This is a genomic window from Frigidibacter sp. RF13 (assembly GCF_026626305.1).
Classification (GTDB): domain Bacteria; phylum Pseudomonadota; class Alphaproteobacteria; order Rhodobacterales; family Rhodobacteraceae; genus TMP-24.
Window position 1 is genome coordinate 1 of record NZ_JAPNUE010000001.1, and the last position, 225,350, is coordinate 225,350.

At 64.7% G+C, this 225,350-nt stretch carries 210 protein-coding genes, 4 tRNA genes and 2 pseudogenes (1 of these 216 running past the window's edge); 110 read left to right on the forward strand and 106 right to left on the reverse strand.

All coding sequences use genetic code 11. The annotated features are described in order from the left end of the window. Positions 1 to 82 precede the first annotated feature (82 nt). Together OU426_RS00005 and gltX are read right to left on the reverse strand one after the other, a co-directional pair. Positions 83 to 1,375, reverse strand: a complete 1,293-nt coding sequence (locus OU426_RS00005; protein WP_267631770.1) for a citrate synthase — start codon at positions 1,373 to 1,375, stop codon at positions 83 to 85. 43 nt (positions 1,376 to 1,418) lie between these two features. Continuing rightward, positions 1,419 to 2,819 carry a glutamate--tRNA ligase gene (gltX, locus tag OU426_RS00010; protein ID WP_267631771.1) on the reverse strand — a complete coding sequence of 467 codons (1,401 nt, stop codon included), beginning with the start codon at positions 2,817 to 2,819 and terminating at the stop codon, positions 1,419 to 1,421. Positions 2,820 to 2,897: 78 nt separating this feature from the next. Here gltX and OU426_RS00015 point away from each other — a divergent pair, with 78 nt between their 5' ends. Beyond that, a complete protein-coding gene (locus OU426_RS00015; protein ID WP_267631772.1) occupies positions 2,898 to 4,967 on the forward strand; it encodes a ComEC/Rec2 family competence protein in 2,070 nt (689 codons plus the stop codon). Positions 4,968 to 4,970: 3 nt separating this feature from the next. On the opposite strand, the gene OU426_RS00020 is transcribed toward OU426_RS00015, so the two are convergent. From OU426_RS00020 to OU426_RS00030, 3 genes are read right to left on the reverse strand one after another with little or no spacing between them, the layout of a single operon-like run. Next, positions 4,971 to 5,606, reverse strand: a complete 636-nt coding sequence (locus OU426_RS00020) for a uracil-DNA glycosylase (RefSeq protein WP_267631773.1) — start codon at positions 5,604 to 5,606, stop codon at positions 4,971 to 4,973. A 4-nt stretch (positions 5,607 to 5,610) separates the two neighbouring features. Further along, positions 5,611 to 6,627 (reverse strand): anthranilate phosphoribosyltransferase, encoded by a 1,017-nt coding sequence (gene trpD / locus OU426_RS00025; protein WP_267631775.1) that lies wholly within the window; start codon positions 6,625 to 6,627, stop codon positions 5,611 to 5,613. Beyond that, positions 6,624 to 7,217 (reverse strand): anthranilate synthase component II, encoded by a 594-nt coding sequence (locus OU426_RS00030; RefSeq protein WP_267631776.1) that lies wholly within the window; start codon positions 7,215 to 7,217, stop codon positions 6,624 to 6,626. The genes trpD and OU426_RS00030 overlap by 4 nt, the downstream gene beginning before the upstream one ends. 179 nt (positions 7,218 to 7,396) lie before the next feature. Between OU426_RS00030 and OU426_RS00035 the strand changes: the two genes are divergently transcribed. Further along, on the forward strand, positions 7,397 to 9,364 hold the full coding sequence (locus OU426_RS00035; RefSeq protein WP_267631778.1) for a divergent polysaccharide deacetylase family protein: 1,968 nt from the start codon (positions 7,397 to 7,399) through the stop codon (positions 9,362 to 9,364). 16 nt (positions 9,365 to 9,380) lie between these two features. Here the strand turns inward: OU426_RS00035 and trpE are convergent, their stop codons facing one another. The 6 genes from trpE to fabI form a co-directional block, all read right to left on the reverse strand. Beyond that, the gene (gene trpE, locus OU426_RS00040; RefSeq protein ID WP_267631779.1) at positions 9,381 to 10,892 is read right to left on the reverse strand and encodes an anthranilate synthase component I; all 1,512 of its coding nucleotides are present in this window, start codon (positions 10,890 to 10,892) and stop codon (positions 9,381 to 9,383) included. A gap of 8 nt (positions 10,893 to 10,900) precedes the next feature. Continuing rightward, positions 10,901 to 12,751, reverse strand: a complete 1,851-nt coding sequence (locus tag OU426_RS00045) for a SurA N-terminal domain-containing protein (protein ID WP_267631780.1) — start codon at positions 12,749 to 12,751, stop codon at positions 10,901 to 10,903. A gap of 184 nt (positions 12,752 to 12,935) precedes the next feature. Next, positions 12,936 to 14,114 carry an aminotransferase gene (locus tag OU426_RS00050; protein WP_267631782.1) on the reverse strand — a complete coding sequence of 393 codons (1,179 nt, stop codon included), beginning with the start codon at positions 14,112 to 14,114 and terminating at the stop codon, positions 12,936 to 12,938. An 81-nt stretch (positions 14,115 to 14,195) separates the two neighbouring features. Then, a complete protein-coding gene (locus OU426_RS00055) occupies positions 14,196 to 14,705 on the reverse strand; it encodes a DUF2127 domain-containing protein (RefSeq protein ID WP_267631783.1) in 510 nt (169 codons plus the stop codon). Positions 14,706 to 14,711: 6 nt separating this feature from the next. After that, positions 14,712 to 15,218 (reverse strand): xanthine phosphoribosyltransferase, encoded by a 507-nt coding sequence (gpt, locus tag OU426_RS00060; protein WP_267631784.1) that lies wholly within the window; start codon positions 15,216 to 15,218, stop codon positions 14,712 to 14,714. Between the two features lies 1 nt (position 15,219). Beyond that, entirely contained in the window at positions 15,220 to 16,044 is an 825-nt protein-coding gene (fabI, locus tag OU426_RS00065; protein ID WP_267631785.1) for an enoyl-ACP reductase FabI, read from the reverse strand. 107 nt (positions 16,045 to 16,151) lie between these two features. Between fabI and pdxH the strand changes: the two genes are divergently transcribed. The 8 genes from pdxH to OU426_RS00105 all read left to right on the forward strand — a co-directional run bounded on the left by pdxH (position 16,152) and on the right by OU426_RS00105 (position 24,413). Next, positions 16,152 to 16,763: a pyridoxamine 5'-phosphate oxidase gene (pdxH, locus tag OU426_RS00070; RefSeq protein ID WP_267631787.1), complete on the forward strand. Its 612-nt coding sequence runs from the start codon at positions 16,152 to 16,154 to the stop codon at positions 16,761 to 16,763. Between the two features lie 78 nt (positions 16,764 to 16,841). After that, on the forward strand, positions 16,842 to 17,375 hold the full coding sequence (locus OU426_RS00075) for a cold-shock protein (RefSeq protein ID WP_267631788.1): 534 nt from the start codon (positions 16,842 to 16,844) through the stop codon (positions 17,373 to 17,375). 71 nt (positions 17,376 to 17,446) lie between these two features. Next, positions 17,447 to 17,845: a DUF192 domain-containing protein gene (locus OU426_RS00080; RefSeq protein WP_324289783.1), complete on the forward strand. Its 399-nt coding sequence runs from the start codon at positions 17,447 to 17,449 to the stop codon at positions 17,843 to 17,845. Positions 17,846 to 17,933: 88 nt separating this feature from the next. Next, positions 17,934 to 18,010, forward strand: a tRNA-Pro gene (locus OU426_RS00085). A 450-nt stretch (positions 18,011 to 18,460) separates the two neighbouring features. After that, complete coding sequence (locus tag OU426_RS00090; RefSeq protein WP_267631790.1) at positions 18,461 to 19,081, forward strand: SOS response-associated peptidase family protein; 621 nt, start codon at positions 18,461 to 18,463, stop codon at positions 19,079 to 19,081. A 616-nt stretch (positions 19,082 to 19,697) separates the two neighbouring features. Next, positions 19,698 to 23,381 carry a vitamin B12-dependent ribonucleotide reductase gene (locus OU426_RS00095; RefSeq protein ID WP_267631791.1) on the forward strand — a complete coding sequence of 1,228 codons (3,684 nt, stop codon included), beginning with the start codon at positions 19,698 to 19,700 and terminating at the stop codon, positions 23,379 to 23,381. A 318-nt stretch (positions 23,382 to 23,699) separates the two neighbouring features. Further along, positions 23,700 to 23,930 (forward strand): EF-hand domain-containing protein, encoded by a 231-nt coding sequence (locus OU426_RS00100; RefSeq protein WP_267631792.1) that lies wholly within the window; start codon positions 23,700 to 23,702, stop codon positions 23,928 to 23,930. A gap of 249 nt (positions 23,931 to 24,179) precedes the next feature. Then, positions 24,180 to 24,413 (forward strand): EF-hand domain-containing protein, encoded by a 234-nt coding sequence (locus tag OU426_RS00105; RefSeq protein WP_267631793.1) that lies wholly within the window; start codon positions 24,180 to 24,182, stop codon positions 24,411 to 24,413. 49 nt (positions 24,414 to 24,462) lie between these two features. Here OU426_RS00105 and ilvN read toward each other — a convergent pair whose 3' ends face one another. From ilvN to OU426_RS00125, 4 genes are all read right to left on the reverse strand, one after another. After that, positions 24,463 to 25,023, reverse strand: a complete 561-nt coding sequence (gene ilvN, locus OU426_RS00110) for an acetolactate synthase small subunit (RefSeq protein WP_267631794.1) — start codon at positions 25,021 to 25,023, stop codon at positions 24,463 to 24,465. A gap of 102 nt (positions 25,024 to 25,125) precedes the next feature. Beyond that, positions 25,126 to 26,880, reverse strand: a complete 1,755-nt coding sequence (locus OU426_RS00115) for an acetolactate synthase 3 large subunit (protein ID WP_267631795.1) — start codon at positions 26,878 to 26,880, stop codon at positions 25,126 to 25,128. A 289-nt stretch (positions 26,881 to 27,169) separates the two neighbouring features. After that, on the reverse strand, positions 27,170 to 28,084 hold the full coding sequence (locus OU426_RS00120; RefSeq protein WP_267631796.1) for a calcium/sodium antiporter: 915 nt from the start codon (positions 28,082 to 28,084) through the stop codon (positions 27,170 to 27,172). A 141-nt stretch (positions 28,085 to 28,225) separates the two neighbouring features. Next, entirely contained in the window at positions 28,226 to 28,579 is a 354-nt protein-coding gene (locus tag OU426_RS00125) for a winged helix-turn-helix transcriptional regulator (protein ID WP_267631797.1), read from the reverse strand. A gap of 122 nt (positions 28,580 to 28,701) precedes the next feature. Here OU426_RS00125 and gstA point away from each other — a divergent pair, with 122 nt between their 5' ends. From gstA to OU426_RS00150, 5 genes are all read left to right on the forward strand, one after another. Continuing rightward, positions 28,702 to 29,310, forward strand: coding sequence for a glutathione transferase GstA (gene gstA, locus OU426_RS00130; RefSeq protein WP_267631798.1), 609 nt, complete (start codon positions 28,702 to 28,704; stop codon positions 29,308 to 29,310). Next, the gene (locus OU426_RS00135; protein ID WP_267631799.1) at positions 29,307 to 29,696 is read left to right on the forward strand and encodes a nuclear transport factor 2 family protein; all 390 of its coding nucleotides are present in this window, start codon (positions 29,307 to 29,309) and stop codon (positions 29,694 to 29,696) included. The genes gstA and OU426_RS00135 overlap by 4 nt, the downstream gene beginning before the upstream one ends. Next, on the forward strand, positions 29,696 to 29,908 hold the full coding sequence (locus OU426_RS00140) for a tautomerase family protein (RefSeq protein ID WP_267631800.1): 213 nt from the start codon (positions 29,696 to 29,698) through the stop codon (positions 29,906 to 29,908). Before OU426_RS00135 ends, OU426_RS00140 begins: the two co-directional genes overlap by 1 nt. Positions 29,909 to 30,021: 113 nt before the next feature. Further along, positions 30,022 to 30,438: a DMT family transporter gene (locus OU426_RS00145; RefSeq protein WP_267632878.1), complete on the forward strand. Its 417-nt coding sequence runs from the start codon at positions 30,022 to 30,024 to the stop codon at positions 30,436 to 30,438. Between the two features lie 150 nt (positions 30,439 to 30,588). Further along, a complete protein-coding gene (locus tag OU426_RS00150) occupies positions 30,589 to 31,686 on the forward strand; it encodes a TRAP transporter substrate-binding protein (protein WP_267631801.1) in 1,098 nt (365 codons plus the stop codon). Between the two features lie 96 nt (positions 31,687 to 31,782). On the opposite strand, the gene OU426_RS00155 is transcribed toward OU426_RS00150, so the two are convergent. The 8 genes from OU426_RS00155 to OU426_RS00190 all read right to left on the reverse strand — a co-directional run bounded on the left by OU426_RS00155 (position 31,783) and on the right by OU426_RS00190 (position 42,099). Beyond that, positions 31,783 to 33,468, reverse strand: coding sequence for a TRAP transporter large permease (locus OU426_RS00155; RefSeq protein ID WP_267631802.1), 1,686 nt, complete (start codon positions 33,466 to 33,468; stop codon positions 31,783 to 31,785). After that, entirely contained in the window at positions 33,465 to 34,061 is a 597-nt protein-coding gene (locus OU426_RS00160) for a TRAP transporter small permease subunit (RefSeq protein ID WP_267631803.1), read from the reverse strand. The genes OU426_RS00155 and OU426_RS00160 overlap by 4 nt, the downstream gene beginning before the upstream one ends. Positions 34,062 to 34,298: 237 nt before the next feature. Continuing rightward, on the reverse strand, positions 34,299 to 34,691 hold the full coding sequence (locus OU426_RS00165; RefSeq protein WP_267631804.1) for a VOC family protein: 393 nt from the start codon (positions 34,689 to 34,691) through the stop codon (positions 34,299 to 34,301). Positions 34,692 to 34,705: 14 nt separating this feature from the next. Continuing rightward, complete coding sequence (locus OU426_RS00170; RefSeq protein WP_267631805.1) at positions 34,706 to 35,539, reverse strand: arginyltransferase; 834 nt, start codon at positions 35,537 to 35,539, stop codon at positions 34,706 to 34,708. 159 nt (positions 35,540 to 35,698) lie between these two features. Continuing rightward, positions 35,699 to 39,016 carry an efflux RND transporter permease subunit gene (locus OU426_RS00175; RefSeq protein WP_267631806.1) on the reverse strand — a complete coding sequence of 1,106 codons (3,318 nt, stop codon included), beginning with the start codon at positions 39,014 to 39,016 and terminating at the stop codon, positions 35,699 to 35,701. Between the two features lie 10 nt (positions 39,017 to 39,026). Next, on the reverse strand, positions 39,027 to 40,262 hold the full coding sequence (locus OU426_RS00180; protein ID WP_267631807.1) for an efflux RND transporter periplasmic adaptor subunit: 1,236 nt from the start codon (positions 40,260 to 40,262) through the stop codon (positions 39,027 to 39,029). Positions 40,263 to 40,271: 9 nt separating this feature from the next. Continuing rightward, a complete protein-coding gene (locus OU426_RS00185) occupies positions 40,272 to 40,895 on the reverse strand; it encodes a TetR/AcrR family transcriptional regulator (protein ID WP_267631808.1) in 624 nt (207 codons plus the stop codon). 82 nt (positions 40,896 to 40,977) lie between these two features. Next, the gene (locus tag OU426_RS00190) at positions 40,978 to 42,099 is read right to left on the reverse strand and encodes a 3-hydroxyacyl-CoA dehydrogenase (protein WP_267631809.1); all 1,122 of its coding nucleotides are present in this window, start codon (positions 42,097 to 42,099) and stop codon (positions 40,978 to 40,980) included. Positions 42,100 to 42,234: 135 nt separating this feature from the next. On the opposite strand from OU426_RS00190, the gene OU426_RS00195 reads away from it, so the two are divergent. From OU426_RS00195 to OU426_RS00230, 8 genes are all read left to right on the forward strand, one after another. Continuing rightward, positions 42,235 to 44,520: a bifunctional salicylyl-CoA 5-hydroxylase/oxidoreductase gene (locus OU426_RS00195; protein ID WP_267631810.1), complete on the forward strand. Its 2,286-nt coding sequence runs from the start codon at positions 42,235 to 42,237 to the stop codon at positions 44,518 to 44,520. Next, positions 44,517 to 45,257 (forward strand): SDR family NAD(P)-dependent oxidoreductase, encoded by a 741-nt coding sequence (locus tag OU426_RS00200; protein ID WP_267631811.1) that lies wholly within the window; start codon positions 44,517 to 44,519, stop codon positions 45,255 to 45,257. The genes OU426_RS00195 and OU426_RS00200 overlap by 4 nt, the downstream gene beginning before the upstream one ends. Then, positions 45,254 to 45,685, forward strand: coding sequence for a MarR family winged helix-turn-helix transcriptional regulator (locus OU426_RS00205; protein ID WP_267631812.1), 432 nt, complete (start codon positions 45,254 to 45,256; stop codon positions 45,683 to 45,685). Before OU426_RS00200 ends, OU426_RS00205 begins: the two co-directional genes overlap by 4 nt. Further along, the gene (locus tag OU426_RS00210; protein ID WP_267631813.1) at positions 45,682 to 46,494 is read left to right on the forward strand and encodes an enoyl-CoA hydratase family protein; all 813 of its coding nucleotides are present in this window, start codon (positions 45,682 to 45,684) and stop codon (positions 46,492 to 46,494) included. Before OU426_RS00205 ends, OU426_RS00210 begins: the two co-directional genes overlap by 4 nt. Positions 46,495 to 46,562: 68 nt before the next feature. Next, positions 46,563 to 47,696 (forward strand): acyl-CoA dehydrogenase family protein, encoded by a 1,134-nt coding sequence (locus OU426_RS00215; RefSeq protein ID WP_267631814.1) that lies wholly within the window; start codon positions 46,563 to 46,565, stop codon positions 47,694 to 47,696. Next, complete coding sequence (locus OU426_RS00220; protein WP_267631815.1) at positions 47,693 to 48,109, forward strand: acyl-CoA thioesterase; 417 nt, start codon at positions 47,693 to 47,695, stop codon at positions 48,107 to 48,109. Before OU426_RS00215 ends, OU426_RS00220 begins: the two co-directional genes overlap by 4 nt. After that, a complete protein-coding gene (locus tag OU426_RS00225) occupies positions 48,106 to 48,513 on the forward strand; it encodes a RidA family protein (protein WP_267631816.1) in 408 nt (135 codons plus the stop codon). The genes OU426_RS00220 and OU426_RS00225 overlap by 4 nt, the downstream gene beginning before the upstream one ends. Before the next feature lie 37 nt (positions 48,514 to 48,550). Beyond that, positions 48,551 to 50,164, forward strand: a complete 1,614-nt coding sequence (locus OU426_RS00230; protein ID WP_267631817.1) for an AMP-binding protein — start codon at positions 48,551 to 48,553, stop codon at positions 50,162 to 50,164. Between the two features lie 12 nt (positions 50,165 to 50,176). Here the strand turns inward: OU426_RS00230 and OU426_RS00235 are convergent, their stop codons facing one another. Further along, complete coding sequence (locus OU426_RS00235; RefSeq protein WP_267631818.1) at positions 50,177 to 51,529, reverse strand: arylsulfotransferase family protein; 1,353 nt, start codon at positions 51,527 to 51,529, stop codon at positions 50,177 to 50,179. A gap of 47 nt (positions 51,530 to 51,576) precedes the next feature. Further along, on the reverse strand, positions 51,577 to 52,956 hold the full coding sequence (locus OU426_RS00240) for an arylsulfotransferase family protein (protein ID WP_267631819.1): 1,380 nt from the start codon (positions 52,954 to 52,956) through the stop codon (positions 51,577 to 51,579). 263 nt (positions 52,957 to 53,219) lie between these two features. Here OU426_RS00240 and rfbF point away from each other — a divergent pair, with 263 nt between their 5' ends. From rfbF to OU426_RS00275, 7 genes are read left to right on the forward strand one after another with little or no spacing between them, the layout of a single operon-like run. Further along, positions 53,220 to 53,993, forward strand: coding sequence for a glucose-1-phosphate cytidylyltransferase (rfbF, locus tag OU426_RS00245; RefSeq protein WP_267631820.1), 774 nt, complete (start codon positions 53,220 to 53,222; stop codon positions 53,991 to 53,993). Then, positions 53,990 to 55,069: a CDP-glucose 4,6-dehydratase gene (gene rfbG / locus OU426_RS00250; protein ID WP_267631822.1), complete on the forward strand. Its 1,080-nt coding sequence runs from the start codon at positions 53,990 to 53,992 to the stop codon at positions 55,067 to 55,069. Before rfbF ends, rfbG begins: the two co-directional genes overlap by 4 nt. Then, positions 55,066 to 56,310, forward strand: a complete 1,245-nt coding sequence (locus OU426_RS00255; RefSeq protein WP_267631823.1) for a class I SAM-dependent methyltransferase — start codon at positions 55,066 to 55,068, stop codon at positions 56,308 to 56,310. The genes rfbG and OU426_RS00255 overlap by 4 nt, the downstream gene beginning before the upstream one ends. After that, positions 56,307 to 57,215, forward strand: a complete 909-nt coding sequence (locus OU426_RS00260; RefSeq protein WP_267631825.1) for an NAD-dependent epimerase/dehydratase family protein — start codon at positions 56,307 to 56,309, stop codon at positions 57,213 to 57,215. Before OU426_RS00255 ends, OU426_RS00260 begins: the two co-directional genes overlap by 4 nt. Further along, positions 57,212 to 57,610: a GtrA family protein gene (locus OU426_RS00265; protein ID WP_267631826.1), complete on the forward strand. Its 399-nt coding sequence runs from the start codon at positions 57,212 to 57,214 to the stop codon at positions 57,608 to 57,610. Before OU426_RS00260 ends, OU426_RS00265 begins: the two co-directional genes overlap by 4 nt. Before the next feature lies 1 nt (position 57,611). Beyond that, positions 57,612 to 59,669, forward strand: a complete 2,058-nt coding sequence (locus OU426_RS00270) for a hypothetical protein (RefSeq protein WP_267631827.1) — start codon at positions 57,612 to 57,614, stop codon at positions 59,667 to 59,669. 19 nt (positions 59,670 to 59,688) lie between these two features. Beyond that, complete coding sequence (locus OU426_RS00275) at positions 59,689 to 60,996, forward strand: arylsulfotransferase family protein (RefSeq protein ID WP_267631828.1); 1,308 nt, start codon at positions 59,689 to 59,691, stop codon at positions 60,994 to 60,996. Between the two features lie 93 nt (positions 60,997 to 61,089). On the opposite strand, the gene OU426_RS00280 is transcribed toward OU426_RS00275, so the two are convergent. From OU426_RS00280 to OU426_RS00325, 10 genes are all read right to left on the reverse strand, one after another. Beyond that, positions 61,090 to 61,707, reverse strand: coding sequence for a TetR/AcrR family transcriptional regulator (locus OU426_RS00280; protein ID WP_267631829.1), 618 nt, complete (start codon positions 61,705 to 61,707; stop codon positions 61,090 to 61,092). Beyond that, on the reverse strand, positions 61,700 to 62,617 hold the full coding sequence (gene ppk2 / locus OU426_RS00285) for a polyphosphate kinase 2 (RefSeq protein ID WP_267631830.1): 918 nt from the start codon (positions 62,615 to 62,617) through the stop codon (positions 61,700 to 61,702). Before ppk2 ends, OU426_RS00280 begins: the two co-directional genes overlap by 8 nt. Positions 62,618 to 62,683: 66 nt before the next feature. After that, on the reverse strand, positions 62,684 to 63,763 hold the full coding sequence (locus tag OU426_RS00290; protein ID WP_267631831.1) for a 2'-deoxycytidine 5'-triphosphate deaminase: 1,080 nt from the start codon (positions 63,761 to 63,763) through the stop codon (positions 62,684 to 62,686). A 57-nt stretch (positions 63,764 to 63,820) separates the two neighbouring features. After that, positions 63,821 to 63,898, reverse strand: a tRNA-Pro gene (locus tag OU426_RS00295). Between the two features lie 70 nt (positions 63,899 to 63,968). Next, complete coding sequence (locus OU426_RS00300) at positions 63,969 to 64,652, reverse strand: MerR family transcriptional regulator (protein ID WP_267631832.1); 684 nt, start codon at positions 64,650 to 64,652, stop codon at positions 63,969 to 63,971. Positions 64,653 to 64,661: 9 nt separating this feature from the next. Further along, entirely contained in the window at positions 64,662 to 64,964 is a 303-nt protein-coding gene (gene ihfA, locus OU426_RS00305) for an integration host factor subunit alpha (RefSeq protein ID WP_267631833.1), read from the reverse strand. Between the two features lie 110 nt (positions 64,965 to 65,074). Beyond that, positions 65,075 to 66,049 carry a beta-ketoacyl-ACP synthase III gene (locus tag OU426_RS00310; protein WP_267631834.1) on the reverse strand — a complete coding sequence of 325 codons (975 nt, stop codon included), beginning with the start codon at positions 66,047 to 66,049 and terminating at the stop codon, positions 65,075 to 65,077. Further along, positions 66,046 to 67,170 (reverse strand): phosphate acyltransferase PlsX, encoded by a 1,125-nt coding sequence (plsX, locus tag OU426_RS00315; protein WP_267631835.1) that lies wholly within the window; start codon positions 67,168 to 67,170, stop codon positions 66,046 to 66,048. Before plsX ends, OU426_RS00310 begins: the two co-directional genes overlap by 4 nt. Before the next feature lie 24 nt (positions 67,171 to 67,194). Continuing rightward, a complete protein-coding gene (gene rpmF, locus OU426_RS00320; RefSeq protein WP_267631836.1) occupies positions 67,195 to 67,401 on the reverse strand; it encodes a 50S ribosomal protein L32 in 207 nt (68 codons plus the stop codon). 198 nt (positions 67,402 to 67,599) lie between these two features. Beyond that, positions 67,600 to 68,148 carry a YceD family protein gene (locus OU426_RS00325; RefSeq protein ID WP_267631837.1) on the reverse strand — a complete coding sequence of 183 codons (549 nt, stop codon included), beginning with the start codon at positions 68,146 to 68,148 and terminating at the stop codon, positions 67,600 to 67,602. 156 nt (positions 68,149 to 68,304) lie between these two features. On the opposite strand from OU426_RS00325, the gene OU426_RS00330 reads away from it, so the two are divergent. Both OU426_RS00330 and OU426_RS00335 read left to right on the forward strand, forming a co-directional pair. Then, on the forward strand, positions 68,305 to 68,784 hold the full coding sequence (locus OU426_RS00330) for an outer membrane protein assembly factor BamE (RefSeq protein WP_324289784.1): 480 nt from the start codon (positions 68,305 to 68,307) through the stop codon (positions 68,782 to 68,784). 4 nt (positions 68,785 to 68,788) lie between these two features. Beyond that, positions 68,789 to 69,559 (forward strand): GNAT family N-acetyltransferase, encoded by a 771-nt coding sequence (locus OU426_RS00335; protein WP_267631838.1) that lies wholly within the window; start codon positions 68,789 to 68,791, stop codon positions 69,557 to 69,559. A 111-nt stretch (positions 69,560 to 69,670) separates the two neighbouring features. Here OU426_RS00335 and OU426_RS00340 read toward each other — a convergent pair whose 3' ends face one another. From OU426_RS00340 to OU426_RS00350, 3 genes are read right to left on the reverse strand one after another with little or no spacing between them, the layout of a single operon-like run. Continuing rightward, entirely contained in the window at positions 69,671 to 70,630 is a 960-nt protein-coding gene (locus tag OU426_RS00340; RefSeq protein WP_267631839.1) for a methyltetrahydrofolate cobalamin methyltransferase, read from the reverse strand. A 15-nt stretch (positions 70,631 to 70,645) separates the two neighbouring features. Further along, positions 70,646 to 71,569, reverse strand: coding sequence for a methylenetetrahydrofolate reductase (locus OU426_RS00345; protein ID WP_267631840.1), 924 nt, complete (start codon positions 71,567 to 71,569; stop codon positions 70,646 to 70,648). A 31-nt stretch (positions 71,570 to 71,600) separates the two neighbouring features. Further along, a complete protein-coding gene (locus OU426_RS00350) occupies positions 71,601 to 71,897 on the reverse strand; it encodes a virulence factor (RefSeq protein WP_267631841.1) in 297 nt (98 codons plus the stop codon). A gap of 314 nt (positions 71,898 to 72,211) precedes the next feature. Between OU426_RS00350 and OU426_RS00355 the strand changes: the two are divergent. Next, positions 72,212 to 73,315: pseudogene (locus tag OU426_RS00355) on the forward strand (Ppx/GppA phosphatase family protein); the annotation flags it as partial. 80 nt (positions 73,316 to 73,395) lie between these two features. After that, positions 73,396 to 74,148: an RlmE family RNA methyltransferase gene (locus OU426_RS00360; RefSeq protein ID WP_267631842.1), complete on the forward strand. Its 753-nt coding sequence runs from the start codon at positions 73,396 to 73,398 to the stop codon at positions 74,146 to 74,148. A gap of 53 nt (positions 74,149 to 74,201) precedes the next feature. Here OU426_RS00360 and OU426_RS00365 read toward each other — a convergent pair whose 3' ends face one another. Continuing rightward, on the reverse strand, positions 74,202 to 74,741 hold the full coding sequence (locus OU426_RS00365; RefSeq protein WP_267631843.1) for a Hint domain-containing protein: 540 nt from the start codon (positions 74,739 to 74,741) through the stop codon (positions 74,202 to 74,204). Between the two features lie 57 nt (positions 74,742 to 74,798). Between OU426_RS00365 and OU426_RS00370 the strand changes: the two genes are divergently transcribed. From OU426_RS00370 to OU426_RS00380, 3 genes are read left to right on the forward strand one after another with little or no spacing between them, the layout of a single operon-like run. Then, positions 74,799 to 75,263, forward strand: a complete 465-nt coding sequence (locus OU426_RS00370; RefSeq protein WP_267631844.1) for a hypothetical protein — start codon at positions 74,799 to 74,801, stop codon at positions 75,261 to 75,263. A 36-nt stretch (positions 75,264 to 75,299) separates the two neighbouring features. Further along, entirely contained in the window at positions 75,300 to 76,673 is a 1,374-nt protein-coding gene (locus OU426_RS00375; protein ID WP_267631845.1) for an aspartate aminotransferase family protein, read from the forward strand. Continuing rightward, positions 76,670 to 78,064, forward strand: coding sequence for a glutamine synthetase family protein (locus OU426_RS00380; protein WP_267631846.1), 1,395 nt, complete (start codon positions 76,670 to 76,672; stop codon positions 78,062 to 78,064). Before OU426_RS00375 ends, OU426_RS00380 begins: the two co-directional genes overlap by 4 nt. Before the next feature lie 162 nt (positions 78,065 to 78,226). On the opposite strand, the gene OU426_RS00385 is transcribed toward OU426_RS00380, so the two are convergent. Both OU426_RS00385 and OU426_RS00390 read right to left on the reverse strand, forming a co-directional pair. Further along, on the reverse strand, positions 78,227 to 80,287 hold the full coding sequence (locus OU426_RS00385) for a M10 family metallopeptidase C-terminal domain-containing protein (RefSeq protein WP_267631847.1): 2,061 nt from the start codon (positions 80,285 to 80,287) through the stop codon (positions 78,227 to 78,229). 85 nt (positions 80,288 to 80,372) lie between these two features. Beyond that, complete coding sequence (locus OU426_RS00390) at positions 80,373 to 82,451, reverse strand: M10 family metallopeptidase (RefSeq protein ID WP_267631848.1); 2,079 nt, start codon at positions 82,449 to 82,451, stop codon at positions 80,373 to 80,375. Between the two features lie 396 nt (positions 82,452 to 82,847). Here OU426_RS00390 and OU426_RS00395 point away from each other — a divergent pair, with 396 nt between their 5' ends. Together OU426_RS00395 and OU426_RS00400 are read left to right on the forward strand one after the other, a co-directional pair. Then, on the forward strand, positions 82,848 to 84,572 hold the full coding sequence (locus tag OU426_RS00395) for a type I secretion system permease/ATPase (RefSeq protein WP_267631849.1): 1,725 nt from the start codon (positions 82,848 to 82,850) through the stop codon (positions 84,570 to 84,572). Next, on the forward strand, positions 84,569 to 85,846 hold the full coding sequence (locus OU426_RS00400; protein WP_267631850.1) for an HlyD family type I secretion periplasmic adaptor subunit: 1,278 nt from the start codon (positions 84,569 to 84,571) through the stop codon (positions 85,844 to 85,846). Before OU426_RS00395 ends, OU426_RS00400 begins: the two co-directional genes overlap by 4 nt. A 91-nt stretch (positions 85,847 to 85,937) precedes the next feature. On the opposite strand, the gene OU426_RS00405 is transcribed toward OU426_RS00400, so the two are convergent. Genes OU426_RS00405 through OU426_RS00415 form a run of 3 tightly spaced genes read right to left on the reverse strand, consistent with a single transcriptional unit; the run spans position 85,938 to position 89,367 of the window. Beyond that, complete coding sequence (locus OU426_RS00405) at positions 85,938 to 87,518, reverse strand: 5-guanidino-2-oxopentanoate decarboxylase (protein WP_267631851.1); 1,581 nt, start codon at positions 87,516 to 87,518, stop codon at positions 85,938 to 85,940. Continuing rightward, a complete protein-coding gene (locus OU426_RS00410; protein WP_267631852.1) occupies positions 87,518 to 88,702 on the reverse strand; it encodes a pyridoxal phosphate-dependent aminotransferase in 1,185 nt (394 codons plus the stop codon). The genes OU426_RS00405 and OU426_RS00410 overlap by 1 nt, the downstream gene beginning before the upstream one ends. Beyond that, positions 88,699 to 89,367 (reverse strand): TetR/AcrR family transcriptional regulator, encoded by a 669-nt coding sequence (locus tag OU426_RS00415; protein ID WP_267631853.1) that lies wholly within the window; start codon positions 89,365 to 89,367, stop codon positions 88,699 to 88,701. Before OU426_RS00415 ends, OU426_RS00410 begins: the two co-directional genes overlap by 4 nt. 82 nt (positions 89,368 to 89,449) lie before the next feature. On the opposite strand from OU426_RS00415, the gene OU426_RS00420 reads away from it, so the two are divergent. The 8 genes from OU426_RS00420 (at position 89,450) to OU426_RS00455 (ending at position 97,519) form a co-directional block, all read left to right on the forward strand. Further along, entirely contained in the window at positions 89,450 to 90,250 is an 801-nt protein-coding gene (locus OU426_RS00420; RefSeq protein ID WP_324289786.1) for an ABC transporter ATP-binding protein, read from the forward strand. Between the two features lie 34 nt (positions 90,251 to 90,284). Continuing rightward, positions 90,285 to 91,055, forward strand: coding sequence for a transporter substrate-binding domain-containing protein (locus OU426_RS00425; protein ID WP_267631854.1), 771 nt, complete (start codon positions 90,285 to 90,287; stop codon positions 91,053 to 91,055). Further along, positions 91,055 to 91,792, forward strand: a complete 738-nt coding sequence (locus OU426_RS00430) for an ABC transporter permease (protein WP_267631855.1) — start codon at positions 91,055 to 91,057, stop codon at positions 91,790 to 91,792. Before OU426_RS00425 ends, OU426_RS00430 begins: the two co-directional genes overlap by 1 nt. 2 nt (positions 91,793 to 91,794) lie before the next feature. Further along, the gene (locus OU426_RS00435) at positions 91,795 to 92,574 is read left to right on the forward strand and encodes an ABC transporter permease (RefSeq protein ID WP_267631856.1); all 780 of its coding nucleotides are present in this window, start codon (positions 91,795 to 91,797) and stop codon (positions 92,572 to 92,574) included. A gap of 221 nt (positions 92,575 to 92,795) precedes the next feature. Then, entirely contained in the window at positions 92,796 to 94,634 is a 1,839-nt protein-coding gene (gene ilvD / locus OU426_RS00440) for a dihydroxy-acid dehydratase (RefSeq protein ID WP_267631857.1), read from the forward strand. Positions 94,635 to 94,717: 83 nt separating this feature from the next. Continuing rightward, entirely contained in the window at positions 94,718 to 95,686 is a 969-nt protein-coding gene (locus tag OU426_RS00445; protein WP_267631858.1) for an aldo/keto reductase, read from the forward strand. A gap of 28 nt (positions 95,687 to 95,714) precedes the next feature. Then, positions 95,715 to 96,476 carry an aldolase/citrate lyase family protein gene (locus tag OU426_RS00450; protein WP_267631859.1) on the forward strand — a complete coding sequence of 254 codons (762 nt, stop codon included), beginning with the start codon at positions 95,715 to 95,717 and terminating at the stop codon, positions 96,474 to 96,476. Positions 96,477 to 96,529: 53 nt separating this feature from the next. Continuing rightward, entirely contained in the window at positions 96,530 to 97,519 is a 990-nt protein-coding gene (locus OU426_RS00455) for an MDR family oxidoreductase (RefSeq protein ID WP_267631860.1), read from the forward strand. A gap of 117 nt (positions 97,520 to 97,636) precedes the next feature. On the opposite strand, the gene lexA is transcribed toward OU426_RS00455, so the two are convergent. From lexA to OU426_RS00490, 7 genes are all read right to left on the reverse strand, one after another. Beyond that, positions 97,637 to 98,323: a transcriptional repressor LexA gene (gene lexA / locus OU426_RS00460; protein ID WP_267631861.1), complete on the reverse strand. Its 687-nt coding sequence runs from the start codon at positions 98,321 to 98,323 to the stop codon at positions 97,637 to 97,639. Between the two features lie 93 nt (positions 98,324 to 98,416). Beyond that, positions 98,417 to 99,598, reverse strand: a complete 1,182-nt coding sequence (locus OU426_RS00465; protein ID WP_267631862.1) for a molybdopterin molybdotransferase MoeA — start codon at positions 99,596 to 99,598, stop codon at positions 98,417 to 98,419. Continuing rightward, positions 99,595 to 100,071: a cyclic pyranopterin monophosphate synthase MoaC gene (gene moaC / locus OU426_RS00470; protein ID WP_267631863.1), complete on the reverse strand. Its 477-nt coding sequence runs from the start codon at positions 100,069 to 100,071 to the stop codon at positions 99,595 to 99,597. Before moaC ends, OU426_RS00465 begins: the two co-directional genes overlap by 4 nt. Before the next feature lies 1 nt (position 100,072). Then, positions 100,073 to 100,870, reverse strand: a complete 798-nt coding sequence (trpC, locus tag OU426_RS00475) for an indole-3-glycerol phosphate synthase TrpC (RefSeq protein ID WP_267631864.1) — start codon at positions 100,868 to 100,870, stop codon at positions 100,073 to 100,075. Between the two features lie 17 nt (positions 100,871 to 100,887). Continuing rightward, entirely contained in the window at positions 100,888 to 101,490 is a 603-nt protein-coding gene (locus tag OU426_RS00480) for a glutathione S-transferase family protein (protein ID WP_267631865.1), read from the reverse strand. Positions 101,491 to 101,553: 63 nt separating this feature from the next. Further along, on the reverse strand, positions 101,554 to 102,444 hold the full coding sequence (locus tag OU426_RS00485) for a c-type cytochrome (protein WP_267631867.1): 891 nt from the start codon (positions 102,442 to 102,444) through the stop codon (positions 101,554 to 101,556). Between the two features lie 67 nt (positions 102,445 to 102,511). Further along, positions 102,512 to 102,979, reverse strand: a complete 468-nt coding sequence (locus tag OU426_RS00490; RefSeq protein WP_267631868.1) for a c-type cytochrome — start codon at positions 102,977 to 102,979, stop codon at positions 102,512 to 102,514. 226 nt (positions 102,980 to 103,205) lie between these two features. Here OU426_RS00490 and OU426_RS00495 point away from each other — a divergent pair, with 226 nt between their 5' ends. Then, positions 103,206 to 104,063 carry a LysR family transcriptional regulator gene (locus OU426_RS00495; protein WP_267631870.1) on the forward strand — a complete coding sequence of 286 codons (858 nt, stop codon included), beginning with the start codon at positions 103,206 to 103,208 and terminating at the stop codon, positions 104,061 to 104,063. 15 nt (positions 104,064 to 104,078) lie between these two features. Here the strand turns inward: OU426_RS00495 and OU426_RS00500 are convergent, their stop codons facing one another. Then, positions 104,079 to 104,255 (reverse strand): hypothetical protein, encoded by a 177-nt coding sequence (locus tag OU426_RS00500; RefSeq protein ID WP_267631872.1) that lies wholly within the window; start codon positions 104,253 to 104,255, stop codon positions 104,079 to 104,081. 13 nt (positions 104,256 to 104,268) lie between these two features. Next, on the reverse strand, positions 104,269 to 104,808 hold the full coding sequence (gene hpt / locus OU426_RS00505) for a hypoxanthine phosphoribosyltransferase (RefSeq protein WP_267631873.1): 540 nt from the start codon (positions 104,806 to 104,808) through the stop codon (positions 104,269 to 104,271). Between the two features lie 72 nt (positions 104,809 to 104,880). On the opposite strand from hpt, the gene OU426_RS00510 reads away from it, so the two are divergent. Continuing rightward, on the forward strand, positions 104,881 to 105,342 hold the full coding sequence (locus tag OU426_RS00510) for a type II toxin-antitoxin system RatA family toxin (RefSeq protein ID WP_267631875.1): 462 nt from the start codon (positions 104,881 to 104,883) through the stop codon (positions 105,340 to 105,342). A 22-nt stretch (positions 105,343 to 105,364) separates the two neighbouring features. On the opposite strand, the gene ssb is transcribed toward OU426_RS00510, so the two are convergent. Further along, complete coding sequence (gene ssb, locus OU426_RS00515; RefSeq protein WP_324289788.1) at positions 105,365 to 105,865, reverse strand: single-stranded DNA-binding protein; 501 nt, start codon at positions 105,863 to 105,865, stop codon at positions 105,365 to 105,367. 191 nt (positions 105,866 to 106,056) lie between these two features. On the opposite strand from ssb, the gene OU426_RS00520 reads away from it, so the two are divergent. Both OU426_RS00520 and OU426_RS00525 read left to right on the forward strand, forming a co-directional pair. Then, positions 106,057 to 106,602 (forward strand): helix-turn-helix transcriptional regulator, encoded by a 546-nt coding sequence (locus tag OU426_RS00520; RefSeq protein ID WP_267631877.1) that lies wholly within the window; start codon positions 106,057 to 106,059, stop codon positions 106,600 to 106,602. A 66-nt stretch (positions 106,603 to 106,668) separates the two neighbouring features. Next, the gene (locus OU426_RS00525; RefSeq protein WP_267631878.1) at positions 106,669 to 107,292 is read left to right on the forward strand and encodes a lytic transglycosylase domain-containing protein; all 624 of its coding nucleotides are present in this window, start codon (positions 106,669 to 106,671) and stop codon (positions 107,290 to 107,292) included. A 3-nt stretch (positions 107,293 to 107,295) separates the two neighbouring features. Here the strand turns inward: OU426_RS00525 and OU426_RS00530 are convergent, their stop codons facing one another. From OU426_RS00530 to OU426_RS00550, 5 genes are all read right to left on the reverse strand, one after another. Continuing rightward, the gene (locus OU426_RS00530; RefSeq protein WP_267631879.1) at positions 107,296 to 107,619 is read right to left on the reverse strand and encodes a putative quinol monooxygenase; all 324 of its coding nucleotides are present in this window, start codon (positions 107,617 to 107,619) and stop codon (positions 107,296 to 107,298) included. A gap of 84 nt (positions 107,620 to 107,703) precedes the next feature. Continuing rightward, the gene (locus OU426_RS00535) at positions 107,704 to 108,906 is read right to left on the reverse strand and encodes a multidrug effflux MFS transporter (protein ID WP_267631880.1); all 1,203 of its coding nucleotides are present in this window, start codon (positions 108,904 to 108,906) and stop codon (positions 107,704 to 107,706) included. Then, on the reverse strand, positions 108,903 to 109,550 hold the full coding sequence (locus OU426_RS00540; protein ID WP_267631881.1) for a DsbA family oxidoreductase: 648 nt from the start codon (positions 109,548 to 109,550) through the stop codon (positions 108,903 to 108,905). Before OU426_RS00540 ends, OU426_RS00535 begins: the two co-directional genes overlap by 4 nt. Positions 109,551 to 109,806: 256 nt before the next feature. Continuing rightward, positions 109,807 to 110,265, reverse strand: coding sequence for a DUF2852 domain-containing protein (locus OU426_RS00545; protein ID WP_267631882.1), 459 nt, complete (start codon positions 110,263 to 110,265; stop codon positions 109,807 to 109,809). A 138-nt stretch (positions 110,266 to 110,403) separates the two neighbouring features. Then, entirely contained in the window at positions 110,404 to 110,874 is a 471-nt protein-coding gene (locus tag OU426_RS00550) for a YbaK/EbsC family protein (protein WP_267631883.1), read from the reverse strand. Positions 110,875 to 111,069: 195 nt separating this feature from the next. Between OU426_RS00550 and glnE the strand changes: the two genes are divergently transcribed. Both glnE and OU426_RS00560 read left to right on the forward strand, forming a co-directional pair. Continuing rightward, positions 111,070 to 113,859 (forward strand): bifunctional [glutamate--ammonia ligase]-adenylyl-L-tyrosine phosphorylase/[glutamate--ammonia-ligase] adenylyltransferase, encoded by a 2,790-nt coding sequence (gene glnE, locus OU426_RS00555; protein ID WP_267631884.1) that lies wholly within the window; start codon positions 111,070 to 111,072, stop codon positions 113,857 to 113,859. Between the two features lie 28 nt (positions 113,860 to 113,887). Beyond that, the gene (locus tag OU426_RS00560) at positions 113,888 to 114,166 is read left to right on the forward strand and encodes a hypothetical protein (protein ID WP_267632882.1); all 279 of its coding nucleotides are present in this window, start codon (positions 113,888 to 113,890) and stop codon (positions 114,164 to 114,166) included. A 73-nt stretch (positions 114,167 to 114,239) separates the two neighbouring features. Here OU426_RS00560 and eda read toward each other — a convergent pair whose 3' ends face one another. Together eda and edd are read right to left on the reverse strand one after the other, a co-directional pair. Then, positions 114,240 to 114,884 (reverse strand): bifunctional 4-hydroxy-2-oxoglutarate aldolase/2-dehydro-3-deoxy-phosphogluconate aldolase, encoded by a 645-nt coding sequence (gene eda, locus OU426_RS00565; RefSeq protein WP_267631885.1) that lies wholly within the window; start codon positions 114,882 to 114,884, stop codon positions 114,240 to 114,242. A gap of 97 nt (positions 114,885 to 114,981) precedes the next feature. Next, on the reverse strand, positions 114,982 to 116,787 hold the full coding sequence (gene edd, locus OU426_RS00570) for a phosphogluconate dehydratase (protein ID WP_267631886.1): 1,806 nt from the start codon (positions 116,785 to 116,787) through the stop codon (positions 114,982 to 114,984). A 154-nt stretch (positions 116,788 to 116,941) separates the two neighbouring features. On the opposite strand from edd, the gene OU426_RS00575 reads away from it, so the two are divergent. After that, a complete protein-coding gene (locus OU426_RS00575) occupies positions 116,942 to 118,144 on the forward strand; it encodes an RSP_2647 family RNA methyltransferase (protein WP_267631887.1) in 1,203 nt (400 codons plus the stop codon). Then, positions 118,141 to 118,683 (forward strand): RSP_2648 family PIN domain-containing protein, encoded by a 543-nt coding sequence (locus OU426_RS00580; RefSeq protein WP_267631888.1) that lies wholly within the window; start codon positions 118,141 to 118,143, stop codon positions 118,681 to 118,683. Before OU426_RS00575 ends, OU426_RS00580 begins: the two co-directional genes overlap by 4 nt. 122 nt (positions 118,684 to 118,805) lie before the next feature. Here OU426_RS00580 and OU426_RS00585 read toward each other — a convergent pair whose 3' ends face one another. The 3 genes from OU426_RS00585 to OU426_RS00595 are packed head-to-tail and all read right to left on the reverse strand — an operon-like array spanning position 118,806 to position 121,515. After that, on the reverse strand, positions 118,806 to 119,789 hold the full coding sequence (locus OU426_RS00585) for a site-specific tyrosine recombinase XerD (RefSeq protein ID WP_267631889.1): 984 nt from the start codon (positions 119,787 to 119,789) through the stop codon (positions 118,806 to 118,808). Between the two features lie 3 nt (positions 119,790 to 119,792). After that, the gene (locus OU426_RS00590; protein ID WP_267631890.1) at positions 119,793 to 121,391 is read right to left on the reverse strand and encodes a hypothetical protein; all 1,599 of its coding nucleotides are present in this window, start codon (positions 121,389 to 121,391) and stop codon (positions 119,793 to 119,795) included. Continuing rightward, positions 121,375 to 121,515: a hypothetical protein gene (locus OU426_RS00595; protein WP_267631891.1), complete on the reverse strand. Its 141-nt coding sequence runs from the start codon at positions 121,513 to 121,515 to the stop codon at positions 121,375 to 121,377. Before OU426_RS00595 ends, OU426_RS00590 begins: the two co-directional genes overlap by 17 nt. Before the next feature lie 189 nt (positions 121,516 to 121,704). Between OU426_RS00595 and OU426_RS00600 the strand changes: the two genes are divergently transcribed. Beyond that, positions 121,705 to 122,262: a shikimate kinase gene (locus OU426_RS00600; RefSeq protein ID WP_267631892.1), complete on the forward strand. Its 558-nt coding sequence runs from the start codon at positions 121,705 to 121,707 to the stop codon at positions 122,260 to 122,262. After that, positions 122,246 to 123,361 (forward strand): 3-dehydroquinate synthase, encoded by a 1,116-nt coding sequence (gene aroB, locus OU426_RS00605; protein ID WP_267631893.1) that lies wholly within the window; start codon positions 122,246 to 122,248, stop codon positions 123,359 to 123,361. Before OU426_RS00600 ends, aroB begins: the two co-directional genes overlap by 17 nt. A gap of 110 nt (positions 123,362 to 123,471) precedes the next feature. Here the strand turns inward: aroB and OU426_RS00610 are convergent, their stop codons facing one another. From OU426_RS00610 to OU426_RS00625, 4 genes are all read right to left on the reverse strand, one after another. Further along, positions 123,472 to 124,662 (reverse strand): ammonium transporter, encoded by a 1,191-nt coding sequence (locus OU426_RS00610; RefSeq protein ID WP_267631894.1) that lies wholly within the window; start codon positions 124,660 to 124,662, stop codon positions 123,472 to 123,474. A 166-nt stretch (positions 124,663 to 124,828) separates the two neighbouring features. Beyond that, positions 124,829 to 125,299 carry a CinA family protein gene (locus OU426_RS00615; RefSeq protein WP_267631895.1) on the reverse strand — a complete coding sequence of 157 codons (471 nt, stop codon included), beginning with the start codon at positions 125,297 to 125,299 and terminating at the stop codon, positions 124,829 to 124,831. A 1-nt stretch (position 125,300) separates the two neighbouring features. Further along, a complete protein-coding gene (locus OU426_RS00620) occupies positions 125,301 to 125,795 on the reverse strand; it encodes a phosphatidylglycerophosphatase A family protein (protein WP_267631896.1) in 495 nt (164 codons plus the stop codon). Continuing rightward, positions 125,792 to 126,922: a bifunctional 2-C-methyl-D-erythritol 4-phosphate cytidylyltransferase/2-C-methyl-D-erythritol 2,4-cyclodiphosphate synthase gene (locus OU426_RS00625; RefSeq protein WP_267631897.1), complete on the reverse strand. Its 1,131-nt coding sequence runs from the start codon at positions 126,920 to 126,922 to the stop codon at positions 125,792 to 125,794. Before OU426_RS00625 ends, OU426_RS00620 begins: the two co-directional genes overlap by 4 nt. 286 nt (positions 126,923 to 127,208) lie before the next feature. On the opposite strand from OU426_RS00625, the gene dusB reads away from it, so the two are divergent. The 7 genes from dusB to hflX all read left to right on the forward strand — a co-directional run bounded on the left by dusB (position 127,209) and on the right by hflX (position 136,115). Then, a complete protein-coding gene (gene dusB, locus OU426_RS00630; RefSeq protein WP_267631898.1) occupies positions 127,209 to 128,219 on the forward strand; it encodes a tRNA dihydrouridine synthase DusB in 1,011 nt (336 codons plus the stop codon). Beyond that, a complete protein-coding gene (locus OU426_RS00635) occupies positions 128,219 to 129,283 on the forward strand; it encodes a two-component system sensor histidine kinase NtrB (protein ID WP_267631899.1) in 1,065 nt (354 codons plus the stop codon). The genes dusB and OU426_RS00635 overlap by 1 nt, the downstream gene beginning before the upstream one ends. A gap of 2 nt (positions 129,284 to 129,285) precedes the next feature. Continuing rightward, entirely contained in the window at positions 129,286 to 130,650 is a 1,365-nt protein-coding gene (locus OU426_RS00640) for a response regulator (protein WP_267631900.1), read from the forward strand. A 103-nt stretch (positions 130,651 to 130,753) separates the two neighbouring features. Further along, a complete protein-coding gene (locus OU426_RS00645) occupies positions 130,754 to 133,030 on the forward strand; it encodes a sensor histidine kinase NtrY-like (protein WP_420712555.1) in 2,277 nt (758 codons plus the stop codon). Continuing rightward, on the forward strand, positions 133,027 to 134,436 hold the full coding sequence (gene ntrX / locus OU426_RS00650) for a nitrogen assimilation response regulator NtrX (RefSeq protein WP_267631902.1): 1,410 nt from the start codon (positions 133,027 to 133,029) through the stop codon (positions 134,434 to 134,436). Before OU426_RS00645 ends, ntrX begins: the two co-directional genes overlap by 4 nt. A 147-nt stretch (positions 134,437 to 134,583) precedes the next feature. Beyond that, positions 134,584 to 134,817, forward strand: a complete 234-nt coding sequence (hfq, locus tag OU426_RS00655) for an RNA chaperone Hfq (protein ID WP_267631903.1) — start codon at positions 134,584 to 134,586, stop codon at positions 134,815 to 134,817. Positions 134,818 to 134,858: 41 nt separating this feature from the next. Then, the gene (hflX, locus tag OU426_RS00660; protein WP_267631904.1) at positions 134,859 to 136,115 is read left to right on the forward strand and encodes a GTPase HflX; all 1,257 of its coding nucleotides are present in this window, start codon (positions 134,859 to 134,861) and stop codon (positions 136,113 to 136,115) included. A gap of 33 nt (positions 136,116 to 136,148) precedes the next feature. On the opposite strand, the gene OU426_RS00665 is transcribed toward hflX, so the two are convergent. The 3 genes from OU426_RS00665 to OU426_RS00675 form a co-directional block, all read right to left on the reverse strand. After that, positions 136,149 to 136,499: a RidA family protein gene (locus tag OU426_RS00665; RefSeq protein ID WP_267631906.1), complete on the reverse strand. Its 351-nt coding sequence runs from the start codon at positions 136,497 to 136,499 to the stop codon at positions 136,149 to 136,151. Positions 136,500 to 136,591: 92 nt separating this feature from the next. Further along, complete coding sequence (locus OU426_RS00670) at positions 136,592 to 136,831, reverse strand: PA2433 domain-containing protein (protein WP_267631907.1); 240 nt, start codon at positions 136,829 to 136,831, stop codon at positions 136,592 to 136,594. Between the two features lie 66 nt (positions 136,832 to 136,897). Continuing rightward, positions 136,898 to 136,971 (reverse strand) — tRNA-Gly (locus OU426_RS00675). Positions 136,972 to 137,101: 130 nt separating this feature from the next. On the opposite strand from OU426_RS00675, the gene OU426_RS00680 reads away from it, so the two are divergent. The 6 genes from OU426_RS00680 to cheB all read left to right on the forward strand — a co-directional run bounded on the left by OU426_RS00680 (position 137,102) and on the right by cheB (position 146,466). Continuing rightward, entirely contained in the window at positions 137,102 to 138,208 is a 1,107-nt protein-coding gene (locus OU426_RS00680) for a mandelate racemase/muconate lactonizing enzyme family protein (RefSeq protein ID WP_267631908.1), read from the forward strand. Positions 138,209 to 138,427: 219 nt separating this feature from the next. After that, positions 138,428 to 139,882: a glucose-6-phosphate dehydrogenase gene (gene zwf, locus OU426_RS00685; RefSeq protein WP_267631909.1), complete on the forward strand. Its 1,455-nt coding sequence runs from the start codon at positions 138,428 to 138,430 to the stop codon at positions 139,880 to 139,882. Continuing rightward, on the forward strand, positions 139,879 to 140,550 hold the full coding sequence (gene pgl, locus OU426_RS00690; RefSeq protein WP_267631910.1) for a 6-phosphogluconolactonase: 672 nt from the start codon (positions 139,879 to 139,881) through the stop codon (positions 140,548 to 140,550). Before zwf ends, pgl begins: the two co-directional genes overlap by 4 nt. 7 nt (positions 140,551 to 140,557) lie before the next feature. Then, complete coding sequence (gene pgi, locus OU426_RS00695) at positions 140,558 to 142,159, forward strand: glucose-6-phosphate isomerase (RefSeq protein WP_267631911.1); 1,602 nt, start codon at positions 140,558 to 140,560, stop codon at positions 142,157 to 142,159. 85 nt (positions 142,160 to 142,244) lie between these two features. Continuing rightward, positions 142,245 to 145,352: a methyl-accepting chemotaxis protein gene (locus OU426_RS00700; protein ID WP_267631912.1), complete on the forward strand. Its 3,108-nt coding sequence runs from the start codon at positions 142,245 to 142,247 to the stop codon at positions 145,350 to 145,352. Continuing rightward, a complete protein-coding gene (gene cheB / locus OU426_RS00705) occupies positions 145,333 to 146,466 on the forward strand; it encodes a chemotaxis-specific protein-glutamate methyltransferase CheB (protein ID WP_267631913.1) in 1,134 nt (377 codons plus the stop codon). The genes OU426_RS00700 and cheB overlap by 20 nt, the downstream gene beginning before the upstream one ends. Here the strand turns inward: cheB and OU426_RS00710 are convergent. The 9 genes from OU426_RS00710 to OU426_RS00750 form a co-directional block, all read right to left on the reverse strand. Then, positions 146,463 to 146,837, reverse strand: coding sequence for a DUF8776 family protein (locus tag OU426_RS00710; protein ID WP_267631914.1), 375 nt, complete (start codon positions 146,835 to 146,837; stop codon positions 146,463 to 146,465). The two genes, cheB and OU426_RS00710, sit on opposite strands and share 4 nt — an antisense overlap. A gap of 80 nt (positions 146,838 to 146,917) precedes the next feature. After that, complete coding sequence (locus OU426_RS00715; RefSeq protein ID WP_267631915.1) at positions 146,918 to 147,772, reverse strand: CheR family methyltransferase; 855 nt, start codon at positions 147,770 to 147,772, stop codon at positions 146,918 to 146,920. Continuing rightward, positions 147,769 to 148,263 (reverse strand): chemotaxis protein CheW, encoded by a 495-nt coding sequence (locus OU426_RS00720; RefSeq protein ID WP_267631916.1) that lies wholly within the window; start codon positions 148,261 to 148,263, stop codon positions 147,769 to 147,771. The genes OU426_RS00715 and OU426_RS00720 overlap by 4 nt, the downstream gene beginning before the upstream one ends. Further along, entirely contained in the window at positions 148,260 to 150,203 is a 1,944-nt protein-coding gene (locus OU426_RS00725) for a chemotaxis protein CheA (RefSeq protein ID WP_267631917.1), read from the reverse strand. Before OU426_RS00725 ends, OU426_RS00720 begins: the two co-directional genes overlap by 4 nt. Before the next feature lie 10 nt (positions 150,204 to 150,213). Then, a complete protein-coding gene (locus OU426_RS00730; protein WP_267631918.1) occupies positions 150,214 to 150,579 on the reverse strand; it encodes a response regulator in 366 nt (121 codons plus the stop codon). Then, complete coding sequence (locus tag OU426_RS00735; protein ID WP_267631919.1) at positions 150,579 to 150,887, reverse strand: STAS domain-containing protein; 309 nt, start codon at positions 150,885 to 150,887, stop codon at positions 150,579 to 150,581. Before OU426_RS00735 ends, OU426_RS00730 begins: the two co-directional genes overlap by 1 nt. A 72-nt stretch (positions 150,888 to 150,959) precedes the next feature. Further along, complete coding sequence (locus OU426_RS00740) at positions 150,960 to 151,931, reverse strand: glucokinase (RefSeq protein WP_267631921.1); 972 nt, start codon at positions 151,929 to 151,931, stop codon at positions 150,960 to 150,962. Further along, the gene (locus OU426_RS00745; protein WP_267631923.1) at positions 151,928 to 153,274 is read right to left on the reverse strand and encodes a GH1 family beta-glucosidase; all 1,347 of its coding nucleotides are present in this window, start codon (positions 153,272 to 153,274) and stop codon (positions 151,928 to 151,930) included. Before OU426_RS00745 ends, OU426_RS00740 begins: the two co-directional genes overlap by 4 nt. Then, the gene (locus OU426_RS00750; protein WP_267631925.1) at positions 153,271 to 154,299 is read right to left on the reverse strand and encodes a LacI family DNA-binding transcriptional regulator; all 1,029 of its coding nucleotides are present in this window, start codon (positions 154,297 to 154,299) and stop codon (positions 153,271 to 153,273) included. The genes OU426_RS00745 and OU426_RS00750 overlap by 4 nt, the downstream gene beginning before the upstream one ends. Positions 154,300 to 154,503: 204 nt before the next feature. Here OU426_RS00750 and OU426_RS00755 point away from each other — a divergent pair, with 204 nt between their 5' ends. From OU426_RS00755 to OU426_RS00775, 5 genes are all read left to right on the forward strand, one after another. Then, on the forward strand, positions 154,504 to 155,859 hold the full coding sequence (locus tag OU426_RS00755; RefSeq protein ID WP_420712569.1) for an ABC transporter substrate-binding protein: 1,356 nt from the start codon (positions 154,504 to 154,506) through the stop codon (positions 155,857 to 155,859). Positions 155,860 to 155,942: 83 nt separating this feature from the next. Further along, a complete protein-coding gene (locus OU426_RS00760) occupies positions 155,943 to 156,953 on the forward strand; it encodes a carbohydrate ABC transporter permease (protein ID WP_267631927.1) in 1,011 nt (336 codons plus the stop codon). Between the two features lies 1 nt (position 156,954). After that, positions 156,955 to 158,085 (forward strand): carbohydrate ABC transporter permease, encoded by a 1,131-nt coding sequence (locus OU426_RS00765; protein WP_267631928.1) that lies wholly within the window; start codon positions 156,955 to 156,957, stop codon positions 158,083 to 158,085. A 7-nt stretch (positions 158,086 to 158,092) separates the two neighbouring features. Beyond that, on the forward strand, positions 158,093 to 159,706 hold the full coding sequence (locus tag OU426_RS00770; RefSeq protein ID WP_267631929.1) for an alpha-glucosidase: 1,614 nt from the start codon (positions 158,093 to 158,095) through the stop codon (positions 159,704 to 159,706). A 3-nt stretch (positions 159,707 to 159,709) separates the two neighbouring features. Continuing rightward, entirely contained in the window at positions 159,710 to 160,795 is a 1,086-nt protein-coding gene (locus tag OU426_RS00775; RefSeq protein ID WP_267631930.1) for an ABC transporter ATP-binding protein, read from the forward strand. A gap of 3 nt (positions 160,796 to 160,798) precedes the next feature. Here OU426_RS00775 and OU426_RS00780 read toward each other — a convergent pair whose 3' ends face one another. The 7 genes from OU426_RS00780 to miaA all read right to left on the reverse strand — a co-directional run bounded on the left by OU426_RS00780 (position 160,799) and on the right by miaA (position 169,352). Beyond that, positions 160,799 to 160,936: a hypothetical protein gene (locus OU426_RS00780; protein WP_267631931.1), complete on the reverse strand. Its 138-nt coding sequence runs from the start codon at positions 160,934 to 160,936 to the stop codon at positions 160,799 to 160,801. A gap of 99 nt (positions 160,937 to 161,035) precedes the next feature. After that, positions 161,036 to 163,123 carry a dipeptide ABC transporter ATP-binding protein gene (locus OU426_RS00785; protein ID WP_267631932.1) on the reverse strand — a complete coding sequence of 696 codons (2,088 nt, stop codon included), beginning with the start codon at positions 163,121 to 163,123 and terminating at the stop codon, positions 161,036 to 161,038. A gap of 99 nt (positions 163,124 to 163,222) precedes the next feature. Beyond that, a complete protein-coding gene (locus OU426_RS00790; RefSeq protein ID WP_267631933.1) occupies positions 163,223 to 164,398 on the reverse strand; it encodes an ABC transporter permease in 1,176 nt (391 codons plus the stop codon). A 13-nt stretch (positions 164,399 to 164,411) separates the two neighbouring features. Beyond that, positions 164,412 to 165,458, reverse strand: a complete 1,047-nt coding sequence (locus OU426_RS00795) for an ABC transporter permease (protein WP_267631934.1) — start codon at positions 165,456 to 165,458, stop codon at positions 164,412 to 164,414. Positions 165,459 to 165,562: 104 nt separating this feature from the next. Then, positions 165,563 to 167,215, reverse strand: coding sequence for an ABC transporter substrate-binding protein (locus OU426_RS00800; RefSeq protein ID WP_267631935.1), 1,653 nt, complete (start codon positions 167,213 to 167,215; stop codon positions 165,563 to 165,565). Between the two features lie 226 nt (positions 167,216 to 167,441). Next, the gene (locus OU426_RS00805; protein WP_267631936.1) at positions 167,442 to 168,332 is read right to left on the reverse strand and encodes an AraC family transcriptional regulator; all 891 of its coding nucleotides are present in this window, start codon (positions 168,330 to 168,332) and stop codon (positions 167,442 to 167,444) included. Positions 168,333 to 168,464: 132 nt separating this feature from the next. Then, positions 168,465 to 169,352, reverse strand: a complete 888-nt coding sequence (gene miaA, locus OU426_RS00810; RefSeq protein ID WP_267631937.1) for a tRNA (adenosine(37)-N6)-dimethylallyltransferase MiaA — start codon at positions 169,350 to 169,352, stop codon at positions 168,465 to 168,467. A 159-nt stretch (positions 169,353 to 169,511) separates the two neighbouring features. On the opposite strand from miaA, the gene pyrH reads away from it, so the two are divergent. The 13 genes from pyrH (at position 169,512) to lpxB (ending at position 181,598) form a co-directional block, all read left to right on the forward strand. Then, positions 169,512 to 170,243 (forward strand): UMP kinase, encoded by a 732-nt coding sequence (pyrH, locus tag OU426_RS00815; RefSeq protein WP_267631938.1) that lies wholly within the window; start codon positions 169,512 to 169,514, stop codon positions 170,241 to 170,243. A gap of 157 nt (positions 170,244 to 170,400) precedes the next feature. Next, positions 170,401 to 170,964 (forward strand): ribosome recycling factor, encoded by a 564-nt coding sequence (gene frr / locus OU426_RS00820; protein ID WP_267631939.1) that lies wholly within the window; start codon positions 170,401 to 170,403, stop codon positions 170,962 to 170,964. 65 nt (positions 170,965 to 171,029) lie between these two features. Beyond that, positions 171,030 to 171,758, forward strand: coding sequence for a polyprenyl diphosphate synthase (gene uppS, locus OU426_RS00825; protein WP_267631940.1), 729 nt, complete (start codon positions 171,030 to 171,032; stop codon positions 171,756 to 171,758). Next, on the forward strand, positions 171,755 to 172,549 hold the full coding sequence (locus OU426_RS00830; protein ID WP_267631941.1) for a phosphatidate cytidylyltransferase: 795 nt from the start codon (positions 171,755 to 171,757) through the stop codon (positions 172,547 to 172,549). Before uppS ends, OU426_RS00830 begins: the two co-directional genes overlap by 4 nt. A gap of 3 nt (positions 172,550 to 172,552) precedes the next feature. After that, positions 172,553 to 173,734 (forward strand): 1-deoxy-D-xylulose-5-phosphate reductoisomerase, encoded by a 1,182-nt coding sequence (dxr, locus tag OU426_RS00835; protein ID WP_267631942.1) that lies wholly within the window; start codon positions 172,553 to 172,555, stop codon positions 173,732 to 173,734. A 1-nt stretch (position 173,735) separates the two neighbouring features. After that, entirely contained in the window at positions 173,736 to 175,076 is a 1,341-nt protein-coding gene (rseP, locus tag OU426_RS00840; protein ID WP_267631943.1) for an RIP metalloprotease RseP, read from the forward strand. Between the two features lie 84 nt (positions 175,077 to 175,160). Continuing rightward, complete coding sequence (locus OU426_RS00845) at positions 175,161 to 175,325, forward strand: hypothetical protein (RefSeq protein ID WP_267631944.1); 165 nt, start codon at positions 175,161 to 175,163, stop codon at positions 175,323 to 175,325. Between the two features lie 146 nt (positions 175,326 to 175,471). Beyond that, positions 175,472 to 177,760 carry an outer membrane protein assembly factor BamA gene (gene bamA, locus OU426_RS00850; protein WP_420712557.1) on the forward strand — a complete coding sequence of 763 codons (2,289 nt, stop codon included), beginning with the start codon at positions 175,472 to 175,474 and terminating at the stop codon, positions 177,758 to 177,760. Continuing rightward, positions 177,760 to 178,311: an OmpH/Skp family outer membrane protein gene (locus OU426_RS00855; protein WP_267631946.1), complete on the forward strand. Its 552-nt coding sequence runs from the start codon at positions 177,760 to 177,762 to the stop codon at positions 178,309 to 178,311. Before bamA ends, OU426_RS00855 begins: the two co-directional genes overlap by 1 nt. Before the next feature lie 76 nt (positions 178,312 to 178,387). Continuing rightward, positions 178,388 to 178,846: a 3-hydroxyacyl-ACP dehydratase FabZ gene (fabZ, locus tag OU426_RS00860; protein ID WP_267631948.1), complete on the forward strand. Its 459-nt coding sequence runs from the start codon at positions 178,388 to 178,390 to the stop codon at positions 178,844 to 178,846. 6 nt (positions 178,847 to 178,852) lie between these two features. Further along, complete coding sequence (gene lpxA, locus OU426_RS00865) at positions 178,853 to 179,647, forward strand: acyl-ACP--UDP-N-acetylglucosamine O-acyltransferase (protein ID WP_267631949.1); 795 nt, start codon at positions 178,853 to 178,855, stop codon at positions 179,645 to 179,647. Continuing rightward, positions 179,644 to 180,450, forward strand: coding sequence for an LpxI family protein (locus OU426_RS00870; RefSeq protein WP_267631950.1), 807 nt, complete (start codon positions 179,644 to 179,646; stop codon positions 180,448 to 180,450). The genes lpxA and OU426_RS00870 overlap by 4 nt, the downstream gene beginning before the upstream one ends. Beyond that, positions 180,447 to 181,598, forward strand: a complete 1,152-nt coding sequence (gene lpxB, locus OU426_RS00875) for a lipid-A-disaccharide synthase (protein ID WP_267631951.1) — start codon at positions 180,447 to 180,449, stop codon at positions 181,596 to 181,598. The genes OU426_RS00870 and lpxB overlap by 4 nt, the downstream gene beginning before the upstream one ends. Here the strand turns inward: lpxB and OU426_RS00880 are convergent. After that, positions 181,569 to 182,009, reverse strand: a complete 441-nt coding sequence (locus tag OU426_RS00880) for a hypothetical protein (RefSeq protein ID WP_267631952.1) — start codon at positions 182,007 to 182,009, stop codon at positions 181,569 to 181,571. The two genes, lpxB and OU426_RS00880, sit on opposite strands and share 30 nt — an antisense overlap. Positions 182,010 to 182,118: 109 nt before the next feature. Between OU426_RS00880 and OU426_RS00885 the strand changes: the two genes are divergently transcribed. After that, positions 182,119 to 182,880: a helix-turn-helix domain-containing protein gene (locus tag OU426_RS00885; RefSeq protein ID WP_267631953.1), complete on the forward strand. Its 762-nt coding sequence runs from the start codon at positions 182,119 to 182,121 to the stop codon at positions 182,878 to 182,880. A 30-nt stretch (positions 182,881 to 182,910) separates the two neighbouring features. On the opposite strand, the gene mnmA is transcribed toward OU426_RS00885, so the two are convergent. After that, the gene (gene mnmA / locus OU426_RS00890; RefSeq protein ID WP_267632883.1) at positions 182,911 to 184,059 is read right to left on the reverse strand and encodes a tRNA 2-thiouridine(34) synthase MnmA; all 1,149 of its coding nucleotides are present in this window, start codon (positions 184,057 to 184,059) and stop codon (positions 182,911 to 182,913) included. A 131-nt stretch (positions 184,060 to 184,190) separates the two neighbouring features. On the opposite strand from mnmA, the gene sciP reads away from it, so the two are divergent. The 4 genes from sciP to recG all read left to right on the forward strand — a co-directional run bounded on the left by sciP (position 184,191) and on the right by recG (position 189,972). Then, positions 184,191 to 184,469, forward strand: coding sequence for a CtrA inhibitor SciP (gene sciP / locus OU426_RS00895; protein ID WP_267631955.1), 279 nt, complete (start codon positions 184,191 to 184,193; stop codon positions 184,467 to 184,469). A gap of 94 nt (positions 184,470 to 184,563) precedes the next feature. Further along, positions 184,564 to 185,277 (forward strand): response regulator transcription factor CtrA, encoded by a 714-nt coding sequence (ctrA, locus tag OU426_RS00900; RefSeq protein ID WP_267631956.1) that lies wholly within the window; start codon positions 184,564 to 184,566, stop codon positions 185,275 to 185,277. 493 nt (positions 185,278 to 185,770) lie between these two features. Continuing rightward, positions 185,771 to 187,888: an NAD-dependent DNA ligase LigA gene (gene ligA / locus OU426_RS00905; protein ID WP_267631957.1), complete on the forward strand. Its 2,118-nt coding sequence runs from the start codon at positions 185,771 to 185,773 to the stop codon at positions 187,886 to 187,888. Further along, positions 187,885 to 189,972 (forward strand): ATP-dependent DNA helicase RecG, encoded by a 2,088-nt coding sequence (gene recG, locus OU426_RS00910; protein WP_267631958.1) that lies wholly within the window; start codon positions 187,885 to 187,887, stop codon positions 189,970 to 189,972. The genes ligA and recG overlap by 4 nt, the downstream gene beginning before the upstream one ends. A 401-nt stretch (positions 189,973 to 190,373) precedes the next feature. Here the strand turns inward: recG and OU426_RS00915 are convergent, their stop codons facing one another. Further along, positions 190,374 to 190,808 (reverse strand): iron-sulfur cluster assembly scaffold protein, encoded by a 435-nt coding sequence (locus OU426_RS00915; protein WP_267631960.1) that lies wholly within the window; start codon positions 190,806 to 190,808, stop codon positions 190,374 to 190,376. Between the two features lie 90 nt (positions 190,809 to 190,898). Here OU426_RS00915 and hisI point away from each other — a divergent pair, with 90 nt between their 5' ends. Continuing rightward, positions 190,899 to 191,261, forward strand: coding sequence for a phosphoribosyl-AMP cyclohydrolase (gene hisI / locus OU426_RS00920; protein ID WP_267631961.1), 363 nt, complete (start codon positions 190,899 to 190,901; stop codon positions 191,259 to 191,261). A 6-nt stretch (positions 191,262 to 191,267) separates the two neighbouring features. On the opposite strand, the pseudogene OU426_RS00925 reads toward hisI, so the two are convergent. Beyond that, positions 191,268 to 191,549: pseudogene (locus OU426_RS00925) on the reverse strand (usg protein). 189 nt (positions 191,550 to 191,738) lie between these two features. On the opposite strand from OU426_RS00925, the gene gyrA reads away from it, so the two are divergent. The 4 genes from gyrA (at position 191,739) to gluQRS (ending at position 197,030) form a co-directional block, all read left to right on the forward strand. Next, a complete protein-coding gene (gene gyrA / locus OU426_RS00930) occupies positions 191,739 to 194,465 on the forward strand; it encodes a DNA gyrase subunit A (protein ID WP_420712558.1) in 2,727 nt (908 codons plus the stop codon). 149 nt (positions 194,466 to 194,614) lie between these two features. Then, positions 194,615 to 194,818 (forward strand): hypothetical protein, encoded by a 204-nt coding sequence (locus OU426_RS00935; RefSeq protein ID WP_267631963.1) that lies wholly within the window; start codon positions 194,615 to 194,617, stop codon positions 194,816 to 194,818. A gap of 38 nt (positions 194,819 to 194,856) precedes the next feature. Then, positions 194,857 to 196,188, forward strand: coding sequence for a methylenetetrahydrofolate--tRNA-(uracil(54)-C(5))-methyltransferase (FADH(2)-oxidizing) TrmFO (gene trmFO / locus OU426_RS00940; protein ID WP_267631964.1), 1,332 nt, complete (start codon positions 194,857 to 194,859; stop codon positions 196,186 to 196,188). Further along, entirely contained in the window at positions 196,176 to 197,030 is an 855-nt protein-coding gene (gene gluQRS / locus OU426_RS00945) for a tRNA glutamyl-Q(34) synthetase GluQRS (protein WP_267631965.1), read from the forward strand. Before trmFO ends, gluQRS begins: the two co-directional genes overlap by 13 nt. A gap of 54 nt (positions 197,031 to 197,084) precedes the next feature. Here gluQRS and ocd read toward each other — a convergent pair whose 3' ends face one another. Both ocd and rocF read right to left on the reverse strand, forming a co-directional pair. Continuing rightward, positions 197,085 to 198,152, reverse strand: coding sequence for an ornithine cyclodeaminase (gene ocd, locus OU426_RS00950; RefSeq protein ID WP_267631967.1), 1,068 nt, complete (start codon positions 198,150 to 198,152; stop codon positions 197,085 to 197,087). A gap of 1 nt (position 198,153) precedes the next feature. Further along, the gene (gene rocF / locus OU426_RS00955; RefSeq protein ID WP_267631969.1) at positions 198,154 to 199,077 is read right to left on the reverse strand and encodes an arginase; all 924 of its coding nucleotides are present in this window, start codon (positions 199,075 to 199,077) and stop codon (positions 198,154 to 198,156) included. A gap of 112 nt (positions 199,078 to 199,189) precedes the next feature. Here rocF and OU426_RS00960 point away from each other — a divergent pair, with 112 nt between their 5' ends. Then, the gene (locus OU426_RS00960) at positions 199,190 to 199,621 is read left to right on the forward strand and encodes an Lrp/AsnC family transcriptional regulator (protein ID WP_267632884.1); all 432 of its coding nucleotides are present in this window, start codon (positions 199,190 to 199,192) and stop codon (positions 199,619 to 199,621) included. Here OU426_RS00960 and OU426_RS00965 read toward each other — a convergent pair. Continuing rightward, positions 199,618 to 200,082, reverse strand: coding sequence for a disulfide bond formation protein B (locus OU426_RS00965; protein WP_267631970.1), 465 nt, complete (start codon positions 200,080 to 200,082; stop codon positions 199,618 to 199,620). The two genes, OU426_RS00960 and OU426_RS00965, sit on opposite strands and share 4 nt — an antisense overlap. Beyond that, on the reverse strand, positions 200,079 to 200,669 hold the full coding sequence (locus OU426_RS00970; protein ID WP_267631972.1) for a YqaA family protein: 591 nt from the start codon (positions 200,667 to 200,669) through the stop codon (positions 200,079 to 200,081). The genes OU426_RS00965 and OU426_RS00970 overlap by 4 nt, the downstream gene beginning before the upstream one ends. Positions 200,670 to 200,809: 140 nt before the next feature. Here OU426_RS00970 and ypfJ point away from each other — a divergent pair, with 140 nt between their 5' ends. The 5 genes from ypfJ to OU426_RS00995 all read left to right on the forward strand — a co-directional run bounded on the left by ypfJ (position 200,810) and on the right by OU426_RS00995 (position 206,828). Further along, entirely contained in the window at positions 200,810 to 201,664 is an 855-nt protein-coding gene (ypfJ, locus tag OU426_RS00975) for a KPN_02809 family neutral zinc metallopeptidase (protein WP_267631973.1), read from the forward strand. Positions 201,665 to 201,718: 54 nt separating this feature from the next. Further along, positions 201,719 to 201,802, forward strand: a tRNA-Leu gene (locus OU426_RS00980). Positions 201,803 to 202,216: 414 nt separating this feature from the next. Beyond that, on the forward strand, positions 202,217 to 202,744 hold the full coding sequence (locus OU426_RS00985) for a Hint domain-containing protein (protein ID WP_267631975.1): 528 nt from the start codon (positions 202,217 to 202,219) through the stop codon (positions 202,742 to 202,744). Between the two features lie 239 nt (positions 202,745 to 202,983). Continuing rightward, the gene (locus OU426_RS00990; protein ID WP_267631977.1) at positions 202,984 to 203,664 is read left to right on the forward strand and encodes a Hint domain-containing protein; all 681 of its coding nucleotides are present in this window, start codon (positions 202,984 to 202,986) and stop codon (positions 203,662 to 203,664) included. 290 nt (positions 203,665 to 203,954) lie between these two features. Next, positions 203,955 to 206,828: a Hint domain-containing protein gene (locus tag OU426_RS00995; protein ID WP_267631978.1), complete on the forward strand. Its 2,874-nt coding sequence runs from the start codon at positions 203,955 to 203,957 to the stop codon at positions 206,826 to 206,828. Positions 206,829 to 206,831: 3 nt separating this feature from the next. Here the strand turns inward: OU426_RS00995 and OU426_RS01000 are convergent, their stop codons facing one another. Together OU426_RS01000 and OU426_RS01005 are read right to left on the reverse strand one after the other, a co-directional pair. Further along, positions 206,832 to 207,431, reverse strand: a complete 600-nt coding sequence (locus OU426_RS01000) for a nucleotidyltransferase family protein (RefSeq protein ID WP_324289789.1) — start codon at positions 207,429 to 207,431, stop codon at positions 206,832 to 206,834. Between the two features lie 53 nt (positions 207,432 to 207,484). Continuing rightward, entirely contained in the window at positions 207,485 to 209,911 is a 2,427-nt protein-coding gene (locus tag OU426_RS01005) for a GcvT family protein (protein ID WP_267631981.1), read from the reverse strand. 223 nt (positions 209,912 to 210,134) lie between these two features. Between OU426_RS01005 and OU426_RS01010 the strand changes: the two genes are divergently transcribed. Then, positions 210,135 to 211,772: an ArnT family glycosyltransferase gene (locus OU426_RS01010; protein ID WP_267631982.1), complete on the forward strand. Its 1,638-nt coding sequence runs from the start codon at positions 210,135 to 210,137 to the stop codon at positions 211,770 to 211,772. Positions 211,773 to 211,912: 140 nt separating this feature from the next. Then, positions 211,913 to 212,113, forward strand: a complete 201-nt coding sequence (locus tag OU426_RS01015; protein WP_267631983.1) for a hypothetical protein — start codon at positions 211,913 to 211,915, stop codon at positions 212,111 to 212,113. Here OU426_RS01015 and OU426_RS01020 read toward each other — a convergent pair. The 7 genes from OU426_RS01020 to OU426_RS01050 form a co-directional block, all read right to left on the reverse strand. Next, entirely contained in the window at positions 212,097 to 212,255 is a 159-nt protein-coding gene (locus OU426_RS01020; RefSeq protein WP_267631984.1) for a hypothetical protein, read from the reverse strand. The two genes, OU426_RS01015 and OU426_RS01020, sit on opposite strands and share 17 nt — an antisense overlap. Positions 212,256 to 212,876: 621 nt before the next feature. Beyond that, on the reverse strand, positions 212,877 to 214,229 hold the full coding sequence (locus OU426_RS01025; RefSeq protein ID WP_267631985.1) for a branched-chain amino acid ABC transporter permease: 1,353 nt from the start codon (positions 214,227 to 214,229) through the stop codon (positions 212,877 to 212,879). Then, on the reverse strand, positions 214,226 to 215,236 hold the full coding sequence (locus OU426_RS01030; RefSeq protein WP_267631986.1) for a branched-chain amino acid ABC transporter permease: 1,011 nt from the start codon (positions 215,234 to 215,236) through the stop codon (positions 214,226 to 214,228). Before OU426_RS01030 ends, OU426_RS01025 begins: the two co-directional genes overlap by 4 nt. 3 nt (positions 215,237 to 215,239) lie before the next feature. Next, positions 215,240 to 215,944 carry an ABC transporter ATP-binding protein gene (locus OU426_RS01035; RefSeq protein ID WP_267631987.1) on the reverse strand — a complete coding sequence of 235 codons (705 nt, stop codon included), beginning with the start codon at positions 215,942 to 215,944 and terminating at the stop codon, positions 215,240 to 215,242. Beyond that, positions 215,941 to 216,801 carry an ABC transporter ATP-binding protein gene (locus OU426_RS01040; RefSeq protein WP_267631988.1) on the reverse strand — a complete coding sequence of 287 codons (861 nt, stop codon included), beginning with the start codon at positions 216,799 to 216,801 and terminating at the stop codon, positions 215,941 to 215,943. The genes OU426_RS01035 and OU426_RS01040 overlap by 4 nt, the downstream gene beginning before the upstream one ends. A gap of 103 nt (positions 216,802 to 216,904) precedes the next feature. Continuing rightward, positions 216,905 to 218,086, reverse strand: a complete 1,182-nt coding sequence (locus tag OU426_RS01045) for an ABC transporter substrate-binding protein (protein ID WP_267631989.1) — start codon at positions 218,084 to 218,086, stop codon at positions 216,905 to 216,907. A 186-nt stretch (positions 218,087 to 218,272) separates the two neighbouring features. Further along, entirely contained in the window at positions 218,273 to 219,292 is a 1,020-nt protein-coding gene (locus OU426_RS01050) for a GlxA family transcriptional regulator (RefSeq protein WP_267631991.1), read from the reverse strand. 179 nt (positions 219,293 to 219,471) lie between these two features. Between OU426_RS01050 and OU426_RS01055 the strand changes: the two genes are divergently transcribed. After that, the gene (locus tag OU426_RS01055) at positions 219,472 to 220,842 is read left to right on the forward strand and encodes a class II 3-deoxy-7-phosphoheptulonate synthase (RefSeq protein ID WP_267631993.1); all 1,371 of its coding nucleotides are present in this window, start codon (positions 219,472 to 219,474) and stop codon (positions 220,840 to 220,842) included. Between the two features lie 112 nt (positions 220,843 to 220,954). Here OU426_RS01055 and OU426_RS01060 read toward each other — a convergent pair whose 3' ends face one another. Beyond that, positions 220,955 to 221,614: a PAS domain-containing protein gene (locus OU426_RS01060; RefSeq protein WP_267631994.1), complete on the reverse strand. Its 660-nt coding sequence runs from the start codon at positions 221,612 to 221,614 to the stop codon at positions 220,955 to 220,957. Positions 221,615 to 221,758: 144 nt separating this feature from the next. On the opposite strand from OU426_RS01060, the gene OU426_RS01065 reads away from it, so the two are divergent. The 3 genes from OU426_RS01065 to OU426_RS01075 are packed head-to-tail and all read left to right on the forward strand — an operon-like array spanning position 221,759 to position 223,823. After that, positions 221,759 to 222,661, forward strand: a complete 903-nt coding sequence (locus OU426_RS01065; RefSeq protein ID WP_267631995.1) for a YicC/YloC family endoribonuclease — start codon at positions 221,759 to 221,761, stop codon at positions 222,659 to 222,661. A gap of 14 nt (positions 222,662 to 222,675) precedes the next feature. Then, positions 222,676 to 223,308, forward strand: a complete 633-nt coding sequence (gmk, locus tag OU426_RS01070) for a guanylate kinase (RefSeq protein WP_267631996.1) — start codon at positions 222,676 to 222,678, stop codon at positions 223,306 to 223,308. Next, the gene (locus tag OU426_RS01075; RefSeq protein WP_267631998.1) at positions 223,305 to 223,823 is read left to right on the forward strand and encodes a gamma carbonic anhydrase family protein; all 519 of its coding nucleotides are present in this window, start codon (positions 223,305 to 223,307) and stop codon (positions 223,821 to 223,823) included. The genes gmk and OU426_RS01075 overlap by 4 nt, the downstream gene beginning before the upstream one ends. Before the next feature lie 73 nt (positions 223,824 to 223,896). Here the strand turns inward: OU426_RS01075 and OU426_RS01080 are convergent, their stop codons facing one another. After that, a protein-coding gene (locus tag OU426_RS01080; protein ID WP_267632000.1) for a penicillin acylase family protein crosses the window boundary here: on the reverse strand, positions 223,897 to 225,350 show its 3' portion. The gene runs 1,012 nt beyond the window's last position; the window shows 1,454 of its 2,466 coding nt (coding positions 1,013-2,466); its start codon lies beyond the right edge, outside the window; its stop codon occupies positions 223,897 to 223,899.

Below are 225,350 nucleotides of genomic sequence, written 5' to 3' on the forward strand. Positions count from 1 at the left end.
CCCCCCCCCCCCCCCCCCCCCCCCCCCCCCCCCCCCCCCCCCCCCCGGGTCGGCCGGGCGAAGCCCGGACGAAATCCCGCTCTCAGCGCCCGCCGACCTCGACATAATCGCGCCGCGTCGGCCCGACATAAAGCTGGCGCGGGCGGCCGATCTTCTGGGTCGGATCACCAATCATTTCCTTCCACTGCGAAATCCAGCCGATGGTGCGCGAGATCGCGAAAATCGGTGTGAACATCGACGTGGGGAAGCCCATCGCCTCAAGAATGATGCCGGAATAGAAATCGACGTTGGGATAGAGCTTCTTCGAGATGAAATACTCATCCTCAAGCGCGATCCGCTCCAGCTCCTTGGCGACCTGCAACAGCGGGTTGTTGTGGACGCCCAGAAGCTCCAGCACCTCGTCGGCGCTTTCCTTCATCACTTTGGCGCGCGGATCGAAGTTCTTGTAGACCCGGTGGCCGAAGCCCATCAGGCGGAAGCCGCTCGTCTTGTCCTTGGCCTTGGCGATATATTCGGGGATCCGGTCGACGGTACCGATTTCCTTCAGCATCTCGAGGCAGGCCTGGTTCGCCCCGCCATGTGCGGGACCCCAGAGGCAAGCAATGCCTGCGGCGATGCAGGCGAAGGGGTTGGCGCCCGACGATCCAGCCAGACGTACGGTCGAGGTCGAGGCATTCTGCTCATGATCGGCATGCAGCATCATGATCCGGTCCATCGCCCGCTCCAGCTCGGGCTGGACGACATAATCCTCACACGGGACCGCAAAGCACATATGCAGGAAGTTCCCCGCATAGGAGTGCGAGTTCTTGGGGTAAACGAACGGCTGGCCGATCGAATATTTATAGGCCATTGCCGCGATCGTCGGCAGCTTGGCGATCATGCGGATCGCGGCCACCTCGCGCTGCCAGGGATCGTTGATGTCGAGGCTGTCGTGATAGAAAGCCGACATCGCGCCCACGACGCCGACCATCGTCGCCATCGGATGGCTATCCCGGCGGAAGCCGCGGAAGAAATTGTGCATCTGCTCGTGCACCATGGTGTGGCGGGTCACGCGCAGTTCGAAATCCTTCATCTGCGCCTCGGTCGGCAGTTCGCCGTAAAGAAGCAGGTAGCAGACTTCGAGATGATGGGACTTGTCGGCCAGCTGTTCGATCGGATAGCCGCGATAGAGAAGCTCACCGAGATCGCCGTCGATATAGGTGATCGCGCTGTCGCAGGCCGCCGTCGAAGTGAAACCCGGATCGTAGGTGAAGACATCGCCCTCGGCATAGAGCTTGCGGATGTCGATCACATCGGGGCCGACGGTCGGCTTCAGGATCGGGAGCTCGAGTGTCTTGTCGCCGAAACTCAGCGTCGCCTTGGTTCTGTCGGCCATAGTCTTCTCCCCTTGGTTCGGGCGCCCGTCCGGTGAGGGCCGGTCAGGCTGCCGCATCCATCAACCGGGCGAGCGTCTCTTCCCGCCCCAGAACAAGCATCATATCGAAGATCGACGGCGTGGCCGTCCGTCCGGCGAGCGCGGCGCGCAGAGGGGCGGCAAGCTTGCCCAACCCCAGCCCATGCGCCTCGGCCACGCGGGCCACGGCAGTTTCGAGTTCTTCGCGCTCCCAGCTAGCATTTCGCAGCTGCGGCGTCAATTCTTTCAGTATACCACGGGATACCGTATCGAGCACCTTTGCCGCCGCCTCGTCAGGCGCAATCGGTCTGGATTGCAGAACGAAATGTGCTTTTTCAATGAGTTGACCGAAGGTCTTGGCCCTGTCCTTCAGGCAGTAAAGACCGCGTGACATCAGCGTGCGCTGCGCTTCGGTCAGCGCGGGCTGGCCTGACGCTGCAAGAAATGCCTCAATTTCAGGCAGTAATGCTGCATCTGCACTGGCGGCGATATGTTGGCCGGAAATGTTTTCCAGTTTCTTGAAATCGAGCCGCGATGGCGAGCGGCCGATTCCATTCAGATCGAACCAGTCCCGCGCCTGATCGTCGGTGAAAAACTCGTCGTCGCCGTGGCTCCACCCCAGACGGCACAGGTAATTGCGCATGGCGGAAGCAGGGTATCCCATCGCCTGATAATCATGCAGGCCGACCGCGCCATGGCGCTTCGACAGTTTCTTGCCGTCCGGCCCGTGGATCAGTGGAATATGCGCCCAGACCGGCACCGGCCAGTCCATCGCCTTGTAGATCTGGGTCTGCCGCGCGGCGTTGGTCAAATGGTCGTCCCCACGGATCACATGCGTGACGCCCATGTCGTGATCATCGACAACGACCGCCAGCATGTAGGTGGGTGTACCATCGGCGCGTAAACAAACCATATCATCCAGCTGATCATTGCCGAAGGTCACGTCGCCCTGTACCCGGTCGGCGATCACCGTCTGGCCCTCGCGCGGCGCTTTCAGGCGGATGACGAAAGGCATGTCGGGGAAGGTCGATGGATCGGCGTCGCGCCAGGGGCTTTGAAAAAGGGTCGAGCGGCCGTCGGCCCGCGCCGCCTCGCGGAAGGCTTCGATTTCCTCTTGCGTGCAGAAGCATTTGTAGGCCGAGCCACGCTTCAGCATCTCACGCGCCACCTCTGCATGGCGGTCCTTGCGGTCGAACTGGCTGACGACCTCGCCGTCCCAGTCGAGGCCGAGCCACGTGAGGCCCTTCAGGATCGCCTCGGTCGCCTCGGGGGTCGAGCGTTCCCGGTCGGTGTCCTCGATCCGGAGGAGGAACTTGCCGCCCCGGCCGCGTGCATAGAGCCAGTTGAAAAGCGCCGTGCGTGCCCCGCCGATATGCAGATAGCCGGTCGGAGAGGGGGCGAAACGGGTGACGACGGGAGAGGACATGGAAACGTTAACCTTTCGGAAACCAGAATGAGGAAATCCTGACCGCAGCGTTCTAGGCAATCGAGGGAAGCGAGACAAGTGCGGCACCTTTGGCTGGGACTTTCGGGCTCGCTCGCGTCGCCGCTCGTGGCGCTCGCGGCGCGACGCGGCACGCTTCTGCCCTGGGCACCGGTGTTTCTGTCGGTGGGCATCGGGCTCTACTTTGCGCTGGGATCGGAGCCCGCGAAGTCGGTGGTTCTTGCGGTGCTTTGCCTCGCGCTCCTTCTCTGGGCGGCGGGGCTCTTCGGGCCCGAGCTCGGCCGGTCCCCGGCCTTCGCCATGGCCCTCATCGCCGGGGGCTTCGTCCTTGCGGTGGCGCGCGCCCATCTGGTCGCGGCGCCGGTTCTGCCCTTCCGCTATTACGGCCCGGTCGAGGGGCGGATCGTCGATATCGACCGGTCCTTCTCGGACCAGATCCGCATCACGCTCGACGAGGTCCGCCTGAATGACGTCTCGGCAAAGAAAACCCCCACGCGGGTCAGGGTGGCTCTGCATGGCGACCAGATGGGCTTTGTGCCCGAGCCGGGCCTCATCGTGATGGTCACCGCGCATCTCGCGCCGCCCGACGGACCGGTGGCGCCGGGGGGCTTCGATTTTCAGCGCCTCGCCTGGTTTTCCGGCCTCGGCGCCGTCGGCTATGCCCGCAGTCCGCCGATGGTGGTCGAACGGCCCGAGGGGCATGGTTCGCTCGCGGCCTTCCGGCTTCGCATGCGATTGTCGTCGGCGATGCAGGCGGGGCGCGAAGGGCAGGCGATGGCCTTCGCCTCGGCTCTGATGACAGGCGACCGGTCGGGCGTGACGGCAGAGACGAACGAAGCGCTCCGCGCCTCGAACCTCTCGCACATGGTCTCGATCTCGGGCCTGCATATGGGGCTACTGACCGGCTTCGTCTTTGCGCTTTTCCGCTACGGGCTCGCCTTGGCGCCGGTTCTCGGCCTCAGGACCGACGGCAAGAAGATCGCCGCTATCGCGGCGCTTGGGGCGGCAACCTTCTATCTGTTCCTTGCGGGGCCTGAGGTCGCCACCCGCCGCGCCTATGTGATGGCGGCGGTGATGCTTGTCGCGGTACTTTTTGACCGGCGGGCGATCTCGCTCCGCTCGCTCGCCATCGCGGCGCTCATCTGCCTCGTGTTGGAACCCGAAAGCCTGACGGAGCCTGGGTTCCAGATGTCCTTTGGCGCGACAGCGGCGCTGATCGCGGGGTTCGAGCAATGGACCAAGCACCAGCATCGCGTGCCCGCCGCGTTGCGACCCGGGCTGGTGATGGTGCTTTCCTCGCTGCTCGCAGGGACCGCGACGGCGCCGATTGCGGCGGCTCATTTCAACCGGATCGCGGAATATGGGCTTCTGGCCAACCTCCTGACCGTGCCGGTGATGGGGACAGTGGTGATGCCTGCGGGGGTCATCGCGGCTTTGCTCGCGCCCCTCGGCCTTGCTGGGCCGGCGCTTTGGGTGATGGAGAAAGGATCCGCCTTCATCCTCTGGGTCGCGGCTTGGGTCTCGGGCATGAAGGGTGCGGTGGTGACGGTGCCGACGCCACCCGACATGGTTTTGCCGTTTCTGGGGTTCTGCGGCGCGGCGCTCATGATCGGCGGGGCACGCTGGGTCCGGGCGGGCGGTGCAGGCGGTGTTGTCCTGGCGCTTATCCTTTGGGGAGGGGCGGAGCGGCCGGACCTGTTGATCTCTGGCGATGGCACCCTCGTCGGGCTGATGACGGCGGAGGGGCGGGCATTGTCGAAGGAAAAAGGCGGGGGCTTCGTCGCCAAGAGCTGGCTTGAGGACGACGGCGATCCGGCCGATCAACCGACCGCCGCCGCCCGCGTGGCCTTCAGCGGAAAGAAAGGCGCGCTTCAGGCCGATTTCGCCGACCTTACGATTCTCGTTTTCACCGGCAAGGGGTCAGCGGCGCGGGCAGAAGGAAGTTGCGCGGCCAATTCGCTGGTTGTCCTCAGCGAGGATTGGGCGGGTGCGGACGGGACCTGCGTGCTTTTCGACCGCCAGAAACTGAAGGCAACCGGGGCGCTCGCGCTCTACCGCGAGGCGGGCGGATTGCGCATCCTGTCGGCGAAGGATTGGGCGGGCGAGCGGCTGTGGAACCGCGGGCGCTAAGCCTCAGACCCAGCGGATCGGTGGCTCGCCCCGTTCGGACAGCCAGCCATTGATCCGGCTGAAGGGGCGGGAGCCGAAGAAACCGCGCCGCGCCGATAGCGGCGAGGGATGGGCGCTTTCGAGGATCAGGTGATCGCCCGGGACGATATGGCGGGCCAACGCCTGCGCGTGGCCCCCCCAGAGGAGGAAGGCGGTGGGCTTCTGCGAGACGCGCGCGAGCACCTCCTCGGCCAGCCTTTGCCAGCCGAGCCCTGTGTGCCCCCCGGCCTCTGCGGCCGGGACGCTGAGGCAGGTGTTAAGCAGGAGCACCCCCTGTTGCGCCCATCCGCGCAGATCTCCGTTGGCAGGTCTCGTGCCGACATCTGCCTCCATCTCCTTGAAGATATTGGACAAGGAGCGGGGCAGGGGGCTGACCTCCGGCTCGACCGAAAAGGCGAGGCCGTGGGCGTGCCCCGGCGTCGGATAGGGATCCTGACCGAGGATCACCACGCGCACCGCGTCTGGCGGTGTCAGCGCCAGAGCGGCGAAGCGCTGACCCTCCGGCGGCAGAATGAGGCGCGGATCGGCGGCGATGGCGGCGCTGAGTGCGGGCCAATAACGGGTGAAGAAGGGCAGGTCGGCCCAAGCGGGCGGGATCATCCCTTCAGGCCGCCGACGTGATGCGTGCGAGTGTCGCGATCTTTTCCTTCGCGGCCCCGGTATCGATGCTGGTGGCGGCGAGTCCGACGCCGTCGGACAGTTTACCCACCCGACCCGCGACCATAAGCGCGGCGGCGGCGTTCAGCAGGACCGCGTCGCGGTAGGCGCCGCCCTCGCCATCGAGCAGCGCGCGGAAGGCGATCGCATTCTCCTCGGGCGTGCCGCCCATGATCGCTTCGAACGGGTGGGTCGGCAGGCCCGCGTCGGCGGGCGTGACCTCGAACTCGTCGACCGTGCCGCCGTCCAGCGCTGCGACAGAGGTCGGCCCAGCGATCGACATCTCGTCCGTGCCGTCCGAACCATGCACCAGCCAGGCCCGTTCGGACCCGAGCGCGCCCAGCACCTCGGCCATGGGCCGGATCCAGGCCCGCGCAAAGGCGCCGGTCAGCTGTCGCTTCACCCCGGCGGGGTTGGTCAGGGGCCCGAGCAGGTTGAAGACGGTGCGCGTGCCCAGTTCGGCCCGCGTCGGCATCACATGGCGGATCGCCGGATGGTGCATCGGCGCCATCATGAAGGCGATGCCCGCCTCGGAAAGCGCCTGTTCCACTACCTCCGGCCCGACCATCACATTGACGCCGAGCTGGGTCAGCGCGTCCGCCGCGCCGGATTTGGAAGAAAGATTGCGGTTGCCGTGCTTGGCCACCACCTGGCCCGTGCCCGCCACAACGAAGGCGGTCGCGGTCGAGATATTGAGCGTTCCCTTGCCGTCGCCACCGGTGCCGACAATATCCATCGCGCCTTCAGGCGCCCGGACCGCATGGCACTTCGAGCGCATCACATGGGCGGCGGCGGCGATCTCTTCGACCGTTTCACCGCGCGTGCGCAGCGCCATCAAGAGCCCGCCCATCTGGCTTGGGGTCGCGGCGCCGTCGAACAGGGCCTCAAAGGCGGTCTCCGCCTCGGCCCGCGTCAGCGGCCGGTCGGCGGCGATGCCGATCAGCGGGCGCAGGTCGGCACTCATGCCGCCGCTCCAAGCGGCACGTTGGCGCTTTCGAGGAAGTTCCGCAGCATCTGGTGGCCATGTTCCGATGCAATGCTTTCGGGGTGGAACTGCACGCCTTCGATCGGCAGGTCGCGGTGCCTGAGCCCCATGATCGTGCCGTCTTCAAGCCAGGCGGTAACCTCCAGGCATTCGGGCAGGCTGTCGCGCTCGACGATCAGCGAATGATAGCGCGTCGCCGCGAAGGGTGAGGGCAGGCCGCGGAACATGCCCTGGCCGGAATGGTGCATCGTCCCCATCTTGCCATGCACGATCTCATGGCAGCGCACCACGCGGCCGCCAAATGCCTCGCCGATGGTTTGATGGCCAAGGCAGACGCCCAGAAGCGGTGTGCGGGTTTCCGCCGCAGCGGCGGTCAGAGCGAGGCAAATCCCGGCCTGCGCCGGATCGCAGGGCCCGGGCGACAGGACGATCGCGTCCGCCTTCATCGCCATCGCTTCCTGCACATCCAGTGCATCATTGCGCCGCACGATGACATTCGCCCCGATCTCGCCGAAATAATGCACAAGATTGTAGGTGAAACTGTCGTAATTATCGATGAGCAAGAGCATCGCAGGTCCTTTCAGCGGCACGCGGGGATCTGGAAATGGACGTCCGTCACATTCTGGGTGAACCCCGGCGCATGTCGGGCTATACATGAGGGAAGCCGCGTCTCGGGGTCAAGGGTGGGTCGTCACGATCTGGCCGAGGATGCGGGAGAAAAGAACGGGCAGAGGCACCGGAGGTCGGGGTGAGCAGAAGCTATGTCGCCGGAAGCGTGACGGGTGTTGTCCTGTCGCTTGTAGGGTTTGGGGTGATCTCCACGGTCGCCCCGCCGCCAACCGGGCATCAGGACCATAATCAGGCGCCTGAGGAAACTGCGGTTCAGGTGCCCGAGGCGGTGGCGCCTGTCACCGAGACGACCGAAGCCGATGCGCCTGCCGCACCCGAAAGTGCGGATGCAGGCGCCCCTGAAGCGGCGATCCTTGATGTGCCCGAAGGGTCCGAGTTCGACGCGGCCAAGGGTGATACCGTCGCCGCGCTGCCCGAGGCGGAGCCCGCGCCGGAGGCAGAGGCGGATCAGGCCAGCGCCGCCCCTGCCGCCGAACCCGCGCCAGCCTTGAGCGAAACTACGCCTCCGGCTGCACCCGACAGCGGGCCGGTCGCGTCACTGCAGGCGGATCAGACCGTATCGGAGGGATCTGCCCCTGACCTGCCCGCGGCGGAAGTGCCCATTGCGGAACCGTCGCCCGCCGCTACACTTGCGGCCCCCGAGGGGACGGCCCATGCTTCGGGCGCGGGGCAGCAGGGCGGGCCGCCCTCGCCCGGTCAGTCAATCGATATCGCCCTCGCCGAACCGGCTGACCAACCGACCGAAGATGCGGCAGCAGCGACCGACGCCCCGTCAACCTCGGCAGAGGCCCAGCAAGAGGAAGCTCCGACGCCGGCAGCCGCTGCGACCGGCGAGATGACCAACGACGCAGAGGCAGATGCAGAGGCAGAGCCGGAAGCGCAGGCCATGCCTGTCACTGCGCCGGCCGAGGCGGCGACCGAACCGGCCGTGGAAGCGCCATCCGCTGATGCGGCGGCGCCGGTTGAACCAGCGTCGGACACGGTGGCGGAGGCCGCGCCCTCCGTTGATCCTGCGCAGGAACCTGCACCGGAGCCCGAACCCGCGCCGCAGCCGTCCGCCGAACCTGAAACAGGGGCCTCGCCTGAAGTCGTGGCTGAGCCCGGCCCGGAAGCGGCACCCGAGGAACCCGCCGCTCTGCCTGCCAGCGACCCAGAGGTCACCGCAGAGCCTGCATCCGAGCCCGCCCCGGAAGACAGCGGCAAACCCAAGATCCTGACGCTCGACCCGGCGACTGCGCCGGAGGGGCAGGGAACCGCTGCGCTTGGCCGTGAAGTGCCGGGCGTCAAGATCCTTCGGCCGCCGACGGCGGACGCTGCCGACGAAAGCTCCGCAGCGGAGGCCAAGTCCGCGGAAGAGGGCCTTCCCGACACGGCGTCCGAAGCGATGCCCGATGGCCAGGTCCCGCCCCTGAAGGCCTATGCGGCCGCCTTCGAAAATCCCGACGCGCGTCCGCCGCTTGCGGTAATCATCCTCGACGTAGGTACGGCGGCGGGCGGGCTCGATCCGTCCGCATTGGCGGCATTGCCCTTCGCCGCGACCGTCGCCGTCGATCCGCTCGCACCGGATGCGGCGGACCGTGAGACCGCGCTGCGGTCTGCGGGGGCGGAAGTGGCAATCTTCGCGGGCGACTTGCCGCAGGGCGCGACGCCCGCCGATATGGAAGTGGCTTATCAGAGCTATGTGCAGGCCCTGCCGCATTCGGTCGCGCTGATCGGCCTGCCTGGCGCGGCTTTCCAAAAACAAAGCCTCGATGCCCAGCATATGGCGGCGCTTCTGGCGACCGATGGGCGGGGCTTCATCACCTTCGCTCAGGGCCTGAACGCGGCCCGTCGTGCGGCGGAAAAGGCAGGCGCGCCTGTGGCTTCGGTCGACCGGCTGATCACGGTGGAGGATGCAAAGGGCGGCGCACTGGCGCGCGAGCTTGACAAGCTTGCCTTCAGTGCCGCGCAGAAAGGATCGGCGGTAATCGCGATCCCATCGACGGCCGAGGCGATCACCGGGCTTATCGCCTGGAGCGGCTCCAATGCCGCAGGATCGGTGGCGCTGGCGCCCGTATCGGCACTGATGAACGCGAACGGCGGCTGATCAGCCGCCTTTCGCCTCAACCGTTACCGCGCCGGATGAAGAGGCCCGCGTCTTCGGCCGCGCGTTTCAGCGCCTTGGATTTGTTGACGGTTTCCTGGAATTCCGCCTCGGGGTCGCTGTCAAAGACGACGCCGCCACCCGCCTGAATATAGAGCTTTTCATCCTTTACCACGGCGGTGCGCAGCGCGATGCACATGTCCATCTCGCCATTGGCGGCGAAATAGCCGACCCCGCCGCCATAGATGCCGCGCTTTTCCGGCTCCAGCTCGTCGATGATCTCCATTGCCCTGACCTTGGGCGCGCCCGAGACGGTGCCTGCGGGCAGGCCTGCCAGCAGCGCCGACAAGGCATCATGGTCGGGGCTGAGTTCGCCCACCACGTTCGACACGATATGCATGACGTGGCTGTAACGTTCGATGATGAACTTCTCGGTCGGGTGAACGGTGCCGACCTTCGCCACCCGGCCCACATCGTTGCGACCGAGGTCGAGCAGCATCAGATGTTCGGCCAGTTCTTTCTTGTCGGCCAGCAGATCGGCCTCGTGCGCCTTGTCTTCTTCCGCCGTTCGGCCACGCGGGCGGGTGCCGGCGATCGGGCGGATCGTCACCTCGCCGTCGCGGACGCGCACGAGGATTTCGGGCGAACAGCCGACGATATGGAAGCCGCCGAAGTTGAAGAAGGTCAGGAAGGGTGAGGGGTTCGTGCGGCGGACCGACCGGTAGAAGGCGAAGGGCGGCAGCTTGAAATCCGCCGTCCAGCGCTGCGAGGGCACGACCTGAAAGATGTCGCCCGCGCGGATATAGTCCTTGGCCTTCTCGACCGCCGCCCGGTAGCCTTCTGGCGTGAAGTTCGACTTCATCTCGCCCAAGAGTGCGGCGTCACCCAGCGCCCGCGTCTCACCCGCAGGCGCGCGTTCCAGATCGCGCACCGCGTCCATCACCCGTTCGGCCGCCTGCGCGTAGGCAGCCCGCGCGCTCAGACCCGTTCCCGCCCATGCGGGCGAGCAGACGGTCACCTCGCCCTTCACGCCGTCGAGCACCGCCACGACGGTCGGGCGCATCAGGACGGCATCGGGCACGCCAATCGGATCGGGATTGATGTTCGGCAGATGCTCCACCAGCCGGATCATGTCGTAGCCGAGATAACCGAAAAGCCCCGCCGCAATGGCGGGAAGGCCTTCGGGCATGTCCATACGGCTTTCGGCAATCAGGGCGCGCAGCGTTTCCAGCGGGTGACCTGCAAGTGGTTCGAAAGCCTCGGCGTCAAAGCGCGCCTGCCGGTTGATCCGGCTTTGCTCGCCCCGGCAGTCCCAGATGACATCGGGCTTCAGCCCCACGACGGAATAGCGCCCGCGCACCTCGCCGCCGGTCACCGATTCCAGCATGAAGCTCATCGGCCCGGCATCGGCGAGCTTCAGCATCAGCGAGACCGGCGTGTCGAGGTCGGCTGCAAGGCGGGCATAAACGAGCTGGTTCTCGCCGCGCGCCCAACCGGCCTCGAACGCCTCGTATGAAGGGAAAAGCGCCAAGATCGTTCCTATTGCATCTGCGCATTCACGGCAGCGACCGCTGCCTGATTGAGGCTGAGCCCGGCATTCGCCTGCAAGGTGCGGGCGAATTGTTCGAAGACGTCGCGCGCGAGCGACTGGTCGAGCGTTGCCTCGATCTGGGCCCGTTTCGCGGCCACCGCCGCGTCGGCCGGATCGACCGGGGTGACGGCATTCAGCGTCACGAGGAACACACGGCCAGCCGCCTCGACCACCCGGCTTTCGCCCGCGATCATCTGGAAGACGGCTTGACCGACTTCGGGCACGGCGTCAGGCACAAAGTCATTGCGCCCAAAACTGTCGTCACGGGTGGTGACGAGACCAAGCGCCTCAAGCATAACGCCATTCTGAAGCTGGGCGAGATCCTCGCCGGCGAGCGCCAAGAGCGCCGCATGGGTCTGATCGGTCGTCCAGTCGGCAATCACTTTGTCGCGCACCTCTTCCAGCGGGCGGAGTGCGGGGGCAACAATCTCATCAAGACGGATGGCGAAGACACCGCCATCTTCCAGTCCGACGAGCGTCGGGAAGCTCTCGGTGTTTACCTGGCTGGCCGCCTGGCGGAAGGCCTCATAGGCCGCAAGACCGCCCTCGGTCTCGCTGTTGACCTCGATCTGGCCGAATTCCAGCCCCTCGTCCCTGGCGACCTCTTCGAGCGTCGCGCCAGAAGCAAGCTGATCCTCGATCGCTTCTTGCCGGTCGGCGACCGCGCGCCGCGCCCGGTCCATCGCGACTTCGGAGCGCAGATCGTCGCGGGCGTCCTCGAAGCTGGTGATCTGAGCGGCGAGGATCCCGTTCATCGCGAAAAGCGCGGGGCCGAGGTTGGTCTCCAGCGGGCCGGTGACACCCGGTTCGGGCAGGGCAAAGACGGCGTCGCCAGCCGTGTCCAGATCTTCCTTCGCGACCTCGCCCATATCGACATCGTCGATGGAGAGCCCGCGTTCCCTCGCCAGATCCTCAAAGCTCGCCTCGCCCTTGTCGAAACGGGCCTTGGCGGCGGCGGCTTCCTCGGCGGTGGGATAGATCAGCCGCGCAACAAGCCGCCGCTCGGGGATCACGAATTCGGACTTGCGATCCTCGTAAGCTTTCTTCAGCGCCTCTTCGTCGACCGCGACCTTATCCATCAGATCCTCCGGCTTCAGCCAGATGTAGGAGATCTGCCGGGTCTCAGGGCGCATATAGCTGTCGCCATGGCCGTCGTACCAGGCCTTCACCTCGTCGTCGGTTGGCGCAGCGACGGGCGCGGGCAGGTCGCTCGCGATGAGTTCGGCGAAGGTGAAGTCGCGGGTTTCCATGTCCCAGCCGGTCAGCCGGTCGACCAGGTCGCCGGGCGCCTTGACGCCGCCGAGGACTGCGCCCTGCAGAAGCGTGCGCGCCGCTTCATCGCGCAGCGATCTTTCGAACTCGGCCGCACTCATCCGCTGGGACTGCAGGAATTGCGAATAGAGGTCCTGGCTGAACTTGCCGCTTGCATCCTGCAACGCCGGCGCCGCCATCAGCTTGTCGCGCACCTCGGCATCGCCCACTGACACGCCGACCGCATTGGCCTCGTTCTCAAGCGTCGCGGCCGTGACCAACTGTTGCAGCACGACACGGTCGAGCCCCATCTGCTGGGCTTGTTCAAACGTCAGCTGCTGGCCGAACTGGACCGAGGTCGCGCGGATCTCGGATTGCAGCGCGCGGGCATATTCATTCACGGTGATCGGACGGGTCCCCACATGGCCAAGTTCGGTCTTGCCGCCCGAGAAGGAGGTCACGCCATAGCCGCCGAGCCCGACCATCACCAGCGCCAGAATGCCCCAGACGACCGAATTGGCCTTTTTCCTGCGCAGGCGCGTGGACATGATTGCTGGCTCCCCTTCACTGTCACTGAGGCTGTTTAGGGCCTATGCGGGGCCCGGGCAAGGCCGCTCGGCATCCATCCGATGTAAGCGCGGCGGGCGGCTCCTCGTCGGTCTTCGACCGCTCGTTGCAGCGTGGCGAGCGAAGAGCGCCGAAGGCGGCGATGAGCGACGCGGCGAAGGGCGGTCAGGGCTGCCAGGTCGCGAGGCGGTCGATCAGGCGGCCTATTCCGGCCGCATCCACATTGGCGAAGGCAATGCGGAACTGCCGCTTCCCGGCAGCGTCATCCTCGGGCATGAACATCGTGCCCGGCAACATCAGGATACCCGCCTCGGCGACCAGCCGTTTGGCCATCTCGGGCGAGGGCAGCGCGTGGGGATGTTCCACATAGGCGAAATAAGCGCCGCAGCCCAGAAGCCGCCAGCCCTGCAGCCGCGCGAATCCTTCGGTCATTGCGGCGCGACGTGTAAGGATCTCGGCCCGCTCGCCTGCAACCCACTGGGACAGGTTCCGCATCCCCCAGAGGGCTGCAATCTGGCCGAGCTGGCTGGGACAGATCGCCACCGTATCGAGGAATTTCTCGATCTCGGCCAGAAAGGCGCGGTCGGCGACAATCGCGCCGACCCGGTGGCCGGTCAGTCGGTAGGCTTTTGAGAAGGAATAGAGATGGATAAGCGTGCCGCGCCAGTCGGGATTGGCAAACAGATCGTGCGGCGCGCCGGTGCGACTGTCGAAGTCGCGATAGGTCTCGTCCACGATCAGCGCGAGCCCGCGCGCGCGTGCGAGATCGAAGAAGGCGCGGAGGAGCGCCGAGGGATATTCGACCCCGCCGGGATTGTTGGGCGAGACGAGCACTATGGCACGCGTGCGGTCGGTGATGAGCGCGGCCGCGCGCGCCGGATCAGGCAGAAGGTCGTCGCCGGTCGGGAGCGGCACAGCGCGGACGCCCGCCATGTCGAGCCACATTTTATGGTTGAAATACCAAGGCGTTGGCAGGATGACTTCATCTCCCGCGCCTGCGAGTGTCGCCAGCGCCGCGCAGAAGGCCTGGTTGCAGCCCTGGGTGATCGCCACCTCTTCCGGCGCGATGCTGCCACCGTAGGCCGCCGACCATTGCGCGGCGACTTCCGCCCGCAGGTCCGGCAAGCCGAGGACCGGGCCGTAGAGATGCGCCTCGGCGCGGGTCAGCGCGGCTTCGGCGATCGCCTGCCGCAGGCCTTCTGGCGGTGGATCGACCGGCGCGGCCTGACTGACGTTGATCAGCGGCCTGTCAGGCGGGAATGTCACGCCTTCCAGCCAGCGGCGTGCCTCCATCACCGGGGGGGCGAAGGTGGCGCTCATCGCGGGATTGAGGGGCAGGGACATGGGCGGAACCTCGGCAAGCGTTCAGCGCATGGATACAGATTTCCGCGCGGGCCGCAGCCCCAAAAACGACCAGAGGCCAGATCAGACCGCGCGCTTCATCAGGCCATATTCGCGGCCGACGAGCCAGATCATGAACATGTCGAACCCGCAGAGCATCAGCAGATAGATGGAATGGGTGCGGGTGAACTCGATCCCCTGATAGGCAACGAAGGCTGCGAGCAGCGCCATCGCCGCCGGATAGGCCCAGCGGACCTTGCGCGCCAGAAGCGCCACCATCACCAGTTTCAGAAACCCGTGCATGACCAGATAGAAATAGTAGAAATTGTCGACCGGCATCAGCGGCAGGTGCTGGGCCTGTTCGGCGAGCGTCCGCACCACCGGATCATCTGCATCCTGGGTCAGTTCATGCTGGGTCAGCCATGCGATCGAGCCTTCAACCGGAAGACTGGGGGCCGAGGGAAACTGCGCCCGCATCCAAAGCCAGCCACCGACTGCGGCCTCTAGGCTCGCAAGGCTTCCCTTGACCGCGAGCGTCGCAGTGAACAGCCGGTGCAGCAGCCCTTGCGCCCAGGCTGCGGTTTGGCGGACCATGATGGATCAGTCTTTCCCGCGATAGGGTTCGACATATTGAAGCGCCATGTCCCAGGGGAAGAAGATCCAGGTATCCTGACTGACTTCCGTGATGTAGGTGTCGACCATGCCCCGGCCCTCGGGCTTGGCATAGACCGTGGCGAAATGCGCCTTGGGATAGAGATTGCGCACGAGTTCCAGCGTCTTGCCGGTATCGACCAGATCGTCGACGACCAGCACGCCTTCGCCATCCGTCCCCATGATATCGGCCTGCGGGGCCTTGATCACGCGGGGCATGGTCTGTTCCTGATGGTTGTAGGACTTGACCGAGATCGTATCGACGACGCGGATATCCAGTTCGCGGCTGACGATCATCGCAGGCGCCATGCCGCCACGGGTGATCGCCACGACCGCGCGCCAGGCACCATTGTCCGGCCCCTTGCCATCAAGCCGCCAGGCCAGCGCCCGGGCATCGCGGTGGATCTGGTCCCAGCTGACGTGAAACCCTTTCTCGTGCGGAAGACGGTCGGTCATCTCAGCCCTCCTTACGCCCAGTGACGACGTCGATATCGGGCGCATCGACCGATTTCATGCCGACGACATGATAGCCGCAGTCGACGTGATGCACCTCGCCGGTCACCCCTGACCCGAGATCGGAGAGAAGATAGAGCGCGGACTTGCCGACCTCTTCCTGATTGACGTTGCGGCGCAGGGGCGAGTTCAACTCGTTCCATTTGAGGATATAGCGGAAATCGCCGATGCCAGAGGCGGCGAGCGTCTTGATCGGTCCGGCGGAAATGGCGTTGCAGCGGATGCCGTCCTTGCCCAGATCCTCGGCAATGTAGCGCACGGAGGCCTCAAGCGCTGCCTTGGCCACGCCCATCACATTGTAATGCGGCATGACGCGTTCGGCGCCGTAATAGGTGAGCGTCAGGAGCGACCCGCCGTCCGGCATCATCGCGGCGGCCCGGCGGCAGACGGCGGTGAAGGAATAGACGGAAATGTCCATCGTCATGCGGAAATTGTCGGGGCCGGTGTCGACATAACGGCCGCGAAGTTCGTTTTTGTCTGAAAAACCAATGGCATGGACGACGAAGTCCAACTTGCCCCAGGCAGATTGCAAATGCTCGAAGAGCTTGTCGAGCGACCCTTCGTCCGCGACGTCGCATTCGACGATCTGGGTGCAGCCGATTTCAGCGGCGAGCGGCTGAACGCGTTTCAAGAGCGCATCGCCTTGATAGGACAGGGCAATTTCCGCGCCCTCATTGGCGCAGGCCTTGGCAATGCCCCAGGCGATCGACTTGTCGTTCGCAAGCCCCATGATCAGGCCGCGCTTGCCTGCCATCAGTCCGTTTGCCATATCTGTCCCCGCGCCTGATCCTGTGGGCGAAGCTTTAGGGCAAGTTCCGGACTGCTTCAAGGGCGGGACGGCGGGCGCCAGGGAACCGAAGTCAAGAGAAGATAAGCATGGACGCAGGCGACAGAACCGGGATTTTCGCAGGCGACAACCCTTTCGCGATCGCGCGAGACTGGCTGGTCGAGGCCGAAACAGCGGAGCCGAATGACCCGAATGCCATTGCGCTCGCAACCGTCGATGCCGACGGCCTGCCGAACGCGCGGATGGTGCTTTTGAAAGAAATCACCGATCAGGACTTCGTCTTCTACACCAATTATGGCTCGGCCAAGGCGCGCGAGGTCGAGGCGGCAGGCAAGGCCGCTTTCGTGATGCATTGGAAGAGCTTGCGCCGACAGGTTCGCGTGCGCGGTCTCATCCGGCGCGAGGATGGCGCAGAGGCGGACACCTACTTTGCTTCGCGTTCGCTCAAGAGCAGGCTGGGGGCCTGGGCGTCGAAACAATCCGAACCGCTTGCATCGCGGGCCGCGTTAATGGCAGAAGTGGCGCGGGTGACCGTGAGTATGGGGGTGAATCCTCCCAGACCGCCATTTTGGGGCGGGTTCAGATTATGTCCGCTCGAGATCGAATTCTGGGCGGATGGTGCGTTTAGGCTTCATGATCGTTTCCAGTGGCGACGCGATACAGTCGCAGACAGGTGGGACATCAGGAGGCTCAACCCATAGTACGAGTAGAGGGGTGAAAGGTCCCGGTGGCTTTGAAGAGCAGGCCGAGGGAACAGTAGGAATGGAAAGTTCTTGACGATGACAGAACAAGAAGAGGCGCACCGCGTGGTCAAGGGCCGCGTGAAGTGGTTTGACGCCTCCAAAGGATTTGGCTTCATTATCGCCGACGAAGGGTTGGGCGATATTCTCTTGCATGCCAATGTGCTCAGGAACTTCGGGCAGGGCTCGGTCGCCGACAATGCCCAGATCACCGTAAAGATTCAGCAGACTGCACGCGGCCATCAGGCCACTGAAGTAATGGAGATCGAACCCCCCGAGGAGGAGGAGCGCGCGCCGATCGAGGATCTCGGCACGAGCGACGCCGCCACCATTGCAGCGCTGCCTCTAGAGCCCGCCCGGGTCAAATGGTTCGACAAGGGCAAAGGCTTTGGTTTCGCAAATGTTTTTGGTCGCCCGGAAGATGTCTTCATCCATGTCGAGGTGCTCCGTCGGTCGGGCTTTGCAGACCTCGGACCCGGCGAGGCCGTCGGTCTCAGGGTGATCGAGGGCAAGCGCGGCCGGATGGCCGCAATGGTGACGAGTTGGGAAAGCGCCATTCGAGAGCGCAAGTAGCGCTTGCTGCGCTTTGGTTGATCTGCGGCGCCGATGGGGCGGCCGCAGATGTCGCTTGCTCGGAGGGCAGGGTGGATCTGCGCTGGCCGGGTGGTGGTGCGGTATTCTCGGTCGAGGTTGCGGACGATGATGCCGAACGTCATCTCGGGCTGATGAACCGCGACCGGATGTCGGCAGGCCACGGCATGCTCTTCGTCTATGACCGCCCGCGCATCGTCGCATTCTGGATGAAGAACACCCGCATCCCGCTCGACATGATCTTCGTCGGTGGCGATGGCAGGGTGCGCAAGGTGCATGAAGGTGCCAAGCCCTTCGACGAGACGCCGATACCGGGCGGCGAGGACATCCAGTTCGTGCTTGAGATCAACGGCGGGCTCGCCCGGAGGCTGGGAATCGCGCCAGGCGCGGAGCTTCGCCATCCGGCAATTGATTCGGACGCTGCCGCCTGGTCCTGCTCCGCTGGCGAGTGATCGGTACGTGTGGACGCCGGCATTTTCGGCAGGCTTGGCGCAAGGCGGGCTTCCCATTGCGGCGACGAACCGCTAGAGGATAGCCCGTCGGGGCGTAGCGCAGTCTGGTAGCGCGACGGTTTTGGGTACCGTAGGCCGGGGGTTCGAATCCTCTCGCCCCGACCATCACTTAGCCGATTTTCGTCAGGCCCGTTCTGCAGTTCGTTTTGCAGAGTTGGTCCGTCGAGGTTTTTCGCCTCCACATGGTCGGTCGCGGGAACTGGACCCATCCAGAATGTTCCTGTAATGTTCCTATATGCCTGCACCCCGTCCGTCTGCCTCGCCGATGAAGCATCCACGCCTGTCAGAGATGGCGTCGCGGGGTATGTTGTTGTCGGTCCATTGCGGATTGTGCGGGCGGCGCGCGAACTACTGGGCATGTGACCTGGCGCTTGTCCTCGGTGCCGGTGCGAGCGCCGTCGATCCGCCGTTTCCCTGCGGCCGCTGCCGTTCGGACGAATATCTGAACCTTTCGTGGCGCTTGCCGTCCGCGGCCGAGCTCGCGGCGGGATTGACTGTCAGGCGGCCAAAGCGTCAGGTTCTTCGCTGGATTTGGCGCAATGAGCGGGCCTGACCATGTGCAATCTCTTCAACCAGACCAGCGCAAAAGAGGCGATGCGCCGGGTCTTCCCGGATCGGCCATGGGACGATGGCACGGGAAATCTCGGCCCTGCCGACATCTATCCCGATCGCGACGCGGCGATTGTACGTCGGGATGGTGAGAGCATGGTGCTTGCGCGCGCGCGCTGGGGGCTCCCGAGCCCTCCGCAGTTCCATAGCAAGAGCGGTATCGACCGTGGCGTTACGAATGTCCGCAATACTGCCTCCGCACACTGGCGCAGGTGGCTTGGGCCGGAAAATCGCTGCCTGGTTCCGTTCGATCGTTTTGCGGAACCTGGGCCCGGCGGCAATTGCTGGTTCGAGATCGCCGATGGCCGGCCCGCTTTCTTTGCGGGAATTCAGGTGCCGCGCTGGCGCAGCATCCGGAAATTGAAAGACGGCGAGACCATCGACGATCTGTTCGCGTTCCTGACCTGCCCTCCGAACGCCGAGGTTGCCGCCGTACATCCGAAAGCGATGCCGGTTCTGCTGCTGGAATCAGCGGATTGGGAAGGCTGGCTGACCCTGCCGTGGACAGAAGCGAACCGCCTGCAACGACCGGCACCGGATGGGAGCCTTCGTCGGCTGGAAACCTGACCAACAGGCCCTCTGCAGGTCAACCACGCAAGTGTTGGCGGTCGCCTCCACATTCATGGGCCCGAGACAGGGGCGCTCTTGCTACCCGGTCTAGGGGCGGTCCGGCGATAGCGGGAGATTTTGTGATTCCGTGCCCTCGCCATGCCCGGTGCGCCGTCTCGCGCCATGCCTGTCATCTTTTTGCAATAGTCGCGGATTACCCAAAGCGGCATTAACCAAGGTTGACGGCTGTGGACAATTTGAAGCGATTTCGCAGAAAAGGACCTCAAGCCGCCATAACGCTTGATGAATTTGTCCGCAGGGTCGTGCGCCCGGTCTGTGCATGAATCATCCGGACGCGCTGCCGCAGCCGCCTGGTCTCGGCGGTCAACCGAAATATCGGCCTGCCTATGCGATTTTTCCCGTTGACGCGCCGCTGCTTTCTACGCCAGTTTGTATGCGCTAAGAGGGGCACACACTACATATAGTGCCCCCGCCGTGGGACAAATCATCAATCGACCTGTTGACCGCGCGATAGGCGCGGCGGTAGATGCGTCGCTGATCCCGCGTAGCGAAACCGGTGCGACGCCCCCGAAGAGGGCGGAGGCGCCAGACAAAAAACGAGACGGGGGCAGAGATGAAGATCGAACGCAAATTCACCAAGGCCGGACAGGATGCCTATGCGGGCATCGGCTTTGCGACCACCACGTCGGAAATCCGCAATCCCGACGGCAAGATCGTGTTCCGTAACGAGGCCGTCGAAGTGCCGGAGGGCTGGAGCCAGGTCGCATCCGACGTGCTCGCCCAGAAATACTTCCGCAAGGCGGGCGTCGCCGCGCGGCTGAAGAAAGTGAAGGAAAAGGGCGTACCCGAATTCCTGTGGCGTTCGGTCCCCGACGAAGCGGCGCTTGAGAAGCTGCCGAAGGAAGAGCGGATCGTCGGCGAGACCTCGGCCAAGCAGGTGTTCGACCGCCTGGCAGGCGCCTGGGCCTACTGGGGTTGGAAGGGCGGCTATTTCTCGACCGAGGCCGACGCGAGCGCCTATTTCGACGAAATGCGCTTCATGCTGGCCGAACAGATGGCCGCGCCGAACTCGCCCCAGTGGTTCAACACGGGGCTCCACTGGGCCTATGGCATCGACGGCCCTTCGCAGGGTCACTTCTATGTCGATTACAAGTCGGGCGAACTGGTGAAATCCAACTCCGCCTATGAACATCCCCAGCCGCATGCCTGCTTCATCCAGTCGGTCAGTGACGATCTGGTGAACGAGGGCGGCATCATGGACCTCTGGGTTCGCGAGGCGCGACTGTTCAAATACGGTTCGGGAACCGGCACCAACTTCTCCTCGCTCCGTGGCGAGGGCGAGAAACTGTCGGGCGGCGGCAAATCCTCGGGTCTTATGGGCTTCCTTAAGATCGGCGACCGGGCGGCCGGCGCCATCAAGTCGGGTGGCACCACGCGCCGCGCCGCCAAGATGGTGATCTGCGACATGGATCACCCCGACATCGAAGCCTTTATCAATTGGAAGGTCATCGAAGAGCAGAAGGTCGCCTCGCTGGTCGCCGGATCGAAGATCCACGAGCGTCAGCTGAATGACATCTTCGCTGCCATCCGCCAGTGGGACGGGTCTTCGGAGGATGCCGTCGATCCGGTGAAGAACGAGGCGCTGAAGGCCGCGATCCGCGGCGCCAAGAAGGCGATGATCCCCGACACCTACGTGAAGCGGGTGCTGGACTATGCCAAGCAGGGCTTCGGCTCGATCGAATTCCCGACCTATGACACCGACTGGGACAGCGAAGCCTATGCCTCGGTCTCGGGCCAGAATTCCAACAATTCCGTCCGCGTCACCGACGCCTTCCTGAAGGCGGTCAAGGACGATGCCGATTGGGAGCTTGTCCGCCGCACCGATGGCAAGATCGCCAAGACGGTGAAGGCCCGTGACCTCTGGGCGCAGGTGGGCCATGCCGCCTGGGCCTGCGCGGACCCCGGCATCCAGTTCCACGATACGGTGAACGCCTGGCATACCTGCCCCGAAGACGGGGCGATCCGGGGCTCGAACCCCTGTTCGGAGTACATGTTCCTCGACGACACGGCCTGCAACCTTGCCTCGATGAACCTCCTGACCTTCTACAAGGGGGCGAAGTTCGACGCCGACGCCTATGTGCATGCGACCCGTCTCTGGACCGTGACGCTAGAAATCTCTGTCCTGATGGCGCAGTTCCCCTCGAAGGAAATCGCGCAGCGGTCCTATGATTTCCGCACGCTCGGCCTTGGCTATGCCAATATCGGCGGGCTCCTGATGAACATGGGTCTTGGCTACGACAGCGACGAGGGTCGGGCGCTCTGCGGCGCGCTGACGGCGGTGATGACCGGCGTGTCCTACGCCACCTCGGCCGAAATGGCGGGCGAGCTTGGCCCGTTCCCGTCCTACGGCAAGAACGCGGCCCACATGCTGCGCGTGATCCGCAACCACCGCACGGCCGCCTATGGCAAGACCGACGGCTACGAGGCGCTGGCGGTAAAGCCGGTCGCGCTCGACCATGCCAACTGCCCCGACAAGGCGCTGATCAAGCTGGCGAAATCCGCCTGGGACGAGGCGCTGGAACTGGGCGAGAAGCACGGCTACCGCAATGCGCAGGCCACCGTCATTGCGCCGACCGGCACGATCGGCCTGGTCATGGATTGCGACACGACCGGCATCGAGCCCGACTTCGCGCTGGTGAAGTTCAAGAAGCTCGCGGGCGGCGGCTATTTCAAGATCATCAACCGCTCCGTCCCGGCGGCGCTCGAAACCCTTGGCTACGGCTCGGCCGAGATCGAAGAGATCGTCGCCTATGCCGTCGGCCATGCCTCGCTTGGCAACTGCCCCGGCATCAACCACACATCGCTGATCGGCCATGGCTTCGGCCCCCGCGAGATCGAGAAGATCGAGGCGGCGCTGCCCACCGCCTTCGACATCCGTTTCGTCTTCAACCAATGGACGCTCGGCGAGGACTTCTGCACAAAGACGCTTGGCATCCCGGCCGAGAAGCTGAACGACCCGACCTTCGACATGCTGCGCCACTTGGGCTTTACCCGCGCGCAGGTCGAGGCCGCGAATGACCATGTCTGCGGCACCATGACGCTGGAAGGCGCACCGCATCTGAAGGCCGAACATTACAGCGTCTTCGACTGCGCCAATGCCTGCGGCAAGAGGGGCAAGCGCTTCCTGTCCGTGGACAGCCACATCACCATGATGGCGGCGGCGCAATCGTTCATCTCGGGCGCGATCTCGAAGACGATCAACATGCCGAACAATGCGACGATCGAGGAAACGCTTGCCGCTTATGAACTCAGCCACTCGCTCGGCATCAAGGCCAATGCGCTCTACCGCGACGGGTCCAAACTGTCGCAGCCGCTCGCCGCTGCCCTCGTCGAGGATGACGAGGAGGCCGAGGAAATCCTCGCCAACGGCTCGGCGCAGGAAAAGGCCGCCGTGCTGGCCGAGAAGATCATCGAGAAGGTGATCGTCAAGGAAGTGATCCGCAACCACCGCGAAAAGCTTCCCGAACGCCGCAAGGGCTATACCCAGAAGGCGATCGTCGGCGGCCACAAGGTGTACCTGCGAACCGGCGAGTACAAGGACGGCTCCTTGGGCGAAATCTTCATCGACATGCATAAGGAAGGCGCGGGCTTCCGGGCGATGATGAACAACTTCGCCATCGCCGTGTCCGTCGGCCTGCAATACGGCGTGCCGCTGGAAGAATTCGTCGACGCCTTCACCTTCACCAAGTTCGAACCGGCGGGCTTCGTGCAGGGCAATGACTCGATCAAGTCGGCGACCTCGATCCTCGACTATATTTTCCGCGAACTGGCGGTTTCCTACCTCGACCGCACCGACCTCGCCCATGTGAAACCGCAAGGGGCAAGCTTCGACGATCTCGGCGGCGGGGCGGAGGAAGGCCAGGCGAACGTCAGCGAGGTCACGGAAAGAACCGCCTCCAAGTCGCTGGAAGTGCTGAAGCAAATCTCCTCGACCGGCTATCTGCGGAAGCGCTTGCCGCAAGACCTCGTGGTGCTGCAGGGCGGCATCGGTGCGACCGCACTCGCAGGCGACCCGGTCGCGGTTCTGAATACGCTGATCCCCGAGACGATGATGGGCGGCGGCGTGGCCGGGGCGACCGCGCTTGCCTCTGGCACGGTGACGATGGACGCCCGCACCAAGGCCAAGATGCAGGGCTACGAAGGCGACCCCTGCGGCGAGTGCGGCAATTACACTCTGGTGCGCAACGGCACCTGCATGAAATGCAACACCTGCGGCGGGACATCCGGCTGCAGCTAAGGAATACCCTCCCCGGTCCCGCCGGACCGGGGAAGGCATCCGGGGCGGGTGCGCTCGCCCCAGACCGACGTTCAGGCCGCAGGCGAGATAACACCGAGCGGTACAACGACTGAGCCTGAACGGCGAAACTTGACAGGGGCGGGGCAACCCGCCCCTTTTTCTTGGTTTTTCAACGCTGTTAGCCGCCAACAAAGCCCTTGTTATTGCCTAACCGCGCGCGAAGACCCATCTGTCAGGCAACGGCGGTCCTTGCCGAAGAGGTTCGGGGTCGCCAGACTACAGACAAGCGCCGCTGCCATGGTGCGGAAGGAGAAAGAGATGAAGAAACTTATCGTCCTGACCTTCGGTCTCAGCCTCATGGGCTTTGCCGCAAGCGCCCAGACGACCGTCAGCGATACCGACGGCAACGGCACCTTCTCGATCGAGGAGATGACGGCGGCCTATCCGGACATGACGGCGACGCTCTTTGCAGAGATCGACGTCGACGGCTCGGGCGCCATCGACGCCGACGAACTGCAGGCCGCGCGCGAGAACGGCCAGATCAACTGACGCGGCCCCGAGTCGCGGACCGGATAGGCGATTATCGGCAGCCCCGGGGCGATCCGCCCCGGGGCTTTCCTTTTTCAGACCTTTCATCCTTTTCCCGCCGACGCGGGCCTGCCCCGGCAGCGCCGCGCCGCCGCCCTGACGCCACCTCATCGGGCCGGTCTTGCGGACGGGTGGGGCAGGGCGCAGATCGGTCGCCGTGACGCCACCAGTCACGGAACCGGGTATGAGACCCGCATGAAGGAGACAGTGATGAAACGACTGACCATTCCGCTCGGCCTGGCCCTCGGCCTCGGCGCGGGGCTCGCGGGCGCCCAGACCGTGCCCACGGACACCGACGGCAACGGCAGCTATTCGATGGCCGAGATGCAGGCGGCCTGGGTCGACCTGACCGAGGATGTCTTCAAGGCGATCGACACGGATGCGAACGGCGAGGTCGACGCGGACGAGTTGAAGGCCGCGATGGATGCGGGCGTTCTGAAGTAGGCCCGCAAGCGGGGCCCCGGCGATCCAGACCGCCGGGGCCTCTCGCGGCTCAGATGCCGCGCGACAGCGCCGCGACGCCGGTGCGGGCCACATCGACAAGGCCCAAGGGCCGCATCAGATCGGCAAAAGCGTCGATCTTCTCGGGCGTGCCGGTGATTTCGAAGACGAAGCTTTCCAGCGTCGAATCGACAACATTGGCGCGGAAAATCTCGGCAAGTCGCAAGGCCTCGATCCGCTTGTCGCCCGTCCCCGCCACCTTGAACAAAGCCAATTCCCGCTCGACCGACGCGCCCTCGACCGTCAGGTCATGGACGTCATGCACCGGCACGAGGCGGCCAAGCTGCGCCTTGATCTGTTCGATCACCGCAGGCGTGCCGCGGGTGACGACGGTGATGCGCGACCGGTGGCCCTTGTGATCGACCTCGGCCACGGTCAGGCTGTCGATATTGTAACCGCGCCCCGAGAAAAGCCCGATGACCCGAGCCAGCACGCCCGCCTCGTTGTCGACCAGAACCGCGAGCGTATGGCTTTCGATGATCTCTGCATTGGGATCGCGCAGATCGTAGGCCGAATGGCTCGTCGAGCCTTTCTTGATATTCAGTGCGGACATCGCTTCTCTGCCTCTTTCATCTTGGCAAAAATACCTCGGGGTGGCCATTGGTGCGCCATTGGTCCGAGCGCCAATGGCGACGGGGCGGCGCCCCCGGCCGTCTCACACCAGAACCGCCCCGTCAGCCCTGATCGCGCCTTCGGTCGCGGCGTCGCCCAGAAGCATCTCGTTATGCGGTTTGCCCGACGGGATCATGGGGAAGCAGTTTTCATGCTTCTCGACGAGGCAGTCGAAGATCACCGGCCCGTCATAGGCCAGCATCTCCAGGATCGCATCGTCCAGGTCCTTCGGATCGGAGCATTTGATGCCCTTGCAACCGAAGGCCTCGGCCAGTTTCACGAAATCGGGCAGGCTTTCCGACCAGCTCTGCGAATAGCGTTCGCCATGCAGAAGCTGCTGCCATTGCCGTACCATGCCAAGCCGTTCGTTGTTCAGGATGAACTGCTTGACCGGCGCGCGGAACTGCACGGCTGTCCCCATCTCCTGCATGTTCATCAGCCAGGAGGCTTCGCCCGCCACGTTGATGACCAAAGCGTCCGGATGGGCGATCTGCACACCGATGGACGCAGGCAAGCCATAGCCCATCGTGCCGAGGCCCCCGGACGTCATCCAGCGGTTCGGATCGTCGAACTGCAGGAATTGCGCCGCCCACATCTGGTGCTGGCCCACTTCGGTCGTCACATAACGCTTGCGACCCTTGGTCAGTGCCTCCAGCCGTTCAAGCGCGTACTGCGGTTTGATGATCGTGGCGGAATTCTTGTAGGTCAGGCATTTCTTCAGCTTCCACTGCTCAATCTGGCCCCACCAGTTCGCGAGCCCCGGCTTGTTGACCTTGCGGCCGCGGGCCTTCCAGACGTTCAGAAGGTCTTCCAGCACATGGGCCACGTCGCCGACGATGCCGATATCGACATGGATGACCTTGTTGATCGACGAGGGGTCGATGTCGATATGGGCCTTCTTCGAATGTGGTGAGAAATCGGCGAGCCGCCCGGTGATCCGGTCGTCGAAGCGGGCGCCGATGTTGATCATCAGATCGCAGCCATGCATCGCGAGGTTGGCCTCGTAAAGCCCGTGCATGCCCAGCATGCCGATCCAGCCTTTGCCCGAAGCCGGATAGGCGCCGAGGCCCATCAGCGTCGAGGTCACCGGAAAGCCGGTCGCATCGGCGATCTCGCGCAGAAGCTGGCTCGCGGCGGGGCCGGAGTTGATGACGCCGCCGCCGGTATAAAGGACCGGGCGTTCGGCCTGTTCCATCAGTTCCACAAGCGCGGTGATCGCCTTCAGATCGCCCTTCACGCGCGGCTGGTAATGATCGGTCCTCGCCTCGCGCGGCGCCTTGTACTGGCCGGTGGCGAACTGCACATCCTTGGGGATGTCGACCAGAACCGGGCCGGGGCGGCCGCTGGTCGCGACATGGAAGGCCTGGTGGATCACTTCGGCGAGCTTGTCTGTATCCTTCACCAGCCAGTTATGCTTGGTGCAGGGCCGGGTGATGCCGACCGTATCGGCCTCCTGAAACCCGTCGGTGCCGATCATGAAGGTGGGCACCTGGCCCGAGAGAACCACAAGCGGGATAGAATCCATCAGCGCGTCCACCATGCCGGTCACCGCATTGGTGGCGCCGGGACCTGAGGTGACCAGCACCACGCCCGGCTTTCCGGTCGAGCGCGCATAACCCTCGGCCATATGGACCGCGCCCTGCTCATGGCGCACCAGAATGTGGCGGATGTCGTTTTGCTGGAAAAGCTCGTCATAGATCGGTAGGACCGCGCCACCGGGATAGCCAAAGACCACGTCCACGCCCTGATCCTTCAGTGCCTGAACCACCATCCTCGCTCCGGTCATCGCCCGTGACATTCGCTCTTCCTCCAATCACGCCTTAAGCAACAAAAAGCCCCCGAGGGTCATCGGGGGCGCATGGGAACCTTCATGGTCTGCCGTCACCGGCCCATGCGCCAAACCTCTCCAAGTACAAGAATCGCCACCACGGCTCTTCCCTTTCGCTGCTGTGCGGCGGACATTAGGCGGGGTGAAACCGGGCGTCAACCAGCAAAATTCGGTGTTTTGTGTCTCTGACGCTCTTTTTTCGGCAGTATTATTGCGCGACCAGCCTTCCGACGGCAACAAAGCGGATTTGGAGGGGCCTTCAGAGGCCGATCCAGAGCGTGTATCCGAGATAGGCTGCGAGGAATGCTGCGCCCGCACCCCGTCCCACCCGGTCATGTAGGTATGAAAGCGCGACCATCGCAAGCGCCGCGGCAAGCGCGATAGGAAGGTCAAACGCCGGGAAACGTGCGTCCACTGGCACCGGGTGGATCGCCGCCGTCAGGCCAAGGATGCCGAGGATGTTGAAGATGTTCGAGCCGAGCACATTGCCAAGCGCGATGGCACTGTTGCCGCGGAGCGCGGCAATGAGCGAGGTTGCAAGCTCGGGCAGCGAGGTGCCGATAGCGACGATGGTCAGGCCGATCACCGCTTCGCTGACACCGACGGCGCGGGCCATTTCCGACGCGCTGTCGACCAGGAAGCGCGCGCCGAGCATCAGGGCGGCGAGGCCGCCGATGACGGCGAACGTTGCGAGCCAGGGGCTCGCAACCTCGTGCGCCGGTTCCTCGGGCGGATGGGCGCCGCTTGAAAGACTGATCAACAGATAGGCTGCAAGCGCCGCCAGCATGAGCCCGCCTTCGAGATGCGAGATCACGCCGCCCAGCATAATCAGCCAGAGAAGGACAGTCGATCCGACCATCACCGCAAGATCCCTGCGGATCGGGGCGAAGGCGGCGGCGACGGGGGCGATGACCGCCGAGAGACCGAGGATCAGGAGAATGTTGGCGATATTCGAGCCGATGACATTGCCGATGGCAACGTCAGGCACGCCGCCAAGGGCAGCCTGCAGTGAGACCAGGAGTTCCGGCGTCGAAGTTCCGAAGCCGACGATGGTCAGGCCTATGACCATGGGCGGGATGCGGAACCTGTGGGCGAGCCCGACCGCGCCGCGCACCAGAAACTCACCACCGACGAACAGAAGGACGAGGCCGAGAAAGAACCACACAAACAGCATCCGATACTCCTTTCGCCCTGATCAAAGGCGTGCGGAGCGGGTTTGCAAGGGGAGGGTCCGGATATATTGCTGAGTGCTCATCGTCGCACTTCGTGCGCTCTTCGCGGGCGACGTGAACCGAAGGGCACGAGGAGCCGTCCCTCAGGCGGCTTCTTCCACGCGCGTCGCTTTCAGCCGGTGGCCGACCGAGACGATCGCCTCGATCACCGGGCGGAATTCATGGCCAAGCGTGGTCAGCTCATATTCGACCGACGGCGGCGATGTCGGCATCACCCGGCGGGTGATCACGCCGTGGCTCTCCAGTTCCTTCAGGCGCTGGGTCAGGACTTTGGCCGAGACCGCCGGAATGTCGATGCGAAGCTCTGAAAACCGCCTTGGGCCGGCGGAGAGGTACCAGATCAGGTTCGGCGTCCAGGCGCCGCCCAGGACCGACATGCACTGGCTGATCGGGCACATGGGTTGCGGCATGCGGTTCTTGCGGACTTTCAGCGCCATTCGTTCCTCCGGGGTTACTGCCCGGATACCGCTTTCTATCAGTAACCTCAAGTATTATGGTTTCCATAGGTAACGATGCAAGTTACCTAACCGGCATCGAAACCCGAAGAACGGAGACCAAGATGAAACTCTACTATTCCCCCGGCGCCTGCTCCATGGCGTCCCATATCGTCCTGCGCGAGCTGGGCGCGAATTTCGAGCTGGAGCGCGTCGATACCGCGACCAAGAAAACCGAGAAGGGCAGTGATTTCTATGCGGTCAACAGCAAGGGCAAGGTTCCGGTGCTGGCCGTCGATGGCGAGGTGCTGACCGAGGGCCCGTCGATCCTGCAATTCGTTGCAGACCGCGCGGGCGACCAGCATCTGGCGCCGAAGCCCGGTACGCTCGACCGGGCACGGGTGAACGAGCTTCTGAACTTCACCGGCACCGAACTGCATGTGGCCTTCCACCCGCTCTTCAACCCGGCCTCGGACGATGCTGCGAAGGACGCCGGCCGCAAGAATGTCGGCACGAAGTTCGACTGGCTGGAGGCGAAGCTTGCCGATGGGCGCATGTATCTGACCGGTCAGAACTTCACGGTGGCCGACGCCTATGCTTTCGTCGCTTCGAACTGGGCCAACTTCACCGGCATCGACCTTGGCGCCTGGCCGAAGCTCAAGGCTTTCGTCGAGCGCGTCGCAGCACGTCCGGCAGCGCAGGCGGCGATGAAGGCCGAAGGGCTGATCGCATGAGCGCACATGCAGCGGATTATGACGCCGTCGCGGCGGTGATCGAGGACTATTTCGACGGGCTTTATTTCTCTGATACCAATCGGTTGCGGCGGGTTTTTCATCCAAAGGCGCACTATGTCTGCGTCACGGATGGCACGCTTCTCTACCGGACGATGGAGGAATATTTCCCGGTGGTCGACGCTCGTCCCGCGCCCTCCGCGCGGGGCGAGGCGCGGGCCGACCGGATCCTTTCGATCGAGTTCGCCGGTCCAGGCATGGCCCGCGCGGTTCTCAATTGCGCGATCGGCGATCGGTTCTTCACCGACTGGCTGACCTTCGTGAAACTCGACGGCCGCTGGCAGGTGATGTCGAAGATCTTCCATTATGACACGAAAGCAGCCGCCTGATGCCTTATGTGAACATCAAGATCACCCGCGAAGGGGCGACGGCCGCCCAGAAGGCCGAACTGATCAGGGGCGTGACCCAGCTTCTGGTCGATGTGCTTGACAAGAACCCGGCCACGACCTTCGTTGTCATAGACGAGGTCGCGCTGGAGGATTGGGGCGTCGGCGGTCTGCCGGTCGAGGAGTATCGTCGAAGCCTTAAGTCCCAAGGCTGACGGTCGGGCCGCAGCGGGTTCCTGTCACCCCCATCGCAGCCGCTGCGGCCCATTTCAATCGCTTCCGCCCAGGACAGGAGAGTCTTTTGGAAACAGCACGTTACACTCTGGTCATGCTTCTGGCGGGGATCGGCATTCCTGTTCTGGCGGCGCTCAACGCGCAGCTCGGCGCGCGCATCGGATCGCCCGCGGCGGCGGCGTTGATCCTGTTCTTCGTCGCGGCGACGGCCGCGGCCATCATGGCGTTGGTGACCGGTGGTCTACCGGCGCTGCCGTCGGCGCGCGGCCAGCCACCGCACCTGTTCCTCGCGGGGTTGCTCGTCTGTTTCTACGTTCTGTCAATCACCTGGGTAGCGCCGCGCTTCGGCGTCGGAAACGCGATCTTCTGCGTGCTGCTGGGGCAAATGATCTCGGCCGCTGCCATCGATCATTTCGGGCTTTTCAACGCGACGGTCCGGGCTTTGACGCCGATCCGTGCCAGCGGTATCGCCGCTATGGCGGTCGGGCTGTTGATGGTGCGACTGGGGTAGGGCCTCCGGGTGCCGGAGCCCCTGCCGGAGTGCGGCTTTTTTGCGTGAATTCCGGGCGTTAACTGTTGAAATCCGCGCGCGCTTCTGCAACCAATTCTTATGGCCCGTCCCGCGGGACCAAATCATAACAACCGGGAGGTAATCACACCGATGGACCGTCGTTCCTTTCTGACCAAGGCCGCCGTTGGCGCGGCCGGAAGTGCCGTTCTGGCCGCACCCGCGATCGCGCAGGAAAATCCGAAACTCAACTGGCGCGTCACCTCGTCCTTCCCCAAGGCGCTCGACACGATCTATGGCGCCGCCGAGACGATGGCGAAATATGTGAACGAGATGACCGAGGGCGGGCTGACGCTGCAGGTCTTCCCGGCGGGCGAACTGGTGCCCGGTCTCGAAGCCGCCGATGCGGTGACGAACGGCACGGTCGAGGCATGCCACACCGCCTCCTACTATTTCTGGGGCAAGGACCCGACATATGCGCTTGGCACCTGTGTGCCCTTTGGCCTGAACTACCGTCAGATGAACGCCTGGCTCTATTATGGCGGCGGCATCGACATGCTGAACGAGTTCTTCCATACCCAGAACCTGCATTACATGCCCTGCGGCAATACCGGCGTGCAGATGGGCGGCTGGTATCGCAAGGAGATCAACTCCGTCGCCGATCTTCAGGGCCTGAAGATGCGGATCGGCGGCTTTGCGGGCAAGATCATCGAAAAGCTCGGCGTCGTGCCGCAGCAGATCGCGGGCGGCGATATCTATCCGTCGCTGGAGAAAGGCACGATCGACGCTGCCGAATGGGTCGGCCCCTATGACGATGAAAAACTCGGTTTCTACAAGGTCGCTCCCTACTATTATTATCCGGGCTGGTGGGAAGGCGCGCCGACGCTGTCGACCATGGTCAACCTCGATAAGTGGAACGAGCTTCCGGCGCATTACCAGTCGGTGCTGAGCACTGCCTGCGAGGCCGCGAACTCCAACATGATGGCGTCCTACGACCACAAGAACCCCGGCGCCCTCCGCTCGCTCGTGGCGAACGGCACGCAACTGCGGCCCTTCCCGCAGGATGTGATGTCGGCGGCCTTCGACGCCGCTGTGGCGACCTATGACGAGGTCTCGGCCTCGAACGCCGCCTTCAAGAAGATCTACGACAGCCAGAAAGCCTTCAAGGCCGACGCCTATCTCTGGGCGCAGCTGTCGGAATATAACTACGACGTCTTCATGATGGGCCAGCAGCAGGCCGGCAAGCTCTGAGCTTGTGTCGATAACAAGAAAGGCCCCGGCGGATGCCGGGGCCTTTTTCATGCGCGCCTCCGACGAGAAGCCGGAGGCGCCCGAGGAGGTTTGGCGTCAGGGCGTGACGACCGGTGCACCAAGCTTCGGCGCACCCAGCGTTGGCAGGCCGCCTGTGCCGCCACCGCCGAGCGGTTGTAGGGTCGGCACCGTAATCTCGACCGTCGACGGGTCGATCACCTTGCCCTTGTAGTGCATGACCATGCCGGGGAAGCCGATGGTAATGCCGATCATGATCACCTGGATCACCACGAACGGCACCGCCCCCCAATAGATCTGCCCCGTCGAGACGCCCGCGATCTTCTCGCCCGTCACCTTGTCCAGATAGGTGCCACGCGGCGCGACCGAGCGCAGATAGAAAAGCGCGAAGCCGAAGGGCGGGTGCATGAAGGATGTCTGCATGTTCACCCCAAGGATCACCCCGAACCAGATGAGGTCGATCCCTAGCTTCTCTGCCGCCGGAGCAAGCAGCGGCACGATGATGAAGGCCAGTTCGAAGAAGTCGAGGAAGAAGGCCAGAAGGAAGACCATGATCGAGACGATGATCAGGAAGCCAAGCTGGCCACCCGGCAGGCCGGTCAGAAGATGCTCGACCCAGAGATGGCCGTCGACGCCGTAGAAGGTCAGTGAAAAGACCCGCGCGCCTACGAGGATGAACATCACGAAGGCCGAGAGCCTCGTGGTGGAGGTCAGCGCCTGCTGCACCACATCCATGGTCAGCCGCCGTTTCATCGCGGCAAGGAAAAGCGCCCCGACCGCGCCCATCGCGCCGCCTTCCGTCGGCGTGGCGATGCCGAGGAAGATGGTGCCGAGGACGAGGAAGATCAGGGCCAGGGGCGGGATCAGCACCATGATCACCTGACCCGCAAGCCGCGACAAAAGGCCGATCTTCAGCGCCCGGTCGATGACCGCGAAGAAATAGACCGCAGCGATGCCGACGCAGGCACCGAGGATGCCGGCGTTCGACCCATGCCCCGGGCGGAAATATACGGCGGCGAGATAGGCGATCGCGAAACCGGCGATGAGCGACAGGAAGAGCGAGGCCACACCCGATCCGAGTGTACGCGCCTCTTTCGGCAGGGCAGGGACCCAGCTCGGCCGGAAGACCGACACGAGGAACACATAACCGATATAGAGGCTGGTCAGCACTAGGCCCGGCACCAGCGCGCCCTTGTACATGTCGCCGACCGAACGGCCGAGCTGGTCGGCCAGCACGATGAGGACCAGCGAGGGCGGGATGATCTGCGCCAACGTTCCGGACGCGGCGATCACGCCGGTCGCCACCCGCCGATCATAGCCATAGCGCAGCATGATCGGCAGCGAGATGAGACCCATGGCGATGACCGAGGCGGCCACAACGCCGGTGGTGGCGGCCAGAAGCGCGCCGACCACGATCACCGCATAGGCCAGCCCGCCACGGATCGGGCCGAAAAGCTGGCCGATCGTGTCCAGCAGATCCTCGGCCATGCCGGATCGTTCCAGGACGATCCCCATGAAGGTGAAGAAGGGGATGGCCAGAAGCGTGTCGTTCGACATCACCCCCCACAAGCGTTGGGGCATGGTGAAAAGAAGCGGCCAGTCGAGGTGGATGGAATCGGAGAAGGGCGCGAGCCAGACGCCGATGGCGAAGAACACCAGCCCGTTGGCGGCGAGAGAGAAGGCAACCGGATAGCCAAGCAGGAGAAAGAACACCAGCGAGGCGAACATGATCGGCGCCATGTTATGGGCAATAAGCTCGATCATTTCAGGTCGTCTCCCTTGGCCTGCTGCGCCAGTGCGGCTACTTCCAACTCTGCGGCCTCATGCGCCGACACGAACGGATGCGGATCCTCGATCAGGCCGCGCATCACCGCGATCTTCTTGATGATTTCTGAGATCGCCTGCGCGACCAGAAGGATGAACCCCGCGGCGAGGAAGGCCCGCGCGGGCCAGATGATCAGCCCGCCCGCGTTGGTGGAAATCTGGCCGATGCGCCAGGCCTGCAGCGTGTAGGGCACCAGCATCCAGCTCATCAGCACGACGAACGGCAGAAGGAAGAAGACATGGCCGATGAGGTCGATCCAGTGCTGGGTGCGCCGTGTGCGCGTGCCATAGAAGATGTCGATGCGGATATGTTCGTTCTGCATCAGCGTATAGGCCGAGGCGAGCATGAAGGCGGCGCCGAACAGATACCATTGCGCCTCGAGCCAGGCGTTCGACGACATGTTGAAGAGCTTCCGGATGATGGCATTCACCGCGCTGATCATGATCGCGGCAAAGATCAGCCAAGATACCCAGCGGCCGATGAAGCCATTGATCCCGTCGATCAGCCTCGACAGGCCAAGCAATATCCCCATTCATTCCTCCCGCGCGGCGTTGGCGCCGTCATTCCCAAAAATTGGTATAGTTACTTTACCAGTTTGGCAAGATTGAAGTCCGCTCCGTGACTCCTCTGCTTCCCGTCCTCGGATAACCTATCCGGTGCGGACGAAGGGCGCATCGCAAAACAGGCGCTTCGATCCATGGATACTCCCCGCAGGCGCTCTCTGTCGCCTTTGTCTACGCCGGTATACAATCAGCGGTGTCCGTGAAAATCAACCCTGACGATGACGCTCGATCAGGTCCCAGCGGTTACCGAACGGATCCCTCCACACCGCGACGATACCATAGGATTCGTGCCGCGGCTCTTCCTCGAAAATAATGCCCGCCGCGCGCATGGCGGCATGATCACGGGCGAAGTCGTCCGTCTCGAGGAAAAGAAAGACCCGTCCGCCTGTTTGATTTCCGATGGCGGATGTCTGCACGGGGCTCGCTGCCTTCGCCAGCAAGAGCGCCGCACCGCCTTCGGGTGCCACGGTGACCCAGCGCTTGTCGGGGCCCTGCCGGATATCCTCGATCAGCCGGAATCCAAGCCGCCCCACGTAGAAGTCGATGGCCTGATCATAGTCGGGCACGACGAGCGCGATGATCGACAGGGTGCGGTGCATCGGTCAGACGGGGGTCAGCGCACAGGGCGCGCTTCGGGCAGGCTGATCCGCGCCACCTGTTCGGCAATCGGGTCCACCGACAGGGGATGAGTTTCGCCGGAATGGTCCGCCGGGTCGCCGATCGGTTGCCAGCGACCGGACTTGTAGATCTCGACTGCGGTGAAATTGGCCTTGTAACCCATCTTGCGGCTGCCGGGCACCCAGTAGCCGAGGTAGACGTAAGGCAGACCTGCGGCCCGGGCGATCTCGACATGGTCAAGGATGATGTAGGTGCCAAGGCTGTCGCCCACCTTGTCGGGGTCGTAGAAGCTATAGACCATGCTCACCCCGTCATCGAGCACGTCGGTCAGGCAGACGGCGGTCAGCGAGCGCCGCCCGTCGAGTTCCGAGGGCGGGGCGACATATTCGATCACGCGGCTCTTGACCGGCGTCTCCTCGATCATCGCGGCGAATTCGAAGATATCCATGTCCGCCATGCCGCCGTCGGAATGGCGGCTGTCGAGATAGCGGCGGAAGAGGGCATATTGATCCTCGGTCGCCCAGGGGCTGGTCGCCTCGCGCCTCAGGTAGCTGTTCCTGCGGATGGTGCGGCGCTGGCTGCGCGAGGGCTCGAAATCGGCAACACGGATGCGGGCAGACAGGCAGGCGGTGCAATCGGCGCAGGATGGCCGGTAGAGCACATTCTGTGACCGGCGGAAGCCCTGTTTCGACAGGGCATCATTCAGCCGCACCGCATTGTCACCGGGGAGTGCCGTGAACAATTTCCGCTCATACCTGCCGTCGAGATACGGGCAGGGTTGCGGAGCCGTCACATAGAACTGGGGCGCGATGGGCAACGTATGGCGCATGGACCTGCAGGGCTTTACCTGCCCGTCACGTTAGCAAGGCCGGGTCTTTCCGCCAAGAGTGCTGTTGCAATGGTCCTGCGGCGCGGTTTTCCGCCGAAAAGCCTGCGCATTGGCTGCGGCAGGGAAACGGTACGGCGGGCTGGAACGCCCGCCGTACGCTTATTCCGCTACCTGCGGGAAGCTGGCCTTGCCCCCGCCCAGTCGTGCTTCGAGCGCTTTCAGCCGGTCGCCGATATCGGCAAGCTCTGCCTTGCCCGCATACACTGCCTCGGCCAGCTCGATCGGATCGGGCGCTTCATGCTCCTCCTCTTTCGGGCCGATGAAGTAAGAGGCGCCCTTCGCCAGCCAGTACTGAAGATCGTCCATGATCAGATAGAAGGACGGCACGACAACGAGCGACAGCACGGTCGAGACGATGATGCCGCCCATCACCGCAATGGCCATCGGTGCGCGGAAGGCACCGCCTTCGCCGACACCGAGCGCCGAGGGCAACATGCCCGCCGACATGGCGATCGAGGTCATCACGATTGGCCGCGCCCGCTTGTGGCCGGCCTCTATGAGCGAATCGAAGCGGCCCATACCCTGACGGCGCATCTCGATGGCGAAGTCGATCAGAAGGATCGCGTTCTTCGCCACGATCCCCATCAGCATCAGCATGCCGATCATCACCGGCATGGAGAGGGCGTTGCCGGTCACCAGCAGCGCGGTCGCCACACCGAGGATGGACAGGAACAGCGAAAAGACGATGGTGATCGGCTGCAGCGCGCTCTTGAACAGAAGGATCAGCACCGAGGCCATGAGCATCAGGCCCATGATCATCGCATTGACGAAGCTCTGGTTCAGTTCGGCCTGAATCTCGGCATCACCCGATTCCGTGATCTTGACCGATGGCGGCAGGGTGACTGACTTGGTGATCTCCTCGAACCGCGCCTTGCCGGTATCGAGCGCCACGCCGATGGGCAAGCTCGCCCCGATCGTGACCTTGCGCTCGCGGTCAAGCCGCTCGATGGTGCCGGGGCCGACGCCCACGCGCACGTCGGCGACCGCCGACAGCGGCACGCTCGCGCCGGTCGCCGTGGTCAGGCGCAGCGCCGCGATACGGTTCACATCCTTCTGCACGTCGTCCGTCAACTGGACACGCACCGGGATGAGCCGGTTGTCCATCGAGACCTTGGCCAAAGCCTGATCGACATCGCCGATGGTGGCGACCCGCAGCATCTCGGCGATCTGCGCTGTCGAGATGCCAAGGCGCGCGGCCTCCTCCAGACGCGGCGTGACCTGAAGTTCGGGCCGGGGCAGGGCGCCTTCGTAGGACACGCCCGCAAGCAGCGGATCGCCCCGAAGCGCGGCCTCAAGCTTGTTCGCGGCAAGGGCAAGATCTTCGCTGTTGGGCGAGCGGATCGAGAAGGATATGTCGCGCTCAAGCCGGTCGTTCAGCTTGGTGATCCGCACGTCCGGCACCGAGGCGAGCCGTGCGAAGACCTCCTCCTCGATAGCGTTCTGAGGCCGGACCCGGCCTTCGGGCGCGACGGCGGGAAGGATCGCACCGACAACCGGAATGGCTTCGACCATCTGCGACAGTTTGAAGAGCAGCGTCTGGTCCAGATGCTCAAGCTCGACCGTGATTGCCGCGCGGCGCAGGTCGAGATCGCCCTTGGGCGAGGCGCCGTTCAGGACGAATATACCCTCCACACCTTCGACATCCTTGATCAGCTCGCGCATGGCTTCGGTCTTGCGGTCGGTATCGTCAAGCGACGAACCGGTCGGCAGCTCGACCGAGATCATGAAGCGCGACACGTCCTCGGGTGGCAGGAAGCTGCCCGGCACGCGCAGGAGCAAGAAGATCGACAGGACGAAGATCACAAGCGCCCCGGCAAGCGTGAGGTAGTAATTGCCGAAGTTGAAGCGCGTGCCCGGGATGCGCCAGCTGTTCAAGGTGTGATGCACGACCCAAAGATAGCCGCGCATGACCGGGCCGTCCTTCTCATGTTCCAGATCGGCGTCCTTGGCGCTCATCAGATAGGCGGCCATCATCGGCGTGATAAGGCGGGCGACCAGAAGCGAGAACAGCACCGCAACCGCAACCGTCAGGCCGAACTGGCGGAAATATTGCCCCGGTATGCCCGGCATGAACGACACAGGCACGAAGACCGCGACGATGGTCATTGTGGTCGCGATCACTGCAAGGCCGATCTCGTCCGCCGCCTCGATGGCCGCGCGGTAGGGGGTTTTGCCCATGCGGATATGGCGGGCGATATTCTCGATCTCCACGATCGCGTCATCGACGAGGATGCCGGTGGCGAGCGTCAGGGCAAGGAAGCTGACGAGATTGAGCGAGAAGCCCAGCAGGTCCATCACATAGAAGGTCGGGATGGCCGACAGGGGCAGGGCGACCGCAGAGATGAGCGTGGCGCGCCAGTTCTTGAGGAACAACAGCACCACGATGACGGCAAGAAGCGCGCCCTCCAAAAGCGTGTGCAGCGCGGATTCGTAGTTGCCGTAGGTATAGAAGACCGCGTCATCGACCTTGCTGATAGCAATCTCGGGATGATCCTTGCGCAGCTGGTCGATCACGCCGCTCACGGTCTGATCGACGGTAACCTCGCTCGCCCCCTTGGCGCGGAAGATTGCGAAAGTCACGACCGGTTCGCCGTTAAAGCGCGCGAAAGAGCGCAGTTCCTGATAGGTGTCTGTGATCTGGCCAAGGTCGCCCAGCCGCACATGGCGGCCCGAGGGCAGGGCGATGGTGGTTTCGGTGAGGCTTTCGGCCGATTGCGCGTCGCCAAGCGTGCGGATCGCCTGTTCGCCGTCGCCGAGTTTCGAGCGGCCCGAGCCGATATTGGCGTTGGTGGCGCGCAGTTGCGCGTTCACAGCATTGGCGGTGATGCCGTAGCTGTCGAGCTTCAGCGGATCGAGCTTGATCTGGATCTCGCGGTCGGCCCCGCCGTAGCGGTCAACCCGGCCGATGCCGGATTTCGCGCGCAGCGCGCGGGTGACTGTATCGTCCACATACCAAGACAGTTCCTCGACCGTCATGCCGGGGGCCGACACGGCGTAACTGAGGATCGCGTTCCCCTCGACATCGATCTTCTGGACAATCGGCGTGTTGGCCTCGGGTGGCAGGTCGCCCTGCACCCGGTCGACCGCGTCCTTCACATCGTTCAGCGCGGTCTGGGTCGGCACCGACATGTCGAACTCGGCATAGGTCATCGCACTGCCGTCATTGACGGTCGAGACGATGTGCTTGACGCCCGAGATGCTGGCGATCGCATCCTCGATCTTGCGGGTGATCTGGGTCTCAAGCTCGGCCGGGGCAGCACCAGGCTGGCCGATGCTGACCGCTACGACCGGCACGTCGATGTTGGGGAACTTGGTGATCGGCAGCGAAAAGAACGACTGGATCCCCAGCACCATGAGGATCACGAAGGCAAGGATCGAGGCGATCGGGTTCTTGATCGACCAGGCTGAGAAATTCATCGTAGGCTCCTCAGTTGGTCATGCCGGCGGGATCCGCCGGAACCGCGTCAACAAGATCGCCGTCGCGGACGAAGGAGGCGGCCTTGGCCACCACGAGGTCGCCCGCGGCAACGCCGCTTTCGATCTCGATCATGCCGCCATCCTGAACACCGGTCACGACATCGGTCCGGTGTACCTTTCCTTCGGCGTCGACCGTCATCAGATAGGCGCCCTCGCTGTCCGTCCCGAGCGCATTGATCGGAACGGCCACGACCTCGCGGGTCGAAATCTCGATCTCGGTTTCCAGGAAGGTGCCGGACCGGACCCGATCAGGCTGATCGAGGGTGATGCGCACGCGGCCAAGCCGGGTCAGTGGGTCGATGGTCGGTTCGACCAGCCGCACAACGCCAGTCAGCGGCTCGCGCTGGCCCGCGGCGCGCAAGGACACCTGCTGGCCCGACGCGACGCGCGGCAGGTCCTGTTCGCCCACGTCGGCATTCAGTTCCAGAAGTCCATCGCGCACGATCACGAACATCGGTTGACCCGCGGCGCTGGCGATAGCGCCCGCGACGGCTTTCTTCTCGACCACTTCGCCCGCGAAGGGTGCCTTGATTTCGGTCCGGCTGAGTTGCAGTTCGACATTGGCGATCTGGGCATCGACAAGCTCGAGTTGCGCCTTGGCGGCGACCGCACCCTGCGTCGCGACCATCACGCGCGCGTTGGCTGACGTCAGCGAAGTCGCGGCCTGATCCGCCGCTGCCTGCGAGGCATTGCCCTGTTTGCGAAGCTGCTCGGCCCGGTCGGCATTGCGCTTGGCTTCGGCAGCAGAGGCGTTCGCGTCGACAAGCTGCGCCTCTGATTGCGCGATCATCGCGAGCGCATTGGCGCGCGAGGCGGTAAGCTGGCTTTTCTGAAGAAGGAGCGCCGTGTCCGACAGGCGGGCGAGGACAGCACCTTCGGCGACATGGTCGCCGACCTCGGCGAGGATCGCGTCGATCGCCTGTCCCTCGACCTGCGGCTGAACGAGCACCCGCTCGACTGCACCGACAAGACCGGAGGCGCGCACCCGGTCCTTCAGGACCGCCGTCTGCACGGTCGCGACCGAAATCGCGGGGCGGCTGGCCTTGGCCTCGAGTGCAGCGCCCTCGGCCGACGCGACATCGGCTGGCATGTCAGCCGGGCCGTGGCCAGAGGACAGGCCGAAATAGCCACCTGCAGCGACCACAAGCGTACCGGCAATCCAGAAAAGCGTTTTCTTATTCGACATGATCTCAGCTCAATTCCTGCGACCGTCTGCCGCGACCGCGGCGATGGTCTGTTCGATAGAGGTTTTGACAAGCCGGCGCACAGGGTCTTGCGCATCTGGGGGCATATTGCAACCCTGTCCATGCAACCGTTGAGCGATTGTCTTGAACAGCAGCATCACGAACCAGGCCTGACCGAGATAACGCTGCCGCGCGGCTTCGGGGCTACATTGGGCGATGCGGGCAAAGACGGCGAGCAGAAAGCCGCAGACCACCGTCTCCATCGTTCCAGCGACCTGTGCGATCTCGGGGCGGCGGCGGGCAGCGGCGTCGATCTCGGCCCAGAGCGGACCATCGTCGCAGTCCAGCGTATCGAGCTTGTGTTCGAACGCCGCAAGCAGAGCCGTCGCCGGATCGTCAGAGGCCATCACCTGACCAAAGGCTTCCTTCACCTCGTCGAGGTCGCGCGCGATCATCGCCTCGATGATGGCATTCTTGGACGGAAAATAGCGGTAGAAGTTGCCCGCGCTCATCCCGGCTGCCCGCGCAAGATCTTGCATCGACGCGCCGTCAAAGCCCTTTTCCGCGAAGGCCTTCTTCACCGCCGTGAGGATCGCAGTCGTCCGGTCCTCATAGACGCCAAGCGTGTCGGCCATGAATCAGCTCGCATGAATGAACGTTCATTCAGCGATCTAGGTCTTTACGCTACGTCGGTCAAGGGGCTTCTGTTAGCGCCTGTCAGATCAGGTCCGGCAGATTGTCGCAGATCGCGTAGCGGCCCGCCAGTCGGGCGGGGGCGAGGCGCGCCAGCCGAACAAGTTCCGAAAGAATGCTTTCGCGCCCGTGGCGGCGCGCGCCTTCGAATGGGCCGCGCGGGAAATTGAGGCCGAGCCGCATGGCCCGGTCGATATCGTCCGGCGCTGCACCACCCGCTTCGACCAGGGTCGCGGCTTCATTGGCAAGAGTGGCCTCGATCCTCAACTGGATTGCGGCGGCATCTGCGGGGGCGGGTCCGGGGGTGGCGGGAAACAGAAATCCTTTACCCGACTTGCGGCCGAGGCGCCCCTCCGAAACCTGATCCTCCAGTGCCTTGAAGACATGGTAGCGCGGGTGGTTCGTCATCGCGGCGGAGAGGCCGCGCGTCGCTGCGAGGTTGATGTCGGCGCCGACAAGGTCGATCAGGCTGAATGGCCCCATCCGGTAGCCTGCGGCCAACATTGCTGCATCGATATCGGATGCGCTGCGGCCTTCCTCCAACAGTGCCAGCGCCTCGCCATAGTAGGGCCGGGCGCAGCGGTTGACGATGAAGCCGGGGCTGTCGGCGCAGGCGATGACTTCCTTCCCCGCGCGCCCGGTCAGAGTGCGGGCGAGCGACAGGGCTTCGGGACTGGCGCCCTTGTGCGCCACCAGTTCGACAAGTCTCATAACCGGGGCGGGATTGAAGAAGTGCAGGCCGACGAGATTTTCCGGCCGGGTTAGCGCGTGTGCAAGCGCGCCGACCGAAAGGGCGGAGGTGTTGGTGGCTAGGACAGTCTTTGGCGCCGTCATAGCCTCGATCTCGCGCAACAGGTCACGCTTGGCCGCGAAATCCTCGATGACCGCCTCGATGACCAGATCGCAGGGCGCGAGCGCCGACAGGTCAGGCGCGATGGCGATACGGTCCAGAAGCAATGCCAACTCCTCTGCAGGCAGCTTTCCCGATGCCACGCGCGGCTCAAGGCTGCTCCGCAGTCGGTCGAGCGAACTTTCGCGCACCGCTGTGCTTGCGTCGAAGGCCACGACAGTATGACCCGCCTGCGCATAGACCTGCGCGATGCCAAGGCCCATGGCCCCCAGTCCGACGATGCCGATCCGTTCCATTGGTCCTCCATCCGGGCCAGAGGCCTTGGCCCGAGCATCCTGCGGGAGGGCGGAAACTTCAAGATAGAAATTTCAAGCTTGAAATATCTATCCCCCGATGGCAGGCTCGGGGCAAAGCGATTGGAGGAGGGGCCAGTGAAGATTCTCTGTCTCGGCGGCGGACCGGCGGGCCTCTATTTCGCCATCTCGATGAAACTGCGCGACCCATCCCATCAGGTGACGGTGCTGGAACGCAACCGCGCGAACGACACGTTCGGCTGGGGCGTCGTCCTGTCGGACGATGCGCTGAGCCGGATGCAGAAGAACGACCCCAAGTCGACCGAGGCGATCCGCTCGCATTTCGCCTATTGGGACGATATCGCCGTCATTCACGACGGCCGCCGCACCGTCTCGGGCGGGCATGGATTCGCCGGGATCGGCCGCAAGCAGATGCTGATCCTCTTGCAGGCGCGCGCGCGGGAACTGGGTGTCGAGATGCGCTTCGAGACCGAGTTCCGCTCGGCCGAGGACCACCGGCGCGACTATGATCTGGTGGTGGCCTGCGATGGCATCAATTCACTGGTGCGCCGCGAATATGAGACGACGTTCAGGCCCGACATCGACACCCGCAAATGCAAGTTCGTATGGCTCGGCACCCATCAGAAATTCGACGACGCTTTCACCTTCATCTTCGAGAAGACCGAACATGGCTGGGTCTGGGCCCATGTCTACCAGTTCGACGCCGAGACCGCGACCTTCATCGTCGAATGCCTGCCCGAGACCTGGGACCGCTGGGGTTTCGAGCATATGTCGAAGGAAGAGACGGTCGAAACCTGCCGGAAGATCTTCGAACGCCACCTGGGCGGCCATGCGTTGATGTCGAACGCCGCGCACTTGCGCGGCTCGGCGGTCTGGATGCAGTTTCCCCGCGTCATCTGCGAACGCTGGTATCACGAGAATGTCGTCCTGATGGGCGACGCCGCCGCCACGGGGCATTTCTCGATCGGATCCGGCTCGCGCCTCGCCTTCGACAGCGCCATAGCGCTCGCCGACTATCTGCACAGCGAACCCACTCTGGAAGCGGCCTTCGAACGCTATCAGGAAGAGCGCCGGGTCGAGGTCCTGCGCCTGCAGTCCGCCGCGCGCAACAGCCTGGAATGGTTTGAGGAGGTCGAGCGCTATCTTGACCATGCGCCGCTGCAGTTCGCCTATTCGCTACTGACCCGCTCGCAACGGATCAGCCACGAAAACCTGCGCTTGCGCGACCCCGCATGGTTGCGCGCGGCCGAAGACTGGTTTCAGACCCAGGCGGGCGGCAAGCCCGGCAGGGCGCCGATTTTCGCGCCCTTCCGGCTGCGGGACATGACCCTGAAGAACCGTATCACCGTCTCGCCCATGGCCCAGTACAAGGCCGTGGATGGCTGCCCGACCGACTGGCATTTCGTCCATTACGCCGAACGCGCCAAGGGTGGCGCGGGGCTCGTCACGGTGGAAATGACCTGCGTCAGCCCCGAAGGCCGGATCACGCTTGGCTGCCCCGGCCTTTATGCGCCGGAGCACGAGGCGGCCTGGAAAAGGCTCACGACCTTCGTCCATGCTGAGACCAGCGCCAAGATCTGTTGCCAGATTGGCCATGCGGGCCGCAAGGCGTCTGTTCAGGTGCCGTGGGAGGACAATGAGGCGTCGCTCGGCCCGCGCGGCTGGGAAACCATCGGTCCGTCGGCGGTCGCGTGGTCGCCCGCCCATCCCGCACCACGCGAGATGACGCGCGCGGATATGGAGCGGGTGACAGGCGAGTTCGTCCGCGCCACCGAAATGGCGGCGCGGGCCGGGTTCGACATGGTCGAGCTTCATGCCGCGCATGGCTATCTGATCTCCTCCTTCATTAGCCCGCTGTCGAACCGCCGCACCGACGACTACGGCGGGTCCCTTGAAAACCGCATGCGCTGGCCCTTGGAGGTCTTCGCCGCGATGCGCGCCGTCTGGCCTGCCGAAAAGCCGATGTCGGTCCGCATATCCGCCAATGACTGGGTCGGCGATCACGGGGTGACGCCCGCCGAGGCGGTCGAGATCGCGCGGATGTTCGCGGGCGCGGGCGCCGACATCATCGACGTGAGCGCGGGCCAGACCTCGACCGAGGCGAAGCCGGTCTATGGCCGCATGTTCCAGACACCCTTCTCCGACCGGATCCGCAACGAGGCGGGACTGGCCACCATGGCGGTCGGCAATATCACTGAGGCCGATCAGGCCAATTCCATCCTGCTTGCGGGACGCGCCGACCTTGTCTGCCTCGCCCGACCGCATCTGGCCGATCCTTACTGGACGCTTCACGCGGCCATCGATCTCGGCGATGCTGAGGCGGACTGGCCCTTGCCCTATCGGGCGGGCCGCGATCAGGCGCGCAGGTTGCGTGAAAAGGCACAGGAGGCGATCCGCGCATGACGCTGAGCGGCAAACGGGTGCTGATCACCGGCGGCGGTTCGGGCGCCGGGGCCGACCTCGCGCTTGGCTTCGCCCGGGCGGGGGCGGAGGTGGTCATTACCGGTCGGCGGCTGGAGGCGCTGGAAGCGGTCGCACGGTCGTCGCCCGCGATCCGGCCGGTCCGGGCGGACGTGACGCGCGAGGCGGATGTGCGGGCGATGTTCGCCGAGGCGGGGCCCTGCGATATCGTCATCGCCAATGCCGGCGCGGCCGACAGCGGCGTGATGGCGAAAACCACGCTTGACCAGTGGAATGCGATGATTGCGGTCAATCTAACGGGCGTTTTCCTCACACTCCGCGACGGGCTGAACCAGATGTCGGGCTGGGGGCGGCTCATTGCCATGGCCTCGACGGCCGGGTTGAAAGGCTATGCCAAGGTCGCGCCCTATGCGGCGGCGAAACATGGGGTGGTGGGCATGGTCCGTTCGCTCGCGCTGGAAGTGGCGCGGCGTCCGGTGACGGTAAATGCGCTCTGCCCGGGGTTTCTTGATACGCCAATGACCGACCATTCGGTCGAGGTGATCGCCGAAAAGACCGGCCGCAGCCTGACGGAGGCGCGGGCAGCATTGGAGGCGCTGAGCCCCCAGAACCGGCTGATCGCACCCGCCGAGGTGACGGCGGCGGCGCTCTGGCTGTGCGCGCCGGGGTCCGAAGGGATGAACGGCCAGGCGATCGCGATCGCGGGAGGGGAAGTGTGAGCGACCTGTCGAAACGCCGCCTGAAACTCTGGATCCGGCTTCTGGGCGTAACCCGCGCTTCGGAAAACCATCTGCGCGACTATCTGCGGGTGACCCACGGTACGACACTGCCGCGCTTCGACGTGATGGCCGCGCTGTACCGGCGCCGGGACGGCGTGACTATGAGCGAGCTCAGCCGGATGCTGCTGGTGTCAAACGGCAATGCCACTGCGGTCGTCGACCGGCTTGAGGGCGACGGGTTGGTGCGCCGCACGCCGTCGGAAAACGACCGGCGGACCGTTTTCGTGACCCTGACCGCCGAAGGGGTGAGCACGTTTGAAGCACTTGCCTCCGGCCATGAAGCCGAGGTCGATCGGCTGTTCGCGGGGCTGAGCGAGGCCGATCTCGACCAGATGACGGAGATATTGAAGAGGGCGGCGAAACCATGAGCGACCTGTCCGGGCTGCAGCCACGCCATTTCCTCTGGGAGGTCAGGGACCGGGTCGGCACGGTGCGGCTGAACCGGCCGGAGCGGAAGAACCCCCTGACGTTCGAAAGCTATGCCGAACTGGGCGCACTGTTCCGGGCGCTGCCTGCGGCAGGTGACGTCGATGTGGTGATCTTCGCCTCGAATGGCGGCAACTTCTGCTCGGGCGGGGATGTGAATGAGATCATCGGCCCGCTGATCGGTCTGCCGATGAAGGATCTGCTGGCCTTTACCCGGCTGACCGGGGAACTCGTCAAGGCGATGATCCATTGCACGAAACCCGTCATCGCCGCCGTGGACGGCGTGGCGGTGGGGGCGGGCGCGATCATCGCCATGGCCTCCGATCTGCGTCTGGCGACGCCGGAGGCAAAGTGCGCCTTCCTCTTTACCCGCGTGGGCCTCTCGGGCGCCGACATGGGCGCCTGTGCCATGTTGCCGCGGATCATCGGGCAGGGACGCGCGGCGGAACTGCTCTTCACAGGTCGGGTGATGGGGGCCGAGGAGGGCCGGGACTGGGGCTTCTGGAACGCGCTGCATGTACCCGACCGGCTGGAAGAGGAGGCGCGGGCCCTTGCACTGAGGCTCGCCGCCGGGCCCACATTCGCGCATGGCGTGACCAAGACCCAGCTCAATCAGGAATGGGACATGGGTCTTGATCAGGCGATCGAGGCCGAGGCCCAGGCCCAAGCGATCTGCATGGGGACGAAGGATTTCGAACGGGCCTACCGCGCCTTCGTGGCGAAGGAAAAACCGGTGTTCGAGGGCAATTGAGGGGAAAGGCCGGGGAGGCTCTGCCTCCCCGGACCCCTCCGGAGTATTTCGGGACAGAACGTGGCAAGATGAGTGACAGAAGCTTTCTCGACTGGCCTTTCTTCGAGGACCGTCACCGCGATCTGGCGGCGCGGCTGGAGGCGTGGTGTGCAGCGCATCTGCCGGTGGATCATGGCGATGTCGATCAGGTCTGCCGGGCGCTGGTGGCGGCGCTGGGCGCGGGCGGGTGGCTCAGGCCGACCGGCGCGGACGAGGGCGAGCGGCTGGATATCCGCACACTCTGTCTGGTTCGCGAAACACTGGCGCGCCATGACGGGCTGGCGGATTTCGCCTTTGCCATGCAGGGGCTGGGTATGGGAGCGGTGAGCCTGTTCGGCACAGCTGAACAGCGGCGCTGGCTGGCGCAGACGCGGGTTGGTGAGGCGATCGCCGCCTTTGCGCTGACCGAGCCGGGGTCCGGATCGGATGCGGCGAATTGTGCCTGCGCGGCCGAGCGGGTCGCGGGCGGTTGGCGGATTTCGGGCGAGAAGACCTATATCTCGAACGGCGGGATCGCGGATATCTATGTGGTGATCGCCCGGACCGGCGAGGCGCCAGGGGCCAAGGGCCTGTCGGCCTTCCTGATGCCCGCCGACGTGGCCGGGCTGAGCATCGTTGAGCGGATAGATGTTATCGCGCCGCACCCGCTTGCGCATGTGCGGCTGGATCGGGTTAAGCTGCCCGAGGATGCGCTGATCGGCCGGGCGGGGGACGGGTTCAAGATCGCCATGACGGTGCTCGACCATTTCCGTCCGACCGTCGGGGCGGCGGCGCTGGGATTTGCGCGCCGGGCCCTGGACGAGGCGCTGGCGCGCGCCAAACGGCCGCGGCCCTCGGGCCAGCTTGCCGACTATCAGATGGTGCAGGGCCATCTCGCCGACATGGCGGTCGAAATCGACGCGGCCGCCCTGCTGATCTATCGCGCCGCCTGGGCCAAGGACATGGGCGCGGCGCGGATCACCCGCGAGGCGGCGATGGCGAAGCTTTATGCAACCGAGGCGGCGCAGCGGGTGATCGACATGGCGGTACAGCTTCATGGCGGTGACGGGGTCAGGACGGGCATGGCGGTCGAGGGGCTTTACCGTGAGATCCGGGCGTTGCGTATCTATGAAGGCGCCTCGGACGTGCAGCGGCTGGTGATCGCGCGGAGCCTTCTGGCATGACCTATCGGCGTACGATCCAGGTCGAGTTCAACCATTGCGACCCGGCGGGGATCGTCTTCTATCCTCGCTATTTCGAGTTGACCAATTCGGTGACCGAGAATTTCTTTGCCGATGTAGTTGGCCGATCCTATGCGCAGATGACGATGCGCGATGGCAATGGCGTGCCAACCGTCAAGATCGAGGCCGATTTCCGCGCGCCCTCTCGGCTGGGCGACCGGCTTGACTTCACGCTCGACATCGCGCGGCTCGGGCATTCGTCGGTGACGCTGGCAATTGCGGCGTGCGGTGAAGGCGAGATCAGGATCGAGGCGCGGCTGACGCTGGTCTGGGTCTCGACCGAGGGTCGTGCCGCGCCCTGGCCCGAGGAGATGCGCGTCCGCATGCAGGCGTTCATGGAAGGAAAAAGCCTATGACCGACAGCCCCCATCAGTTCCTGCATCCCAAGGGCTGGAAAGCGACGCCCGGCTATGCCTGCGGTGTCGCGGCCGAGGGGCGGATGCTGTTTCTGGGCGGGCTGATTGGCTGGAACGCCGAGCAGGAATTCGAGACCGACGATTTCGCCGGGCAGGTCAGGCAGGCGCTGGAGAATATCGTGGCCGTGCTGGCCGAGGGCGGGGCAGCGCCCCACCATATCGTGCGCATGACCTGGTATGTGACCGACAAGCGGGACTATCTGGCCAGCCTCAAGGAGATAGGTAGCGCCTACAAGGCGACCATCGGCCGCCATTATCCGGCGATGGCGCTGGTGCAGGTCGCGGGTCTCGTCGAGGACCGGGCGAAGGTCGAGATCGAGGTGACGGCTGTCGTGCCGAAATGACGCGTCCCCGGGGAGGGGGACGCGAAGGGAGGAAGGAATGCTGGGACCATCGGCCCATGTCGATACATTCGCGCGCGACCGGCTGCCGCCCGAGGGCCAGTGGCCGGACTTGCTGCTTGACGGGTTCGACTATCCAGACCGGCTGAATGCGGCGGTCGAGCTGACCGACCGGATGGTCGAGAAGGGCTTCGGCGATCATACCGCGCTGATCGGCAACGGGCGCATCCGGACCTACAAGGAGCTGGCCGACTGGTCGAACCGGATCGCCCACGCTTTGGCTGAGGATTATGGCGTAAAGCCCGGAAATCGCGTGCTGATCCGGTCGGCGAACAATCCGGCGATGGTCGCCTGTTGGCTGGGCGCGACCAAGGCCGGTGCTGTCGTCGTCAATACGATGCCGATGCTGCGCGCGGGCGAACTGGGCAAGATCGTCGACAAGGCCGAGATCAGCCATGCGCTCTGTGACACCCGTCTGATGGAGGAACTGGTCGCCTGCGCGAAAGATTCGCAGTTTCTCAAGACCGTGATCGGCTTCGACGGGACTGCGAACCACGATGCCGAGCTTGACCGGATCGCTTTGTCGAAATCCGTCCGCTATCAGGCGGTCGAGACGGGGCGCGACGATGTGGCTCTTCTGGGCTTCACCTCGGGAACCACGGGCGAGCCGAAGGCCACAATGCATTTCCACCGCGATCTGATGATCATCGCCGACGGATATGCCAAGGAAGTGCTGAAGGTCACGCCCGAGGATGTGTTCGTGGGCTCGCCGCCCCTTGCCTTCACTTTCGGCCTTGGCGGGCTTGCGGTCTTCCCCCTGCGCTTCGGTGCGGCGGCGGCGCTCTTGGAACAGGCGACACCACCCAACATGATCGAGATCATCCAGAGCCTGAAGGCCACGGTTTGTTTCACCGCTCCAACGGCTTACCGGGTGATGCTGAAGGCGATGGCGGAGGGGGCGGACCTGTCGTCGCTGCGTGCCGCCGTGAGTGCGGGCGAGACGCTGCCCGCGCCGGTCTATGAGGAATGGAGGGACAAGACCGGCAAGCCGATGCTCGACGGCATCGGCGCGACCGAGATGCTGCATATCTTCATCACGAACCGTTTCGATGATCACCGTCCGGCCTGCACGGGGCGCCCTGTGACCGGTTATCAGGCGCGGATCGTCGACGAGGAGGGCCGGGAGAAGCCGCGTGGCGAGGTCGGGCGGCTCGCGGTGCGGGGCCCGACGGGCTGCCGCTACATGGCCGACGACCGGCAAGGGAAATATGTGCAGAACGGCTGGAACATCACCGGCGACGCTTTCTGGCAGGACGAGGAGGGCTATTTCCACTTTGCCGCGCGCAATGACGACATGATCGTGAGCGCGGGCTACAATATCGCCGGGCCCGAGGTCGAGGCGGCGCTCCTGTCCCACCCCGCCGTCCTGGAATGCGCGGTGATTGGCGCTGCGGACGAGGAGCGCGGCCAAATCGTCGAGGCGCATGTGGTGCTCACAGCCGGTCAGAGCGGAAGTGAAAGCCTGATCAAGGCCTTGCAGGATCACGTGAAGGCGGTGATTGCGCCTTACAAATATCCCCGCCGCGTCCGATTCACCGAAGCCCTGCCCAAGACCCAGACCGGCAAGATTCAGCGCTTCCGCCTGAAAGACTGACCGGCCCGGGCGTCAGCTCGGGCAGGCGGCGGCCTGGATCGATTTCAGCCCCGCATCGCCCAGCGCGCGCGGGATCCAGCGGCTCCACGACATTCCGTAGACCTGGCCATCGGGACCGCGGTTCACAAACTCCGCCACCTTCTGGCCCTGAGGGTCAAGGATCAGGATACGGCCGCGGTTTTCCTCCTCGACGATAACATGGCCGTTGTCGGTGAAATCGACGAGGCCCTCGGTCACCGAAAGCACATTTTCTGCCTTCATTGTCTCGTGATAGGGCGTGGTGATCGTGTCGGTCGCGAAATCATAGACCATCACCTCGTTCACCCCGTCGATATACCAGCCCTTGCCGCGGTCGTAGGCATTGTTGTCGAAGATGGCGATCCGGTGATCGTCAAGGATGTTCACGTCATGCTGCGCCAGCCAGGGGCCGATCTTCCACCAGACGATCTTCTGGGTGGACGGCCGGTAGAGCATGACCATCGACAGATGCCGCGCCGACAGGAAGACATCGCCCGCCTTCCAGTAGGGCCCGTCACCGGGTACCGGCTGGATGTCATTGAGGTGGATCGCGTCGCTTACGTAGCTGCCCGAGGTGAAGGCCATGGCCATCATCCCGTTCTTCTCCAGCACCCGCGCCAGAGAGACTTCCGAGAGCACCTTGCCGTCGACCGTTATGTTCACGAGGCCATCCTCGAAGAATTTCGGACCATATTCCTCGTTCGGCGGGTCGATGACCGAGGGCACCCACATGGTGCCGTCCAGCGCCAGTTCCAGTGAATGGTGATAGTTGCGGTCGGAATTGACCCAGAGCGTCCGCCCGCAGGCGTCGATCCGCGCCATGGGTGACTGGTGATCCTTCACGATCAGATCACCGTTCTCAAACATCAAGGGGTGGACCGGCTCGAAAAGTTCGCGGTTCCAGCGATCCATCTTGGTGATTTGGAAATCGCGCCGGACGCCTTCAAAGAATTCGTCGGCATTCGGCAGCCACGTGTGCTTGACGGTGAAATCGCTAAGGTCGAGAAGTTCGACCACATTCTGGTCGGCCTCGATCTTGGCGCGCGACAAAAGAAGATAGCCGTCGATCGGTGCGGTCTGAAGCGCGGGCGACAGCCACCAGCCCGCCTTGCCCTCGAATTCCTGCGTGCGCCCGGCCAAGCGGGCATCCTTCTGCTTCGTCCAGTCGAGGAGCGTCTGTGGCATTTCCGCGATCGTCAGCGCAGCGGTGCCAAGCGCCCCGGTCCGGTGCTTTTCGCGCGCCTTGTCGAGCGCGAGCGCGGCAAACAGGATCGAACATACAACGGCCAGAATGGCCAGAAGCAGAACGATCCAGGTTTCGACTTTCGAGAAAAGGAATTTTTCCATTGATTGTTCCAGATTGGGCAGGGTCCGATTGTGTTGCGCCGAGAATGTCAGCCAGAGGAAGCGTCAAGTGCGGGTGGTCCCGCGCAATCCTGTGCCTTCAGATGCCGGAGTACCTCCTGACCCAAATCGGGGTCGATCCAACGGCTCCAGCCAAGGCGATAGGTCTTGCCGTTTGGCGCACGGTTGATGAACTGGGCGCGCAGCGCCCCGTCCGGCGCGAGAAAGAGGATACGGCCGGCATTCTCCTCTTCGACCATCAGGCCGCCATCGGGCAGGATCGTCTGCAGCCCCTCGGACACGGTCCGCATCTCAAGCCGATCGAGCGCGGCTTTCCAGGGCATGGTGATCTGACCGGTGGCAAAATCGAAAATGACGACCCTGCTGGCAACATCGATCCGCGGGCCCTTGCCGCGGTCATAGGCGTGATTGTCGAAGATCGAAATGCGATGATCGTCGAGCACATCGACATCATGCTGGGCCAGCCAGGGCCCCTGTTGCGACCAGAGGATCTCGTTCGTGGACGGGCGGTAGAGCAGGATCTCGGATGTGTGGCGCATCGAAAGGAAAAGATCGCCCTTCTTCCAGTAGGGGCCATCGGTGAGAACCGGCTCGATATCGTTCAGGTGCACCGGATCGCGCTTGCGGTGGCTGGCGTTGAACAGCGCCCAGTCGCGGCCATGATCAACAAGCACCTGAGCGAGCGATATGACCTTCAAGATGCTGCCGTCTTCGTCGAAGTGAACCAGCGCGTCCTCGCGCCAGCCCTCTTCCACATCGTCGAAGGTCGACGGCTCTATGAGGCCCGGGATCCAGAAACCACCCTCGCCGTCACTTTCGGTCGAGTGATGAACGATCATCTGGTCCTGCCGCCAGAGCAGGCGGCCGCAGGCGTCGATACGCGTCGCGAAGGTTTCGTGATCCTTGATGATGAGCGACCCGTCCGGCATGAGCAGCGGATGAATGGCGCGCAAATGGGCATCGTCCCAATGGGTGGTATCGACATGGGGCGACGTGCGCGGCGCGCCCGCAAGAAGCGAAGCGGCCGAGGGTTGCCAGCGATGCAGGGTGTTGCCGTCCGCCAAGGATACGAGTTCGACGACATGATGGCGCCCCTCGCCATCGTGGCGCGACAGCAGAAGATAACCCGGCAATGGCGCTGCGCCTGGCGACAACATCCAACCGGCGGGCTGATCGCTGAAACGCCCCTGCTGCATGGTGGTCAGCGACTCGCGGTCGTTAAGCAGCTTGCGTAGGTCTTCGGGGATGCTGGCGATTGCAAGCGAGGCGCGGCCCACTGATCCGTACCGGTTCTTGCCACGTTCGGCATCGAGCGCCGCCCCCGCGAAGCCGATGGCGCCGGCACAGAGAAGTATCACGATCAGAAGGACGAGCCAGACCTCGACCTTTCGAAACACGAAACTCTGCATGAGGGAAGCCTCCCAAACCGATCAGGTCGGACCCTAGCCCGACTGTTCCCGGTCGCATAGTCCCCCGCCACTGTCTTGTTCGATCTGCGTAAACAATCGTCTTTCCGGATACGGATTGCGGCTGTTAAGCTTCGGCAGGCATCGTTGACCGACAAATCTGTTGCGGCTTGCAAGGCTTCTGCCGGATAAGTCAGGCAATTCGTATGCTTTTCGGTTCCCTTCGCGGGTCCGGGCCAAAGGTTTGAAAAGAAGGCGTTTGAAAGATGAAATGCGTGATCCTCGCCGGGGGGCTTGGCACCAGGCTTGCTGAAGAGACCGTGCGGATACCCAAGCCCATGGTCGAGATCGGCGGTCGGCCGATCCTGTGGCATATCATGAAGATCTACGGCGCCCATGGCATCACCGACTTCATCGTCTGCCTCGGCTACCGGGGCTATGTGATCAAGGAATATTTCGCCAACTTCTATATGCATTCCTCGGACGTGACGGTCGATCTGTCGACCGGTTCGATGGAGATGCACCGCAATTCTTCTGAACCCTGGAAGGTGACGCTCGTCGATACCGGGCAAGAGAGTATGACGGGCGGAAGGTTGGGCCGTGTGATGCCCTATCTGAAGGATGAGGACGCCTTCTGCCTGACATATGGCGACGGGGTGGGGGACGTGGATATCTCGGGCGCCGTTGCCTTCCACAAGGCGCATGGCAAGATGGCGACCGTGACCGCGGTACCGCCGCCGCGCCGTTTCGGGCAATTGCATCTTGATGGCGCGCGGGTTGATGATTTCTCGGAAAAACCCGCGGGCGAGGGCGGGCTGATCAACGGCGGCTTCTTCGTCCTGTCGCCCAAGGTCGCGAAATATCTCTCCGGCGATCAGACCATCTGGGAACAGGCGCCCTTGCGCGGCCTTGCCGACGATGGCGAACTGATGGCCTGGGAACACAAGGGTTTCTGGCAGCCGATGGACACGATCCGCGAACGGCAAGAGCTTGAGGAACATTGGGCGTCGGGCAAGGCACCGTGGAAGATCTGGGCGTGAACAGGGAATTCTGGAAAGGACGGCGGGTCTTTCTGACCGGCCATACCGGCTTCAAGGGCGCCTGGGCGGCAGCCTGGTTGACGCGCCTGGGCGCCGAGGTCACGGCCTTTGCCCATGCGCCGGAAACCGAGCCGAACCTCTGGACGCTGCTCGGCCTTTCTTCCGTTCGTTCGGTCCATGGCGATCTGAATGACCGGGCGGCGCTTGACGCCGCGCTTGGCGAGGCGCGGCCGCAGGTGATCCTACATCTGGCGGCGCAGGCGCTGGTCCGCCGCAGCTATCGCGACCCGGTAGAGACTTTCGCCTCGAACGTGATGGGCACCGTCCAGCTTCTGGATGCGGCGCGGGCCTGCCCGGACCTCAAGGCAATCGTCGTCGCCACGTCCGACAAGGCCTATGAGAATGTCGAGCAGATCTGGGGTTACCGCGAAAGCGACCCGATGGGCGGGCGCGACCCCTATTCGGCCTCGAAGGGTGCCTGCGAGATCGCAGCCCAGTCGATGGCGAAAAGCTTCTATGCGCCCCATGGCGGGCCGGGCGCGCATCCGGCGCGTGTGGCGACGGTTAGGGCGGGCAATGTGATCGGCGGTGGTGACTGGTCCGAGGACCGGCTGGTGCCGGATATCGTGCGCGGCTGCCTCGGGCCGGAGGCGGCGGTGACATTGCGCGCCCCGAACTCGGTGCGGCCCTGGCAGCACGTCCTCGAACCGCTACGCGGCTATCTGATGGTGGCTGAGCGGCTTGCCGCGGGCGATGATGCCGCCGCCTCGGGCTGGAACTTCGGGCCCGAGCGCACCGACGAACGCGCCGTGATCGAAGTTGCAGAAGCCGTGGTGACAGCGCTGGGCAAGGGGCGCATCGTGACCGACGAGGCGGGCGCGACCGTCCATGAGGCAAAGCTCCTGCGGCTTGACTGCACGCGGGCGCGGCTGGACCTTGGCTGGGTGCCCGCGCTGCGCTTCGATGAGTGTATCCGACTGACCGCCGACTGGTATGGCGGCTGGGCCGCCGGCCAACCTGCCGCCGCGCTCTGCGACCGCCAGCTCGCATTTTACGAAGGCCTTTTGACAGAATGACCCTTTCCTCACAGCCTCACTGCCGGTCATGCGGCGCCCCCCTGACGCTCACGCTCGTCGATCTTGGCCTGTCGCCCCTGGCCAATTCCTACATTCCGCTGGCGAAGGCGGATGCGGAAGAGGCGAAATATCCCCTGCATGCGCGGGTCTGCGAAAGCTGCTGGCTGGTTCAGGTCGATGATGTCGTGCCCGCCGATCACATCTTCCATGGCGACTATGCCTATTTCTCCTCCTTCTCGGAAAGCTGGCTTGCCCACTGCAAGGCCTATGCGGCAAAGATGACGGATGAGCTGAAGCTGAACGGCCGGTCTCTGGTGGTCGAGATCGCGTCGAACGACGGCTATCTTCTGCAATATTTCAAGGGGGTCGGCGTGCCGGTCCTCGGCGTTGAGCCTTCGGGCAATACGGCTGCCGAGGCCGAGAAGAAGGGCGTGCCGACATTGGTCGAGTTCTGGACCGAGGCGCTTGCCACGCGGCTACACGACGAAGGCAGGCGGCCCGATCTGATCTGTTCGGCCAACGTGCTGGCCCATGTGCCCGACATCAACGATTTCGTGCGGGGCGTGGCGCGGCTTCTGACCGGGGACGCGGTCTATACGGTCGAGTTCCCACACCTTCTGAACCTGATCCAGAAGGTCCAGTTCGACACGATCTATCACGAGCATTATTCCTACCTGTCGCTTCTGGCGGTCGAGAAGATCTTCGCCGACGCAGGGTTGAGGGTCTTCGAGGTCGAGGAACTGCCAACCCATGGCGGCTCGCTGCGGGTCTATGCCTGCCTCAAGGACGCAAGCCATGCCGAGCGGCCCGGTGTCGCCAAGGTGCGGGCCGACGAGAAGGCCGCGCGTTTCGACAGCGCCGAGGGCTACATGGGTTTCACCGCGCGGTGCGAGGCGGTGCGCGACGGGCTGAACGATTTCCTGATGACCGCCCATCACGGCCGCAAGACCGTGGCCGCCTATGGCGCGGCGGCCAAGGGCAATACGCTTTTGAACTATTGTGGCGTCGGGGCGGACCAGATTGCCTATTGCGTCGACCGCAATCCGGCCAAGCAGAAGACCCTGCTGCCCGGCAGCCACATCCCGGTCTTTGACGCGGATGAGCTACGCCGCCGTCGCCCCGATTTCGTGCTGATCCTGCCCTGGAACATCAAGGACGAGGTCATGGACCAGTTGCAGGACCTGAGGGCGAAGGGCACTCGCTTCGTGACCGCCGTGCCGCATATGTCCGTAATGGTATGAGCGCGCCCGTCGTCCTTCTGACCGGGGCCACCGGGCTGATCGGGCGGCAGACGGTCGGGCCGCTTCGCGCTGCAGGTTTTCACGTGCTGGCCGCTTCGCGGGCGGGCGGGGATGTGCCGGGCGCGGAGGGTGTGGCGCTTGACTGTCTTGACCGGGCGGCAGTGCGTGCCTGTCTGGATCGGCACCGGCCGAGCCACCTGTTGCACCTCGCCTGGCATGACGGCGCGAAAGACCGCTGGACGTCGCCTGCGAACCTCGACTGGCTGGGTGCCACGCTCGATCTTCTGCGCGGCTTCGCCGCTTCTGGTGGAAGGCGCGCGGTGCTGGTCGGGTCCTGTGCAGAATATGACTGGAGCCTGGCCGCTCGCGGTCCGCTCGCGGAGGACGCTCCGCTGAGGCCCGCTACGCTTTACGGTGCGGCCAAGGCCGCGACCGGCATCGCCGCTGTCGCGGCGGCGCCCGCGCTCGACCTGTCGCTTGCCTGGGCGCGGCCCTTTTTCTGCTATGGCCCGGGCGAGGCGGAGGGGCGGCTTTTCGGCGACCTGATCGCGGGGTTGCGCGCCCGTCGGGCGGTCGATTGCACCGACGGTCTGCAAAGGCGCGATTTCCTGATGACCGGAGATCTCGGCCGCGCGCTTGCCGCACTTCTCGCAAGCCCGGTCGAGGGGCCGGTGAATGTGGCGTCGGGCGAGGCGCCCGAGGTGCGCGAGGTCATCATGGCCTTTGCCGGGGCCGTGGGCGCGGCCGATCTGGTGCGGTTAGGCGCCCGGCCGCGCCCGGCGGACGACCCGCCGCTGATCCGGGCCGATATCGCCCGGCTGCGGGGCGAGGTAGGCTTTGCCCCCGCGCACGATCTGGCCTCCGGCGTCGCCGCGACCCTGCGGGCGGAAGGGCTGATCCGATGAGCGGCGACGGCCTGCGTTTCGTGAAATTCCTCGGCGTCGGCGTCCTTAACACCGCCGTGGGGCTGGGGCTCTACTGGCTGTTCCTCTGGCTTGGCCTTTCGCCGCAACCGGCGCTAGCGCTCGCTTTCGCGCTGGGCGTCATCTGGAACTATCTGACCCACGCAAGGCTTGTGTTCGGGACCGGCGGGTTGAGCCGCCTTGCGCCCTATATCGCCGCCTATCTGGTGCTTTACGGTCTGAATGCGCTGACGCTACGCGCGCTTCTCGCGTCGGGCGTCGGCGCCTATGCCGCGCAGGCAATTCTTGTTCTGCCGATGGCGGCGATCGCCTTTGTCCTGATATCCTATGTGCTGACCGGCCGCTTGCCGCTGACCGGCGCGCGAGAGGGAGAGTAAGATGGCCGCCCGCCTGAGATCAGACCAGACCGCCCTTCGACTTGCCCTTCTGGTGATCCTGTCCGGTATCGTGACCGCGCTGACCATAGCGCCGGTGCGCGAAACCCTCTCGCTCTGGGCGCTTGGCGCCGGGCCGCGCCCCTATTTCATTCCCTCGCATGCCTTGTCGCTGTATCTGGTCACACCCGCCGCCGCGCTTGCGGCGAGCTTTTTCTTCCTCGCGCCCGGTTTGGTGCTCGCGGCCGGTTTCGGGCGCGAGAAGGGGGCAGCGCACTGGCTGGTCGCCGGGCTTGCCGCCGCGCTGGTCGTCAATACGGCGGCGGTAACGGCGGCGGAGCTGCTGCTTGGTCGCGGCCTGACAGGCGCGTCCTTCGTGGCGCTGATCGGCGGGCTGAACGGCGCCTGCATCGGCCTTTTGGCGCTCAGGATGGCGGGAGGCACGCCGTTGCGGGTGTCACTGAAGGGGCAGGGCGGCGATCTTCTTGCCGCGGCGGTTCTCTTCTGGGTAGCGCTGATCCTGATGGCGCCGAAATTCTACTGGGAGAACTTTTCGGGCGACGGGTCGGGTTCGCTGCAATTCACCCGCAACCTCATCCATAGCCATTGGCCCTTCTGGTCGCCCGAGGCAGGCGTGATCCAGCAGGCGCCGGGGCTGACCTCGTTCCTTTTCGTGATCCCCGACAGCTGGTTCGTGCGGCTCTGGGGCGAGTGGGAATTCTCGGTCCGCATCCTTACGCTGACGGCGCTGGCGCTGCTTTATCCGGTGCTCACCGCCCTCATCCGCCACGGAAGGCCGGGCGCGGAGCTGCGGCCAGCCGACCACCTTTTGCTGATGGCTGCTCTGGGGCTTTATGCCTTCGCCAATATCTACTCCGGCGGCTATCACGCCTGGTTCGGCGACAGCCCTATGCCTGCCGCGCGCGAGACTTTGGCGATGGTCGCGTTCATGGGCTACATCCTCGCCTTCCTCGACAACCGCCGCGCCCTGATGGTGACCGCGGGCGTGATGGCGCATCTGTCGATCCCGACCGGTGGGCTGTGGCTCTTGCTCTGGCCGATCGCCGTCTGGCTCGTTGGACGGCCGCGCCCGATCGGGGCGCTGCGCACGGCGGCGCTGACGTTGGCTGTCGCGGCGGCGATTTCGGTACTGGTGCCTGTGGTCGTGAAACTCGCTGGCCTGCCGATCCCCGGCAATGAATTCTCGGCCGAGGCGGTGGTGCAGCGTTTGCGCTTCGTCGCCTTCACCGACTGGAACCGGTTCGCCTTCCTTGCCGTGCCTTGCGGGCTTCTGCCCGCGCTTGCTCTCCTGACCTGGAGGCGGCAGGACCGGACGGCCCGGGCGCTGACGCTTCTGACGCTTGCCTTCTTCCTTTTCTTCTACCTTCAGGGCTACCGGGTGCTTCTGCACCATTTCATTCCGGCGATGATCCCGCCCTTGGTCGTCATGTGGCGGTCTGACCTGATGGAACGCGCAGGCGCGCAGCTGGCCGTGGCGCTTGGCCTTCTTGCCGCGCTCTGGCTCGCCTGGCCGAAGGATGTGGGGCTTCACCATCACGACCGTGACTTCGCCGCCTTCATCGCAACCGAGGGACCCCGCTATGCCTCCGCCGCGCCTGCCGAGGGCGAAAAGTTCAGGGGTTTTGACCCGAAAGCGCTTGATACGTTCCACGAGCTCTTCGGCCGCCTGCTGCCCATTGGCTATGGCGAGAGCGAACCGGGCGAGCGCTTCTTCGGCGCACCCTTGGTCTGGTGGTACTATTCGGAATTTCCCAAGGCCGAGGGGCAGACAATCAACTATGTTCTGAAACCTTTGGCCGATGCGACGCCCGACGATGGCACGCTTTTCGACAGCTACGATGGCTACGGGCTCTTTATCCGCGACATGGCTCTGTTCGAGGCACACCGGACGCAGCGCCTGCCCATCGACACCGGCGCATCGTTGCTGGCGACGCCGCGCCCGGTGCTGTTCGGACGCGGGGCGCATTGGCCCGAAAGCTGGTCGGACCGCACGGTCATCGACCTTGTCGGCATCGCCAAAGCCATTCTCGGCAAGTCCTGATCCGGGGCAGGGGGTAGATATGGATTTTTCGAAAGCGGTTTTCTACGCGGGCGCGGCCGCACTGGTTGTGGGCGGGTCGCTCGTGGTCGGCATGGCCTCGGTCAAGCGCGACATGGGGCTTTACCGCACGGTCTGGGGTACGCTCGATAATGCCAAGACGATCTGGGAGGAGATGCCCAACCTGCGCGGTACCGAGCCTATTCACTTCCTTGTACCGTCACGGCATCCGGGCAGCGGTGTGACGGTAAATGAGGGCGCGAAGGCGGACGATCTGATCCTTCTGTCTGGCTTTCTCGGCGATGACAATAAGGCGCGGCTGATGAAGCGCGACGGCACAGTTCTGGCGGAATGGGCCTTCAAGGCGCATACGATCTATGATGATCCGTCCTTCTTCCGCCAGCCGCCGATGACCGACTGGAACGCGATTACCCATGGCACGATCATCACGCCCGAAGGTGATGTGGTCGTCTCCTTTGAAAGCGGTGGGCTGGTTCGCATGGACCGGTGCGGCGGGGTGAAATGGGCGACGCATGACATCACCCATCACAGCCCGAACTGGATGGCCGACGGTGGAATCGTCGTGTCTGGCGGCCGCTACATCGAGGGCGGCGATATCCCCTGGCCGTTCGAGGGGCCCTATTGGGAAGACCTTGTTTTCAAGTTCGACGAGGACGGCAACAAGACCTTCGAAAAGGCGCTGACCACCCTGATGATCGAGAATGGGATGGAGGCCTGGCTGTCGTCGACCGGCGCGTTCAAGACGCGGGTGAACGGCGAATTCCACCTCAATGAGGTTGAGGAACTGTCGCCCGCGCTTGCCCCCGATTTCCCGATGTTTCAGGCAGGCGATCTGCTTCTGTCGCTTCGGAACCGCAACATGATCCTGGTGACGGACGCCTCTGTCACCAAGATCAAATGGTGGAAGGTCGGACCGTTCGTCCGCCAGCATGACCCGGATTTCGAGGCAGGCGGCAGGATCACCGTCTTCGACAATCACTCCGACGAGACGCGCGACGGATCGGTCGCGGGCGGCTCGCGGGTCTGGCAGATCGACGTGGCGAGCGGGCAGTCGCGCGTGCTTTATGGCGGGCGGGATGGCCAGTTCTTCTTCTCGCCGGAACGTTCGACCCATCAGACCCAACCGGGCGGCAACATGATGATCACCGCAGCACAAGAGGGCCGCGCCTTCGAGGTGACGCCCGCAGGCAAAATCGTCTGGGAATACGTGAACCGCTGGGACGAGGACCGTGCGCTCTGGCTTCATGATGCCGAGACCTACGACTCGTCCTATTTCACCGTGACCGACTGGTCCTGCCCGGCGCCCTGAGGCGCGGGCCGGGCCGCTCATCGCGCCTTGCAGCGCTCTTCGCTGTCTTGGCGTCTGACCGAGCGATGAGCCCGGCAACGGGCGAAGAGCCGCTCAGCCGTCCGGCTTGATGAGCCCGAGGCCGCGCAGATAGATGCCGATCCCGGCTTCCAGCAGGTCTTCGGGCGGGAAGGGGGCGCGGCTTCCCGGCGTGCCGCGCGCGAAGAGCTCGACCACACCATGGCTCATTGCCCAGATATGCGCCGCAAACATCGCGGCGGGCGGACGGCGGCCCGGCGGCAGCTGTTCCGATAGGGCCTCGGCCGCGCGCGCGAGCACCGTCTGTGCGCGGTTCGAGGCGCGGGCGAGGTCGGGGTCGCGGTTCAGGTTCAGGCCGCTTTCGAACATCGCCATGTAATGGCCGGGGAATTTTCGGGCGAAGGCAAGATAGGCCCGCCCCGTCGCTTCAAAGGCGCGCAGCGCCGTGGGCTTGCCGCCGTTATAGGCATGGTCCATCAGATCGGCGAAAATCTCAAAGCCCTGGCGCGCGCATTCGGCGATCAGATCCTCGCGCCCCGCGAAATGGCGGTAGACGGCGGCGGGCGTCACGCCTGCGGTCTTGGCCGCGTCCGACAGGGTGAAGCCCTGCGGCCCCTGCGCCTCGATCAGCCGCAAGGTCGCCTCGATCAACGCCTGGCGCAGGTTGCCGTGATGATAGCCTGCCTTAGCCATCGAGAATGCCGGGACCCCCGCAGATCTTGTCGTCGACCTTGCCGATCGCCTCCCGGTCCTTGCGGTGATAATCGACCGCGTTCAGCACCGTCTGGATCGCGGCAATGCGCGCGCGCGCCTTGTCATCGGCGCGGATCACCGTCCAGGGCGCTTCCTTGCTGTGGGTCTTCTTCAGTGTCTCGTCGATCGCCTCGCTATAGGCGTCCCAGCGCTTCAGCCCCTCGACGTCGATCCAGCTGAGCTTCCATTGTTTCAGCGGGTCTTTCTCGCGCGCGAGGAAGCGGCGAAGCTGTTCGGCCCGGCCGACGTTCAGCCAGAGCTTCACCAGCACGATCCCCTCGTCGATCAGCATCCGCTCGAAATCCGGCAATTGCCGGAAGAAGAGCTTGCGCTGCGCGGGCGTACAGAAACCGAAGACCTGCTCCACTACGCCGCGGTTGTACCAGGACCGGTCGAAAAGCGCGATCTCGCCTGCCGCAGGCAGCCAGTCGGTATAGCGCTGAAAATACCATTGGCTCGCCTCGCGCTCGGTCGGCTTCGAGAGCGCGACAATATAGGCCGAACGCGGGTTGAGATTCTCGCGCATCCGCTCGATGGCGCCGCCCTTGCCCGCGGCATCGCGCCCCTCGAACAGAACCATCAGCCGCTTGCCGGTGGTGCGCAGATCGTGGAGCATCTTCACCAGCTCGACCTGAAGCTTCTCCATATGCGCGTCATAGTCCTTGCCGTCCATCTCGCGCGGATAGGGATAGGACTTGGCCAGAATATCTTTCTTGCGGCCCTTGGCGATCGCCTCGCGGACGTCGTCGGGCGCTTCGGTGTCGAGATATTTGGTGATCTCGCCCACGAAGGGGATTACGTCCGGATCGGACTTTTCCGGGGCGGCCTTGGTGTTGGTCGTCTCAGCCATCGGGTACCTCCCTGAACTCTTCCGCAGTATGGCCAACTGCCGGACACTGGCAATGGCTGGCCCGGCTCACATTCGGAAATGTTTGGACAGTTTCAGGCCCTGACCCTGATAGTTCGAGGCGATGCCCGCGCCGTAGAGCCGCTCCGGAGGCGCCTGCATCCGTTCATAGACGAGACGCCCCACCACCTGGCCGTGTTCCAGAACGAACGGCGCCTCGTGGCAGCGCACCTCCAGCACGCCACGCGAGCCGCGCCCGCCCGCCGCGCCATGGCCGAAGCCCGGGTCGAAGAAACCCGCATAATGCACCCGGAATTCGCCGACCATCGCAAGGTAGGGCGCCATTTCGGCGGCATGGTCGGGCGGGATCGTCACCGCCTCACGGCTCACGAGAATATAGAAGGCGCCAGGGTCGAGGATGATGCGGCCTTCGCGGGTGTGCACTTCCTCCCAGAAATCAGCGGGCGCATACTGGCCGATCCGGTCGAGGTCGATGACACCGGTATGGGGCTTGGCCCGGTAGCCGACGAGATCGCCATCCCAAGGCGAGAGGTCGACCGAGAAGCCGAGGCCTTCCGAAATCAGAGCCTCGCCATCGACGAGCGGCTCGCGGGCATGAAGGGCGGCAAGTTCGGTGTCGGAGAGAATGGCCTGTCCCTGACGGAAGCGGATCTGGTTCAGACGCATGCCGGGCCGGACGAGGACAGAGAAGGAACGCGGACAGATTTCCGCATAGAGCGGGCCGTCGTAGCCCTCTCCGATCCGGTCGAACTCGACCCCGCCGTCGGTGATGGTGCGGGTCAGAAGGTCAAGGCGGCCGGTAGAACTCTTGGCATTCGCCACCGCCGTCACGCCCTTGGGTAGTGCCAGCCGCTCCATCAGCGGCACGACATAGACGCAGCCTTTCTCAAGGACCGCTCCCGCCGAAAGATCAACGCGGTGCATTTCAAACTCGGCGATCCGTTCGGACACGGTACGGTCGTGACCGGCCAGAAACGAGGCGCGCACACGGTAGGCAACCGTCCCGAGTCGAAGATCAAGGCTCGCGGGCTGCACCTGCGCGTCGGTCACGGCCGGATCGGCCGTGATCTGGCCTGCGCCGATCATCGCGCGGATCGCCCCGTCGGCAAGGACGCCGATGCCTGCCATCTTCCCCTCCGGATACGTCAAGGCCCACCCCGTTTCAGGGATGGGCCTTTGTCGAAATGGTCGGGCCGGTGAGATTCGAACTCACGACCTTCCGCCCCCCAGACGGACGCGCTAACCAGGCTGCGCCACGGCCCGACAGGGGGCTCTATAGGCCGAAGGGCAGGGTGGGGGCAAGCGGCAAAACGCATTGATAAGGCGTGGCCTCTCAGGACCGGCGCGCGAGGCGTCGCTCGTAAAGAGCGCTGAGTTTGAGGTAGACCGTGCGCAGTTCCTCGCGCCTCGATTGTGCGTGATGCTGGGTCATGGCGCGCAACATGGCGGCGGCAGGAATCCAGTCGCCCTCGGCACGCGCGGGGTCGAAATGGCTTTCTGGCGCCAGCGGCGCGGCGCGGGCCCGTTCTGCCTCGCGGGCGCGCTGCAGGTCCGCTCGGCTTTCGGCCGCCTCGGTGACGCTCGGTCTCGCGGGTGAGACGGGATCGGCCCTGAGGCCCGCTTCAGCGGTGCTGCGGTCGTCGGAGGCAAGCATCTCGTCTGGCGAGGCAGGCTCCTCGTTCGGCAGATCCCGATCAATCCGGTCCAGACGACGCGGCGTGGCGGGGGTGGCTTCAAGTTCGGTAGTTCCGTCGGCGAGCCCGGCAATCTGCCGTACCCCCTGTTCGCGCAGCAGCTTCTGCACACCGCGGATCGTCAGCCCGTCTTCATGCAAGAGCTTCTTTATGCCCGACAGAAGCGCCACATCGGCGGGGCGGTAATAGCGCCGACCACCCGCCCGTTTCACCGGCTTGATCTGCGAAAAGCGGCTTTCCCAGAAGCGCAGCACATGCGCGGGCGTGTCGAGATGCTCGGCGACCTCGCTGATCGTGCGGAAGGCTTCTGCCGATTTCGACATTCACCCGCCTCAGCGCTTGTTCCCGGCGGCCACGCGATCCTTCATCAGGTGGGAGGGCCGGAAGGTCAGCACCCTGCGCGGATGGATCGGCACTTCCTCGCCGGTCTTGGGGTTGCGGCCGACGCGCGCGGTCTTGGCGCGGACCGAAAAGGTGCCGAAGGACGAAATCTTCACCGTCTCGCCGGACACGAGCGCATCCGACATATGCTGCAGGACGCTTTCCACCAGCTGGGCCGATTCATTGCGAGAGAGGCCGACGGAATTGTAGACAGCCTCGCTCAGATCCATCCGCGTAAGGGTCTTTTCACCCATGACTCCCCCCGAAATGCGTGCGCGCCACGTTCTTTGCTGGGAGTGAGATTGGGGGCATTGAATTTCCGAGTCAATATCAATGACTTGGAAAGCGCCTTTCAGGCGGTGTTTCACCAGCGGAGAACGACCGATCCCCAGGCAAGGCCGCCGCCAATCGCCTCGGTGACCAGCAGATCGCCCTCTTTGATCTGGCCGCGTTCCTTGCCGACCGACAGGGCAAGCGGGATAGAGGCGGCAGAGGTGTTACCATGATCCTGCACGGTAACCACCACACGCTCCATCGGTACCTGCATGCGCTTCGCCGTGCCCTCGATGATACGGATATTGGCCTGATGCGGCACGATCCAGTCGACGTCGCCGCCATCAAGCCCGACCTTGGCAAGCGCGGTGTGCGCGGTTTCGGCAAGCTTTTCAACGGCATGGCGGAAGACCTGATTGCCCTGCATCCTGAGATGTCCGGCGCTACCGCTGGTCGAGACGCCGCCATCCACGTAGAGAAGTTCGCGGTAGCTGCCGTCGGAATTGAGATCCGTCGACAGGATGCCGCGATCCTCGGTGGTGCCGGTGCCTTCTTGCGCCTCCAGCACAACGGCCCCGGCGCCATCGCCGAAAAGGACGCAAGTCGAGCGGTCGGTGAAATCGAGGATGCGGCTGAAGGTCTCGGCGCCGATCACAAGAACGCGGCGCGCCTGACCCGACAGGATCAGCGCATTGGCATTGGCCAGCGCATAGACGTAGCCTGCGCAGACCGCCTGTACGTCGAAGGCGAAGCCCCGCGTCATGCCGATCTTGGCCTGCACCATGGTGGCGACCGAAGGGAAGGTCAGGTCCGGGGTCGAGGTGGCAACTATGATCGCGTCCAGCCCATCTGCCTCCAGACCCGCGTCGGCGAGCGCTGCGCGGGCGGCGGCTGCGCCGAGGTCGGAGGTGGTTTCACCCTCGGCGGCAAAATGGCGCCGTTCGATGCCGGTACGGGCGCGAATCCATTCGTCGCTCGTCTCGACCTTACCTTCAAACTCGCTGTTCGGCACGGTCCGCGCGGGCAAATAGTGCCCCACGCCCTTCACCACGGCACGGATGGTCATTCTTGTTCTCTGCTCTCTTCAGCCGCGCCCATCGCGGCATCCTGCCCCGGCTGAACGGCGGACGCAACCCGCGCTTTCAGCCGTTCGGTGAAGCCGGAAAGCGCCAGTCGCCGCGCAAGCTGGATCGCGGCCGAAACCCCGGTCGCATCGGCCGAGCCATGCGATTTCACCACGGTGCCGTTCAGCCCGAGGAAGACACCGCCATTCACCCGGCGCGGGTCGATGCGCATCTGCAGCCGCTTCAGCGAGCCGAGCGCGAGGAGGGCCGCGAATTTCGACAGGAGCGTCGCGTTGAAGGCTTCCTTGAGGAAATCGCCCACGAGCTTCGCCGTGCCTTCGCCGGTCTTCAAGGCGATATTTCCGGTGAAACCGTCGGTCACGATCACGTCCACGCGGCCCGAAGGCAGGTCATTGCCCTCGACGAAACCGACATAATCGAAGGCGCCCACCTCGGTCGCCCGTCCGATCAGGTCGTTGGCTTCCTTGATCTCGGTCCGGCCCTTGTGTTCCTCGGTGCCGACATTCAGAAGCCCGACTCGCGGACGCGCAAGGCCAAGGCCGTTTCGCGCGTAGGACGCACCCATCAGCGCATATTGCAGCAGGTCCTGGGGATCGGCTTTCACATCGGCGCCCACGTCGAGCATCACCGCGAAGCCATGCGGCGCGCGGCACGGCCAGAGGCAGGCGATGGCAGGGCGGTTGACACCGGGCAGCTTGCGCAGGCGGATCATCGAGACCGCCATCAGCGCACCGGTATTGCCGCACGATACGGCCGCCTGTGCCTGACCTTCCTTCACCGCGTCGATCGCCGACCACATCGAGGTCTTCTGGCCATGCCGCATCACCTGGCTTGGCTTGTCCTCCATCGACACCACCTCTTCGGTGGCAACAACGGTGGTCCGCGCGGCCAAATCGGGACGTTTGGCTAGAAGCTGAGTCAGCTCCGGCCCGCTGCCATGGACAAGAAAGGCGAGGTCGGGGCATTGGGCCAGACTGTCGGCCATGCCAAGCACAACGGCGACCGCCCCGCGGTCGCCGCCCATCGCATCGACGGAAATGACGATTCGGCCCGGCTGGCCCGCTGTCTGGTCGTCACCCGGAACGGTATGACTGGAGGACATGGGTCAGACGCCGGTCACGCCGCTTCACGCAGCGGCGTCGTCCAGGTCGATTTCGGTCGCCTGAGCGACAACTTCCTTGCCGTCATAGTGACCGCAGGCGCCACAGACATGGTGCGGGCGCTTCAGCTCGCCACAGTTCGGGCATTCGTTGGGGTTAGCCGCGACCAGCGCATCGTGGGCGCGGCGCATGTTGCGGCGGGACCGCGTGGTGCGGTTCTGAGGGACAGCCATGTCTCAACCTCGGGTTTCTGGGGGCCATTGCCCCGGTTTTCCAGGGGTTTCGTCACTGGTTGCCTAAGCGCGACCGGGTGCGAACCCAAGTTACAAGCGAGGCCGGGAACATACTGCGATTCCGGGCGGGCGCAAGTCTTTTCTAGCCGGTTTCTCCGCTCTGCCGCGTTGCGGCATCACGGACAACTGGCGCGCGCCTCATTCGCCTTCTTTGCTCCCCTTCATCAGGTCGGCCAATCCCGCGAAGGGCCTGAGTTTCTCGTCGGTCAGCGGCTCTGTTCCCGGCTCTGCCGCGATCAGACTGTCGAAGCTGACATCCGGTGCGCGGGGATAAAGCGGCAGGGCGAGCGACAAAGCCTCGACAAGAACCGCGCCGAGGTCGATCACCTCGCCAAGCGCCTCGGTCGTGTCATCCTCGGGCATCTCAACATCATCGCCTTCGGGCTCCACATAGTCCGCCAGATAGCGACGCGTGACCGCTTCGTCGATCTGGGACGGGACAGGCGCAAGGCTGACGACGCAGGGCTGGACCACCTCGGCCGCAAGACGGGCCTCCAGCACGAAATCCCTGCGGCCGGAAGGGCGCAGTTCCCCTTTCAGCCGTACGAGTGGCAGATCCAGAAGGCCGAGATCGGCGGCAATCGCGGCGCGTTCGGCGGCATCGGGGGCCAGATCGAAGCGGTGCGGCTTGCGCTGGGGCAGGGCGGCGGTGCGAACCGGATGCGAATAGGGAGCGTCTGCTGCCATTCTCTCTCTCCTTCGAACAATCGACGGTCGCATCGGCGCGGGCGTTTGGCCGACGCGCGGTTTCGGTCCTTGTCGGACCCGGGCGCCTTGTTGTAAGCCGGATAAAAGGCTTCCGCCGTGATGGCAAGCACAAGACCAAATGAACAGGGGGCGGGTGTGAAGAACGGCAAGTTTGGCGGCAAGTTTGGATCCGTCCTTCGGATCGGCATGGCCGGGCTTGTGCTCGCCGTCGTTGCGGCCTGTTCGGCGATCTATTCGAACCACGGCTATGTGCCGACCGACAAGGACCTCGAAGAGGTGGTTGTCGGTCAATCGACCCAGCAGGATGTGGCTGACGCGATCGGCCGTCCCTCCTCGATCGGTATTCTGACCGGGTCGGGCTGGTACTATGTCGGTTCGCGGTTCAAGCAGGTCGGCCTGCGTGCACCGGTCGAGATTGATCGTCAGGTGGTTGCGGTGACCTATGATGACGAGGGCGTCGTTTCGAACGTCGAGCGCTTCGGGCTGGAAAAGGGTCAGGCCGTTGTAATCTCGCGCCGGGTGACCGACAGCAATATCAAGGGGCTGAGCTTCCTGCAGCAGCTTCTGGGCAATATCGGCAACCTCAACGCCGCCGATTTCCTCAACAAGAACTGATCCGATGGGCGCCGAGGGCAGGGCGCCTTTCCCTTCGGCCGACGCCATGATGCTGGCCGCAGGCGGCGGGCTCTGCCTGACGGAGTCGCGCTCGCCCGACGCGGTGTCGGAAGCGATTCGCGCGCGCGCTGCCCGTTTTCGTCCGCCGGGCCGGGAGGATGGCGATCCGTTCGATCCGCTCTGCCGCCATTTCCTTCTGCGGCCTGAGGCGGGCGTCGCGCCCGTGGGCGGCTTTCGCCTGCAGCTTTTTCCCGACGGTCCGTCGGCGGCGTCAGGCTATTCCGCCGGGCGTTATGATCTTGCTCCGCTGGCGAAGATCACACGACCGGTGGCAGAGCTTGGCCGGTTCTGGCTGGACATGCCGGGAGGCGGCGCGGCAGACGGGATGCGCCTTGTCCTCGCCGGGCTGACGCGACTGGTGCGCGCCAATCGGATCGCGCTTCTCTTCGGCTGTGCGTCCTTTCCCGGGGCGGAGGCCGCAAGCCATGCCGCTGCTCTGAATTGGCTCAGGACCCGGCACACGGGCCCCGAGGGCTTCGCGCCGAGGGCCTGGCGGCCCGCCCGGGCAACGGCGGCAGTGCCCAGTGCTGCGGGCCTTCCGCCGCTTCTGCGCCTCCACCTCGGCGCTGGTGCCTGGGTCGGCCCCGACGCGGTCGAGGATGCCGATCTTGGCACGACCCACGTCTTCATGGCTTTGGAGACTGCTCGGGTCCCTCTGGCCCGGGCGCGAGCATTGAAAGCGCTTGCGCGGCTTGCGGCATACAAGCCGACCTGATCGGGCCATGACACGCTGGCTGGCTCATCGTCGCCTTCGGCGCTCTTCGCGCGCCTGCGACGAGCGGCCGGAGGCCGACGAGGAGCCGTACCTAAGAATAGTGGCGCGTGGTCAGGCGCGGGCGCGACGACCGCCGCGACGGCCCGATGCGGCGCTCGACTGCGCTGCGGAGGCTTCCGCGAAGGTCATGCCGCCCTCGACGGCCTCCAAAACCTTCGAGAAGCGGATCCATTCGCCGCCGTTCGGGTCGTGGTTCATCAGAAGGTTGGCGGCACGGATCGCTTCCATCTCGACCTGGCGGACCGGGTTCATGATGGCGGACGTCATGCCGGCGGAAATCGCCATCGGCAGGAAAGCCGCGTTGATGCCGTGGCGGTTCGGCAGGCCGAACGAGATGTTCGAGGCGCCGCAGGTGGTGTTGACGCCAAGTTCCTCGCGCAGGCGCTTCACAAGGGCGAAGACCTGCTGGCCCGCGGTCGCCATAGCCCCGATCGGCATGACCAGCGGATCGACGACGATATCATGCGCCGGGATGCCGAAATCGGCGGCACGCTGCACGATCTTCTTGGCCACTTCGAAGCGCACATCGGGGTCTTCGGAAATCCCGGTGTCGTCGTTCGAAATGGCGACGACCGGCACGTTGTATTTCTTCACGAGCGGCAGGACGAGTTCGAGACGCTCTTCCTCGCCGGTGACCGAGTTAAGAAGCGGGCGGCCCTCGGCGGCCTCCAGCCCGGCTTTCAGCGCGCCGGGAACCGACGAGTCGATGCAGAGCGGTACATCGACAAGGCCCTGCACGAGCTGGACCATCGAGGTCATCAGGGGCGGCTCGGTGAGGTTGGGATCGGGGTTCGAATTGTAGACAACGCCCGCGTTGATATCGAGCACCATGGCGCCACAGGCGACCTGTTCCAGCGCATCCTTCTCGACAGTCGAGAAATTGCCGGCCTCAAGTTCGGCAGCCAGCTTCTTGCGCCCCGTGGGGTTGATCCGCTCGCCGATCACGCAGAATGGCTCGTCAAAGCCGATGACGACGGTTTTGGTCTTCGATTCCAGGACGGTGCGGGTCACGTTCTTTACCTTTTCTCAGTTCTGTGCGGCCGGGACGGCGCTTTTGCCGCCATGCTCGATTGCCCAGGTCGCGTTGGTCTTGATCCCGCCGAGCGGGAAGAAATGCACGGATTCGATGCCGAAGTCCGGGTCCGCCGCCTTGTGCGCGGCCAGTTCTGCCACAAAATCGTTCGGCTCGTAAGGCAGAAGGAGCTTCGTCACATCCATCGCGCGCTTCTGCAGCACTTTGAGCGACGGACCAACGCCGCAGGCAATGGCGAACTTGATCAGCGTCTGCAGCTTGGCGGGGCCCGCGACACCGATATGAACCGGCAGCTTGATGCCTTCGGCATTCAGGCGGTTCACCCAGTCGATCACGGGCCTCGCCTCGAAGCAGAACTGGGTGGCCATCGCCATCTTGGCGTCGGTCCGCTCGCTGAACGCCTGCTTCCAGCGCAGCGCCTCCATCACGTTGCGGTCCGACCCGTCGGGGTCGATATCCTTGTTGCCTTCCGGGTGACCTGCGACATGCAGCCGGTCGAACCCGTCGAAAAGCCCGGTTTCGATCAATTGCATCGAGCAGTGGAAATCGCCGTGCGGGGTCGAAACGCCGCCGCCGAGCAGCAGCGCCTGGCGCACATCCGCCTCGCCCTGATAGCGGGCGATCCAGTCAGCGAGCGTCGCCTGGTCCTTGATGATCCGCGCCGGAAAATGCGGCATCACCTTGAAGCCTTCGGCATTGATCCGCTTGGCGGTCGCTACCATGTCCTCGAACGGCGTGCCGTCGATATGGGCAATATAGACGCGGGTGCCTTTCGGCAGCAGCTCGCGGAAATCCTCGACCTTCTCGGCGGTGCGGGGCATCACCTCGATCGAATAGCCTTCGAGGAAGGCCTCGACGGCCTCGCCGCTCACCTGCGGTGCGGGGGCTTCCTTGCGGCGGAAATTCAATAGTGCCATTGCAGCTCTCCAGAGGCCTTGGCCGGGCACGTCACGCCCAGCCATCATTCGCGATCAGCGCCTTGATGCGCTCTTGGTCATATTCGGCGTCAAGCCGCGCGGCTTCCGCCGCTGCGACCGCTTCGTCCTCGCCCTCGACCACGACAGGTGCGGCCTTCCGCCATTCGGCGAGATAGGCGTCCGTATCGCGTGCGCCCACCTTCATGGCACAGCGGTCGATGGCTTGTTCGAACCGTTCCGGCAGCACTTTCTTCACGCCCCGGCGCCCCTTGCCCACGATGACCTGGGCCGGGATGTCGCGCCAGTAAACGATCGTCACGTCCGCCATGATGACTCCGTCAGTTTCGGCCTCTCATACCGCCCTGTTCGCGACACCAAACGTCGGATTTCGACATGGCGCGCGATCAGAGCGACTTGCGCCCACAGGGATAGCGCGAACGGTCGCGATGGGCGAGCGCCGCGCGTCCGAAAAATTCTCATGAACATGATGAGACTAGTGGCGGGGCCGGTCGGGTGGGCCGAGTTTTTGATCATTCGATCAACAAAGAATCGTGAGAAGCGCCGCCTGCGGCTCCGCTTCGCCTTGATTGCGCCCGTGTAGGAGGTTAGGTTGGGGATAACTTGATTTGGAGGGCGTTATGAAGGCGTCCCGGCGGTCAGGGCGCGTTCCCGGTTCCGGTAGAGCCCCCGACAACCGCCAAACCAGACCCGGCGCAGCTTTATGCGGCGCTTGACCTCGGCACGAATTCGTGCCGGATGCTGATTGCCCAGCCGAAGGGCAGTCAATTCCATGTCATCGACAGTTTTTCAAAAGCGGTCCAGTTGGGTCATGGGCTTGAGGCGTCGGGCAAGCTCAGCCGCGCTTCGATGGGCCGCACGGTTCAGGCGCTGCATATCTGCCGCAAGAAGATCGAACAGCATGGCGTGAAACGGATGCGGCTGGTGGCGACCGAGGCCTGCCGCCGCGCCAAGAACGCGCGCGAATTTCTCAAATTCGTGCACCGGGAAACCGCGCTGCCGCTGGAGATCATCCAGCCCGAGGAAGAGGCGCGGCTGGCCGTCATTTCCTGCGCGCCGCTCGTCTCGACCCGCACCGAACAGCTTCTTGTCGTCGATATCGGCGGCGGCTCGACCGAGCTTGTCTGGATCGACCTTTCCGCAGTGCCGCGCCATGACCGGCCGCGCGCGATCATGCGCCTGCACGCAGGCTTTCATACCGTCGACAGCCCCTTTCCGGCGGCGAAGGTGGTTGACTGGATTTCGGTGCCGCTTGGGGTCGCAACGCTCAAGGACCAATTCAACGATGTCGATGATGATGCGGCGCGCTTCGCGCTGATGTCCTGGCATTTCGAGGAACAGCTCGCCGATTTCTCGCCCTACAATGCCAGCCAGCCGCGCGAGGGGTTTCAGATCATCGGAACCTCCGGCACGGTGACCACGGTGGCCGCCAGTCATCTGGGGCTGCGCCGCTATGACCGGACCAAGGTCGACGGGCTGCGCATGACCTCCGACCAGATCGACCGGGTGATCCGGGACTATCTGAAACTCGGACCCGACGGCCGCAAGAACGACCCGCGCATCGGTCGCGACCGCCATTCGCTGATCATGTCCGGCTCGGCGATCCTGCAAGCCCTGATGCGGGTTTGGCCGACCGACCGGCTGTCGGTCGCCGACCGCGGGCTGCGCGAGGGGCTTCTCTATGCGCAGATGTCGGCGGACGGCGTTCTTGAGGAAGGGCCCTTCTGATCCGGCCGCCCGGGTGATTGCGATCCTGCCGCGTTCCGATTATCTGGGCAGGGAAACGCTTGAACCCGAGGAGAGGGGATATGGCCAAGACCCCTTCGGGGAACACATCGGGACGCGGGCAGCGCGATCTACGGGTGCGGGTAAAGACCGCCAAGGGGCGGAAGCTTTCCTCGACGCTCTGGCTCGAACGACAGCTAAATGATCCTTACGTGCAGCGCGCGAAGAAGGAAGGCTACCGGGGCAGGGCGGCCTTCAAGATCCTCGAACTTGACGACAAGTTCCGATTTCTAGTGCCTGGCGCCCGCGTCGTCGATCTTGGCTGCGCGCCGGGCGGTTGGTGCCAGGTCGCGGTCAAGCGCGTCAATGCGCTTGGCGAGAAATCGGGCAAGCGGGTCGGCAAGGTGCTGGGCGTCGATCTGCAGGAGGTCGAGCCGATCGCGGGGGCCGAGATCCATCAGCTCGACTTTCTTGAGGATGGGGCGGATGACAAGGTGAAGGCCTGGCTCGGCGGTCCGGCCGATGTGGTCATATCCGACATGGCGGCGGCGGCCTCGGGCCACAAGGGCACCGATCACCTCAGGATCATCGCGCTTTGCGAAGCGGCGGCGGAGTTTGCCTTCGATGTGCTGGAAGAGGGCGGTACGTTCGTCGCCAAGGTGCTGGCCGGTGGCGCCGAAAACGAGCTGCAGGCGATCCTGAAGCGCGCCTTCACCAAGGTCGCGAACGTGAAACCGCCCGCGAGTCGCGCGGACAGTTCCGAAAAATTTGTGGTTGCGACCGGCTTTCGCGGGCGCCGCACCGAAGATGCACCATCCGAAACCGCGCCGGAATGATGCAAGCCCCGCCCGCCTAAAAGGGCGCTTAAGACGGACGGGGCCCCGCGCCCCTAGGGCGCAGTCTGAAGCGTCACCCCTTCCGCCTGAACGCAGGCGGGCTGACCGCAATGGAACAGGTAATAGGTCACAATCGTTTCCGGCTTCCTCATAACGCCGGGACGACCGATCAGTTCCCGCGCGGCGCGGACTTCGGTCGAAAAATTCATCATCCGCGACTGAACCTTCTGGGCGGGCGAAACGGTCATGTCACGCGCCGGCAGGCCGGGCCCGAGCGCACCGGCACGGATCAGGATCGGCTGGGCATCGGGGAAAGAGGCCAGGAATCCCTCGTCGAGCTGCACCTTGTCGATCCAGGCGATACGCCTGATCTGGCCGTCGTCCAGGCGCAGCGGATCGTGCTGGCGCAAAACCTGCACCGGCAGCGCACCGAACGATGTCATGACATTGGCGTTCCAGCACAGGCCAGGCAGCGACCAGACACTGTCCTTGCGATCCGCCGGGCCGACCGGCGCGGTCGGCGGCGCCGTGATCGGGCGCGTTGAGGCTGGGCTGATATTTTCGGTCGTGAAGCGCATCAGATCAAAATTCATGCGACATATCCAAAACGCGGACGCCGCCTTACAAAGCGGACCGCAAACTAAAATGCGTTGTTCAACAAAATCACTACCAAGTTTACCAACTACTCAACCGCCCCGCAGGAACTCGCGACGAAAATATGTCACGGGGCGTTTCTTCTGATGCTGCACCTTAGGCTGCCGCTGCGCGCGATCAAAGCCTTCGGTCGGCGCAGTCGCTCCGGGTTTCCGCAAGGCGCACAAATATCCATGATCGGCCTGATAGTCGCGCTTTCGGGGGTGAAATCGCCTTCGTCACCCGCCGGCAGACGATTCGTCGCACCTTCACGGACCGTGCTTGCCAGTCGGGTCGGGCAGGCATCCAAACCCGCTGGCGAAGGGCGACGAAATCGTATATATGATCAAATTATGTACACGAGGGATCAGTTGAAATGCTTCGGCTCCGCGCGGCTCTCGCGTCGCGCCAAGCTGCCTTTGCCTTTGTGCCGTGGTTTCGAACGCCAGCGTTTCGGCCTGCCTGCGCCGCCCGCAGCCTGATCAGGCCAAGCATTCTCTCAACAGATCAGGTGACCTATGACGACTTCCACTGACATGATCGGCGGTGTGTCCGCCGAACGGCTGGCCGCCATTGCGGCGCGCGAGGCCGACATCTATGCGGCCGCGCGGCCGAAGACCCGCGCGGCGCTTTCCGCCGGAACCGCCGCTTTCCTCGATGGCGTGCCGATGCTTTGGATGAAGGATTGGCCGCAACCCTTCCCGATGCTGGTGGCCGAGGCGAGGGGGGCGGAGCTTCTCGATCTCGACGGCAACCGGTTGGATGACTTCTGCCTGGGCGACACGGGGTCGATGTTCGGCCATTCACCCGAGCCGGTCGCGCGCGCTCTGGCCGAGCAGGGGGCGAAGGGTCTGACCTACATGCTGCCCACCACCGACGCGCTCGATGTCGGACGGCTCTTGCAAGACAGGTTCGGCCCCTTCGTCTGGCAGATCGCCACGACCGCGACTGACGCCAACCGCTTTTCCATCCGCGTCGCGCGGGCGGTGACCGGGCGGCCGAAGATCCTGTTCTTCGCGGGTTGCTATCACGGCGCCGTCGATGATGCGATGGTGCGACAGGTCGATGGCGAGACGGTCGAGCGGCCGGGTCTCGTGGGTCAGGTCGTCGACCTCTCGACCACGTCGAAAGTGGTGGAGTTCAACGATCTGGCGGCGCTCGAGGCGGCACTCGCCGAAGGCGACGTGGCGGCGGTGTTGGCCGAGCCTGTGATGACCAACTGCTGCATGGTCCTGCCGGACCCGGGCTATCACAAGGCGCTGCGCAGCCTGACGCGCAAGTACGGAACGCTTCTGATCATCGACGAGACCCACACGATCTCGTCCGGCCTCGGCGGCTATACCCGCACACACGGGTTGGAACCCGACATGTTCGTGGTGGGCAAGCCGGTGGCAGGCGGGCTGCCCGCCTCTGTCTGGGGCATGACGGACGAAGTGGCCCACCGCTTTAAGGCCTATGACGCAAAGCGACCGGAAGGCTTTTCCGGCATCGGCACGACCTTGTCGGCCAATCCGCTGCAGTTCGCGGCGATGAAGGCGAACCTGTCGCAGGTGATGACGGCAGAGAATTACGCCCACATGGAAGCCGGCGCGGCGCGGCTGGAACGCGGCCTCGCCGATGTGATCCAGCGCCATGGCGCGCCGTGGCATGTGGTGCGGGTCGGCGCGCGGGTCGAGTTCATCTGCCATCCGACGCCGCTCAGGAACGGATCGGAAAGCCATGAGGCGCACAAACCGGCGCTGGAAAAGGCCATCCATGCGGCCTTGGTGAACCGCGGCTGCCTGATCGCACCCTTCCACAACATGATGCTCGTCTCGCCTGCGACGGGCTTTGACCAGATCGACCGGCTGATCGCCGCCTTCGACGCCATCACTGCGGAGCTTTTCGAATGACGACCGACACACCCAGCCCCTCGGGCTCGACCGTGGCGGAGGCGGAGGCCTTCCTCGCCGCCCATCCCGAGATCGAGGCATTCGACATCGTGCTGCACGATTCAAATGGCATCGGGCGCGGCAAGATCATCCGGCGGCACGAACTTCTTTCGATCTACAAGTCCGGCCGCCATCTGCCGATCTCGATCCTCGGGCTCGATATCTGCGGCGAGGATGTGCATGAAACCGGGCTGATCTGGGACCAGGGCGATGGCGACGTGCGTGCCTGGCCGATCCCGGGCAGCCTGGTGCCGTTGCATGGCACCAATCCCCCGCGCGGCGAGGTCTTCCTGTCGCAATATACGCTCGATGGTACACCGATGATGTCCGACCCGCGCCACGCGCTGGCTGCGCAGGTGGCGGCGATGGCGGGCGAAGGGCGCTACCCCGCGGGCGCGTTCGAGCTGGAGTTCTTTCTGCTTGCCAATGACCGCGATGCCGACGGCCGGGTCCGCCCTGCCGATGCGGTGCTGGACGGCCGCCGGTCTGACAAGACCGAGGTCTATTCGGTCGACCATCTGCACGGGATGGAGCCCCTGTTTTCGGAAATCTACGCCGGCGCCGCCAAGGCGGGGATCAAGGCCGAAACCGTAATCTCGGAGTATGCGCCGGGGCAGTATGAGCTGACGCTGCATTACCGCACGAATGTGCTTCAGGCCGCCGACGATCTGATCCGGCTGAAGCGCATTGTGCGGCTGATCGCGCGGCGCTTCGGGGTGACCGCCTGTTTCATGGCCAAGCCGATCGAGCGCTACGCGGGATCGGGCATGCATTTCCATGTGTCCTTGCAGGACGGGCAGGGCCGGAACCTATTCACTGAAGAGGTCGAGGGTCAGTGGAACCCGCTCCTTCTCCATGCGATGGGCGGCATGCGCGCGACAATGGCCGAGACGATGCTGGTCTTCGCACCCCATGCCAACAGCTGGCGGCGCTTCGCCAACCAGTCCTATGCGCCGGTCTCGACCAACTGGGGGGTGAACAACCGCTCGGTCGCGCTGCGCATCCCGGCGGGAGCCAAGGCGGCACGGCGGATTGAGCATCGGCCTGCGGGTGTCGATGCGAACCCCTATCTGGTGGCCGCGACGGTACTCGCGGCGATTCGCCACGGGATTGCGAACCAGATTGATCCCGGCCCGGAAACAACCGGCAACGGCTACTCGGACGAGGCGGGCGGGGCGATGCCACGCGACTGGCGCACGGCGATCGAGGCGGCACGAGGGTCTGATTTCCTGAAATCGGCCCTGGGCTCAGAGATGCACCGGACCTTCGTTGCCGTGAAATCCGCTGAATATGACCGGGTCAACCGCACGATATCGGACGTTGACTACGACCTCTATCTGCATACGGTATAAAGAAAAAACTCTGTTTCTGGCGAAACAACCATTTGACGATTGCCCGAAGTCGGTGCAATCAGGTGGAGACGCGCCAAAGCTGGCCGGGAGCCGCCGCTTCCGACCAGCTGGTCCTCGGAGTCGGTGTGGCGACTCCGGGGACCATCTTGGCGACGGATTGTTTCAGACGACGATAAAATCGCTCGCGGTGAGGCTGAGGCCCGCGGTCAGGGTCGCGAATTGGATGCCCATGTTCCCGCCACTTCCGTCCGCATCATAGGTGAGCGCGCCGGTGGTCGTGTTATAGAGGATCACCTCGGTCGCGGTTGTCGCCTGACCGGTGCTGCTGGCGTGGAAATAGGCGCTGTCGAGCAGGCCCAGCCCGCCGCCGAGCGGCCCCGACACGGCTTGGACCGCGCTCATGACAAGATGGCCGAGGTGAATGACATCCTCACCCACGTTGAAATCGGTGATGAGGTCTATGTCGTCCACATCCAGCGCGTCCTTGAAGACGAACGCATCGAAGCCCGACCCGCCGGTAAGCGTGTCGGCGTCAAGGCCGCCGCGCAGCGTATCGTTTCCGATGCCGCCACTCAGGGTATCGCTGCCGCGGCCGCCTTGGATCGTGTCGTTGCCGTTCATGCCGCTGACAAGATCATCGCCCCAGTTGGCATAGAGGCCATTGTCACCGCCGTCACCGGTCAGGGTGTCGCCATGCAGGCTGCCGATCAGGGCCTCGATAGAGATGTATCTGTCGCCATTTGCTTCGCCAGAGCTTCCGGCGCCGACACTCAGGTCCGCATCGACGCCCACGCTTGCTGTCGCGTAGGAGGCCGTATCAAATCCCAGCCCGCCGTCCATTTCATCCGCACCGCCGCCGCCGACAAGCGTATCATAGCCTTTGCCGCCCATGATCGTGTCATCGCCGCCATAGCCGAAGATCAGATCCCAGCCGACATTGCCCCTGAGGATATTTGCATTCCCGTCGCCGTAAAGCTCGTCAGCATAGACCGAGCCGATCAGATCTTCGATGCTGGAATAGCTATCACCGGCAGCTTCGCCCGCATTCACCGCAGCATAGATCAGGCTTGCGGTGACCGAGCCGCTCGACTGGGCGTAGCTTGCTGTGTCCCGGTCCGCGCCGCCGTACAGGGCATCGGCGCCCGCGCCACCTTCCAGCGTGTCGTCGCCGAAAAAGCCGGACAGGGTGTCGCCGCCCGCGCCACCGACAAGGTAATTGCCGACACCGTTGCCGTCGATCATGTCATTGCCGCTGCCGCCAATGGCATTCTCGATCAGCGACTGCTGGTTCCCCTGGAATAGCAGCGCATTGTAGATGTTGCCGGTCGCATACTGACCCGACCCCAGATAGGCCCGTTGCGTCCAGGAAAAGAGCGAGCTTGCCCCGGGCTTCAGCGAGATCTGGATACTGTTCGAATAGGCCGACAGGTCGTACGTGTCGATCCCGCCACCGTCCCAGACCGTCGCGAAGACATTATCGCTATGTGGCTGAAGCAACAGCCAACCATTCACCCAAGTGTCGCCACCACCAGGTGCCCAGACGTAAGTTGTATTGCCGCTGTTGGTCGTATAATCCGCGCCGTACATCTGCTGAAGCGCCGCGATGTCGAGCATCATGTAGGTCTGGGCGAAACCGTAGTATTCGTTCTCGAAACCTGGCGTAGTGTCGCCCACGAACGAGCGCGCGCTCATGATGGTATATTCCATCGCGTCATAGTCGTAGGGCAATGCGGGTTGCGAACTGCTGAGCGGGTCAGAGCAACTGAGGCCGAGAGCATGGCCAATCTCGCGCAACGTTGCCATCCAATGCCAGGTCCCGAGTTCAGGTGCAGGAAAGCTGACGTCACGCGTAAACCAGATGTCACCGGACTGAGCCAAGTTTCCGGGCCCATAAGCCCAGGCGGTGTCGAAAGCGTTGGAATAGCCGAAGCGCAGATGTGAATCTTGCGCTCCCAAGAAGCTCAGGCCGGTGAAGCCAGAAATGGCAAATGTCGGTGCGTTTGTGCTCCAGTCTAAGCCCAGAGCATCACCTATCACCGTTACTGTCTGGAACCAGGAAATTGGTTCAAAGGTGTCGGGTTCGCCGCTGTAGCCATAAACATTGGTGGTGGGCATCGAATAAGTGATGACCTGATCTGCCCATGCGTAACCAGAAAGCAGGCCATCAATCTTGCTGTCTCCAGTCAAAGAAACGACCTTAATAGGGTGTCCGATGCCGCCCACTAAACCTCTCCATCCTCGGCATAGCTCTTAGATAATGTTAGAAAACGGACGCTGGCGCATCCGACCATCTTGGCGACGGATTGTTTCAGACGACGATAAAATCGCTCGCGGTGAGGCTGAGGCCCGCGGTCAGGGTCGCGAATTGGATGCCCATGTTCCCGCCACTTCCGTCCGCATCATAGGTGAGCGCGCCGGTGGTCGTGTTATAGAGGATCACCTCGGTCGCGGTTGTCGCCTGACCGGTGCTGCTGGCGTGGAAATAGGCGCTGTCGAGCAGGCCCAGCCCGCCGCCGAGCGGCCCCGACACGGCTTGGACCGCGCTCATGACAAGATGGCCGAGGTGAATGACATCCTCACCCACGTTGAAATCGGTGATGAGGTCTATGTCGTCCACATCCAGCGCGTCCTTGAAGACGAACGCATCGAAGCCCGACCCGCCGGTAAGCGTGTCGGCGTCAAGGCCGCCGCGCAGCGTATCGTTTCCGATGCCGCCACTCAGGGTATCGCTGCCGCGGCCGCCTTGGATCGTGTCGTTGCCGTTCATGCCGCTGACAAGATCATCGCCCCAGTTGGCATAGAGGCCATTGTCACCGCCGTCACCGGTCAGGGTGTCGCCATGCAGGCTGCCGATCAGGGCCTCGATAGAGATGTATCTGTCGCCATTTGCTTCGCCAGAGCTTCCGGCGCCGACACTCAGGTCCGCATCGACGCCCACGCTTGCTGTCGCGTAGGAGGCCGTATCAAATCCCAGCCCGCCGTCCATTTCATCCGCACCGCCGCCGCCGACAAGCGTATCATAGCCTTTGCCGCCCATGATCGTGTCATCGCCGCCATAGCCGAAGATCAGATCCCAGCCGACATTGCCCCTGAGGATATTTGCATTCCCGTCGCCGTAAAGCTCGTCAGCATAGACCGAGCCGATCAGATCTTCGATGCTGGAATAGCTATCACCGGCAGCTTCGCCCGCATTCACCGCAGCATAGATCAGGCTTGCGGTGACCGAGCCGCTCGACTGGGCGTAGCTTGCTGTGTCCCGGTCCGCGCCGCCGTACAGGGCATCGGCGCCCGCGCCACCTTCCAGCGTGTCGTCGCCGAAAAAGCCGGACAGGGTGTCGCCGCCCGCGCCACCGACAAGGTAATTGCCGACACCGTTGCCGTCGATCATGTCATTGCCGCTGCCGCCAATGGCATTCTCGATCAGCGACTGCTGGTTCCCCTGGAATAGCAGCGCATTGTAGATGTTGCCGGTCGCATACTGACCCGACCCCAGATAGGCCCGTTGCGTCCAGGAAAAGAGCGAGCTTGCCCCGGGCTTCAGCGAGATCTGGATACTGTTCGAATAGGCCGACAGATCGTACGTGTCGATCCCGCCACCGTCCCAGACCGTCGCGAAGACCCGGTTGTCGCCCGGCGCGATGGCAATGCCGCCGTCGACCCATGTGACGCCGCTGCCGGGAGTCCATTTGTAGGTCGTATTGCCGCCATTGGTCGAGTAATCCGCGCCATACATCTGCTGAAGTGCGGCGATGTCGAGCATCATGTAAGTCTGGGCGAAACCGAACTGTTCGTTGGCGTAACCGCTGCCGATGTCGCCGACGAACGATTTATAGCTCATGATGGTGAATTCCATCGCGTCGTATTCGTAGGGCATCTGAGGGAAGAATGTGCCCGAAAAATCCTCATAATCGTGCGGATGCTTGAGGCCAAGGGCATGGCCGCTCTCGTGCAGGATGGTTGCCCAACCCCAGTTCCCCGCCGTCGGTGTCTGCAGTTCCGGGTCCGGCCCAAGCCAGATATCGCCTGCCTGGCTGTAGGACCCAGGGTAATAAGCCCAAGCGGTGCTCGGGTCGCTCGAATAGCCGAGGCGCAGATGTGCATTTGTGGCAAAGGTTTGAGCGATGTTGACGCCTGTAAAGCCTTCCACTGAAAACCCGTCGTTTGCAGCGACGCCATAGCCCGCATCGAGTGCGAATTGCGCCGCCTGCTGAACCGACCAGGTGACTGGCGAAAAGGTCCAAGCTTCCTCACCATAGCCATATTCGTCGTAGATGGGGAACGAGTAGAATATTGTCGCGTCGGACCAGGCAAATCCAGATAGGAGGCCATTGATCCGATCGTCTGCGGTTCGACCTACAAGCCTGTATGAGTGCCCTATGCCGCTCAATGGAGTTCCCTCGCTACTAGTGATCGCCGATCGGTCTTGTCAGTTCGTTCCGGTAGTATCCGATAAGCTGATTTAAACTTGCGCCATATCGACCAGTTTCCTCATCGTCCGTCAAGAGAGGGAGCTGCCGATGCAAAAGGTGGCAACGCCACATGTCTGATCTGTGTCGAGGCCTGCAGATATGTTCCAAGAATGCGCCGATTGTTGGGCAACTCCATCGCGCCGGACCGCCCGCCTTCGGACAGATTTCCGCTGCTTTCTGCGTTTGTCCGAGACCGCAATTTGACATAGTCCTGTGCGAGGATCTATGCCGAAGCTCTGCAACTACCGGTGAAGCTTTGTAATGCAGGGCTGGATAGAATGGCGGCGACCCTGGATGAGGAGCGAGTCGGGAGAATGACGGCAACCAACCCGCTCAGGGCAGCGATCGGTAGGCACCGGGGCGCGATCCTTGCGGTCACGCTCTTCAGTTTCTTCGTCAACCTCCTGATGCTGACCGGGCCGCTCTTCATGCTGCAGGTCTATGACCGGGTGCTGCCCAGCCGGTCGGAACCGACGCTGATCGCGCTCTTCCTCGTTCTCGGTTTCATGTATGTCGCGATGGCGGTCCTCGACGGGGTACGGGCGCGGGTTGGTGCACGGATCGGGGCGCAGATCCAGAGCGATCTCGACGCCTCCGCCTTCCGTGCCTCGATGCTCGCGCCACCCGCATTGGCGAAAGAGGGGGCGACAGCTTTGTCCGATCTGGAGGCCCTGCGCCGCTTCCTCGGCTCGCCGCTTGCTTATTCCTTCCTCGATCTGCCGTTCGCGCCGCTCTTCGCCCTGTCGATCTTCGTCTTCCATTCGTGGCTCGGCGCACTGGCGCTGGCGGGCGGAGTGGTTCTGGTCGTGCTGATGATCCTCAATCAGCGCATGAGCCGGGCCCCCGCATCCGAGGCGGCGCGCACCGCGAGCGCCTCGACCCGCATCGCCGAACAGATCCGCGCCCAGCCGGAGACGGTGCGTGGCCTCTCTATGGTCGATGCAGCGATCGGCCGGTGGCGGCGGGAACGCGATGTGGCGCTTTCGCGAGAGCTTGGACTTGCTGACCTGAACGGCGGTTTTGGCACGGTGGTGAAGACCTTCCGACTTTTCCTGCAATCGGCGATGCTGGCGCTCGCCGCCTGGCTGGTGATCCAGGGCAAGATGACGGCGGGTGGCATGATCGCCGCCTCGATCCTGATGGGGCGGGCGCTCGCGCCGATAGAGCAGCTGGTGGGCGGCTGGTCGAATGTGGCGCGCGCCGCGCAGGGATACCGGTCGCTGTCGGTTCTTCTGGCGCAGGTGGGCGCCGCGCCCGCCTTGACCGCGCTGCCGCGGCCCGCGGCGCAGCTCCAGGTGCGTGATCTGGCGATGGTGCCGCCGGGGGCGGCGAAGCCCACGCTGGCGCGGATCAGCTTCGCGCTGGAACCGGGTCAGGCGCTTGGCGTCGTGGGTGAAAGCGCCGCGGGCAAGTCGACGCTTGCCCGTGCGCTCGCAGGCATCTGGCCACCGGCAGCGGGCGAGATCCGGTTGGGTGGCGCACGGCTCGACCAATATGACGAAGAGGCGCGCGGCGCCTATTTCGGCTATCTTCCGCAGGATGTCGCGCTTTTCGACGGGACGGTGGCGGAAAATATCTCCCGGCTGTCGGCCACGCCGGACGCAGAAGCCTGCGTGAAGGCCGCGCAGGCGGCGGGCGCCCATCAGATGATCCTTGACCTGCCGCAGGGCTATGACACGCCGGTCGGCGCGGCGGGGGCTCGCCTGTCAGGCGGCCAGCGCCAGCGGATCGGGCTCGCCCGCGCGCTCTACCGCTCGCCCCAGGTCCTGATCCTTGATGAGCCGAACTCCAACCTCGATGCATCGGGCTCCGAGGCGCTGAACCTCGCGATCCGCGCCCAGAAACAGGCGGGCGGCGTGGTGATCATCATGGCCCACCGTCCCGCCGCGATTGCCGAATGCGATTTCCTCCTGATGCTCAGAAACGGCCAGCAGGTTGCCTTCGGCCCCCGCGACGAGGTCCTGCGCAAGATCGTGGCGAACCATGGCCAGATCGTGCAGGGGCCGCGGCCGGTGCCGGGCGCGGGGGCGCTGTCATGACCTGGAATATTCGCAGGCCGGTCCTTCTCGGCCTTCTCACCTGCGTTGTGCTGTTTCTCGGGATCTTTGTCTGGGGCGCACGCGCCTCGCTGTCCGGGGCCGTGGTCGCGACCGGTCAGGTTGCGGTCGAAAGCCGCAGGCAGGTGGTCCAGCATCCCGATGGCGGGGTGGTGGACAGGCTTCTGGTCGCCGACGGCGATCTCGTCGAGCAGGGTCAGGTTCTTCTGGTCCTCGATGATGCAGAGCTTCTGTCGCAGCGCGCGATCTACGCCGGGCAGCTTCTGGAACTGCGCGCCCAGGCGGCGCGGCTGAAGGCCGAACGCGACGATCTGCCGGAAATCGCCTTTCCCGACGGGCTGGATGCACTTGGTTCGGCCGAGGCGGTGGAAGAGGTGCGCGCGGGCCAGAGCACGCTATTTTCCGCACGACTTACGACACTGGAAGAGACGGGCAAGTCCTACGGCGAGCAGAAACTGCAGGTCGAGAATGAGATCGACGGCCTCAAGGCGCAGGAGGCGTCGCTGCGCGCCCAGATCGAGCTGAATGCATCGGAGCTCTCTGATGTCGAGGACCTGTTCAAGAAGGGTCTGGTCGAGGCGGTGCGAGTCACCGCGCTCCGCCGCGAGGCGGCACGGTTGCAGGGCTCGCTCGGCGAGGCGGAGGCGATGGTGGCGCGCAACCTCGGCCGGATTGCGCAGCTGGACGTCGAACAGCTGCAGCTTCGTGCCGAACGGCGCGAAAAGGCGGTGGGCGAACTGCGAGAGGTCGAGGCCCGGGCGGCAGGCGTGCAGGAGCAGTTGAATGCGGTCGAGACAAAGCTGAGACGGCTGGAACTGCGCGCGCCGATGGCGGGCATCGTCCATGACCTGCGTATCCATACGATCGGCTCGGTGATCCGGCCCGCCGATCCGGTGCTGTTCGTGATCCCGAAGGATGCCGACCTCACGGTTCTGGCCCATATAGACATCTATCATATCGACAGCGTCCATATCGGGCAGGCGGCCGCCTTGCGGTTCTCGGCCTTCGATACGCGGACGACGCCCGAGGTGGCGGCGACGGTCCTGAGGCTGTCACCCGACGTGACGGTCGATGAACGGACCGGCGCGCAACACTATACGGCCGAACTGCGTGCCGACGAGGGCGCGGTGCTGCCCGACAAACCCTTGCTGCCCGGTATGCCGGTCGAGGTCTATATCCAGACAGGGGAACGATCGCCGCTGTCCTATCTGATGAAGCCCTTCACCGATTACTTCAACCGGGCCTTCCGCGAATAAAGAAGGCCGCGAATAGGTTGAGCGCCGGATTTCGTCACGAAATCCGGCCCGAAATCTTTGAAAGACTTCGGCCTGTCCCGGGCGGCGGGCCTCAGAGCGGGCGGGCGCGGACCTCGATCATGCGGGGGCCTGCGGCGGGCGACGCAAGTGCGGCTTTCAGGGCGGTGATGTCGAGCGGGACCGACTGGAACGGCAGGTCGCAGGCCGCGGAAAACGGCTCCATCCGCAGCGGCGATGGATGGCAGCCGATCACCTCGGCCTGAACCGCCTCCATCGCATCGGCGATTTCCTGATAGGAGGCGCTGTTCCAGACAAGGAACGTGATCGGAAGCTTCTCGTCGACCGCGGTTCTCAGCTCGCCCGGACTGAACTGCAGGCCGCCGTCGCCCACAAGGCAGATGACCGGCACGCCGGGCGCGGCGAGTGCTGCGCCGACAGCGGCGCCCGGGCCGAAGCCGAGTGCACCGAAACCGGTCGCGGCATTGAACCAGCCGCCAGGCCGGTCGTGGTCATAGGTGATGTTCGCCGCATAGACCGGCTGGGTGCTGTCACCCACAATAATCGCGCCGGGCACCGCATCGCGCATCGCCTCGACGAACGGCAGGTAACGGGCAAAACCGGGCGACAGGCTGGCGAGTTCCGCCCGCGCGGCCTTCATTGTCGCGGCGACGCGCTCGGCAGCCCCCGTGGGTTTCTGATCCAGCAGCGGCAGCAGCGCCTCCATCGCTTTGCCTGCCTCCGCCTGAAGGGTCAGCCGCGCCGGGTGGCGGGCAAGCTGTGCCGTGCAAAGGTCGATGCGGATCATGGCGGCGAGGTCCGGCATGCCCTCGGTGCCATACATGTCGTAGTCGGTGCGGCCGAGCTCGGTGCCGACGGCCAGAACCTGATCGGCGTCGGCCAGCAGCGCGCGCACCGATTTCAGGCTGGGTGAGGCGGCGAGGCTCAGGGAATGCTGCCAGAGCAGCCCGCGCGCATTCGTCGTCTGGATCACCGGCGCGTCCAGCCGCTCGGCCAGCGCGCGCAGCGCCGGTCCCGCATGCCGGGCGCCGCCGCCCGCAAGGATAACCGGGCGCCGGGCGCGGTTCAGAAGCGCCGCCGCTTCGGCAAGCTGCCCCGCATCCGCCGCGCGGGCGAGTGGCGCTGGCGCGGTCGCGGGCAGGGGCGGGCAGGGCAGGGGCATGACGTCGGTCGGAACTTCGATATGGACCGGGCCGGGGCGGCCTTCGGTCAGCGCGGCGAAGGCCTGCGCCAATACCCGCTCGACCATCTCGGGCGCGGTGATCTGGAACGTGGGGCAGAGCGGGCGCACCATGCCCGCCTGGTCCGGCACTTCATGCAGGAAGCCAAGACCTTGCCCAAGGCTCGCGCGATTGTTGACGCCCGAAATGATCAGGACCGGCACTGAATCCTCGCGCGACTGGCCCATCGGCGTCAGCGCGTTCAGAAGGCCGGGGCCGGTGATCACGAAGGCGACGCCGGGCTTGCCGGAAACGCGCGCATATCCATCCGCCATGAAGGCCGCGCCGCCTTCATGGCGCGCGGTCACATGGCGGATACCGGACCCGGCGAGCCCCCGGTACAGCTCGATCGTATGAACGCCCGGAATGCCGAACACCACCTCGACCCCGCGCGCTTTCAGCCCGCGCACCAATTCTTCGCCGACAGAAGCCATCAGGCAGCCTTTCTCAGGGTTTCAGCGTAGGAGAGGATGCGACGGCAGCCTTCCTCGCATATGTCATCGGGCTGGCCGAGCGAAACGCGCAGCCAGCCGCCGAAGGATTGGCCGAAGCTTTCGCCCGGCATTACCGCGACCTTCTGCTGATCGAGGAGCGCGGTGGCGAACTCGATCCCGGTCAGGCCGGTCGCGCGCACGTCGATCACCACGAACATGCCTGCTTGCGGCTTATGGACCCGGAGCCCCGCCTTGCCGTCGAGCGCCGCATGGAAAAGCTTTGCGCGTTTGGCGAACCGTTCGACCATCCCGGCGGCGACGGGCGAGGGAGCGGAGAGTGCCGCCGCCGTCATATCGGCGATGAAGGGCTGGTTGCCGAAGAGCATGGTCTCGGCAAGCGGCAGAAGGCGCGCGGCGAACTCGGGCGAACCAAGGCACCAGCCGGTGCGGAAGCCCGGCGCGGCATGCGATTTCGAGATCGAGGTGCAGACAATGGTACGGGGCGCAAGATCTTCCAGCGCGAAGGGCGACAGGAAGCTCTCGCCCGGGAAGATCAGATCCTCGTAGACTTCGTCGGAGATAAGCCAGAGGTCATGTTGCTTCGCCAAATCGCCGATGACGACGATCTCGTCGCGGGTCAGGATCGCGCCGGTCGGGTTGTGCGGGCTGTTGAGGAAGATCGCCCGTGTGCGTGGCGTGATCGCCGCCGCGACATCTGCGGCCTGCAGGCGGAAGCCCTTCTCGGGTCGCAGCGCCACCGGCACGACCTTGGCGCCGCTCGCGGCCACGACGGCTTCGTAGGTGGCATACATCGGATCGCCGACGATCACCTCGTCGCCCTCATCGGCCACCGCCTTCAGGGCGGCAAAGATCGCGGTCTGGGTGCCGGGCAGGCAGATGAACTGAGTCTCGCCGACCCGCCGTCCTAGCCGGGCCGTGTATCGTTCGGACAGGGCCTTCAGCAGCGCCGGTTCGCCGCGCCCGTTCGAGTAACCGGTGCGGCCGGCCGCGATCGCCGCCGTTGCTGCGTCGCGCATCGTCTGCGGCGTGGGCACGTCAGGCTCACCGATGGTGAATTCGAGGATCGGTTCGCCCGCAGCCTTCAGCGCGCGCGCGCGGCTGTGCAGCGCCCATTTCGATCCGCCAAGGGTGCTCAGGCGGTCAGTGATCTTGGCATATCTCATGCGGAGTCTTTCCGGTCAGATCTTGAAGCGTCAGTGGGTGGCGGCTTATGGCGCAAGAGATCGGCGCGGACAATCCGGCCCGCCGCCATCAGCGCGATCTCTACGATTTCCTCCGGGTCGAAGTGATTTTCCTCCGTGGCGCCTTCCAGCCACAGCCCGTCGATCAGCCCGTTAAGCGCGATGGCAAGCATGCGCGCGTTCTCCGGACCGCCGACGTCCGGCATCTGCTGTAGAAGCGCCTGAACCGTGCCGCGGAAGGCCAGATAGGTTTCATTGTGAATCTCTGCGAGGTCGGGGTGGCTGCGGGTGCGGTGGATGAAGGCGGTCCAGAGCGTGACCTGCCGGTCGGTCATGACGGGCGGGCGCAATGTCGCCGCGATGAAACAGGCAAGGCGTGCGGCGGCATCGCTTTCTTCGGCGGGGATGGCGTCGAGCCCCTGGGAGATCATCGCGGTCATGAAGCTGCGATAGGCTTCGCGCGTCAGCTCTTCTTTCGAAGAGAAATAATGCCTGATCAGGCCCTGCGTGACCCCGGCCCGCAACGCGATCTCGCGCACCGTCGCGCTCGGGAAGCCGCCTTCGGCAATAGCCTCAAGCGCTGCCTCTACCAGCTGCTCCCTGCGGGCAACTTCGCCCTTGCGTTGGAATTTTTTTCGCGATTCCATTTGGATCACCGAATTATACACTTGCATAATTGCAGAAGTGTGGTTTTCTTTGCAAGAGATTACCGCTTCGGAGGAGGGTGGTTTGACCGTTGACGCCAATTCGACGATTGAAAGCGCCGCAGGCAGCGACCTGAACGACACGATCCGTATCGTTGATCTTCACAAGACTTTTGGCAACCTCGAAGTGCTGAAGGGCGTCTCGCTGACCGCGCGCAAGGGCGATGTGGTGGCGGTGATCGGTGGCTCCGGCTCGGGCAAGTCCACGATGCTGCGCTGCGTGAACTTCCTTGAAACGCCGACGGCGGGCGAGATTCATATCGGCGGCGAGAAGGTGATGATGCGCGCCGATGGCAGCCCGGCCGACCGGCGCCAGATCGAGCGGCTGCGCCAGAGCCTTGGTATGGTGTTTCAAAGCTTCAACCTCTGGACCCACAAGACGGTCATGGAAAACCTGATCGAAGTGCCGGTCCATGTGTTGGGCGTGCCGAAGGCCGAGGCGGTCGATCGTGCGAAAGTCCTTCTCGCGCGGGTCGGGCTGTCGGACAAGGCTGAAGTCTATCCCGCCTTCATGTCAGGTGGCCAGCAGCAGCGGGCCGCCATCGCTCGCGCGCTCTGCATGGAGCCGCAGGCGATGCTCTTTGACGAGCCCACCTCGGCGCTCGACCCGGAACTGGTCGGCGAGGTCCTAAACGTGATCCGCGGCCTTGCCGTAGAGGGCCGCACGATGATCCTCGTGACCCACGAGATGAAATTTGCCCGCGAAGTCGCGAGCCATGTCGTCTATCTTTACAACGGGCTGGTCGAAGAGGAAGGACCGCCCGAACAGCTCTTCGGGGCGCCAAAATCCGAGCGTCTCAGGCAATTTCTAAGGTCCGTGGGCTAACCCGGCGCATACACATCCAACTGAGAGGAAGAGAATGAAGATCAAACTTGCAGCCCTGGCCGCGTCGCTTCTGTTCGGAACCGCCGCCTTCGCCGACCCGGTCAAGATCGGCATTGCCGCAGAACCCTATCCGCCCTTCGCCTCGCCCGATGCTTCGGGCAACTGGGTCGGCTGGGAGGTCGACATCATCAACGCCGTCTGCAAGGCGGCCGAGATGGACTGCGCGATCACGCCTGTCGCGTGGGACGGGATCATCCCCTCGCTCACCTCGGGTCAGATCGACGCGATCATGGCATCGATGTCGATCACCGCCGAGCGGATGGAAACCATCGACTTTTCCGACAAGTACTACAACACGCCGACCGTAGTGATCGCCTCGAACGGATCGGACATCGCGCCGACCGCCGAGGGGCTTGCCGGCAAGGTCATCGGGGTCCAGGCCTCGACCGTGCATGAGGCCTATGTCGCCAAGTATTTCGCGCCGACTGCTGCCGAGGTGAAGGTCTATGCCACGCAGGACGAGGCGAACCAGGATCTGGTCGCCGGCCGGATCGACGCGATCCAGGCGGATTCGATCGCGATGGATGCTTTCCTCGCGACCGAAGCCGGGGCGGCCTGCTGTGAATCGAAAGGCGCCGTCGCGGACGATCCCGAGATTCTCGGCCTCGGCGTCGGTGCGGGCATCCGCAAGGGCGAGGACGAACTGAAGGGCAAGATCAACGCGGGCATCGCCGCGATCATCGCCGACGGCACCTACGACGCCATCACCAAGAACTACTTCGCCTCTTCGATCTACGGCGACTGATGCTTGGTTTCGAGGCGTTCGGCGCCTCCACCCTGCCGCTTCTGGCCTATTCGCCCCCCGGTTGGGGGGCGACTCTGCTCGCTGGCCTGTGGAATTCCGTCCAGATCGCGGTCGGAGCTTTCGGGCTTGGTATCCTGATCGGGATGGGCGGGGCCTTCGGCAAGCTCTATGGCGGGCCGGTCCTGAAGGATCTTCTGGCCATCTACACGACGGTGGTCCGGGCGGTGCCCGAACTTGTCCTCATCCTCATTCTATATTTCGCCGTGACCGATGCGGTGAACCAGATGCTGCTGAGTTTTGGCTATTCCCGCATCCAGATTTCCGGCGTCGCCGCCGGGATCGCGGTTCTCGGCGTCGTGCAGGGCGCCTATGCGACCGAAGTCTTGCGCGGAGCGATCCTGTCGGTGCCCTCGGGCCAGATCGAGGCGGCGCGGTCGATGGGCATGCCACCCCTGCTTCTTGCACGCCGCATAACGCTGCCCCTGATGATGGCGGCGGCGGTGCCCGGGCTCGCAAACCTCTGGCTTGTCGCCACCAAGGACACCGCCCTTCTTGCAGTCGTGGGCTTTGCCGAGCTGACGCAAGCCACGCGGCAGGCGGCGGGCACGACAAAAGCCTTCTTTACCTTCTTCATGGCGGCGGGCGTGCTCTACCTCATACTCTCGCTCGTCTCGACGCTGATCTTTTCACGGATCGAACGTTGGGCGCGGCGCGGGCAGCGGACGATGGGGAGGTAGCGATGCTGAAGGAACTGATGATCCCGCGCCGCCTTGTGATGATCGCCATCGTGCTCGGTCTGGCGATCTGGTCTGCCTATGCGCTGCGCTGGGACTGGCTTGGCACTCCCAAATATCAGGCGCTGATCTGGACCGGCATCTGGAACACGTTCTGGATCCTGATCGTCACCATGGTGATCGGGATGGCGCTCGCCATTCCCCTGGGTCTCGCCCAGGCGGTCGGCCCCTGGTATCTCGCCGCCCCGGCCAGCATCTTCTGCAGCATCATCCGCGGCACACCGCTGCTCTTGCAGCTCTGGCTCCTTTACTACGGCATCGGCACCTTCTTTCCTTCGATCCCCTGGATCCGGGATTCGAGCCTCTGGCCGATCCTGAGACAGGCCTGGCCCTATGCGGTGGTGGCCCTGTCGCTCTCCGTCGCGGGCTACGAGGGCGAGGTTATGCGCGGCGCCTTCAAGGGTGTGCCGCACGGGCAGTTGGAGGCGGCCAAGGCCATGGGCATGCCGCGCTTCACCATGTTCCGCCGCATCTGGTTGCCACAGGCCCTGCACCGGGTTCTGCCGACCCTGGGCGGCGAGACGGTGTTGCAGCTGAAGGCCACACCGCTCGTCGCAACCATCACCGTGATCGACATCTACGCCGTCGCAGGCCGCGTCCGTCAGGACACGTTCATCGTCTATGAACCGCTGCTCCTCTTGGCCGTCGTCTATATGGCGATCACCGGGCTGATCGTGCTCTTGTTCCGCTGGTTCGAAAGCCGGTTCCCGAGCCGCGTGGCGTGAGGCGCGTGGGGGCTCACCCCGTCCGGCAAAGGCCCACCGGGACTTTGCTCGTCGCAGCGCACCCCCCCACACCCCCGGGGTATTCGCACCAGAATGAAGGGGGGTTCCTTTTCATTCTGGCCCAAAAATCCCCGCCGGAGGCAAGAATCTTACTGCACAGGGTTTGACCTTCGGTCGCCAGAGTGCCATTTCGGGGCGGTCATCCATCCCGAGGTCATGCCATGCCCGCCTATCGTTCCCGCACCTCCACCCACGGCCGCAACATGGCGGGCGCGCGGGGTCTCTGGCGCGCCACGGGCATGAAGGACGGCGACTTCGGCAAACCGATCATCGCCATCGTCAACTCTTTCACCCAGTTCGTCCCCGGCCACGTCCATCTGAAGGACTTGGGCCAGCTTGTAGCGCGCGAGGTCGAGGCAGCGGGCGGCGTCGCCAAGGAGTTCAACACGATCGCCGTAGATGACGGCATCGCGATGGGCCATGACGGGATGCTCTATTCGCTGCCCTCGCGCGAACTGATCGCCGACAGCGTCGAATATATGGTCAACGCCCATTGCGCCGACGCGATGGTCTGCATTTCGAACTGCGACAAGATCACCCCCGGCATGCTTATGGCCGCGATGCGGCTGAACATTCCCGCCGTTTTCGTTTCGGGCGGGCCGATGGAGGCGGGCAAGGTCGTTCTGAAGGGCAAGGAAGTGGCGCTCGACCTCGTCGATGCGATGGTGGCGGCCGCCGATGATGCTGTGAGCGACGAGGACGTGGCTAAGATCGAGCAGAACGCCTGCCCGACCTGCGGATCCTGCTCGGGCATGTTCACGGCAAACTCGATGAACTGCCTGACCGAGGCGCTGGGGCTGTCGCTGCCCGGCAACGGCTCGACCCTCGCCACTCACGCCGACCGCAAGCGGCTGTTCGTGGAAGCCGGTCACCTGATCGTCGATGTCTGCAAACGCTATTACGAAGAGGAGGACGCCTCCGTCTTGCCGCGCAATATCGCGACGAAGCAGGCTTTCGAAAATGCGATGGCGCTCGATATCGCCATGGGCGGGTCCACGAACACGGTACTTCACATCCTTGCCGCCGCCAGCGAGGGCGGCGTCGACTTCACGATGGAGGACATCGACCGCCTCAGCCGCAAGGTGCCGGTCCTCTGCAAGGTCGCACCGGCCAAGCAGGACGTCCACATGGAAGACGTCCACCGCGCGGGGGGCATCATGGCGATCCTTGGCCAACTCGACGCGGCGGGGCTTCTGAACCGCGAGGTGCCGACAGTCCATGCTCGCTCGATCGGCGCCGCGATCGACCAGTGGGACATTTCCCGCACCAACCAGGATTCGGTCCGGCATTTCTTCATGGCCGCACCGGGCGGCGTGCCCACGCAGACTGCCTTCAGCCAGTCGCGCCGCTGGGACGCGCTGGATCTTGACCGCGAGAAGGGCGTGATCCGCTCGGCCAAGACGCCGTTTTCCAAGGATGGCGGGCTCGCCGTCCTCTCCGGCAACCTCGCGCCCGAGGGCTGCATCGTGAAGACGGCGGGTGTGGACGAGTCGATCCTGATCTTCTCCGGTCCCGCGCGGGTTTTCGAAAGCCAGAATGCCGCTGTCGAGGCGATCCTGTCGAACCGCATCAAGGCGGGCGACGTGGTGGTGATCCGCTACGAAGGCCCGAAGGGCGGGCCGGGCATGCAGGAGATGCTCTATCCCACCTCCTACCTGAAGTCGAAAGGCCTCGGCAAAGCCTGCGCTTTGATCACCGACGGTCGCTTCTCGGGCGGGACATCGGGCCTTTCCATCGGCCATGTCAGCCCCGAGGCGGCCTCGGGCGGCCTGATCGGGCTGGTGGAAGAGGGCGACCGGATCGAGATCGACATCCCGGCGCGGAGCGTCACGCTGGCGGTTGCGGACGGCGAGCTTGCGCGGCGGCGCACCGAGCGCGACGCAAAGGGCTGGAAGCCGGAAAAGCCGCGCTCCCGCAAGGTCAGCCAGGCACTGAAGGCCTATGCGCTTTTCGCGACATCGGCGGCGACCGGCGCGGTGCGGCGCCTGCCAGACGAGTGAGACAAGGCCCGCGCCTCGGCGCGGGTTTTCTTTCTGAGGTTTTATAAACGATTAACCATGCGAGCGGATCGCGAGGTGAGAGAATGATCTACAGGCGCTGCGGAAGGTCCGGCCTTCAGCTTCCTGCCATCTCGCTCGGCCTATGGCAGGGATTCGGCGGCAGCGCCAGCCATGAAAGCGTAAGCGCAAGATGCCGCCGCGCCTTCGATCTGGGCATCACCCATTTCGACCTGGCCAACAATTACGGCCCACCGCCCGGATCGGCAGAGGCAAACTTCGGTGAAGTCTTGCGCCGCGACTTCCGCACGAATCGCGACGAGATCTTGATCTCGTCCAAGGCGGGCTATCACATGTGGGACGGCCCCTATGGCTCCTTCGGCAGCCGCAAACACCTGATCGCGAGCTGTGATCAGAGCCTAGCGCGCCTCGGTCTCGACTATGTCGATATCTTTTATTCGCACCGGTTCGATCCCGACACGCCTTTGGAGGAAACCATGGGCGCGCTCGCCCATCTCGTGCAATCCGGCAAGGCGCTGTATGTCGGTCTCTCGAACTATCCCGTTGCCGCGGCGGTGCGCGGGGCCAAACTGCTCCAGTCAGAGGGAACGCCCTGCCTCATTCTCCAGCCCCGCTATTCGATCCTCGATCAGCAGGTGGAAAAGGAGGGGCTTTTCGTCGCGGCTGCCCAGAACGGCATTGGCACGATCTGCTATTCGCCGCTGTCGCAGGGCCTTCTGAGCGACCGATATTTATCCGGCGATCTCACGGCAAGCCGCGCGTCGGCGACCGGTCGTCTGGCGGCCGGGATGGAGAATGAAGCGGGCATCGAGCGGCTGCGGGCACTTGCACAGATAGCAGAGGCGCGCGGCCAGACCCTTGCGCAGATGGCGCTTGCCTGGGTCCTGCGACGGCCGGAGGTGACATCGGCGCTTGTCGGGGCCTCGCGCCCTGAGCAGATCGAGCTTTCTGTCGGCGCGCTCAGTCGACTGGACTTCGGGGCGGACGAACTGGCCGCCATCGACCGCCTTGCCTTTCTTGCCGAGGACTGGTGATCCTGCGACTGTCCAGCAGGAGAATGCCATGCCCGCCCCGAAAAACCGTTTCAAGGAAGCGCTCGCTGCGGGAAGGCCGCAGATCGGCCTCTGGCTCGGGCTTGCCGATCCTTATGTGGCGGGCCTGTGCGCCGGGGCGGGATTCGACTGGCTGGTGGTCGATGGTGAACATGCGCCGAACGATCTGCGGACCACGCTCGCGGCCCTGACGGCGATCGGGGATCGTTCAAACGCGGTGGTGCGCCCGCCCATCGGCGAGATCTGGCTGATCAAGCAGCTGCTCGACATTGGCGCGCAGACGCTGCTGATCCCGATGATCGAAAGCGTGGAAGAGGCACAGCGCATGGTCTCCGCCGTCCGCTATCCGCCGAAGGGGCGGCGCGGGGTCGGGGCCTTCGGTCGGGCGGCCGATTTTGGCCGGATCAGGGATTATGTCGCGACGGCCGACGCGGAAATCTGCCTGCTTCTGCAGGTCGAAAGCCGGGCGGGCCTTGCCGCCCTGCCTGGGATACTGGAACTAGAGGGCGTGGACGGCGTCTTCATCGGCCCGGCCGATCTGGCGGCTGACATGGGCTATCCCGGCGTGTCGGGTCAGCCCGAGGTCCTGTCGGCGATCGAGGCGGCCATCACCGAGATTGTCGCCGCTGGCAAGGCCGCAGGCATCCTGACCTTCGATCGCGCTCTGGCTGAGCGCTATCTGGCACTCGGCGCGACCTTCGTTGCCATCGGCACGGATGTGGGCACTCTGGCCAGCGGCGTCGCGGCCCTGCGCGCAAGTGTCGGTGCGTGACTTGACCGTGGGTAAGCGCTTTCGCTAAGCCGCCTTGAACAGGGAGGATCGAGATGTTCAGGGCACTGGTGGTCGAGAAACTCGACAGCGGCGAGACACGCGCGGCGGTGCGCGAGATTGCGGAAGCCGATCTGCCGGACGGCGATGTCACCGTCCGGGTCGATCATTCGACCGTGAACTACAAGGACGGGCTCTGCCTCGGTTCGGGCGGCGGGCTCGTCCGCGCCTGGCCGCATGTGCCGGGTATCGATTTCGCCGGCGTTGTGGAGGACAGCGCCGATCCCCGCTATCGTCCGGGCGACCGGGTGGTCTTGACCGGATGGCGCGTCGGCGAGGTGCAGTGGGGCGGCTATGCCGAGAAGGCGCGCGTGAGGGCCGATTGGCTGGTGCCCTTGCCCGAAGGATTGACGACGCGGCAGGCGATGGCGGTGGGGACCGCCGGGCTGACGGCAATGCTTGCCGTTCTGGCGCTCGAGGCGCATGGGCTGACGCTCGGCCAGGGGCCGGTTCTGGTCACCGGCGCGGCCGGGGGTGTGGGGTCGGTCGCGACCGCGATCCTTGCCCATCTCGGCCATGAGGTGGCGGCGGTAACTGGGCGGCCGGAGACGGAGGCCTATCTGCGGTCGCTGGGCGCGTCGCGGATCGTTCCGCGTGCGGATCTGGCCGAGACGATTAAACGCCCGCTCGAAAGCGAGACCTGGGCGGGTGCGGTGGATTCGGTTGGCGGTGCGATGCTGGCGCGCCTCCTCGGCCAGATGAAATACGGCGCATCGGTTGCATCAGTGGGGCTGGCGGGCGGCTCGGGACTGCCCGCGACCGTCATCCCGTTCATCCTGCGCGGGGTGAATCTTCTGGGGATCGATTCGGTGATGCAGCCCTACGCGCGCCGCGTCGAAGCCTGGAAGCGGATCGCGAGCGACCTGCCAATGGCAAAGCTCGAGGCGATGATCCAGCCGGCGGGACTTGGCGATCTGCCCGCGCTCGGCGAGGCGATCCTGAAAGGCCAGGTACAGGGCAGGGTGGTCGTCGACGTCCGTGCCTGAGGCACGGCGCTTCGGTCCGGGCACTTCCTCGTGCACTTCGTTTCTCGTCGGTTTGGACGGCATACATGGCCCCGCCGCACGCGAGGAGTGCCCCAAAGGCTTCGACGAGCGCTACCGTCAGTAGCTGCGGATCAGGCCGACGAGGCGTCCCTGCACCTTCACATGGCCTTCGGGCAGGACCCGCGTCTCGTAGGCCGGGTTGGCCGCCTCGAGCGCGATCATGTTGCCGCGGCGGCGGAAGCGCTTCAGCGTCGCCTCATGCCCTTCGACAAGCGCCACGACGATATCGCCATTCTCCGCCGTCGTCTGTTCGCGGATCACCACGACGTCGCCGTCATTGATCCCAGCCTCGATCATCGAATCGCCCTTCACTTCAAGGGCATAATGGCTCGCCTTGGCCGAGAGCATCGAACCCGGCACCGCCACATGGTGTGAGACTTCCGAAATCGCCTCGATCGGCACGCCGGCCGCGATCCGGCCCATGACCGGCAGATCGACTGCCCCAGCAGTCGACACCGGTGCTGCGCCCTTCGGCGGATCGACCCTGTCACCCTTGATCAGCCGCGGCTTGAAGCCGGGTTTGGTCATCGCCTCGGGTAGTTTCACAATCTCGATCGCGCGTGCCCGGTGGGCGAGGCGGCGGATGAAGCCGCGTTCTTCCAGAGCGGTGATCAGCCGATGGATGCCGGATTTCGAGCGCAGATCAAGTGCTTCCTTCATCTCGTCAAACGAGGGTGGAACCCCGTCCCGATCCATGCGCTTCTGGATGAAATCGAGAAGTTCCAATTGCTTGCGGGTCAGCATGGTGCCTGTTTTTCCTCTCGCCGTTGCCCGAGGGTTCGACCCATGTTCTACGCCTGTTCCCCTTTTGTGTCAACGACAGGTAAAGGGCGGCGCTCAGAACGGTAGATAGGGTACGATATCGCCCGTGCCCCGGACGGGATCGCCCGGCGGGCGGATCAGAAGTGCGTCGGCTTCGGAAAGGATGGTCAGGAGCGCCGAATCCTGATTGCCCATAGGCGTAATCGCGGGCAGGTCATCGCCCACCGACAAGCGCGCACGCATGTAATGGGCGCGCGGTCCGTTCTCACCTAGCGGCGCGGTGAGGCGGGCCTTCAACGGCGCGTGTCCGGCCTCCAGCCCCTGCATCCGGTCGAGAAGCGGCAGAAGGAAAAGTTGCGCGGTCACGATGGCCGAGACCGGGTTTCCGGGCAGGCCCAGAAGCACCGCGTCCTTCATCCGCCCCGCCATGACCGGCTTGCCCGGGCGCATGGCGATCTTCCAGAAGTTCTGTTGCAGCCCCAGTTCGATGGCGACCGCCTGGATATGGTCATGCTCGCCGACCGAGGCGCCGCCAATGGTCACGATGACATCGGCGCCTGTCGCGAGCGCGAAAGACTGCCGAAGCGATGCGTGTGTGTCGCGCGCGATCGGCAGGATGCGCGCCTCTGCGCCCCGCGCCTCGGCCATGGCGGCGATGGCGAATGTGTTCGAGGCGACGATCTGATCGGGCTTCGGCTCTTCGCCGGGCATGACCAGCTCATCTCCGGTAGAGAGGATCGCGACGACCGGGCGGCGGGTGACGCGAAGATCGGGGACGTTCATCGAGGCGATGAGCGCGAGGTCGGCAGGTCGCAGGCGGCGGGGTGCTGAAATGCGGTCGCCCGTTCTGAAATCCTGACCTAATGGTCTGATATGGTTAGATTGTTCCAGGCGGTCGCCAAGGGTAATCTGGTCGCCGTCGCGCGTGACATCTTCCTGCAGGACTACCCGTTCGGCGCCGTCGGGCACCGGCGCACCGGTGAAAATCCGCGCCGCTTCGCCTTGGCCCACGCGGCCCGAAAATGCATGGCCGGCGCCCGCCTCGCCGATCACTTTCAGGCGCCGCCCGGTGACATGATCGGCCTCGCGGATCGCATAGCCGTCCATAGCGGAGGCGTTGAAGGGCGGCTGGGTGAGGCGCGCAGAGACCGCCTCGGACAGAACCCGGCCGGCAGCAGCACGAAGGGGCACCGTTTCCGCATCCAGCGGTTCGGCGAGTGCGAGGATGCGCGAGAGCGCTTCCGCGACCGAGATCATTGCCCGGCCTCATAGCGGCCGGACTTGCCGCCGTCTTTAAGAACGACGCGCAAGCCCTCAATCCGCATGGATTTTTCAGCGGCCTTCAACATGTCGTAAACGGTCAGCGCCGCGACAGAGGCGGCGGTCAGCGCCTCCATCTCAACCCCGGTCTGGCCGACAGTTTTCACTGTGGCCTCGATGCGGACGCCGGGCAGGTTTTCGTCGGCCACGAGGTCAACCGCGACGCGGGTGATCGGCAGCGGATGGCAGAGCGGGATCAGATCGGCGGTGCGTTTCGCCGCCATGATGCCCGCAAGCCGCGCGACGCCCAGGACATCGCCCTTCTTCGCGGTGCCCGCGGTCACCAGCGCCAGTGTCTCGGCCCGCATATGCACTTCGGCCACTGCGACCGCGATCCGCTCGGTCACCCGCTTGTCGCCCACATCAACCATATGAGCGCGGCCCTCGCCGTCGAAATGGGTGAGTGCCATGTCAGGCCCCCACCGGATCCGCAAGGATCGCGCGGGTCGCCGCAGTCACGTCGGCCTGCCGCATCAGACTTTCGCCGATCAGGAACGACCGCGCGCCGCAACCGGCCATGTCGGCAAGGTCAGCGGGGGTGAAAAGGCCGCTTTCGCAGACAAGCGTATGGCCCTTTGGCACCATCGGCGCCAGACGGCGGGTCGTCTCAAGAGTGATCTCGAAGGTCTTGAGATTGCGGTTGTTTATGCCGACGAGCTGCGATTTCAAACGCAGCGCGCGCTCCATCTCGGCCTCGTCATGCACCTCGAGCAGCGCGTCCATGCCCCAGCCGCGTGCCGCATCTTCCAGTTCTGCCGCCAACCCGTCTGAGACGGAAGCCATGATGATCAGGATACAATCCGCCCCCCAGGCCCGCGCCTCTGCGACCTGATAGGGATCGTAGAGGAAATCCTTGCGTAGCGCCGGAAGCGAGACGGCCGCGCGCGCGGCCGTCAGGAATTCTGGCGCACCCTGGAAGGACGGGCTGTCAGTCAGGACTGACAGGCAGGTCGCCCCGCCTGCCTCATAGGCGCGGGCGAGAGCGGGCGGATCGAAATCGGCGCGGATCAGGCCCTTCGAAGGCGAGGCCTTCTTGATTTCGGCGATGAGCCCATAGCCAAGCTGTTCGGCGCCGAGAAGGGCCGCGTGAAAGCCGCGCACCGGCCCTGCCGCGCGCGCCGCTGCCTCAACTTCCGACAGGGGCCGCGCGCGCTTGGCGTCGGCCACTTCCTGAAGCTTGTAAGCCTTGATCTTGTCGAGAATATCCATGCGTCCCTTCTAGGCGCTCAGGCGGGTGCGATAAAGGGCTGATAGATGGCTTTGAACGCTTCGGTCGCTTCCAGCCGCGCCGACAGAGCCGCAAGCCGGGGCAGGTTAGCCGGATCGATCAGCCCAGGATGCGCCTCGCTGACGAACCGCCAGACGCAGACGGCGGCGATTTCGGCATGGCCCGTTCCGGCGTCGGGCAGAAGCGCTTCCAGCGCCTGCCAGCCCTCGCCGATCTGGCGGCGGCAGCGCGCGACCCAGACGTCGGACGCGCGTTCGTGCAGCCTTTGTTCGTAGAAAAGCGAAACCGCCTTGTCGCCGATGCCGGTTGCAAGGGCCGCGCGTTTCAGCGCTCGCCGCCGGTCGGGTTCCGCCACCGGGAAGAGCCGTGCGCCAGGCGCGACGAGGCTATCGAGATGATCAAGGATCATATGGCTGTCGATCAGCGCCTCGCCATCGTCCAGAACGAGGGTCGGCACCCGGGTGAGGGGGTTTATGGGGCGGATGCGGTCGGCATCGCCGAAGACCGACCAGGGTTCCTGCCGGAAGGGCAGGCCGTAAAGCGTGAGGGCAATCCCCACGCGGCGGACGAAGGGGGAATCATACTGGCCAATGAGGATCATGGAGCTACCTCCCGACGCGGAGGTTAGCCATGCCAGCACGCCGCTCACAAGCCCTCGACGCGATCACTCTACCGGCGGCACCTTCTGCAGATAGGCGGCGATCGCTGCGCGGTCCTCGGGCGACAGATGCGCCATATTCTCGACCACCAGCGCCATGTGTCCTCCGGCGCTGTCGAAATCCGGAGTGAAGCCTGATTTCAGATATTCTGCGATCTCTTCCGCGCTCCAGGTCAGTTTCGCCGGCGTGATGTTCGGGAAGCGCCCCTGTCCGGCCGGAACCGGCCCGCCTGAAAGCCAGCGGCCGCGGTCCATGCCGCCAAGCGCGGTGCGCGGCGTGTGGCATTCGCCGCAATGGCCGAGCGCCTCGACCAGGTAGCGCCCGCGCTCCTCCTCGGGCGTCAGGTCGCCCGCCAACACCCAGTCGCTCTTCAGATAGAGGAATTTCCAGCCGAAAAGGCTGCGGCGGATGTTGAACGGGAAGGATACTTCGTGCGGTGCGCTCGGGGTCGCGACGGGTGGCAGGGTCATCAGGAAGGCATGAAGGTCGGCCACATCCTGCAGGCTGGCCTTGATGTAGCTCGTATAGGGAAAGACCGGATAATAATGCTCGCCCTCGGGCGAGGTGCCGCGGGTCATCGCATTGGCAAGATCAAGCGCGCTCCAGCCGCCGACGCCGTTTTCCGGATCGGGCGAGATGTTCGGAGCGATGAAGGTGCCGAAGGGTGAGGGGAAGCGCTGGCCGCCGGCGAGTTTCAGCTTGTCATCGCCCTCGGCGTCCGGGTCGGCATGGCAGGAGGCGCAGCCGCCCGCCCAGAAGATCTTCTCGCCACGCGTGGCATTGCCGCTGATGCCGTCGAGGGCCGATGCTGGCAACCGGCTCGGCGCACTCAGCCACCAGCCGCCTGCAGCGGCGATCAGGGCGAAGACAAGGGTGGCGCGAAAGATGCGTCTCATGCGGTTCCGTAAAAAAGGGGCGGCAGGTATTTCGTTGCTGCCGCCCTTTCAGGACATACGAGGGAAGTTAGTTCGTGGGAACCCTGAAGGCCTTGTGGCAGCCGCCGCAGGAGCCGCCGAGATCGCCCATTGCGCCCTGCAGGCTCGCAAGATCGGTGCCCGCAGCTGCGGCCATGGCCTCGGCTGCTGCCTTGAAAGCCCCGGCTTTGGCGCCGATATCGGACCCGTCTGCCCAGATCGCAGCCGACGCGGTCGAGTCGGGGTTCGCGGCATTATCCGAGCCGGGCGGCCAGAGCATCGAGACATCAAGGTTGGCCGATGCAAGAAGGGCGTTGGCTGCGGTGGCTGCCTTCGCAGCGTCGTACTCGGCCTCGCCCTTGGCCATGGCGGCCAGAGTGCCGATATTGATGGCGCGATATACCATGAGGCCCTGGCGCGCCTCGATTTCATTGGCGAACGGCCCTTCCTCTTCGGCCAGGCCGATGGTTGCCATGGACAAAAGGGCTATGGCAGTTCCTGCAACAATCTTCTTCATATGTATCTCCCTGGTTGGGGCCACCTTCAACGGTGCAGCTCGCCTGCGGGTAGTTTACCTGTGCTTCTTTTGCTGTGAACTTCTGTTTTTTGCGGGTAATCTGTTGAAAACCGCACAATGGGCCTTTATCCGCCGGGATGGCCCTGCCTTGGGCGCAGTTTTGCCGAAATCGGCGGATTTGTTCGGCGTCGGCAACGGGATGGGTAACGGGAACGTGAAAGCTGGCATGGCGCGCGAAGACTGGGACGACATCAAATATGTGCTCGCCGTCGCCGAGACCGGCACGGTGAGCGCGGCGGCGCGGCGACTCGGCGTCAATCATGCCACCGTGCTGAGACGCATCGCGCAATATGAGGAGGAGGCGGGCGCGCCCCTCTTCGAAAAGACGCCGAAGGGCTATGCGCTCGCCCCAGACCGTCTGCGACTGATCGAGGCGATGCGCGAGGTTGACCGCTCGGTCCAGGCGGTGCAGCGGATGGTCGCAGGCGTCAGGGCGCCGGTATCGGGCGATGTGCGCGTCACCTCGACCGACAGCCTGTGTCAGATTGTGCTGCCGTCCGTGGTGGCGCGGATCGCCGGGCGCGCGCCCGAGCTTCTGGTCACGCTCGTGAGTTCGAACGCCCATCTCGACCTGGGGCGTATTCATGCCGATATCACCATCCGTCCGGCCCGCATCCTGCCCGACGATCTGGTGGGAACCGAGGTTGGTCAGCTGCGCTTCGCGGCCTATCGCGCCAAGGGCGGGGGCGCGGACGGTTGGCTAGGTCTTGCGGGCCAGCTGAGCCGTTCCGCGCCGGGGCGCTGGCTGGAGGGCGAAATGGGTACGGCGACGGTTGGGCCGGGGGCGGACAGCTTTCTGACGCTCAGGGAAATGGCGGCGCTTGGGCTCGGCATCGCGATCCTGCCCGACTATCTTGGCCGCGATGATGCGCGGCTCGAACCGGTCGAGGGCGCGCTGCCTGACCTTCAGGTCCCGGTCTGGGTGGCCTGCCATCCCGATCTGGCCGAGGTGCCGCGCATCGCGCTCATGCGGCAATATCTGGTCGAGGAGCTGAAAGCGGACGCCACGGCGATCTTCGGCTGAGGGTCCCTCTGCGATTCAGAAACCGCGTTTGCCCTGGGCGGGCAGGGTCAGCCACTCGGGCCAGAGGCCAAGCCACTCGATCCCCGCGATCAGCAGGCACAGGCCGATCACAATCGCGCCGAGGATCACGCGGCTCATCGAGGGCGGATTGCGTGCCCATTGCGACATACGCAAGAGCCAGCGCAGGTTCATGCGCCGCCCCCGGTCATCCGGTGAACCGCACCTTGCCGATATAGGGCAGGTTGCGGTTCCTCTGGGCAAAGTCGATGCCGTAGCCCACCACGAATTCGTCGGGAATTTCAAAGCCGGTCCAGGTCGCCTTGATCTGCACCTCGCGTCGCGAGGGTTTGTCGAGCAGAGCACACACCTCAAGCCGCTTCGGTTCTCGGCTTTTAAGAAGGTTCACCACATGGTGGAGCGTGAAACCCGTATCGACGATATCCTCGACAACCAGCACATCGCGCCCCGCGATCTCGCCGCGCAGGTCCTTGAGGATCCGCACCTCGCGTGAGCTTTCCATTCCGTCGCCATAGGACGAGGCTTCCAGGAAATCGACTTCGACCGGCAGGTCGATCTCGCGCACGAGGTCGGCGATGAAGACGAAGGACCCGCGCAGAAGCCCCACGACGACCAGCTTGTCGGTGCCCTGATAGGCCCGGGTGATTTCCTTGGCCAGCGCCTCGACCCGCGCGGCGATGGACTTGGCCGAGATCATCTCGTCGATTGCATAGGGTCGATGCGGCATGGGGTCCCCTTGATTTCCTGCCCTCCATAGCGGAAAGGGGGCCGGATTGTCATGGGGGAAGAGCGGGGTCGGATGCCGTCGCACGCGGAAAAACGGGTATTGCCCTGGTCGGCGAACGAGATGTTCGCGCTTGTTGCCGATGTGGCGCGCTATCCGGAGTTCCTGCCCTGGACCGCCGCCGCACGTATTCGTGCGCGCGAGGCGCGCCCCGATGGATCGGAACTTCTCGAAGCCGATCTGGTGATTTCCTTCAAGGTCTTCCGCGAACGTTTCGGCAGCCGGGTGGTGCTATATCCTGCCGAACGGCGGATCGAGACGGATTATCTCGACGGGCCTTTCCGGCACCTGCATTCGCGCTGGCGCTTCGCGCCGCTCGAAACCGGCGGCTGCGAAGTGGATTTTTCGGTCGATTTCGAATTCAAGAGCGCGATCCTGCAAGCGGTGATCGGTCTGGTGTTCGATGAGGCGATGCGCAAAGTGGTGCGGGCCTTCGAGGCCCGCGCCGAGGCGCTTTACGGGCGGCCCGCTGGCTGAGCGCCCCGGGCTGCGCGAAAAATCAGAACGGAATTTCGTCGTCCATGTCGGCGCGGGCCGGGCTCGCGGCGGGGCCGGACCGGTCGCCATAACCGCCGCCGTAGGAGCCACCACCATAGCCGCCGGCCTGGCCATCGTCATAGCCGCCGCCCTGGCCGCCACCGCCGCCATCACGACCGTCAAGCAGCGTCAGCTCGCCCCGGAACTGCCGCAGCACAACCTCGGTCGTGTAGCGTTCCTGACCGGACTGGTCCTGCCATTTGCGGGTCTCTAGCGCGCCCTCGATATAGACCTTCGAGCCCTTCTTCAGATATTGCTCGGCGATCTTGGCGAGGTTTTCGTTGAAGATCGCCACCGAATGCCATTCGGTCCGTTCCTTGCGTTCGCCGGTATTGCGGTCGCGCCAGGTTTCCGACGTCGCGATCCGGAGGTTGCACACTTTGCCGCCGTTCTGGAAGGACCGCACTTCCGGGTCGCGCCCGAGATTGCCGACCAGAATTACCTTGTTCACCGAGCCTGCCATGATCTCCCTCGCAGCGCCGCGACTCCCGTCGCGAATCCTGATGTTTCGTCAATGCATCACTTTAAGGTTAATGAAGGGTTCATGCCACCCTGCGAAATCGTTCAACAGGGCGATCGCCGGCATCAGCGGCTTCCGTCTCGTGCCTTGAAGCCATAGAAGGTCAGAGCGGGAGCGGTCAGGGCACAGGGACGATGATACAGAAACTTGTCACGCGGTTCCGGCTGGAGACCCTTCTGATCGCGCTCATGGTGGTTCAGGCGATCTGCGCCGCCATGTTTGTGGGCGATGTGATCGACGATTACACGGAACTCGCGCCCGGCGGCGGCTTTGATTTTCACATCACGCTGGAATTCGTCGCCAATGTCGGCCTTGTCGCCGCGATCCTTGTGGAAGGCTATTTCTTGCGCTGGCTGCTGCGTCAGCACGAACGGGCGGAGCGGGCGCTATCCGCGGCCTCGGGGGCGTTGCACGAACTGATGCAGGGCTATTTCGACAGCTGGGGCCTAACGCCCTCCGAGGCGGAGGTGGCGCAGTTCACCATCAAGGGCTTTTCGATTGCCGAGATCGCCAGCCTGCGCGGTGCGGCCGAGGGCACGGTGAAAAGCCAGCTCAATGCGATCTACCGCAAATCGGGCCTTGGCGGGCGGGGGCAGCTTGTGAGCCTGCTGATCGAGGACATCCTGAACGGCTCGGTTCTGCCCGATGCGGCGCCGGTGCGCTCTGTCCAGAATTCCTGACTGGATTGCCGGATGACCGGGCGATATAGTCCCGCCCGTCTCGGCAGGAAAGAGGGCAGGGGACGAATGCGGAATGGGACAGTCTGCGCCGCGCTTTCGCTGGCGCTGATCGCATTGGGGGCGTCGGCGGTTTCGGCCGAAGGGCTTTGGCTGCCGAAGAAGGGCCAGAAGACCAACCGGTCTGCCGTCTTCAACCAGCAGCTCGCGGTCCTCGACGGGCGCGCGGCGGCGCAATATTCGGAATCGGTCAAGCTGACACCTCACGGCAAGGAAGCCGCGGCAGCGGGTCTCGATGCGACCGTGCTTCCCAGCTATTCGGGCCGCTATCGCGGTGCCTATCTGGATGCGGCGCGGTCGGCCGCGCAGAAGCATGGCGTACCGGAGGACTTGTTCCTGCGCCTTGTTCATCAGGAATCGGGTTGGAACGCCGGGGCCGTTTCGCACAAGGGGGCAACGGGTCTGGCGCAACTGATGCCGGGTACAGCCGCGCGGCTTGGTGTCGATGCGACCGACCCCCACCAGAACCTCGATGGCGGCGCGCGGTACTTGCGGATGATGTACGACCGGTTCGGCGACTGGAAGCTCGCGCTTGCCGCCTATAATGCCGGGCCCGAGGCAGTGGAGAAATATGGCGGCATACCGCCCTACGCCGAAACCACCAAATACGTGCGCGCGATTGCGGGCGGCTGACCCTTAGTCCGGGTCGCTGCCGGGAAAGGCATAGCGCTTGTCCTTGCCGCCGATCGTCAGCACATAGTCGCGCGGGATGCCGCGCGTCGCCCGCCCCCAGTCAGAGGCTTTCACCCGCGCCGTATGTGCCTCCAGGTCCGCGCGGCTGGCGAAGACTTCCCGCACCGCGAACCGCGCCGGATCGGCCATCGAGCGCATCACCTCGAACAGAATGCAGCCGGGCTCAGTCCGGGTCTGGCGGATGTGATCAGGCAGGAGGTGCGAGATACGGTCAGCCTCCTCCAGCGAGCGGCAAAGGAGGAAGCCGGACAAGGTCACCTGCGACATGAGCCCCCCCGAAGGCGTCGAACTTGCGCCTGATCATGGGAAGCGTGCCGTGGCAGGTCAAGGGCCGCTGCTTCTCCCCGCTCCTCAGGCGCGGCGCATGAGCAAGTAGGCGAGACCCGAACAGAGCGCCGCACCGATCATCGCGGGCACCGACGTGCCGTCGAAGGCAAGGCCAACCGGCCCGGCGATGGCGACCGCAAGAACCGTCGAGATGGCAGCGATGACTGACGTAGCCATACCCGCGACATGGCCCATTGTCTGCATGGCAAGTGCATTGAGATTGCCGAAGGTGAAGCCCGCGATGAAGAAGACGCTGGTGGCCCAGATGTAGAAGGCGAGGAATGACCCGGCGCCCGACAGGAAGAGCGCGACCATGAACGCCGACAGCAGGAACTGCCCGAAATAGGCAGCGAGAACCAGTTTCCGCATGCCGAGGCGCCCCACCAGTCGGCCGTTGATGAAGGAAGCGGTGGCCGAGAAGGCAGCGATCAGTGCGAACCAATAGGGGAAGCTTTCGGCCTTGCCGTAGGTCTGGTCGAAGATCTGCTGGATCGAGGAGAGAAGCGCGAACATCTGCCCGAAGCCGAGCGTCATCACGAAAGTGTAAAGCCGCACCTCGCGCGAGCGCAGCACCTGTTTCAGCCCATCAAGAATCACCGCGCCCTGCAGCGGGCGGCGCGCATCGGCATGCAATGTCTCTGGCTGGCGGATACTGACCCAACTGATGGCGATCAGGCCGAAGGCGGCGAAGGCAAGGAAAATGCCGTGCCAGCTTGAGATCGCGATCACGCCCGCGCCGATCATCGGCGCAAGAGCCGGGACGACCATGAAGACCATCATCACAAAGGACATCACGCGCGCCATCTCGCGCCCTTCGTAAAGGTCGCGGCTCAGCGCTACGCCCGCGATTCGGGGACCGGAGGCGCCGAGACCCTGAAGGAAGCGCGCGGCGAGCAGGAATTCCAGACTGTCGGCTTCCCGTGCCAGAAGGGCGGCGCAGATATAGACGATAAGGCCTGCCGCGATGACCGGCTTGCGCCCGAAAGCATCAGACAGGGGCCCCGCGAATAAAGTGCCGGTGCCCATGCCGAGGACGAACGCCGACAGGATCAACTGTGCCCGGTTCGGCGCGTCGGGCGACAGGTCTGCTGCGATCTGCGGTAGGGCGGGCAGCATCGCGTCGATGGAAAAGGCGATTGTCGCAAAGAGCATCGCCAGCATCGCGGTGAATTCAGGAAGCGCCAGCCGCCGGATCGCGGGGACGGGCGGGGCGGGAACATCGCTCATGCGCTTCGTTCTTTCAGCTGGGCATTGATATCGTCGATGATGCCGGTCCAGACCTCGGTCGGCTGGGCGCCCTGCACGACATGGCGCCCGGCGATGACAAAGGCCGGAACCCCGCTGACGCCCTTGGTGCGGCTGTTCTGGACACGGGCGGAAATGTCGGCGCGGTCGGCGTCGCTGTCCAGAAGCTGCGCGATCATCGACCGGTCAAGACCGACGCCCTCGGCCAGATCGGCAAGCTGAGTGCGGTCGCCGATATCCTTGCCTTCGCGCCAGTAGGCCCGGAAGAGGACCGAAACCATCGCGGTCTGCCGCCCCTCGAGCCCTGCCCAGTGGATCAGCCGGTGGGCATCGAGCGTGTTGGGGGAGCGATCGACGGCGGGCAGGTCAAACTCGACACCGGCTTTTTCGGCGTGCGCAAGAAGCGGCTCGTGGATGCGAAGGATACTTTCGCGTGAGCCGAACTTCGCCGCCATATAGTCCTGCCGGTTCATGCCTTCGGGCGGCATGTCGGGATTGAGCTGGTAGGGATGCCACTCGATCTCGAACGGATGGTCTGGGCGCTCCTCGAGCGCCCGGTCGAGATAGGCCTTGCCGACATAACACCAGGGGCAGGCGACGTCGGAAATGATGTCGAGCTTGATCATGGCCCTTGCTCCGCTCTTGACGGTTCCACTCCGGACGGGTCCGGCGACCCTGCATGAGCCGGGGCAGGGGGGGAGTCAATGCGGGCGGTCGCGGTAGCGTGAGTCTTCGACCGCACGCAGGCATCGGGAGTCTGTGCGTGCGCGCACGCTTTGAGCCGAAGTGACCGTTACACAAAAGCGAACCGGCCCCGGAAGGGGCCGGTCGACTGACGCACCGGGGCAGGCCACATGGCCGCGCCGAGGGGACGGCCGGGCGTCAGTAGCTGCCGCGCTGGGGGGCGCGCTCTTCGCCCTGAGGTTCGGCGTCTTCGGCCGGCGTCTCGTCACGGGCCTGACGGGCGCGTTCGTCCAGATACTGGTCGAATTCGGACTTGTCCTTCGAGGCGCGCAGCCGCTCGAGGAAGGCCTCGAAATCAGCCTGTTCGCGCTCGAGCCGGTCAAGCGTGTCGGCCTTGTAGGAATCGAAGGCGGAATTGCCGGACGAGCGGAATCCGTGGCGGTGACGGTTGGCCCAGGCGCCGTGATCGCGCATGGTGCGCGCGCCGCATCCTTTCGAGAACATGCGTTTGCTCCAGATCATATAGGCCAGAAGCGCGAGGCCTACCGGCCAGAAGAAGATAAAGCCAAGCACCATGGCGGCGATCCAGGCGCCCTTGCCGCGTTCGTCAAGCCAGAGCTCGGCGCGCGTGGGCCATGAGGCGGTTGTCGTGGTCATAGGTCCCTCCGTGAACCAGCGTGAACCGGAATATCCGTGAACCGGATGTGAATGTCTTTCACATGGTCAAGATTGGGTCTTTGGCCGTCGGCGTCAAGAGGGAATGTGAATTAATTTAACATACCCGCGAAAAGGCGCTCAGCCGGTGAAATGGGCGAGCTGCGCGCCGGTCAGTTGCAGCAGCCGCTTGGGAGCAATGGCGAAGATGTGACGCGGCGTTCCCGCCGCAGCCCAAACCCGGTCGAAGTCAAGAAGGCGGGGGTCGAAATAGTTCGGAACTGGAGTCAGATGGCCGATGGGGGCTACCCCGCCGATGGCAAAACCGGTCTCGGCCCGGACCTGATCGGCATCGGCACGGCCAAGGGACTGGCCCGCGACAGCGCTGGCCTTGACCGGATCGACGCGGTTGCCGCCTGCGGTCATGAACAGCACGATATGACCGTTCGCCTCGCCCCGGAAGATGATCGACTTGACGATCTGGTCGGTCAGGCAGCCCGCGCAGGCGGCAGCCTGTTCGGCCGTTCGCGTCTCGACCGGAGCCTCGACGATCTCGATCCGTTCGCCTGCCGCTTCCAGCGCGGCGCGCACCCGCGCGAGTGACTTGCTCATCCCGTCTCCCCTTTGCGGCGAGAGAAGCGCGAAATCGGCGTAGGTTGCAATAGATGATCCGCGCCGGGGAAACGGGGGCTCGTCGAGCACTTCGTGCGCTCCTCGCAAGGCCGGGCGGCCCGACGAGAAACGAAGTGCCCGAGGAGGCACTCGGGACGGGTTGAAGCGGAACCGGCGCCCGCCTAGGGTCGGCGCATGAGCTTCTCCACGCGCCTCTCCCGCTGCCCGATCCCCTATGAACCCGACCGGGGTGCGGACATCGCCGCGCGGTTTGCAGGGCTCGACCCGGCGCTGCGGGAACTGCTTGTCGGGACCGCTGGGTGCAGCCCCTATCTTGCGGGTCTGATGGAGCGGGAGGCGGATTGGCTGGAAAGCGCGTTCGACGATCCCGAGGCGGCTCTCCGGGCGCTCCTCGCCGACGGCGCGACGGAGGGCAGCGATGCACTGGGTCCGCTCCTGCGCAGCGCTAAGCGCCGGGTTGCGCTTCTTGCAGGGCTCGCCGATCTGGGCGGGGTTTGGACGCTGGAAGAGGTCACGGGCGCGCTGACCGCGCTTGCCGACCGCGCGGTCACGCTCGCGCTCCGCGCGCTGGTGGGCGACGAGATCCGGCGCGGGCGTCTGCCCGGGGCGACGCCTGACGATGCCGAAACCGCAGGCGGCATGGTGACACTCGCCATGGGCAAGATGGGGGCGGGGGAGCTGAACTATTCCTCCGACATCGACCTCATCTGCCTGTTCGACGACAGCCGGTTCGCGGCAGAAGACGTGCAGGAGGCGCGTGCCTCCTTCATCCGCGTGGTGCGCCGGATGACTGCGCTTCTCAGCGACCTGACCTCCGAAGGCTATGTCTTTCGCACCGACCTTCGGCTCCGCCCCGATGCCTCGGTCACGCCGGTCTGTATCTCTATGTCGGCGGCCGAAAGCTACTACGAGGCCCAAGGGCGGACTTGGGAGCGGGCGGCCTATATCAAGGCCCGCCCCTCGGGCGGTGATCTGGCGGCGGGCGAGCGGTTCCTGTCGGCGCTCACCCCCTTCGTCTGGCGCCGCCATCTCGATTTCGCGGCGATCCAGGATGCGCATGACATGCGGCTTCGCATCCGCGACCACAAGGGCCTGCACGGGCCGGTGGTGCTGGAAGGCCATGACATCAAACTCGGCGTCGGCGGTATCCGCGAGATCGAGTTCTTCACCCAGACACGGCAGCTGATCGCCGGCGGGCGCGATCCGGACCTCAGGCAGCGCGGCACAGTGCCGGGCCTTGCCGCTCTCGCCTCGAAAGGCTGGGTGACACCGGACGTGGCGGATGAACTGACGCTGCACTACCGGGCGCTCCGCGATATCGAACACCGGGTGCAGATGGTGCAGGACGCCCAGACTCACGACCTGCCGATCACGGCCGACGGGATCGAGCGGATCGCGCGGATGTGCGGCGAGGGTGACACGGCGGCCTTCCGGGCGGCCCTCAAGGCGCGATTCGAACGGGTGGCGGAACTGACCGAGGGCTTCTTCGCGCCGGGCGAAGCGCGCCGCGACGGGCCGGAGATCACCGAAGAGATGCGGGCCACGGTCGATGGCTGGCGCGCCTATCCGGCGCTGCGCTCGGAGCGTGCGGTGCGGATTTTCAAACGTCTCCAGCCGGAAATCCTGCGCCGCCTCGGTGCTTCGGCCAACCCGGCCGAGGCGCTGAACCAGTTCGACGGGTTCCTGAAGGGCCTTCCCGCCGGAGTACAGCTTTTTTCGCTCTTCGAGGCGAATGCGCAGCTCATCGACCTGATCGTCGATATCTGCGGGACGGCGCCAGGCCTTGCCGCCCATCTGTCGCGGAATTCCGGTGTTCTCGATGCGGTGATCGGCGGGTCTTTTTTCGCGCCCTGGCCGGGCGGCGCGGCGCTTGCCGCCCTGCTGGCCGAGGAGCTTGCGGCCGAGCTCGATTACGAACGCAAACTCGATGCGGCCCGGCGCTGGGTGAAGGAATGGCACTTCCGCATCGGCGTCCACCATTTGCGCGGCCTGATCGACGCCAGCGAGGCCGGGCGGCAATATGCCGACCTCGCTGGGGCGGCGGTGCGGGCGGTCTGGGCGCCGGTGGTGGCGGAGTTTTCCCGCAAGCATGGGGCGCCGCCCGGGCGCGGCGCGGTGGTGCTCGGCATGGGGTCGCTCGGGGCCGAGCGGCTGAATGCCGCCTCGGACCTCGACCTTCTGATGATCTATGACGATCTCGGGCAGGAGGCGTCTGACGGGCCGCGCCCGCTTGCGTCGCGCGCCTACTATGCACGCCTCACGCAGGCCTTCGTGACGGCGCTGACCGTGCCGATGGCCGAGGGGCGGCTCTACGAGGTCGACATGCGGCTTCGCCCCTCGGGGCGGCAGGGGCCGGTCGCCGTGTCGCTTGCCGCCTTCCGCGATTACCAGATGAGCGAGGCCTGGACCTGGGAACATCTCGCACTGACCCGCGCCCGGCCGGTTGCGGGGCCGGAGAATCTGGCGGCGGAGATCGAAGCGATCCGTCGCGAGGTTCTGATTGCCAAGGCGGACGGAGAGAAGATCCTGCCTGACACCGCCGAGATGCGGGACCGAATCTTTGCGGCAAAGGCGCCGGATGGCGAATGGGAGGCGAAGATCGGCCCAGGCCGATTGCAGGATATCGAGCTTCTCGCCCAGTCGGCGGCGCTGAGGGCGGCCGATCCGGCGCGACGGACTGAGGCGCAATTGCGGGCCGGGCGCCGCGCGGGCCTGATCGCGGCGGCGGATGAGGAGGCCCTGCAGGCCGCTTACCGGTTCTTCTGGCGGCTTCAGGCGGGGGGGCGGCTTCTGACCGAGAGGCCACTCGACATGGAAGCGATCGGTGCGGGCGGGCGGGCCTTTCTGTTGCGCGAGACGCAAATGTCGTCGCTCGACACGCTCAGGTCGGAATTGGCGGGCCATGTCGCGCGGACCGCCGAAATCGTGGCGCAAGGATTGAACCGGCCGGAGGCCGGTCGGTGAAGGGCCCTGTCGGATGGCGAGGAAGATCATGGAGCTGAATTTGGCTGACCCGAAAGGGCTGATCCGCGAAAGCTATGCGATCGAAGGGATCACGGGTGGCGAATGCCGGTCGATCTTTCTCGACTGGCTTCTTAGCCTGAAGCCCGGCGTGGAACCGGCCGAAGCGGCGCGGGTGATGATCGCGACCTACGCGCTCGACCGGCCGGATCATCCGATGTCGCGGGTGCTGGAAGAGGGGTTGAAGGCGCCGCCGGTGGCCAGCCGCCGAGGCGGGCGTGCGGGCCGGTTGCGGTCTGCCGAACAGTAAGGCCGGTCCCAAAATCCTTTCAAAGGATTTTGGCAAATTTCTTTCAAAGAAATTTGCGCGCGACCCCGAAGGGTCAGGCGCGGGGCAGAGCCGCTGCATCCCGCGCCAACGCCTCGATTGTTTGCCAGTCGCCCGACGCAACGGCGTCAGCGGGCGCGACCCAAGAACCGCCGCAGCAGAGGATGTTCTTCAGCTTCAGATAGTCGCCTACATTCTTCATCGAGATTCCGCCGGTTGGGCAGAAGCGCACCTGAGGGATCGGGCCGCCGAGCGCCTTGATCGCCGCCGCGCCGCCCGAGGTTTCGGCGGGGAAGAATTTCTGCACCGTATAGCCCTTCTCCAGAAGCCCCATCACCTCGGTCGCGGTGACAGCGCCAGGCAGGAGGGCCAATTCCTCGTCCTCGCAGGCTTTTAGAAGACTGTCGGTCGCGCCGGGCGAGACGCCGAAGTGTGCGCCCGCTTTCTTTGCAGCTTTCACGTCGGCGGGGGTCAGGAGCGTGCCTGCGCCCACGACACCGCCCTCGACCCCGGCCATGATGCGGATCGCTTCAAGGGCGGCGGGCGTGCGGAGCGTCACCTCGAGCGCGGGCAGGCCACCTGCGACAAGCGCGCGGGCGAGCCCCTCGGCGCGAGAGGCGTCGTCGATCACCAGGACCGGGACGATGGGGGCAAGGGCGCAGATCTCGGCGGCTTTCACGCTTTGCTGGGCGGGGGTCATGATCGTTGGCCTTTCGCGGGGTAGAGGCGACGGATGCCTCCGGCGGGGATATTTGTTCCAGTGTGAAGGGGGCTTTCACCCCCTGAGCGGGCAGCGTTCAGACGACGAGCGCGGCGCCGGTTTCGGCCGCGCCGACATGGGCGCGGAAGGCGGCGAAAAGCTCGCGCCCGGTTCCATGCTGGTTGGCAGTCAGGTCGGCGGTCGCGGGGGCGCGCGCCATCAGGTCGGGCACCAGCGCTTCGATCGTGCCATTGGCGGCATCGAGCCGGACCAGATCGCCATCGCGCAGGTAGGCAAGTGGCCCGCCGCAGGCGGCTTCGGGGCTGACATGGATCGCGGCAGGCACCTTGCCCGAGGCGCCCGACATGCGCCCGTCGGTGACAAGCGCCACCTTCAGTCCGCGATCCTGCAGGACGGCGAGGGTGGGCGTCAGCGAATGCAATTCCGGCATGCCATTGGCGCGGGGGCCCTGGAAGCGGACGACGACCACCGTGTCCGCGGTGAACTCGCCGCGCTGGAAGGCGGCCTTGACCGCTTCCTGGCTGGAAAAGACCCGGGCAGGGGCCTCGATCACATGGCGTTCCGGCGCGACTGCGGAGATCTTGATCACGCCGCGCCCGAGGTTGCCCTTCAGTTCCTTCAATCCGCCCGAGGCCTGGAACGCATCCGTCGCGGGGCGCAGGATGCGGTCGTTGAGGCTGTCCGACGGGCCATCGACCCAGGAAAGCCTGCCATCTGAGAGCTTCGGTTCGCTTGCGTAGCGCGCAAGCCCGTCGCCCGCCACGGTGACCACATCCTCATGCAAAAGGCCCGCGTCCAGAAGCTGACCGATCATGAACGAAAGCCCGCCCGCCGCGTGGAAATGGTTCACGTCGGCTAGGCCGTTGGGATAGACCTTGGCCATCAGCGGAACGATGGCCGAGATCGCCGAGAAATCGTCGAGATCGAGAAGGATGCCCGCCGCGCGCGCCATGGCGGGCAGGTGGAGCACGAGGTTGGTCGAGCCCCCCGTCGCCATCAGACCGACAAGCCCGTTCACGAAGGCCTTCTCGTCGAGCACATGGCCCGCCGGCCGGAAATCGTTGCCAAGCCGGGTGATCGCCGCCGCCCGTTCGACCGCCGCCACCGTCAGCGCCTCGCGCAGCGGGGTTCCGGGGGCCACGAAGCTTGAGCCCGGCAAATGGAGCCCCATGAACTCCATCAGCATCTGGTTGGTGTTCGCTGTGCCGTAGAAGGTGCAGGTGCCGGCCCCGTGGTAGGAGGCCATCTCGGCCGCCATCAGCGCGTCGCGCCCGACCTCTCCGGCGGCGAACTGCTGGCGGACTTTCGACTTTTCGTCGTTGGGCAGGCCCGACGCCATCGGCCCCGAAGGGACAAAGACCGCAGGCAGATGGCCGAAGGTCGCCGCCGCCATCACGAGGCCCGGCACGATCTTGTCGCAGATGCCGAGGAAGAGGGCGGCGTCAAACGTATTGTGCGAGAGCGCCACGCCTGCCGACAGAGCGATCACATCGCGCGAGAAGAGCGAGAGTTCCATCCCGGCGCGGCCCTGGGTGACGCCGTCGCACATCGACGGCACGCCGCCCGCCACCTGCGCGGTGGCACCCGCCCGGCGCGCGGCGGCGCGGATCAGTTCGGGGTAATGCTCGTAGGGCTGGTGGGCCGACAGCATGTCGTTGTAGGCGGTTACGATGCCGAGGTTCGGCGCTCGCCCCTCGGCCAGCGCCGCCTTGTCGGCGCCCATCGCCGCATAGGCATGGGCCTGATTGCCGCAGGAAAGGTGCGCGCGCGCCGGACCCTCGGATGCAGCTGAGGCGATCCGCGCGAGATAGGCCTCGCGCGTCGGTCGCGAGCGCTCGCGGATCCGGTCAGTGATGGCGGCGAGGGCGGGTTTCACGCTCATCGGGCTCTCCTTCAGGCAGCGGACAGGGCGGCAGCGCAATAACACGGATTGTTAGCGCTAACAACAGCCATATCGCCATCATCAGGAACTGTCGCAGGCGCGCGCCCCTTTCGCAAGCGGGGGGGACGGGGTAGAGGGGCGAAAAGAGGTATGCATGATGGATGACACGACGCTCGCCACGGTGCGGCTGAGGCCCAAGGCCGACGCGCGCGCCATCCGCCACGGATTTCCCTGGGTCTATGCCGACGAGCTGGTGACCGACCGGCGGACGATGGCGCTGGCGGCCGGGGCGCTGGCGGTTCTGGAGGATGGCGAGCGGCGGCCGCTCGGGCTGGTGACGGTCAACCCGAAATCGAAGATCATCGCGCGGATGCTTGACCGCGATCCCGGCGCGCGGATCGATCAGGACTGGTTCGCGGCACGGCTTTCGCGGGCGCTCGCGCTTCGTGCGCGGTTGTATGATGCGCCTTTCTACCGGCTGGTCCATGCCGAGGCCGACGGATTGCCGGGCGTGATCATTGATCGGTTCGGCGATGTCGCTGTGGTGCAGCCGAATGCGGCCTGGGCGGAAAGCCTCCTCGAGCCGCTGGTCGCGGCACTCGTCGCTGTGACCGGCGTGACGGCGGTGGTGAAGAACGGTACCGGGCGGTCGCGGGGGCTTGAAGGATTGGTCGAGGAAACGCTGGTCCTGACGGGCAGGGTCGCGGGTCCCGTGCCGGTGCCGATGAACGGCGCGACCTATATGGCCGATGTGCTGGGCGGGCAGAAGACCGGGCTCTTCTTCGATCAGCGCGACAATCACCGTTTCGGGGCGCGGCTCGCTGATGGCGCGCGGGTGCTGGATGTCTTTTCCCATGTCGGGGGCTTTGCGTTGGCGGCGCTCGCCGGGGGCGCCAGGTCGGCGCTGTCGGTCGACGCCTCGACCGCCGCGCTGGAGCTGGCGGCGAGGGGGGCCTCGGCCTCGGGCTTCAGCGAGCGGTTCTCGGTCCGCAAGGGCGATGCCTTTGCCGTGATGGAGGTGATGGCCGAAGAAGGCGCGCAGTTCGATCTGGTGATCTGCGACCCTCCGGCCTTCGCGCCCTCGAAACTGGCGCTGGAGGCGGGCTTGCGGGCCTATGAGCGGGTGGCGAAGCTCGCCGCGCGTCTGGTGGCGCCCGGGGGCTACCTCGGGCTTTGCTCCTGCTCGCATGCGGCGGATCTGTCGCAATTCCGAAATGCCTCGGCGCGCGGCATCGGCCGGGGCGGGCGGCGGGGGCAGCTGATCCACACCGGCTTTGCCGGACCGGACCATCCGATGCTGCCGCAGCTGGCCGAGAGCGGCTATCTGAAGGCGCTGTTCTTCCGGCTTGACGGATGAAGGTGCTGCTCGATGCCTGCGTGCTTTACCCGACCGTCCTGAGGGAAATCCTGATCGGCGCCGCGGCGGCAGGCCTTTACCGGCCGCTCTGGTCGGAGCGGATATTGGAGGAATGGGCGCGAGCGACGGTGAAGCTAGGCCCCGGTGCGGAGGCGGTGGCGCGGGGCGAGATCGCAGTGCTGAAGACCGCCTGGCCGGGCGCCTCGGTCGCGCCGGGGGCGGCGCTTCTCGGCCGGTTGTGGCTGCCCGATCCGAACGACATCCATGTGCTCGCCGCCGCAGTGGCGGGCGGGGCGGACCTGATCGTCACCTTCAATGCCGCCGATTTCCCCCGCCACATCCTGACCGAGGAGGGGCTGGACCGGCAGGACCCAGATCAGTTCCTGCTGGCGCTTCATGACGCTTCGCCGGAGGTGGTGAGCGAGGTCTGCGAAAGGGTGCGCGCCGAGGCCGAGAGACTTTCGGGCGAGCGGCAGGAGATGCGGGCGTTGATGAAGCGGGCGAAGCTGCCGAAGCTCGGCAAGCGTCTCTCTGGCTAGATGCCCGGGCTAGGCGGATTCGAAACGAAATCCGTCCGGACCCTTTCAAAGGGTCCGGTCCGAAATCTTTCAAAGATTTCGGATCCCTGTCGGTCCGCTCGACCGCTGCCGATCTTCCCGGTTCAGTCCTCTTGCCCGGCTTTCCTTCTTGACGCCGGGCGGGCCGCTTTCGCCAAGGGATGATGGTTGAGGACCAGTGCCTTCAGCCGTTCGTCCAGCACATGGGTGTAAATCTCGGTTGTGGCGATATCGGCGTGGCCAAGAAGCGTCTGGATCACGCGCAGGTCGGCGCCGCCTTCGAGCAGATGGGTGGCGAAGGCGTGGCGCAGCCGGTGGGGGGTGACGTCTGCCGGGGACACGCCTGCCGCGACCGCGATGTCCTTCAAGAGCCGGTGGAATAGCTGGCGCGAGAAGTGACCTTCGGCGCCGCTCGCCGGAAAGAGGAAGCGCGAAGGGGGCATGCGGCGGGCGATCCGCGCCTCCTCTTCGGCCGCGTCGCGGGTGGCAAGCCAGGTGGCAAGCGCCCTGCGGGCGGGCTGCGACAGGGGCACCAGCCGTTCCTTGCCGCCCTTGCCCTTGACCATCAGCATCGCCGGATCGCCGCGCGCGGCCTGCACCGGCAAGCTGACCAACTCGCTGACCCGCATGCCGGTCGCGTAGAGCAGTTCCATCAGGCAGAGGTTCCTCTGCCGCTCCGCCTCGGTGCGCCCCTGCGCCTCGGTGGCGGCAATCAGGGCGTTCACCTGATCGCGCGACAGGCTTTTCGGCAGCTGCCGATCACGTCCCGGGCCGGACAGGCGCAGCGCGGGGTTGTCGGGGCGCCAGCCCTCTTCATAGGCGAAGCGGTACAGTTGGCGGATCGCCGATAGCCGCCGGGCGCGGGTGGCGCGGCTCAGACCCTCGGCATCGCAACGCGTGAGGTAGTCCTCGACGGCTGCCTGATCGGCCGTGTCGAGGGCTAGGCTGCGTGACGTGAGCCAGTCGGCGAAGTCCTTGAGGTCGCGTCCATAGGCAAGGAGCGTGTTGCGGGCCGCATCGCGTTCGGCCGCCTGACCTTCGAGGAAGGCAGAAATCCAGCGCCCGGCAAGATCGCCTGCGCCCGCCATCCCTCAGCCGCGCCGCTCGAGAAGGAGGAGATCGAGCGCCGCCTGCCGCGCTGCCTGCTCAAGCCCGACCTTGCGCAGCAGCGCGAGCCCGCCGGTGACATCCCTCAGATCGCCGCTCGCCCCCTGTGTTACTGCATCGATCGCCTTCAGGATCGCCTCGCCGAGTTTCTTGTCGGCGAGCAGCGTGGCCAGTTGCGGCGGCAGCGGCGGCTCCGGGTCGGAAAAGGCGTGCTGGATCGCCACGCCCAGTTGATCGGGCGGGGTGAGGCCGGTCGTGTCGCCCCGGGCCACGCCGATCAGGAACCGTTCGGCCATGTCCGCGGGCTCGCGGCGGTTGGCGAGCGCCTCGTAGGCCTGGGACAGTAGCGCCACCCGGAAGGCGAGCGCGCCTGCCTCGCCCTTGAGCTCGGCGTTGGCAAGTCGCACGCCGAAAAGTTCGGCAAAGGGCACCTCCAGCTCAAGTGGCGTCATCTGTGCCCAGGCGGCGTCAAGCGCAGTGATCGTCGCCTCCATGTCGCCCTCGGCCAGCGCCTGATCCAGCGCCTGCACCGCCTTGACCCGTTCCCACACCCCGCCCGAGGCGGCGGCGCGCTGTTCGGAATAAAGCCCCATCAGCCGGTTGGGCGGGATCGCGCCCACGCGCGCCAGCCGCTCGCCTGCCTCGATCCGCGCCTTCCAGCCGCTGTTCGAGCGGAGGTCGGCCTGGGCGAAGGCCACCGGCAGGGTGACGGTCGGCAGGGGCTGACCGATCGCCTCCATCATCCTCAGGACCAGGGGCGAGGGGCGGTCGGGCAGGGGCAGGTCTTCGGCACCATCGGCCAGCTCGGGGTCGAGGAAGCGTGCCAGAAGCTCTGCCATCCCCGGATCGATGGTGCCCAGCGTCTCGCCGGTCCTCAGCGCAAGTGCTGCAGCATTCCAGTCGCCGCCGCGCGCCAGGCAGAAAATGCGGGCGGGGAAGGTCGGCGCGATCTCTGGCGTGGCGCGCATCACCCGGCAGGCACGGTCTTCCTCGCCCACAAGAAGCGAGGCATCGAACCAGCGGCGGAAGCTTTCGGGATCGGGCTTGGCCATCAGTTCGAGGATCGCAAGCGCCGGTTCCAACGCGCCAAGGTCTAGAAGCCGGTCGATCCGGGCGAGGAACAGCGCGTTCTGCGGATCGTTGTCGGCGGGTGGCGACAGTTCGGTGATCAGGAGCGCATAGAGCAGCGAGCGCATGGCGGGTAGCGTGTCCGGCCGCTCCGCCCGCAGGTGACGGGCGAGATCGGACGAGGGGGTCGTACCCCAGAGCGACGGCGGCAGGCCGGAACGGGCGGCGCTGACAAGGCCGAGGGCGACGGGAGCCTGGCGATTGAGCGGCGTCACGGTGATCGTGTCGGCGGGGGGCGGCGCAAGGCCGGTTGGTGCCGGAGACCCGGCCTGTGGTTGCGGCACGGCGATCGGTCCGCGGGGCAGGGTGGCGGGGGTCGCGACGGATTGCGACAGCCAGTCGATCGCCGACAGCGGCGCCTGGTCCGCGCCTTCGCCCCGCGCGATACCCGCCGCCCCGAAGATCGCGAGCCCGAGGCCCAGGGCCCGGGCCGCCCGTTCAGTTGCCTTCGACATTCAGCTCGACCGGTTGCACCACATCCCCCTGTTCGGGCGAAAGATCGCCGAGATAGGCAAAGGCCACAAGCCCAAGGAATCCGACGATCGCCAGCGTGATGAGTGCCTTTAGAATGCGAAACATATGTGCCTGCCTGTTCTTTCCGCTTGAGGGACCGCCATAGTCGGGCTGCCGCTTCGCGGATATCGGGGCACTTTATATATGGCTTTTTCGGCGAGATCACGCCATTGAGGGCAAAAAGCCGCGCGTCGAGGCAAGAAAGCGGGAAACCGCCGCCTGTCCGGCGCAATCGGTCTGTCTCGGGGGAGCGGATTGGCCTTCGCGCTTAGACATACGGTGGCGCTCATCGGGATGATGGGGGCCGGGAAGACCGCGGTCGGGAACGCTTTGGCGCGCCTCGTCGGTGTGCCGTTCGTCGATTCGGACGAAGAACTCGTTCGCGCCGCGCAGATGAGCGTGGCGGAAATCTTCGCCCGCGACGGCGAAGCCTTCTTCCGGGCGCGCGAAACCGAGGTGCTGGCGCGGCTCCTCTCGGGGCCGCCCTGCGTGCTTTCGACCGGCGGCGGCGCTTTTCTGTCAGAACGCAACCGCTCGCTTATTGCCGAGAAGGGCGCGGCGATCTGGCTGAAGGCCGATCTGGAGCTTCTGTGGCAGCGCGTCCGCCACAAGACGACGCGCCCGCTTCTGCATACGCCCGATCCCAAGCGCACTTTGAGCGACCTTTTGGACGCGCGCGCACCCGTCTATGCGCTGGCGGGCGTGGTGGTGGAGGCCGAACCCGATTTGACGGTTGACGATATGGCCGCGAAGGTCTTGAAGGCGCTCATCCTTCATGGCGATGTGGTGGAGCGGGATGAGCGGCAGGATTGATACGGTTCATGTGGCGCTTGGCGCCCGCGCCTACGATGTGCGGATCGGGGCGGGGCTGATCCAGCGCGCGGGCGAGGAAATCCGGCCTCTGCTGCGGCGGCCGCGTGTGGCGGTCATCACCGATGAAACCGTGGGCCCGCTGCATCTGGACGCCTTGCGCGCGGGCCTTGGCGATATTGCCATGACCGCGCTTGCGCTGCCTGCGGGCGAGGCGACGAAGGGCTGGCCGGAGTTCAGCCGGGCCGTCGAATGGCTTCTGTCCGAGAAGGTCGAGCGCAAGGATGTGGTCGTGGCCTTCGGGGGCGGCGTCATTGGCGATCTGGTGGGGTTTGCGTCTGCCGTTCTTCGGCGCGGCGTGCGGTTCGTGCAGATACCGACAACCTTGCTCGCGCAGGTCGACAGTTCGGTCGGCGGCAAGACCGGCATCAATTCGGCCCATGGCAAGAACCTGATCGGCGCCCTTCATCAGCCCGCGCTGGTGCTTGCGGATATCGAGGTCCTGGGCACACTCGCCCCCCGCGATTTCCTCGCGGGCTATGGCGAGGTGGTGAAATACGGACTTCTGGGCGACGCCGCCTTTTTCGACTGGCTGGAGGCTCACGGGCCGTCAGCCGCGCAGGGCGACCTTGCCGCGCGCCAACACGCCGTCACCCATTCGGTGACGATGAAGGCGCGGATCGTCGAACGGGACGAAACCGAGGAGGGCGAGCGCGCGCTTCTCAATCTCGGCCATACCTTCTGCCACGCGCTCGAGGCCGCGACCGGCTATTCCGACCGGCTTCTGCATGGCGAAGGCGTGGCGATCGGATGCGCGCTGGCGTTCGAACTGTCGCAGCGCCTCGGCCTCTGTTCGCAAGAGGCGCCAAGCCGGGTTCGCGCCCACCTGAAAGCGATGGGCATGAAATGCGACCTTGCCGATATTCCGGGCGAACTGCCGGGGGCCGAAAGGCTGATCGCGCTGATGGGGCAGGACAAGAAGGTGGTCGACGGCCGCCTGCGCTTCATCCTCGCCCGCGGCATCGGCGAGGCTTTCGTGGCCGATGGCGTCGACATGGCGGTGGTCCGGACGGTGCTGGAAGAGGCGCTGGCGGGGCGTTAGTCGTGCCTGTTGACCCGGGGTTCAGTTCAATAGGTATGCGAGGCACAAGAAAGAACCGGGGCCTCGCAGCCCCGGCAAGTTACCCTTGCGGGCCTCAGGAAACTTGTAAATCAGGAATTCAGGTCGTAGGCGCGTTCGCCATGGCTGGCGAGGTCGAGGCCGTTGTATTCGGCCTCCTGATCGACCCGCATCGGGAAGGCCAGCGACGTAAGCTTCGCCAGCACATAGGTCGCGCCAAGCGTCCATGCGCCGACGATCAGCAGCGCACCCGCCTGCGCCGTCCAGCTTCCAGCGCTAAGGGCCGCGATCATCAGCGTACCGAAGATGCCGCCGACACCATGGACGGCGAAGACGTCGAGCGTATCGTCGATCTTCAGCCGGTTGCGGATCAGTGCCACGGCCTCCTGACAGAGAATGCCCGCGATGCCGCCGATGAGAAGCGCGGCCCAAGGGCCGACGAAGCCAGAAGCGGGCGTGATCGAGGCAAGACCCGCGATCGTGCCGGTGACGATGCCCACAAGCGAGGCGCGGCCGAATTTCACCCGCTCCCATAGTGCCCAGGTCAGTGAGGCGGCGGCGGCCGACAGATGCGTTACAGTGATCGCCATCGCCGCCTGACCGTTTGCGGCCAAGGCGGAGCCGCCGTTGAAGCCGAACCAGCCGACCCAGAGAAGCCCTGCGCCAATTGCCACCAGCCCCGGCGCATGCGGCGGGGTGGTACGGTTGCGGCGCGGCCCGATCATCACGGCGAGCAGAAGGGCGGCAAGCCCCGCCGTCTCATGCACCACGATCCCGCCCGCGAAATCCTTGGTGCCCGTGGCGCCGAATATCCCGCCATCGGCCATGAAGCCGCCGCCCCAGATCCAATGGGCAACTGGCGCATAGACGACAAGCATCCAGAGGCCCGAAAAGACCATGACGAAGGCGAAGGAAACGCGTTCGGCAAAGGCGCCGAGGAAGAGCGCAGGGGTGATGATCGCGAAGGTCATCTGGAAGGCGAAGAAAGCAATCTCTGGCAGCGCGCCGGTCAGGGTCTCGATCGTAACGCCCGACAGACCTGCCCGCGTCAGCCCGCCCCAGAGGCTGCCCCAGCCGCCCTCGGTGCCGCCAAAGGCGATGCTGTAGCCCGCCACGAACCACAGGACGCTCATCAGGGCTGCGATGGCGAAGCACTGCATGAAGACGGAGAGCACGTTCCGCGCCCGCACGAGCCCGCCGTAGAACAGCGCCAGCCCCGGCAGCGTCATCATCAGGACTAGCGCGGTGGCAAAGAGCACAAAGGCGGTATCGGCGGCGGACATGGGTTCTCCGGTCGGCAATGATCTGCAAACGGCAGAAAGCCGGTTCTGACTGCCCGTGAAAGCGGCATGCGCGGTCGGGATGCCCAAAACCGGGGCAGTTTGCAGAGCGCCCGAAAATTGGGCGGCTCCGGGTGGCATGTGCCGGAAGTTCGGGCGCTTGGAGAAGTCAGAGTGCCGAAAGCAAAAGCGCCAGCGCATGGTCGACGGTCCGCGACCGGACCAAAGCGCGTCCCAGTGGGCCGAAGTCGATGGTTTCGGTGCGTGTTGCCCGCCCCGCGGCGGCGAGGCCGAAACAGACCCGCCCTTCGGGCTTGAACTCCGACCCGCCCGGTCCGGCGATGCCGGTGACGGCGACGGCAAGCGTGGCCCCCGACCGGGCAAGCGCCCCCTCGGCCATCTCGCGCGCCACGTCCTCGCTGACTGCGCCATGCGCATCAAGCGTCGCGCTCCTGACACCCAGCATCGCCTGTTTGGCCGCGTTCGAATAGGTCACGAAGCCCCGGTCGAAGATCGCCGATGATCCTGCCACATCAGTGATCGCCGCGGCAATCATGCCGCCGGTACAGCTTTCGGCGGTGGCGATGACCGTGCCCGCGGCATTGGCCCTTTCAAGAAGCGTGACGGCGGCAGGACGCATCTCAGGACCAGAAAAGTGGCGCGTGCCACAGAACGCCCGCCGCGACGGTCGCGATCCCAGCGAAAAGCCCCGCCCAGAGATCGTCTAGCATCACGCCGGCCGCATCGCCGCGCGCGTCGGCCCGGCCGACCAGCCAGGGCTTCCAGATGTCGAAAAGCCGGAAGAAGAGGAAGGCCGCGAGCGGCGCGGGCCAGGGCAGCCAGCCCTCCCAGCCGCGCGTCCAGAAGGCGAGCGAGGGCAGAAGAAGGGCGATCCACTGACCCGCCACCTCGTCGATCACCACTTCCGACGGATCGTCGCCCGGCCGGTCGGCGAGCAACCGCGCGCAGACCGCAAAGCCCGCCCAGATGGCGACCATCGTCGCCATCAATAGCCCCGGAAAGCCAGCATATCGGTCGATCGCCCAGCCCAGAAGCACGGCGCCAAGCGAGCCCCAGGTGCCGGGGGCGGGGCGCAGCAGGCCAAGGCCGAAGGCGGTTGCGAACAGCCGGATCATGCCGACACCAGCGTCGCGGTCGCCAAGGCCGCAATCCCTTCCTCGCGCCCGGTAAAGCCTAGCCGTTCCGATGTCGTGGCCTTCACGCTGATCCGCCCCGCCTCGATCCCGAGGATCGCCGCGAGCCGCGCCTGCATCGCCGCCGCGTGCGGCCCGATCTTCGGCCGCTCGCAGACGATTGTGACATCGGCATTGGCGATCCGGTAGCCGCGCGCACTCGCCAGCTGCCCGGCATGGGCAAGGAAGATCTCGGACGCGGCCCCCTTCCACTGCGGGTCCGAGGGCGGGAAATGCCGGCCGATATCGCCCTCTGCCAAAGCTCCATAGATCGCGTCGGTCAAGGCATGCATCGCGACATCGGCATCGGAATGGCCCAGAAGCGCCCGGTCATGCGGCACCTTCACCCCGCAGAGCCAGACATGATCACCCGCCGTGAAGGCATGGACGTCATAGCCATTGCCCAGACGCACATCCATGGCACCAACCTTCCGTTCCGCCCGGGCGAAATCGTCCGGGTAGGTGATCTTGAAATTTTCCTCCTCGCCGGCGACCACGGCCACCGAAAGCCCGTGGGCGAGCGCCACTTCCACATCATCAGCCGCGCCGCCCGGATGGGCGCGATGGGCCTGAAGGATCGCGGGAAAGCGAAAGCCCTGCGGCGTCTGGGCGCGCAAGAGCCCCTCGCGGGACTGAAGACCCGTCACCCTGCCGCCTGCGCCGCGCCAAAGCGCGTCACTGACGGCGATCGCGGGCGCTGCCCCGTCCGACTTTTCCAGCGCTGCGATGACGCTTTGAACCATCATGCGCGAGGGGAAGGGGCGGGCGCCATCATGGATGAGAACCCGGGTCACGGCCGATCCTTCGAGTACTTCCAGAGCGTTTCGCACCGATGCCGCCCGCGTCTCGCCACCTGCGACAAGCGTCGCGTGGCCCGCCGTCAGCTCCAGCCCGCGCATCATATCTTCGGGATGAAGCGTCAGGACAATGCGGCCAAACCCGTCGAAGGCTGAAAGCGTGTGGGCAAGGACCGGTCGTCCGGCAATCTTCCGCCATTGCTTCGGTTCCTCGCCGCCCGCCCGCGTGCCGCGTCCCGCGGCGGTAATGATGATCGCGAGCGTCTCGTCCACGGGTTGCCCTCATTGCCTCTGCATCCGGGTCTAGCCGCTCTCCTGCCGCCAGACAAGCAGCACCCGTCCGAGGGACGCGGGCATCAGCCCGCGCCCCGAGACATGTCTTGCGCCCGGAACGGGCGCGCCGCTGGATCACACCAGTTTGCCCAAGCGCATGGCGCGTCTGTCTGGCGATGCCTAATTTTCGGGCAGTGGGAGAATCCCAGTCAATAGTCGCGATATTCGATTGCCGAAGCGGGAGCTGGGCGGTATCAGGCAGTGTGTTTGCACAAGGATTAGGCATTTGACCGTCGCTCTCGCAGGTCTGACGCTCGACCCGGCGGTTTTCCTCGCGCCGATGGCCGGGATCACCGATCTGCCCTTCCGGCGGATCGTGGCGCGCTTCGGCGCGGGGCTTCTGGTGTCCGAGATGGTCGCCTCGGGCGAGATGGTCACCGATACCCCGTCGGTCCGGGCCAAGGCGCGCACCGATCTGGGGCTTGGCGACGGGGCGCTGCCCACGTCGGTTCAGCTTGCGGGGCGCGAGGCGCATGCGATGGCAGAGGCCGCGCGGCGGGTGGCCGACATGGGCGCGCGGATCATCGATATCAACATGGGATGTCCGGCCAAACAGGTCACCGGCGGCGCCTCGGGCGCAGCGCTCATGCGCAATCTCGATCATGCGCTGACGCTGATCGAGGCGGTCGTGGGCGCGGTCGATCTGCCGGTCACACTGAAATGCCGCCTGGGCTGGGACCGCGATTGCCTCAATGCCGCCGACCTCGCCCGCCGCGCCGAAGCGGCGGGCATCCGCATGCTGACCGTCCATGGCCGCACCCGCGCCGATTTCTACAAGGGTCAGGCCAACTGGGCGGCGATCCGCGAGGTGGTCGAGGCTGTCCGTATCCCGGTCATCGCCAACGGCGACATCACCTCGTCCGCCGCCGCGCGCGAGGCACTGCACCTTTCGGGTGCGTCAGGCGTGATGGTCGGGCGCGGCGCGCAGGGCGCGCCCTGGCGGCTTTCGGAAATCGCGCATGCACTTCATGGCACGACCGCCCCGGAGGTGCCGCAGGGCGCGGCCCGTGCGGCGCTTGTCGCCGATCATTACGAGGCGATCCTGTCCTTCTACGGCCGCGACCTTGGCCTGCGCGTCGCGCGCAAGCACCTCGGCTGGTATGCAGATGAAGCCCGGATCGACCCGGGCCTTCGTGCGCGGATAATGGTTGCCCCGCACCCTGAAGAGGTCTTCGCGCTGATCGCCGAAGCCTTTTCGTCTGCACCCGCGCGCGCCCCCGAGCGCGAGGCTGCCTGATGGATCCGGCGCCCGACAGGCTCTGGGCGTCCTTGCCGGTTCCGGCATTCCTGATTGGCCGGGACGGTCTGACCGAGGGAGTCAATCCCGCAGGCGAGGAATTCATGAATGCCTCGGCGAAGGCGCTCGCCGGTCAGCCCCTGTTCGACCGGTTGGCGATCGACGCGCCCTTGGAAGAGGCTTTCGCCCGCATGCGCGACGGCCATTCCACGCTTCATATCAACGATGTCGAGGTCGGCACCGGCGACCGTGCGCCGGTTCTGTGCAATATTCAGGCGGCGCCCCTTATCGGCGCGCCCGACACGATCCTCCTTCTGATTGCGCCGCGTGAATTTGCCGACCGGCTCGGCCGCGTACAGGGGCTGAAGAAATCAGCGCGTTCGGCCATCGGCATGGCCGACATGCTGGCGCATGAGATCAAGAACCCGCTTGCCGGGATCAGCGGCGCCGCGCAGCTACTCGGCATGAACCTTGCGCCCGACGACCGAGAGCTGGTCGACCTGATCCTGGGCGAGACGCGGCGGATCGTGACGCTTCTGGAACAGGTGGAACAGTTCGGCCATCTGCGCCCGCCCGAACGCCGCGCCGTCAATATCCACGATGTCCTCGACCGCGCCCGTCGCTCGGCGGAACTGGGCTTTGCCGCGAACATGCGCTTTGTCGAGGACTTCGACCCTTCGCTGCCGCCGGTCTGGGCCGACCCCGACCAGCTGACACAGGTTTTCCTGAACCTTCTGAAGAACGCCGCCGAAGCGGCGGGCGACAGGGGCGGCACGATCCGCATCCATACGTTCTACGACCTCACACTGCGCCTCAGGCGCGAGGACGGCAGCCGCGCGCTGCCCCTCCAGGTCGAGATCACCGACGACGGGCCGGGCATTCCGACGGGCATGATCGAGGATATTTTCGATCCGTTCGTCTCGGGCCGCGAGAACGGCACCGGCCTTGGTCTCGCGCTCGTCTCGCGCATCATCGCCGATCACGAAGGCTGGGTCGGCGTCGAAAGCCAGCCCGGCCGAACCACATTCCGCATAGCGCTGCCGAAAGCGCGAGAGGAGGCCTAAAGATGGACGGCACCGTCCTTGTCGCCGATGACGACCGCACTATCCGCACCGTCCTGACCCAGGCGCTGACCCGCGCGGGCTGCCGGGTGCATGCGACATCCTCCATGGTCACGCTCATGCGCTGGGTCGAAGAGGGGAAGGGCGATCTGGTGATTTCGGACGTGGTCATGCCCGATGGCAACGGGCTGCGGGCCCTGCCAGAGATCGCGCGGCAAAGGCCCGGCCTTCCGGTCATCATCATTTCGGCCCAGAACACGATTGTCACCGCCATTCAGGCAGCCGAGGCAGAGGCCTGGGACTATCTGCCGAAGCCTTTCGACCTGCCCGACCTGATGAAGCGCGCGGCGCGTGCGCTTGACGTGCAGCGGCGGCGCGGGCCCGTGCCTCAGCCGTCGGCGCCGCGCGAGATTGAAAGCGACCTGCCGCTTGTGGGGCGGACGGCCGCGATGCAGGCGCTTTACCGGTTGGTGGCCAAGGTGATGAACGCCGATCTGCCGGTGCTGATCACCGGCGAATCCGGTACCGGCAAGACGCTGGTCGCCCGCGCGATCCACGATTTTTCCGACCGCCGCGCCGCCCCTTTCGTGACCGCGCAGATGGCCGACATGAAGGCTATCGATGGTCCGGCGGCGCTGCTGGCCAAGGCAAAGGGCGGCACGCTCGTCTTCGACGAGATCGCCGATTTCGACGATGAGGCGCAGGGTAGGATCGTGCGGATGCTCGACGCCCTGCCCGAGCCGGGGCCGCGTATCGTTGCAACCTCGCAGGCTGACCTGGCCGAGCGGCTGGCGGCGGGCCAGTTGCGCAAGGACCTCTATTTCCGCTTGGGCGGCGTGACGCTCGCCGTGCCCGCGCTGCGCGAACGGGTCGAGGATATCCCGCTGCTTGCCGAACATTTCCTGGCGCGGGTCGCCCGCGACGGGGCGGGAGAGAAGCGGTTTGCGCCCGATGCCGCCGACCTAATCCGCACCTATCCCTGGCCCGGCAACGTCCGGCAGCTGGAAAACACCGTGAAGCGGCTTGCCGTCACCGCGCTTGGCGCCGAGATCACCCGCGCGGAAGTCGAGGCGGCGCTGACCGGCCAGACGGCAGAGCCGCCGCGCGTCGCCGAAGGCGAAAAACTGTCGGCATCCGTTGCGCGTCACCTCAGCCGCTATTTCGACCTGCATGGCGGTGCCCTGCCGCCGCCGGGGCTTTATGACCGGATCCTGAGGGAAATCGAGGTGCCGCTCATCGAAATCGCATTGGGCGCGACCGGCGGCAATCAGGCCAGATGTGCCGATCTTCTCGGCATTAACCGCAATACTTTGCGCAAGAAGATCACCGACCTCGATATCCGCGTGACAAGGCGGCGCAAGCTGATGTAAAAGGGCAACAGAACCTGTGGCGTATCGGCATCATATCCGAAAGGACCACGGGCAGATGTAGGCACCAGCGGTAGCCGCCGGACAGCGGAGAGAGTGGACCCCTTTGCAAGGGCTCGGTCGGGTTTGGACATGGGAGAAGCTGTCGCGCCTCAGGCGGCAGCGCAGGGTGCAGAACGCCCTGACGATTGCGCTGGTGGCGCTTGGCCCGGTTCTGGCGGTTGCGACCTTCGTTATCCTCGGGCCCATGGCCCAAGGTGCGGAATCGGATGCGCTCAGGCTGATCCTTTTGGCCGACCTTGTCTATTTCTTGCTGCTCGCTGGCCTCGTCCTGACGCGCCTCGCCGGGATGATAGCGGCGCGGCGGGCGAAATCGGCAGGCTCGCGCCTGCACCTGCGGCTGACCAGCATGTTTGCGGGTGTAGCTTTGGTGCCGACGGTTCTGGTCGCGATCTTCGCGGGCCTCACGGTCAACATCGGGCTTGAAGGCTGGTTTTCCGATCGGGTGAGGAGCGTCGTTGGCACCTCACTGGATGCGGCGGAGGCCTATCAGGACGAACACCGCCGCGACCTCGATGCCGACACGCGGGCGCTTGCGGGCTTTCTCGACCAGAACAAGCAGGCGGCCTTCCTGATTTCGGACGCCGAGGTGCGGCAGCTTCTGACCGATGGCCAGACCCGCATCCAGCGCGGCCTGCGCGAGGCCTATGTTATTGATGGCGCCGGAGAGATAAAGGCGCGCGGCGATCGGTCTTATCTGTTCGATTTCGAGAAGCCGACGGCAGACGATCTCGCGCGCGCGGCCAAGGGCGATCTGGTCTTGATCGAGGACTGGGACAACAATGAGTTCCGCGCGCTCGAAAAGCTCGACGCCTATACAGATCGATTTCTCTACGTTAGTCGAAGTGTAGACGGCAAGATTTTGAATCTGCTGGATAATACACGTGAAACTGTCGGGCTTTATCAACAGCTGGAAGCAACGCGCGGGCGGGTGATCTTTGAGTTCGGCCTCGTCTATCTCGGCTTTGCACTGATTCTGATCCTTGCCGCTATCTGGATGGGGCTTTGGATTGCCGAACGGCTGGCGCGCCCGGTCGGTCGGCTTGCGGGGGCCGCGCAGCGGGTCGGCGCGGGCGATCTGGGCGTGCAGGTGGTCGAAGAGCCGGGCGATGACGAGATTGCCATGCTCGGGCGGCTTTTCAACCAGATGACCCGTCAGCTGTCCAGCCAGCGCGAGGCGCTGATCGACAGCCACCGCCAGACCGAGGACCGGCGACGGTTGTTCGATTCGGTCCTGTCGTCGGTCACAGCGGGGGTCGTTGGCCTTGATGCCGAGGGGCGGGTGGATTTCATGAACCGCGCCGCCATGCGCCTTCTGGCGCTGGAAGAGGATCGCGACCACGGCCGTGTCCTGTCAGAGGCAGTGCCGGAATTTGCAGCGCTTTTCGAGCGGCTGCGTGAGGGCATGGGCGAGGTCGCGCAGGAAGAGATCAAGGTCAGCCGGGCAGGGCGGCTTGAAAGCCTGCTCGTCCGCATGGCGATGCGGCGGAACGACGGCGGCGGGCTTGAAGGTTATGTGGTGGCCTTCGACGATGTGACTGAACTCGTCAGCGCGCAGCGCATGGCCGCCTGGGGCGATGTTGCCCGCCGGATTGCGCATGAGATCAAGAACCCGCTGACACCGATCCAGCTGTCAGCGGAACGTATCCGCCGCAAGTTCGCGCCGCTGGTCGGTGACCTTTCCGATCAGCTGGAGCAGATGACTGACGTCATCGTTCGCCAGACCGGCGACCTGCGCCGGATTGTGGACGAGTTTTCTAAATTCGCCCGCATGCCAGAGCCCGACCGCCGCGACCATGACCTTGCGAAACTGATGCGCGATGCGGTCGCCCTGCAGGAAGGCGCATTGCACGGCGCGCGGCTTGTCGCCGACCTGCCAAGCGGCCCCGTCATCGTGGAACTGGATGCAACAATGATCTCGCAGGCGGTGACGAACCTGATCAAGAACGCGGGCGAGGCCGTTGAATCGCTTCAGGAACGCGGCGCGCCGCCAGGCTACGCGCCGGAAGTGCGGGTTGCGATGCTGGCCGAGGGCGACCAGATCACCATCCGCATCGCCGACAATGGCACCGGCCTGCCGGAGGATCGCGCGCGGCTTTTTGAACCTTACGTGACGACGCGCGAGAAGGGCACGGGGCTAGGCCTGCCGATCGTCAAGAAGATCATCGAAGAACATGGCGGCACGCTGATACTGACAGACGCGCCGCTGTTCGAGGGGGCCCCGCATGCAGGGGCGCTGGCCGAAATCAGGTTGCCGCGCGCCAAGACCCAGGCGCGTGCGGTGAAAGAGCGGGCGGCGGAAGCCGCGGGAGGAGTGGCATGAGTGATATTCTGATCGTTGACGACGAGCGCGACATCCGGGAACTGATCGCTGATATCCTGCGCGATGAAGGTTTCACCACGCGCCTTGCCGGCAATTCCGACGAGTGCATGGACGAGATCAACAGCGAGCCACCCGCGCTGATGATCCTCGACATCTGGCTGAAGGACAGCCGGATGGACGGGATCGACATCCTGAAGACGGTAAAGCGCGACAACCCGGATATTCCGATCATCATCATCTCGGGCCACGGAAATATCGAGATCGCGGTCGCAGCAATCAAGCAGGGCGCCTACGACTTCATCGAGAAGCCGTTCAACATCGACCAGCTGACGGTCGTTGTGCGCCGCGCGATGGAAACCGCGCGGCTGAGGCGCGAAAATGCCTCGCTCCGCCGCCGCGAGACCTCGCCGCAGGAAATGATCGGCCAGTCGCCCGCCTTCCGCACTCTGAAATCAAACCTCGAAAAGGTGACGAAGTCGAACGCGCGGGTGATGCTGACCGGCGAGCCAGGCACCGGCAAGGAGCTGGCCGCCCGCTATATCCACGCCAATTCGCAGCGTGCGAGCGGGCCTTTCGTCACCGTCGCCTCCGCCTCGATCGAACCGGAACGGATGGAAGAGGTGCTGTTCGGCCGTGAAACTCCCGAACGGGGGGTCGAGAAGGGGCTTCTCGAACAGGCGCATGGCGGTTTTGTCTATTTCGACGAGGTGGCGGACATGCCGCTCGGCACCCAGTCGAAGATCCTGCGGGTTTTGACCGAACAGCAGTTCACCCGCGTCGGCGGCGCCGACAAGGTGCGCGTCGATCTGCGGGTGATTTCCTCGACCACGCGTGCGCTGCCGGCCGAGATTGCAGCCGGGCGGTTCCGGCAGGAGTTGTATGACCGGCTGAACGTCGTGCCGATAGCCGTGCCGTCGCTCGACGACCGGCGCGAGGATATTCCACTGATTGCGCGGCACTTCATCGAGCATCTGAACCGCGCACAGGGCCTGCCGACGCGCGGCCTGTCGGAAGAGGCGGATGCGGTGATGCAGACGATGGACTGGCCCGGCAATATCCGCCAGCTGAGGAACGCGATCGAAGGCGCGCTGATCCTTGGCGACCCATCGCGGCCGATCGAACCGCAGGACCTTCCGGGCCACGCGCCCTCGGACGCCGACGACAGCCGCATCACCCTGACCGGCGGCCTTGCCACGCTGCCCCTGCGCGAGGCGCGCGAGCTTTTTGAGCGTGAATATCTCCTGACCCAGATCAACCGGTTCGGCGGCAATATCAGCCGCACGGCGGCCTTCGTGGGCATGGAACGCTCGGCGCTCCATCGTAAGCTGAAGTCTTTGGGCGTGGTCACGACCAGCAAGTCGGGCGCGCGGATGGCGCATTTCGAGGAGGAAGAGGAAGAGGTCTGATCAATTTTCCCACAATGGATTGGCCAGCGCTTGAAAACGCTGCGTTTTTGCACTGGCGAAAGAAAAATACTTCGGCATACTTGGCCCAAGTCTCCGGAGCGCCACCGTGGGGCGAATAAAGCGCTTATAAGAAACGAGGCATAACCAATGGCCGCCGACAAACAGAATTTGCAGGACGCCTTTCTCAATCAGGTCCGCAAGACCAAGGTTTCCGTCACCATCTTTCTCATCAATGGCGTGAAGCTGCAGGGCGTGATCACCTGGTTCGACAATTTCTGCGTGCTCCTGCGCCGCGACGGCCAGTCGCAGCTGGTCTATAAGCACGCGATCTCGACCATCATGCCGGGTCAGGCGATCTCGCTCTACGAGGGTGAAGACTGAAACCGAGCGACCGCCGCGAGGGGGACGATGCACGCGCCGATGTGACGCGCGCTTTCGTGCTGCATCCCGACATGAAATCCGACCGCCGCCGCGCGCCGGAATTGGCGCTGGCCGAGGCCGTGTCGCTTGCCGCCGCTCTGCCCGACCTAGAGGTGGTCGGGGCCGAGGTCGTGCGCCTGCCGAAGGCGCAGGCGGGGAAGCTCTTCGGTTCGGGCAAGATCGACGAACTGAAGGGGCGCTTTGTCGATCTCGACGTGGCTTTGGTGCTTGTCGACGGGCAGGTCAGCCCGATCCAGCAGCGCAATCTGGAAAAGGAGTGGGGGGTGAAGCTCCTCGACCGGACCGGGCTGATCCTGGAGATTTTCGCGGATCGGGCGCGCACCCGCGAAGGTGTGCTGCAGGTCGAACTGGCGGCGCTGACCTACCAGCGTTCGCGCCTCGTCCGGGCCTGGACCCACCTTGAGCGCCAGCGTGGCCGCTCGGGCTTCGGCTTCGTCGGCGGCCCGGGTGAGACGCAGATGGAGGCCGACCGCCGCGCCATCGACGACGAGGTGGTGAAGATCCGCCGTCAGCTGGAAAAGGTGGTGAAGACCCGCGAACTGCATCGCGCCGCGCGGCGTAAGGTGCCGTTCCCGATCGTGGCGCTGGTCGGCTATACGAACGCCGGGAAATCGACGCTCTTCAACCGGATGACCGGGTCGGACGTACTGGCCAAGGACATGCTCTTTGCCACGCTCGACCCGACGATGCGCGGCGTCACCCTGCCAACGGGACGCAAGGTGATCTTGTCGGACACGGTGGGCTTCATCTCCGACCTGCCGACCCAGCTTGTCGCCGCCTTTCGCGCGACGCTGGAAGAGGTGCTGGAAGCCGACCTCATCCTTCATGTCCGCGACATTGCCCATCCCGAGACTGAGGAACAGGCGGCCGATGTGGCCGACATCCTCGAAAGCCTCGGGGTCGAAGAGGGTGTGCCGATGATCGAGGTTTGGAACAAGATCGACCTCCTCATGCCCGAGACCAGAACGGCCCTGACGGTGCAGGATGCACGCACGCCCGGCATCCAGGCGGTCAGCGCGCTGACCGGCGAGGGTCTTACGGGCCTCTTCGAGGCGATCACCGAGGCGCTCGACGAGGAACGGATCGAGGAGGCGCTGACGCTTCCCTTCACCGCAGGGCGCGCGCGGGCCTGGTTGCATGATCAGGGGATCGTTCTAGCCGAAGCAGACAGCGATGCGGGCCACGTGATCCGCGTCCGCTGGACCCGTCGCCAGAAAGAGGCGTTCGGGCGGCTCTGAGTGGCCCCGGCTTGGTCGCCGGGGCGCAGACGGTCACTTCTGAACGGCGGTGACGATGATCTCGACCAGATAGTCGGGAGTCGCGAGCTTCGCCTCGCCCGTCGCGCGCGCCGGCGCATTCCCTGGTGCCACCCATGCATCCCAGACCGCGTTCATCTCGGCAAAACCGTTCATGTCGGCCAGCCAGATCTGGGCGCGCAGGATGCGGGTCTTGTCGGACCCGGCCAGCGCCAGCAGCCGGTCGATCTCGGCCAGAATCTCGGTCGTCTGGCTGGTGACGCTGCCGCCGGGTTCGCCCACGACGCCCGCCAGATAGACGACGCCATTGTGGATGACGGCCTGCGACATGCGCTTGCCGGGTTCAAGACGTGTAATTTCGCCCATTTTTTCCTCCTTTGGTCCGCGCCGGGATATAGTGCGCGGCGACCAAAGGAAAGGGCGGCCGGAGCCGCCCGAACCGGAGATTTATGCGCGGATCATAGCCCGAGCAGTTTCAGCGCTTCGCCAAGATCAGCCTCGGATTTGGCGTGATCGCCGGCCTCGTGCGCCGCCTTGCCGCTTTCATAAAGCGCCATCACCTTGTCTTTGGTCGCGTCATCGACCGTCGCCGCCGCCATCGCCGCGTCGATCTGAGCCATCAGCGCCGGGCACTGGCTCGCGGATGCGGGCGCAGAGAGGGCCGCGACGGCGGCCAGAACCAGGACAAACCATTTCATCGAACGTCCCCCTTGAACTAGCGCCGCAGGAACGCGCGGCGCAGGCGGGAGCTTAGCATGGATGGCTGGAGCGGGTGAAGGGAATCGAACCCTCGTATTCAGCTTGGGAAGCTGCTGCTCTACCATTGAGCTACACCCGCATGCGGGCAGAGAGGTATGTCAGTCGCGGCGCGGCGTCAAGACGGCTAAGCCTGGCACCCCGCGTCGCTTTCGGGCGCGAAGCGGCGGGCGGGGTGGCGATAGGTTGCGAGAAAGCCGGGGGAGGTGCAGGTGCCGAAGATCGTCAGACTGGAAAGTTTCGCCGACGAATTCGTCTGTTTCGTGAAGGCGACCGCCGAGGATGGCGCCATCGGTTGGGGCCAGACCTCCACCTACAATGCCGATATCACCCAGCAGGTCTTTCACCGTCAGGTGGCGCCCCATGCGCTTGGGGCCGGATGTGAGGACATCCTCGGGTTGGTGCAGCGGATCGAGGAGAAGGAGCATAAATATCCCGGCTCCTACCGCTGCCGGGCGCTCGCCGGGCTCGATACTGCGCTCTGGGACATGCGGGGCCGGCGCGAGGGCAGGCCGGTCGTCGAGCTTCTGGGCGGCAAGGCCCGGCCGATCCGCGCCTATGCCTCCTCGATGAAGCGCGACATCACACCTGAGGACGAGGCGGCGCGATTCGTCAGACTGCGCGACGAGCAGGGATTCGACGCGTTCAAATGGCGGGTGGCGGCGGAATGCGGCCGCGACGTGGACGAATGGCCGGGCCGGACCGAGGCGGTGATCCCGACCGTCGCCCGCGCGCTTGGCGACGGGGTCGCGAAGCTTGTGGATGCCAATTCAGGTTTCTCGGTCAAACGTGCCATCGACGTGGGCAAACGCCTGCAGGACAACGGAATTTCTCACTTCGAGGAGCCGGTGCCCTACTGGGATCTTGAGGCGACGCGGGCGGTGACCGAGGCGCTCTACCTCGACGTGACCGGGGGCGAGCAGGACTGGGACCTCGCCACCTGGGCACGGATGATGGCGATGGGGGCGGTGAATGTCGTCCAGCCCGACGTGATGTATATGGGTGGTCTCTCGCGCACGCTTCTCGTCTGCGAAATGGCCGCGCGCCACGGCCTGCCGGTCACGCCGCATTCCGCCAATCTCTCGCTGGTGACGATCTGCACGATGCACCTGCTGGGGGCGATTCCGAATGCCGGGAAATATCTCGAATTCTCGATCGAGGGGCCGGATTATTACCCCTGGCAGCAGGACCTGTTCCTCGGCACGCCTTTCGCCGTCGAGGCCGGGCGGCTGCGGATTCCGGACGGCCCTGGCTGGGGGGTGGAGATCAACCCGGACTGGCTTGATCGGGCCATCTATCGGGAGAGCCTCCTCGGCTAGAGTCACCCAAGTATCAGGCGCTTTGGCGCGGCGCGTGAGTAGAATGGCGTGCTGCGCCCGAGGGTGCGATGCTGCCGGACCCTGGCTCGCTGCGGCGATGCACCGCCTTCGGATGAGCGGCAGAGTTGGAAGCCCCGGCAAGCGATGCTAGACTTGCGGGAAGGAAGGCGCTAAAGAGCCTGCCGTTAGCGCTAACAGCGCCCGGAGCCCGGAGGGAACATGGTCTCGCGCGTCATTCCAGTGGAATCCTTTGACCTCGTGATCTTCGGTGGCACCGGCGATCTTGCGAAGCGCAAGATCATCCCCGGGCTCTTCCGCCGTTATGTCGCGGGCCAGATCCCGGAAGAGGCGCGGATCGTCGGTGCGGCGCGGGGCGAGCTGGACGATCAGGGGTTTCGTGCGCTCGCGGCCGAGGCCATCGGCGAATTCGTCGATCCGGCCAAGCGTGAGGGCGATGCGGTCGAACGGTTCCTTGCGCATCTTTCCTATGTCGCGGTCGACGCGAAGGGCGAGGCGGGCTGGGCCGCGCTCAAGGCCAAGATGCGGCCGGGCGTGACGCAGGCCTTCTATTTCTCGGTGGCGCCCGCACTTTTTGGCGATCTGGCCGAACGTTTGCACCTGCATGGGATCGCCACGCCTGAGGCGCGGATCGTCGTGGAAAAACCCTTCGGCCGCGATCTTGCCTCGGCCCGGGCACTGAACGCCACGCTCGCCGCCCATTTCACCGAACATCAGATCTACCGGATCGACCATTATCTGGGCAAGGAAACCGTCCAGAACCTGATGGCAGTCCGCTTCGCCAATATCCTCTTCGAGCCCCTGTGGAATGCCCGCCATGTCGATCATGTGCAGATCACGGTGGCGGAAACCGTGGGTGTGGGCGGGCGCGGCGCCTATTACGACAAGTCGGGCGCCATGCGGGACATGGTGCAGAACCATATGATGCAGCTTCTCTGCCTGATCGCGATGGAGGCGCCCTACCGGTTCGACCCCGATGCGGTCAGGGACGAGAAGCTGAAGGTCATCCATGCGCTGGAGCCGGTCCGGCCCGAGGATATCGTGCGCGGCCAGTATCGCGGCACGAAGGAGGCGCCCTCTTACGTTCAGGATGCCGAGAATGCGGCTTCGGGAACCGAAAGCTATGTTGCGCTGAAGGTCAATGTCGCCAACTGGCGCTGGAAGGGCACGCCCTTCTATCTGCGCACCGGCAAGAAGCTGCGCGCGCGGGCTTCGGAAATCGCGGTCGTCTTCAAGGAAGTGCCGCATTCGATCTTCGGCGAGGAGGAGGGCTGGCGCGAGAATGTGCTGTCGATCCGGCTGCAGCCGAACGAGGGGATGACCTTGTCGGTGATGATCAAGGAACCGGGGCCGGGCGGGATGCGCCTGACCGAAGTGCCGCTCGACATGTCATTTGCCGAGGCGCTTGGCGAGGAAGGGGCCGATATTCCCGACGCCTATGAGCGGCTGATCATGGATGTGATCCGCGGCAACCAGACGCTCTTCATGCGCGGCGATGAGGTCGAGGCGGCCTGGGCCTGGACCGATCCGATCATCGCCGGATGGGAAGGCAGGGGCGAGAAGCCGAAGTCCTATGATGCCGGATCTTCTGGGCCGGAGGATGCGTTGATGCTTCTGCACCGCGACGGCCGGCGCTGGCGGGAAATCCGCGAATGAGGTTCGTCCCCTATCCCGACCGCGATCTGATGATGTTTGCGGTTGCCGACGCGGTGGCAAGCGATCTGCGCCTGGCCCTGGCCAGCAATGAGCGGGCAAGCCTGACCGTTCCGGGCGGGACCACGCCGGGGCCGGTCTTCGACCTTCTGGCCGGGCTCGACCTTGGCTGGGACCGGGTGACGGTGATGCCGAATGACGAGCGCTGGGTGGATGAGGATCACGACCGCTCGAACGCGCGGCTGATCCGCAAGCGGCTGATCCGGGGGCATGCGGCGCAGGCGCGGTTTGTGTCGCTTTACGCCGACGCTCCGGAGCCGGAACTGGCGATGGAGCGGGTGGCGGCGGCGGTGTCGCCGCATCTGCCGCTGTCGGTGGCACTGCTCGGCATGGGCGCGGACCTGCACACCGCCTCGCTCTTTCCCGATGCCGACCGGCTGGCCGAGGCGCTCGCGCCCGACGCGCCCGTGGCTTTGCCGATCAGGGCTGAAGCGGCGGGTGAGCCGCGCGTTACGCTGACCGCCCGCGTTCTGGCCGACGCGATGGCAATCCATGTGCTGATCACCGGCGCGGACAAGCGCCGGGTCTTGGAAGAATCCGAAGGACTGCCGCCTGAGCGCGCACCGATCCGCGCGCTTCTGGCAAATGCGACGGTCCATTGGGCGGAATGAGGGTAAGATGAGTCTCTGGGACGATCTGAGGAATTATGAACGGGACAGGGGCGAAGTGACGATCCTGTCACTCTTTGACCGGCCGGGCCGGGCGGAGGCTTTTTCCGCCGTGGCTGACGGGATGCTCTTCGATTATTCGAAGACCGGGATCGACGCCCGTGCCCGCGACCTGCTGATCCGGCTGGCAGAGGCTTCGCATGTCGCCTCGAAGCGCGAGGCGATGTTCCGGGGCGAGAAGATCAATGAAACCGAAGGCAGGGCGGTCCTGCATACCGCGCTGCGCTCTCTCGATGCCGCCGTCATCGTCGATGGCAAGGATGTGATGCCAGAGGTGCGCGCCACCCATTCGCGGATGCGGGCCTTTGCCGATGACGTGCGGGCGGGGCGGTTCGCAGGGCAGGGCGGGCGGATCACGGATATTGTCAATATCGGCATCGGCGGATCGGATCTTGGCCCTGCTATGGCCTGCCTCGCTCTCGCGCCTTACGCCGACGGGCCGCGTGCTCATTTCGTCTCGAACGTCGACGGCGCGCATGTGCATGATGTGCTGAAGGGGCTCGATCCGGCAACGACGCTGGTGATCGTCGCCTCGAAGACCTTCACCACCATCGAGACCATGACCAACGCGCAGACCGCGCGGGACTGGATGGCGACCAAAGTCGCGGACCCCGGCGCGCAATTCGCTGCCGTCTCGACCGCCGCCGACAGGACTGCCGCCTTCGGCATAGCGCCCGACCGCGTCTTCGGCTTCGAGGACTGGGTCGGCGGGCGCTATTCGATGTGGGGGCCGATCGGCCTGTCGCTGATGCTCGCCATCGGGCCCGACCGGTTCGACGACTTCCTAAAGGGCGGCGCGGCGATGGACGTGCATTTCCGCGAGGCGCCGTTCGGGGAAAACCTGCCGGTCCTTCTGGCGTTGGTCGGCATCTGGCACAACCAGATCTGCGGCCATGCGACCCGTGCCGTCCTGCCCTATGATCAGCGTCTGTCGCGCCTGCCTGCCTATCTTCAGCAGCTGGAGATGGAGAGCAACGGCAAGCGCGTGGCGATGGACGGGTCGGACCTTCCCTATCACTCCGGCCCCGTGGTCTGGGGCGAGCCGGGGACGAACGGCCAGCATGCCTTCTATCAGTTGATCCATCAGGGCACGCGCGTCATTCCGTGCGAATTCCTGCTGGCCCGAGAGGGGCATGAGCCCGATCTTGCCCATCAGCACCTGCTTCTGATGGCCAATTGCCTTGCGCAGTCCGAAGCCCTGATGAAGGGCCGATCGCTCGACGAGGCGCGGGCGATCATGGCGAAGAAGGGCCTGACCGGAGCCGAGCTGGAACGCCAGGCCCGTCACCGGGTCTTCCCCGGCAACCGGCCCTCGACGACACTGCTTTACCCGCAGCTGACGCCCTTCACGCTCGGCCAGATCATCGCGCTTTACGAACATCGCGTGTTCGTCGAAGGCGTGATCCTCGGCATCAATTCCTATGACCAGTGGGGGGTGGAACTGGGCAAGGAACTGGCGTTGGCGCTGCAGCCGGTGCTGGAAGGGCGCGAAGGCGACGAGGCCAAGGACGGCTCGACCCGCCAACTGGTGCGCTATCTGCGGGGCGCCTGAGGTGGCGCCCGTTCTTCCTTAATCGAATCTTCAGGCCGCGCGCCGAAAGTCCCAGGCGAACCCTGCCGCTTGGGACGAGACTTGAATGCGCGCGCTCGACGATCTGAAGCTTGCGGTGAAGCTGCCGCTGATCCTAGGGACGATGGTCGCCGTGGCGATGCTCGCCATGGGCTACACCGGATATCATGCGGCGCGGCAGGCGCTGATGGAGGCGGGCGTGGCACGGATCAACACGGCGCTCGATTCCAAGCTTCTGGAGTTCGAGGCCTGGTTCGAAGGCGCCTCATCCGACCTCAAGGCTGCGGCGGCTAGCCCGCTCACGCTCCGCGCGCTGCGGGACTTCACCTCAGCCTGGGAAAAGCTCGGCGATGAGGCAAAATCCTATATTCATGCCCAGTATGTCGAGGGCAACCCCAACCCCGCAGGCGAACGATACAAGCTCGACCGCGTCACCAATGTTTCGGACTATTCCGTCGCACATGCCCGATACCACCCGGGCTTCGTGTCGATCTTCAGCGAGAAGAACTATCACGACGTGATGCTGGTCGCGGTGGACGGGACGATCCTCTATACTGTCGCGAAGGAGGGGGATATCGGCGAGAACCTCCTCACCGGGTCGCTGCGCGTGACAAGTCTCGCGCGCACGGTGCGGCGGGTCCTGCAGGCGGCGGATACGCCGATCCTGTTTTCCGATTTCGCGCCCTATAAGGCATCGGATGGCAAGCCCACAAGTTTCGCGGCGGCGCCGATCACCTCGGTGGACGGCCGTGTTCTCGGGGCGCTCGTCTTTCAGATATCGACCTTGCAGATGAACGCCATCCTGGAGCGGCGACATGGCGACGGCATCGCCCTGACCTCCTATCTGCTTGGTACAGATCGGCGGCTGCGCTCCGATCTCGGGGCCGCGCCGGAAATGCAGGCCTATACGGGGAAGCGTACACCGGAGGCGATGAAGACCGCCTTCGACCTAGAGCATGTCGTCTCGCAGGAAGCGGGCATCGATGGCCGTCCCGCCCTTCTGATGACTGGCCGGATCGAGGTGCCGGGGTTCAAGATGGCACTGGTTCTGGAACAGCCCGAAGAGGAGCTCGTGAGCCCGGTCTTGCAGATGGTACGGTCGATGCTTTTCGGTGCCACGATCTCGACGCTCGCGATGGGGTTGGTTGTTTTCCTTGTGGCGCGGAGCCTGTCGCGACCCCTCGTGGGGGCCGCGGAGGCGATGGAACAGATCGCTTCGGGCAATTACGACTGCCCGGTCAGCGGGACGGCGCGCGGCGACGAGATCGGCGCTATCGCCCGCACGCTCGAGACCTTCCGCAATGCCCTGGGTCTCGCCGCGGTCACGGCGCGTGAGAATGCGGTGAACAGCGCGGCCCTTGCGGGCTCCTCCGCCGCGCTGATGGTTCTCGACGAGCGCGGCCGGATAACCTACGCGAACGGTGCCTTGTCGGCGCTGTTTCGCACGCATGCGGAGGAGATCGGCTGCCGTCTTGCAGATTTTGATCCCGATAGCCTGGTCGGCGGGGGTGTCGGTGCGCTTCTTGAGGATGCGGGCGGTTTTGCGAACCTGTTCCAGGCAGCGGACGTCTGGCCCGTCGTCGCCGAATTGCGCTTTGGACAGGCGCGTTTCCGGCTGGAAGCGAACGAGGTGCTGGCCGCCAACGGCGAACGTATCGGTTTCGTCGCGGAATGGCGCGAGGTTACCGAGGAGCGGATGAACCGCGCGCTTCTTGGCGCCATCGACCGCGATCTCGTGACGCTTGAATGCGGGGCGGACGGATTGGTTCTTGCGCTGAATAGCCGGTTTTCCGCAATGGCCGGGCGCGCGGCGGAGGACTGCGCCGGCGAGCCGCTGGGCGAGGTCCTATCCGATGAGACGGGCGTATCCCTGGAATTCGGGCGCATGGTGGAACAGTTGGTCCAGGGGCAGGCGGTCTATGGGCGGTTCTTTGCTGGACATGGCGAGGGAAGGGAGGGCGTGGTCGAAGGTGGCTTCGCCCCGGTACGCGATAGTGCCGGTGCTCTCATCAAAGTGGTCTTCATTGGCTCCGACGTAAGTGCCGCAGAGGCCGCGCGCCGCGCCGCCGAGGCCCAGCGGCGCGCCCTGCAGGAGGCACAGGCCGCGGTGGTTGAAGCCTTGCGTGTGGGCCTTCGGCGCCTTTCAGAGGGCGATCTGACGGCGCGGCTGACCGATACGTTCGCCGAGGACTACCGGACCTTGCGCGAGGATTTCAACAGGACGCTCGACCGGCTCGAGGAACTCGTGCGGACGGTTGTATCGAACGCCACGGCGATCGAGGCGGAGGTGCATGAGATTGCCGCCGCGGCCGATGATCTGTCGGAGCGGACCGAGCGACAGGCCGCGACGCTTGAACAGACAGCGGTCGCGCTGGACGAGTTGACTGTTTCGGTCCAATCGGCGGCCGAGGGCGCGGGCGAGGCCAACGCTGTCGCGACCGCCGCCCGCGCCTCGGCCGCTGCATCGGCGCCGGTGGTGCAGCAGGCGGTCGAGGCAATGGGTGCGATCGAACGATCATCGGAGAAGATTGCCAAGATTGCGTCCGTGATCGACGATATCGCCTTCCAGACCAATCTTCTGGCGCTGAACGCGGGCGTCGAGGCGGCGCGCGCGGGCGAGGCGGGCCGGGGCTTTGCCGTGGTGGCGAACGAGGTGCGGGCACTCGCGCAGCGTTGCTCGGAGGCCGCGCGAGAGATCGACGCACTTCTCAGCGAGGCGGCGCAGGAGGTCAAGCGCGGGGTCGGCCATGTCAATCAGACCGGCGTCGCGATCGAGGCGATCGTCGGCTCGGTCGGCCAGATATCCCTGCGTATGGCCGATATCGCGGCCTCGGCACGGGAACAATCGGCAGGCCTTGCCGAGATCAATCAGGCGGTGAACCAGATTGATCATGCGACGCAGGAAAATACGGCGCTGTTCGCCGACACGGCCCTTGCCAGCCAGCGCCTGACAGAAAGCGCCAAGGCGCTCAGCGCAACGGTCGAGCGGTTCAGCGTGCGCAGCCTGCCGACCGGCGGCGAGACGGTCGCGGATGGCGGCGGCTGGTCGGTGGTCCGTATGCCGCACGCGGCGCAGCCACCGAGCGGCGCCGCGCGTCTTGCTGTTGGCTCCGTCGCCCTCGCGTCGACCGACAGTGCAGCGAAGGGGCTCGCCGATGGCTGGGAGGAGTTCTGAACCGGCGCCGAACGCGCCGCCTGCCGTGCCGCTGCGCGTGATGGTGGTCGACGATTCGCCGACGCAGCGCCGACTGCTGGCGCACCACCTCTCGGGCGACGGGCGGATCGAGCTTGTGGCGAGTGCCGCCGATTGCGCGGAGGCCGCAGAGCTTCTGCCTAAGGCGCGCGCTGATGTCCTCCTCCTTGATATCGAAATGCCGGGCTGCGATGGGCTAACCTTTCTGCGGCACCTCATGGGCGAGCGGCCGATGCCGGTGGTGATCCTGTCATCGCTCGCGGCTGCGGGCAGCGCAGCGGCGCTGGAGGCGCTGGCACTTGGCGCCGTCGATTGCCTGGAAAAGGCGGCGGGGAGTTACGCGCGCGGGCCTGGGGGTCTCGTGCAGCGCCTTGTCTCGGCGGCCGCGGCGACACCGGCGCTAGCGACCCGGCGCCTGAAGCTTGCGCGTGCCGCCCGGGCGGCGGCGCGCAAGGTGTCCGCCGTCGCGTCGTCAAGTGGGCACTGGGAGCGGATCAGCCTTGTCGGCGCCTCGACAGGCGGCGTCGCGGCGCTGGAGGAGATGCTCGCCGTCTTTCCCGCTGACGGCCCGGCTGTCGTCGTCGCGCAGCACATGCCGCCCGTCTATGTCGAGCGGATCGCCGAGCGGTTCGAACGATCCTTCCTGCCGCGGGTCAGGATCGCCCGGCACGGCGAGCGGATCGTGCCCGGCCATGTCTATCTCGCGCCGGGCAAGGGATCACATGTCGTACTGCAGCCCCTGCTGCCGCTGACACTTGGCGTGGCGCCGGTTCAGGGGCCGCGTGGCCACAGCCCCTCTGTCGACCGGCTGTTTGCCTCGGCCCTGCCGCATGCCGCCGCGATCACGGCGGTGGTTCTGAGCGGCATGGGCCGGGACGGCGCCACGGGGATGCTGGACCTGCGCGCCCTCGGCGCGCGCACGTTGGCGCAGGACGCGCGGACAAGCCTGATCTATGGAATGCCTGGCGCCGCCGCCGCGCTGGGTGCGGCGGAGGAACTGCTACCGCCGGGACAGATCGGTGAGCGCCTGCTATCACTCTGCGCGCCGGGTGCACGCCCGGTGGTCGTGCGCCGCCGCACCCTCGGCTCAGGCTAGAACCAGGAGATCTCGCCACTCCGCGCCGGTTCTCCGACCAGTGACGCCCCGGTCTCGCTGGTTTCCCGCGGCTCTGCTACGATGCCCTCAGTTCCGAAAAGCCGATGTGCCAGATCGCGCAAGATCAGCCCGTCTGCGAGCGGGGGCGTCGCGATTGTGGTGGACGGGGTCAGTTGCCCGCCGAGTGCCGTGAGTAGGCGGGAGAGATCGCCGAGATTCTGGGTGATCCGGTCGATGGCCTGCAGACCTGCCATCGCTTCCCCCAGCGCCTTCTGCGCGACGCCTGCAGCCGACAGCGCATCTTGCAGGTCAAGCGCGAGTCCGGCCAACTGGTGAAGCTCGCTCGCGACCCGCGAAGCAAGGGCTGCCACCGCTATTTCCGCAACGCTCGCTCCCGCGTCAGGCGTTGCGTCGCGTGGCTGCGCGGCGTGAAGAGCTTGTCCTGTCCCGGTCATCCTGGCCCTCCGTCGCCTTTGCAATAGACGGTCTGGCCAAGCGCATTCAGGTGCGCGGCGGCGGGGCCGGTCATCCGGTCGGCATGTCCGAGGAGCAGCCAGCCGCCGTTGGTCAGGGCGCCTGCAAACCGCGAGATCAGCCGCTCGCGCGCCTTCGGTTCGAAATAGATCAGCACATTGCGGCAGAGGATGGCGTGGAAAGGCGGCTCTGCCTGCCAGTCGGCATGAAGGTTCTGCGTCCGGCAACGGACGAGCCCGCGCACCGAATCCGAAAGCGTGAACCCGCCGGACGAGGGCAGACAATGTTGCCGGAAGGGGGGCGGGATCTCGGCCAGCGCGGCGGTCGGATAGTGCGCGCGGGCTGCGCGGGCGGTCTGGGCGGCATCGAGATCGGTTGCGAGAATCTCGATGTTCAGCAGCGCCGCGTTAGGCACGAGGTCAAGGAGCGTGAGCGCCAGAGAATAGGCTTCCTGCCCGGCCGCGCCTCCGGCCGACCAAAAGCGGAGCTTTCTCCCAGCCTGCGCCTCGGCGATCAAGGGTGGCAGCAGACGGTCGCGCATCATCTGGAAATGATGCGGCTCGCGGAAGAAATGCGAGACATGCGTGGTCAGAAGGCCGAGGAGGGTCGCGCGCTCGGTCGCGCCGTCCGGCCCGTCGATGAGACGCAGATAGTCGCGATAGGAGCCAAGATCGAGCCGCGCGAGCCGCCGCTTCAGGCGCGCCTCGATCATCGGGTAGCGCGACGGCGGCAGAAGCAGCCCCGCCTCCTCCTCGACCCGGCGAGAGATGGCCGCGATATAGAACGGCGTCCGGTCGACCGGCATGCCGCTGATGTCGGCACGGAGTGTCATGCAGCGCTTCCCTCTGGCCCGGGGGCAAGGCGGGCGGGATCGAGCACCCTGAGGACGGTGTCCGCCTCGACCGCAAGCGCCCTCAGAAAGCTGCCGCCGGGCCCGGTGGCGCAGGCAGGCGGCGGTTCAAGCGCCCGGTCGGCGATCCGCGTGATATCGCGCACGCGTTCGACCGCGACGCCAAGCAGGCGGCCGGCACTTTCGACCACCACGATCACCGGGCGCGCACCGAGCGTCCCCGCACCTTTGTCGGTAGAGGCAAGCCCCAGGCGGCGGCCGAGGTCGATCACGGGCAGGATCGTGCCGCGCAGGTTGACGACGCCCATGACCCAGCCGGGCCGGTGCGGCAGCGGTGTGGCGTGGCTGAAGCTGCGAATCTCGCGGATCGCGCTCAGCGGCAGGATAAATTCCTCGCCGCCCGCCGACAGGCCGAGATAATCGCTGCTGCTCTCGGCCGGCGAGCCGGTTTGAATCGGCAGAGCTTCGGTCATGAGGCCAGCCTTTCGGGCGGCGGCGCCGACCAATCGGTGGCGGCGGCGAGATCGATGAGCTCGCCGGGGTCGAGGATCAGGGCGACGGTTCCGTCGCCGAGGATCGTTGCCGCCGCCGCGCCGGGGACCCGGCCGAGGCCGGCGCCAAACGGTTTGACGACGATCTGGCTCTGGCCGAGCAGCTCGTCGACGATGAGGGCGAGGCGCCGGTCCGCCTCGTCGGCGAGGATCACGGCGAGTGCGGCACTCGGGCGGGCGCGGCCGAGGCCGAGAAGCCCGGCCGCATCGAAGAGCGGGGTCTGACGCTGGCGCAGGCGGACAAGCCGCTCGCCCCGGGCGAACTGGTCGAGGTCCGGTGTGCCGAGCCGGGTGGCCTCGAGCGTCGCGGCGAGCGGTAGGGCGAAGACATGGCCGCCCGCGCGAACCAGCATCGCTTCCATCACCGCGAGCGTGAGCGGCAGCGATAGGGACAAGCGAGTGCCCCGACCCGGTTCGGACCAGAGCGAGAGGCGGCCGCCAAGTGCCGCGACCGCCGTTTGCACCGCATCCATGCCGACGCCGCGGCCGGAGAGGGCGCCGACCGTCTGCGCGGTGGAAAAGCCCGGGCGAAAGAGGAGCGCGTCGGTTTCGGCCTCGGTCAGTGCCGCATCGGGCGCGATCAGCCCCTTGGCGAGTGCCGTGGCGCGGACCCGCGCGCGGTCGATCCCGCCACCGTCATCGGCAAGTTCGACGATCACGCGGCCGGAGCGGTGGGCGGCGGAAAGGGTGATCTGCCCTTCGGCGGGCTTTCCTGAAGCGGCTCGGCGTGCGCTGTCTTCCAGCCCGTGATCGACGGCATTACGGATCATGTGAGTAAGGGGTTCGACCAGCCGTTCGGCGATCGACCGATCGATCTCGGTCGTCTCGCCCACGAGATGAAGCCGGGCGGGCTTGCCCGCCCGCGCCGCCGCTTCGCGCAGGATACGCGCCATGCGCTGGAAGAGCGGCTTGACCGGTTGGGTGCGGAGCGCGAGGACAGAGTCCTGCAGATCGCGGCCGAGGGTCTGCACCTCTTTCAGTGCCGCCGCTGCCGCCGAGCGCCGGTCAAGGCCGGCATCCCGGAGCCGCCTTGCAAGGATTGCCTCGGCGATCGCAAGTTCGCCTACAAGGTTCATCAGACGGTCGAACCGGTCGAGATCGACGCGGACCGTGGGCCGCTCTGGCGCCGCTCCGCGCGTCACGAACTCCGGGTTCTGCGGCTTGCCGTCGTCTGGCCTATTGGCTGCCGTTTCTGTCGGGGGTGGCGACGCCTCGGTCAGGCGTTCGATCCGCAGGTCGCAGATGTCCTCGACGAATTCGAAGGTCTCGCGGATCGCACGTTCATCGACCGAGCCGGCAAGGTCGATGGTCCAGGAGAGGTAGCCTTGCTGCGGGTCGAGTGTGTCGAGGGATGGCAGCGCGCCCGCGTCGCAGGAGACCGACGCCTCGCCGAGATCGGTGAGGGCGTTGATCAGGTGAAGGGCCTCGTTGCCGGACTGATAGAGTGCGGCGGCTGGCCGGAAGACGATGCGCCAGTTGCCAAGCGCCGCTGGATCGGGTTCGCAGCCCGCCGCATCCCCGGTCGGTCCGGCGGTTCGCGCACGCTCGACGGCCTGCGCGAGATCGTCGGCAAGGGCCTGCATCGCGGCCATGACGCCCGCATCCGGACCGTGATCGGCACTGCGCAGGCGGTCGAGCCTGCTTTCGAAAATATGCGCCGTTTCGGCGAGCGCCTGATAGGACAGCGAGGCAGCACCGCCCTTGATCGTATGGACGGCACGGAAGGCGGCATGGATCGGCTCCGACCCCGGCAGGGCGATGGACGGATCGGCGAGCGCATCGTCAAGCCGCCCGAGCAGGTCTTCGCATTCGGCGAAGAAACCGGCCCTGATTTCGGCAAGCGGATCGACAGATGCGGCCATCCGTGTGCCCTCAACCCGCGATCATCTGGAGCGCGCGCACGAGCTTGTCGGCCTCGAACGGTTTGACGATCCAGCCCGTCGCGCCTGCGGCACGGGCACGGGCCTTCAGCTCCGGCGCGCTTTCGGTCGTAAGCACGAGGATCGGCGTGGCACGATGGCGATCCTGACGCCTGACCGCCTCGATCAGGCCGAAGCCGTCGAGGCGCGGCATGTTGATGTCAGAGATGATCGCGTCAGGTACGGCCTCTGCCAGCCGGTCGAGCGCTTGCTGCCCGTCCTCCGCCAGTGTGACCTTATATCCCGCGCCGGTCAGCGCATGTTCGAGAAGGTCGCGGATCGTGCGGCTGTCGTCGACGGCAAGTACCCGTATGGCCATCAGTGATCCCCCTCGAGCGCGGAAAGCGGAAAGGCGAAGCTGGAAAGTGCCGCGTCAAAGGCGGCCGAGCGCGGCGCGATGCGGAAGGCGCGGCCATCGCTTCGCCAGGTTGCCGCCGCTGCGAGGAGAACCTGCAGGCAGAGGCCGCCAAGGAGGGCAACTTCGCTTGCGTCGACCTGCACCGGCCTGCCGCGCAGCGCGAGGAAGCGCGTGCGGAGCCGCCCCGCAACCGTCAGATCGAGCCTGCGGTCGAGCGTGACTGGCGCAGCCCCGTCAGCTTCCCTGTCAGCTTGCTTGTCCTTGCCCATCGCGCGTTCGTCCTTTGCCCCGGGGCTCAGGACTAAGGCCGCGCGGTTAAGATTGGCTTGACGCGGGTAGGGTCAGGCGGCGATCCGGCGGCCGATGTGATCGGCGCAGCCTTCGAGTGCGGCATAATCATCCTCGACCACATGGACGGCGAACTCGCCCATGAAGTCGGAAAAGCGCCCCTTGTCGCGGAAGGCTTCGGCAAAGCCCTGGTCCACGAGATAGGGCGCGAAGGCGCGCGCTACGCCGCCTACAAGATAGATGCCGCCGAAGGGAAGGTGGTCGAGTGCCAGATCGCTGGCCACCCGGCCCAGAAGCGTGACGAAATGCCGGCAGGTCACGCTGGCCGCCGGGTCGTTCCGCTTGCCGATCCGGTCCATGATCTCGGCAGCTGCTAGGTCGGTGCCCGCAGCGTGGAAACTGTAAAGCCGTTCGAGCCCCCGGCCCGACAGTACGTCCTCGACGCCCGCGAACCCGTGCGCCTTCTCGACATGCCGGGCGAGGCGCAGGTCTTCTTCGGTGCGAAGCGGCAGGGTGGCATGGCCGCTTTCGGCGGCGGCAACGAAAAGGCCGCCCTCGGTCCGGTGGACGGGGGCGGCGTTGAAGCCGGTGCCGACGCCGATCACCAGCCGCGCGCCGTCGCGGGGTGTGGGCGGCGGGGCGATGATGGTACGGAGGCTCTCGCCCGAGAGCCGGTCGAGCGCATGGCCCTGGGCCTGCAGGTCGTTGAGGATCGCCACGGTGTGCGCCCCGGTGGCCTCGGCCACGTCGGCGCGGGTGATCCGCCAGGAGAGGTTGGTCATCTCTGCCACGCCGTTCTGAACCGGACCGGCAACGGCGATGCAGGCACCCGCGCAGGAAGGCGCGCCGAGCGCGCCCAGATAGTCAATGAGGATCGCGGGCAGACCGGCGCTGGACGCATTGGCGTAACGGCGGATGGTGTCGTGTGCCACCCGGCCGCCATGGGCAAGCGCCACACGGGTATTGGTGCCGCCGATGTCGGCGAGAACGAGCGTGGCATCTGAGGGCAGGGCGGCTGAGGTCATCGCGAAGGGAGGGTCCGGGGGAGAAGCATGTGCTGGAAGGCCTGATAGGACCATTTCGGGGTCCGCTTCAAGCTTTCAGAATCGACATGGATCAGGCCGAAGCGCTTGTCATAGCCAAGCGCCCATTCGTAATTGTCCATGAGCGACCAGTAGAAATAGCCCTTGAGGGGCACGCCCGCCGCGATGGCTGCCCGGCAGGCGGCCAGATGGGCGTCGACATAGGCGATGCGCTCGGGGTCTGCGACGGCGCCATCGTGGATATGGTCGTTGGCGCTCATGCCGTTTTCGGTGACATAGAGGGGCAGGCCGGGAAAGAGCTGCGCGAGTTTTGTCAGTCGGTCGGCCAGGCCGTCGGGGAGGATTTCCCAGCCCATCGTGGTTTTCGGCAAGGGGCCTTCGACTTCGCGCGATGCGGGCCACGGGCTGCCGGGAGCCGTGGCCTTGAGCGCGCGGCGATAGTAGTTCACGCCAAGCCAGTCGAGCGGCGCCCTGATCGTGTCGAGATCGGCCTGCCAGCGGGCGGGCAGCCAGCGTTCGAGACCTTCAAGCGCCTCTGCCGGATAGCGGCCGAGCGCCAGCGCCTCGGCAAACCAGCGGTTGAAGAGCGCCTCTTCGGTCGCGGCTGCGCCCTCATCGCCGGGGGAGGCCGGTTCGATATGCTCGAAATTGAGCACGATGCCGAGGCTTTTCGCGCCTTCGGCGCGCAGCGCCGCGAGCGCTTCGGCATGCGCGGTCAGCGTGAAGTGCATGGCGCGCGCTGCGGCGGATATGTCGCGCAGGCCCGGCGCATGAAGACCGAGGAAGTGCGACAGCCATGCCACGCACCAGGGCTCGTTCAGGGTCGCGGTGCTGGCCAGACGGTCGCCGAACCTTCGCTGCACGGTCAGCGCGTAGTCGGTGAACCAGCCAGTGATGTCGCGGTTCGCCCAGCCGCCGCGATGGGCGAGGGTGGAGGGCAGGTCCCAGTGATAGAGGGTGATGAAGGGCTGCATGCCGCGTTCGAGCATGCCGTCGATCAGCCGGTCGTAGAAGCTGATCGCGGCAGGGTTGGGCGCGCCCATGCCCTCGGGCAGGAGCCGCGCCCAGTTGATCGAGAAGCGGTAGGCATCGAAACCCGCAGCCGCAACCAGATCAAGGTCTTCAGCCCAACGGTGGTAATGGTCGCAGGCCCGCGCCGCCGTTTCAGCCCGCACGACATTGCCGGGCGTCAGCGCGAACGTATCCCAGTGCGAGGCCCCGGCGCCGCCGAAGGCCGTGCCCTCGATCTGCGTGGCCGAGGTCGCGGCTCCGAAAAGGAAACCGTCCGGGAAATCGGTGCGCTTGTGGGAAAAGGTGGCGGTCATGGTCGGGGCGCCGGACCGGTCGAGGCGCCGACGATCAGCGCCGCCTCCAGAAGCCTCGTCTGCGGTGTCTGGTCAGGGTCGGCGATCAGGTCGAGAAGCATCGCCGCCGCCTGTCGCCCCGCCTCGCGCACCGACGACCGGGTGGCTGTAAAGATCGGCACATCCTCTCCATTTCGGAAATAGCTGAGCTCGTCGTCGTGGGTGACGATCGAGATGTCGCGGCCAAGCTTCAGGCCGCGTTCCTCGACGGCGCGGCGGGCCCCGATGGCGGAGATGTAGGAGGAGGTCAGAAGCGCGGTCGGCGGCGCGGCAAGTTCGAGCAGGCGGTGGGTCGCCCGATAGCCGTTGGCCTCGGTCATTTCGTCTGACAGAATCAGCGCCGGATCGGGCGCAAGCCCGCGCGCCGCAAGCGCAGCCTCGTAGCCCCTCCGGCGGCGGAAGGCGAAATCCATCGTCTCCAGACCATTGACCAGCGCTATCCGGCGATGACCGAGATCGAGGAGGAACGATGTGGCGCGCTCGAAGGCGCGGCGGTTGTTCACGTCGAGCCAGGAATAGGACAGTGCCGCCTCAGACGAGCGCCCATGAACGACGAAGGGCAGGCCGATCTCGTGCAGAAGCGCGATCCGGCTGTCGTCGACCTTGGGGCCATGGACAATGATCCCGTCAACCGTGCCCTTGGCGCGGAGCTTGCGGTAGGCGTCTGCCTCGTCAGCATCTGAGACGACAGTCAGCACCATGTCGTAATCGGCGCCGGAATAGGTCTCGCCTGCGCCCGCAATGAAATCGGCGAAGACCGGGTTGACGATTTCGTGCTTCGAGGAGACCGGAATGACATGACCGATGGCCATCGCCCGGCCGGTCGCCAGCCCACGCGCGCGCATGTTCGGCCGGTAGTTGTAGCGCCGCGCAGCGGCCTGAACCTTGGTGCGCGTCGCCTCGCTTACCTCGGGAAATCCGTTCAGGGCGCGGCTGACCGTCGTCTGCGACAACCCGAGCCTTTCCGAGAGTTCCTTCAGGTTCATGGGATTTCCAAAGCGCTTTAGTTGCCAATGACTGAACCACGGCTGCGGTTTGGCGTCAATCTCTTCTTGCCTGGAAGCATTCTGTGCTTCCGGCGCATCTTTATTGACTCGCAGGCCGGACAGGCGCATGGTTCACTCGTCAAAGCGCTTTGGATTAGTGATTCCAGCGCCAGATGGCTCGGGCGATAGCCCATTCGGGAGGAGATCATGAGAAAATTGTTGGCCGGAACGGCCTTTTTCGCACTTCTGGCGGGCGGCGCGCTTGCTCAGGATCTGAAATTCGCACCGGGCGAGGATGCGCGGTTCAACTGGCAAAGCTTCACCGATTTTTCGGAGAAATACAACCTTGACGGGCAGACCCTGACCATCTTCGGCCCCTGGCGCGGTGAGGATCAGGTGCTGGTCGAAAGCATGCTGGCCTATTTCACTGCTGCGACCGGCGTGAAGGTCAGCTACTCCTCGTCTGAGAATTACGAACAGCAGATCGTCATCGACACGCAGGCGGGCTCGCCCCCGGACATCGCGGTGCTGCCGCAGCCCGGCCTTATTGCCGATCTTGCCTCGAAAGGCCTGCTTGCACCCTTGGGTGACGAGACCACCCAATGGCTGAAGGACAGTTACGCGGCGGGCGACAGCTGGGTCGGCCTTGGCAGCTACAAGGGCAAGGATGGCGCGTCAGCGCTTTACGCCTTCCCCTACAAGATCGATGTGAAATCGCTCGTCTGGTATGTGCCGGAGAATTTCGAGGATGCGGGCTATGAAGTTCCCCAGACGATGGAGGAGCTGAAGGCCCTGACCGAACAGATCGTGGCCGATGGCGGCACGCCCTGGTGCATCGGGCTCGGGTCCGGCGGTGCGACGGGCTGGCCCGCGACCGACTGGGTCGAGGATATGATGCTGCGCACGCAGGCGCCGGATGTCTATGACAGGTGGGTCACGAACGAGTTGCCGTTCAACGATCCGGCGGTCGTCGGCGCGATTGACGAGTTCGGCTGGTTCGCCCGCAATGACGCATTTGTCGATGGCGGTGCAGCAGCGGTGGCCACTACCGACTTCCGAGACAGCCCCAAGGGCCTCTTCGCTTCGCCGCCCAAGTGCTACATGCACCATCAGGCGTCCTTCATCCCATCCTTCTTCCCTGAAGGCACGAAGCTCGGCCAGGATGCGGACTTCTTCTACATGCCGGCCTATGCCGGCAAGGACCTTGGAAAACCTGTCCTTGGTGCGGGCACGCTGGCCATGATCACCAAGGACAGCGAGGCGTCGCGCGCCTTCATCGAATGGCTGAAGACGCCGATCGCGCATGAGGTCTGGATGGCGCAGTCCGGGTTCCTCACGCCCTTGAAGTCGGTCAATGTCGAGGCTTACGGCAATGACGCGCTGAAGAAGCAGGGCGAGATCCTTCTGAACGCCACCACCTTCCGCTTCGACGGGTCCGACCTGATGCCCGGCAAGATCGGCGCGGGTGCCTTCTGGACCGGCATGGTCGATTATGCGGGCGGCAAGGCCGCTGCCGATGTCGCGGCACAGGTTCAGGCCGAATGGGACGCGATCAAGTAGGTCACTTGTCCTTCATCTGAGAATTCGTCCGGGAGCTCCTGCGGCCCCCGGACCAACAGACGGCCGACCGGGGAGGGGCGGAGATGGAACAGGTCTGGACAGCGCTTTTCACCATCGTCCTTGGCATCTTCGCGGCTGTCAGCTGGTTCTGGGGCGCAAACTTCTGCCTCGACCGGCTTCTGCCCGCTCGGACCGGCGACCCCGTTCAGAATGCGCGCAACATCCACCGTGCGAGCCTGATCCGGCCCTGGCTGTTCCTTGGCCCCGCGATCCTCGCGCTTGGGCTTTATCTGGTCTATCCGGTCTGGGAATCGCTTTTCCTGTCCTTCCATGGGAAGTCCGGGCAGGACTTTGTCGGTACCGCGAACTATCGCTGGCTGTTCGCTGACCCGGGGTTCCGCGAGTCGATCTTCAACAATTTCCTCTGGCTTCTGGTGGTGCCCGCTGCCTCGACCTTCCTGGGGCTTCTGGCGGCGGCGCTGACCGACCGGATTGCCTGGGGAAATCTGGCGAAATCTCTGATCTTCTTGCCGATGGCGATTTCCTTCGTGGGCGCCGCGGTGATCTGGAAATTCGTCTATGACTATCGGTCGGGCGATGATGCGCAGATCGGCATCCTGAACGCGCTTGTTACGTGGGCGGGCGGCGATCCGCAGGCCTGGATCGCGCTGCCGTTCTGGAACAACTTCTTCCTGATGGCGATCCTCGTCTGGATCCAGACCGGTTTTGCGATGGTGATCCTGTCAGCCGCGCTGCGCGGTATCCCCGAAGAAACCATCGAGGCGGCGGTGCTTGACGGCGCGAACGGCATCCAGATCTTCTTCAAGATCATGGTGCCGCAAATCTGGGGCACGATCGCCGTCGTCTGGACCACGATCACCATCACGGTCCTGAAGGTCTTCGACATCGTTCTGGCGATGACCAACGGTCAATGGAAGTCGAACGTTCTGGCGAACCTGATGTTTGACTGGATGTTCCGGGGCGGCGGCGATTTCGGCCGGGGGGCGGCGATTGCCATGGTGATCATGGCCCTCGTGGCGCCGATCATGATCTGGAACATCCGCAATGCCCGCAAAGAGATGGAGGGCCGCTGAGATGGCCAACAATCCCTATCGCTGGGCCGTTCATCTGTCTGTCGTGCTCTTCGTCCTTTTGTGGACGCTGCCGACCTTCGGGCTGTTCGTCACCTCTTTCCGCGACAAGGACCAGATTGCCGTGTCCGGCTGGTGGACGGCGCTCGGCTCGGCCACCCGCAACGACATGTTCCGCGCGCCGGAAGGCGAGGGCGAGGTCGAGGAAGCGGGGCGCTTCACCCTCACCGGATCGGTCTTCGCCGGGGCGAGTGGGCATGTGAAAGCGTTCGGCATCTCCTCCAAGGCGCCCGATGCGTTCGCGGCAGGCGAGGTCGCCGACCTCGGCGATGGCGAGAGCCTGAGTGTGGCGGAGGATGGAAGTTTCACCCTCTCCGGCCCCGAAAGTTTCAAGGACAAGCGCGGGCAGCGCATCTTTTTCACTGCGACCACGCCGCCCAGCTTCACGCTCGACAATTACCGCGCGGTCCTCTTCGCCGAAGGGCTCGGCCGGTCGTTCCTGAATTCGGCTACCGTCGCCATCCCCTCGACGGTAATCCCGATCCTGATCGCCGCCTTCGCTGCCTATGCGCTGAGCTGGATGCAGTTTCCCGGCCGTGCGCTTCTGATCGCGGCCATCGTCGGGCTTCTGGTCGTGCCCCTGCAGATGTCGCTGATCCCTTTGTTGCGCATCTATAATGCGGCGGGGCAGGCGCTGGGATTCGATCCCAAAAGCTATATCGGCATCTGGCTTGCGCACACCGGATTCGGCCTGCCTTTGGCGATCTATCTTCTGCGCAACTACATGGTCGGCCTGCCGAAAGAGATCATGGAAAGCGCCCGCGTCGATGGCGCAACCGACTTCCAGATCTTCACCCGGATCGTGCTGCCCTTGTCCTTCCCGGCGCTTGCCAGTTTCGCGATCTTCCAGTTCCTCTGGACATGGAACGACCTGCTGGTGGCGCTTGTCTTCCTCGGGCCACAGGACGACAAGCTGGTGCTCACAGGCCGTCTGGTGAACCTTCTGGGCTCGCGCGGCGGCGATTGGGAAATCCTTGCGGCTTCCGCCTTCGTCTCGATTGCCGTCCCGATCCTCGTCTTTTTCGCCCTTCAGAAATATCTCGTGCGCGGCCTTCTGGCCGGCTCGGTCAAGTGAGGCCAGAATGAACATGATGACCAAGACAGTGAACCGACAACTCCCTGGCGATGCGGACTGGTGGCGCGGCGCGGTGATCTATCAGATCTATCCGCGCAGCTTTCAGGATACGAACGGCGACGGGATCGGCGATCTGGCGGGGATCACCCGGCGCCTCGATTATGTGGCAGGTCTAGGCGTCGATGCTATCTGGATATCGCCCTTCTTTACCTCGCCGATGAAGGATTTCGGCTATGATGTGTCGGACTACCGCGACGTCGATCCGATGTTTGGCACCCTGGCCGATTTCGATGAATTGATGGCGCGGGCGCATGAGTTGGGCCTAAGGGTGATGATCGATCTGGTGCTTTCGCATACGGCCGACGTTCATCCCTGGTTCAAGGAAAGCCGGTCCAGCCGAACCAATCCGAAAGCCGACTGGTACGTCTGGGCCGACCCGAAGCCCGACGGAACTGTGCCCAACAATTGGCCTTCGGTATTTGGCGGACCGGCATGGCAGTGGGACGGCAAGCGGATGCAGTACTATCTGCACAACTTCCTTGCCTCTCAGCCCGACCTGAACTTTCACAATCCCGACGTGCAGGAGGCGCTGCTGGACGTGGCGAGATTCTGGCTGGAACGCGGGGTGGACGGATTCCGGCTGGACACGATCAATTTTTATTTCCACGACAAGGAATTGCGGGACAATCCCCCGCTGCCTGCGGACGACCGCAACGATAGTATCGCGCCCAAGGTCAATCCCTATAACTGGCAGGAACATATCTACTCAAAGAATCGGCCGGAGAACCTTGAATTCCTGAGAAAACTCAGGGCTTTGATGAACCGCTACAACGCCGCTGCCGTGGGCGAGGTGGGTGATGCCCAGCGCGGGCTGGAGATCATGGGCCAATATACGTCCGGCGATGATCTGATGCAGATGTGCTATTCCTTCGACTTTCTTGCCGGTAGTCGCCTGACGGCTGCCGATATCGCCGCGATCTTCGCGCGGCTGGAGGCGAAGGCGCCGGATGCCTGGCCCTGTTGGGCCTATTCCAATCATGACATGCCGCGGCATATCTCGCGCTGGAACTTGTCTGACGCGGCAGCGAAGGCCTATCTCACGTTACTGATGTGCCTGCGTGGGTCGGCCTGTATCTATCAGGGCGAGGAGTTGGGTCTTCCGGAAGCAGATGTCGCCTTCGAAGACCTGCAGGACCCTTACGGAATAGAATTCTGGCCAGAGTTCAAGGGGCGCGACGGTTGCCGTACGCCGATGGTCTGGCAACGCAACAACGGGACCGGTGGGTTCACCAGCAGCAAGCCGTGGCTGCCGGTTCCGTCCGAGCATCTCGCACGCGCGGTTGACGTGGCGGAGGCCGACACGGATGGGCTTTTGCAGCATTACCGCAAGATGCTTGCTTTCCGTCACCGTCACCCGGTTCTGGCAAAGGGCGACCAATTCAGGATGCGCGCAAATGGAGATGTGCTGTGCTTCGAGCGGACCCATGAGGGACAGCGGGTCTTCGTGGCCGTCAATCTCGGCAATGGCGAAGCGACTGTAGACGCGCCCGACTTCGGCAACGCCACGCGCGGGCCGATCGAACTTGGCCCTTGGGATGCGTCCATACTGGTGGGGGAATAGCGGATGGCTGATCTGAAACTGACCTCGGTCGCGAAGAGCTACGGCGACGTTCATGTGCTTAAGAACATCGACCTCGATATCAAGCGCGGTGAGTTGATCGTGTTTGTCGGCCCCTCGGGCTGCGGCAAGTCTACGCTCCTCAGGATGATCGCGGGGCTGGAGACGATCAGCGGCGGCGTGCTGCAAATCGACGGAGTGCCGATGAACGAGGTGCCCGCTTCGCAGCGTGGGATAGCCATGGTGTTCCAGTCCTATGCGCTCTATCCGCATATGTCGGTGCGCGACAACATGGCCTTCGCGCTAAAGATCGCAAAGAAGCCGAAGGCAGAGGTCGACGCTGCCATCGAGAAGGCCGCGCGCATCCTGCAGCTGACGCCCTATCTGGACCGTTTGCCGAAGGCCCTGTCGGGCGGCCAGCGTCAGCGCGTGGCCATTGGCCGGGCGATCGTGCGCGACCCGAAGGTCTATCTCTTCGACGAGCCGCTCTCGAACCTCGATGCCGCTTTGCGGGTGGCGACGCGGATCGAGATTGCGCAGCTGAAGGAACAGATGCCGGATTCGACGATGATCTACGTCACGCATGATCAGGTGGAGGCGATGACGCTGGCCTCGCGGATCGTCGTGCTGAACGGCGGCGGTATCGCTCAGGTGGGCTCGCCGCTGGAGCTGTACGAACGGCCTGAGAATGAGTTCGTCGCGCAATTCATCGGCTCGCCCGCGATGAACCTTCTGGACGGCGAGGTGACGGCCACCGGCGCGGTGACCGAAGTGCGGCTCGCAGGCGGGGGTGTGGTGCGGTCTTCGGTGCCGACGGAGCCGGGCCTGAAGGGTGCGAAGGTAAGGGTCGGCATCCGGCCTGAACATTTCACGCCAACCGACGGTGCGGCGGCCTACAAGGGCGAGGTCGAAATCACCGAGGCTCTGGGGGAGGTGACGCTCCTTTACTTCAAGGCGTCAGGCTCTGACGCGCCGGTCATCGCCAAGCTGCCCGGAATCCATGCCGGGTTGCGTCACAAGACATTGTCGCTGTCCGCGACGCCGGACAAGGTGCATCTCTTTCGGGACGGAAGGTCGCTGATGCCGCGCTGACAGTCAGAACATCCAGTAAGTGGAAAGATAGAAACCCGTGGTGATGAACAGCGCCGACGAGGTGAGGCCCATCAGCACGAGCCGGGCGGCACCGATAACGGCGCTTTCTGCGATGGAGCGTGAATTCTGATATGCGGTCATGCGTCTCATAGCCCCGATCTGAAACCAGCATGGTTTCCTTTCGGTTAAGTGAAGCGCGCATTTCGGCCGGGGTCAACTTTTTTCGCCCCGATCTTGCCACTATTCCGCCGCAATCTGGATGACCGGCTCCATTGTCGCCAGCTCCGCCTCAGGCAGATGGCACTTAATCTCGTGCCCATCAGCCACTTTGCGCATGGGCGGAACTTCCTTTTCGCAAAGCCCGCCCGGAACCTTGGATTTCCAGCGGCAGCGCGTCTGGAACGGGCAGCCGGGCGGCGGGTTCATGGCGGACGGTATCTCGCCCTCCAGCACGATATGCTTCTTGGTCACATGGGTGTCCGCGATTGGGACGGCTGACAGAAGTGCCTCGGTATAGGGGTGGTAGGGGGGCGAAAAGACCTGATCGGTCGATCCGATCTCGACCACATGGCCCAGATACATCACCATGACCCGGTCGGAGAGATAGCGCACGATGGACAGGTCGTGCGAGATGAAGAGGAGCGTCGTCCGGTTCTTGCGCTGGATTTCCATCAAGAGGTCGGTGACCGCGGCCTGCACCGACACGTCAAGCGCCGAAACGGGCTCGTCCGCCACCACCACCTTGGCACCGCCGGCAAAAGCGCGGGCGATGCCCACACGCTGTTTCTGGCCGCCGGACAGTTGGCGCGGCATGCGGTCGGCGAAGGCACGCGGCAGTTTCACGAGGTCGAGCAGTTCCAGCATCCGGTCTCGGCGTTCGGCATCATTCGCGCCCTCGCCGAAAATCTCGAGCGCCCGGATGATCTGGCGTCCGACGGTCATCGAAGGGTTCAGCGTGTCGAACGGATTCTGGAACACCATCTGCACGCCCGAAACGGTCTCGGTCGAGCGTTTCTCGATCGGCGTATTCTGGATGTCGCGGTCATAGAGCATGATCTTGCCGCCGGTCGCAGTCTCAAGCCCCATCAGCACCTTCGCGAAGGTCGACTTGCCGCAACCAGACTCGCCGACGATAGCAAGTGTCTCGCCCTCGCGCGCCTCGAAGCTCAAGGTTTCGTTGGCCTTCACCACCTTCTTCAGCCCCCCGCCGAACATGCCAGAGGAGACTTCATAGTATTTCTTCACATCGTCCATCTTGAGGACGGTGCGGCCGATGGCGGTCTTCGCGGCCCCGGCCTTGACCTGCGGTTTGGCGGCCCAGTCGATTTCGCCGACGCGCACGCAGCGCGTTTCATGCCGGTCATCGCCCGCGACGGCAAACATCGGAATGTCGCCGCCATCGCACTGGCCCGCCTTGAAGTAGGAACAACGCGGGCCGAAGTTGCAGCCTTTGGGTCGTTCGTGGGGCAGGGGGAAGTTACCCGGGATCGCGATCAGGGGCCGCGCGTTCTTGTCGGCGCCGGGCAGCGGGATCGAGCGGAAGAGCGCTTGCGTATAGGGATGCTGCATCTTGTTGAAGACATCGACGATCGATCCGGTTTCGACCGCCTCGCCCGAATACATCACGCAGAGCCGGTCGCAGACCTCGAGAACCAGCCCGAGATTGTGGCTGATGAAGAGCATGGAGGTGCCGTATTTCTCTCCAAGGTCCTTCACCAGATCGACGACGGCGGCCTCGACCGTCACATCGAGCGCGGTAGTGGGTTCATCAAGGATCAGGAGCGAGGGTTTCGACATCAGCGCCATGGCGATGACGATGCGCTGCTGCTGGCCGCCCGACAGCTGGTGGGGGAAGGAATTGAGCATACGCTCGGGGTCGGGCAGGCGGACGTCGCGCACGACTTCAAGCGCACGCTTGCGCGCTTCGTCGGCCGAGACGCCTTCATGGATCATCGGCACTTCCATCAGTTGCTTGCCGATCTTCATCGCCGGGTTCAGCGAGGCCATCGGCTCCTGATAGATCATCGCGATCTCTTTGCCCCGGATGTGGCGCAGCTCCTCGTCGCTCATGGTCGTGAGGTCGCGGCCCTTGAACTTGATCGTGCCGCCGACGATCCGGCCGTTCTTGCCGAGGTCGCGCATGACCGCGAGGGCGACGGTCGACTTACCGCAACCGCTTTCGCCTACAAGCCCCATCGCCTCGCCCGCCATGACCTTGCAGGAGAAATCCATCACGGCGGGAATTTCGCGCAGTCGCGTGAAGAAGGAGATCGAGAGATGGTCGATCTCGAGGATCGGTTGCGACGGGTCCCAGTTGGTGGCGGTCATGATCGGCTCCCGGGTCTGGTTCTGAGAGGGAGGCCGGGGGCTCTGCCCCCGGACCCCCGGGATATTTGGAAACGGAAGAGGGGCAAGTGCCTCTCTACCTTAGTCTTTCAGGCTTTCCTCGCGCAGGCCGTCGGCGAGGAGGTTGAGGCCGAGGACGAGGCTCATGAGCGCGATGGCGGGGACGAGAGCGGGCCAGGGCGCGATGGTCAGAAGTTTGCGGCCGGCGTTAATGGTCGAACCCCAGTCGGGGCTTTCGGGCGAGAGACCGAGGCCGAAGAAGCCCAGGGTGCCAAGGAGGATCGTCGTGTAGCCGATCCTGAGGCAGAAATCGACTATCAGGGGGCCCCGTGCGTTGGGCAGGATTTCCCACAGCATGATGTACCAGGGCCGTTCGCCCCGTGTCTGGGCGGCGGAGACATAATCGCGGGTCTTGATGTCGAGGACGATGCCCCGGACGATGCGGAAGACGGTGGGCGCGTTCACGAAGACGACCGACACGAAGACGATGAGGATATTAGCGGGCACATGGATCAGGTCGAGCGCCTGCGGCAGGACGGCAATCTTCGTGTCTGCCTCGCTGACGAGACTCAGATAGGCCCAGCCGCCGATCACCAGCACCGCGGCGATCACGATATTGCGGAAGCCCGGCGTCACGTAATAGCGCGAATTGATGAGGAGAAGGAGGAAGAGGAGCGGCAGGATGAAGAGGACGACGGCGATATATTGCGGCAGGCCGGTCTGAACGATTTCCGGTGTGACAAGCAGGTAGAAGAGCAGGATGACCGGGAAGGCGAGGACGAGGTTCGCCAGGAACGACAGCCCGGTGTCGAAGAAGCCCCCATAGTAGCCCGCGGGCAGGCCGAGGGTCACGCCCACCATGAAGGCGAACATGGTGGCCAAGGGCGCGATCTGGATCACGATGCGGCTGCCCGCTACCATGCGCGAGAAGACATCACGGCCGAGGTTGTCGCCGCCGAAGAGGTAGTGGCCGGACCCGTCGGGAATGGGCGTGCCGGGCACCACGTTCTTCATCTGGCTGATCTGACTGAGGACGTCGCGGGTTTCGATCATCGGCGCGAAAAGCGCGGTGAAGACCCAGAACATCACGAAGCCGAAGCCGATCATGCCGACGGTCGAATCGAAGAGTTTGCCGTAAAGCCCCAGCCTGCGCTTGAAGGCGATCGACAGTGCATAGGTGGCGATCAGCGCGATCCAGACCGGCAGGAAGAGGCGAAGGACGGTGGCGAGGATGGCACCCCAGGCGAGCGGTTCCATGGCGGTCTCCATCTCAGCTGATCCGAATGCGGGGATTGAGGAAGACATAGCCGATGTCGGAGATCAGCTGCGTCACGAGAACGACAAGGACAGCAACGACCGAGCAGCCGAGAAGAAGCTGGATGTCGTTGTTGCCGGCGGCAGAGACCAGCGTCCAGCCGAAGCCCTTGTAGTTGAAGAGCGTCTCGACGATGACAACGCCGTTCAGGAGCCAGGGGAACTGCAGCATGATCACCGTGAAGGGGGCGATCAGCGCGTTCCTGAGCGCGTGTTTGACCACGACACTGGCGAAGCTCACGCCTTTGAGCCGCGCGGTACGGATATATTGCGCGGTCATCACCTCGGTCATCGAGGCGCGGGTCATGCGGGCGATATAGCCGGTGCCGTAAAGGACGATGGTCGCGACCGGCAGGGCGAAATTCTCGAATGTGAGCCCGTCCATCGCGCTGTTGGCCGAGCCCTTGAACCATTGCAGGCCCACGAGTTTCGAGGCGAAGACGACGATCAGGATGACGCCAGACACGTATTCCGGTGTGGCTGTCGAGGCGATGGAGAAGGTCGAAAGCGTGCGGTCAAGGCGTGAGCCTTCGCGCATGCCCGCCAGAACACCGATCAGAAGGGACAGGGGCACCATCGTGACCATGACCCAGAACATCAGAAGGCCGGTCAGGCCGAGGCGCGTGGCGATGATCTTGGACACGTCTTCGCGGAAGACGGTGGAAAAGCCCCAGTCACCCTGCAGGATGCCGCAATAGTGCGGCGCCTCGGCGGGGTCGGTCTTGGGACGGATGCAGCGACCGGTGACAGCGCCAGCCTCGTCGGTGCGCGTCCAGCCCGGTACGACACCGAGCCATTCGCCATAGCGTTTGAGAAGCGGCTGAGCATGGCCGTTCTTTTCCAGCCATGACTGCACCTCCTCGTCCGAGATGCGCGATCCGGCTTCGGATTTCGCGACCTTCTCGAGGTTGGGCGGCAGGTTGGTCAGGTAGAACACCACAAAGGTGATGCACAATGCCGTGAAGATCATCGCCGCAAGGCGACGGATCAGGAATTTCAGCATGAACTCCCCCGGTTAGACTCTTCCCCGAGCCCAGTCGCCCCCATGCGAGGAGGCAAATCTTGGTAACGGGGCGTGGTCCTGCCACGCCCCGTCGCTCTTTGCGGTCAGGCCGCGTCCATCGACCATTTGTAGTGATGGTGCTCGAACGTGGCGTGGGCGTCGATGCCATGCACGCTCGGGCGGGCATGGCGGTAGATCGAGCGCCAGTAGGGCTGGATGAGGACACCTTCATCCTGCATGATCTTCTCGAGCCGGGCCATCACGTCACGCCGCTTGTCGGCATCGGCAATGCCGAGCGCTTCGGCCAGCGCCGCGTCGAAATCGGCATTGGCGAAGGCCGTTTCGTTCCAGGCGACGCCCGACTTGTAGGCCAGCGCAAGGATCTGGACGCCGAGCGGACGCATGTTCCATTCGGTTGCCGAGAACGGATATTTCAGCCAGTCATTCCAGAAGGTCGAACCCGGCAGGATCGTGCGCTTGATGTTCAGGCCCGCGTCACGGATCTGCGCCGCCACCGCGTCGCAGGTCGCCGCCTGCCAGCCGTCGTCGAGCGAGATGAGCTCGAACTCGGTGCCGCCGTGGCCTGCTTCCTCGACCATGGCCTTGCCGGCTGCCGGATCGACCACGAGCGGATCGAGCTGGGCATATTCCGGGTGGATCGGGCAGACATGGTGGTTCTCGGCAACCTTGCCGAGGTTGTTGTAGCCCAGTTCCAGCACGGTGGCGTTGTTGACGATCGTCTGCAGACCCTTGCGGACCTTTGCATCCTTGTAGATGTCAGCGAGTTGGTTGAAGCGGACGGCAAGGGTTGCCGCCGTGATCGCTTCGGACTTCGCCCAGCCGAGGCTGTCGAAGACGGTCACGAAATCGCCTTCGGTGCGGTGGACCGCATCAATCTCGTCGGCCTCGATCGCGGCCTGCCAGGCGGCCGGGTCGGTGCCGAGGTCGATATATTCGATCCGGTCGAGATAGGGCCCGCCATAGACCTCGGTGCCCCACCAGGTATGGTTCGGGTTCTTCGCCAGCACCTGCTTCACGCCAACTTCGTTCTTTTCCGGCAGGTAGGGGCCCGTGCCGATCGGATTGCCGATCGGGTCGTTCTGGCCGAGGCTCGAGTGATAGACTGCGGCCGGATAGTCGGCCATGCCGACGATGATGGTGATGTCGGGCGCGGGAAGCGTCAGCTTCACGGTATGATCGTCGACCTTGGTGATCGCGCCATCTGCCGCCATCTTGGTGTCGGCATTGACGAGGCCGCCCATGCGCGAGGCCATCGAATTGCCCTCTATCCCGGCATTGCACCAGTCGGTGATCACCCGCACCACGTCATCGGCGGTGAAATCGTCGCCGTTGTTCCACTTCACGCCCTGGCGGACGTTCAGCATGTATTCCGTGGCGTTATCGTTTGCGCTCCAGCTTTCCAGAAGCATGCCGCGCAGCGACCCGTCGTTGTTATACTCGACAAGGTAGTCGAGCCAGCCGCGCGAGAAATTGGCCAGTTCCGACCAGTCCCAGGTCGGCGGGTATTTGCCGGCCTTCGTGTCCATCTGCATCCGAAGCGTGCCACCCATCGCGGGTTCTTGCGCACGGGCTTCCGGCGCGGCGAGGCCGAGAAGGCCGTAGGCGGCGACAGCCGACAGGCCGATGCCCGTCGTATGGGCCAGGAACTCGCGGCGGCTGATCTTTCCGTCCTTGTAGTCTTTGGCAAAAGTCTCGACGGCCGGATGAAGTTTTTCCGGCACGGTATGTTTGGTCATCTGTTTTCTCCCTGTGCGATGGACCAAGTCAATGCGCACGTATGACCCGCGTCTGGCGGCGGGTTCACGCGACGTGAAAGTGAGGTTCGCACGCTTATTGCGCACCCTTTTTGACGACACGTCAACGTGCAAATGCGACGCTTTGCGTCGTCTTCCACCGATTTGCTGCGCATCCGGCGAATTTTTCCGTCATTGCGGAAATCGTGGCGGGGCGGGCCGGGGTGCCTCAACGTCCCTTGCGGAAGCCCGATGGCGTCTTGCCGGTCCGATGCTGGAAGGCGCGGGTGAAATAGGCGGGCGAGGTGAAGCCCAGCGTCTCGGCGATGTCGCGGATCGGCACGCGCGTTTCGGTCAGCAACTTGCGGGCCTCGAAGATCACCCGGTCGTGCAGAAGGTCGGAAGCGGGCCGCCCGCAGGTCTTGTTGCAGACCCGGCTGAGATGAGTGGGCGTGACGCCGAGCTTGCGGGCGAAATCGGCGACGCCGAGCCCGGAGCGGAAGTTGCGTTCCAGAAGATCGGCATAGGCGCGCGCGATGCGGCGCGCGGCGTCAGGCTCGCGGGCCGCGTCGGCGGAAACGTCAGCCTGCCTTTCCAGCCAGACCGACAGAAGGCCGAGGTGATGGCGGGCCGCACGGTCCTTTGCGGGACGAGTGCTGTCAAGTTCGCGCTGGATATTCTCGATGATCCCGGACAATTCGGCTTGGGGGCCGACATCGCGGATGCGCAGATGCAGCGGGTCTTCGGGCAGGTCGAGCCCGTGATCTTCCCCGAAGAAAAGCGCGGTGCCGGAGGACTGGGCGCCAAGTTCGAACCCGTGCATGACGCCCGCGGGAATATAGATCGCATTATGGGCGCCGTAGCCGCGCGTGACGCCACCGATGGTGATCCGGCCCTGGCCGCGCGTGAACCACAGAAGCAAGGGCTCGCTGTAAGAGCGCATCGCCTCGACCCGCCAGCGACCGCCCTGCGCAAGCCGGGCGATCGGCACGAGCCGCAAGGCGGCGGGAGCAGGGGCTGGAACTTCGGCGATCCGGCGCGCGGTGCGCGGCGCAGGACCCGGCGCGGCGAGCGCGTCGGAAAACTGGGAAAGGGGCGTCGCAGTGAAGAGTTTGGCCAAAGTCGGATCCGCATCTTGTCGTCACAGCCCCCGCAGTCTGCGGAGGACCCGATCTAAATACGGGAAGCGGGGCGTTCGGCCAAGAAAAATCCGGGCTATTCAAGGAGATCGGCGAAGCGATGCCGAAAAGACTCACCCCACAGTGACGACCTGCCAGCCCTGCATCCGCCGACGGAGCCAGGTGCGTTGGCGCTTGGCATATTGGCGGCTTTGGGCCTTGGCGGCAGATATTGCGTCTGTGAGCGGTGTGACCCCCCGCAGGTAGTCGATCAACTCGGGCGCGCCGATGGCCTTCGCCCAAAGGGCGGCCGGGTTCCAAAAGGGAAGGACCGCCCTGACTTCATCCATTGCGCCCTCGGCGATCATCCGCTCGAACCGTGCGTCGATCCGCTCGGCAAGCCAGTCTCGGTCGCAATCGAGCCTGAGAAGCGTGGCCGATCCGGCGGGCAGGAGGGGCGGGCCGGTCTCGGCCTGCCAGTCCGAAAGGCCGCGGCCGGTGGCGCGCAGCACTTCCCAGGCGCGCTGGATGCGGGCGGGGTTCTGCCGGTCGATCCTTTGTGCGGTCTCCGGGTCGAGTTCTGCCAGAAGCGCCTCGGCGCCCTCGGTCGCGACCCGGCGGTCGGCCTCGGCCCGGACAGGCGCGGGTGTCGGCGGTATGTCGGCCAGCCCTTCGGTCAGGGCGGTGAGATAAAGGCCCGTGCCGCCGACGATCACCGGGGCAGGGTGAACGGACAGAAGCCCCTCGACCTCGCGCAGCCAGTGGCCGACGGAGTAATCCGCGCCCGGCTCCAGATGGCCGAACAGCCGGTGCGGCGCGAGGGCTTCCTCAGCCAGGGTCGGGCGAGCGGACAGCACACGCCAGCAGGACCAGACCTGAAGTGCGTCGGCGTTGACGATCGCGCGGCCCTGACGGCGCGCTATGGCGAGCGCCAGCGCCGACTTGCCGCTGGCGGTCGGACCAGCGATCACAACCGGTTTTTCGGGTGGTAGATCGCCGGGAATGCCGGGCAGGTCATCCATAATTTGTCCCGCTTGCCCCCACAATACGCAATCTGTCGTGTTTTCGGCCGCGATCTGCCGTTGAACCTCGTCCCGTTTTCCGTCATTTTGCGCGCCAGTGACAAGGGCCCGGTTCTGGGGGATCGGCGACGGCCCGCAAATCAGATTATGAGAGAGCATATGACCGGGGCAACAGAACCCACCGTAACCTACAAACGTGTCCTTCTGAAAATCTCCGGCGAGGCGCTTATGGGTGATCAGGGCTTCGGCCTGCATCCGCCAACCGTCCAGCGGATCGCGAATGAAGTGAAGTCGGTCCATGATCTCGGCGTCGAGATCTGCATGGTGATCGGCGGCGGCAATATCTTCCGCGGCCTGCAGGGCTCGGCCCAGGGGATGGAGCGGACGACGGCCGATTACATGGGGATGCTGGCCACCGTGATGAACGCGCTGGCCATGCAGGCGGCGCTGGAAAGCCTCGGCGTCTTCACCCGCGTGATCTCGGCCATTCCGATGGATCAGGTCTGCGAACCCTACATCCGCCGCCGCGCGGTGCGGCATCTGGAGAAGAAGCGGGTCTGCATCTTCGCCGCAGGCACCGGCAACCCCTATTTCACCACCGATACGGCGGCGACGCTGCGCGCCAATGAGATGGGCTGCGAGGCGATCTTCAAAGGCACCAAGGTCGACGGGGTCTATGACAAGGATCCCAAGAAACATGCCGACGCCAAGCGCTATGACCATGTGACCTATGACGAGGTGCTGCAGAAGCATCTCGGCGTGATGGATGCCTCGGCGATTGCGCTGGCGCGCGACAACAGCCTGCCGATCGTCGTATTCTCGCTGGACGAGCCGGGCGGCTTCCGCGGCATCCTGTCGGGACGGGGCACCTACACGATCGTGAAGGACTGACGTTCCGACAATCTTCCTCGTCGGTCTTCGACCGCTCGTCGGGGCGCCCGACGAGAAGCGAAGCGCCCGGGGAGGCCCCTGGCAAGAGGCACCCGGCCCTATACAGAAGCGGCCTTCTCGCCTATAGAAACCCAAAGACACGACCCCGGAAAGACCCATGTCCGACGATATCGACATTGACATCGACGACCTCAGCCGCCGGATGGACGGCGCTATTGCCGCCCTTCGCCACGAGTTTTCCTCGCTCCGCACTGGGCGGGCATCGGCCTCGATGGTGGAGCCGATCCACGTCGACGCCTATGGCCAGATGACGCCGATCAACCAGCTTGGCACGGTTAACGTGCCGGAGCCGCGCATGGTCACGATCAATGTCTGGGACAAGGGCATGGTCGGCAAGGTCGAGAAGGCGATCCGCGAAAGCGGACTTGGCATCAATCCCCAACTCAACGGCACGATCATCATGCTGCCGATCCCCGAGCTGAACGAAGAGCGCCGCCGCGAATTGACCAAAGTTGCGGCGCAATATGCCGAGCATGCGCGCGTCGCGGTCCGCAACGTGCGGCGCGACGGCATGGACCAGATCAAGAAGGCCAAGGGCGCGGGCATGCCCGAGGACGATCAGAAGATGTGGCACGACGAAGTGCAGGAGCTGACCGACAAGGCCATCGCCACCGTCGACAAGACGCTGGAGGCCAAGCAGGCGGAGATCATGCAGGTCTGACCGTATCGGGCAGATCTGGCGGGGCAGAACGGGCAAGGCTGGGCAGAAGGGCACGCGCAGGCGGAATGGCGGCCAAGGACATCACGACGCGCACGGCAAGCCACGTGGCCATCATCATGGATGGCAACGGCCGCTGGGCCACGAGCCGGGGCTGGCCACGCCTTGTGGGCCACCGGCGCGGTGCCAACAAGGTGCGCGCCATCGTGCGTGCCGCGCCCGGCCTTGGCATCAAGCATCTCACCATCTTCGCCTTCTCGACCGAGAACTGGAAACGCTCGACCGAAGAGGTTCTGGGCCTGATGGCATTGTTTGCGCGCTATATCCGCAACGAGGCGGAAAAGCTGCGCGAGGCGGGTGTCCGGGTGCGGTTCATCGGCTCGCGCGACCGGCTCGATCCGGTGATCCAGGAACTGATGGCCGGGATCGAAGCCAAGACCCGCGACTGCGATCGGCTGACGCTGACGGTCGCAATCAATTACGGTGGCCGGGACGAGATCGCGCGAGCGGCCAAAAAGCTGGCAGAGGATGTGGCGGCGGGGCGGCTGAAGCCGGAGGAAGCGGGCGAGGAGGCGCTGGCGGCGCGGCTCGATACCGCCGACATGCCCGATCCCGACCTGATCATCCGCACCTCGGGCGAGACGCGGACCTCGAACTTCCTTCTCTGGCAGTCGGCCTATGCCGAATATGAGTTCACCCCCACGCTCTGGCCCGATTTCACGCCCGAAGAGCTGGCGGCGATCATTGACCGCTTTTCCCGCCGCGAACGGCGCTTTGGCGGTGTCGTCAGCGCATGAGCGAGCCCTCAAAATGGGCTGACCTGAAAGTCCGCGTCCTGTCTGGCCTGATCGTGTCGGCCGTTGGTCTGGCGGCGGTGGCCGCGGGCGGTTGGCCGCTCGCTTTGCTCGCTATCGCCGCGGCGGGCCTCGGCCTGTGGGAGCTGGCACGGTTGACCGCGTCCGACCGCCCCGTGCAGGCGCTGATCGTGGGGGCGGTTGCCGCATTGTCTATGGCGGTCATCCTCTTCGAACATGGGCCCTACTGGCTAGCGACGCTGGCGCTGCCGTCGCTTGTCGGCCTTGCCGTGCCCCGGAAGGACCGGATGGTCTACGCGGCCTACGGTTTCCTGATCATGCTGGCGGTCTATGCCTTCGTCGCCTTCCGCGAAGGCTACGGGCTTGCCTTCGCGGCCTGGCTGGTGCTGGTTGTCATTGCGTCCGACATTCTGGGCTATTTCGGTGGCCGAATGATCGGGGGTCCGAAATTCTGGCCGCGCGTTTCGCCGAAGAAGACCTGGTCGGGCACTGCCGCTGGCTGGTTCGGTGCCGCGCTCGTGGGTCTTGGCTTCGCGGCCTGGTTTAGCCATCCCTTGGTGCTCGTACCCTTCTCGGCGCTGACCGCTTTCGCTGCCCAGATGGGCGACATCGCCGAAAGCGCGATCAAGCGGCGGGCGGGGGTGAAGGACTCGTCAAACCTCATCCCCGGGCATGGCGGGTTGCTCGACCGGTTCGATGCGCTGATCGGTGCTGCGGTCTTCGTGCTCGTCTGGGGCCTCCTGCGCCTGCCGGTGCCGGTCTTCGAGGGCTGAGCGATGCGGTCCGTCACGGTTTTTGGCGCCACGGGTTCGATTGGCGAAAGCACCTTCGATCTTCTGATGCGGCAAGGGGGCAGGGCGGCCTACCGCACCCGTGCCCTGACCGGTGGGCGCAATGTCGCGCGTCTGGCCGAGCAGGCGCGCGCGCTTCAGGCCGAGATCGCGGTCACGGCCTATGACGAGTGCCTCTCCGATCTGCGCGAGGCGCTTGCCGGAAGCGGCATCGAGGCGGCGGCGGGCGCCGAGGCGCTGGCTGAGGCCGCCGACCGGCCTGCCGACTGGGTCATGTCAGGGATCGTCGGTGCGGCGGCGCTGGTGCCGGGGTTCCGGGCGCTGCAGCGGGGCGCGACACTGGCGCTCGCCAACAAGGAAAGCCTTGTCACAGCCGGGCCCCTGATCATGCAGACGGCGCGCGACAACGGCGCGCGCATCCTGCCGGTGGACAGCGAACATTCGGCGATCTTTCAGGCGCTTCTGTCGGAAGACATGCAGGCCGTGGAGCGGATCATCATCACCGCCTCGGGCGGTGCCTTCCGCGACTGGCCCATGGACCGGCTGGCAGAGGCGACGGTAGCCGAGGCCTCGACCCACCCCAACTGGGCGATGGGCCAGCGGATCACCATCGACAGTGCGTCGATGTTCAACAAGGCGCTGGAACTGATCGAGACGCATGAGTTCTTCGGCATTGCGCCCGAGAAGATCGAGGTACTCGTCCATCCCGAAAGCCTTGTCCATGCACTTGTGGGGTTCCGCGACGGCGGCATGATCGGCCATCTGGGCGCGCCCGACATGCGCCACGCCATCGGCTATGCGCTGAACTGGCCCGACCGCGCCCATCTGCCGGTCGACCGGCTGGACCTTGCCGCCGTTGGCAGCCTGACCTTCCGCGCGCCCGATCCCGCTCGCTATCCGGCGCTGCGGCTGGCGCGCGAGGTGATGGAGACCGGCGGATTGGCAGGTGCCGCCTTCAATGCGGCGAAGGAAGTGGCGCTTGACGCTTTTATCTCGGGACGGATCGGCTTTCTCGACATGGCGGGTGTCGTCGAGACGGTGCTCGACCGGATGGTGGGGCAGGGAGCCCTTGGCAAAGGCGCTCTCAGCCTCGATATGATACTGGAAGGCGATCGCGAAGCGCGCCGCGTGGCGCGGGCGGTCGTCGAAAAGACCGGAAGGACATGACGTGGACGCAGTCGGCCTGATCCCGAGCTTTGGCAATGTGGCGCTGAATGTCGTGGCCTTCATTGTCGCACTTTCGATCATCGTCGCCGTCCATGAATATGGCCACTACATCATCGGTCGCCTGACCGGCATCCATGCCGAGGTCTTTTCCATCGGCTTCGGCAAGGTGCTGTGGAGCCGGATGGACAAGCGCGGCACCCGCTGGCAGGTGGCGGCAATCCCGCTGGGCGGTTATGTGAAGTTTCTGGGCGATGCGAATGCTGCCTCGGCTGGGACCGATGGCGAGGTCGTCTCGAAACTGTCGGCCGAAGAGATGCGCCATACGATGCACGGCGCACCCCTTTGGGCGCGGGCTGCGACTGTGGCTGCGGGGCCTTTCTTCAATTTCGCGCTGACCATCCTTCTGGGGGCGGGGCTGCTTCTGGCGATGGGTATTCCCAAGGAACAGCCCGCCGTCGCGGTACTTTACGCGCTGCCCGGCGGTGTGGGTGGCCTGCTGCCGGGAGACGAGATTGTCGCCGTCGAGGGTACGGCGATTGCCGACTGGAAAGCGCTGAATGCCGCTGCCGATTCCGTGCCGCACGAGGCAACCCTGACCTACGAGGTCAAGCGCGACGGTTCCGTTGTGGCGGTTGACGGCCCCGCGCTCTATCCGCCACGTATTTCCAATGTGTCGCCGGGCACGGCCGCCGCCTCGGCGGGGCTGAAGCCCGGAGATGTGATCGAGACGATCAACGGGACGAAGATCAACACTTTCGATGAGATCGGGCCACGCGTCCGGGAAGGTGCAGGCGCCGCGATGACGCTTGGCGTCTGGCGCGAGGGGCAGCGCCTCGACATCACGCTTACACCCAAGATCACCGATACGCCCAAGGAGGGCGGCGGGTTTGAGACGCGCTATCTGATCGGCATTGGGGGTGATTTCTTCTTTGGGCCTGCCACGCGCGCGGCGGGCCCCTGGGAGGCGGTGCAGAGCGCGGCAAGACAGGGCTGGTTCGTTGCCAAGACCTCGCTCTCGACGCTTGGCCATGTCGTGACCGGGGCGATTTCAAGCTGCAATGTCCGGGGTGCGATCACCATTGCCGAGACGTCGGCCCATGCGGTTTCGCTCGGCCCAGCGGATTTCATCTGGTACATCGCCGCTTTGTCGACGGCGATCGGGCTCATCAATCTCTTTCCCGTACCAATGCTCGACGGCGGGCATCTGGTTTTTTACGCGTTCGAGGCGCTGACCGGGCGGCCGCTGCCGGAGCGGGTGTTGAATTTCGCGGTTTCGGTCGGGCTGGTGATTGTTCTCGGATTCATGATGTTCGGGCTCAGCAATGATCTTTTTTGCCCCTAATCCCGGCCGGAGTCGTGATCTGGCCCCAATCCGGCCATAATCGGCCGATAGCATTTCGCCAAGACCGTCGTGGTGGAGGTGTCGATGCAAGCGATCTCAAGGAGCTACAAAGGCCTGAACCTTATCGTGGATCTGGTCGCAGACCGTCTGCTCGTACCGCTTGCGATCGGGATGAGCCTGCTTCTGGCAACCGGGATCATCTACCGGATCCTAAACGCTGAAGTTCCTCTCTCTCCCACCTTCTTCTGACGGTCGGAACCGGCGCTTTCTCCTGGCCGGTTTCCGCTTCTGCAAAACGGCGCGGCACTCGTTCGGGTTGCCGCGCCGTTCCTTTGACAAGCCCCCCCAATCCCGCTAGTCAGGAACGGCAAAAAACGAATTCACCGGCGGGGAAAATGATGAGACGTCAGGTCGGGCTTCTGAGCCGCACAGCCCTTTGCACCGTGCTTTTCCTGACCGCTGCGGGCCTGCCAGCCTCGGCGGCGAGCTACACGTTCTCCGATATCCGAATCGAGGGGAACGCGCTCATCGATCCGGCGACGATTCTTTCCTTCGCCGCCGTGCCGAAGGGGCAGTCGATCAGTGACGGCGCCCTGAACGACGTCGTCCAGCGCCTGAACGATTCCGGTCTTTTCGCCTCGGTCGATGTCGTCCCCTCAGGCGGGACGCTGATCATCCGGGTGGTCGAGAACCCGACGATCAACATCATCAATTTCGAAGGCAACAAGAAGATCAAGGACGAGGACCTCGCCAAGGTCATCAAATCACAGTCGCGCCGGGTCTATTCGGCGGCGCAGGCCGAGGCCGACGCCCAGGCGCTGATCGAGGCCTATACCGAGAGCGGGCGGCTGGCCGCGCGGATCGAGCCGCGGGTGATCGACCGGGGCGACAACAAGGTCGATCTGGTCTTCGAGATTCGCGAAGGCAAGGTGACCGAAGTCGAGCGGCTTTCCTTCACCGGCAACCGCGCCTTTTCCGACCGCCGTCTGCGGCAGGTGCTGGAAACCAAACAGGCAGGCATCTTCCGCCAGATCATCCAGCGCGACACGTTCGTGGCCGACCGGGTTGATGTGGACAAGCAGCTTCTCGTCGATTTCTACCGCTCGCGCGGCTATATCGACGCTGCCGTCACCAGCGTCTCTTCGGAATTCTCGACCGAGCGTGACGGGTTCTTCCTCACTTTCGCGATCCGCGAGGGGCTGAAATATTCCTTCGACGACATCCGTGTGGTGAGCGAGGTCGAGGGCATCGATGCGACGGAGTTCGGCGATCTGGTGCGTCTCCGCAAGGGCGTGGCCTATTCGCCGACCGCGATCGACACGACAATCACCCGGCTTGAGAATCTTGCCGTGAAGAAGGGGCTCGACTTTGTCTCGGTTGAGCCGCGCATTAGCCGCGACGAAGCCACCCAGACGCTGGACGTCACCTTCGTTCTGACCAAGGGTCCGAAGGTGTTTGTCGAAAGGATCGATATCGAGGGCAATGCGACCACACTCGACAAGGTGGTGCGTCGGCAGTTCCGCACGGTCGAAGGCGACCCCTTCAACCCGCGCGAGATCCGCCAGAGCGCGGAGCGGGTACGCGCGCTTGGCTATTTCAAGGATGCGCAGGTCAATGCGCGCGGCGGATCGTCCGAGGATCAGGTGATCGTCGACGTGAATGTCGAGGAGAAGCCGACCGGGTCGCTGAACTTCGGTGCCTCCTATTCGGTCAGCGATGGGCTTGGCTTCAATATTGGCCTGACCGAGGCGAACTTCCTCGGTCGCGGCCAGTATGTGAATGTGAAGATCGGCACGACCGCCGACCAGAAGGACAGCGGCATCACCTTCATCGAGCCGAGCCTGCTGGACCGCGACTTGAAACTGAAACTCTCCGCCTGGTATCGGACGTCGGAAAACGCGAATTCGCGCTATTCGACCAAACGTCTGGGCTTCTCGCCGTCGCTTGAGTTCCCGCTGGCAGAGAGAACCAGGCTTGAGCTCAGCTACAAGATATCGAGCGATGAAATCTTTGATGTCGACACGAATTCCTCATCGATCCTGAAGGCGGAAGAGGCGCGCGGGTCCCAGATTACCAGTTCGATCGGCTATCAGTTCAGCTTCGACACGGAACGGTTCGAGACCGATCCGACCTCGCGGCTTCTCCTGACGTTCGGGCAGGATTTCGCGGGCGTGGGTGGCGATATCGAGACGATCACGACCACGGGTCTGGCGAAATACCAGAAGAAGGTCTTCAACGAGGAAGTGACCCTGCGTGCCGAGTTCGAGGCGGGTGCGGTCGTTTCGCGCAGCGCAGATACCCGGCTTGTCGACCGGTTCACCGGCAACGGCAAGATCCGCGGCTTCGAATCGAACGGGATCGGCCCGCGCGATCTGAGCGTCACGAACCAAGACGCGCTCGGCGGCAACATGTTCGCGGCGCTGCGACTTGATGCCGAATTCCCGCTCGGCCTGCCCGAGGAATATGGCATCACCGGCGGTGTCTTTGCCGACATCGGCTCGGTCTGGGGGCTCGATAGCCCCGGTGGCGTGGATGATGCATTCCACGTCAGATCGTCGATCGGCGTGTCGATCCTATGGGATTCGACGCTCGGCCCGCTGCGTTTCAACTTCTCGAAGGCGATCCAGAAGGAAAGTTACGACAAAGAGCAGACCTTCGACTTCACCGTCTCGACGCAGTTCTGATGCGCGGTGCGCTCGCCGGTCTTGCGGGCGTTGCCCTCATGGCGGGCGCCTTGCCCGCCAGCGCTCAGGAGGCCCCGGCGAAAAGCCCGGTGGTGACCGTCGATCAGGAACGGCTGTTCACGCAGTCTGCCTGGGGCAAGCGGGCGCTTGCGGAGATCGAAAAGGACTCGCGCGACCTGCAGGCTGAAAACCGTCGGATTGAGGCCGCGCTTACCGCCGAGGAAAAGGATCTGACCGATCGGCGGCCGACGCTACCGCCTGCCGACTTTCGCAAGCTGGCTGACGCGTTCGATGAGAAAGTGACGGGTATCCGCAAGGCGCAGGACGCCAAGCTGCGCGATCTGAACGCACGGCACGACAGCGCCCGCAAGGCCTTTTTCGACGCGGTTCTGCCGGTCATGGGCAAGGTGATGGAGGCGCAGGGCGCCTTTGCGATCCTCGACAATCGCGCGGTCTTCATGTCAGTCCGCTCGATCGACATCACCGATGCGGTGATTGCGGCGGCGGATGCGGAACTGGGCGACGGCGCGGGCTCTGTTACAGCGCCGTGAGGCGCGTATGCTTGCCAGCCTCTCGCCATGTTGTTAGCAAGGCCCAAAGTGGCACACTGCCCGGGGGACGATTTTCATGACCAGCACCACTGTAACCGAGGCGGATATCCATCTGATCCAGCGGATCATTCCGCATCGCTATCCGTTCCTTCTGATCGACAAGGTCAAGGATATCGTCCCGAACGTCAGCTGCGTCGGCATCAAGAACGTCACCTTCAACGAACCGCATTTCCAGGGCCATTTCCCCGCAAAGCCGATCATGCCCGGCGTCACGATCATCGAGGCGATGGCGCAGGCCGCCGCCGTTCTGGTCGGCATCTCGATGGATGTTGTCGGTCGCGACCTTCTGACCTATTTCCTGTCGATCGACGCCTGCAAGTTCCGCCGCATGGTGGTGCCCGGTGACGTCCTGGAGCTGCACATGACAGTGAAGCGCGGAGGCGGCAAGATCTGGAAGTTCCACGGTCAGGGCATGGTCGACGGCCAGATCGCCGCCGAGGCGGATATCGCCGCAATGATGGATCTTCGGGACTGACCTTTCATGGCTATTGACCCCAGAGCCATCGTCCATCCTTCGGCGGTCATCGCCCCGGAGGCCGGGATCGGCCCGGACTGTCGCATCGGTCCCTTTTGCGTCATCGGGCCAGAGGTGACGCTCGGGCCGGGGGTAGAGCTGAAATCCCATGTGGTGATCGATGGGCAGACCGAAATCGGTGAGGGCACGGTTGTCTATCCGTTCGCCTCGCTCGGCCATGCGCCGCAGGATCTGAAGTTCCGGGGCGAACATACACGCCTTGTCATCGGCGCCCGCAACCGTATCCGCGAAGGGGTGACGATGAACCCCGGCACAGACGGCGGCGGCGGCGTGACGCGGATCGGCGATGACGGGCTGTTCATGGCAAACTCCCATGTCGCCCATGATTGCCGTATCGGCGACCGGGTGATCCTCGTGAACAATGTCGCCATCGCCGGCCATTGCGTGCTGGAAGATGACGTGATCGTGGGCGGCCTTTCCGGCGTTCATCAGTTCGTCCGCATCGGGCGCGGCGCGATGATCGGCGCGGTCACGATGGTGACAGCCGACGTGATCCCGCACGGTCTGGTGCAGGGGCCGCGCGGTGTCTTGGACGGGCTGAACCTTGTCGGCCTGAAACGGCGCGGCGCGGGCAAAGCCGACATCCTCGCCCTGCGCGACCTTCTGGGCGATCTCGGGCATGGCTCCTTCCGCGACAGCGCGCGCGAGCGGGCGAACGAGGGCACCGACAATGAATATGTCCGGGAAGTGCTGAACTTCATCCTCGGCCCGTCGGACCGTTCCTTCCTCGCGCCCAGATGACCAAGACCGCGCTCATCGCCGGGCAGGGGCAGTTGCCCGGGCTGCTGGCCAGCGAACTATCCGCACGAGGCGAGGATTTTCTGGTCGCCGAGATGGACGGGTTTCCAGCCACCATCGACGGCGTCGAACCGCTGCGCTTCCGGATCGAGCGGCTGGTGCCCTTCCTCGATCATCTGGCGGGCGCAGGCGTGACCCGCGTCTGTTTCGCGGGCGCGGTCCGGCGCCCGAAGATCGAGCCCGAACTGTTCGACGCGCAGACCGCGACGCTGGTGCCGCGCCTTCTGGGCGCCATCCAGTCGGGCGACGATGCCGCGCTGCGCGCCGTGATCGCGATCTTCGAGGAGTGGGATTTCACCGTCGTCGGTGCCGATCAGATCGCCCCCGACCTTGTTCCCGGTGAGGGCGTCCTGACCGGTCAACCCTCCGAGCAGGACGTGAAGGACGCTGCCCGCGCAGCCGAGATCGTCGGCGCGACCGGCGCTCTCGATATCGGGCAGGGGGCCATCGTCGCGCGCGGCCTCTGCCTCGCGGTCGAGACGCTGCCGGGGACTGATGCGATGCTCGATTTCACCGCCCGCACGCACCCGTTTCCGCGCACGGGGCTTCTCTACAAGGCGCCGAAGCCCGGGCAGGACCGCCGCGTCGATCTGCCCGCCATCGGCCCCGAAACCGTGGCGCGTGCCGCCGCCGCCGGTCTGAACGGCATCACCTGGGAAGCAGGCGGCGCGCTCCTGCTCGACCGGGCCGCCACCGTCGCGGCAGCGGAGTCAGCGGGTCTCTTCCTCTGGTCGCGGGCGCCATGAAGCTGTTCCTCACCGCCGGAGAAGCCTCGGGCGACGCGCTTGGTGCGGCGCTGATGGCGGGGCTGAAGGCGCTCTGCCCCGATGTGAGGTTCGAAGGCGTGGGCGGGCCGCTGATGGCGGCCGAAGGGCTCGACAGCCTCTTCCCGATGGAAGACCTCGCGGTCATGGGCCTTCTGGAGGTTCTGCCGAAATACCGGTTTCTGAAGCGCCGCATCGCCGAGGCCGCCGCGGCGGTGACGGCTGCGAGGCCCGATGCGCTGATCACGATCGACAGCCCGGACTTCTCGCTGCGCGTGGCAAAACTGGTGCGCGAAGCGAACCCAAGCCAGAAGACTATCCACTATGTCGCGCCCACGGTCTGGGCCTGGCGGCCGGGGCGGGCCGCGAAGATGGCACCGCTCATCGACCATGTGCTGGCGCTCTTTCCGTTCGAGCCGCCCTATATGGAAGCGGCCGGGATGACATGCGATTTCGTCGGACACCCGGTGGTGTCGATGCCGCGCGCGACCGAGGCAGAGGCAAGCGCCTTCCGAGAAAGCCATTCGATTGATGAGGACCAGCCGCTGCTCCTCTGCTTGCCCGGCAGCCGCAGGGGAGAGGTCACGCGCCTGATGCCGCGGTTCGAACTGGCGCTAGACCGGCTCCAGGCAGACCATCCCGGCCTGCGCATCGCCATCCCCACAGTGCGTGGCGTCGCCGGGGTTGTCGGCGACCGCGCCGCGCGCTGGCAGAACCCGCCGCTCATCCTGACCGACGCCGCCGACAAACGCGCCGCCTTCGGCGCCGCCAATCTGGCGCTGGCGGCTTCGGGGACCGTGAGCCTGGAACTGGCCGCGAACCGAGTACCGATGGTCATCGCGCACGACTTCAACCGGCTCACCTGGTGGATGATGAAGCGCGCGGCGCTGATCGACACGGTGACACTCGTCAATATCGTGTCGGAAACCCGTGCGGTGCCAGAATTCCTCGGCCCCGCCTGCCGCCCCGGCCCGATCGTCGATGCGCTTGCCCGGCTTCTGGCCGATCCGGCGGCGCGCACGGCGCAGCTCGCTGCGATGGAGGCGACGATGGACCGGCTCGGCCGCGGTGCCGAAGCGCCGGGCCTGCGCGCGGCGCGCTCAGTTCTGGCCCGGCTTGGCGGCAGCTAGACCGGCCCGGCCGAGGAAGGGCCAGAGGAGCAGGCCGAGGAACAAGGTATTGCCGATCAGGTTCATCGGTGCGCCTGCGGCCAGAGACCCCGCGCCATCGACCGCGAACCAGGTCAGGTAGCCCCAAAGAACCGCCCGCCGCGCGGCGCCCGGCTCCGATCGGCTAAGGGCACGGGCCAATCCGATTTGACAGACACCCCAGCCCGCCGCGACCCCGCCGAGCATGGCGGCGAGCAGGCGCGACCCGGCGGGCGCGATATTTTCGGCGCCGTCCGGTGGCCAGAACAGCAGGTCGAATGCCAGACCGGCCGTACCGTTCAAGCCGGGCAGGTTCGAGGCTGCCACCAGCAGGCCGAAGCCAAGGATCAGCCATCCGCCGATCTCGAGCACCCGGGTGAAGTCGCGTTGCATCATCTTTCTCCTTTCGCCAAATCGGCGCGACGATGGGGCTGTCGCGCGCGCGGAGCAATTACCTGTGGGGTAGGTGTTTTGCCGACGAACCGGTGCTAGGCTGGGCGGCATGAGCGATTTCCCTTCCCTCCTGCGCCTCTGGCGCACCAAAAGGCGCTACAGCCAGCTTGCGCTCGCCGCGGATGCCGGGATTTCCGCCCGCCATCTGTCCTTCCTTGAAACCGGGCGCGCCAGGCCGAGCCGCGCCATGGTGTTGCGGCTTGCCGAAGTGCTGCAGATGCCGCGCGGTGACACCAACGGTGCGCTCGCTGCTGCGGGGTTCTCTGACGCGTTCAGTCAGCACAGGCTTGATAGCGCAGCGCTGGCGCCCGCGCGCGCAGCGCTCGACCGGCTGATGCAGCGGCACATGCCCTATCCGGCCGTGATGATGGACCGCGACTGGCGGATCGTCGATCTCAACCCAGCCGCGGCCCGCCTCTATGGCCCGGCCGGGCTCGGGGCCGGCGACAGCATTCTCGACGTCCTAGGTCTGCCCGGCGGACCGCAGGCGATGATCGAGAACTGGCCCGAGGTTGGCGCCCATCTTCTCACGCGCCTTCGGGCGGAAAGCCGGGCGGGCGGCGGCATCGCTTTGCTTGATCGCGCCGCCGCGCGGCTTGCCGCCGACCCGGATGTCGCGCGCCAGTCCGGAACCGGGCAGACACCGCCGCTTATCCCCACGATCTACCGGCTGGGCGAGCGGCGCCTGTCGCTCTTCTCGACCTTCGTCCAGATCGGTGGCGGCGAGGACATAACGCTCACGGAGTTGCGGCTCGAGATGATCTTTCCGATGGATGAAGCGACAGGGCTCTTTCTGGAAACCCTTGCCTGACCTCGAACGGGTCGGCTGAACGCGACGGAATCAGCGCCCCTTCCAGATCCAGCCGCCGCCAAGTATGCGGCCGGTCGGGCCAGTGCTGCCGCTCTCGTAGAAGACGCAGGCCTGCCCGGGGCTCACGCCATCCTCAGGGTCCAGCAGTTCCACCTCCGCCTCGGTGGCCGAGAGCGGGCGGATGACGGCGGGGCGGGGCGGGCGGGTCGAGCGGATCTTGACCGCGACCTGCCATTCCTCGGCGCTGTCGAAGGCGCTGTCGCCCAGCCAGTTGATCTCGCGCACCGGCACGATGCGGGTGGCGAGCGCCTCTTTCGGGCCGACGATCACCCGGCGGCTGTCGGGGTCGAGCTTCACCACATAGAGCGGATCGCCCGTGCCGCCGACGCCCAGACCGCGGCGCTGGCCGATCGTATAATGGATCACGCCGCGATGTTCGCCCATGACGCGCCCGTCGAGATGCACGATCTCACCCGGGTCGGCGGCGCCGGGGCGCAGCTTCTCGATTACCGAGGCATAATTGCCATTCGGTACGAAGCAGATGTCCTGGCTATCGGGCTTGTCGGCTACCGACAGCCCGTACTTCGCTGCAAGCGCGCGGGTTTCGGCCTTGGACGGCAGGTGCCCGAGCGGGAAGCGCAGGAATGAAAGCTGTTCCGGCGTCGTCGAGAAGAGGAAATAGGACTGGTCGCGGTTCGCGTCCGCCGCGCAATGCAGCTCCGGTCCCGCCGTCCCCATCTTGCGCTGGATATAGTGGCCGGTCGCCATGCAGTCGGCGTCAAGCTCCTTCGCGGTGGCGAGAAGGTCCTTGAACTTTACCCTTTCGTTGCAGCGGATGCAGGGCACCGGCGTCGCACCCGCCAGATAGGCATCGGCAAATTCCTCGATGACCGCCTCGCGGAACATGTTTTCGTAATCGAGCACGTAATGCGGGAACCCCATCGCCTCGGCAACCCGGCGCGCATCATGGATGTCTTGCCCTGCGCAGCAGGCGCCCTTCTTGGCCAGCGCTGCGCCGTGATCGTAGAGCTGCAGCGTCACACCCACCACATCGTAACCCTCTTCCTTCAGCATGGCGGCCACGACCGAACTGTCGACGCCGCCGGACATGGCAACGACGACACGGGTGTCGGCAGGGGCCTTGGCAAGGCCAAGCGAGTTCAGCGGCAGGTCTTTCATCGGAATGCTCATCAGGGTCCGACGGAATATAGGAAAATTCGAAACACTCACAAGGCCGGGTTTCACCCCTCATTAAGCCAGCTTTGGGAGGCTTGGCGCCGGTGAAGAGCTGGTTCGTCAGGGGGTGCCCGATGTTTCTCAAGAAGATCGACGGTCCAAGGGCGGTGACGCTGCCGGATGGAACGGTGATGACGCGCGCCGATCTGCCGCCGCCGGAAACGCGGCGCTGGGTGGCAAGCCGCAAGGCGCGCGTGGTGCGCGCGGTCCAGCATGGTCTGTTGCCGCTGAAAGAGGCGCTTGAGCGCTATGCGCTGTCCGAGGAGGAGTTCGATCTCTGGCGTGCGGCGGTGGAGCAATATGGCGAAAAGGCACTGAAGGTCACGGCTTTGCAAAAGTATCGCCAACTTTAGGTTGTATTTTTATACTGGAATGCGTCGGTAACGTGTGATTAACCATTTCGGCCCATGGTTAAGGTAATGAAGGCTTTAACGCGGAGTGCGGCGCATGAGAATTTTGCTCGTTGAAGACGATCCCACCACCTCCCGGAGTATCGAACTGATGCTGACGCATGCGAACCTGAACGTCTATTGCACCGACCTGGGCGAAGAAGGGATCGATCTGGCGAAGCTCTATGACTACGACCTGATCCTTCTTGATCTGAACCTGCCAGACATGAACGGTCATGAGGTGCTGCGCCAGCTTCGCCTGTCGAAGATCGCCACGCCCATACTGATTCTGTCGGGCGCCGACGATACGGAAAACAAGATCCGCGGTTTCGGCTTCGGCGCCGACGATTATCTGACCAAGCCCTTCCACCGCGAGGAACTGGTGGCGCGCATCCATGCGATCATCCGCCGCTCGAAGGGCCATGCCCAGTCGATCATCCGCACCGGCCATATCAATGTGAACCTCGACGCCAAGACCGTGGATGTCGACGGACTGCCGGTGCATCTGACCGGCAAGGAATATCAGATGCTCGAGCTTCTGAGTCTCAGGAAAGGCACGACGCTCACCAAGGAGATGTTCCTCAATCATCTTTATGGCGGGATGGACGAGCCGGAACTGAAGATCATCGATGTCTTCATCTGCAAGCTGCGGAAGAAGCTGGCCGAGGCCACGGGCGGCGAGAATTACATCGAGACGGTTTGGGGGCGGGGCTATGTGTTGCGCGAGCCCCATCCGCAGGACATGGACCGGCGGGTCGCCGTCGGCGCCTGAGAGGGCGGAGCGGGTTCAGCACGGCGGCAGGCACCAGCCCCGGCGAAGGGCGGTTCCCGAGGTTTCGGAGGTCGCCTTTCTGCCTTGGGCGCGGTTTCCGTCAACAGGCGATCCTGACATATGTTCCCGCCGAGCCTCCGCTGGGCTGCCCACGCAAGTGGATCGCCAGCGCCACTGCCCTGCTGGGATGAATCCGGTGCCGGTTCTGCGCGTCGGTCATGTGTTTCAGACTGGCTAGACGTGCCCGGCTACGGTCGGTCGTGCGTTGATCGGTATGGGGTTTCGTCTCGCCTGTGGCGGGCCGACCCGCCGGCGGCTCTGCCCCCGGGCCCCCGAGGTATTTAGGCCAAGATGAACAGCATTCGAATACTGCGTTTGGTTTCGGCCGATAGCAGTGCCCGAGCGGCTCTGGCCCTGCAGAACCGCCTGACTGTCTGGGGGCTGGACCCGGCGCTGGCTTGATCCTAACAGTGGGGAAAGACCGGAGGTGGCGATGGCGGTGGGTGCGGTGGAACGTATGAGCGAAGCAGAGGCGCGCGCCGACTGGGCCCGGATCGCTGAAGAGGTTCGCCGCGCCAACCGCGCCTATCATGCCGAGGACGCGCCGGAGATATCGGATGCCGATTATGATGCGCTGAAGGCACGGCTTCGTGCCCTAGAGGCGCGTTTCCCCGATCTGGCGGCGGAGAGCCCGACGGAAGAGGTGGGTGCGGCGCCGTCGGAGACGTTCGCCAAGGTGACGCATGCGGTGCGGATGCTGTCGCTGGAAAATGCCTTCTCGGAAGAAGATGCCGCCGATTTCGTGGAGCGTGTGCGGTCGTTCCTGAACCTCGCGGCAGAGGCGGAGCTGGCGGTGACGGCGGAGCCCAAGATCGACGGGCTGTCGCTATCCTTGCGCTATGAAAAGGGCTGGCTTGTGCAGGCGGCGACGCGCGGCGATGGGGCGGTGGGGGAGAATGTCACCGACAATGCCCGCACCATCGCCGATATTCCCGCGCGGTTGTCAGGGGCGCCGGACCTTCTAGAGGTGCGGGGCGAGGTCTATATGAGCCACGCCGATTTTGCCGCGCTGAATGCGCGACAGGCAGCGGCGGGCGAGAAGACCTTCGCCAATCCGAGGAATGCGGCGGCGGGATCCTTGCGCCAGCTGGACGCCGGCATCACCGCCGCGCGGCCATTGCGGTTCTTTGCCTATAGCTGGGGGGCACTGTCAGAGCCGCTGGCGGTCACGCAGATCGGCGCGGTCGAACGGCTTGCAGCGTTGGGCTTCCAGACCAACCCCCGGACGCGGGTCTGCCGGTCGCTGCCCGAGATGATGGTGGCCTACCGCGAGATTGAACAGGCGCGTGCGACCTTGGGCTATGACATCGACGGCGTGGTCTACAAGATCGACAATCTGGCACTGCAGGCGCGGCTCGGCTTCCGCTCGACCACGCCGCGCTGGGCGATTGCCCATAAGTTTCCGGCGGAACTGGCCTGGACGCAGCTCGAGGCGATCGACATTCAGGTCGGCCGCACCGGGGCGCTGTCGCCCGTGGCGCGGCTTAAGCCGGTGACGGTCGGCGGGGTCGTCGTGTCGAACGCGACGCTGCACAATGAGGATTACATCGCCGGGCGCGACGCCAAGGGCAGCCCGATCCGCGAAGGCAAGGATATCCGCGTGGGCGACTGGGTGCAGGTGTATCGCGCGGGCGACGTGATCCCGAAGATCGCCGATGTCGATCTGTCGCAACGGCCCGAAGGCGCGGAACCCTATTTCTTTCCGCACCGCTGCCCGGAATGCGGGTCGGACGCCGTGCGGGAAGAAGGCGATGCCGTCCGCCGTTGCACCGGCGGCCTCATCTGCCCGGCGCAGGCGGTCGAGAAACTGAAGCATTTCGTCTCGCGCGGAGCCTTTGATATCGAGGGGCTGGGGGCAAAGCAGATCGAGATGTTCTTCGCCGACGATCAATTGCCGATCCGGGAACCGGCCGACATTTTCACGCTTGCGGCGCGCGATGCAGCGAACCTGACCAAGCTGAAGAACCGCGACGGGTTTGGGGAACGGTCTGCCGCGAACCTCTTTGCCGCGATCGAGGACCGGCGGGCGATCCCGCTGAACCGCGTGATCTTTGCGCTTGGCATCCGCCATGTCGGCGAAAGTGCCGCGAACCTTCTGGCGCGGAATTACGGGACCTGGGAGGCGTTCGAGGCGGCGATGACCGGGGCGCAGGTTGGCGAGGGGCCGGACTGGCAGGCGCTGACCGCGATTGACGGGGTGGGCGATGTGCTGGCGGCCTCGGTGGTGAATGCCTTCCATCAGGAGGCCGAGCGCGCCTCGATCGACCGGCTGGTCGCGCAGCTGAAGATCGCTGAGGTGGCGCGGCCCGTGACCGAAGGCAGCCCGGTCGCAGGCAAGACGGTGGTCTTTACCGGGACGCTCGAAAAGATGACGCGCGCCGAAGCCAAGGCGCGGGCCGAGGCCCTGGGGGCCAAGGTCGCGGGTTCGGTCAGTGCCAAGACCGATCTGCTGGTCGCGGGGCCGGGGGCGGGATCGAAAGCCAAGGAGGCCGAACGCCTCGGGGTCGAAACCATCGACGAAGACGCCTGGCTGAGGCTGATCGGCGGATGAGCCGCCCGGCGGTCCTCTTTCCGCTTTTCGCGGATGTCGAGACGCTTGAGGGGATCGGGCCCAAGGCCGCGAAACTTCTGCCCGCGCTGGGGATCGAGCGGCCGAGGGATTTTCTCTTCACCTTGCCCTATGCGGTCATCGACCGGCGGCTGCGCGCTTCGATCCGCGATGCGGTGTTGCCCGCCACTGTGACGGTCGAGGTCGAGGTCGGCGCCCATGTGCCCGCGCGGCGCAAGGGCGGGCCGGTCCGGGTCTTCGTGCGGGATGCCGCGACGGAGTTCCAGCTGGTCTTCTTCCACCTGAAGGGCGATTACCTTGCCAAGCAATTGCCGACGGGCCAGCGACGCATCGTCTCTGGCAAGGTCGAGATATTCGACGGGCTGGCGCAGATGGTCCATCCCGACCATATATTGCGCCCTGAGGAGGCGCGCGAACTGGCGGAGTTCGAGCCGGTCTATCCCCTGACCGCCGGGGTCACGCAAAAGCAGATGGCGCGCGCCGCGGGGGCGGCGCTGATGCGGGCGCCAGCCCTGTCCGAATGGATCGACCCCGCGCTTCTGGCGCGCGAGGGCTGGCCGGGCTGGCAGGCAGCACTGGAGGCCGCCCATCAGCCGAAGGGCGCGGCGGATTGCGCGCCCGAGGCTCCGGCGCGGCTAAGGCTCGCCTATGACGAGATGTTTGCCCATCAGCTGACCCTGTCGCTAGCCCGCACTGCTTTCCGGCGCGGCAAGGGCAGGGCGTCGGTGGGGGACGGGCATCTGCAAGGCCGCGTGCGCGCGGCGCTGCCCTACGAGCCCACCGCGGCGCAGGAACGCGCGATTGCCGAGATTGCCGCCGATATGGGGTGCGACAAGCGGATGAGCCGGCTGTTGCAGGGCGATGTCGGGTCGGGCAAGACACTGGTTGCCTTCATGGCGCTTCTGAACGCGGTCGAGGCGGGCGGGCAGGGCGTGATGATGGCGCCCACGGAAATCCTTGCGCGCCAGCATTTCGACGGGCTGAAACCGCTGGCGGAGAGTGCCGGCGTGACGCTCGATATCCTGTCGGGCCGAGACCGTGGGACGGAGCGGGCGGCGAAGCTGAAGGCGCTCGCCGCGGGCCAGTTGCAGGTGCTGGTGGGGACGCATGCCGTGTTCCAGAAGGACGTGGCCTTCCACGACCTGAGGCTCGCGATCATCGACGAGCAGCACCGGTTCGGGGTCGAGCAACGCAAGGAACTTGGTGCGAAGGGCATCGCGGCGGATGTGCTGGTGATGACGGCGACGCCGATCCCGCGCTCGCTGGCGCTGGCGCAATATGGCGACATGGATGTCTCGGTCCTGGATGAGAAACCGCCCGGACGGACGCCGGTGAAGACGGCGCTGATTTCATCGGGGCGGTATGAGGAGGTGGTGGCGCATCTGAGGCAGGCGGTGGCCGAGGGGCGGCAGGCCTATTGGGTCTGCCCGCTGGTCGAGGAAAGCGAGCTGGTCGATCTGATCGCGGCGGAGGACCGGTTCAAGACCCTTCGGGCGGCCTTGGGCGAAGGGGTCGTGGGGCTGGTCCACGGTCAGATGGCGCCCGCCGACAAGGATGCAGCGATGGCCGATTTCGTGGCGGGCCGCAGCAAGGTTCTGGTGGCGACGACCGTGATCGAAGTGGGGGTGAACGTGCCCAATGCCTCGATCATGGTGATCGAGCGGGCCGAGACCTTCGGGCTTGCCCAGCTGCATCAATTGCGCGGCAGGGTAGGGCGCGGGGCGGCGGAATCGACCTGCCTGATGATGTATCAGCCGCCCCTGTCCGAGGCGGCGGAGCGGCGGCTGCAGATACTCCGCGAGAGCGAGGACGGGTTTCGCATCGCCGAGGAAGATCTTGCCATGCGCGGCGCGGGCGATCTGGTCGGCACCGCACAGTCCGGCCTGCCACGCTTCCGCGTCGCCGATCTTGACCGGCAGGCGGCATTGATGGCGGTCGCGCAAAGCGATGCGCGGGCGTTGCTGGCGACCGATCCGGAGCTTACCGGCCCGCGCGGTCAGGCGGCTCGGGTGCTTTTGTGGCTGATGGGCAAGGACGAGGCGATCCGCTTTATCGCCGTCGGTTAGGTTTTGTTCGCGAATGTTCTTAAAAAGTTCTTTACATCAGCTGATCCATGTGAGAACAAAAGGGCAACAATGATGGAGGAACCGATGCGTGACCTGAAAGCCGCCTTTTCCCGCTCTCACGAAACCATGCTGATCGATGCGGCGGGGCTTGCCTCGCTGATCGCCATGCTGATCGTCGGTCTCCACCTGCCCGATCTGATCTGACCCTGCCCAAGCGGTCTTCCCCGGGGGCCTGCCTGTCCCGCAGTGATACCCCCCGGGCCGATCCCCAGTCGGCCCCGTCCCCGGTAACCGCAGACTGCCGCCGTGTCCCTGCCGGGACACGGCGGTTTTTTCTTGAAGAGCGGGAGGGCGCCGCCCTCCCGCACCCTCCCGGAGTATTTGTGGACAGAACGTGGGGATCAGTGAGTCTTTGAAAAAGCGTCGACGGTTGCCTCCAACACCAGCAGGATCGAGGCATGGCGGTTGGCATAGTCGCGCGCGGGTGTCAGCACCTCGTAGCCATCGAAAGGCGGGGTAGGGACGGGGCCCATCTCCTTCAACATCGCCTTCAGTTCGTCGCGCGCCTTCAGCACTTCTGCCTCGGTCCGCCCGACCATCTGTGCGCCGGCAATCGCGGCCGAAGCCTGGCCAAGCGCACAGGCCTTCACATCCTGGCCAAAGCGGGTGATGCGGCCATCCTTCAGCCCCAGATCGACGGTGACGGTTGAACCGCAGAGCGGCGAGCGGCGCATGGCCGACGCGTCGGGATGGTCGAGACGTTCGGCATGGGGAATGTCGGCCGCGAGCGCCAGGATGCGCTGCGAATAGAGTTTGATGAGATCGGTCTCGCTCATGGCCCCGCCCGAATTGCCGCCCCTGAATTGCCGCCCCTGCGGTTTGGCCCTAAAGATAGAGGCCGGTTCTGGGAAATCAACGAGACGAAGATGCTATTTGACGCGACCACACTACGCTTCGACGCTTCCGGGCTTTTGCCGGTGATCGCGCAGGACCATGCCTCGGGCGAGGTTCTGATGCTCGCCTGGATGAATGCGGATGCGGTGAGCCGGACGCTGGAGACCGGGCGCGTCACCTACTGGTCGCGCTCGCGGCAGTCTTTCTGGGTGAAGGGCGAAAGTTCCGGCCATGTGCAGAGGCTGGTCGAACTGCGCGTCGATTGTGACCGCGATTGCCTTCTGGTGCGGGTCGAGCAGACCGGTCCGGCCTGCCATACCAACCGTCGGACCTGCTTTTACACGGCGGTGCAGGATGGGGCAGAGGTCGAACTGATGGCGCCTGAGGCGCACTGACCGGCCTCAGTTCAGGTAAAACTCCCCCGTCACATTCTGCCAGTCGCCCGGACGAATGAGCCTGCGATGGGTAAAGCGCACCGAATGCAGCGGCCCGTCGATCTTTTCCTGCTAGAATTCGATGAAGTGGAAGAGCTCCGGGTAGTCCGGCGCGAGATCATATTCCTGCCAGATGAAGCTGTTCAGCACATGGCGATGGTCCGGCATCCGGTAGTAAAGTTCCGCCGTGGTCAGCCCATAGCCTTTGAGCATCAGTTCGGTTTCCGCCGCCGGTCCCGCTGCACGCATCGAACCCTCCTTCGCGCGCCTTTCCCGATAGGATAATGGCAGAAGGTTACTTTCAAATGAAATCAAAACCTTGGCAGGAATCCGGCGGGATGGTGCCTCGCGCGCGCCCGCGCGCCTTGCACCCCAGAGATGGGATGAAGTATAGTGCCTGACAACAATATCTAGACAGAAAAAGGCCTGGGCAGTCACGTGACCGACGAACCGGAAGTTCCTGAAAACGCTGAAGAATCTCACCCCCGCATGTTCCATGCCGGACCCTCGGTCGCGATCGAGGAGGAGATGAAGACCGCCTATCTCGATTACGCGATGAGCGTGATCGTGAGCCGCGCGATCCCCGATCTGCGCGACGGGCTGAAACCGGTCCATCGCCGCATCCTTTATGCGATGTATGAAACCGGCAATACGCACGACAAACCCTACCGCAAATCGGCGCGTCCGGTGGGCGACGTGATGGGGAAATATCACCCCCATGGCGACGCGGCGATCTATGATGCGCTCGTCCGCATGGCGCAGGATTTTTCCATGTCTGTGCCGCTCTTGGACGGGCAGGGCAACTTTGGTTCGATGGATGGCGATAACCCCGCCGCCATGCGCTATACCGAGGTCCGGATGGAGAAAGTGGCGGCCTCGCTTCTCGACGATATCGAGAAGGAGACGGTCGATTTTCAGGACAATTACGACGGCAAGGACCGGGAGCCGACCGTGCTGCCGGCCCGCTTCCCGAACATGCTGGTCAATGGCGCTGGCGGCATCGCCGTCGGCATGGCGACGAATATCCCGCCCCACAACCTCGGCGAGGTCATCGACGGCACGCTTGCCCTGATCGACAACCCCGACCTTTCCATGGAAGCGCTGATGGAGATCATCCCGGCGCCGGATTTTCCGACAGGCGGGCTGATCCTTGGCCGTTCGGGGGCGCGGAAGGCCTATCTGGAGGGCCGCGGCTCGGTCATCATCCGGTCGAAAACCCGGGTCGAGGAGATCCGCAAGGACCGTTTCGCCATCGTGGTGGACGAGATCCCCTATCAGGTGAACAAGGCGACGATGATCGAGAAGATCGCGGAACTGGTGCGCGACAAGAAGATCGAGGGCATCGCCCATGTGCAGGACGAATCTGACCGGGTGGGCGTGCGCGTCGTCATCGAACTGAAGCGCGACGCGACGGCGGAGGTGGTGCTGAACCAGCTGTTCCGATTCACGCCCCTGCAGACCTCGTTCGGCTGCAACATGCTTGCGCTGAACGGCGGTCGACCGGAACAGCTGACGCTGAGGGATTTTCTCACCAATTTCATCAGCTTCCGCGAAGAAGTTGTCGCACGCCGCACCGCGTTTGAACTGAGGAAGGCCCGCGAACGCAGCCATATCCTGTGCGGCCTGGCGGTCGCTGTGTCGAACGTCGATGAGGTGGTGCAGACCATCCGTTCCTCCGCCGATCCGGCCGAGGCGCGCGAACGGCTGATGACCCGGCGCTGGCCCGCCCATGACATCGCGCCCTATATCCGGCTGATCGACGACCCGACCCACAAGATGAACGAGGACGGGACCTATAACCTGTCGGAGATTCAGGCCCGCGCCATTCTTGACCTGCGCCTGCAACGGCTGACCGCGATCGGCGTCAAGGAAGTGACGGACGAGCTGGAAGAGCTTGCGGCGAAGATCAAGGATTACCTCGCCATTCTCGGCTCGCGCGACCGGATCATGGAGATCATCGGAAACGAGTTGCGCGAAGTGCGGGCCGCCTTCGCCGAACCGCGCCGGACCGAGATCGTCGATTGGGCGGGCGATCTGGAAGACGAAGACCTGATCGAGCGTGAGGATATGGTCGTCACCATCACCTCGGGCGGCTACATCAAGCGCACGCCGCTCGCCGAGTTCCGCGCACAGCGCCGGGGCGGCAAGGGCCTTGCCTCGATGCAGACCAAGGAAGACGATGTGGTCACGACGCTTTTCGTCGCGAACACCCATACGCAGCTTCTGTTCTTCACCACCGACGGCATGGTCTACAAGCTGAAGACCTGGCGCCTGCCGCTTGCGGGCCGCAATGCCAAGGGCAAGGCGATCGTCAATATCCTGCCGATCGTGCAGGGCGTGACCATTGCCGCGCTGATGCCCGTGGATGTGCCGGAGGAGGAGTGGGACGATCTGCAGATCTTCTTTGCCACCTCTGAAGGCGACGTGCGCCGCAATGCTTTGTCTGATTTCACCAATGTGATGCGCAACGGCAAGATCGCGATGAAATTGCCCGAGGGCGTGAGCCTCGTGAATGCGCGCATATGCGACGAGAATGACGATGTGATGCTGGTGACCGAGATGGGCCGCGCGATCCGCTTCCCGACGACCGAGGTGCGCGTCTTCAAGGGCCGCGATTCGACCGGTGTGCGTGGCATTCGCCTTGCGGCGGGCGACAGCGTGGTATCGATGTCGGTCATCCGCCATTTCGAGGCCGATCCGGCCGAACGCGCCGCCTATCTCAAGCAGCGCCGCCTGATGGCCGGCGCGCTTGAGGACGAGGTCGAGGATGACGAGGAAGAGGCGGTCGAGGGCGGCCAGTTGTCGCCCGAACGCTATGCTCAGATGTCGGCGGCCGAGGATCTGATCCTGACCGTCACCGCCTCGGGCCTTGGCAAGCTTACCTCCTCGCATGATTACCCGGTGCGTGGTCGTGGCGGCCAGGGGGTGAAGGCGATCAGCCAGGGCTCGCGCGGCGGGCGGCTCATTGCCTGCTTCCCGGTCGAGGGCGACGATCAGGTGATGCTTGTCACCTCCACAGGCCAGTCGATCCGCTGCCCAGTCGAGGGGATTTCCTTCCGCTCGCGCTCGGCGGGCGGGGTCAAGGTCTTTGACACGGGCACGGACGAGGAAGTGGTCTCGGTCGCCCATGTCGCGGGCGAGGGCGCGGAGGAAGAGGCGGAGTGATCCGCCTTCCTTCGACCCGATTGGCCGTCACGAAGACATGCCGATTTTGACACATTCTTAACCTACTGCCGCCAGACTCACATTCAAGACTGGGCATGTCGGACGGTGATCTCGGGAAGGGCGCCGTCCCCAGCTAGAAGGGGAAGGTCATGGCATATACCGATCTCGCGGGTCGCATTGGCGAAACCAAACGGGAAGAAGGCGCGCTGCGCCGGTTCCTGACGACGTTCTTCGCGGCGCGCTCCGAGCGGACGGTGACCGGACCGGCGCCCCGCAAGCTCGCAGGGCCCGTGCCCGGCGATGTCCGCGCCCGTGGCTACCTCGACGATCTCGATATCGAAGTCGGGTTCTGAGGCTTTTCTTCCCCGACCTCATGGTCTAATCCGCGCGTATGGACGCGCAATTGAATATCGTCGGCGGCGGCATGGCAGGCTCCGAGGCCGCCTGGCAGGCCGCCAACATGGGGATCCGGGTCTGCATTCATGAAATGCGCCCCAAGGTCGGCACCTTTGCCCATCGCACCGGCCATTTCGCCGAGATGGTCTGTTCCAATTCCTTCCGCTCCGACGATGACGAACGCAATGCGGTCGGGCTTCTGCATTGGGAAATGCGCGCGGCGAGCGGGCTGATCATGGAAATGGCCACGCGCCACCGCTTGCCGGCAGGCGGCGCGCTGGCGGTGGATCGCGACCCTTTCGCCGAAAGCGTCACCGAACAGTTGCGATCTCATCCGAACATTTCCGTTTCAGAAGAGGAAGTTACCGAACTTCCCTCAAGCGGATCCTGGATCATTGCGACCGGCCCGCTGACCTCCTCGCGTCTGGGTCAGGCCATCGCCGCCGAGACCGGCAGCGACGCGCTCGCCTTCTTCGATGCCATTGCCCCCATCGTCTATGCCGAGACGGTCGACATGTCGGTTGCCTGGATGCAATCGCGCTATGACAAGGGCGAGACCCTCGAGGAACAGACCGCCTATATGAACTGCCCGATGGACAAGGATCAGTACGAGGCCTTCATCGACGCGCTTCTCGCTGCCGACAATACCCAGTTTCACGAGGGCGAAACGGCTGGCTATTTCGACGGCTGCCTGCCCATCGAGGTGATGGCCGAACGCGGACGCGAGACCCTGCGCCACGGGCCGATGAAACCGGTGGGGCTGACGAATGCACACACGCCGGAACAGAAACCCTACGCGGTCGTACAGCTGCGGCGCGATAATGCTCTGGGGACGCTCTACAATATCGTGGGTTTCCAGACCAAGATGAAGTACGGCGCGCAAGTGGATGTTTTCCGCAAGATTCCGGCGCTGGAGAATGCCTCGTTCGCCCGCCTCGGCGGCATCCACCGCAATACGTTCATCAACTCGCCGACACTTCTTGATGACCGCATGCGGCTGAAATCCCGGCCTAACATCCGCTTTGCCGGTCAGATCACCGGCGTCGAGGGCTATGTCGAAAGCGCTGCCATGGGGCTTCTGGCGGGCCGGATGGCTGCGGCGGAAATTCTGGGGCAAGACCTCGCGCCACCGCCGCCCGAAACCGCGATGGGATCGCTCATCCATCACATCACCGGCGGCGCGGAAGCAAAGACCTTCCAGCCGATGAACGTGAATTTCGGCCTCTTCCCGCCCATCGACGCCAAGGGCGGCCGCAAGGGCCGCAAGGACCGCTACAAGGCCTATACCGACCGCGCGAAGGCAGCCTTCACCGAATGGCTGTCGTAACCCGCTTCGCGCCATCGCCCACCGGGCCTCTGCACCTCGGCCATGCCTATTCCGCGATCCTCGCCCATGACATGGCGCGGGCCGCGGGCGGGCGTTTCCTCCTGCGGATCGAGGATATCGACCGCGCGCGGGCGCGTCCCAAGTGGGAGGAAGCGATCTATGATGACCTCACCTGGCTGGGCCTCGCCTGGGAAAGGCCGGTCGTCCGCCAGTCCGACAGACTTGATTTTTACCGCGATGCTCTCGCGCGCCTCTGGTCGACCGGCCTGCTTTACGAATGCACCTGTTCCCGGCGCGACATCGAAGAGGCGTCAAGCGCACCGCAGGAAGGCGCCGCACCACGCTTTGGTCCCGACGGGCTGGTGTATCCGGGTACCTGCCGGACCCGTCCGCGCGGCACGGTATTGCCCTCAGGCGCCCTGCGCCTTGATATGGCGGGTGCCGTCCGGGCGGCGGTCACCTTTTACGAAGAGGGCGCCGGACCAAGCGGCGAGGGCGGCACGATATCGATCGCCCCGACCGATCTCGTCGAAAGCATCGGCGATGTGGTGCTAGCCCGCCGCGACATGGGCACGTCCTACCATCTGTCGGTCGTGGTCGATGATGCCGCGCAGGGCGTCACTCATGTGACGCGCGGCGAGGACTTGTTCGAGGCCACGGCGATCCACGTGCTGTTGCAGCGCCTGCTTGGCTTGCCGACGCCCGTCTATCACCACCACCGCCTGATCCGTGACGAGGCGGGCAAGCGTCTGGCCAAGCGCGACGATGCCCGCGCGATCCGCACATATCGAGACGAGGGCGCTACCCCTGCCGATATCCGGCGGATGGTCGGCCTTATCTGATCCTTTCACTGTGGATCAAATATCCCGGGAGCGCGAGAGCAGAGCCCTCGCCCTTCACGCCGCCTGCGCCGCCTTCTTGCGCAGTAGCATTCCGAACAGATCGCGCGGATCGTCCGGGTCGGCGATCATGTCGAGGTCTTCACTGAACTTGAGGCTCTTCGGCAGGGCCTTCAGCTGCCCGAGCACATAGCGGAGTGCCGAGAAATCCTCGATCGCGAAGCCGACGGAATCGAAAAGCGTGATCGCGCGAGCGTCTTCGCGGCCCCGGATCGCGCCAGTCATCACCTGCCACAGCTCCTTCACCGGATAGTCCTCGGCCAGTTGCTGTATCTCGCCCTCAATCCTCGTCTGGGCGGGATATTCCACGAAGATATCGGATCTTAGGAGGATATCCTTGTGCAACTCGGTCTTGCCCGGGCAATCGCCGCCGACCGCGTTGATATGAACACCCGAGCCCACCATATTGTCCGTGAGGATCGTCGCATACTGCTTGTCTGCGGTCACGGTGGTGATGATGTGAGCCCCGAGGATCGCGTCTTCGGCGCTCTTGCAGGACACGACCTTCAGGCCCGAGCCGCCTAGGTTCTTGGCGCACTTCATCGTTGCCGCCGGGTCGATGTCGTAGAGGCGGACCTCATTGACCCCACAGATGGCCTGGAAGGCCAGCGCCTGAAACTCCGCCTGCGCGCCATTGCCGATAAGCGCCATCACCGTGGACCCCTCGGGTGCGAGCCATTTGGCCGCAAGGGCCGACATGGCGGCCGTCCGCAGCGCCGTCAGGATTGTCATCTCGGTCAGCAGAACCGGGTAGCCGGTGTTGACGTCGGCGAGAAGCCCAAAGGCTGTAACGGTTTGCAGACCTTCCTTCATGTTCTTCGGATGGCCGTTCACATACTTGAACCCGTACATCTCGCCGTCCGAGGTCGGCATCAGTTCGATCACGCCGACGTCGGAATGGGAGGCCACGCGCGGCGTCTTGTCAAACAAGGGCCAGCGGCGGAAATCGGCCTCGATCTCGTCGGCGATATCCTTCATCACCTTCTCGACGCCGAGGTGAAGGACGAGCCGCATCATATTGTCGACGCTGACGAAAGGGACGATATTGAGGTTCTGCTTCATCATCTCAGTAGCTCCGCGTCGGCCGGTCGAAGACCTTGCGGCCCATGAGAGAGCCCACAAGCTCCACCATCAGTTTCGCGGTCCGGCCACGTTCGTCGAGGAAGGGGTTCAGCTCGACAAGGTCGAGCGAGGTGACAAGGCCGCTTTCGTGCAGAAGCTCCATCACCAGATGCGCCTCGCGGAAGGTGGTGCCGCCCGGAACCGTGGTGCCGACGGCGGGCGCGATCGACGGGTCGAGGAAATCGACGTCGAGCGAGACATGCAGCATGCCGTTCTCGGCCCGCACCCGTTCGAGGAACTCGCGCAGGGGCGCGACAATGCCGCGTTCGTCAAGCACGCGCATGTCGCAGATGACCATATCGCTTTTCAGAAGCGAGGCATGTTCCGCTGGATCGACCGAACGGATGCCATAGAGGCAGATCCGATCTTCCGGCACAGGATCGGGGAAGGGCGGGAAGGCGTCGAAACCGGTGTGACCAGCGATATAGGCAACCGGCGTGCCATGCAGGTTGCCCGACTGGGTGGTGAGCGGCGTGTGGATGTCGGAATGGGCGTCAAGCCAGAGGACGAAGAGCGGGCGGCCTTCGGTCCGCGCATGGCGCGACGCTCCGGAGACCGTGCCAAGCGCCAGAGAATGGTCGCCGCCCATGATGATCGGGAAGGCGCCGGTTGCCAGCGCCTCTTCGGTGCGGTCGGCAAGCGCCGCAGTCCAGCCCACGGTTTCGGCCAGCGAATGGACGGCGGGGTTCGGGCAACTGACCGGCGCGAGCCTCGGCAGCGCGACATCGCCCCAGTCAGCGACCTCGTGGCCGAGATCGGTGATCGAAGGGCCGAGGCCCGCTACGCGGTAGGCGGCGGGGCCCATCAGGCAGCCCGCGCGTTTCTGGCCGCTGTCGATGGGGGCGCCGATAAGAATGCAGTTCTTCATGGTCAGTCCTTGGTCATTTCCGCCATGATGCCGCCCTCTTGCGTAAGTCTGAAAGCGAATTATTGTCGGATTGAGCGAAGCTTTGTTCGAAATGGCGGGAAGAATGACCGATTTGGACGATACCGATCAGCGGCTGGTAGCGGAACTCAGACGCGACGGTCGTGCGGCCCTGTCGGACTTGGCTGACCGGCTCGGACTGGCGCGCGCGACGGTCCGGGCGCGATTGGAAAGGCTGCAGGCACGGGGAGAGATCATCGGCTTCACCGTGCTGACGCGCGGCGATGTCAGCGCCTCGCCGGTGCGTGGTCTGATGATGATCGCCATCGAGGGCCGGGGGCAGGAACGGATCACCGCGCGGATGCTTGGCCTGCCCGAGGTACAGGCGGTCCATTCGACCAATGGCCGCTGGGACCTTGTGTGCGAACTTGGAACAAGGACGCTGGAAGAGCTGGACGCGCTGATTCTGAAGGTGCGCGGCTATGAGGGCGTGCTGGCGAGCGAGACCAACCTGCTTCTCTCGACCAAGCGGCCCGGTCGGCGTTAGGCGCGCCGCGTAGCCGCCCAGACCCAGATCGCGGCGAGGCCGAGCGACAGGATCGCGTTCCAGGAAGCCATCGACAGTCCGAGAAGTTGCCAGGCAACCTCGTCGCAGCGGATGAGCGGCGCCGCGAGGATCTGGTTCATCAGATCGTCGGCCGACAGTCCGCCGACATCGCCCGAGGTGCAGGTGGTCGGCCCGACCCAGAACCCGCGTTCGACCCCGGTGTGATAGAGGCCGACCCCGGCGGTTGCCAAGGCAGCCAGCGCGCCGAACCAGGCCAGCCCGGCGCGCCGCGTTGCCAGGCAAAGCACACCAATCACGATCGCCGCCACATGCGGCCAGCGCTGCCAGATGCAGAGCTTGCAGGGCGCATAGCCGAAGGCCTGAAAAATGAAGGCCCCGGCGAGAAGCGCAAGCGAGCCCCCGGCGGCGAGAAGGATGGCGGTGCGTTGCTGGGATGTCATAGAGTCTTGAGCCCGAAGTAAAGAAGGACAAGCAGGGCGATCACGACGGCGACAATCAGGGTCAGCCGCCGTTCGATGAAGGCGAGGATCGGTTCGCCATACCGGCGCAGCAGCCAGGCAAGAGCATAGAAGCGCCCGCCGCGCGCTACGATGGCCGACAGGATGAACAAAGGCAGGCTGAAGCCGACGACTCCCGAAAGGATCGTCACCACCTTCATCGGCGGCAGATGGGCAAGGCCGGACGTCACGAGCAGCACGAGGATCAGCCATGTGGAACCGGCCACATCGGCGCGCATCGCCTCGAACGTGTCGAGCTTATGGTAGAATTCCAAAAGCGGTCGCGCGAGCCATTCGAACGCGAAATAGCCGATGAACCAGCCGAAGATCCCGCCAAGGACCGAGGTCACGCTGGCGATGAAGGCAAGCCGCATGGCGCGGTCGGGCCGGGCGGCACACATCGGGATGAACAGAACGTCCGCCGGGATCGGAAAGACCGAACTTTCGACGAAGGAGATGGTGCCAAGCGCCGTGGTCGCGTGCCGCGACCGTGCCCAGGCCAGCGTCCAGTCATAAAGTTTTCGGAACATGCGGCCTCTGGTTTGCGTTGGGCGCCATTGGCCACGGCGCGGCGGGTCACGTCAAGAGGCAGGGCTTTCGCGGGCGTGACTGGTCGGATAAACTTTCCGCCAGCACCTGTAGGTGGGGCGGTTCATTTAGGGGGTAGGTCATGAAGTGGCAGGGTCGGCGCGGCAGCGCGAACATCGAGGATCGGCGGCGCATGTCGGCCGGGGGCGCCATCGGCGGCGGCGGGCTCGGCCTTGTGGTCGTGGCGCTGCTGGTCTGGGCGCTTGGCGGCGATCCGATCGCGGTGCTTCAGCAGGGGATGGGCGCCCAGCAGATCGGCGGCACCGGCGGCGGCGAGGTCACCGAAGCCGACGAGCGCGCAGCGCAGTTCGTTTCGGTCACGCTTGTCGATACCGAGGCGATCTGGAGCCAGATCTTCGAACAGGAGCTTGGCCGCGCCTATCAGCCGGTGACGCTTGTTCTGTTCAAGGGCGGCACCCAGTCGGGTTGCGGCGGCGCCTCGTCCATGACCGGGCCTTTCTATTGTCCGCTCGACAAGAAGGTCTATCTCGATACCGATTTCTTCGCCACGCTGTCCCAGCGCCTAGGCGCCAAGGGTGATTTCGCCGCCGCCTATGTCGTGGCGCATGAGATCGGCCATGCGGTGCAGGATCAACTGGGTATCCTTGAGAAGACCACCCAGATCCGCAAGCAATCGAGCGAAGCCGACAGCAATGCGATTTCTGTCAGAGTCGAGCTGCAGGCCGACTGTTTCTCGGGCGTCTGGGCGCGTTATGCGGCCGAGCAGCTTGGGACGCTTGAACAGGGCGATATCCAGGAGGCGGTGAATGCGGCGGCCCAGATCGGCGACGATACGCTGCAGCGCAACGCGGGCCAGCGCCCGATGCCCGACAGCTTTACCCACGGTTCGTCCGAGCAGCGCCAGCAATGGCTCGCGACCGGTTATCAGCAGGGCACGATCCGTGCCTGCGATACATTTTCGGCGAGCGCACCCTGAACCCTGAATGGCGCTTGAAAGCGTCTCCCGAGGCGGCTAAGGGTCATCCCGGTGGCCCGAGTGGCGGAATGGTAGACGCAGCGGATTCAAAATCCGTCGCCGCAAGGTATGCGAGTTCGAGTCTCGCCTCGGGCACCAGATTTCCAGCGAATCGCGTGGACCGGTGACGGCGACATGGGCCGTTCCCGGCGCTCGCTGGTAGCCTCGCGTGAGCTTCGATGACTGCGCTAACCATCTGTGAACCGGCAGGCTGTTGTCGTCATTGTTGGGGTTTTGGCGACGAAATGCGGCGGCAACGCCCCATGACGACGGCTCACGGGCCGCGAGCCCGCCGTTCTGCGATCTTTTGTTGTTCGAGTGGAAATAATGTCGGGTCTTCACGTGACGCTACGTCACAAGGGTGTGTGGGCGGATGCCCAAATTCCGCCACAATTCGGATGGAATAAGTAACCTATTCGTAAGTATAAATTCTCTACGCTCTTTCAGATGACCCTCCGGGGATTTTGTAACTGGCCTGTGTGATTGTTGGCCGCTTGTGTTGGAACCGCGACATTGCCTTGTCTGACCTCAGGAACACTCATCACGACACTCAGGGGCGAAAAGCCGGTGGAACAGCTTGTTCCAGGTGACCGTGTCGTGACCCGCGATGACGGATTGCAGACCGTACGTTCGGTGCGCCGTCGTGACTTCGATTACGGCCAGCTTGGCTCGGCGCCGCAGATGCAGCCGGTTCTCGTCACGGTCGGCGCCGTCTCGCGCGGGCTACCGGAGCGGGAGCTGCTGGTCAGCCCGTCGCTGCGCATTCTGACCCAGACGGCAGACCGCGACCAGCTGGTGGCGGCGGGCGAGATGACCGACGGTCACGCCATTCGCACCTGCTCGGTTCTGGGCGTCCGTTACGTTCATATCGGCTTCGACCGCGACGAGGTGATCCTCGCCAACGGTATCTGGGTCGAGGCCTTTCAACTTGCCGAGCGGCAGGGCGATGTACCGCGCGCGGCGCAAACTGAGGAATATCTGGAGCTGTTTGCCTCGGGGCAGGACAGCGAAACGGTTGTGGCGCGTCAGGACGGTATCTGAGGCGTGGGGATGGAACGGTGGTCCGATTTTGGGCTGCCGGTAACGAGTAAGGTCGAGGAGTTGCGAATGATGACGGTTCTGGTTCTTCTGTCCTGCGGTCTTCTGGGGCTTTCGGCCCCGGTGTTTGCGGCGATGCCGCAACGTGGCCGCGTCGCGGTTCGGTCTTCGATCTGACGGTTCCGATGCCGGGCGGTCTGCCCCGGTGTCCTATGTGATTTTGAGTAGAAGGTTAAAGGTCAATGAAGCACGCTTTTTTTCAGATTGAGGTAGACACGGCGGATCAGATTTCCTGCCTCACCGAAACGCGCCTTGAGGGCGCAGTGGGTGAGGAGCGGCTGGTCGAGGCCAAGGGACGCGACGGTCAGGCGAGCGATGTCGCCGACTATATCGACGCCGCCCCCTGTTTCACCCCGGAGAGCGAGATTCTGACCGACCGTGGGCCGGTTGCCGCGAAGCTTCTCAAAGTGGGCGACCGGGTGATGACCCGTGACCACGGCCTTCAGACGGTGCGCCGGATCGGTCGTCGCCAGTTCGGTTGGCGTGCGCTTGGCCTGATCCCGCTCCTGCGTCCCGTCGTGATCGAGGCCGGCGCGCTTGGCCATGGACTGCCAGCGCGTCAGATCATCCTGTCGCCGGAGCATGGCATCGCCAGTGCCAGTGCTGACGGTCTTGGCATCCAGATCGTTCAGGCGAAGCGCTATGTCGGCACCGCAGGTGTCGAGCGCGGCGCCTTCCACAATGTGACTTACATCCAGATCGGCCTCGACCAGCCGGCACTTGTGAACGTTTCCGGCCTGTGGTGCGAGACGCTCGCCCACGCGCGTGCAGAGGTCGCCGTGACCTCGACGCCGGCCGTCGGTGCAGGCGCCGCGCCCGCAAAGGCGGCGGATGCCGAAAGCAAGGTCAGCGTCGCGGCCTGACCGGGACCCACCGCTACATCCTGTGTCCCTCGGGTAACGCCAGACATCTATCTGGCGTTTTCCGGCTTTTTGCTGCTCTAAGCGGGCCAAAGCTGATATTTCAGACTGACAGGTGCCTGTATCTCGTGACTGGGTAGTGAGTGGGGGTGGTATTACGGCACGGTGTTTCGGGCTTCAGCCTTATTAATAGCCAATTTAGACGGCATTGACCCTTCGGAGCGGTGGCGTTCGACAGCCGCTCTGCTATCGAACGGGCGGTTCCGGGCGGAGAGAACAGACGACTAGTCCTCATGGCGACGATCCTCGGCACTGCGGGTAATGACACAACGCTCTCCGGTACCAACGGAAGCGATCTCGTCAGCCTGTTCGGTGGCAACGATTCCTTCGGCGCAAATCGTGGCAACGAAACTGTCTTCGCCGGCACCGGAAATGACACGATCGACGGCGGGGCCGGCAATGACTCGCTTTTGGGCGAGGATGGCAACGACAGCCTGATCGGCGGGACCGGCAGCGACTCGCTTTTTGGCGGAAACGACGATGACACACTGGTCGGCGGTGCGAACGGCGACCTCCTCGATGGCGGCGCCGGGTTCGATACCGCTGATTACAGCGCCTCGGGCGCGGCCGTCTCGGTCAACCTCAGTTCCGGCATTCATGGCGGCGGCGACGCGGCGGGTGACACGATCACCGGGGTCGAGGCAATCGTCGGCAGCGCCTTCGACGATACGCTGATCGGATCGAACACTGGCGACAGCCTGGTCGGTGGCAGCGGCGCCGACAGCCTCGCGGGGCTCGGCGGCAATGACAGTCTGTTCGGTGGCATCGGCGCGGATACGATCGACGGTGGGTTCGGCAACGATTCCATCGATGCTGGTGCCGACAATGACTCCGTCTCGGGCGGCGTTGGCGCCGATACGATCTTCGGTGGCGCCGGGCTTGATACGATTTCCGGCGGCGATGGCGCGGATTCGATCGATGCGGGCGACGGCGCCGACAGTGTGGACGCGGGTTCCGGCAATGACACGGTGCTGGGCGGGCTTGGCGACGACACGATCCTCGGCGGCGGCGGATCGGATTCGATCTCCGGCGGCGACGGGAACGATGTCATCTATGGCGATGACCCAACAGCCGCAAGCGCCACCACCGAGGCGCTGCAATGGAGCCTCGCCGGCGCGGACGAGGCCAGCATAACGAACGGCTTCGTGCAAGACACCGGCCTCATGGATGTCCGGGTCAGTTTCGTCACGACGGGCCTCGCTTCGACCCAGACCGTAGAATCGACCGACACGGTCTTCATCGGCGCCGGCGAGCCGATGAGCGCGACGTCCAACCTGAACATGACCGGCACAGGCACCGGTACGACCTCGACAACCAATATCGACTTTGCCGCCTCGGCCGGCAGCGGCGTGACTGACGCGGTCAGTGACGTCCAGTTCCGGCTGAATGATATCGATGCCAGCAGCGGCAACTGGCAGGATATAGTCACCGTCAATGCCTATGACGCGAACGGCAATCTGATCCCGGTCACCATCACGCTGAGCGGCAATGACTCGCTCTCTGGCAATACGATCACCGCGGCGAATACCGCTGACAGCGCCAGTTCCCCCGACGGGTCCGCGCTCGTCAGCATTGCCGGACCGGTCGCACGGATAGAGATCATCTATGCCAACGTCGGCACATCGAGCCAGTCGCTCTGGGTCAGCGACGTCCATTTCACCACAATTCCCCAGACCGCAGGCAATGACACGATCGACGGCGGCGTCGGCAACGATTCCATCTTCGGCGGCGTCGGTGACGACAGTATCATTGGCGGTGCGGGCCTCGATACGATCTTCGGGGGCACTGGCAACGATACGATAGACGGCGGCACCGAGGCGGATTCGATCGACGGCGGTGACGGCAACGATTCGATCTCTGGCGGTGACGGCAACGACACGGTCATAGGCGGCATCGGTCTTGATACGATCTTCGGCGGGCTCGGCGATGATTCTATCGATAGTGGCGCCGACACAGACTCGGTCGATGGTGGCGGCGGCAACGACACGATCCTCTTCGGCGCGGGCGATGATACGGTCTTCGGCGGCGACGGCGCGGATTTCATCGACGATACGATCGGCAGTATCCAGACCGGCGCTAACCTCGTCTATGGCGGCACGGGTAACGACACGATCTTTACCGGCGATGGCGCGGACACGGTCTTCGGCGGCGCCAATGACGATCAGATCTTCGGCGAGGGGGGCGCGGATTCGCTTTCCGGCGATGACGGCAACGATTCGCTCTTCGGTGGCGATGGCAATGACACGCTGAACGGCGGCGCCGGGGCCGATGTGCTGACCGGCGGGCTCGGCTCGGATCTCTTCACCGGGGTCGGGATCGGCGATGTCATCGACGGGTCCGAAGATACGCCCTCGAACGAGATCGATGTGCTCGATCTGTTCGGATCGGGTTGGACCAAGGCCACGACCAACGTCCTCTATGCGGGGGGCAATGACGAGGCCGGGACCGTCCAGTTCCTGGATGGTCTCGGGAATATCATCGGCTCGCTGACCTTCTCGAATATCGAGAAGATCATCCCCTGTTTCGCCGCCGGGACCCTGATCGAGACGATACGCGGTTCGGTCGCGATCGAGGATATCGTCGCGGGCGACCTCGTGCTGACGCGTGACAGTGGCTATCAGCCGGTCCTGTGGATCGGCAGCAGGACGCTTAGTGCGCTCGACCTCTTGATCCAGCCACAGCTCGCGCCGATCCGGATCGAGGCAGGGGCGCTTGGGCGGCTCGCGCCAGAGCGCGCACTTGCCGTCTCGCCGCAGCACCGCATCCTGATCAGCGGCAGCCGTGCCGAGTTGATCGCGGGCGAGACAGAGGTTCTTGTCGCCGCGAGCCATCTTTGCGGTCTGCCCGGGATCGAGAGGATGGCACCCGATCTGGGCGTGACTTATTTCCACATGCTGTTCCGGCAGCACGAGATTGTAGTGTCCGAAGGTCTCTGGACCGAGAGCTTCCAACCGGGCGCAGCAACGCTCGCGGGCATAGATGATGCGCAGCGCTGCGAGATTTTCGCGCTTTTCCCGGAACTTGCGGGCGACGCCGCCTGGGAGGCCTACGGGGCGGCTCGTGTCAGCCTCAAGGCGCATGAGGCGCGGGTGCTGACCGACGCGTGAGGGCTAGCCAGGCGGTGCCTGCCAATTGTCCCAGTCTTCCGGTGTATCGAGGTCGGTCAGGGCATGGCGGCCGGGCAAGGGCACGAGTTGGACCGGTAATCCTTCCAGAAGCTTGCGCGCGCCATGATCGCCGGTCAGCACGCTCAGCTCAGCGAAAAGACGGCGCGGCAGGATTACCGGATGACCCGGCGTTCCATCAGCGCCCGCACCGCGCGCTGCATGTGACGGGTCGCGGCCGAAGGCGGCGATGACCTGCGCGACGTCGTCGCCGGTGATCTCGGGCATGTCGGGCAGAAGGATCATCAAGCCTTCCGACATCGCCGCCGCCTGTGCGCCCGCGCGGATCGAGGCCGACAGACCGTCGTGATAGTCGGAAATGGCGATCACTTCGGCGCCTGTGCCGCGCAGGATCGCCGCGCGCGGGGCGGAGTATGGCCCGCCGTCCGGGATCGTTACCACCACATGTGGGGCCGCCCTGCGCGCGAGCCGCGCCGTCCGCGCCAGCACGGTCTCGGAACCGATCCGTTCCATCAGCTTGTCACGCCCCCGCATCCGGGAGGACGCCCCAGCCGCGGGAACGAGGATTGTCAGCATCGCAGCCATTGTCCGATTGAAGGACGATGAACGCGTTTCGTCAAGAACGAGGTTAATTCGCCTCAGCCGCGCATCCGTGCGCCGTCGGCGTCCCAGAGCGGCTGGGTCACCAGCCGCGCCTTGCGCCGCTCGCCGAGGATCTCGATCTCGCCCTCAAGCCCGTCACGGATCAGCTCGACCGGCACGAAGGCCTGCGCGACCGACTGCCCGGTCCAGTGCGAATAGCCGCCCGAGGTGCAGAAACCCACGACCTTGTCGCCGACCCAGAGGGGCTCGTAACCCACGACATCGGCATCGGCCGCCTCGATGACAAAGCAGCAAAGCCTGCGCTTGGGGCCCGCGGCCTTCTCGGCCAAGGCGGGCGCCTTGCCGATCCACTCGACCGGCTTGTTCCAGCGGATGAAGCGGTCGATGCCGGTTTCGCCGGGGAAATAGTCCGGGCTGAATTCGCGCGTCCAGCTGCCGAACCATTTGTCGAGGCGCAGGGACATCATCGCCCGCATGCCGAAGGGTTTTAGCCTAAGATCCTGCCCGGCGGTCCAAAGCGTGTGCCAGAGGCTGCGCTCCTTCATGAAATCGCAGAAGATTTCATAGCCAAGGTCGCCAGTGTAGCTGACACGCTGCACGAGGCAGTCGACCATGCCGACCGTGATCTGACGGGCGTCCATGAACTTGAAGTTCTCGCCCGAGACATCCGCGCGGGTCACGCGCTGCAAGAGCTCCCGCGCGTTCGGGCCGGCGATCTGGAAGCCGGTGACGCGGTCCGAGACATTCTCGACCGTCACGCCGGGATCAAGGTTTTTTTCGAACCAGCGCAGATGCTGGTCCTGCGCACCATAGCTGCCGGTGATCTGGAATTCAGTCTCCGACAAGCAAGTCACGGTGAAATCACCGATGATCTTGCCCTTGGGGCTGAGCATCGGTGTCAGCGACAGGCGGCCGGGTTTCGGGATCGCGCCCGCCATGATCCGGTCGAGCCACGCCCGGGCATTCGGTCCCTTCACGCGGAACTTGCCGAAATTCTGCACCTCGTTGATGCCCACCGCCTCGCGTACGGCAAAGACTTCGCGCCGTGTCGCCTCGAAGGCGTTCGAGCGTTTGAAGGTCGGTGTCTCGTAGCGCGGCTCGCCCTCGGCGGCGAAATAGTTCGGGACTTCAAGGCCATATTGCTGACCCCAGACCGCGCCCATCTGGTCGAAGATGTCGTACATCGGCGTGGTGCGGAAGGGCCGGGCGGCGGGGCGTTCCTCGTTCGGATAGCTAACCGAGAAGCGCATCTGGTAGTTTTCGATGACCTTCGGCACCGTATAGCCCGGAGTCGTCCATTTGCCGAAACGCGCTACGTCGAAGCCGCGCGGATCGCATTCCGTCTCGCCATGGATCATCCATTCGGCGAGCGACTTACCCATGCCGCCACCTTGGCTGAAACCGGCCATGACCGCGCAAGCGGACCAGTAGTTCCTGAGGCCCGGCACCGGCCCGATCAGCGGGTTGCCGTCAGGCGCAAAGGTGAATGGGCCGTGGATCACGCGCTTGACGCCTGTGCGCTCCAGCACCGGGAAGCGGCGGTAGGCGAAGGCGACAGAATCCTCGATCTTGTCGAACTGTTCGTTCAGAAGCTCGTGCCCAAAATTCCAGGGCGTGCCGTCGACCGACCAGGGTTCGCAGGGTTTTTCATAGAAACCGATGCAAAGACCGCGCCCTTCCTGCCGCAGATAGCTTTCGCCGCCGGGATCCATCACGTGCGGAAACTCGCGGCCCGATTTCAAGATATCCATGATCTCGGGGATGTCGTCCGTCACCAGATACTGATGCGCCATCGGCAGAAGTGGCAGATAGACGCCCGCCATCGCCCCCACTTCGCGCGCCCAGAGACCACCGGCGTTCACCACATGCTCGGCATGGATCGTGCCCTTCTCGGTCACGACATCCCAGCTTCCATCGGCACGCGGGTTGGTTTCCATGACTTTGTTATGCTCGACGATCTCGGCCCCGCCCATCTTAGCGGCGCGGGCGTAAGCATGCGTGGTGCCCGAGGGGTCGAGGTGGCCGTCCAAAGGATCGTAGAGCGCGCCGATGATCCCGTCGGTATTCACCATGCCGTCGGTGAATTTCGCGACCTCTTCTGGCCCTAGGATTTCGGTGTGCAGCCCCATATAACGGTGCTTGGCGCGCTCCGCCTTCAGCATCTCGAACCGGGCCATATTGTCAGCGAGCGTGATGCCGCCCACATGGTGAAGCCCGCAGGACATGCCGGTGATCTTCTCGAGCTCCTTGTAAAGCTGGATCGTGTAGCCCTGCAGCGCCGCCATGTTCGTGTCGCCGTTCAGCGTGTGGAACCCGCCCGCCGCATGCCAGGTGGAGCCGGACGTGAGTGTCGAGCGCTCGATCAGCATCACGTCTTTCCAGCCGTATTTCGTCAGGTGATAGAGAACCGAACAGCCGACGACGCCGCCACCGATGACGACGACCTGTACATGTTCCTTCATGATGCGCTCCCGCTGGACCCTTCAGTCATCTTTGCGGCTCCCTGTTCAGTGGCATGTCACTTTTCGACAAAATGTGTCGCATACGCCCGGTCGTGAGCCCGGAGCTCGCGCTGGGTCGCGGCGATGGCGGGCAGATCGATGGCCTACAACCAAGGTTGATTGAGCCCGCAGCGGGGCGGGCGTAGCGCTCGGCCAGCACTTCCCTGCATGATCGGATGCGCGCTTGTCTCGCCTGACCCTTGGCCCGCTTCTGGGCCTCTACTTCCTCCTGCTCGCGCTTCTTGTCTGGGCACGACCCCTCTTGCCGGTCGACGAGACCCGCTATCTCGCCGTGGCATGGGAGATACATCTGTCGGGCGATCCGTTTCACCTGACCCGGAATTTCGCACCGTATGCCGACAAGCCGCCGCTGCTGTTCTGGCTGATCAACCTTGTCTGGATGGTCACCGGCGTGAACGAGTTTGCCGCGCGGCTGGTGGGTCCCGCCTTCGCGGTGGCGATGATCGGCGCAAGCGCAGCCCTCGCCGCGCGGCTCTGGCGCGACCAGCCGTCGGTTCCGCGCGACAACGCTATCATCCTCGGCAATACGCTGGGTTTTCTGCTCTTCGGGGGCGCGACAATGTTCGACACGATGCTCGGGCTTGCCGTCCTTCTGTCGCTCCGCCAGCTCTGGCGGATCGGTATCGAGGGGCAGGGCGGCTGGCGGTCATGGGCAGGGCTGGGTCTGGCGTTCACCTTTGGGTTCTATGCCAAGGGGCCGGTCATATTGCTTCATCTCGCCGCACCGCTTCTGTTCTTCCGCTGGTGGGCCGTCGAACGGATCGGCGCGCGGCGGTTCGGCCTGGGTCTCGGGCTCGCATTTCTGGTTCTGGCGCTGGGCGCGCTTTTGTGGCTGGTGCCCGCTCTCTTGACCGCGACCCCCGACTTTCGCCACGAGCTTCTGTGGCGCCAGTCGGCAGGCCGGCTGGGCGGTGGCCTCGCGCATGATCGTCCGTTCTGGTTCTTCCTTGTCGTCCTGCCGGTCCTGCTCTTCCCCTGGAGCCTGTCACGCCCTTTCTGGAAAGGGCTCGCCGACGCTGCCGGATCCGGAGACCCGGGCCTCAGGCTTTGCCTTACGTGGTTCGCGGGAGCCTTTGTGCTTTTCTCGCTGACCGCCAGCAAGCAAGCGCATTATCTGGTCCCCGAACTGCCCGCCGCCGCCCTTCTGACGGCGCGGATGCTTGCCGATGGGCGAAGACCTGTTGCGTCTGCGGCCTCCTGGCTTTGTCTGATCGCAGGTCTGGCGATCCTCTCTTTGGCGCTTCTGGACCTTGGCGGCCTCACGGCGCGGTTTCTGCCCGACCTTTTGTCGGCAGGGCAATGGGCGCTGGTCGGGCTACTCATTCTCCTGCTCGGACCGCTCTCTGCCCGGCTGGGATTTGTGGCGGGGCAGGCGAGCCTCGGGTTCGGTCTGGTGGCGGTTCTCTATCTTGTGGCGGCTTCGGGCGGCATGTTCCGGGAGTATGACAGCGAGGTCTTGCGGCAGGCGCTTGTGCAAAGCGGTAACGGACCCTGGGCCGTGACGGGTGCCAAATATGAGGCGCAGCTGAATTTCGCGGGCCGCGCCATCAGAGCCATCCCGACGCTTTCCGACCGGGTGGCCATCGAACATTGGGCCGCCGCGACGCCCGCAGGTGTTCTCTTCGGGCCGGTTGAGGGCGTTGCGGTCGAGGTCGCGCCCGAGCGCAGCCTGCGCTACGACGGCGTTGAACTGGGCATATGGTCGGCCCGCGCCATCGCGGCGTCCGCTCCGCATATCAAGGTGTCTCCACCGTCCGGTTCCGCCGCCCTTGCAGGAGCCGCAGTGCTGCTCTCTCGATGAAGCGGTGGGCCGTATCGAGCGCCATGCCGAGGCCAAGACATATCGCGAGTACGAGGAGCGAGGAAGCGAAAGGCCCGATCCGGTCATAGGCCGGGCTCGCAACCTTGAAGACCCAGTCGACGCCATGATGGACCAGATAGATGAAAAGCGGCCGGGACCGCCCGCCGCAGGAACCTACTGGTGCAGGCAGGCAGGCTGATGGCAATCGGCAGGCAGATAAGCGCGGCTCCGACGGCCATGATCGTCAGGAAGCCGGGCTGACGTATCGGGAAGGCCGCGAGCGCCAGTACCAGAAGCACGACAGCAAACAGACGCTGGCGGTCGTCATGCGCTGCCGATGATCGGCCAGAGATTGAGATGGAAGAGGATGACACAGGTGATCGCGCCGAGCCGTGCGATCACCGCCGGGTCGGCGGGCTGCGGGGCAGGGCGGTCGTGCGCTGCGCGCGCTTGCGCTATCCGGTCGAGCTCCGCCGCGCTCAACCGGTCCCAGTCGGGCGGCGCATGGCCGAGCCGGTCCTCGATGGCGAGCGTGAGGTGAAGATGGGCGAGCGAATCGCCGCGGCCCGGGCGTTGTTGTCGATATTCTCTTCCGACAGCCGCACATGTTTGGGATCGCCGGTGCTGCCCGAAGTGGACAGAAGCAGGCGCGGATCGGGATGCGGATGCGCGGGCTGGTCGCTGCCCGGGTGAAGGTGATGACGTCATCGCGCAGCGTCAGAACCAAGTTGGGCCGGTAGGCCTGGGTCAGCGTGGCTTCGCCGCCAAGCTCGCCCGAAAGCGCGCCGCGATAGGCGGCGATCATCTCGGTATCGGGTACAATCTCGATCCCGATCAGCAGGCGGCAGCCGACATCCGCTGCCCAACCTTCGAACCGCGCTTGCCACAGGTCGCATCACGCAGCGAGGCTTTCGTAGCTGACTGTCGCGCCGGAAGCGCCGACCAATGCAGTGGCCCGGCCATGACGGCGCAGCGCGTGATAGAATGCCATGAAAACCCGCAAGACCGGACAGGACGCCCCGCCAATCTAGCGGAGCGCCCCGCCGGGGCGGAACGCGCGCGATCGGTTGATCATGTCATAGTGACGATCACGCCAAACGCGAGTTACTTCTCTGGAATCAGACCCTTCGGAGCGAAGCGCAAGACCAGAAGCAGGATCAGCCCCATGGTGATCGTCCGCATCTGCGCGGCGGAATCGATCAGATAATGCTTCAGCTCCGACCCTTCCGGCATGCCTGCGGTGATCGTATACATCAGCGCATTGCCCCAGGGATCGACCTTGATCCAGAGGAACCAGATCAGGAAGGCGCCGAGGATCGCACCCCAGTTGTTGCCCGATCCGCCGACGATCACCATCAGCCAGATGGTGAATGTGAAGCGCAGTGGTGTGTAGCTGCCCGGCGTAAGCTGGCCGTCGAGCGTGACGAGCATGGCGCCCGCGATGCCGCAGATCGCCGAGCCGAGGATGAAAATCTGCAGATGTCGACGGGTCACATCCTTGCCCATCGCCCGTGCCGCCGTCTCATTGTCGCGGATCGCGCGCATCATCCGGCCCCAAGGGCTTTTCAGCGCCAGTTCCGAGGCAACGACGATAAGTGCGAGGACCGTAAGGAAGAGCGAGCCGTAAAGAAGCTTCACCAGGATGGTGGAGGTCGTTACCGGGCTCCAGCCCATGTTCGCCACCCATTCCTGAAACCAGGTTGAGCCTTGCAACTTGATCTCGTCCGGCACCGGCCAGGGGCGGGGCACGTTGATCACGTTCTTCACGCCGCGATCCAGCCAGTCCTCGTTCTTCAGGATCGCGACGATGATCTCCCCGATGCCAAGGGTGGCGATGGCCAGATAGTCGGACCTTAGGCCAAGTGCGGTCTTGCCGATCACCCAGGCGGCGCCCGCCGCGAAGAGGCCGCCGACCGGCCAGGAAATCAGCGCAGGCAGCCCAAGCCCGCCGATATTGCCGAAGGCGGCCGGGTTGTTCGCCTCGATGAAGACGACTGCCGGGTCGAGGACGGCGCGGTAAAGGAAGAAGCCGCCGATAGCGATGGCAAGCACTGACAACGTGCGGGTCTGCCCGCGCGTCTTCTGGTAGGCATAGGCGGCCGCGGCGACCACGCCAACGCCAAGCGCCAGCCCCGCGATCAGCCGGTAGAGGCCCGGGCCCGTCCAGATCTCCGGCACCACGGGCGAGGAGACGAGCACCGGGGCGAGCCCGCCGATGGCGACGAAGCCCACGATCCCGGTATTGAAAAGCCCCGCATAGCCCCACTGGATATTCACGCCCAGGGCCATGATCGCCGAGATCAGGCAAAGGTTCAGGATGACCAGCGATGAGTTCCAGGTGCCCGCGAAGATCGTATAGGTGCCCGACGGGCCGATCTTCCACTCGACCACCGCCTCCAGCAAGAAGAAGACCGCGATGATGGCGAAGAGGGCGATGTTGCGCATGTTCAGGCTCATACCGCTTTCCCCTTGAAGATGCCGGTCGGTTTGAAGAGGAGGACAAGGATCAGGATCGCGAAGGAGACCGAGAATTTGTAGTCGGTCGACAGGATCTGCAGAAGCCCGTCGGGCGCAAGGCCCTCGGGCATCACATAGCCCGCGACCTTCTTCCAGGCATAGGTGACACCGACCTCTGAGAAGGCGACAAGGAAACCACCGGCAATGGCGCCCAGAGGATTGCCGAGCCCGCCAACCACGGCGGCAGCGAAGATCGGAAGGAGAAGAGAGAAATAGTTGAAGGCCTTGTAGGCCTTGTCGAGCCCGTAAAGCGTGCCCGCGATGGTGGCAAGCGCTGCGGCGATGATCCAGGTGATCGCCACCACCCGCTCGGGGTTGATGCCCGAGAGAAGCGCCAGATCCTCATTGTCCGAATAGGCGCGCATGGACTTGCCGGTGCGCGTCCGGTTCAGAAACCAGAATAGCAGCGCCACGACCAAAGCCGCCGTGACCATGGTCAGCAGTTGCGTCGAGCGCAGCGCGAGACCTTCGGAAAGCCCCGTCGCCTGCTTGAAGCTGTTGGCCTCGATGATGAATTTCGTGCCGTCGACGAAACGTATCTCCTCGACACCGATGACGAAACGGGTGATGCCGGACATGATGAACATCACCCCCATCGAGGCGATGACCACGATCACCGGCTTGGCGCGCACCTGCCGGTAATAGCGATAGACCACCCGGTCGGTCGCCAGCACCAGCGCCGCCGTCACCGCGATGCCGAACGGAAGCGCCAGAAGCGCGGTCGGCAGCGGGCCGAAGCTGACCCCGTGCGATTGCAGCCACCAGGTACCGAGGATGGTGATAGCGGTGCCGAATGCCATCGTGTCGCCAAGGGCGAAGTTCGAAAACCTCAGGACGCCGTAGACGAGCGTCGCGCCGAGCGCCCCGAGCGCCAGCTGCGCCCCATAGGCCGCTGCCGGGATGATGACGAAGTTCAGAAGGGCTACGATTGCGTTGAGGAAATCCATATCTCAGCCCCCCAGGAACGTACGGCGCACTTCGGGGTCGGCCATCAGGGCCTTGCCGGTGTCGGTATAGCGGTTGGCGCCCTGGACGAGCACATAGCCCTGATCGGCGATCTCCAAAGCCTGGCGGGCGTTCTGTTCGACCATCAGGATGGAAATGCCGGTGCGGGCGACCTCGATGATCCGGTCGAAGAGTTCGTCCATCACGATGGGCGAGACGCCCGCGGTGGGTTCGTCGAGCATGAGTAGCTTCGGCTGGGTCATGAGCGCGCGGCCGACCGCGACCTGCTGGCGCTGGCCGCCCGACAACTCGCCCGCAGCCTGCCGGCGCTTGTCCTTCAGGATCGGGAAGAGGTCATAGACCTGTTCCATCGTCGCGCGGAAATCGTCGCGGCGGATGAAGGCGCCCATTTCGAGGTTTTCCTCGACCGTCATCGAGGGGAAGACATTGTTGACCTGCGGCACGAAGCCCATGCCCTTTGCCACCCGGTCCTGCGGGGTGAGGTGGGTGATATCCTCGCCGTCGAGCTTCACATGGCCGCCGCGCAGCTTCAGCATGCCGAAGACCGCCTTCATCGCGGTCGACTTGCCCGCGCCGTTCGGGCCGACGATGACCGCGATCTGGCCCTTGTCGACCTTGAGCGTGCAGTCATGCAGGATGTCGGCGGCGCCATAGCCGCCCGTCATGTTCTCTGCCGCAAGAAAGCTCATGCTGCGCCCCCATGACCGGCTTCATCGCCCAGGCCGGGTTGGGCGCCGTGCCCTTCGTATTTCGCGGCCTCCGCCGCCGCCTCGGCCTTGACCTTGTTCTTCAGGCCGCGCCCCAGATAGGCCTCGATCACCGCCTCGTTCTCCATGATATGGGCGGCCGAGCCTGTGGCCAGAACCTTGCCCTCGGCCATCACGATGACCGGGTCGCAGAGGCGGCCGATGAAATCCATGTCATGCTCGATCACGCAGAATGTGTAGCCGCGTTCCTTGTTCAGCCGCACGATCGCGTCGCCAATCGTGTTGAGCAGCGTGCGGTTCACGCCTGCGCCGACCTCGTCAAGGAAGACGATCTTGGCCTCGACCATCATCGTGCGGCCAAGTTCCAGAAGCTTCTTCTGGCCGCCGGACAGGTTGCCGGCCTTTTCGTCGGCCAGATGGGAAATTGTCAAGAAATCAAGGACTTCATCGGCTTTCTTCGCAAGCGCGCGTTCCTCGTCGCGGATACGGGCGCGGTGAAACCAGCTGTTCCAGAGCGTCTCGCCTGACTGGCCGCCCGGCACCATCATCAGATTCTCGCGCACCGTCATCGAGGAAAATTCATGCGCGATCTGGAAGGTGCGCAGAAGGCCCTTGTGGAAGAGTTCATGCGGCGGCAGGCCGGTGATATCCTCGCCGTCCATCAGGACGCGGCCGGATGTCGGCTCATGGACCCCGGCGATCACGTTGAAGAGCGTGGATTTGCCCGCGCCGTTCGGGCCGATCAGCCCGGTGATCGAGCCCTTGGCGATTTCGATGGAGGCTCCGTCAACGGCGTGAAACCCGCCGAAATGCTTGTGCAGGTCCTCGACCACTATCATGCGCTTCCCCCGGGGTGCCCGCCTTTGGGGCCTGATGCCCCGGCAGGTCGTTATGCAGAAAGGCGGCCCGGAGGAACCGGGCCGCCTCAAAGATCAAGAGCGATCAGCGATACTTCACCGTTTCGATCTTGTTGTCCTTCACCTCGATCTCGCGGTAGTTGCCGGCCGATTCACCCGGTCCGATCAGTTCCACCGCCGAGCCGCCGACATAGTCGATGTCGCCGCCGCCATTGATGATCTCGAGCGCCTTCTTCAGTTCGCCCGGGTAGATCTTTTCGCCCGGCGCATTGGCCAGATCCATGATCTTGGGCGCGTAGTCGGCCGAGTTGGTGGAATTGGCCGCGGCCATGGCAAGCAGCATCAGCGCCGCCGCGTCATAGCTTTCCGGCGTATAGGGCGAAGAGACGTCGAACGCGCCGCCCGACATGTCGCCGAGCGTCTTGAGCCCCGGCGAATCGTTGCCCGGAACCTGGCCGAACGAACCGTTCAGACCTTCCGGCACGTTCTGGGTGAGCGTGTCGGAGATCATGCCGCCCGGCAGTTCGAAGAGCGAGAAGGCCCCGGTATCGACCGAGGCGCGCAGGATGCCCGAGCCGCCCTGGTCGACGTAGCCGGCAACGACGAGGATGTCGCCGCCTGCCGCCGCGAGGGCAGCGACTTCGGCCGAGTAGTCAGCCTTGCCGTCTTCATGAGCGGCCGAGATGGTGACCGTGCCGCCCTGAGCCTCGAAGCCCTTCTGGATCGCTTCGGCAAGGCCCTTGCCATAGTCGGAGTTCGAATAGGTGATGGCGGCCGACTTGATGCCGCGCTCGGCCATGATCATGCCGGCGATCTCGCCTTCGCGTGCGTCCGAGGGCGCGGTGCGGAAGAAGAGGCCATTGTCCTCTGCCGTCGAAAGCGCGGGCGAGGTCGCCGAGGGCGAGATCATCGCGATGCCATTCGGAACGGCAACGTTGGACAGGACGGCGCCGGTCACGCCCGAACAGTCGGCGCCGACAATCCCGGCAACCTTGTCCGAGGTGACAAGCTTTTCGGCCGCAGCGGTGGCGGCTGCGCTGTCGATGCAGGTCGAGTCGGCGCGGATGCTGGTGACGGTCGAGCCACCCATGAAGATGCCCGAATCCGACACTTCCTTCATCGCGGCTTCGGCAGCCGTCGCCATCGAACCGGTCAGCGATTCAATCGGGCCGGTGAAGCCGAGGAGAACGCCGATCTTGACTTCGTCCGCCGAAGCCACACCGGCAAAAAGTGCGCTCGCCGCCGTGGCAGCAAGAAGTTTTTTCATTTGATCACTCCCATGTTGGACCAATGTCCTGCGTCAGAACCTAATCCGGGATTCCCGAAAAGCAATCGGAATATCCCCCGGAACTTCCTTCCCTTGGCGGCACCTTGCAGTGCGCTTCAGTCATTTTTTATTTTGAACTTAAAATATCTGTGCGCCGAGATCAAGCGGGAAAATCGCAGGCCGTGCTCAGATGGAAAGACGCGTCGCGCCGGGTTTGCCGAAGCTGCCACGCTCGCGGTAGGGCGTGGTCTGGTAATGCGCGCGGTAACATTTGGAGAAGTGCGAGGGGCTGGCAAAGCCGCAGGCAAGCGCCACGTTGATCACGCTCATGTCGGTCTGCATCAAGAGGTTGCGGGCCTTCTGCAGGCGCAGTTCCATGTAATAGCGCTTGGGCGAGCGGTTGAGGTAGCGGCGGAACAGCCGTTCAAGCTGCCGGGTCGACATGCCGACATCATCTGCAAGCGTCGCCGGGCTGATCGGATCCTCGATATTGGCCTCCATGATCTGGATGACCTGGCTGAGCTTGGGGTGGCGCACGCCGATCCGGGTCGGCACCGACAGGCGCTGGGTGTCCTGATCGGTGCGGATCGAACTGTAGATAAGCTGGTCCGCGACCGAATTGGCCAGATCCTCGCCGTGGTCCTGGGCGATGATCTTCAGCATCAGGTCGAGCGAGGATGTGCCGCCCGCCGTGGTCATCCGGTTGCCGTCTATCACGAAGACCGATTTCGTCAGGCGGACCTCTTCGAATTCCTCGAGGAACGCATCCTGATTTTCCCAGTGGATGGTGGCCTTCTTGCCGTCGAGAAGCCCGGCCTTCGCCATCGTGTAGCTGCCGGTGCAGATGCCGCCGATGCTGACCCCGCGCCTTGCCTCGCGGCGCAGCCAGTTGAGCACGGGCTTGGTGGTAGCTTTCTGGACGTCGATCCCGCCGCAGACCAGAAGCGTATCCTCGCGGTCGATCTCTTCCAGCCCCATGTCGAGATGGAAGGAGGCGCCGTTCGAGCAGGAAACGTCGCGCCCGTTCTCACCTGCGAGGCGCCAGCTGTAGGCCGACTTGCCAAGCATACGGTTGGCAAGCCGCAGCGGTTCGATGGCGCCCGCGAAAGAGATCATGGTGAAGCGATCGAGAAGCAGGAAGACGAAACGGCGCGTTGGCACGCCGTCGCTCGTTTCCTTCTTGGCGCGCGAAGTGGCCACCTGCATAATGCGACCTGTTTCTGTCGTTTTGCGCACCTAACACCTGAACGGGTCCGCGCGCAAGGATGTTTCGCGGCGTTTGATGGTCGGTTTTCGATTATTTTATGCGGCTATCTGTTTGCGTCTCTTCCTGCCCGCCTCTATAAGGCAAGGCCGTTATCGCTAAAGAGAGATCGAGGGTTAAGATGACGAAGGGCTGGACCAAATCCGACTGGCGCACGAAGCCGCGGGTGCAGATGCCCGATTATCTGGATCAGGCCGGGTTGAAGGCGGTCGAGGCGACGCTTGCGAAGATGCCGCCTCTGGTCTTCGCGGGTGAGGCGCGCAAGCTGAAGCGGACGCTGGGTGAGGTGGCTGCGGGCCGGGCATTCCTGCTCCAGGGCGGCGATTGCGCGGAAAGCTTTGCCGAGTTTTCGGCCGACAATATTCGCGACACGTTCAAGGTCATCCTGCAGATGGCGATCGTGCTGACCTGGGGCGCGAAGGTTCCGGTCGTCAAGATCGGCCGCGTCGCGGGCCAGTTCGCCAAGCCGCGTTCGGCCCCGACCGAAGTGATGGGCGGCGTCGAATTGCCCTCCTACCGCGGCGATATCATCAACGGCTTCGACTTCACCGAAGCGGCGCGCGTGCCCGATCCGTCGCGCATGCTTCAGGCCTATACCCAGGCCGCCGCCTCGCTGAACCTGCTGCGCGCCTTTTCGACCGGGGGCTATGCCGATATCCACCGGGTGCAAAGCTGGATTTCGTCCTTCACCGACGAGGCGGACGCCAAGCGCTATCGCGAGATCGCGGTCCGCATTCAGGACGCGATGGATTTCATGGCCGCCGCAGGCGTCACCTCGGAAACCGCGCACGAACTGGGCACGGTCGATTTCTATACCAGCCACGAGGCGCTGCTGCTGGAATATGAAGAGGCGCTCTGCCGGATCGACTCCACCACCGGCCTGCCGGTCGCGGGCTCGGGCCACATGATCTGGATCGGTGACCGCACGCGGCAGCCCGACGGCGCGCATGTGGAGTTTTGCCGGGGCGTCCAGAACCCCATCGGGATGAAATGCGGACCGTCGACCAGCGCCGACGATCTGAAAGTGCTGATGGCAAGGCTCAACCCGGAGAACGAGGCCGGGCGCCTGACGCTGATCGCGCGTTTCGGCGCGGGCAAGGTCGGCGACCACCTGCCGCGCCTCATTCGTGCGGTGCAGGAGGAAGGCGCCAATGTCGTCTGGTCCTGCGACCCGATGCACGGCAACACGATCAAGTCGGCCTCGGGCTACAAGACCCGGCCGTTCGAAAGCGTCCTGCGCGAGGTGCGGGAGTTCTTCAGCGTCCACAAGGCCGAGGGCACGATCCCCGGCGGCGTGCATTTCGAGATGACCGGCAAGGATGTGACCGAATGCACCGGCGGCGTGCGCGCGGTGACCGACGAGGATCTGTCGGACCGCTATCACACGGCCTGTGATCCGCGTCTCAATGCCAGCCAATCACTGGAACTGGCCTTCCTTGTCGCCGAGGAACTGCAGGACCGCCGCGCCATCGCCCGCGCCGCCGGGATGTGAACCGGCACTGCGGTCCGAGCCTCCTCGAGCACTTCGTGCACTCGTCGGGCGCGCTCCGGCGAGGCGTGCATGAAATGCTCGACGAATCCTGCGGCGCGTGGGGCAGGGTCGGCTATTCGCCCGATTTCACCAGCCTCAGATGGCTGCGGTCGCGTCCCGGTCGGGGCACATAAGGGATCTGGCTTTCGGCAAAGCCACGGGCAAGTGCAGGTGGCGGGGCGGAGCGTTCGGTCGGGCGCCCTTCGACAATCGGTGTGACCCGCGCTGCCGATATATCGAACCGACGCGGCGCCCGGCCGATCAAGCCTTCAGCCACCAGACAGCCAAGCGCGCGGCTGATATCGCCAAGATCGCTTTGCAAAGGCAGAAGCACAAGCCGTGCCGTCAGTGGCGGGCGACCGAAGCCGGTTTCACCGGTCAGGTCCAGTTCCGCGATCTGCGGCAGGCGGAAGACGCCCTCGATCATCTCGGCCAGCTCGGCCCGGCCTCCAGGTGTGAAGAGCGCCGAGAAGGGCATGCCGCGCACCTCCATCCCCATCAGCTCGCTGAGCGCCTTCCCCGAGAGGCGGAAGCGCGCCACCTGCGGCGCGATCCGTTCAAGGATGAAGGCCTGTTCCAGCGCGCGTTCGATGCCGCGCGGGTCTATCTCTGAACGCAAGGGCACCCTGCGACCATTCCGCAGTGCCTCCCAATAGGCCCTCACTTCGGAAATCCGGGCGTACTGCATCTCGGTCCTGACATGCGCGAAGGGTACGATATTATCCTGATCCATGACCAATCCATGTGCCGTGCGGTATCTCGAATGCTCCGGTCCGCGTTGCCCAAGGAGTCAGGCTTTGTTAACCCTAGAACCGGAAAGATTACTCAAGTGTTAATCTACACAATTTTAGCGAGCATGGGGGCGCGAAAGTGTTAAATGGTTAAAGGCACGCTCAATTCGATGACCGGCTTTGCCGCCCGGCGCGGCGAAGGGGCGGGCGCAAGCTGGACCTGGGATATCCGGTCGGTGAACGGCAAGGGGTTCGATCTGCGCCTGCGCCTGCCGGACGGGATCGAGGGGCTGGAATCGGCGGTGCGTACTGCAGTCTCCGCCCGGGTCGCGCGCGGCAATGTCAGCGTCACCCTGCGCCTGACGCAGGAAGCGTCGGCCGATAGCTACAGAGTTAACGAACCCGCGCTGCATGCGGCGCTTGCCGCCCTTGGCCGGGCGGAGGCCGCAGCCCGTGCGGCGGGGTTCGAGACGCGCGCCCTGTCGCCCGCTGACATTCTGGGCGTGAAGGGCGTTCTCGACACGAATGGCGGCAACGAAGAACAGGCAAAGGTGCTGCCAGCGCTTCTCGCCGATCTGGATGGCGCGCTCGCAGATTTTGCCACGACACGCGCGCAGGAAGGTGCAGCGCTCGCCAGCGTTATTTCATCTCAGGCCGACCGGATTGCGACACTGGTCGGCGAAGCGGGCCGGGCGGCCGAGGCGCGGCGCCCACAGATGGAAGCGACCCTCGGCGAAAATCTTGCGCGCGTCCTCGCGGGCGCGGGCGAGGCCGACCCCAACCGCGTCGCGCAGGAATTGGCGCTGCTGGTGGTAAAGGCTGACGTGACCGAGGAACTGGACCGCCTGTCGGCCCATATCGTGGCAGCGCGGAAGCTTCTTGCCGACGGCGGCGCGGTCGGCAAAAGGTTCGACTTCCTGATGCAGGAATTCATGCGCGAGGCCAATACGCTCTGTTCGAAGTCCGGCAATGTCGAGCTGACGCGGATCGGACTTGACCTCAAGACCCTCATCGACCAGATGCGCGAACAGGTTCAGAACGTGGAATGACGATGCAGCGTCAGATGCAAAGACGGGGTCTCCTTCTTATCCTCTCGTCACCGTCGGGGGCGGGAAAGTCGACCCTGTCGAAACGGCTGATGGCCTGGGACACGACGTTGAAATTCTCGGTCTCGGCCACAACGCGTGCGCCGCGCCCGGGCGAGGTGGACGGTAAGGATTACTATTTCAAGGGCCGCGCCGAGTTCGAGGCGATGGCAGCCTCCGGCCAGATGCTCGAACATGCCGAGGTTTTCGGCAATCTTTATGGCTCGCCCCGTGCACCGGTGGAAGCGGCGATGAGCGAGGGCCGCGACACGCTTTTCGACATCGACTGGCAGGGCGGTCAGCAGATCAAGCAGGCAATGGCGAGCGATGTCGTTTCGATCTTCATCCTGCCGCCGTCGATTGCCGAACTGGAACGGCGCCTCAGGACACGCGGGCAGGACAGCGACGAGGTGATCCGCGGCCGGATGGCGAAAAGCGAGGCCGAGATCAGCCATTGGGCCGAATATGACTATGTGCTGATCAATGATGACCTCGACAAGGCCGAGGCGGAGCTTAAGACCATCGTCACCGCCGAGCGGCTGCGCCGCGACCGTCAACCCGGCCTGTCGGAGTTCGTACGCGGTCTGAACCGGGAGTTCGATACCAGATGATCTATGCGCTTGACGGTATCCGCCCCGAGATCGGCCGCGATGTCTGGATCGCGCCGGCCGCCCATGTGATCGGCAAGGTGGCGCTGGAGGATGAGGTCGGCATCTGGTTCGGCGTCACGATCAGGGGCGACAACGAGCTGATCCGCATCGGACGCGGGTCGAACGTGCAGGAAAACTGCGTGCTTCATACCGACATGGGCTTTCCTCTGACCGTGGGCGCCGATTGCACCATCGGCCACAAGGCGATGCTGCATGGCTGCACCATCGGCGACGGGACGCTGATAGGCATGGGGGCGACGATCCTCAACGGCGCGGTGATCGGGTCTGGCTGCCTGATTGGCGCGGGCGCTCTGGTGACCGAGGGCAAGCATATCCCCGACGGCAGTCTGGTGATGGGCGCGCCGGGCCGGGTGGTGCGCGAACTGGACGCGGAGGTGCGCGCGCGGCTTCTGAAATCGGCCGAAGGCTACCGCACCAATGCCCGCCGCTTCGCGGCCGGCCTGCGCGACATCTGACGCGGCGGCGGCCCGGGCCGCTCGTCGAGCCCTTGCGTGCTCTCCTCGCTGGAAATGCGCCTTACGAACCGTCCTATGGTGTGAGCCGCGTGATCCCGGTCGCGGCCGCGCGCGCGAGCGCGGGGTCAAGCGACATGGGTACATAATCGCCGCGCCGCCATAGCTCGCTCAGATCGTCGTAATGGCGCGAAAGTGGATGGCCCGACTGGCCGGTCGAGATGATGAAGACTGAACTGTCGGGATCGGCGAAATCATAGACCCCGCGGTAGACCGGGCCGTTCATGTTCAGGAATGGCTCGGCAGGGTCGAGACCCATCATGCCGCGCATCAGCGTATGATCGCCGCCCGAGGTTGATTGCCTGAGATTGACGATCCAGCCGAGGAACGGCGCGAGGCCGAGCGTCGGGTGATCCTGCCGCGCCTCGTGCGCATCGCCCCAGCGCCAGCTTTCGATCTTCGACCCGTAGCGGCCTGTCAGGTCGAGAAGCGCATCGTCAAGCGCCAGCCGAGCGATATCGGTGCAGCTTTCTACCGGCGCCGATTGCATCACATCGCACCAGCGCGCCGCCCCGCCCACATCCTTGTAGACCCGCTCGATGAAAAGCGGCTCCACCCGGTGGAAGGCGTCGGCCAGGGGCCCGAGTTCGTCGCGGATGAGCCGCATCTGAAGCGCCTGCGACCAGGCGGCATAGATCAAGGGCTCTGGCAGATGTTCGTTCATGTCGCCGTCCCAGGCGGCGAGGAGGTCGAGCGCCTTCTGCCGCAGGCGTTCGGGCGTCCCTTCGGGCGCCGCCTCGCCGGTGAACCACAGGTCGCGGCCGATGAGCGGCAGGATGGTGCGGGCGTCGGTGGCATTGGTGTCGAGCTGCGCCGCGATGAAGCTTTCGCGGCTGTGGACCTCGCGTTCCTGCATCAGCCTTGTCCAGCGCTGGACCCGCTGGCTGTCGCCCCAGTCGAAGCTGACATGGTTCGGGAAGTACAGGTCGACAAGCTTGCCGTTCGTGGTGCCTACGATCCCGCCCGCCGGGTCGAGGAAACGGGGATTGTCGGCGGCGGGCAGGCGGCCCGCCCAGCGGTTCGTTGTGACCCAGCCGGGAGAGGGCAGGCGGCCCTGCGACTGGCTATGCGCGTCGCGCGCCGGTAGCACACCGAAAAGCGCCATGCCGACACGGGACTTTTCAGCGAGTGTCACGGTCAGCGCGGGTGCGATCTGCTGTGCGCCCGCCGTCAGCGCCGCATTGATGGTCTTTGCCCGCATCAAGGCTATGGCCGCGCTCATCGACGTGTCGGCGTCTGAAAGGCCGGTCCAGCCAAGCGCCATTACATGGCCTTTCGGCGTCACCGATTGCAGATCGTAATGACTGCCGGGCAGCACAGGGCCATTTGCCGACCAGCGGAGCGTCAACGTGATCGGTGCGGCGTCCTTGACGGTGACGATGGTCTTCTTAGTCTCGAACGGCGCCCAGCCTTCTGGCGTGCGGTAGCGGGAGGCGTCCGCCGGGTCCAGTTCTTCAAGGAACAAGTCCT

Excerpts from the sequence above, each read along its gene's own strand:
- OU426_RS00005 (WP_267631770.1), bottom strand. The coding sequence starts at position 1,375 with ATGGCCGACAGAACCAAGGCGACGCTGAGTTTCGGCGACAAGACACTC.
- gltX (WP_267631771.1), bottom strand. The coding sequence starts at position 2,819 with ATGTCCTCTCCCGTCGTCACCCGTTTCGCCCCCTCTCCGACCGGCTAT.
- OU426_RS00020 (WP_267631773.1), bottom strand. The coding sequence starts at position 5,606 with ATGATCCCGCCCGCTTGGGCCGACCTGCCCTTCTTCACCCGTTATTGG.
- trpD (WP_267631775.1), bottom strand. The coding sequence starts at position 6,627 with ATGAGTGCCGACCTGCGCCCGCTGATCGGCATCGCCGCCGACCGGCCG.
- OU426_RS00030 (WP_267631776.1), bottom strand. The coding sequence starts at position 7,217 with ATGCTCTTGCTCATCGATAATTACGACAGTTTCACCTACAATCTTGTG.
- OU426_RS00045 (WP_267631780.1), bottom strand. The coding sequence starts at position 12,751 with ATGTCCACGCGCCTGCGCAGGAAAAAGGCCAATTCGGTCGTCTGGGGC.
- OU426_RS00050 (WP_267631782.1), bottom strand. The coding sequence starts at position 14,114 with ATGTCCCTGCCCCTCAATCCCGCGATGAGCGCCACCTTCGCCCCCCCG.
- OU426_RS00055 (WP_267631783.1), bottom strand. The coding sequence starts at position 14,705 with ATGGTCCGCCAAACCGCAGCCTGGGCGCAAGGGCTGCTGCACCGGCTG.
- gpt (WP_267631784.1), bottom strand. The coding sequence starts at position 15,218 with ATGACCGACCGTCTTCCGCACGAGAAAGGGTTTCACGTCAGCTGGGAC.
- fabI (WP_267631785.1), bottom strand. The coding sequence starts at position 16,044 with ATGGCAAACGGACTGATGGCAGGCAAGCGCGGCCTGATCATGGGGCTT.
- pdxH (WP_267631787.1), top strand. The coding sequence starts at position 16,152 with ATGGACGCAGGCGACAGAACCGGGATTTTCGCAGGCGACAACCCTTTC.
- OU426_RS00075 (WP_267631788.1), top strand. The coding sequence starts at position 16,842 with ATGACAGAACAAGAAGAGGCGCACCGCGTGGTCAAGGGCCGCGTGAAG.
- OU426_RS00090 (WP_267631790.1), top strand. The coding sequence starts at position 18,461 with ATGTGCAATCTCTTCAACCAGACCAGCGCAAAAGAGGCGATGCGCCGG.
- OU426_RS00095 (WP_267631791.1), top strand. The coding sequence starts at position 19,698 with ATGAAGATCGAACGCAAATTCACCAAGGCCGGACAGGATGCCTATGCG.
- OU426_RS00100 (WP_267631792.1), top strand. The coding sequence starts at position 23,700 with ATGAAGAAACTTATCGTCCTGACCTTCGGTCTCAGCCTCATGGGCTTT.
- OU426_RS00105 (WP_267631793.1), top strand. The coding sequence starts at position 24,180 with ATGAAACGACTGACCATTCCGCTCGGCCTGGCCCTCGGCCTCGGCGCG.
- ilvN (WP_267631794.1), bottom strand. The coding sequence starts at position 25,023 with ATGTCCGCACTGAATATCAAGAAAGGCTCGACGAGCCATTCGGCCTAC.
- OU426_RS00115 (WP_267631795.1), bottom strand. The coding sequence starts at position 26,880 with ATGTCACGGGCGATGACCGGAGCGAGGATGGTGGTTCAGGCACTGAAG.
- OU426_RS00120 (WP_267631796.1), bottom strand. The coding sequence starts at position 28,084 with ATGCTGTTTGTGTGGTTCTTTCTCGGCCTCGTCCTTCTGTTCGTCGGT.
- OU426_RS00125 (WP_267631797.1), bottom strand. The coding sequence starts at position 28,579 with ATGGCGCTGAAAGTCCGCAAGAACCGCATGCCGCAACCCATGTGCCCG.
- gstA (WP_267631798.1), top strand. The coding sequence starts at position 28,702 with ATGAAACTCTACTATTCCCCCGGCGCCTGCTCCATGGCGTCCCATATC.
- OU426_RS00135 (WP_267631799.1), top strand. The coding sequence starts at position 29,307 with ATGAGCGCACATGCAGCGGATTATGACGCCGTCGCGGCGGTGATCGAG.
- OU426_RS00140 (WP_267631800.1), top strand. The coding sequence starts at position 29,696 with ATGCCTTATGTGAACATCAAGATCACCCGCGAAGGGGCGACGGCCGCC.
- OU426_RS00145 (WP_267632878.1), top strand. The coding sequence starts at position 30,022 with ATGCTTCTGGCGGGGATCGGCATTCCTGTTCTGGCGGCGCTCAACGCG.
- OU426_RS00150 (WP_267631801.1), top strand. The coding sequence starts at position 30,589 with ATGGACCGTCGTTCCTTTCTGACCAAGGCCGCCGTTGGCGCGGCCGGA.
- OU426_RS00155 (WP_267631802.1), bottom strand. The coding sequence starts at position 33,468 with ATGATCGAGCTTATTGCCCATAACATGGCGCCGATCATGTTCGCCTCG.
- OU426_RS00160 (WP_267631803.1), bottom strand. The coding sequence starts at position 34,061 with ATGGGGATATTGCTTGGCCTGTCGAGGCTGATCGACGGGATCAATGGC.
- OU426_RS00165 (WP_267631804.1), bottom strand. The coding sequence starts at position 34,691 with ATGCACCGCACCCTGTCGATCATCGCGCTCGTCGTGCCCGACTATGAT.
- OU426_RS00170 (WP_267631805.1), bottom strand. The coding sequence starts at position 35,539 with ATGCGCCATACGTTGCCCATCGCGCCCCAGTTCTATGTGACGGCTCCG.
- OU426_RS00175 (WP_267631806.1), bottom strand. The coding sequence starts at position 39,016 with ATGAATTTCTCAGCCTGGTCGATCAAGAACCCGATCGCCTCGATCCTT.
- OU426_RS00180 (WP_267631807.1), bottom strand. The coding sequence starts at position 40,262 with ATGTCGAATAAGAAAACGCTTTTCTGGATTGCCGGTACGCTTGTGGTC.
- OU426_RS00185 (WP_267631808.1), bottom strand. The coding sequence starts at position 40,895 with ATGGCCGACACGCTTGGCGTCTATGAGGACCGGACGACTGCGATCCTC.
- OU426_RS00190 (WP_267631809.1), bottom strand. The coding sequence starts at position 42,099 with ATGGAACGGATCGGCATCGTCGGACTGGGGGCCATGGGCCTTGGCATC.
- OU426_RS00200 (WP_267631811.1), top strand. The coding sequence starts at position 44,517 with ATGACGCTGAGCGGCAAACGGGTGCTGATCACCGGCGGCGGTTCGGGC.
- OU426_RS00210 (WP_267631813.1), top strand. The coding sequence starts at position 45,682 with ATGAGCGACCTGTCCGGGCTGCAGCCACGCCATTTCCTCTGGGAGGTC.
- OU426_RS00215 (WP_267631814.1), top strand. The coding sequence starts at position 46,563 with ATGAGTGACAGAAGCTTTCTCGACTGGCCTTTCTTCGAGGACCGTCAC.
- OU426_RS00220 (WP_267631815.1), top strand. The coding sequence starts at position 47,693 with ATGACCTATCGGCGTACGATCCAGGTCGAGTTCAACCATTGCGACCCG.
- OU426_RS00225 (WP_267631816.1), top strand. The coding sequence starts at position 48,106 with ATGACCGACAGCCCCCATCAGTTCCTGCATCCCAAGGGCTGGAAAGCG.
- OU426_RS00230 (WP_267631817.1), top strand. The coding sequence starts at position 48,551 with ATGCTGGGACCATCGGCCCATGTCGATACATTCGCGCGCGACCGGCTG.
- OU426_RS00235 (WP_267631818.1), bottom strand. The coding sequence starts at position 51,529 with ATGGAAAAATTCCTTTTCTCGAAAGTCGAAACCTGGATCGTTCTGCTT.
- OU426_RS00240 (WP_267631819.1), bottom strand. The coding sequence starts at position 52,956 with ATGCAGAGTTTCGTGTTTCGAAAGGTCGAGGTCTGGCTCGTCCTTCTG.
- rfbF (WP_267631820.1), top strand. The coding sequence starts at position 53,220 with ATGAAATGCGTGATCCTCGCCGGGGGGCTTGGCACCAGGCTTGCTGAA.
- OU426_RS00255 (WP_267631823.1), top strand. The coding sequence starts at position 55,066 with ATGACCCTTTCCTCACAGCCTCACTGCCGGTCATGCGGCGCCCCCCTG.
- OU426_RS00260 (WP_267631825.1), top strand. The coding sequence starts at position 56,307 with ATGAGCGCGCCCGTCGTCCTTCTGACCGGGGCCACCGGGCTGATCGGG.
- OU426_RS00265 (WP_267631826.1), top strand. The coding sequence starts at position 57,212 with ATGAGCGGCGACGGCCTGCGTTTCGTGAAATTCCTCGGCGTCGGCGTC.
- OU426_RS00270 (WP_267631827.1), top strand. The coding sequence starts at position 57,612 with ATGGCCGCCCGCCTGAGATCAGACCAGACCGCCCTTCGACTTGCCCTT.
- OU426_RS00275 (WP_267631828.1), top strand. The coding sequence starts at position 59,689 with ATGGATTTTTCGAAAGCGGTTTTCTACGCGGGCGCGGCCGCACTGGTT.
- OU426_RS00280 (WP_267631829.1), bottom strand. The coding sequence starts at position 61,707 with ATGGCTAAGGCAGGCTATCATCACGGCAACCTGCGCCAGGCGTTGATC.
- ppk2 (WP_267631830.1), bottom strand. The coding sequence starts at position 62,617 with ATGGCTGAGACGACCAACACCAAGGCCGCCCCGGAAAAGTCCGATCCG.
- OU426_RS00290 (WP_267631831.1), bottom strand. The coding sequence starts at position 63,763 with ATGGCAGGCATCGGCGTCCTTGCCGACGGGGCGATCCGCGCGATGATC.
- OU426_RS00300 (WP_267631832.1), bottom strand. The coding sequence starts at position 64,652 with ATGTCGAAATCGGCAGAAGCCTTCCGCACGATCAGCGAGGTCGCCGAG.
- ihfA (WP_267631833.1), bottom strand. The coding sequence starts at position 64,964 with ATGGGTGAAAAGACCCTTACGCGGATGGATCTGAGCGAGGCTGTCTAC.
- OU426_RS00310 (WP_267631834.1), bottom strand. The coding sequence starts at position 66,049 with ATGACCATCCGTGCCGTGGTGAAGGGCGTGGGGCACTATTTGCCCGCG.
- plsX (WP_267631835.1), bottom strand. The coding sequence starts at position 67,170 with ATGTCCTCCAGTCATACCGTTCCGGGTGACGACCAGACAGCGGGCCAG.
- rpmF (WP_267631836.1), bottom strand. The coding sequence starts at position 67,401 with ATGGCTGTCCCTCAGAACCGCACCACGCGGTCCCGCCGCAACATGCGC.
- OU426_RS00325 (WP_267631837.1), bottom strand. The coding sequence starts at position 68,148 with ATGGCAGCAGACGCTCCCTATTCGCATCCGGTTCGCACCGCCGCCCTG.
- OU426_RS00335 (WP_267631838.1), top strand. The coding sequence starts at position 68,789 with ATGGGCGCCGAGGGCAGGGCGCCTTTCCCTTCGGCCGACGCCATGATG.
- OU426_RS00345 (WP_267631840.1), bottom strand. The coding sequence starts at position 71,569 with ATGGCACTATTGAATTTCCGCCGCAAGGAAGCCCCCGCACCGCAGGTG.
- OU426_RS00350 (WP_267631841.1), bottom strand. The coding sequence starts at position 71,897 with ATGGCGGACGTGACGATCGTTTACTGGCGCGACATCCCGGCCCAGGTC.
- OU426_RS00360 (WP_267631842.1), top strand. The coding sequence starts at position 73,396 with ATGGCCAAGACCCCTTCGGGGAACACATCGGGACGCGGGCAGCGCGAT.
- OU426_RS00365 (WP_267631843.1), bottom strand. The coding sequence starts at position 74,741 with ATGAATTTTGATCTGATGCGCTTCACGACCGAAAATATCAGCCCAGCC.
- OU426_RS00375 (WP_267631845.1), top strand. The coding sequence starts at position 75,300 with ATGACGACTTCCACTGACATGATCGGCGGTGTGTCCGCCGAACGGCTG.
- OU426_RS00380 (WP_267631846.1), top strand. The coding sequence starts at position 76,670 with ATGACGACCGACACACCCAGCCCCTCGGGCTCGACCGTGGCGGAGGCG.
- OU426_RS00395 (WP_267631849.1), top strand. The coding sequence starts at position 82,848 with ATGACGGCAACCAACCCGCTCAGGGCAGCGATCGGTAGGCACCGGGGC.
- OU426_RS00400 (WP_267631850.1), top strand. The coding sequence starts at position 84,569 with ATGACCTGGAATATTCGCAGGCCGGTCCTTCTCGGCCTTCTCACCTGC.
- OU426_RS00405 (WP_267631851.1), bottom strand. The coding sequence starts at position 87,518 with ATGGCTTCTGTCGGCGAAGAATTGGTGCGCGGGCTGAAAGCGCGCGGG.
- OU426_RS00410 (WP_267631852.1), bottom strand. The coding sequence starts at position 88,702 with ATGAGATATGCCAAGATCACTGACCGCCTGAGCACCCTTGGCGGATCG.
- OU426_RS00415 (WP_267631853.1), bottom strand. The coding sequence starts at position 89,367 with ATGGAATCGCGAAAAAAATTCCAACGCAAGGGCGAAGTTGCCCGCAGG.
- OU426_RS00425 (WP_267631854.1), top strand. The coding sequence starts at position 90,285 with ATGAAGATCAAACTTGCAGCCCTGGCCGCGTCGCTTCTGTTCGGAACC.
- OU426_RS00430 (WP_267631855.1), top strand. The coding sequence starts at position 91,055 with ATGCTTGGTTTCGAGGCGTTCGGCGCCTCCACCCTGCCGCTTCTGGCC.
- OU426_RS00435 (WP_267631856.1), top strand. The coding sequence starts at position 91,795 with ATGCTGAAGGAACTGATGATCCCGCGCCGCCTTGTGATGATCGCCATC.
- ilvD (WP_267631857.1), top strand. The coding sequence starts at position 92,796 with ATGCCCGCCTATCGTTCCCGCACCTCCACCCACGGCCGCAACATGGCG.
- OU426_RS00445 (WP_267631858.1), top strand. The coding sequence starts at position 94,718 with ATGATCTACAGGCGCTGCGGAAGGTCCGGCCTTCAGCTTCCTGCCATC.
- OU426_RS00450 (WP_267631859.1), top strand. The coding sequence starts at position 95,715 with ATGCCCGCCCCGAAAAACCGTTTCAAGGAAGCGCTCGCTGCGGGAAGG.
- OU426_RS00455 (WP_267631860.1), top strand. The coding sequence starts at position 96,530 with ATGTTCAGGGCACTGGTGGTCGAGAAACTCGACAGCGGCGAGACACGC.
- lexA (WP_267631861.1), bottom strand. The coding sequence starts at position 98,323 with ATGCTGACCCGCAAGCAATTGGAACTTCTCGATTTCATCCAGAAGCGC.
- OU426_RS00465 (WP_267631862.1), bottom strand. The coding sequence starts at position 99,598 with ATGATCTCGGTCGCGGAAGCGCTCTCGCGCATCCTCGCACTCGCCGAA.
- moaC (WP_267631863.1), bottom strand. The coding sequence starts at position 100,071 with ATGGCACTCACCCATTTCGACGGCGAGGGCCGCGCTCATATGGTTGAT.
- trpC (WP_267631864.1), bottom strand. The coding sequence starts at position 100,870 with ATGGATATTCTCGACAAGATCAAGGCTTACAAGCTTCAGGAAGTGGCC.
- OU426_RS00480 (WP_267631865.1), bottom strand. The coding sequence starts at position 101,490 with ATGATCCTCATTGGCCAGTATGATTCCCCCTTCGTCCGCCGCGTGGGG.
- OU426_RS00485 (WP_267631867.1), bottom strand. The coding sequence starts at position 102,444 with ATGAGACGCATCTTTCGCGCCACCCTTGTCTTCGCCCTGATCGCCGCT.
- OU426_RS00490 (WP_267631868.1), bottom strand. The coding sequence starts at position 102,979 with ATGAAGAAGATTGTTGCAGGAACTGCCATAGCCCTTTTGTCCATGGCA.
- OU426_RS00495 (WP_267631870.1), top strand. The coding sequence starts at position 103,206 with ATGGCGCGCGAAGACTGGGACGACATCAAATATGTGCTCGCCGTCGCC.
- OU426_RS00500 (WP_267631872.1), bottom strand. The coding sequence starts at position 104,255 with ATGAACCTGCGCTGGCTCTTGCGTATGTCGCAATGGGCACGCAATCCG.
- hpt (WP_267631873.1), bottom strand. The coding sequence starts at position 104,808 with ATGCCGCATCGACCCTATGCAATCGACGAGATGATCTCGGCCAAGTCC.
- OU426_RS00510 (WP_267631875.1), top strand. The coding sequence starts at position 104,881 with ATGCCGTCGCACGCGGAAAAACGGGTATTGCCCTGGTCGGCGAACGAG.
- ssb (WP_324289788.1), bottom strand. The coding sequence starts at position 105,865 with ATGGCAGGCTCGGTGAACAAGGTAATTCTGGTCGGCAATCTCGGGCGC.
- OU426_RS00520 (WP_267631877.1), top strand. The coding sequence starts at position 106,057 with ATGATACAGAAACTTGTCACGCGGTTCCGGCTGGAGACCCTTCTGATC.
- OU426_RS00525 (WP_267631878.1), top strand. The coding sequence starts at position 106,669 with ATGCGGAATGGGACAGTCTGCGCCGCGCTTTCGCTGGCGCTGATCGCA.
- OU426_RS00530 (WP_267631879.1), bottom strand. The coding sequence starts at position 107,619 with ATGTCGCAGGTGACCTTGTCCGGCTTCCTCCTTTGCCGCTCGCTGGAG.
- OU426_RS00535 (WP_267631880.1), bottom strand. The coding sequence starts at position 108,906 with ATGAGCGATGTTCCCGCCCCGCCCGTCCCCGCGATCCGGCGGCTGGCG.
- OU426_RS00540 (WP_267631881.1), bottom strand. The coding sequence starts at position 109,550 with ATGATCAAGCTCGACATCATTTCCGACGTCGCCTGCCCCTGGTGTTAT.
- OU426_RS00545 (WP_267631882.1), bottom strand. The coding sequence starts at position 110,265 with ATGACCACGACAACCGCCTCATGGCCCACGCGCGCCGAGCTCTGGCTT.
- OU426_RS00550 (WP_267631883.1), bottom strand. The coding sequence starts at position 110,874 with ATGAGCAAGTCACTCGCGCGGGTGCGCGCCGCGCTGGAAGCGGCAGGC.
- glnE (WP_267631884.1), top strand. The coding sequence starts at position 111,070 with ATGAGCTTCTCCACGCGCCTCTCCCGCTGCCCGATCCCCTATGAACCC.
- OU426_RS00560 (WP_267632882.1), top strand. The coding sequence starts at position 113,888 with ATGGAGCTGAATTTGGCTGACCCGAAAGGGCTGATCCGCGAAAGCTAT.
- eda (WP_267631885.1), bottom strand. The coding sequence starts at position 114,884 with ATGACCCCCGCCCAGCAAAGCGTGAAAGCCGCCGAGATCTGCGCCCTT.
- edd (WP_267631886.1), bottom strand. The coding sequence starts at position 116,787 with ATGAGCGTGAAACCCGCCCTCGCCGCCATCACTGACCGGATCCGCGAG.
- OU426_RS00575 (WP_267631887.1), top strand. The coding sequence starts at position 116,942 with ATGATGGATGACACGACGCTCGCCACGGTGCGGCTGAGGCCCAAGGCC.
- OU426_RS00580 (WP_267631888.1), top strand. The coding sequence starts at position 118,141 with ATGAAGGTGCTGCTCGATGCCTGCGTGCTTTACCCGACCGTCCTGAGG.
- OU426_RS00585 (WP_267631889.1), bottom strand. The coding sequence starts at position 119,789 with ATGGCGGGCGCAGGCGATCTTGCCGGGCGCTGGATTTCTGCCTTCCTC.
- OU426_RS00590 (WP_267631890.1), bottom strand. The coding sequence starts at position 121,391 with ATGTCGAAGGCAACTGAACGGGCGGCCCGGGCCCTGGGCCTCGGGCTC.
- OU426_RS00595 (WP_267631891.1), bottom strand. The coding sequence starts at position 121,515 with ATGTTTCGCATTCTAAAGGCACTCATCACGCTGGCGATCGTCGGATTC.
- aroB (WP_267631893.1), top strand. The coding sequence starts at position 122,246 with ATGAGCGGCAGGATTGATACGGTTCATGTGGCGCTTGGCGCCCGCGCC.
- OU426_RS00610 (WP_267631894.1), bottom strand. The coding sequence starts at position 124,662 with ATGTCCGCCGCCGATACCGCCTTTGTGCTCTTTGCCACCGCGCTAGTC.
- OU426_RS00615 (WP_267631895.1), bottom strand. The coding sequence starts at position 125,299 with ATGCGTCCTGCCGCCGTCACGCTTCTTGAAAGGGCCAATGCCGCGGGC.
- OU426_RS00620 (WP_267631896.1), bottom strand. The coding sequence starts at position 125,795 with ATGATCCGGCTGTTCGCAACCGCCTTCGGCCTTGGCCTGCTGCGCCCC.
- OU426_RS00635 (WP_267631899.1), top strand. The coding sequence starts at position 128,219 with ATGGATCCGGCGCCCGACAGGCTCTGGGCGTCCTTGCCGGTTCCGGCA.
- OU426_RS00640 (WP_267631900.1), top strand. The coding sequence starts at position 129,286 with ATGGACGGCACCGTCCTTGTCGCCGATGACGACCGCACTATCCGCACC.
- ntrX (WP_267631902.1), top strand. The coding sequence starts at position 133,027 with ATGAGTGATATTCTGATCGTTGACGACGAGCGCGACATCCGGGAACTG.
- hfq (WP_267631903.1), top strand. The coding sequence starts at position 134,584 with ATGGCCGCCGACAAACAGAATTTGCAGGACGCCTTTCTCAATCAGGTC.
- OU426_RS00665 (WP_267631906.1), bottom strand. The coding sequence starts at position 136,499 with ATGGGCGAAATTACACGTCTTGAACCCGGCAAGCGCATGTCGCAGGCC.
- OU426_RS00670 (WP_267631907.1), bottom strand. The coding sequence starts at position 136,831 with ATGAAATGGTTTGTCCTGGTTCTGGCCGCCGTCGCGGCCCTCTCTGCG.
- zwf (WP_267631909.1), top strand. The coding sequence starts at position 138,428 with ATGGTCTCGCGCGTCATTCCAGTGGAATCCTTTGACCTCGTGATCTTC.
- pgl (WP_267631910.1), top strand. The coding sequence starts at position 139,879 with ATGAGGTTCGTCCCCTATCCCGACCGCGATCTGATGATGTTTGCGGTT.
- pgi (WP_267631911.1), top strand. The coding sequence starts at position 140,558 with ATGAGTCTCTGGGACGATCTGAGGAATTATGAACGGGACAGGGGCGAA.
- OU426_RS00700 (WP_267631912.1), top strand. The coding sequence starts at position 142,245 with ATGCGCGCGCTCGACGATCTGAAGCTTGCGGTGAAGCTGCCGCTGATC.
- cheB (WP_267631913.1), top strand. The coding sequence starts at position 145,333 with ATGGCTGGGAGGAGTTCTGAACCGGCGCCGAACGCGCCGCCTGCCGTG.
- OU426_RS00715 (WP_267631915.1), bottom strand. The coding sequence starts at position 147,772 with ATGACACTCCGTGCCGACATCAGCGGCATGCCGGTCGACCGGACGCCG.
- OU426_RS00720 (WP_267631916.1), bottom strand. The coding sequence starts at position 148,263 with ATGACCGAAGCTCTGCCGATTCAAACCGGCTCGCCGGCCGAGAGCAGC.
- OU426_RS00725 (WP_267631917.1), bottom strand. The coding sequence starts at position 150,203 with ATGGCCGCATCTGTCGATCCGCTTGCCGAAATCAGGGCCGGTTTCTTC.
- OU426_RS00730 (WP_267631918.1), bottom strand. The coding sequence starts at position 150,579 with ATGGCCATACGGGTACTTGCCGTCGACGACAGCCGCACGATCCGCGAC.
- OU426_RS00735 (WP_267631919.1), bottom strand. The coding sequence starts at position 150,887 with ATGGGCAAGGACAAGCAAGCTGACAGGGAAGCTGACGGGGCTGCGCCA.
- OU426_RS00740 (WP_267631921.1), bottom strand. The coding sequence starts at position 151,931 with ATGACCTCAGCCGCCCTGCCCTCAGATGCCACGCTCGTTCTCGCCGAC.
- OU426_RS00745 (WP_267631923.1), bottom strand. The coding sequence starts at position 153,274 with ATGACCGCCACCTTTTCCCACAAGCGCACCGATTTCCCGGACGGTTTC.
- OU426_RS00750 (WP_267631925.1), bottom strand. The coding sequence starts at position 154,299 with ATGAACCTGAAGGAACTCTCGGAAAGGCTCGGGTTGTCGCAGACGACG.
- OU426_RS00760 (WP_267631927.1), top strand. The coding sequence starts at position 155,943 with ATGGAACAGGTCTGGACAGCGCTTTTCACCATCGTCCTTGGCATCTTC.
- OU426_RS00765 (WP_267631928.1), top strand. The coding sequence starts at position 156,955 with ATGGCCAACAATCCCTATCGCTGGGCCGTTCATCTGTCTGTCGTGCTC.
- OU426_RS00770 (WP_267631929.1), top strand. The coding sequence starts at position 158,093 with ATGAACATGATGACCAAGACAGTGAACCGACAACTCCCTGGCGATGCG.
- OU426_RS00775 (WP_267631930.1), top strand. The coding sequence starts at position 159,710 with ATGGCTGATCTGAAACTGACCTCGGTCGCGAAGAGCTACGGCGACGTT.
- OU426_RS00780 (WP_267631931.1), bottom strand. The coding sequence starts at position 160,936 with ATGACCGCATATCAGAATTCACGCTCCATCGCAGAAAGCGCCGTTATC.
- OU426_RS00785 (WP_267631932.1), bottom strand. The coding sequence starts at position 163,123 with ATGACCGCCACCAACTGGGACCCGTCGCAACCGATCCTCGAGATCGAC.
- OU426_RS00790 (WP_267631933.1), bottom strand. The coding sequence starts at position 164,398 with ATGGAACCGCTCGCCTGGGGTGCCATCCTCGCCACCGTCCTTCGCCTC.
- OU426_RS00795 (WP_267631934.1), bottom strand. The coding sequence starts at position 165,458 with ATGCTGAAATTCCTGATCCGTCGCCTTGCGGCGATGATCTTCACGGCA.
- OU426_RS00800 (WP_267631935.1), bottom strand. The coding sequence starts at position 167,215 with ATGACCAAACATACCGTGCCGGAAAAACTTCATCCGGCCGTCGAGACT.
- miaA (WP_267631937.1), bottom strand. The coding sequence starts at position 169,352 with ATGGATGACCTGCCCGGCATTCCCGGCGATCTACCACCCGAAAAACCG.
- pyrH (WP_267631938.1), top strand. The coding sequence starts at position 169,512 with ATGACCGGGGCAACAGAACCCACCGTAACCTACAAACGTGTCCTTCTG.
- frr (WP_267631939.1), top strand. The coding sequence starts at position 170,401 with ATGTCCGACGATATCGACATTGACATCGACGACCTCAGCCGCCGGATG.
- uppS (WP_267631940.1), top strand. The coding sequence starts at position 171,030 with ATGGCGGCCAAGGACATCACGACGCGCACGGCAAGCCACGTGGCCATC.
- OU426_RS00830 (WP_267631941.1), top strand. The coding sequence starts at position 171,755 with ATGAGCGAGCCCTCAAAATGGGCTGACCTGAAAGTCCGCGTCCTGTCT.
- dxr (WP_267631942.1), top strand. The coding sequence starts at position 172,553 with ATGCGGTCCGTCACGGTTTTTGGCGCCACGGGTTCGATTGGCGAAAGC.
- OU426_RS00845 (WP_267631944.1), top strand. The coding sequence starts at position 175,161 with ATGCAAGCGATCTCAAGGAGCTACAAAGGCCTGAACCTTATCGTGGAT.
- bamA (WP_420712557.1), top strand. The coding sequence starts at position 175,472 with ATGATGAGACGTCAGGTCGGGCTTCTGAGCCGCACAGCCCTTTGCACC.
- OU426_RS00855 (WP_267631946.1), top strand. The coding sequence starts at position 177,760 with ATGCGCGGTGCGCTCGCCGGTCTTGCGGGCGTTGCCCTCATGGCGGGC.
- fabZ (WP_267631948.1), top strand. The coding sequence starts at position 178,388 with ATGACCAGCACCACTGTAACCGAGGCGGATATCCATCTGATCCAGCGG.
- lpxA (WP_267631949.1), top strand. The coding sequence starts at position 178,853 with ATGGCTATTGACCCCAGAGCCATCGTCCATCCTTCGGCGGTCATCGCC.
- OU426_RS00870 (WP_267631950.1), top strand. The coding sequence starts at position 179,644 with ATGACCAAGACCGCGCTCATCGCCGGGCAGGGGCAGTTGCCCGGGCTG.
- lpxB (WP_267631951.1), top strand. The coding sequence starts at position 180,447 with ATGAAGCTGTTCCTCACCGCCGGAGAAGCCTCGGGCGACGCGCTTGGT.
- OU426_RS00880 (WP_267631952.1), bottom strand. The coding sequence starts at position 182,009 with ATGCAACGCGACTTCACCCGGGTGCTCGAGATCGGCGGATGGCTGATC.
- OU426_RS00885 (WP_267631953.1), top strand. The coding sequence starts at position 182,119 with ATGAGCGATTTCCCTTCCCTCCTGCGCCTCTGGCGCACCAAAAGGCGC.
- mnmA (WP_267632883.1), bottom strand. The coding sequence starts at position 184,059 with ATGAAAGACCTGCCGCTGAACTCGCTTGGCCTTGCCAAGGCCCCTGCC.
- sciP (WP_267631955.1), top strand. The coding sequence starts at position 184,191 with ATGTTTCTCAAGAAGATCGACGGTCCAAGGGCGGTGACGCTGCCGGAT.
- ctrA (WP_267631956.1), top strand. The coding sequence starts at position 184,564 with ATGAGAATTTTGCTCGTTGAAGACGATCCCACCACCTCCCGGAGTATC.
- ligA (WP_267631957.1), top strand. The coding sequence starts at position 185,771 with ATGGCGGTGGGTGCGGTGGAACGTATGAGCGAAGCAGAGGCGCGCGCC.
- recG (WP_267631958.1), top strand. The coding sequence starts at position 187,885 with ATGAGCCGCCCGGCGGTCCTCTTTCCGCTTTTCGCGGATGTCGAGACG.
- OU426_RS00915 (WP_267631960.1), bottom strand. The coding sequence starts at position 190,808 with ATGAGCGAGACCGATCTCATCAAACTCTATTCGCAGCGCATCCTGGCG.
- hisI (WP_267631961.1), top strand. The coding sequence starts at position 190,899 with ATGCTATTTGACGCGACCACACTACGCTTCGACGCTTCCGGGCTTTTG.
- OU426_RS00935 (WP_267631963.1), top strand. The coding sequence starts at position 194,615 with ATGGCATATACCGATCTCGCGGGTCGCATTGGCGAAACCAAACGGGAA.
- trmFO (WP_267631964.1), top strand. The coding sequence starts at position 194,857 with ATGGACGCGCAATTGAATATCGTCGGCGGCGGCATGGCAGGCTCCGAG.
- gluQRS (WP_267631965.1), top strand. The coding sequence starts at position 196,176 with ATGGCTGTCGTAACCCGCTTCGCGCCATCGCCCACCGGGCCTCTGCAC.
- ocd (WP_267631967.1), bottom strand. The coding sequence starts at position 198,152 with ATGATGAAGCAGAACCTCAATATCGTCCCTTTCGTCAGCGTCGACAAT.
- rocF (WP_267631969.1), bottom strand. The coding sequence starts at position 199,077 with ATGAAGAACTGCATTCTTATCGGCGCCCCCATCGACAGCGGCCAGAAA.
- OU426_RS00965 (WP_267631970.1), bottom strand. The coding sequence starts at position 200,082 with ATGACATCCCAGCAACGCACCGCCATCCTTCTCGCCGCCGGGGGCTCG.
- OU426_RS00970 (WP_267631972.1), bottom strand. The coding sequence starts at position 200,669 with ATGTTCCGAAAACTTTATGACTGGACGCTGGCCTGGGCACGGTCGCGG.
- ypfJ (WP_267631973.1), top strand. The coding sequence starts at position 200,810 with ATGAAGTGGCAGGGTCGGCGCGGCAGCGCGAACATCGAGGATCGGCGG.
- OU426_RS00990 (WP_267631977.1), top strand. The coding sequence starts at position 202,984 with ATGAAGCACGCTTTTTTTCAGATTGAGGTAGACACGGCGGATCAGATT.
- OU426_RS00995 (WP_267631978.1), top strand. The coding sequence starts at position 203,955 with ATGGCGACGATCCTCGGCACTGCGGGTAATGACACAACGCTCTCCGGT.
- OU426_RS01000 (WP_324289789.1), bottom strand. The coding sequence starts at position 207,431 with ATGGCTGCGATGCTGACAATCCTCGTTCCCGCGGCTGGGGCGTCCTCC.
- OU426_RS01005 (WP_267631981.1), bottom strand. The coding sequence starts at position 209,911 with ATGAAGGAACATGTACAGGTCGTCGTCATCGGTGGCGGCGTCGTCGGC.
- OU426_RS01015 (WP_267631983.1), top strand. The coding sequence starts at position 211,913 with ATGAAAAGCGGCCGGGACCGCCCGCCGCAGGAACCTACTGGTGCAGGC.
- OU426_RS01025 (WP_267631985.1), bottom strand. The coding sequence starts at position 214,229 with ATGAGCCTGAACATGCGCAACATCGCCCTCTTCGCCATCATCGCGGTC.
- OU426_RS01030 (WP_267631986.1), bottom strand. The coding sequence starts at position 215,236 with ATGGATTTCCTCAACGCAATCGTAGCCCTTCTGAACTTCGTCATCATC.
- OU426_RS01035 (WP_267631987.1), bottom strand. The coding sequence starts at position 215,944 with ATGAGCTTTCTTGCGGCAGAGAACATGACGGGCGGCTATGGCGCCGCC.
- OU426_RS01040 (WP_267631988.1), bottom strand. The coding sequence starts at position 216,801 with ATGATAGTGGTCGAGGACCTGCACAAGCATTTCGGCGGGTTTCACGCC.
- OU426_RS01045 (WP_267631989.1), bottom strand. The coding sequence starts at position 218,086 with ATGAAAAAACTTCTTGCTGCCACGGCGGCGAGCGCACTTTTTGCCGGT.
- OU426_RS01050 (WP_267631991.1), bottom strand. The coding sequence starts at position 219,292 with ATGCAGGTGGCCACTTCGCGCGCCAAGAAGGAAACGAGCGACGGCGTG.
- OU426_RS01055 (WP_267631993.1), top strand. The coding sequence starts at position 219,472 with ATGACGAAGGGCTGGACCAAATCCGACTGGCGCACGAAGCCGCGGGTG.
- OU426_RS01060 (WP_267631994.1), bottom strand. The coding sequence starts at position 221,614 with ATGGATCAGGATAATATCGTACCCTTCGCGCATGTCAGGACCGAGATG.
- OU426_RS01065 (WP_267631995.1), top strand. The coding sequence starts at position 221,759 with ATGGTTAAAGGCACGCTCAATTCGATGACCGGCTTTGCCGCCCGGCGC.
- gmk (WP_267631996.1), top strand. The coding sequence starts at position 222,676 with ATGCAAAGACGGGGTCTCCTTCTTATCCTCTCGTCACCGTCGGGGGCG.
- OU426_RS01075 (WP_267631998.1), top strand. The coding sequence starts at position 223,305 with ATGATCTATGCGCTTGACGGTATCCGCCCCGAGATCGGCCGCGATGTC.